This is a genomic window from Streptomyces tendae (assembly GCF_014650435.1).
Lineage (GTDB): Bacteria > Actinomycetota > Actinomycetes > Streptomycetales > Streptomycetaceae > Streptomyces > Streptomyces tendae.
This window is the reverse complement of the sequence record NZ_BMUY01000005.1, coordinates 113363-344048: the sequence shown is the minus strand read 5'-3', so window position 1 is coordinate 344048 and position 230686 is coordinate 113363. Positions and strand designations below refer to the sequence as shown.

The window sequence follows — 230686 nt, the reverse complement described above, 5'->3', positions numbered from 1 at the left end:
CCGGGACAGCCCCACGGCGTTGCGGTGCGGGATCCAGCGCAGCAGCTCGTCGATGGCCCGGGGGCGGATCTCCGGCTCGGAGCGCAGGCGTTCGGCCAGCTCCGGACGGGTCAGCAGCAGGTGGAACATCTGCCCGCTGTTGTTGGTGACCGCCTCGCCGCCGATCTGCAGCAGGACCGCGAGCCCCACCGCCTCCTCCAGCGTGATCTCGTCCCGCCCGACGGCGCCGCCCAGCAGCGAGGTGACGTCCTCGCCGGTGCTGTCCGACCGGAGGCCGATGAGATCCGAGAAGTAGGCGTTCATGTCGTTCTTGGCCCGCTCGCTGACCTCGGCGCCGTGCGAGGAGGACAGGATCAGCTGGGTCCAGGTGTGCATGGTGTGCCGGTCGGTGGCCGGCACACCCATCAGCTCGCAGATCACCGCGATGGGGAACGGGCTCAGCACCGCCTCGGTCAGGTCGGCGGGCGGACCGGCCTTCAGCATGGCGTCGACCAGCTCGTCCAGCATGGCCCTGGACCGCTCGCGCACGCGCTCCACGCCCCGCGCGGTGAAGGCCGCGGCCACCGAGCGGCGCAGCCGGGTGTGGTCCGGCGGGTCCAGGAAGCCGACCGCGCCGCGCGCCGGGATGAAGTGCGGGGCCAGCCGGGTGACCTGCCGGTCCATCACGGCCTCGCGCCCGAACCGCGGGTCGTTGGTGACCAGGCGCACATCGTCGTGACGGGTCACCAGCCAGGCCCAGCCCTCGCCGTTGGGCAGCGAGATCCGGGTGACGGGACCCTCGCGCATCAACTCGGCCAGCACCGGGTCGAAGTCGCTGCCGGGCAGGTCGACGGCCGGCCAGTCCCGAACGGGCGGCGCGGTCTGGGAAATCGTTTCTTCGCTCACGTCTGCCTCACACTCCGCGTCACATCCCGGGACACGTCCCGCGTCATCTCCTGCCGCACGTTGCGCCGCACGTCCGCCGTCTGCCAGCAGCCCAGGGACATCTCCGCGGTGATGCCGGGACCGAACCCGGCCAGCAGCCCGCGGGCCCCCTCCTCGACGCCGCCTTCGTCGAAAAGCCTGCGCAGCGCGTCCAGGACGACGGCGCTGGCGATGTTGCCGTACTCGGTGAGCGTGGCCCGGCTGAAGCGGAACGCGTGCGGGTCGACCTGCAGGAACTTGCTGAGGTCGTCGAGGATCCTGGGGCCGCCCGCGTGCACGATGTAGAAGTCCAGGTCGGCGGCGTCCCAACCGTGCTCGCCCGCCAGGCTCTTGAGCGCCGGCGCGAGCGGCTCCATGGTGGCCGGCACCCGCTTGTCCAGCAGGAAGTGGAAACCGGTCGCCTTCACGTCGTACATGATCCATTCCTCCGTCTTGGGGATCAGGTACGAGCCGTTGCGCTCCAGGCGCACTCCGGTGCCCCCCTGGCCGCGGACCACCGCGGCGGCGATGCCGTCGCCGAAGAGTCCGTTGCAGAGCAGGGAGCCCACGCCGAGGTCGGTGGGCTGGTAGCACAGCGAGCAGAACTCGCAGGCCACGATGAGCGCGTTGGCCTCGGGGTAGGCGGTGCAGAAGTCGTGGGCCCGGTTGATCGCCGCGCCGCCGGCCGCGCAGCCCAGCTGGGCGATGGGTATCTGGCGCGTGGTGCTGTCGAAGCCCATCTCGTTGATCAGCCACGCCGTGAGCGAGGGCATCATGAAGCCCGTGCACGAGACGTAGATGATCACGTCGATGTCCGTGGTGAGCAGCTCGGCGTCGTCCAGGGCCCGCTGGACGACGGCGGGGACGCGGGACTTCGCCTCCCGCTCGTAGACCTTGTTGCGGTCCTCGAAGCCCGGGTGCTTCAGGGTCTCCTCGATGGGCTGCACGATGTGCCGGGTGCGGACCCCGGTGTTCTCTATCAGCCGGAGGGCGAGAGGCAGTTGAGGATGCTCGGTGTGGCGCCTGCGCGCCAGCTCCAGCGTCTCCTCCATCGTGATCACGTGCTCCGGGACGGACACCGAGGGTCTGCACAAAGTCGCCATGAACCGTGCCTGCTTTCGCCTCGCGGAAGGCTTGCGCCCCCCGGCCGGAAAGTGCTGCACCTTCTCAGGGGTGCCCGTCCACGATCACCCACCGGGGCGGTGATCTCTCGCCGGATTACTCCGTCTCGGGGAACGCGTCGGCTCGGGCCAGGGCGTCGGCTCGGGTCAGGGCGTCAGGAGGTGCGGCCGCTGCTGTGGGCGATGCACGCCACGTCGATCCGGTCGGCCAGCTTGGCCAGCTCGATGGTGAGCGCCGCGACGGTGTCCTCGTCCAGGCTCTCCTCGCCGGTCTCCACCAGCCGCAGCCATCGCCCGCCGACCGTGCGCAGCAGCTTGCTCACGTCGGACGCGGCGACCTGGAGCGTGCCGCGGTCGTCGACGATCAGAGGCAGGGTCACTTCGCGGTTCACAAAGGGGATCGTAGTCGCGGAAGGCTCACGCTCCGTGCCATACGGTGGTGATGTTGCAGAACTCGCGGATTCCGTGCCCGGACAGCTCACGCCCGTAGCCCGACCGCTTGACCCCGCCGAACGGGAACGCCGGGTGGGACGCCGTCATCCCGTTGACGTACACGCCGCCCGCCTCCAGGTCCCGGACGAAGCGGTCCACGTCGGCGTCGTCGCGGGTCCACACGTTGGAACTGAGCCCGAAGTCCGTGTCGTTGGCGATCAGGACCGCCTCGTCCAGGTCGGCCGCCCGGTACAGCGTGGCGACCGGGCCGAATGCCTCCTCGCGGTGGATGCGCAGCTCGCGGGTGACGTCCGCCAGGACGGTCGGCGGGTAGTACCAGCCCGGCCCGTCCGGGCGTTCGCCGCCGCACAGTACGCTCGCGCCGCCGCGCACCGCGTCGTCGACCAGTTCCACCAGGTCGTTGAGGCCCTGCTCGCTGGAGAGTGGGCCGACCTCGGTCTCCTCGTCCATCGGGTCGCCGACCTTCAGGGCCCGCATGCCCTCGGTGAAGCGCTCGGCGAAGGCGTCGTACACGTCCGTGTGGACGATGAACCGCTTGGCGGCGATGCACGACTGCCCGGCGTTCTGGGTGCGCGCGGTCACCGCCACCGCGGCGGCCCGCTCGACGTCCGCGGACGGCATGACGACGAACGGGTCGCTGCCGCCCAGCTCGAGGACCGTCTTCTTGATCATCTCCCCGGCGGTGGAGGCCACCGCGCGGCCCGCCGGCTCGCTGCCGGTGAGGGTGGCGGCCCGCACCCGCTCGTCGCGCAGGATGTCGTCGACCTGGGCGGAACCGATGAGGAGCGTCTGGAAGCAGCCCTCGGGGAAGCCCGCCCGGTGGAACAGGTCCTCCAGGTAGAGGGCGGTCTGCGGCACGTTCGAGGCGTGCTTGAGCAGCCCGACGTTGCCCGCCATCAGCGCGGGCGCCGCGAACCGGATCACCTGCCAGAGCGGGAAGTTCCACGGCATCACCGCGAGCACCGGGCCGAGCGGGCGGTAGCGGACCAGGGCCCGGGAGGCGCCGGAGTCCTTCACGTCGGCGTCGTCCGGCTCCTCGTCGGCCAGCAGTTCGGCCGCGTGGTCGGCGTACCAGCGCATCGCCTTGGCGCACTTGGCCGCCTCCGCGCGGGCCTGCTTGACCGGCTTGCCCATCTCCGTGGTGATGACCTTGCCGATCTCCTTCTGGTCGGCCTCCAGGAGGTCGGCGGCCCGGCGCATCAGCCCGGCCCGCTCGTAGAACCCCGTGGTCCGGTAGGTGCGGAAAGTGGCCTCCGCGAGCTCGATCCGGCGCTCGATCTCCTCCTCGCCCATGGCCTCGTACGTCCTGAGCGTCTCGCCGTTCGCCGGGTTCACCGTCGCGATGGGCATGGCCGACCTCCCTGGGTGCATTCGTGCTTCGACCTTGGCGCGCGGCGCGGGGTGCCGCAACGCGGACGGTCGCGTCGTTCCTCGTAGTCGCTCGTGATTCCTCGTGGCGTCTCGTCAGTGCGAGTGCTCAGCCAGCCGGTCGAGAAACGCGGCCTGCGCCTTCACGATCACCTCGCGCGCCCGGTCGAGCCCGAACCACGCCACCCGGTCCAGCTCGGGGAACTCCTCCGTCCGCCCCGACCTCGGGGGCCACTCCATGGTGAAGGTGCCGGGGACGACCGCCGCCGGATCGAGGTCGGCCGCCACGGCCCAGACCGTGACGACCTTTCCGCCCGCCTGCCGCACCTCGCCGAGCGGCACCGCCTCGCCCTCGGGCGGCGGCAGCCCCAGTTCCTCCCGGAACTCGCGCCGGGCCGCCTCCCACGCCGGTTCCGCCGGGTCGTACTCGCCCTTGGGCACGGTCCACGCCCCGGCGTCCCGGCGGGTGTAGAACGGGCCGCCCATGTGGCCGAGGAGTACCTGGACCTCCCCGCCCGGTCCGCGCCGGTGCAGCAGCAGGCCGGCGCTGCGCCTCACGGGGTCACTCCGGGGTGGGCGGCGAGCAGGGTCTCCACGGTGTCGGCGTCCTCGGGGCGCTTGTCCTCGCGGTAGCGGACCACGCGGGCGAAGCGCAGGGTGACGCCGGCCGGGTAGCGCGTGGAGCGCTGGAGGCCGTCGTAGGCGATCTCGACGACGAGTTCGGGCCGCACGGTCACGCCCCAGCCGTGCTCCTCGACGGCCAGCTCCCCGAGGCGTTCGGTCTGCCAGGCCAGCAGGGCGTCGGTCATGCCCTTGAAGGTCTTGCCGAGCATCGCGAAGGAGCCGTCGGCGGTGCGGGCGCCCAGGTGGAGGTTGGAGAGCCTGCCGGTGCGGCGGCCGTGGCCCCATTCGGCGGCCAGTACCACCAGGTCGAGCGTGTGCACCGGCTTGACCTTCAGCCAGGACGCGCCGCGCCGGCCCGCGCTGTACGCGGCGTCCAGTCCCTTGACGACCACGCCCTCGTGTCCGCGCGCCAGCGTCTCGGCGAGGAACTCCTCGGCGGCACCGGTGTCCTCGGGGCCGTGCACCAGCGTGCGCCGCACCCGCAGCGGTTCGGGGACCAGCCGGGCAAGCTCCGCGTGCCGTTCGGTCAGCGGCAGGTCGAGCAGGTCGCGGCCGTCGACGGAGAGCGCGTCGAAGAAGACGGCGGAGACCGGAACCGCCCGCGCCGCCGTGGCCACGTCGGTGCGGGAGCCCACGCGGCCGGCGGTCTCCTGGAAGGAGCGGGGGCGTCCGTCCGCGTCGAGGGAGATCGCCTCGCCGTCCAGGATGAACCGCTCGCCGGGCAGCGCGAGGGCCGCGTCGGTGACCTCCGGGAGCCGGTCGGTGATGTCGTCCAGGGTGCGGGTGTAGACCCGTACGGTGCCGCCGTCCCGGTGCACCTGGACCCGGATGCCGTCCAGCTTCTCCTCCACGGCCGCGGCCCCCAGCTTGCCGACCGCCTCGGCGACCGAGGACGCGCTGTGCGCCAGCATCGGCAGCACGGGCTGTCCGACGGTGAGCCGGAACCGGTCGAGGGCGCCGGGTCCGTCGGCCAGCAGGGCCTCGGCCACCGTCTGGAGCGACCCGGCGAGCATCACCGCCCGCCGTACGTCCGCCGGGGGAGCGTCCGTCGCCGCGGCCAGGCCCTCGACGGCGGCCGCGTCCAGGGCACCCTGGCGGACCTCTCCGGTGAGCAGCCCGATCAGGAAGCGCTGCTCGTCCTCCGTGGCGGCGCCCATCAGCTCGCCGACCAGGCGGGCCCGCTCGGCCTGCGAACCGGGACCGGAGACCGCGCCGAGCCGGGTGAGCCGGGTGTCCACGTCACGCACGGTCAGGGTCGGTCCGTCGGCCGGCGGCACCCGGCGGCTCAGCACCTTCCAGCCGACGCCGATCCGGCCCTGCGGGAGCCGTCCCGCCAGGTACGGGATGACGACCGGCACGTCCGCCGCCTCCGCCTCCCGGAACAGCTCCGCGAGCAGGACGGTCTTCCGGGACCGCGCCGACGTGGCGGCGACCTCCCGGGACACCTGGGCCAACCGGGCAAGCAGCATGCAGTCATGGTGCACCGGAGAAGGCGGGCGCACACCCCGCGGCTGCCGCGGGATTCCGCGGGCGCCGTATACCGGCGTACTCCCCCCGGGCCCGGGGCCGTCCTCACTCGGCGACGGCCGCGTCCAGGTCCGACATGATCAGGTCGCCGACGACCGCCGACGCCGCGCGGTACCCTCCGCTCGCCGCGTGCACGACCTGCTCGGCGAGGCCCATCGCGTTGCCCGCGGTCCACACGCCGGGCACGCTGGTCCGGCCCGTCGGGTCCACCACGGGGTAGGCGCCGAACGGCGTCTCCTGCAGCTGGGCCCCCAGCCGCTCCATCAGGCCGGTCTGCGGGACCGCCTTCGGCGCGACGAACACCACCGTGCGGTCGTGCGCCGTGCCGTCCGCCAGCCGCACCCCGGTGAGCCGGTCGTCCTCGATGCGCAGGGCGGCGACCTCGCCGGGCACCACCTTGACCCCGGCCGCGGCGAGCCGCCGCAGGTCGTCGTCGGACAGCTCCCGCTCGGCGACCGTGTGCAGGAAGAGCGTCACGTCGTCCGACCAGCCGGACACCATCAGGGCCTGGTGCACGCTGAGCGGGCTGGTGGCCAGGACGCCGAAGCGCTCGTCCCGCACCTCCCAGCCGTGGCAGAACGGGCAGTGCAGCACGTCCCGGCCGTACCGCTCGGCGACCCCGGGCACGGTCGGCAGCTCGTCCCTGAGCCCGGTGGTGACGATCAGCCGGCGGGCACGCACGGTCTCCCCGCCGACCAGCCGTACCGCGAAGTCCTCGTCCCGGGACACGTCCACGGCGCGGTCGCGGACCAGCTCCACTCCGTAGCGCGCGATCTCCTGACGGCCCAGCGCCAGGAACTCGGCCGGGGACATGCCGTCCCGGGTCAGGTAGCCCTGCATGTGGGCCGAGGGCGCGTTGCGGGGCTCGCCGGCGTCGACCACCAGGGTGCGCAGCCGTGAGCGGCCCAGTACCAGCGCGGCGGAGAGCCCCGCCGCGCCACCGCCGACGACCACCACGTCGTAGGTGCCGGTCAGGTCCTTGCTCTGCGTGACGTCCTTGTTGCGGGTCATGGTGACCACCTCCACGTAGAAGGTCGCTCGGACACCGCGGGATTGACAAACTAGTTTGCCGGAACTGCAATAAACGCATGACGACCGCAGACGATGTCCTCGCCGGTGTAGGGCCGCGGCTCCGCCAGGTGCGCAAGGAGCGCGAGGTGACACTGGCGGCGCTGTCCGAGTCGACCGGCATCTCGGTGAGCACCCTGTCGCGGCTGGAGTCGGGCCTGCGCAAGCCGAGCCTCGAACTGCTGCTGCCGATCGCCCAGGCCCACCAGGTGCCGCTCGACGAACTGGTCGGTGCCCCGCGGGTCGACGACCCCCGGGTGCGCGCCAAGCCCATCGTGCGGCACGGCCGCACCCACTGGCCGCTCACCCGCCAGGCGGGCGGCCTCCAGGCGTTCAAGGTGCTGGAGCCCCAGCGGAACGAGGAGCCCGACCCGCGCACCCACGAGGGGTACGAGTGGCTCTACGTCCTCTCCGGCCGGCTGCGGCTCGTGCTCGGCGAGCACGACGTGGTGCTGTCGGCGGGGGAGGCGGCCGAGTTCGACACCCGGGTGCCGCACTGGTTCGGGTCGACGGGGGAGGGCCCGGCCGAGTTCCTCAGCCTCTTCGGCCCGCAGGGTGAGCGGATGCACGTACGGGCGCGGCCCGCGCAGGCGTGACGCCTCGCCCTGTTCCCTGATCGGCAAGCGACCGCTTAGTATGCGGAGGACCCGGTCGGACGACGCAGTCGGTGGAGGCCCCGCATGCAGGCATGGCAGGTGCACGAGAACGGCGAGCCGGGCGAGGTGATGCGCCTCGCGGACGTGTCGCCGCCGACGCCGGGCGACGGTCAGGTCCTGCTCAGGGTCCGCGCCGCGAACATCAACTTCCCGGACGCCCTGATGTGCCGGGGCCAGTACCAGGTCCGGCCGCCGCTGCCGTTCACGCCGGGCGTGGAGATCTGCGGCGAGACCGAGGACGGACGCCGCGTCATCGCCAACCCGGCGCTGCCGCACGGCGGCTTCGCCGAGTACGCCCTCGCCGACGCCCGTGCCCTGCTGCCCGCGCCGGACGCCCTCGACGACGCCGAGGCCGCCGCCCTGCACATCGGCTACCAGACCGGCTGGTTCGGCCTGCACCGCCGGGCCCGGCTGCAGTCCGGGGAGACCCTGCTGGTCCACGCCGCCGCGGGCGGCGTCGGAAGCGCCGCCGTGCAGCTCGGCAAGGCGGCGGGTGCCACCGTCGTCGGCGTCGTCGGCGGCCCCGAGAAGGCGGCCGTCGCGCGCGAGCTGGGCTGCGACGTGGTCGTCGACCGGCACGCCGAGGACGTCGTCGCCGCCGTGAAGGAGGCCACCGGCGGCCGCGGCGCCGACGTGATCTACGACCCGGTCGGCGGCGGGGCCTACGCCCAGTCCGCCAAGGTCGTCGCCTTCGAGGGCCGGATCGTCGTCGTCGGCTTCGCGAGCGGCACCATCCCCAGCCCCGCGCTGAACCACGCGCTGGTGAAGAACTACGCGATCCTCGGCCTGCACTGGGGCCTGTACAACACCAAGAACCCGCAGCTGGTCCAGCACTGCCACGAACAGCTCACCGAGCTGGCCGCGCGGGGCGCGATCAAGCCTCTGGTGAGCGAGCGGGTGCCGCTCGCCGCCGCCGCCGACGCCGTACAGCGCGTCGCCGACGGCAGGACCACCGGCCGCCTGGCCGTCGTACCGGAGAACCAGGACAAGGGAGCCGCCGCATGACCGACGCAGCGGAACTGCGCCGCCGTACCCGTGAGTTGCTCGCCGCGCACCCACCGGCCGCCACGGACCGACTGGACTTCCTCCGGGCCCGCTTCGACGCCGGACTGGCCTGGGTGCACTACCCGCAGGGACTCGGCGGACTCGGTGCGACGCGCTCCCTCCAGGCCGTCGTGGACGCCGAGTTGGCAGCCGAGGGCGCCCCCGACAACGACCCCCGGCGGATCGGCATCGGCCTCGGCATGGCCGCCCCGACCATCCTCCAGTACGGCACCGAGGAGCAGCGGCGCCGGCTGCTGCGCCCGCTGTGGACCGGCGAGGAGGTCTGGTGCCAGCTCTTCAGCGAGCCGGGCGCCGGGTCCGACCTGGCGGCCCTCGGCACGCGCGCGGTACGGGACGGTGAGGACTGGGTCGTCAACGGGCAGAAGGTGTGGACCTCCAGCGCGCACCTCGCCCGCTGGGCCATCCTCATCGCCCGCACCGACCCGGACGTGCCCAAGCACCGGGGCATCACCTACTTCGTGTGCGACATGACCGACCCCGGCGTCGAGGTGCGGCCGCTGCGCCAGATCACCGGCGAGGCCGAGTTCAACGAGGTGTTCCTCACCGACGTCCGCATCCCCGACTCCCGCCGCCTCGGCGAGATCGGCGACGGCTGGCGGGTCGCGCAGACCACGCTGAACAACGAACGCGTCGCTATCGGCGGCACGCCGATCCCCCGCGAGGGCGGCATGATCGGCAAGGCCGCCGCGACCTGGCGCGAGCGCCCCGAACTGCGCACCCACGACCTGCACCAGCGGCTGCTCGGCCTGTGGGTCGAGGCCGAGGTCGCCCGTCTCACCGGCGTGCGCCTGCGCCAGCAACTGGCGGCCGGCCAGCCCGGCCCGGAGGGCGCCGGCATGAAGCTGAACTTCGCCCGGCTCAACCAGGAGATCAGCGGACTGGAGGTCGAACTCCTCGGCGAGGAGGGCCTGCTCTACGACGACTGGACCATGCGCCGCCCCGAACTGGTCGACTTCACCGGCCGCGACGCCGGCTACCGCTACCTGCGGTCCAAGGGCAACAGCATCGAGGGCGGGACCAGCGAGGTCCTGCTGAACATCGTCGCCGAGCGCGTCCTCGGCCTGCCCGCCGAGCCGCGCACCGACAAGGACGTCGCATGGAAGGACCTCGCCCGATGAGCGCACAGCCGGAACCCGCCCTGCTCCACTCGGAGGAGGAAGAGGCGCTGCGCGCCGCCGTCCGGGACCTGCTCACCGACCACTGCGACCCGGCGGGTGTCATCACCCGCACCGAGTCGGCCGCCCCGCACGACGCGTCGCTGTGGAAGGCCCTCGCCGACTCGATGGGCCTGGCGGGCCTGCTGATCCCGGAGCACCTGGGCGGCCAGGGCGCCACCCACCGCGAAGCGGGCGTCGTCCTGGAGGAACTGGGCCGGGCGGTCGCACCCGTGCCGTACCTGACGAGCGCCGTCGTCGCCACCGAGGCGCTGCTGGCCTGCGCGGCGGACGACCTGCTGGGCGAGCTGGCGTCCGCCACCACCGTCGCCGTACTGGCCGTCGGGCTGCACGTGGCGCCGGGCGGCGCCGTCCCGCAGGTACGACTCGAAGCGGGCGCGCTGCACGGCGAGTTGACCGGCATCGCCGACGCCTCCTTCGCCGACGTGCTGCTCGTGCCCGCCGACGACGGCGGCCTGTACGCGGTCGGCGCCGCCGACGCGACGGTCACCGGGCAGGTGTCTCTCGACGCCACCCGGCCGGTGGCGCGCGTGACCCTGGACGGCGCCGTGGGGCGCCGGCTCGGCGAGGCGGGGCCCGCCGTGCGCCGGGCGCTGCGCGCCGGTGCCGGGCTGCTCGCCTGCGAACAACTGGGCCTCGCCGACTGGCTGCTGACCGAGACGGTCCGCTACCTCAAGGAACGCAAGCAGTTCAACCGCCAGGTCGGCGGCTTCCAGGCCCTCAAGCACCGGCTCGCCCGGCTGTGGCTGGAGGTGGCGGGCCTGCGCGCCGCCGCCCGCAACGCCGCCGACGCCCTGGCGACCGGCGTGGACACCGACGTGGCGGTGGCCGTGGCCCAGGCGTACGCGGCCCAGGTCGCGGTCCACGCCGCCGAGGAGGCGCTGCAACTGCACGGCGGCATCGGCATGACGTGGGAACACCCGGTCCACCTGTACCTCAAGCGGGCCAAGGCCGACTCGATCGCCTACGGCGCGGCGGGCGCCCACCGCGCGGCGCTGGCCGAACTGGTCGACCTGCGGGCGCCCTGACGTACCTGCCGCGCACGCGAGTGCGTCCGGTGCCGCGCACGCGGGTGCGTCCGGTCCGGGAAGCCGCCGGTGAAGTGAACGACCGGCGGCGGTCCGGCCAACTCCCCGCACGACTCTGCTCCCCGAGGCCGACGGGACCCCATACTCACTGGGGTCCCGTACGGCACTTCCAGGGAGGCAGAGCATGGCCCTCACCACCCGACGCAGAGCCCTCACCACCCTCGGCGCCGCCCTCGCGGGCGCGGTCGCCCTGCCCGCCGGCACCGCGCTGGCGTCCGAAGGCAGGCACGGGCCGCGCCCGTTGTGGCGCGCGCACGCCCACAACGACTACGAGCACCCCCGGCCCCTCCTCGACGCCCTCGACCACCGCTTCGGCAGCGTCGAGGCCGACATCTACCTGGTCGGCGGCCAACTCCTGGTCGCCCACGACCCCGAGGACCTCGACCCGTCCCGCACCCTGGAGTCGCTCTACCTCGACCCGCTCGCCGCCCGCGTCCGCGCGCAGCACGGCCGGGTCTACCGGCGGGACCGCCGCGCCCTGCAACTCCTGATCGACATCAAGACCGAGGGCGAGGCGACGTACCTCGAACTCGACCGCCGACTGCGCCGCTACCACCACCTGTTCACCTCCTACGCCCACGGAGGGGTGTTCCCGGGCGCGGTCACCGCGGTGGTCTCCGGCGACCGCGCCGCTCGCGCGCCCATGGCGGCCCAGCGCACCCGCCGGGCCTTCTACGACGGCCGCCTCACCGACCTCGGCACCGCCGCACCGGCCTCCTTCGTCCCGCTGATCAGCGACAACTGGACGCTCAACTTCACCTGGCAGGGCGTCGGCGCCTTCCCGGCGGCCGAGCGGCGCAAGCTGCGGGACATCGTGGGCGCGGCCCACGCCCGCGGGCAGCGGGTGCGCTTCTGGGCCACGCCCGACGTGGCGGGGCCCGCGCGGGACGCGGTGTGGGCGGAACTGCTGGCCGCCGGGGTCGACCATCTCAACACCGACGACCTCGCGGGCCTCGAGGCGTTCCTCGACGCCCACCGCGGCGCGTAGGGCGGCCCAGGGACACCACTCGTTCGGAGGACAGGTCAGCCGCACGGACGAACCCTCCGCTACGCCACACTTACGGCCGAACGCCGCGAAGTGGACGTGGCGGAGGAGGTTGACGATGGCCGTTTCCATCTCTGTGGTGCTCTTGCTGTCCATCCTTGCGGTGCTCTTCCTGCGCAACGGCGGGCTGAAGGTCTCGCACGCACTGGTGTGCCTGCTGCTCGGCTTCTACCTGGCGAGCACGAGCATCGCCCCGACCATCAACAGCGGACTGACCGCGACGGCGGACATCGTGGGGAGCCTCAGACCGTAGGGCGGCGGGGACCGGCCACCGCGCCGGTCCGTGCCGGCCCGGTGGGGGACGGGGGCCGCGGCCGGCCGGGCAGCAGCAGGCACAGCGGGACGGCGAGTGCGGTGAGGGCCACCGACCACCAGAAGGCCCGGTCGAAGGCGTCGGCCAGGGCGCCCGGACCGTGGGCACCGAGCGAGGCGTGCTGCAGGACGACGGCGAGCACGGCGATCCCCACCGAGCCGCCGATCTGCTGGGCGACGCGGGTGATGACACCGGCGTCGGGGATCTCCCGGTGGCGCAGCCCGACGTAGGCCGCGCCCATCGGCGCGATCATGGCGGCGCCGAGCGCGAGGCCGCGGACGAACAGCGCGGCCATGAGCGGCGTCCCGCCGGTGCCGCCGGTGCCGGCGGTGACGAAGGCGAACGGCACCGTGGCCACGGCGACGAGGGCGAAGGCGGCGACGGCGACCCGGCGGGGGCCGACGCGGTCCATGTACCTGCCCGCCAGGCCGCGTGCGAGCAGCGCCCCGGCACCCTGCGGGACGAGCAGGAGCCCGGCGCCGAGGGCGTCCTCGCCGCGGACCTGCTGGAAGTACAGCGGAAGCAGCGTCATCGGCCCGTACAGCGCGATGCCGCCCAGGAAGAGCAGGGTGGCGGAGGAGGCCACCGCACGGTGGCGCAGCAGCCGCAGATCGACCAGGGAACCGCCGGGGCGGGTCAGGGACCGGACGGTGAAGCCGCCGACGAGGGCGAGTCCGCCGAGCAGCGGCACGAGGACGGTGGCGCCGGTGAGGCCCGCGCTGCCCTCGACCCGGGACAGGCCGTAGACCAGGGCGGTGACGCCCGGGCAGAGCAGGAGCAGGCCGACCACGTCCAGGCGGACGCGGGGGCCGCCGGGCTCCGGCCGGTCGTCGGGGAGGTTCCGCAGGGCCAGCCATCCGCCGACTACGCAGAACGGGATGTTGACGAAGAACATCCAGCGCCAGTCGGCCAGATGCAGGACGAGGCCGCCCAGAACCGGGCCCAGGACCGGGCCGAGCGCGGTGGGTACCGTGGTGATCGCCATGACCTTGCCCGGATGGCGGCCCTTGGCCGCCTGCATGAGCAGGGTGGCCATGAGCGGCATCATGATGCCGCCCGCCAGGCCCTGGACGACACGGAAGACGATCAGACTCGTGGCGTTCCACGCCAGCGCGCTCAGGACCGAGCCGAGCAGGAACCCGCCCAGCGCCCCGATCCACAGCCGCCGGCCGCCGAAGCGCGACTGGGCCCACACGGCGAGCGGGATGGTGACGAACACCGCCAGCAGATAGCCGGTGCTCACCCACTGGACGGTGGCCAGCGGGGCGTCGAACGCCGTCGCCAGGTCGCCCAGCGCGACGCTGACGACGGTGGTGTCGAAGACGACGGCGAGCGCGCCCACGACGAGGGTGGCCCCGATGCGCCACACGGCGGGGTCGACGCGATCGGGACCCGCCGCGGCGGGCGCGGCCCCGAGGGGGGTGCCCATGATCCCCCACCTCCTTAAGATAGGACGCTCTTTCTTACCTTCGCCGGAGCAGAGTAGGGCGATAGAGTAAGAAAGGCAACTCTTTCCAATTCGAGGGGACGAGGAGATGCGGATGGCGCAGCGGCGCCGCGGAGCGGCACTGGAGAAGGCGCTCCTGGACGCGGCCTGGGACGAACTCGCCGAGCGCGGCTACGCCAGGTTCACCATGGATGCCGTCGTCAGGCGCGCGGGCACCAGCCCGCCGGTGCTGTACCGCCGCTGGTCGCACCGCGACGAACTGGCCCGGGCGGCCGTCGCGCACGCCCTGGAGGAGGCGCGCGTCGACACGCCCGACACGGGAAGCCTGCGGGGGGACGTCCTCGCCCTCATGCGGGAGATCGGCTCCGCCAACGCCCGGCTCGTCATCCTCATGTACGCGCACCTGGCCGGCTACTACCAGGAGACCGGCACCAACCCCGGCGACCTGCTCGACGCTGCGCGCGGGAAGTCCGCGGACGCGCTCGCCGACGTCTACGACCGGGCCGTCGCACGCGGCGAGGCCAGAGCGGAACGGCTCACCGGGCGCGTCAGGTCCCTCCCCTTCGACCTGCTGCGCCAGGAGATCCTCGCGACCCTCGCGCCGGTCCCCGACGACGTCGTCGAGGAGATCGTCGACACGATCTTCCTGCCCCTGGTGCGCTGACGGCCGAGGGGGAGGGGGCCGGGCTCAGGCGTCCAGGACGCGGGAGCGGATGAGGAAGCGCACCCCCTCGGGCGCCTCCAGCGAGAAGCCGCTGCCGCGGCCCGGCACGACGTCCACGATCAGCCGGGTGTGCCGCCATGCCTCGTACTGGCTGCGCGACATCCAGAACTCCACCGGTTCCGCCACGCCCTCGACGGCCAGTTCGCCGAGCAGGACGTCGGAGGCTCCGGTGCGGAACTCGCCGGCGGGGTAGCACATGGGGGCGCTGCCGTCGCAGCAGCCGCCCGACTGGTGGAACATCAGCGGGCCGTGCGCCTCGCGGAGCTGCCGCAGCAGCGCGGACGCCTCGGGGGTCAGCTCGACGCGCGGGGTCTCCTCGTATGTGTCGCCCATACCGCGTATGCCAGCACGGGGAACGTTGCGAGTGCGTTGCGCGGTGCCCGTGACGGTCGGCCGCGTCCTGCGCAAGGTACCTCTTTTGACATACCTATCCGACCATATCTATTGTCTCGGGGTGACCGACTCCAGCACCCCTCGCCGGGACATCGACCGCGTGGCCTCCGGGCTCGCGGCGTGCCTTCCCGCGCTGCACCGGGCGCTGGACCGACAGGTCACCGCCCGGTACCCGCACCCCAAGCCCCCCGAGGGGCAGCTCGCCCTGCTGCGGTTCGTCGCGCAGCACGAGGGCGCCACGGTGCGCGAGGCCGCCGAGGCCCTGCTGATGAAGCCGAACAACGTCAGCGCCCTGGTCTCCCAGCTCACCGAGCGGGGCGACCTGGAGCGCCGGCGGGACAGCGACGACAAGCGGATCGCCCACCTCCACCTCACGGCCACGGCCCGTGAACGGGTGTCCGAGGTGCGGGAACTGGAGACCGCGTTCATCCGCCACGCCCTGACCTCCCTCACCGAGGGACAGCAGGGCGCGCTCGGCTCCGCCCTGGACGCCCTCGACGCGTTGACGCGGCACCTGCATCACGGCGTCCGCTGACCCACGCGCACGGCCTCGCGGCGATCGCTGAGCCACGTGCCCGTCCTCACGGCGTGCGCTGAGCAGGCGCCTGCCCTTGCGGCGTCCGCCGAGCCATGTGCCTGCCCTCGCGGCGTGCCGATCCCTTCCCGCACCACTCCGAAATCGGAAGCGAAGCTCCTCCATGCCCTCCACCTCCGTGGACCACTCCGCCATGCCCGCGGCCGAGACCGACACCGCCCCACGGCCGGCCGGCCGACTGCGGTCCAACCCGTGGCTGACCCTCCTCGCCGTCGCGTTCGGCCTCTTCATGGTCCAGCTCGACGGGTCCGTCGTCGCCATCGCCAACCCCGAGATCGGCAGCGACCTGCACGCGTCCACCGCCCAGCTCCAGTGGGTGACCAACGCCTACCTGCTGGCCCTCGCCGCCACCCTCATCCTCGGCGGCAAGCTCGGCGACCGCTTCGGCCGCCGCACCTACTACCTGGTGGGAGTCGCCGGCTTCACCCTCGCCTCCGTCGCCATCGGCCTGTCCGGTTCGATCGAGGGCGTCGTCGCCTTCCGCGCCCTCCAGGGCGCCTTCGGGGGACTGCTGATGCCCAACACCCTCGGACTGCTCCGCTCCGCCTTCCCGCCCAAGAAGTTCGGCATGGCCGTCGGCATCTGGGCCATGGTCTCCGCCGTCGCCACGGCCCTCGGGCCCATCGTCGGCGGCCTCCTGGTGGAGCACGTCGACTGGGAGTCGGTGTTCTACATCAACGCCCCCATCGGTGTCGCCGCCATCGCCTTCGGCGCCCTCGTCCTCCCGGAGAGCCGCAACGCCGCGGGCCGCGAGCGCTTCGACATACCCGGCCTCGTCCTGCTCGCCCTCGGCCTCCTCGCCGTCGTCTTCGGCGTCGTCAAGGGCGAGACCTGGGGGTGGACCTCCGCGGGCACCCTCGGCGCCGTCGCCGCCGGTCTCGTACTCCTGCTGGTGTTCGGCCGCTACGAGACCCGCGTGGAGCACCCGCTGCTGCCCATGCGCCTGTTCCGCAGCCGTGCGCTGACCATCGGCGCGATCGTCACCGCGCTGAACTTCTTCGTCATGCTCGGCGTGATCTTCTTCGTCATGCTCTACCTGCAGAACGTGCGCGGCTTCACGCCGGTCGAGGCGGGCGTGCGGACGCTCCCGCTCAGCCTCGCCTCGCTGGTCGCCTCGCCCCTGGGAGCGGCCCTGACCCAGCGCTTCGGGCCCCGGCTGACCATGCCGCTGGGCATGCTGCTCCAGGCGGCCTCGTGCTTCGGCATGCTCACCTGGCAGACCGACTCCGCCTACGCCACGATGTGGCCGCCCTTCATCGCGCTCGGCCTCGGCGTCGGCATGGTGATGTCCGCCTCCTCCGACGCCATCGTCGGCAACGCCCCCGTCCGGGACGGCGGTGTGGCGGGAGGTCTCCAGGCGACGACCCTGCAGATCGGCGGCGCGCTCGGCACCTCCGTGCTGGTCTCCCTGATCAGCGCCAAGGTCGGCAGCACCCTCACCGGTGAGCTGACCGGCGCGGGCGTGCCCCCGGCCGTGGCCGACGGTCTCCGGGAGGCCGAGGACGCCGTGGCGATGGGCGTGGCACCCGTCTCCGGGGACATGCCGGCCGGGCTGCGGGCCGCCGTGGTGGAGGGCAGCGGGCAGGCGTTCATGAACGGCGTCCACGTGGCCGTCGTCGTCACGGGTGCCCTCTGCGTGCTCGGCGCGGCTCTCGCCGCGGCCGGACTCAGGCCTCCCCGGCCGCGGCGCGCGGAAGCACCGTGACCCGGTGGAAGTTGCACCCCGGGGACGTCGGGAGGCCCACGGGCCCCGCGGCACCGGGGGTGAGGTCGGTCGGGGGCCGGGACTGATGGGCCTTGAGCGCGATGCTCACCAGGCTCAGCAGCAGGTCGACGTCCGCGTCGCAGTCCAGGTGCACGGTCACCCAACGGGAGCCGGGCACCAGACGGATGGCGGTGGAGCCGCCGAGGTCGTACTGGAAGCGCTGGATGGCCCGGTGGGTGAGGTGGAGGTCCACGTCCCGGTCCGAGTGGAAGTGGACGATCTCGTCGCGGACGGAGCACAGTGCCCGTCCGGTTCCGCAACTGGCCGGACCCGCCGAGAGGTCGGGCCAGGCGTGCAGCCGCTCAAAGGCGCGCTGGGCCGGAGTCATGGCCCTATCGTCGCCCGATCACCGCTCCGCAACCAGAGGTTGAGCGATTCGTAACCGGCACGTGAGGTCGGCGGGAGCCCGCGGGGTCCCGCCGACCGTGTCCCGACGTGCGTCAGGGCATGTGTGTCAGGGAGTCACGCAGCCGATCGAGTCGACCGGGAAGTCGTTGCCGGTCGACGTGGCGGTGAAGCCGAAGGTCACGCTCCCGTCCGGTGGTACGACGCGGTTGTGGTCCACGTTCCGGACCGTGACGGTCCCGTCGGAGCCGCTGGACAGCGAGCCGTTCCACACCCCGCCGAGCGTGGTCCCGCCGCCCGGCCGCCACTGCACGGCCCAGCCGTTCAGCGGCTCGGTGCCGTGGTTCATCACCTCGACCGAGCCCTGGAAGCCGCCGCTCCAGGAGTTCTCCACGGAGTACACGGCCATGCAGGAACCGGTGTGCGGCGGGTTGGTCGGGTCCGTCGGGGTCGGCGTCGGATCCGGGTCCGGAGTGCTGCCGGAACCGCGGATGCCGGTGACCTCTCCGTTGCCGCCGTCGAAGACGACGTCCGAGCAGGAGAAGAAGTTCTCCTGGCTGTCCGAACGCACCCACTGCATGAAGATCAGTGCGTTGCCCGAGCGGCCCGAGGGCAGTGCGAGATCCCAGTAGTAGTGGCCCCCGTCGGTGCCCGGCGAGCCCTGCTGGGGCGGATCGGTGACCGTCTGGATAAGCTCCAGGTCGTCCCAGCCCAGCTCGGACGTGGGCGACCAGCCCGGCTTGGTCAGGTACACCCGGAAGTCACCCGGGTGGGCCGCCCAGTTGCTGTACTGCACCGGGATCGTCGCCCCCGACGTCAGATGCGTGCGGGGCCAGTCCGAGCGGGCGGCGTTGTAGGCGGAGAAGTCGTACGGGGAACGGTCGCCGGCGCTGCACAGGGTGCCGTCCGGCACATAACCGGCGCCGCGGCCGCCCGCGTTGGAGTCGAGCACGGCGAACCAGTTGTACAGGGCCGTCGCGCCGCTCTGGTCCAGCGCGGACTGACAGGCCGGGTTCGTCGGGTCGAGGGCGCCGGTGCCGGTCTTGGCGTCCAGCTGGCACAGGTAGGTGCGGGAGCCGGGCATCATCGCCACGCCGTGCGCCTCGGCCCGCCCCTGTCCGAAGAGAAGGGCCACACCGAGCGAGCTCAGCAGGGTGGCCAGTACCGCCGCCAGTGAAAGGAATCTGTTGCGTCGAACCATAGGGGTCTCCCGGTTCCGGTCCGTGGATGAGCAGATGGGATCGATGTGAGCCGTACATGACAAGATCGAAATGGAACCCCCGCCCGTCCGGGGCGGGCGCTTCGACCGGACGGGCGAGGAGCGGGGGGGTGGGGCGGGGCGGGCCGCTACGCCGTGGTGCAGTCGGCGTCGTTGAGGCGGAAGGCGGCCGGCTCGGCGAAGGCTCCGCCGTACGTGCCCTGGAAGCCGAACGACAGGCTGCCGCCGGGGGCGATCCGGGTGTTGTGACTCGCTCCGGTCACCGTGACGGCGCCCGTCGACGGCGCGACGGAGGCGTTCCAGGCGTTGGTGATCCGCTGACCCGAGGGGAGGGTGAAGGCGAGCCGCCAGCCGTCGACGGGAGCCGTACCGGTGTTGGTGACGGTGACGTCAGCGGTGAAACCGTCCTGCCACACGTTCGTGCCGTACGACACCGCGCACGCCGACGTGCCACCCGGGTCGCCGGGGTCCGTGCCGCCCGGGGTGCCGCCGGTCTCGACGGTGGAGGAGAAGGAGTTCACCGCCAGCCCGGCGCCGTTCTGCCAGGGCTCGAAACCCGCCTGAACGCTCGTCAGGTACCAGTCCTCCTCGGCGAGCCCACGTGCGACGGTCGCCCGGACGAAGTCCATGACGTCGAAGCTCCAGCCGGTGATCGCCGACGGTGCCACGAAGGACAGCACGTCGTTGGAGCCGTTGCCGCCGCTCCACACCTCCCAGGTGCGTCCGCCGACCGTGGCCGTGCCCACCGGCGAGCCGATGGGCTGGATCGGGCCCACCCGGTTGAACCAGATCATGATCTCGGTCCGGTTGACCCCGTCGGTCCGGGGAGTCGGGTCCAGCCAAATGTCGTACGAAGCGTTGTAGACGGCGGTGTCGACGAAGCCGTACGAGATGCTTGACGGCGCCCGGGAGACGGTGTCGAGCCGGGCCGGGAGGCTGGTGCCCGGCGAACAGGTCGTGTAGTGACAGCCGTTGAAGACCGACGGGTACGACTTCGGCGCCCCGTTGGTCGGCACCGAACCGTCGGCCTGCGTGACGCGGAAACCGGTGTCGGTGGCGGTGACGCACTGGGTGGCGCTGGAACCCCAGCGGTTGTTCTGGACGACGTAGCGTCCCTGGACCGTCGTCGTGCCGAAGGGCTCGCAGATCGTGGTGTCCGCCTGGGCCGGGGCCGCGGCGGTCACGAGTGACGTGAGGAGGGCGAAGGTCGACAGGGCCGCGCCCAGAGCGCCTAAGAGGCCGCGCCGGGTGCGGTCTTGGGGCCGTGGCGTTCGCATGGGGCCTCTCCGGGAGGGGTGGGGGCGAGGGGGGAAGGGAAGAAGGGTGGGGGTGTAGGGCCGGTGCGGGAGCGCTCCCAACTCCCCACTGATGGGAGCGCTCCCACTTACCGGTTGTTGGGACTGTAGAAGCGGTTCATGTTCCTGACAAGACTGTGCGCGCCAGAGTTGTCGAAAGAATCTCGAAGGCGCAGGTGGGAGCGGCCCGGCCGGGAGCGCTCCCGGCGCTCGGGTCGATCAGGCGGAGTCCCGGAGCACCAGTTCGGTGCGGAGGATGACGTGCCGCCAGGCGACGGCGGGGTCCTCCATCTCCTCCTGGAGCAGCCGCACCATGGTGTGGCCGATCTCCTCCAGCGGCTGCCGGACCGTCGTCAGCGGAGGGTCCGTGGGCCGGGCCGGGTGGAAGTCGTCGAAGCCGATCACGGCCACGTCCTGCGGCACCCGTCGGCCCGCCGCGCGCAGCGCGTTGAGTGCCCCGGCCGCCAGCGTGTCCGAGGCGGCGAAGACCGCGTCGAGGTCCGGGTGCCGGGCGAGCAGCTCCGTCATCGCCCGGCGTCCGCTCTCCTCCGTGAAGTCGTCCCCCTCGACCACCAGCGACGCCCCGGCCGGTACACCCGCGGGTTCCAATGCCTCCCGGTACCCGCGCAGGCGGCACTGCGCGACGTACATGTCGAGCGGCCCGCTGATCGCCCCGATCGTGCTGCGGCCGGTGTCCAGCAGATGCATGACCGCGCCGCGCGCGCCGCCCGTGTTGTCGGCGTCGACATAGGTGACGCTCTCCTCGCCGGAACGCCGCCCCAGCATGACCGTGGGCAGCCCCGCCTTGGCGAGCATGTCCGGCAGCGGATCCTCGGCGTGCACGGACATGAGCAGCACCCCGTCGACCCGGCCGCCGCGCGCGTACTCCACGAAGCGCCGCCGCTCGGTCTCCGTCCGGACCAGGGTGAGCAGCAGCTGCAACGGGGTGTCGGTGAGGGCGTCGCCGACGGCGTGGACGATCTCGGTGAAGAACGGCTCCCCGAACAGCCGCCAGTCCGGCTCCGTCATCACCAGCGCGACGGCGTCCGCCCGGTGGCCCGCCAGGGAACGGGCCGCGAGATTCGGCACGTACCCCAGCTCGGCGATGGCCCGCTGCACGGCGCGGCGCGTCGAGTCCCGCACGCCGGTCGCGTTGTTGATCACCCTTGAGACGGTGCCCCGGCCCACGCCTGCGAGGGCGGCCACCTCCTCCAGCGTCGGCGTACCGGGACGCTGCCTGCCCATGTCGGCCCGCCTTCCCCCACGAGATCATCCGAATACTACGGCGAGCCGCCCGGGCTCGGCGGGGCGATCGCGAGGGTGCGGACGGCGAGGGTGCGGACGGCGAGGGTGCGACCGGCCGAGCCGCCGCCCCTGGTGATCGCCGGGGCGGCGAGGTCACCGAGAGTCGAGCCCGGGGCTGCTCGCGCCCCACGCGGCGGCGCACAGGGCACGGTCGACCTCCTCCGTGTAGACGGCCGCGCCGAGCCATGCCGTGGCGAAGCGCCCGGTGTCGGCCGGGAGCAGGCGGCCGAAGGGGTCGCGCGCCCGCTCCGCCGCCGAGGCGTGCAGCGCGGTGAGCAGCTCGCCGGCGGTGCCGAGACCGTACCGGCGCAGGCGGGCGGCCTCGGACTCCTTGCTTCCGGGGAAGGCGAGCACACGGCGGCCGCCGGATGCGGCCTGGTGGACCCTGCGCCTCAGGAGGTGCACGGGAGCCTCGCCGGGTGCGGTCGCAGGCTGAACGGTGGGCGCGGGCCGGGCGTCGCCCGAGGTGCCCGCCGTCGGTTCCGCGGGCAGGTCCGCGCGGCGGAGCCGGTCGAGACCGAGGTCGACGTGTGTGTCCGGATCGGTGGGGCGGCTCGCCGCCAGCAGTACCGCACGGGGGAGCGGGGCAGGCGTGAGCCGGGCGACCACGCGCAGCCGGGTGCCCGGCCCACGCCCGTGGGCGAGGAGCGCGAGGAGCCGGAGGTTCTCGCGGTCGGGCAACGCGGGGTCGTCGTGCGCGGCGGCGAGCCGGACCGTCAGGCCGTCGCAGTCGGCGAGCAGACACTCGCCCGCCGCCTCGTGGACCGTGCCGATGAGCGTGACGTCGAGGAACAGCAGATCCCGGCCGTCTCGGCCGTCCCGCGCGGTGGGTTGGTTGGTGCCGTCACCGGCCTCACTAGCCGTACCGGCGTCACCGCCCGAGTCGGTGTCCTTCGCCTTCGGCACGTCCAGGTCGCCGGCCAGGGCGCGGGCGATCTGTTCGGCCACCGGCACCGTCCACAGTCGGTCGAGTGGCTCGGCGTGCCAGGAAACGCCGGGCGCGCGCACGGCTCGTACGCCCGCCCCCGCGCCCAGGCGGCCCGTCGGGGAGACCGTCGCCCCGGACACGGCGAGTCCGGCGCGGGAGAGTTCACGATGGGTCAGCGAAGTGTCGCCGATGCGCACGGCACGGTCCGCCGAGCCCGCGGCCCGTTCGGCGCCGCCCGGGGCCACGTCCGGGACCGTGTAGAGCCGCCCCGCGGCATCGGCGGTCCAGGTGACGGTGCCCGCGTAACCGGTCGACGTGAGGACCGGTTCGGCGAAGAGCCCGTACAGGCGCAGTGACCCGTCCGGCGTGTACGGCTGGCGTACCCGGCCGCGCAGCCCGGCCAGTTCCGGACCGGTGGCTTGCGGCAGGCGGTGCGCGAGGAGCAGGACGTCGCGCAGAGCCGTGGTGAGGTCGCCGAGGCGGTGGGCGGGGTCGGCGTCACGGGCCGCGCGCAGCGCCGTGACCGCGGCGACGGCACGGCCGGCCGCGCGCGGGAGGCCGGCGAGTCGTGCGGTGTGCGCCGCCCGCAGCAGCTCCGCCTGAAGCACGGCCCCGGCTCCGTCGGCGCCCGCTTCCAGCACGGCTGCCGCGGCGTCGTGCAGGGCGGCCGCGGCCGTGCGCTGGGCCGGGGTGGCCGATTCGGGAGCGGGGTCGGCGGCGCCTGCGGGGGCGTCGTCGGCAGCGGAAGTGGCGGTCGCAGGGAGAGTCGTGGCCGGGACGGACGTCGGCGGCACCGTCCGCGGTGCTTCCGTGAGCGACGGCTCCCCGGCCACCGGATCCGGGATCTCCGCCACCGGATCCGGCATCTCGGCGACCGGATCCGGCATCTCGGCGACCGGCGCCGCCGATGCCGCGGCGGCCCGGTGCAGGCAGTCGGGGGCGAGCAGGCAGCCGCAGCGGATCGCCTCGGCAGTCGTCACGACCCCGCCGGGAGCGTGCAGTTCGAGGTCGGTGTCGTCGTCGACCGCGAGGCGCACGATGTCGCCGTCCCGGGCGACGGGCCGCCCGGCGAGCTTGGCGACACCCGCGTCCAGCCGCTTGCGCAGCCTGGGTGTGAGTGCCGCGACGAGCTGGGCGGTCACCGAGGGATCGACCGGGGGAAGGAGCGGGCTCATGCGATCTTCTCTCCTACCCAGCGGGCGAGTTCGAGTGGACTGAGCGCGGCGACCGGCATGCCCGCGGCGACGAGCTGACCCGCCACCCCGGTGGAGTAGCGCGGGCGGCCCGCGTCGTCGAGGCTGGCACACCCCAGCACATGACACCCGGCCCCGACCAGGGCGCGGACCTCGGCGAGGAGCCCGCCCAGCGGATAGCCCTCCTCGAAGTCGCTGACGACGACCACGAGCGTGCGGGACGGCACGGTGACGAGCTCCCGGGCGTGCCGCAGCCCCGCGGCGATGTGCGTGCCACCGCCCACGCTGACTTCGAGCAGCAGGGACAGCGGATCGTCGACGTGGTCGGTGAGGTCCATGACCTCCGTGGAGAAGGCCAGGAAGTGCGTGGACAGCGTGGGCACGCCCGCCAGCACCGACGCGGTGAGGGCGGCCCAGACCGTGGACGCCTCCATGGACCCCGACACGTCCGTCACCAGGATCAGCCGCCAGTCGGCGGACCTCCTGGCCCGGGTGCGGAAGACGGGGTGCTCCGGAAGGACCCGGACCGTGCCGTCCGGACCGCGGTGCGCCGAGGCCAGGTTGGCCCGCAGCGTGCGGGGAAGGTCGAGGCCGCCGCCCGGGCGGCGGCTGGGGCGCGGCACGACGGTCCCGTGCAGCGCGGGGCGCAACCGGGTGGCCAACTCCCGGGTCAGCGCCTCGACCAGCCGCCGCACGAGCGGCCGGAGCGCGGCCAGCCGCGCCTCGGGCAGACCTCCCGCATGCCGCAGCACGGTGCGCAGCAGATCGACGGAGGGCCGCACGCTGTCCGGGTCGAGTTCGGCCAGGACGTCCGGCCGGCCCGACGAGGCCGCGGCTGCCAGGACCTCCTCGCGGATGCCCGGCCCGAACAGTGCCGTGAGTTCCTCCGACCACTCCCGGACACTCGGATACGGGGCCTGTCGGCCGCCGCCCGAGCCGCCCCGGCCCGGGCCGGTCAGGTCGCCCCGGCTGCCCTCGCCCCGCCCGCTGCCGTACAGCTCGTCCAACGCGGTGGCCGGCGCGGCCGCCGCCGGAGACAGCCGGTCGGTACGGCGGCCGAGCACCAGCCGCCAACGGTCGGCGGGATCCAGGTGGTGTTCCTCGAAGACGGGGGACGCAGCGGCAGCAGTCGTGGATGTGGAAGTGGCTGTGGCCGTGGCATCACGCGTGTCGGCCCGGTCGGCCTCGTCGCCCTCGCTCGCCTCGCCGGGCTGGCGGGTGTGGGGCTCGCCGGGCTCGGCGGGCTCGTGGGACGTACGGGTGGGATCGGCCGGGGGCAGCAGCCGGAGTCCGCCGAGGGTGGCCCGAGCCATGAGGTCCGCGCGGGTCCACAGGGCGAGCGCGACCGGGTCCACCCCGCCCGTGTCGGCCGTCCGGTCGGTGCCCAGGCGCTCCTCGACGACGGACAGGAGACGGTCGCGCGCGGCCGGGCTGAGTGTGTCGAAGCCGCCGCGCAACGCCGGCAGCCGGTCCAGGAACTCCCGGTCGGCCAGCTCCGACACCCGGTCGAGGAGCGGCTCGAGCGCCGGGGCCGCCGACTCCAGCAGCGGACCCGCGGCCGTCAGCAGCCCCGTGAGCCGGGCGCTGAGCGCGGAGCGGGAAGCGGGGTCGCGGGCGGCGTCCACCCAGGACGCGACGCGTTCGCCGAGTACGCCGGGGTCCTCGTGACCCAGGAGCACCCGGACGGCTCCGGCGGCGCCGCGCATCAGGGGTGAGCCCTCTTGGGCCAGCCGGGCCAGCGCGTCGGTCAGCCGGACGCCGCCGAGCACGTCGGCGCGGTGGGCGAGCTCCAGCAGGGCGTGCGCGTCCGCCGGGTCCTCCGTCCCGCTGAGCCCGTCCACCTGGCGTACCGCCGCCGCGGTGAGGAGCTCGGCCACGGCAGTTGCCCGGACCGCACGCTCCTTGTCGGCGCCCAGCCCCGGGACGTGCCCCGCCCGCAGCCGGTCCAGAAGGCCCAGCCCGGTGAGGAGTTCGGGCAGTGTGGCGGCACCCGGCAGCACGTCGGCGGTCTCCGCGAGCCGTGCGTCCGCGAGGTCCGGCAGGCCGCACTCGGCCGCCTGCCGGAGCCCGTCCAGGGTCTGCGCGGCAGTGGGACCGCCCTCGTCCCGCTCCGTCCGCCACCGCTCGCGCAGCACCCCCTCGGCCGCCTGGGCGGGCGTGACACCGTGAACGCCGACCGCGGACAGCATCGCCTCGGTGGCCGGTGTCCAGCGCACCTCCCACCGTGTCGTCAACGTCTCGGCGCCGCCCGCACCGACGACGCCCCGCGCCTCGGCGTACGGCACGCCGCAGACCGTCAGGCGGCGAAGCAACAGGTCGCGGGCGCGGTCGAGGTCGGACCGCAGCGGGTCCAGACGCAGATCCCGCGAGGTCGCGGTCGCGGCCGACGCGGTGCTGCCCGTTGCGCTGCCCCCACGCGCGCCGCCGCCCTTCCCCGGTGCCGGGGCGCCGACCGGCCGCGGGCCGGGCAGCCCCAGAGCCGCCAGCTCGGCCTCGACCGCCGGAGCGAGTCCGCACCGCGGTGCGCCCGGGGCTGGGCGGCCGCCGCGCGTGCCGACGAGGACCTGTTCCATCGCTCTGGCGACGGCCCGCCCCCTGCCGTACGGCTCACCCTGCGCGAGCACGGTCTGCACCGCCTCGACCAACTCGCCCCGACCTGCCGCCGGCAGCCCGCGCAGCCGTGCCAGGTCCGAGGCCAACCGCACGATCTCGCGCGCGTCGGCGGGCCCCGACGGATGCCCGAGGCCGCGCAACGCCGCACACACCCGTACGGCCGTGTGCGTCAACGCCTCCGCCAGCGCGCCCGGATCACCGGCCGCCCGCACCACCAGGTGCTGCCACTCGGGGTCCCGGATACCCGCCGGGTAGCCGGACCGCTCGTCCAGGAGGGCGTACGTGTACGGGATGAGCGACGTGACCCAGTCGGGCCGGTCGGCAGGCCTGCCGACGGAGGCGCCGGCAGGGCCGTTGACGTCGCCGCAGCCGTCCCGTTCGGTCTCGGCCGTGGTGGCCGGGGAGACCAGTGCCGGAGCGTGGAAGGCGCCCACGACCAGGGCGGCCCGCGCACCGTCCGCGGTGGCGGCGGCCAGCCGGGAGCGCATCCACGCCTCACGTCGCAGGTCCAGGGCGGGCACGCCGCCGGAGGCGATGGCCTCCTCGCGAAGGGCCCAACCGGTGAGGAGCGCGGCGCGGCGCAACGACTCCGGTCCTGATCCCGGTGCCGCGGCCTCGACCAGGCGGTCCCACAGATCCTCGCCGGGACGCCCGGTGAGCCGCGCCCGCAGGGCCGCGCTCAGCCGGGAACGGTCCGGCTCCGGCGCGTCCGGTCCCGTGGGCGCAGTGGGCGCAGTGGGAGTGGCGGGGGTGGTGGGCGTGGCGGGCGCCGTGGGCGCTCCCGGGCGCCTCCCCTCCCGCCACGTCCGGTCGGCCAACGGCAGGTCGCAGGCGAGCACAGGAACGCCCTGCCGGGCGGCCCAGCGCACGGCGGCCAGCTCCGGGGAGAAGTCGGCGAACGGATAGAAGGCCGTCCCCGCCCCCTCCTCCCGACTGGCCGCGGCCAGCGCGACCGGCGCCCGCGTCTCCTCGTGGCCCAGCCAGGGCAGCCATTCCTGCATCTCGGCGGGCAGCTCGACCAACAGGACGTCCGGCGCGGCCCGGTCGAGGAGCAGCGGCACGGCCGCGGCCAGCGAGGGCGCGTGGTGCCGTACGCCGATGAGGAACGGCACCCCGGGACCGGTGAGCGCCGCGACCGCCTGCTCCGCGGACGTGAACGCGGCGGGGGCGGACGAGAGGGAGGGGGAGCCGGGGGAGGACGCGGTGCGGGACACGGCGGTCAGCCCTCCAGGACCGTGCGCAGGTCCCACAGGGTGCGCCAGGTGGCGGAACCCTGCTCGGCGCGCCGCCGGACCGGTCCGTCCCAGTACCCGCGCAGCCGCGCCGCGTCGGCGGGATCGTCCTTGCGGACCACGCCGAGGAGATGCCCCGGCAGCAGGCCCAGCACGTCGCGGTCCCCGGGGAAGTACGCCGCGGCCAGCCCCAGCGCGCCCGCGACCGACACGGCCTCCGCGGTGCTCATGACCGTGGAGGGGCGCTCGACCTCCCAGCCCTCCGCCGACCGGCCCTCGCGCAGGTCGCGGAAGGCGACGACCAGTGCCTCCAGGACCGCCTCGTCCACCTTGAAGGGCGCGCCGGCCCGTTCGACCGAGGCCCGTGCCTGGCTGCGGACCAGGGCCGTCTCGGCGTCGAGGTCCGGGATGGGGCCGACCGTCTCGAAGTTGAAGCGGCGCTTGAGAGCCGCCGACATCTCGGACACGCCCTTGTCCCGCAGGTTGGCGGTGGCGATGAGGTTGAATCCGGGGGCGGCGTGCGCCAGGGCGTCCTCGGAGCCGGAGAGTTCGGGAACGGCGATGCGCCGCTCGGAGAGCAGGGAGACCAGCGCGTCCTGCACCTCCGGCAGACAGCGGGTCACCTCCTCGACGCGGGCGATGCCGCCCCGGGTCATCGCGGTCAGGACCGGGGACGGCACGAGTGCGGTCCGGCTGGGGCCCTGGGCGAGCAGCAGCGCGTAGTTCCAGCCGTACTTGAGCTGGTCCTCGGTGGTGCCCGCCGTGCCCTGCACCACCAGGCCGCTGGTGCCGCACACGGCCGCCGACAGCAGTTCGGACAGCAGGGACTTGGCGGTGCCGGGCTCGCCGACGAGCAGCAGTCCGCGCTCCCCGGCGAGCGTGACGACGCATCGCTCGACCAGCGCCCGGTCGCCCACGAACTTGCCCTCCACCACCAGCCGGCGCGGTACGCCCTCGGGTGCCTCGGCGCCCTCGGGCAGCCGCAGGGCGCGGCCGTCACTGCCCATGACGAAGGTGACCACGGCGCGGGGCGTCAGCCGCCAGGCGGGCGGGCGCGGACCGTCGTCGTAGGCGGCGAGGAAGGACAGTTCGGATGCGTACCGGTCCTCGGGCGGCACGATCTGCCGGGTGTTGTCGGGGGAAAGGGTGGTGGTCATCGACGGATCTTCCGGTCGGGTCGGGCGGCGGGCAATGGGTTGGCGAGCGGGGTCATCGGCGACGCCCCCTGCGCGTGGCGCGGGTGGTGAGTTCCTCGTAGGCGGGCGCGTCCTGGGCGCGGACCCGCTCCCACGCGCGGGTGAACAACTCGGGCACCGGCACCGGCGGAACGGCCCGGGACCCTTCACCGACCGGGTAGAGGCCCTCCTTCCACGTCTCCACCGGCAGGGCGGGCGACTTGAGGTCGCGCCAGCCGCAGGGCAGGAAGAGAGAACGGCCGGCCCGTGGCCGCTTCGCCTCGACGACCAGCTCCGTGGCGGCGAGTTCGGCCCTGGCCTTCTTCAGCCGTGCGGGCCGCCAGCCGGTCCAGCGGGCGCAGTTGCGGTCGGTCGGGTCGGGCAGGGCGAGCAGTTGCAGGTAGAGCGCCGCCGCGTCCTCGCCCAGGCCGTGGGCCGCCGCCACCTCGGCGACGAGCGCCGGAACACTGACCACGGGGTCCTGGGCGTGTCCTGAGGGGGCTTCCGGATCCAGACCGGCGTCGAGGGCCCGCGCGAGGTCGTTCCCCAGGAGGGTGCGCAGCGCGCGCATCCCGCTGCCGCGCCAGGCACCCACCAGCCCTTCGAGCAGCCCGAACACGGCGTCGTCCGGGCCGGTGAGACCGGCCGGTCGTACCAGTACGGTCTCCCGGTCGCCGTGCCAGGGGCGCAGGACGAGGGCCTCACCGATCCGCGTCGAGCCGTCCGCGTCGGCGCCGCCCGCGGCGGGCAGTCCGTACGCCTTGCGCAGTTCGGCGGCGGTGGTGCCGCCCTTCTCCGTCCAGCCCACGTCCAGGTCGAGCAGCAGGCCCGGGTCGGCCAGTCGCCGGCGCAGCGCGGCCAGGCCCTGCGGCAGGGCCGCGCGCAGTGGGTGACCATGGGGAAGGGCGTAGGCGAGCGCGGCGAGCGTGTCGGCGGCACCGCTCAGGGTGTGCCGGTGCGGCACCGCGGCGGGGTCCTCCGCGACCAGCCGGCCGTTCTCGTCCGGTCGTTGGACCGTGGTGCGGCTGAGCCAGGGGGTGCGCGCCGGGTTGAGCACCGCCTCGGCCGAGCCGACCGGCAGGCCGTCGAGCGTGACGGCCAGGTCCTCGGGCAGCCGGACCAGGGCACCCAGGCGCTCGGCCCAGACCCGGCCCGCGGCGCCCGTGTCCGGGCCCGCCGTCCACAGCTCGGCGGGATCGTCGGGCAGCAGGGCGCCGAGGAGCGCCGCCCGGTCCGCGGCGAGGAGCGAGTTCAGCATGCGGTTGCCCGCGTCGAGCTGCCTGGGTTTGCGCCCGGCCGTGGTGAGGGCGTCGGCGTCGAGGCTCTCCGGTTGCCCGGCGAGGAGCACGGTGGCCTGGAGCGGTCCGACGCCTCCCCGAGTGGCCGTGGCGAGCGCGGCGGGCGCATCGGCCTGCCAGGGTGCGGCTCCCTTCTCCCGGACCAGCCGGGCGATCGCGGCGAGTGTGTCCGCCGGGAGCGCCGGTGCGTGCCGGGTCTCCGTCTCCAGCGTGAAGTGGGCGACGGCGCCGAAGACGCCCGCCGGATCGTGGTCGAGGGCGAGCCAGTTGACGCGGTCCCGGGCCATGTCGACGTTCTGGCAGCCGAGGACGACGACGGTGCGGCCGTCCCGGCGCAGTACCTGACCCGCACGCTCCCGCTGCCGGTGCTTGTCGTACGGCTCGCCCAGGACGATCTCACGCACTCCGTCCCCGGGAGCGCCGAGCGGCCCCTCCGTGAGCGCCTCGAACAGCAGGAGCAGCGCCTCCTGTTCGGCCGCCGTCAGTGTCGGCGCGGTGGCCCGGTAGGCCAGCGGCCGCAGCACGCCGAGCAGCCCCGGCCAGATCATGCCGATGCGGGGGACGGTGTACTCGTCGCTGAGCCACCCGTCGCCGAGCGCCGACCGACTGGTGCGGTCGGACAGGCGCGCGCCGTCGGCCGGCTTGCCCGAAAGCACGTGGTTCACGGCACGGATCTGCCGGAGCGCGGTCCACTGGTCCTCGCCGCCCCACGACCCCCACATCCGGGCCAGGCCGTCGGCGGCCGCGCGCAGGGTGCGGTCGTCACCGTGCCGGGGCCGGTAGTCCGCGAACATGCCCTCCGTCCGCTTGCGTTCCGGATTCGGCTGCTCCACGGGCGGCGTGACGAAGCGGGCGACCGCGTCGGCGATCCGGACCGTGCTGCGGACCAGGGCCGCCACACCCACGAGGAGCCGCTTGTCGGTGAGCCCGGGAAGCGCACGGGCCACGGCCCGTCGGACCACCTCCTCGGCGGACGGCACCACGGGCCCGTTCCCGGCGGCGGCCGACCCGTCGGCTGCCGCGGGCTCCGTGTCGCGGACACCGGCCGCTTCGTCCGCGGCGGCCTTGGCCGCGCTCACCTGCGCCTGGCGCTCGGCCAGCGCCTGTCCGGCCTCGCGCAGCAGGTCGGCGGCCGCCTCGTCGGTGAAGGCACGCAGGACCGCCGAGGCACGCTCGTCCCGGGGCCGCAGCGCGTGCCAGCAGGAGACGGGCGGGACGAACGGCGTGCCCGCGGCGAACTCACCGCCCCGCTCGTTCGGCGTCACGCGGCCGAGTACGCCCGCGTCACTGCAGTCGTCCGGCGCGAACAGGGCGATCTGGCGTCGCGTGCGGGCCACGACGGGCGCGGCGCCGCCGGGCAGGCGCAACGCACCGAGCGGGGTGACGCGTTCGCCCCGCCGGGAGGACCGCAGCGTGACGGTCCGGCCGTCGGGCGTGCCGGCCGTGGTCAGTGTCTCTCCCGCCGCCTCCTCGGCGCGCACCCAGCGTCCCAGTACGGCGCCGTCGGTACCGAACGGGCTCTGCTCCAGACCGGGTTGCATCGGCAGGACCTCGCACCGGTCCTGCAGCAGCGTCGCGTCGTCGCCGATGCCGGAACGGAGGAAGGCGGGCAGGGACGCGCGACTGTGCGAGCCCGTCGCGGGGTCGTACTCCAGCCACACGTGCCGCCGCCCCTGCCTGCCCTGCCGCCAGTACGACGTGCCGTCGCCGATGACGGGCCTGCTCGCGGGCAGGACGGTGTCGCCGGCGTGCAAGGTGCGTCCACCGGTGGCCCGGCCGCCGTCGGGCAGCGGGATGGACGGGGCGACGTCGTCGTTGTGCCACCAGTGGGAGGTCTGCTCACCGGTGAGGGTGAGGACCTCGGACGGGCGGCTGGACCAGTAGCCGCGCTGCTTGCCGTCCTGCCACCACACCACGAGCAGTTCCCCGTCCGTGTAGCGGAACTGCGGGCGCTGCCAGCGGTCCAGGTCGGCCGGCAGCCGCAGGTCGTGTTCGAGCAGGATCCGGTCGGGCCCGACGACGACCGCCTTGGGCCCGCGGCTGAGGATCAGGCAGGGCCATGCCTCGTTCACGATCAGAGCGGTGTCGTGGTCCCTGCCCGTCCCGGGCCCGTTGCTCTTGCGGGCCCGGGTCTCGGCGTCGAGCAGCCGCAGGGCTTCGTCGAGGGCGGGCCAGCCCAGTTCGTCGAGGATGCCGGCCCGCAGGGTGCGCCCGAGCAGCGGAGCCGCCGCGTACCCGGCGGCGCGGGCGACGGCCTCGGGATTGACTCGGGGAGCCACCGAGCGGAAGGCGCTCAGCCGGTTCAGGGCCTCGTGGGCTCCGGGCAGACCGACCGCGTCGGCCAGTTCACCGACGGCGCCTTCCAGCCACTCGCGCAGGACCCCGCTGAGGACGGGATGGTCGGCGAGATGGTCCAGTACCGGGCTCGACCGCCGTTCGTTTCCTGCGGCACCGACCGCCCGCAGCAGCAGGGGGCGCAGTCGCGGGTCCGCCGCCACGGCGGCCAGGTCCCGCCGCTCCGGATGGCTGTCGCGCACCCAGCGGTCCAGTCCGAGGTGGACCTCGGCGTCGGGAGCGAGCAGGGCGAGGGGAACGTCCTGCGCCGCGCACAGGTCGAGCAGGGAGATGTCGACGCCCACGTGCCTGCGGCCGGTGAACAGGTCGACGGGCCGTCCGCCGGCGCGCAGCCCGGGAGCCATCCGTGCGACGAGGCCGAGCGTTGCCGGGGAGCTGTCGCACACCGTGGCGCCCCGCTTGCGGTGGGCGGCCCAACGGCTCAGCCAGTCCGCGGCGTCGACACCGGCCGCGGCCTCGGCCGTCGCGTCGCGCCCGGCGGCTGTCGCGTCGTGCCCGACGGCCGTCGCACCGTCCTCGCCGGTCAGCAGCCGGTCGGCTCCGCACTCGGCCAGCAGGTCCAGCCAGAACTCGTCACTCTTGACGCTGTGGTCCAGCCCGGCCGGCATGATCTCCAGCAGCCGCCGCCGAACGGCGGGCCGCCGTTCGGCGAGGACGGCCAGGGTCGCCCGGTAGGCGGTCCAGAAGGAGGCGGGTGCCCGGACGGCGGCGGGCGAGGCGACCAGGTCGGCGACGAGGTCGCACTCGGCCTCCACACGGGGGAGCCCGGCCGCCTTGATCAGCACGCGCGCGTCCTGCGGCAGCGAGGCGTACGGCGGCATGCCGGCCGCACAGCGCTCCACGGCCAGCTGCCGGAACTGGGCCCACGCCTCGGCGGCGTCCAACCGGGCCGCCAGATCCTTCACGTGCTGCTTCAGCGCCTTGACCGTCAGTGCCCCGGCGAACGCGAACTCCAGGAACACGGCACGCTGTCGCTGCTCGTCGACGGCGAGCGCGTGCACCCGCTCGGCCTCCCGGGCCTTGCCGAAGAAGGCGGCGGCGTAGGTGGTGTTGTCGAACTGGAGGAAGATCCGCGCGGCCTGCTCGTAGAAGGTCGGCAAGAAGTGCGGCACGGCCCGGCCGAGCCGGTCACCGAGCTGTTCGAAGCCCTCCTTGGCGGTGCCGGGACGGGACTTGGCCTGGCGCGCGAGCCGTTCCACGTCCTTGACCAGGGCCAGCGCGTGGTGCCCGTTGGCCGGGTCGTTGACCAGGGCCCAGGCAGGGAAACCGAGGGTCTCCCGCCTGACCTGCCCGACCTCGGGGGTCTGCGGGTGCCGCACGAGCCCGAGGAAGTCGAGGGCGAGGTCCTCGGCCTCTCCGAGGGTGCCGGGCACCAGCCGGACGACGCTGCGCTCGCCCAGCGCGGCATGGGTGTAGGTACGGACCGTGAGGATGTCGGCGTCCTCGCGGCCGCTGCTGCCCGGCGGCAGGAGCGCACCGGCTTCGAGCAGGGCGGAGGCGGTGGCGTCGTCGGGGCCGGTGGCCTCGTGAACGCCGGTGGCGCCGTGCGGCGCGGTGCTGGTGTCCATGGCGCTCACGCGGCCCGCTCCTCGTCCTCGATGTCGCGACCGGCGTACAGCGCGGCAGCCATGCGCATGCCTTCCGACCAGGCCACCGGCCCGACCCGGCCCAGCTTCAACACCCTTCCGGCGGCGTCCGTCCACATCAGCGGGCCGGTCTCCGTCTCCTCGTAGCCGTCGTAGTCGCCGACCCAGACCCGGGCCTCCACGGCCCTGCCGTCCTCCCAGGCGGAGCAGACCGCGTATCCGCCCCGCACGCGGTGGCCGAGCTGGGTGACCCGGCCGTGCAGGAAGCGCAGCTCCTTGAAGGCGCCGCCCGCGTACTCCTCGACCGAGGCTGCCTCGGCGTCCAGAGCGGCGGGGCGGTGCCACACCTCGCGGAAGAGCTGCTGGGCCCGCTGCTCGACGCCGAGCTCGACGGCGAACTCCCGCAGCTCCTCCAGGTCTTCGAGGAGCACGGGGTGCGGGAGCCGGACGAGGTCGGGGGTGATGCGCACCGTGTCACCGTCGAGGTCGACGAGGCCGAGGCCGCGCTCGGGGTCGGCGTCCCGCAGGAAGCCCGCGACCTCCCCGTCGGCACCGGTGACCACGAGGTCGCGCAGGGCGGACCGCCAGGCGGGGTCGGGCCACACCCGGGTGAGCACGGCGAGGGGGACGGGCAGCGAACGCACCATCCACCGCTCCACGTCGCTCAGACACTGGCGTTCGTGCCGCTCCAGCCACTCGGCGAGCTGACGCAGTCCGACCACCGCGGGATCGTCCGCGAGTTTGGCCGGCACCGACTTCAGCCGCCGTCCTGTGGCGTTGCGGCACACCACCTTTCCGTCGTCCAGGGCAACCTCGTAGTCCCCGGCCGTCACCCACCCCATGAGTGCCTCCCCGCACCGCAGTGATCAAGTGCTGACGACTGTAGGCGAGCCCACTGACAACGCCGTCGGCGCGGGGAGCAGGGCTGGAAGGGGCCGCTGGGCGGGCGGCCGGGATGCCGTCAGTCGTCCAGGCGGACCGGCATCAGCAGCGAGAACGCCCCTTCGTCGTCCGCCCGGCGGATCGCCAGTGGCGCGGTGGGGGCGGGCCCGAACTCCAGGACGAGCCGGTCCCGGTCCCCCGCGGCGAGCGCCTCCAGCAGGAACCCCCGGTCCACTCCGACGTGGTACCCGAGCCCGCCCGTGCCCGTGCCCCTGTCCTCGTTGCCCGTGCCCGTGCCCGTGTCCTCGTCCAGGGCGCCGTCCCCGCAGACGAGCACCGTTTCGTCGTCCACCGTCGTCAGCACGCTGATGTCACGTGCGGACCGGCCGGGTTCGCGGTCCTCGGCCACGCGGACGGGGCCGTTCTCCAACGCCTCCCGGAGCGCGGGCACCTCCACGACGACCCGCCGTCCGGGCGGCAGCTGGACGAGACGGCGGTAGTCGGGGAAGTCGTGGGCCAGGCGCTGCCCCGACGCCTGGCGCTCACCTGCCTCCAGCGTCACGCGGTCACCCTCGACGGCGAAGCGGGCTGGCTCGTCGCCACTCAGCAGGGCGCGCATCGCGTCGACGAGCGGCGCGGGCACGACGACCTGTTCGCGCGACCCACCGTGTCCGTCGGCATCGGTGCGCGCGACGGCCAGCCGGTACCGGTCGGTGGCCACGACGCGGAGCGCGTCGCCCTCGATGTCGAACAGGACTCCGCCGAGCATCGGCAGCTCGGGGTCCCGGCCGGCGGCGAAGCGGACCGCGTCGAGCGCGGCCGCCAGTGCGGGGGCGGGAAGGCACAGGCGGACGGTGCCGGTAAGCGGTGAGGCGGTCATGGGATTCTCCCGGTGATCGAGCAGCTCTCGGATCGTGGAGAACTCGCTGCGAGCCTCGGCCAGCCCCTGTTCGAGTCGGCGCAGGTGCGCCTGGAGGAGCCCGCGCACCAGGTCCGCGTCCTCGCCGGACCAGCCGGCCAGTACCAAACGGATGTCCGCCAACGGCATGCCGACCCGCCGCAGCCGGGCCAGCAGCCTGGCCTCGTCGAGCTGCTCGGGGGCGTACCAGCGGTAGCCGCTGGCCGGATCGACCCAGGCGGGTCCCAGCACACCGGCACGGTCGTAGAACCGCAGGGCGCTCACGCCCAGTCCGCTGTCGCGGGCCATCTCCCCGATGCTGCGCATCTCGCTCTCCACGTCCCGAACCCTGATCCCTTCACCAGGTCGAGGGTCAACCACGGACCGAGCCCCGCGGCAGGCGGCCAGGCGGCCAGGCGGCCAGTCGGCCGGCCAGTCGGCCGTCCGGCACGGCCCACGCGGTCGGCACGATCCACGCGGTCGGTGCGGCCCACCGGGTCGGCGCGCCCGCCCGTCTGCCATTCTTGCGCCGTGCACAAGCCCAGCGCCGTCACGCCGGACGCCCCGACCCCGATACGGCTGCCGCTGCTCACCCAGGAGTGGCTCGACCTCGCTTTCATTCACTGGGCCGTCGAGCCCGCCGCCGTGGCGGGGCTGATGCCGCGGGGCACCGTCCCCGACACGCACGACGGACTCACGTACGTCGGGCTCGTCGCCTTCCGCATGCACCGGGTCGGATGGTTCCGGCTGCCGGGGATCCCGTACTTCGGCTCGTTCCCGGAGACCAACGTGCGGCTCTACAGCGTGGACGCGCACGGGCGGCGCGGCGTGGTCTTCCGGTCGATGGACGCCTCGCGGCTGGTACCGGTGCTGCTGGGACGGATCGGCTTCCGCCTGCCCTACCTGTGGTCCCGTATGACCGTCCGGTCCGCGGGCGACACCGTGACCTACACCAGCTCACGCCGCTGGCCGGGACCGCGCGGCGCCCACAGCCGCATCACCCTGCGGACCGGCGAACGCATCCACGAGCCCACGCCCCTGGAGCACTTCCTCACCGCCCGCTGGGGCATGCACAACATGTTCTTCGGCGGTGCCGCCTACCTGCCCAACCACCATCCCCGCTGGCCCCTGCACCGCGCCCGGCTCCTCGCCTGCGACGAGGACCTGGTCGCGAGCGCCGGGATACCGGCCCCGACGGCCGCCCCGGTGAGCGTCCTCTACTCACCAGGAGTACCCGTCCGCCTCGGCCGCCCCGCCCGACCGGTCCCGACTGCGGCTCTCGCCCCTTGACGTCAGGCACGGCCGCCCCGGCCCGGTGACGATCCCGCAGGTGAGCGGTCGCCGAACGCCCCCGGCCACAACACCTTGCGACCGACGCGCCTGCACTGCTGCCAACAGTCAGGTTTTTACGAACAGTTGCACTGCATCCGGGTCACTACGATGAACTGATTTCAGCGTACAGTGCGGGAACCAGCATTGCCGCGCCGAAGATCCCTCACGTACCCGACCGGGCTGTCGAGGCGGACGCCCAGCAGCCGTGGTCGCTCCCGGACATCCACAGGAGACCCGTATGCCGCTTCCCCCGCTGACCCGACCCGCCACCGGCCTGCCCACCGGAGAAGCGAGCCGCCAGGCACACCAGCTGATACTCGCCGGACACGGCTCCGACGGTCAGCGCCGGCTCGCCGCCGGGCGGGTCCTGGTCGTCGGCGCCGACGAGATCGGCGGCCCGCTCATCGCTCACCTCGCCGACTCCGGCGTGGGGATGGTCGGTGTCGCCGACGGCTCGCCCATGGACCCGTGGGACCGCTACCTCGGACTGCCGGACGCGGAACCCGTGGACCGGGCCACGGCCTGGGTCCGCGCGCTCGGGCGCTCCCATCCGGCCGTGCGCGCCGTGGCGGAGAGCTGGTTCGAGCTGCCCCGGGCGCGCGGACTGGTCCGCGACTACGACCTCGTGGTCTGCGCGGGGGAGGACCCGGCCCGCTGCCAGCTCGTCGACGACGTCTGCGCCGAGGCGGGCATTCCCTTCGTGTGGGGCTCCATGGGGGCCACCGGAGGGCGCGTCTCGGTCTTCTGGGACCGGCACGGCCCTGGCCTCAGGGATCTGTTCCCGCAGCCCCCCGCCCCCTACTTCCGGGGCGTCTCCGGCGCACTGAAGGTGGTCGGCGCCTGGCTGGGGGTCGCCCTGGCCACCGAGGTGGTCAAGCTGCTCACCGGTCAGGGCGAGCCGCTGGTCGGCCGGGTGATGGAGTACGACGCCATGGCCGGCACCTGCGCGACCGTACCGCTGAGCCCGCGCGAGCGCGCCGCGCGCCCGGCCGAACCCGTCGCCGCCGAGCCCTTCTTCGGACTGCTCTCGCCGGAGGCGACCGAGGCCGCGCGGGAGTCCACCATCTCCGCGGAGCAGCTGAAGGAACTCCTCGACGCGGACGAGCCGGTCAACCTCGTCGACGTCCGCGAGCCGGACGAGTACGCCTTCGCCCACCTGCCGGGCTCGGTGCTCGTCCCGCAGGGTGAGTTCCTGAACGGCGACGCCGCCGCGCGGCTGCCCACGGACCGCAGGACCGTGCTGCTGTGCCGGGCCGGCATCCGCTCCGCGGAGGTCCTCGCGGTGGTCAAGCGCAGTGGTCACCGTGACGCGGTCCACCTGGGTGGGGGCATTCTCTCCTGGGCGGAGCGGATCGACCCGGAGATGCCCACCTACTGAGGCATTCCCCGCAGACGGCTCACAACGGCGCTGCTCCAGTGGGGCGCAACGCCCTGGGACCCGTCGGTTCACCGCGCTCGTGACGCGGTCGTAATCTTGCAATGTTGGGTCAAAATCTTGCGTAGCTCTGTTTCGCGTCCTAATGTGACGCTCCGATCAGGGCAGTGCCCTGGGTGCCACCTCGGAGGAGCCGTAATGAAGCACCGCAACCTCGCGATCTTTCTGATCTCTTCAGGTCTCGTCCTGTCCGCCACGGCTTGCGGTGGCGACTCGGACTCCGGAGCCGACGGGGATGTCACGATCACCGTGGCGTGCCAGCCGGCGAAGACCGCAGCCAAGCAGCGCCAGGCCTGGGACGACGACGTCAAGACCTTCGAGAAGGCGCACCCGGGCGTCAAGGTCAAGAGCACGGACCAGCAGCCGTGCTTCGACCCGAAGACCTTCGCCGCGAAGCTGGCCGGCGGTCAGATGGAGACGGTCTTCATGGCCCCTGTCACCAACTACGCCGATGTCATAGCCAAGGGACAGGCGAAGGACATCACGGCGTCCACGGATCTGGTGAAGAACTTCGGGGACATCCGGCAGGACGTCCGGGACATGCTCACCAAGGACGGCAAGGTCTACGGCGTCCCCAACGTCAGCTACAGCGTCGGGCTGGTCTACAACCGCGAGCTCTTCGAGGAGGCCGGCCTCGACCCCAACTCCCCGCCGCAGACCTGGGACGAGGTCCGGGAGGCGGCCAAGAAGATCGCGGCCCTCGGTGACAACTACGTCGGATACGGCGAGTACGGCGGCGGCAACGTCGGCGGCTGGCACTTCGCGCAGTCCGTCTTCAGCCGCGGCGGCGAGATGGTCGTGGACGGCAAGGCGGCCTTCAACAGCGCCGAGGGCAAGGCCGTTCTGCAGACGCTGCACGACATGCGCTGGGAGGACGACAGCGTCGGCAAGAAGCTGCTGATCGGCTGGGAGGCGCTGATGCAGCAGATGGCGGCCGGCAAGACGGGCATGATGCTCGGCGCCCCGGACGTCGTCACCGACATGGTGCAGAAGTTCCAGGGCGACAAGGCGGACTACGGCATCGCCCCCATCCCCGAGGGCAAGGCGTCGCTCACCGGTGGCGAGGCCTACATGATCAACCCGAAGGCGAGCGCCGCCGAGACCAAGGCGGGGATGGAGTGGATCGACTTCCAGTTCAACACCCCGGGCAAGGGCCGTCACGACTACGCGCGCGGCAAGGCCAACGGTGAGGCCGTGGGCGTTCCGAACAACGACTACATGGGTGACTCGCCGACGGGCAAGAAGCTCGCCGAACTCCGCGAGAAGGACGCCGTCCTGCCGGTCGAGTACTACCAGCCCTACGTCGACGGGTCGAAGAACGTCGAGCTGAAGCTGGAGCCGCCGATGGCGCAGGAACTCTACGCGGTGCTGGACGTGGCCATGTCCGCGGTCCTGACCCGCGAGGACGCCGACATCGACAAGCTGCTCGCCGATGCCGAGGGCAAGGCGAACGCGATCCTGGCGAAGAGCTGACCGTCGCGGACCACGGGTGCCGCATCCGCTTGTGGGGGAGTGCGGCACCCCGACCCGCGGCGCGGAACGGGAGAACACATGGACACATCAACCGTGCCGGCGAAACGGTCCCGGAGGCCGCAGCGCCGGCCACCCGCACGTCCCGCACGTCCCTCAAGTCGTAGAAGGACTCTTCGCACCAACATCACCGCCTACGGATTCCTGTGCGCGGCCCTGTTCTGCTTCGCGCTGTTCGCCTGGTGGCCGATCGTCCGGCAGGTCGTGCTCAGCTTCCAGGAGAACAACCTGGTCGACGAGCCGAAGTGGGTGGGGCTGGACAACTTCCGTACGGTGATCGAGGATCCGGCGTTCGGCCAGGCGTGGAAGAACACCATCACCTTCACCTTCCTCGCCCTGCTGTGCGGTTACGTGATCCCGTTCGCGGTGGCGATCGTGCTCAACGAACTGCGGCACGCACGGGGGTACCTGCGCTTCGTCGTGTACCTGCCGGTGATGCTGCCGCCGATCGTCTCGGTGCTGCTCTTCCGCTGGTTCTACGATCCCGGGCCCGGCCTGTTCAACCAACTGCTCGACTTCGTCGGCCTGCCGGGCCTGTCCTGGCTGGACTCCACGGACACGGCGCTGATCTCCCTGGTGATCGTCTCCACCTGGATGAACATGGGCTCCGGGGTCCTGATCTATCTCGCCGCACTGCAGAACATCCCCGGTGACCTCTACGAAGCGGCCGAACTCGACGGAGCCGGCATCTTCAAGCGGATCTGGAACGTCACCGTCCCGCAGACCCGGCTGATCCTGCTGCTCATGCTGATGCTCCAGATCGTCGCCACCATGCAGGTCTTCATCGAGCCCTACATGCTCACCGGCGGCGGACCGGAGAACGCGACAGTCACCGTCGCCTTCCTGATGTACCAGTACGCCTTCGTCTACGGCGGCAACTACGGCGCCGGCAGCGCGCTCGGAGTGATGCTCATGATCGTTCTCCTTGCGGTCGCCGCAGTCCAGCTCCGGCTGACCCGTGACGAGAAGAGGTAGTCCCGTGGCCAACACAGTCGACATGACCGCCCACCCGGAAACCGCCGCGGACCCCCGCAAGGTGACGCCGCCGTCCGAGAACCGCCGGCGCAAGGGGCGCCGCGGTGCCTGGGCCGACGGCCACTCCCGCACCATCGTCTCGCCCCTGGAGCTCAAGTCCCGCTGGGGGAACCGGATCTACTGGACCGTGCTCACCGCCGTCCTGACCGTGTTCACCCTCGTGTTCGTCTTCCCGCTGTACTGGATGGTCACGGGCGCGATGAAGTCGGGCGAGGAGATCGCCCAGATGCCGCCGACGCTGTGGCCGAAGGACCCGGACTTCTCGGTGTTCGCGGACGCGTGGGAGCTCTTCGACGTCGGGCTCCTCCTGAAGAACACGCTCTTCTACGCGGTCGGCGCCTGGCTGTTCGCCCTCGCGGTGGATGTGACGGCCGCGTACGCGCTGTCCAAGCTGCGGCCGATGTTCGGCAACGTGATCCTCGGGGCGATGCTCGCGACCCTGATGATCCCGCCGATCGTCGTCATGATCCCGGCGTACATCACCGTCGTCGACGTGCCGATCTTCGGGTGGCATCTGCTCAACACGCCCTGGGCGATCTGGTTCCCGGTGGCGGCCAACGGGTTCAACATCTTCCTGCTCAAGCGGTTCTTCGACTCGATTCCCGACGAGATCCTCGAGGCGGCGGAGATCGACGGGGTGCCGCCGTGGCGCGTGCTGGTCTCGATCATCCTGCCGATCTCGCGGCCCATCCTCGGTGTGGTGTCCATCTTCACCATCGTGCTGGTGTTCAAGGACTTCGTCTGGCCGCTGCTCGTGCTGCCGGACAGCGACAAGATGACGATCAGCGTGGGCCTTTCCCAGACCGCGGGACAGGTGACGCAGAACCAGATCATGGCGGGTCTGGTGATGGCGAGCATTCCGATGATCATCGTGTTCTTCTTCTTCCAGCGGAGCATCATGGCGGGCCTCACCGCCGGCAGCCTCAAGGGCTGACCTGAACCCCGGGCCTCTCACCTCCCCTTCGTTCCACCACCCAATAGCGCTCCGCCGTCGGTCGGCACTTCCACGCCCCGTTCCGGCCGTCGGCGGAGTCCCACCTGCCCGAAAGGACCTCCCGTGGCAGCCGTGCACCCCTCCCGCACCCATGAATGGTGGCGTGACGCCGTCATCTACCAGGTCTATCCCCGCAGTTTCGCGGACGGCGACGGGGACGGCACCGGGGACCTCGCGGGTGTCCGCGCGAACCTGCCGTATCTCGCCCAACTGGGCGTGGACGCCGTGTGGTTCACCCCGTGGTACTCCTCACCGCTGGTCGACGGCGGCTACGACGTGGCCGACTACCGCACCATCGACCCGGCCTTCGGCACCCTCGACGACGCCGAGAAGCTGATCTCCGAGGCAGCCGAGCACGGCATCAAGGTCATCGTCGACATCGTGCCCAACCACGTCTCCGACCAGCACGCCTGGTTCCAGGCCGCCCTCGCCGCCGGGCCCGGAAGCCCCGAGCGCAAGCTGTTCCACTTCCGCCCCGGTCGCGGCGAGAACGGCGAACTCCCGCCGAACAACTGGCCCTCGCAGTTCGCCGGCGACACCTGGACCCGGGTGCCCGACGGAGAGTGGTACCTGCACCTGTTCACCCCCGAACAGCCCGACCTCAACTGGAACCACCCCGCCGTCCGCCGCGAACACGAGGACGTGCTGCGCTTCTGGTTCGAGCGCGGCGTCGCCGGCGTCCGGATCGACTCCGCCGCCCTGCTCACCAAACACCCGGACCTGCCCGACTTCACCGAGGGCGTCGACCCGCACCCCTACCTCGACCTGGACGAGATCCACGACATCTACCGCTCCTGGCGCGCCATCGCCGACGAGTACGGCGGCATCTTCGTCGGCGAGGTCTGGCTCCCCGACCCGGAACGCTTCGCCCGCTACCTGCGCCCCGACGAGCTGCACACCGCCTTCAACTTCAACCTCCTGGCGTGCCCCTGGGACCCCGGGCGTCTGCGCCGCACCATCGACGACACCCTCGCCGAGCACGCCCCGGTGAAGGCTCCCGCGACCTGGGTGCTCTGCAACCACGACGTGACACGCACGGTCACGCGTTACGGCCGCGAGGACACCGCCTTCGACTTCGACACGAAGGCATTCGGCACGCCCACCGACCTGGAGCTCGGCACCCGCCGCGCCCGCGCCGCCGCACTGCTCACGCTCGCACTGCCCGGCTCGGTCTACCTCTACCAGGGCGAGGAACTGGGCCTGCCCGAGGCGGACATCCCCCTCGACCGCATCCAGGACCCGATGCACTTCCGCTCCGGCGGCACCGACCCGGGCCGCGACGGCTGCCGCGTGCCGCTGCCGTGGACGGCCGGCGAGCCGCACAGTGGTTTCGGCGGTGCCGCCGAGCCCTGGCTGCCGCAGCCCGCGTACTGGCCGCAGTACGCGGTGGACCGCCAGCTCGAAGACCCTGGCTCGATGCTCTCCCTGTACCGCACGGCACTGAAACTCCGCCGCGAGACCCCCGGGTTCGGTGACGGTCCGATGACCTGGCTCCCCTCCGACAACGGTGTCCTCGCCTTCGCCCGCACCGACGGACTGGTCTGTGTGGTGAACCTTCGCAACCACCCCGTCGAACTGCCTCGCCACACCGAGCTGTTGCTGGCAAGTGCACAGCTCGACGCGGACGGACGGCTGCCGGGGGACACGGCGGTCTGGCTGCGCGGCTGACCCGCGGATCCGAGCCCGGCCCGCCTTCGCTGGACGGAGGCGGGCCGGGCTGCTTCATGAGAAGCGGCAGGCCCGATCACCGACAACCGGTGATCGGGCCTGCCTCATGCGTGGAAGGCGGTTACTCAGCTGCGCAGGGCCCGGTCCAGCCGGCGGAACGCGAGCATGAGGGCGAGGCCGCCCACCGCGAGCAGATAGGCGGCCGGGAGCAGCAGCCCGACGCCGAACTCGCCCAGCGAGGGCTGCCGGATCAGCTCGATGCTCTGGTAGAGCGGCAGGCACTCCACCAGTAGCTGGACCGGACGGGGGTAGACGTCCAGGGGATAGAAGGTGGTGGCGAACAGGAACATCGGCAGCATGGCCAACTGGATGTACTGGAAGTCCTGCCAGTCCCGCAGGTAGGTCACCACGGCCAGGCCCAGCGCCGCGAAGGTGAAGCCGACAAGGAGGGCGCCGGGTATCACCAGCAGCACCAGCGGACTGTGCACCAGGCCGAAGACGGTCACGGCCACGAGGAACCCGACCGTCACCAGAGCACCGCGCAGCAGAGCCCAGCAGACCTCGCCCAGTGCCACGCCGCGCACCGTCATCGGCGTTGTCAGGATCGACTCGTAGGTGTGGTTCGTCTTCAGCTTGTTGAACAGGTTGAACGTCGTCTCGTTCATCGCGCCGTTCATCGCCGTGGTGGCGAGCAGGGCGGGAGCGACGAACTCCGCGTAGCGCACATCGGTGTCGGCGAGCCCCGGTACGTTGCCGACCAGTCCGCCGATGCCGACGCCGAAGGCGAGGAGATAGAGCACCGGCTCGAAGATCTCTGCCACCAGAAGCAGCCAGGTATGCCGGTAGATCATGAGATTTCGCTCGACCATCGCCAGGGCGCCCCCGGAGCGCAGGGCTAGTTCGGGACGAGCGGAGACATGCGGGCCCAGCACGGCCGACATGGGATCCCTGCCTTTCAGGGGTGAGTGCGGGTGGTCAGGTGAGTGCTGTCGGTCAGGAGAGTGCTGCCGGTCAGGAGAGTGCTGTCGGTCAGGAGTGCAGGTGCCGCTGATAGGTGCGCCGCCCGAGCAGCAGACCGACCACGGCCAGCACGGTCAGGTAGCCGACGTGGAGAGCGGTGCCGGCCGCGGTGCCGGTGCCGAGCGCCGCCGTACGGCACAGCTCGACCCCGTGCCACAGCGGCGTCGCCTGCACCACGGGCTGGAGCCAGCCGGGCAGCTGCGTCAGAGGGAAGAAGGTGCCGGAGAACATGAACATCGGCATCACGCCGAACCGGAGTACCGCGAGTACCGTGGGCTGGCGTTTCGCGGTCACCGCCCAGGCGGCGGACGGCGCGGCGAACGCGGCTCCGACCAGCAGTGTCGCGGCCACCACGAGGGGAGCACGCAGCGCGTCGACGGCGCCGAAGGCCGCCGCCACCGCCGTGAACGCCGTTGCGGAGAGCGTCACCTTGAAGACGTTGAACAGCAGGTGACCGTAGTAGATGTCGACGGGAGACATCGGTGTGGCACTCGCCGCCCAGTAGTGCCCTTTGGCCTGCACCGACTGGTGGACGGGGTGGGCCGAGTCGATGTAGGCGGTTTGCATGGCCGAGGCGGCGAGCAGGCCGGGAGTGAGGAAGGCCAGGTACGACAGGCCGCCCAGGGCGGCACTGTTGTTGTGGTTGACAAGACTGCCCAGTCCCGCGCCGATGCCGGTCAGGAACAGCAGCGGGTTGGCCACGTTCAGCACCACGGTCCCGCGCCAGGTGCGGCGGTAGCGATGCAGCCAGTAGGCGAACTCGTGCAGGGCGGGCGGGACCGTGCGGGTGCGGCCGGGCGGGACGAGGGAGCGGGAGGCATGCGTGGTCATCGGTACTCTCCGTGGCGGCGCCTGGATGGTGGGCGGGGACGGCGACGCATCAGTCGACCAGGCTGCGGCCCGTCAGGGTGAGGAAGACGTCCTCCAGGCTCGCCCTGCGGGTCAGGGCGGTCAGCGGGACGACGCCGCGCGCGTGGGCGGCCGCCAGGGTGGCCTCCCCCTCGTCGGTGTAGAGAAGGATGCGGTCGGGCAGTTCCTCGATCCGCTCCACCAGGCCCCGGGCCTTGTCCGTCATGGCCTCGCGCTCGCCCGGGCCGAAGCGCAGTTCGAGCACCTCCCTGGTGCAGTACCGCTCGATCAGTCCGCCGGGTGACCCCTCGGTGACGATCAGACCGCCGTCCATCACCACGAGCCGGTCGCACAACTGCTCGGCCTCGTCCATGTAGTGGGTGGTGAGGATGAGCGTGATGCCGTCGTCCTTGAGCTGGAACAGCCGCTCCCAGAGCAGGTGGCGTGCCTGCGGGTCGAGGCCGGTGGTGGGCTCGTCCAGCAGGACGATCTCGGGCTCGTTGATGAGTGCCCTGGCTATCGTCAGTCGTCGCCGCATGCCGCCGGACAGTGCCTCGACCCGCTCGTCCGCCTTGTCGGTGAGCCGGGCGAAGTCGAGGAGTTCCGTGGCCCGCCTGCGGATCTCGGCCTTCGGGAGCCCGAAGTAGCGCCCGTAGATCAACAGGTTCTCCCTGACCGTCAGTTCGACGTCCACGGTGTCGTCCTGCGGGACCACGCCGATCCGGGCGCGAATCCGGGCGCCCTCGGTCCGTGCGTCGAGCCCGAGCACGTCGAGGCTCCCGCCGGTGGAGGGCGAGGTGCACGCGATCATGCGCATGGTCGAGGACTTCCCGGCGCCGTTGGCGCCCAGGATCCCGAACGCCTCCCCGGGACGGACTTCGAAGTCGATGCCCGCGACCGCGGTGAACCCTTCACCGCGAGCCGCCCCGTAGCGCTTTTGCAGTCCCCGCGCGCGGATCATGGCAGCCTGCTCCGGCACCGTGCCCTGTGGCTGCCTCGTGGTCTCAGTCATGGTGGGCTCCCCGCTGCCGGCGTCGCAACCGGTCGGCCAGTTCACCCACGGGGGTGCCGGGGCTTTGGGCCGCCCGCACCATCAGGCGCTCGAGCTCCTGCAGGAAGTCGCCGGCGGAGGCGGGCAGGAAACGCGGGTCGGTGCACAGGGTGAGCGCGCAGGACTCGCGCAGTCCGTCGAGGAAGAGGAAGAACTTGGCCCCGGACTGCCGGCCCGCATTGTCCAGACGGGTCAGACGGGTACGGGCGAGGGCCTCGTCCAACTGGGTGGACAGCTTCAGAGGGTCGATCTCGGGCGGCGGGGCGTTTCGCTCCTCGGCGCTGAAGCGGATGTCGTTGAAGAAGCAGTAGCCGCCGGGGGTGATACCGCGCCGGCGGGCGATCTCCTCCAGCTGCTCCTCCATCCTCACCGGGCAGGCCTCCGAGTGCCGGTAGGCGTTCAACGCGGTCCGGGCGGCACCGGAGAGGAACTGCTCGGTGGACTCGTCCTTGACGTGCAGGCGGACGATCGCGTTCTGATTGAAGGCCCCGACGAACTCCTCGTCCTCGGGCTTGAAGCGGGTCGACACGATGACCCGCAGCGCGGCTTCGGGTTCACCGAGGTAGGAGGCCAGCAGCAGCGCGGTCGAACCGAGCAGGGCTGTGGCCGTGTTGCAGCGGCTGCGTCCGGCCAGCGCATGGGCGGCCAGTGCCAGGGCGGGCGAGTCGATCTGCGCCCAGTCCCGGTCGAGCTGCTGCGGCGTCGAGGTGGCCGCCAGCATGCTCGCGGGAACGGTGCTCGCCTGGCGCGCCCAGTAGTCCAGCGTGCGCTTCTCGCGCCGGGCGCCGGCTTCGGACGTCTCGAACCCGGCCCGGTCGACGGGTTGTCGCGAACGCTCGCGCAGACCCGCCGGGCCGTCCGGGCCTGCGGCGAGTACGGCACGCAGTTCGTCCATGACGATCTGGAAACTCCAGCCGTCGACCGCCAGGTGGCTCGCGGCGATCGCCACGGCGGCCGGTACGCCCGCGCGCAACCCGATCGCCGCACGCAGCGGCAGTCCGGCGGCGTTGTCGAAGGCACCTGCCCGGATCCGCTCGCCGAGCGGGGCGACGGCCTGCGCCAGGTCACCCGGTTCGAGTTCGCAGAGCAGGAACTCGATCTCGCCCGAGGCCGCGACGTGCTGCACCAGGCCGCCGTCGTGTTCGGTGTAGGTCGTACGCAGGGACTCGTGCCGCTCCACGAGCAGTCGGACCATGTCGCACACCTGGGCCACGGTGGCGGAGCCGACCGGAGCCCAGCCGAGCTGGTTCAGCGAGTCGTCGTCGGGCGGCAGCCAGCGGATCACCTCCCAGATGGCGCGCTGGCCCCAGGTCATCGGCCCGGTACGGGAGTGGCCCTCGTGGAACCGCACGCGGGCGGTCGTTGGGTCTGTCACCTGTCCTCTTCCTCTTCGTCCTGCTCGCCGAGGTGTCCCGCCGTGAGCGGGCTCAAGAATGGCGCGAGGTATGGCAATTTCTCAACAGTTGACGCTGAAGTTTCTAACATGAAGCTGATGAATGTGATGGCTCATGCAGGCAACCCGTCTGCCCCCCGGTTCACTTATGGGGGTTTTGGGTCGAATCACCCCAAAGGTGCGCGCGTCACGGAAGGAGCCTGGGCAGAGAGACCAGCAAAACTGACCTCCTAACCATCCTTATTTTGCTAGCTTCTGTGCATAATTTGCGTCAGTCTCGGTGTGACGCCAGCTTCTGGGTCGGCATCCGGGCCGCCGGGCCGCAGGGCTGCATCCCAAGGAATCGAGGAGCAGATCACGATGGAAGTCCGTGCAATACCGCTCTGGACACGGATGGCGGTCGACTCCGCACAGTCCGGACGGTCGCCCGCTCTCACGCCCGCCGCGGGACTGCGCACCGGCCTGGCGGTACTCGACCTGGGCATGATCGGTACGGACGGCTCGCGCCGGGCGGTGCCCTCGGCCGGCGCCACCTACCCCTACGAGTGCTACATCCTGACCAGGGACGACGCGGGTGCGATCGGCCTCTACCAGACCGATCCGGGGCGACGGCTCTGTCAGTTGCTCAGCCGCGGACCCCAAGTCGACGAGGCGCTCTGCCGAGCAGCGCTCGCCGTCCCCGAGGACGGCGCGGTCATCGTGCTGGCCACCCGGCCTTGGCTGTCCATGCGAAAGTACGGCGACCGGGGCTACCTCTACACCCAGCTGGACACGGCGCACCTGCACCTGAACCTTGTCCTGGCGGCCGACAGCCTCGGCGCGAGTGTCGTGCTGCGCCGGCGCCCGCCGGGTTTCGAGCCCCTGGTCACAGAGTACGGCGAGTGCGCGGAGGTCCACTCCGCGCTGGCCGTCACCGCGGTGCCGGGCGGCAGCGGCCCCGGTGCCGAACCGTCCTGCTGGACAGTGAGCGATGCCCGCGCCACCCGGGAGCCCTCGCTGCGCCGGCAGCCACACTGGCTGGAGCGGCTCTGCTGGGAGTCACTCGTCACCGATTCCGAAGGGGCCGCGGCCGGCCCGCCGGGAGGGGCCGGCTCTCTGCCGTCGGCCGTACGGCGCAGGGGCAGGGCACCTCTCGTGCCGCGGTCGGCGTTCCACAGCCGTCGGTCGGCCACCGGCTTCGCGCCCGGCACCGTCCCGGTGCGAGACATACACGGCACCGTCGACCGGGCGCTGTCCCTCTTCCACGACCTGCTGCCCGGTGAAGGAACCCCGCCCCACGCCACCCTGGTGATACGGCAAGAGCAAGACAGTCAAGGCGAGTTGGCCCGGCCGACCGGCCTCGACATCCGCTGGGTCCCCGCGCTGCCCAACGAATCGGTCACCGAAGCCTTCATGGCTCAGCGTCATCTGGCCGACACGTCGGCAGTACTGCTGCTGCACGCGCCCACCGCCTCGCTCATCGACGGGGCGGGCGGCTCACAGATGTGGACGGTGCTCTACCACGCCGGGGCACTGGCTCAACTGGTCTGCCTGGAAGCGGCCCGGCGCGACCTCGCGGTCACGGGTGTCGGTGGGTTCGACAGTGAGCGATGGCAGCGGCTGGCCGACCTGCCCGCCGATCACGACGTGGTGTACGCGGTCGCCATGGGCTTGGACACACCTGACGCCCCGAAGCTCGACCGCCTCGCGGTCGCCTACGCACAGAATGAGCGCTCATGATCCTCGCCGCCGCGTTCGCCCGGTGCGCCGACCAGTACGCGGACAGCCCGGCGCTGTCCGGCCCCGACTCCTCGGTCGACCACCGCGCCCTGCACCAGCGGAGCCTGCGTGCTGCCGAGTGGCTCAGCGGTACTCGATCCGTGGACGACCGCCCCCGAATCGGCCTGGCCGCCCGCAACAGCACCACGTGGGTGACCGCCTACCTGGGCATCCTGCACGCGGGGGCAGTCCCGTTCCTGGTCGACGCCTCGGCCGGTGACGGCGAACTGGATCGTATCCACGAGGACTGCTCGCTCGACCTGCTCCTCCACGACCGGGACACGGCAGGCGACGCGGTCCCCGCTCTGCCGGGCCTGACCGCCACGCACCGCCGTAGCGCCGAGCGCCGTCACCAGCTGCATCCCGACACCGAGGTCTGCCGCTTCACCTCCGGCACCACGGGCAGGCCCAACTGCCTGGAGTTCTCGGGCCGATCGGTGCGCGCGGCGGCCGAGAACTGGGCGGCGGGAACCGCCATGTCGGCCGACGATCGCATCCTGTGCTGCGCGGGCCTGTCCAACGGGCTGGCCTTCAACACCTCCCTCCTGTCCAGCTTCCTGGTCGGCGCGCAGCTGCACCTGTCGCACGGGCTGCCGACCAGCGGCCGGATCCGTCGGCTCGTCGCCGAAACGCAGGCCACCCGGCTGGTCGCCTTCCCCGCCCTCTACGACTCCTTCGTCCGCACCGGCACCGGCCGCGCGGACTTCGCCTCCGTCCGCGTCGCCATCTCCTCCGGCGCTCCGCTGCGCGCGGACACCAAGAAGCGGTTCACCGAACTGACCGGAGTCCCGATGGGCAACTACTACGGTGTCGCCGAGGCCGGACCGCTGACGTACTCCACCGCCACCTCGGCGCGGAGTCTGGGCCGCCCGCTGCCGGGAGTGGACATCCAGGCCCGGGAAGTCGTCGACCGGGACGGGGCCGTCCACGTGCGCAGTGCCTCGATGGCCACCCGCTACCTCAACGCCCCCGGCCTCCTGGAGAGCCGGATCGACGACGGCGGCCACTACAGCACGGGGGACCGCGGGCATCTGGAGGACGGGGAACTGGTGCTCACCGGCCGCTCCAACCGGATGATCAACGTGGGCGGCCGCAAGGTCGACCCGGCCGAGGTCGGCAACGCCGTCAGTGCCGTACCCGGCGTGGAACAGGCCGTGGTCCTCGAAGTTCCCGACCGGCACGGCGAGCCCGCCGTAGCCGCCGTACTCGTGCTGCGCGAAGGGCTGGACGCCGGCGAGGTACGCCTGCGGATCCGCGACAACCTGGCCGCCCACAAGGTCCCCACACTGATCCGGGTCGTCGACGCCATCCCCACCACGGTGATCGGCAAGCCGGTGCTCCACGAACTGCGGAGCCTCTTCGACACGGGCACCTCCTGAGCCCGCCGAAGCGTCCCGCTCGCTCCACACCACTGTCCCTGGCACCCGCCCGGGCGGTATCCGCGACCGACGGCGAAGCCCATCGGCCCCATTCCGAGGAGTCAGTCATGTCCGCCGGCCCGCAGCAGATACGTGAGGGCGTGATCCGCCTGATCATCTCGTCCCACGAAGGTGACATCAGCGTCTCGGACATCGAGGCGCACGGAGGTGTACTGGAAGCCGTCAACTACACCTCGCTCTCCTACATCCGACTGCTCGACGCCATCGAGAACGAGTTCGGCGCCTACCTGGACGCCGACGAAGGAGCCGAGGCGCTCGGCACGGTGGACGGCATCGTCGCCGCCGTCCTGACCGAGCTCGGCTCCGATGCCGCCTGACGCGGCGGCATCCGCCCCCCTGCACGGCGACCCACCCCTCACGGTGGGCATCGTCGGTGCGGGACGGCTCGGCGGCGCGCTGCTGCGGGCCTGCGCGGACGCGGGCGTCCCGGTGAGCCTGCGGGCACGGGCGAGTACCGGGTGGACGGTCGAATCCGTGCCCGACGTCCTCATCGACGCCGGCGCCCCCGGCGGCTTCCCCGAAGTCGCCGCGTACTGCCTCCAGCGCGGTGTGCCACTGCTCGAGTGCGTCTCCCACCTGCGGGAGCGGCACTCGGCACTGCTCGACGAGGTCGCCGCCGCGGTGCCCGTGCTCGAGGCCGCCAACCTCTCGTTCGGCAGCTACCTGCAGCGCAGGCTGGCCGGCCTGGTTGCCGGCGTCCACCACTTCACGGCCCCCCACGTGGACGTCCTGGACCGGCACCCGGCCCGCAAGGCGGCCCGGGTCAGTGCGACGGCCGAACGACTCGCCACCGCCTGGACGGACGGCGGCGGCCAGCCGGAGGCCGAACTGGGGCTCCGGCGCGGAGGCCCGGAGGTCAGCGAACACTCGATCACCTGGACCTGGGGCGCCGACGAAGCCCTCACCGTGCACCACCAGGTGACCTCGCTGGGCGCCGTGGCCCGCACCGCCCTGGCCCTTGCCCAGCGTCTGCCGCGGCGCCCTCCCGGCCTGATCGCCGTCGACGACTTCTTCCACACCCTCTCGACCACCTCCCTTGACGACCACTTCACGAGAGAGGCCCTCTGATGACACGCCGGCTGGCCACCCAACTCGCCCTGGGCGGGCGGATGCTCTCCCTGGACGGACACGACGACTTCAACCAAGGACAGATATCCGCCAGAACACCCGGCGCGGACACCTTCCTGATCAAGAACGCGCTCTGCGGCTTCGACGAGGTCACACCGGGAGAGACCGTCACCGCGGCGGTGGACCACGCGCGCCCGGCCCCCCGCACGGCGCCACCCGAACTCCCGCTCCACCAGGCGATCTATCGAGCCAGGCCGGACGTCAACGGCATCGTGCACAGCCACGCCCCGTACACCCTGCTGTTCGGTGCCTGCGACCTCGCACTGCGCCCCCTCTCCCACGAGGGGGCCTACTTCGTCGACGCGACCAGCGTCTTCACCACCACCAGCAACACCGTGCTCGACATCGCCACCGGCGACCGGATCGCGAAGGAACTCGGGGACACCGGCCGCGCCGTGTTCCTGCGCAACCACGGTGGGGTGGTCGTCGGCAAGAGCGTGCGCCATGCCGCGATCTTCGCCCAGGTGCTGGAACGCGCCTGTCGCCTCCAGCTCGCCGCGCTCGCCACGGGCACGGAGTTCCACTACTCCAGTGCCGAAGACGTCCGGCTCAAACAGGACTTCATCTACGCCGACCTGTCCGTGCGCTCCTACTGGGACTACGCGGTGCGCCGAGCCGTACGCCGGTGGCCCGAAGCCGAGCAGTGGCTGCCGGCCTGACCCCCGCCGGCCTCGCCCCAACGCCCTTTCGCCAGCGCCGAAGAACCGGTGCGCCATGATCCAGCCGTACGTGAGGACGCCGCCATGCCCACCTCCGCGCCAAGCCGTCACCCCCAACCCACCGGACCCGCCTGGACAGAGGAGGCACTCGACCTGCTGAAACTCGTCCGACAGCTGGTCACCGCCGAACTCGCCCCGCGGGTGGAGCAGTTCGAGTCGGAGGCGACCTTCCCCCGCGAACTGCTGAACACGCTCGGCCGGGCCGGACTGCTCGGGCTGCCCTACCCGCAACAGTACGGCGGAGGAGGCCAGCCCTACGAGGTGTACCTCACCGTCCTGGAGACCCTGGCCCAGCACTGGCTGGGGGTCGCCCAGTCGGTCAACATCCACGTGCTCTCCTGTTACGGCCTGGCCGCCTTCGGTTCCGAAGAGCAGCGGGCCGTCTGGCTCCCGGACATGCTGGGGGGCGAACTGCTCGGCGCGAACTGCATCTCGGAGGCGGAGGCCGGCTCCGACATCTCGGCGCTGCGCACCACCGCCACCTTGCACGAGGACCGCTACGTCGTGAACGGGGTCAAGTCCTGGGTCAGCCACGCGGGCGTCGCCGACTACTACAACGTCTTCTGCCGCACCGGAAGCGACGGCGTGCGCGGCCTGTCCCTGCTGCTGGCGCCCGCGGGCACACCAGGACTCCGCCCGCAGGCCCCTGAGCGCAAGATGGGCGTCCGTTCCTCGCCGACCGCCCAGATCGTTTTCGACGGGGCGGAGATCACCCAGGACCGACGGATCGGCAGGCCCGGCAAGGGGTTCCTGATCGCGACGGGGCTGTTCGACCGAGGGCGCCTCGGCATCGCCGCCTGCGCGGTGGGCCTGGCCCAGGCCGCGCTCGACTACGCCGTCGCCTACGCGAAGACCCGGCAGCAGTTCGGGAAGCCGATCATCTCCTTCCAGGGAATCGGTTTCCTGCTCGCCGACATGGCGACCCAGGTCAGCGCTGCCCGCACGCTGCTGCTCGACGCAGCCCGCCGACTCGATGCCGGGCAGCACTCCTCGGCCGCCGCCGCGAAGGCCAAGCTCTTCGCCACCGATACGGCGATGCGTGTGACCACCGACGCGGTCCAGGTCCTGGGCGGCTACGGATACGTGACCGACCACCCGACGGAACGCTGGATGCGCGAGGCCAAGCTGCTCCAGCTCATCGAGGGCACGAACCAGATCCAGCGCCTGGTGATCTCGTCCTCGCTGTGAGCGCCGCGGACGCCGTCGCGCCCATCGGCCCTTGACCTCAGGCGCGCTTGAGGTACGACAGTGATCCGCATGAACACACAGGACGCGCCCCACGAATCCGGCACCCCGGACCGCAGGGCCATCGAACGCGTCGTGGCCGACGTCGAACGCACCCAGCGGGCCAAGGACGCCGAAGGATTCCTCACCCTCTTCCACCCCGACGCACTCTGGACGACCGCCCACGGCAAGGTGCTTCTGGGCCTCGACGCGATCGCCGAGTTCACCCGCGCGGTGCTGCCCGCCGCCGTCTGGGACGGCGACGTCACCTACGAGGTGGCCCACGTCCAATTCCTGCGCCCCGACGTGGCGGCGGTCAAGGTACGGCAGGTCTACCACTCGGCCGAGGGTGACACGGAAGGCGCTCCGTTGTACGTCATGACCAGGCAGGAGGACGGACGCTGGCTGTTGCACGCCTGCCAGAACACGGAGGTCCGGACCGGGTGAGACACCGGTCCGTCAGCATCACGTCAACATCCTCCGGAGCAGCGTCAGCGTCCCGTCAGTGCACGGCCCGGACCGGGGGACGCCGGGCATAACGTCGGCCGCGTGCCCCGGTCCGCCTCCCCGCGCCCCGGTGACCTGCTCGCCGTACCCGTGGCTGGTGCGTATCAGCTTGCCATGGCCTCCGGCTACAACCTCGTCGGCCGCCTGCCCCTGGCCGCCGTACGCGACGGCCGTGCCCGCCTTCTGGTACGGCGGGAGTCCCTGGAGGACATGCGCCGCCGCGACGTGGGCATCTAGCCGTGGCAGCACGGAGCGCACGGAGCGCATGGAGTGCCTGGTCCGGCGTCCGGCCCGCCGCGGTGGGCCGGACGTCACTCGGGTTCCTCGGGTCCCGCGGAGGGCCCGCTTTCGGCCGGCCCCCCGAAATCCGGGCTGGTGAAATCCGGGCTGGTGAATCCGGGCCGTTGGTAGCCGAGGCTCGGGATGCGGCCGTTCGTCACGGAGGGGGCCGGTTGCTGAGGTTCTGCAGTGCCGCGATCGGCGAGAGCCTCCCGCAAGAACGGCACGATCCCCCGCTCCAGCAGCGCCTCGCGCCAGGCATCCCGGGCCAGGTCCACTTCCCGGCTCGACTCGTCGTGGGGTCCGGTCTCGGGCGAGCGCCCGTCGCGCAGGGAGGTGAGCAGCGGAGCGACGGAGGCGGCCAGGAACGTGGCCGCGGCGGCCGCGCCGGAAACCCACCCAACGGTGAGGAGGGTCTGGGAGAGCACCGACCCGGGAACGAGGATCTTCAGGATGAAGCCCACGAGCAGGGAGAGCACCGCGACGGTGGCCGCGAGCAGGGGAGCGAGCACCGCGACGACGGCTGCGGGACCCGCGCCGGTCCGGCGCACCGGCCCCAGGGCGAGCTTCACCGTGCGGGTGGACTCAGAGTCGGGTCCGTGAAAGGGGGCTGGGACGGGCCGCACCGGGCGGCTCAGTTCGCGGACCTCCACGTAGTGCTGGTACTCGGTCGCCGCAGCCGCTGTGATGAGCGTGGTGGCGTTGAGCGCCATCGTGCGGAGCTGTTCCGAGTTGAGCCGCTGCCCGACAGCGGCAAGCTCCGGGCGCCGCGGGGCCGAGCGCAGCGCCGCGTCAAGAATCCGCTCGTACTCCTGGCGGTCCTCGCTCAGGAGGGGTCGCGTAAGTTTCTCCGTCCGGCGCGAGCCGTACTCCTGACGGTCCGCACTCGGCGTGCGCGGCCGAACGCCGTCGCCCGGCGCCTTCGCCCTCCCGAAGGACTCCTCGCGCGGGGATGCGGACGACACCGGCGAGTGTGCCCGGACACCCAGGACCGACGTCAGCAGCCGGCGCCCGAGGGGAAGCCGGCGCTGGTGCGCGGTGGCGGACAGCCGGTCGCCGGGGCGATTGGCGCCCAGGATCGCCGCGGCGATACGTCGGCTCATGAGGGGCCGCGTCATCCTGTCGTCCCTTCCTCGCCGAGCGCCGGTCCGTGGGGAGGACGCGGAGCACCGTGATCGCTGGTGAAGTCCAGGGCCGAGGAGTCAGGACCGGTGAGGGTGGTCCGGCGGTGTTCGTCGACGCTCCTGGAGGGACCGGGCACCGACGACGACAGCGGCGTCGGGCGCGGGGCCGGGGACGGCTCGGTGACCGGCGGCCGGGATCCGGTTTCGCCCGGCGGCGGCCGCTCCGGGGGTGGCGCGGCTCGCGGAGAGCCTGCGGCGGTCACCTCTTCGGCGGGCGGCCCTTCCTGCGGTGCTGCGCCGCCGACCGCGTCGCCGACCGACTGGACACGGCCGAGCTGGGTCAGGATGACCGGGGCCGAGATGCCGACGACAACGGCCGCGTACGCTCCACTGACCTGTCCGGTGGTACCGAGGAGCACCGCGGCCCCGGCACCCATCGCGCTGTGCACGACGGCTGCGATCGGGTCGGCGACGGGATCGAAGTACTCCTGGAACCTGGGCGCTTCGCTCTCCTGGCCGGTGGGTAACTGCCGGTTGGCGCGACGGTCCGCCTGCCAGTCCAGGAACCGGCTGTAGACGTCGAGGAGCCCGCGCAGCGCACCTCCTGCCGCACCCAGCAGGATCAGCATCGGCACGTCCACGACTTCCCCCGGGTGGTACAGACTGCATGCTGACGACACACGGAACCTTCCGCCTGAGCATAGGGGCCCGTGCGGGCCGGAGGTAGATCGGCCAGTTCGCCTCGGACGTCGCGAACGAGCTGTTCGGTGCGCTCACCGCAGGGACCAACCGACCGCGCGCCCATGGCCGGCACGCAGTTCCAGCCGTTCGGCCGCGAAGCGCGCACGGAAGTCGCGGTCGTGCGAGACCGCGACCACCGCGCCCGGATACGCCGCGAGCGCCGCCTGAAGGTCCTCGACCAGGTCGAGGGCGATGTGGTTGGTCGGCTCGTCGAGGACGAGGAGGTCCGCGGGCCGGGTCACCAGCGTCGCGATCTGCAGCCGCCGCTGCTGCCCCTTGGACAGCGCGGCGACCGGCACCCGCAGGTCCTCCTCGCGGAACAGCCCCAGGGCCAGCAGCTGTTCGACGTATTCGTCCGGCGGGCCGGGCCGCCCAGCGGCGAACGCGGCCAGCAGCGGCAGCCGCGTGGCGCGCCCGGGCAGCTCCTGGGCGAGGTGGCCGATCCGCGCGATGCCGCGCACCGTGCCCGCGTCGGGACGCAGATCGCCTGCGAGGACACGGAGCAGCGTCGTCTTGCCGGCGCCGTTCTCGCCCGTGACCAGGAGACGTGCTCCGGGTTCGATCGTCAGGAGCCCCTCCAGACTCAGCCGTTCTCCGACCCGGATGTTGTCGAGTTCGGCGAGCGTGCCCCCGGACGGGGCGCCGTCGGCCGGCACCAGCGGTGTCGTGAACCGGAGCGGTTCCGGCGGCGCAGCCACCGGGTTGCGCCGCAGTTGCGCGAGGCGCTCCCGCACGGATCGCACCTGCCCGCCGAGCTTCGCCTCGCTGGACCGGCGGTGCTTGCCGAAGCCCTGCCTCGGGTCGCGGCCCGTGGCGGCGAGCCGCCGGCCCGCGGCCTCCAGCAGTTCCTCCGCGCGGTTCACCTCGTCCACCCAGTCCGCGTACCGCTGCTCCGCTCCGCGCCGGGCGGCGGCCTTCGCGGCGCGGTAGCCGGCCCAGCCGTCGCCGTACCGGCGCACGGTGCGCTCGTCCCGGTCGACCTCGACGATCGTGGTGGCCAGGCGCTCCAGGAAGCCGCGGTCGTGGGTGACCGCGACGACGGTGCCGCGGTGTGTGCGCAGGCGCTCCTCCAGCCAGCGCACGGCTGCCCCGTCGAGGTGGTTCGTCGGTTCGTCCAGGAGCAGCAGTTCGGGGGAGGCAGCCAGGACGCAGGCGAGCGCGAGGCGTGACTGCTCGCCGCCGGACAGCGAGCCCAGCAGGCGGTCACGCGTGACCCGGGCGAGCCCGAGTCCGTGCAGGGCGGCGTCCACGCGGGAGTCCGCCTCGTAACCGCCCCGCTCTTGGTACTCCATCAGCAGCGCGCCGTACGCGGCGAGTTCCTCGTCGGATGCGTCGGCGAGGGACTCCTCCGCCGCACGGAGCCCGCGCTCCATGTCGCGCAGCTCGGACAGGGCGAGGTCGACGGCGTCCTGCACGGTGGCGTCCCCATCGAGGTCCAGCGTCTGGGCGAGGTGGCCGGTGCCGCCGGGGAAGTGCACGGTGATCTCCCCGGTGTCCGGTGCCTCGGTCCCGGCCAGCAGCCGGAGCAGGGTGGACTTGCCGGAGCCGTTCTCACCGACGACGGCGACCTTCTCGCCCGGCCGGACGGTGAAGGAGACCTGGTCGAGGACGGTTCGGGTGCCGTACGACTTGGTGACGGACTGCACGGACAGCTGGGCCACGGCAGTGGGGGCGTGGGCGGACACAGTGGTACGGGCGCGGTCGCGCATAGGGCTTTCCCTGGCATGCGAAGGGTCTACGGGCAGCAGAAACGGCGGCAGGGGCCGTGCCCGGACTCAGACGAAGAAAAGGAAAGCCATGCCCGCATCCTAACAAGACGAACCGTCTCGCCTCAACCCCTGTACGGTGTCGCCGCCTCGCGGGCGTGGAGGCTGTTGACGCAACAACAAGCCGCATCACCTGGGAGACGCAGCTCCTGGCCACGCCCGCCGGAGCGAAGCGCTACGAGGCCCGACAGACGTGCGGCCCGAGGGGAGAAGTCCCGGATGCGAAATCCGACCGTGGAGCCCCCTGGGGCCCGGCCCGTCCAGGCGGACAGGCCGGGCCCGAGGCACCCCGACTCGAGCGCTCAGAAGAACCCGAGCTTCTTGGGGCTGTAGGAGCAAAGGATGTTCTTCGTCTGCTGGTAGTGCTCCAGCATCATCTTGTGGTTCTCCCGGCCGATGCCCGACTGCTTGTAGCCGCCGAAGGCGGCATGCGCCGGGTAGGCGTGGTAGCAGTTCGTCCACACGCGTCCCGCCTGGATCGCGCGGCCGGCGCGGTAGGCGGTGTTCATGTCGCGGGTCCACACACCGGCACCGAGACCGTACAGGGTGTCGTTGGCGGTCTTGATCGCGTCGTCGAAGTCGTCGAAGGACGTCACCGACACGACCGGGCCGAAGATCTCCTCCTGGAAGATCCGCATGCGGTTGTGCCCCTCGAAGATCGTCGGCTGGACGTAGTAGCCGCCCTTCAGCTCGCCGTCGTGCTCGATCCGCTCCCCGCCGGTGAGCACCTTGGCGCCCTCCTGGCGGCCTATGTCCAGGTAGGAGAGGATCTTCTCCAACTGGTCGTTGGATGCCTGCGCACCGATCATCGTGTCGGTGTCCAGGGGGTGGCCCGTCTTGATCAACTCGGTACGGGCGACCGCGGCCTCCATGAACTCGGCGTAGCTGCCGCGCTGCACGAGCGCCCGGGAGGGGCAGGTGCAGACCTCGCCCTGGTTGAGCGCGAACATCGTGAAGCCCTCGAGCGCCTTGTCGCGGAAGTCGTCGTCCCGTGCCCAGACGTCGTCGAAGAAGATGTTCGGCGACTTGCCGCCCAGTTCCAGCGTGACCGGTTTGATGTTCTCCGAGGCGTACTGCATGATCAGCCGCCCGGTGGTGGTCTCACCGGTGAACGCCACCTTCGCCACCCGGGGGCTCGACGCCAGCGGTTTGCCCGCCTCCACGCCGAAGCCGTTGACCACGTTCAGGACGCCGGGGGGCAGCAGGTCCGCCACCAGGCTCAGCCAGTAGTGGATCGAGGCCGGGGTCTGCTCCGCGGGCTTCAGGACCACCGCGTTCCCGGCGGCCAGCGCAGGGGCGAGCTTCCAGGTCGCCATCAGGATCGGGAAGTTCCACGGGATGATCTGTGCGACGACTCCCAGGGGCTCGTGGAAGTGGTAGGCCACGGTGTCGTCGTCGATCTCGCCCAGTGAGCCCTCCTGGGCGCGGACCGCGCCCGCGAAGTAGCGGAAGTGGTCGATGGCGAGCGGGATGTCGGCCGCCAGCGTCTCGCGCACCGGCTTGCCGTTCTCCCAGCTCTCGGCGACCGCCAGGCGCTCCAGATTCGCCTCCATGCGGTCGGCGATCTTCAGCAGGATGTCGGAACGCTCGGTCACCGAGGTACGGCCCCACCCCGGAGCGGCCTCGTGCGCGGCGTCCAGCGCCAGCTCCACGTCGTCCGCCGTACCGCGCGCGATCTCGGTGAAGGGCAGGCCGTTCACCGGGGACGGGTTCTCGAAGTACTGCCCGCGCGCCGGCGGCACGTACTCGCCACCGATGAAGTGGTCGTAGCGCGACTGATAGGAGACGATCGCGCCCTCGGTGCCGGGCGCCGCGTAACGGGTCATCCTTCGTGCCTCCCTCATCGAGCGCTGCCCGCCGTTGGACAGCTCTGCGCGCGAGGCTAGGAAGCGGGACGTTGCAGAGACGTTGCGCGCGCCGTGTTCCGGTGGGCGGTCTCCCGCAGGCTGCTCACCGGCGGGCGCTCACCCCGGGTCGGGCGCCGCCAGCTCGGCCTCCAGCGCTCCGAGCCGGGAGCGCGTCGCCGCCGTGGGCCGGACCGCCGCGAGCGCACGCCACACGTCGAGATCGTCCTCCCCCCACGGTGCGTGGCCCCAGTCGGCCAGCAGGTCGGGGTCACCGCAGGTGATCAGCGCCGCCCGCAGGCCGTCGGCGAGCCGGCGCCGGAGCCGGACGACCGCCGGGGCCTGGGAGCCGGGCAGCAGCGGACCCGCGTACACCGTCGCCGCCCCCGTCACCGCACCGGCCCGCAGCCGACGCTCGACGACGGCCGCGTCGCACTCGACGGGCATCGTGAGCCGGTACGGCCGCGAAGCCAGCCGGCCGGGACCCAGGATGCCGCGCAGGCGGGCCAGTTCGGCCCGCAACGTCACCGCCGGCACCGTCTCGTTCTCGTACAGCGCACAGAGCAACTCGTCGCCCGTCAGACCCTCCGGATGGTGGGCCAGCAGCACGACGATCTCGCTGTGCCGCCGGCTCAGCCTGACCCTGCGACCCCCCGCGCTCAGCAGGGCATCGTCACGGCCCAGCGCGGTCAGCTCGGCCGTCTCGGGCCCCGGCAGCTCCGGAGCGAGCAGCGCCAACTGCGACTCGGCGGCACGTGCCACGGCCTGTACGAAACCCAGACTGTGCGGATGCGCCAGACCGTCCCCGCCCGTGATGTCCACGGCGCCGAGCACCCGCCCGGTACGAGGATCGTGCACCGGAGCGGCGGCGCAGGTCCAGGGCTGGACCCGGCGTATGAAGTGCTCGGCCGCGAAGACCTGCACGGGACGGCCGACGGCCACCGCCGTGCCCGGCGCGTTCGTCCCGACCGCCGACTCCGACCAGCGGGCCCCGGGCACGAAGTTCATCCGTCCCGCCCGGCGCCGGGTGGCCGGATGCCCCTCGACCCACAGCAGCCTGCCGTGTGCGTCGCACACCGCGAGCAGATGCTCGCCGTCGGCGGCGAACGTCCCCAGCAGTTCCCGGAACAGCGGCATCACCCGCGACAGCGGGTGCTCAGCCCGGTAGGCGCCGAGGTCGCCGTCCATCAGCTCCACGCTCGCGGTGCCGTCCGGGCCGACGCCCGCCCGGACCGACCGCCGCCACGAATCCGCCACCACGGCGCGCACGGGCCGGGGCACCGTCCCCGCTTCGGTGAAGGTCTCGTGGGCCCGGCGCAGTGTCCGCGCGCGCTCGACGGGGTCTGCTCCCGGTTCCAGAGCCAGCCATGAATCAGTCAACTCGGCCTCCCCGGACGCTGTTGCGGTGTGGGACATCGTGACTCCGCTGGTACGCGCCGACAACCACTTCGACCGGTCGGACACCCGAATGTGGCGTTCCGAGTGGACCGGCGACGAGGCCGGCCCTGGCCGGGCGTGGCCGGGCCAGGCCGACGAGAGGTCAGGCGAAGTTGACCAGTCTGATGTAGCGGGTCCAGTCCCAGAAGGGCCCCGGGTCCGTGTGGTTGCTGCCGGGCACCTCGTGGTGCGCGATGATGTGCGTGCGGTCCTTGGGAATTCCGTAGGCGGTGCAGATCGCCGCGGTGAGCCGGGCCGACTGCTCGTACAGGGCGTTGGTGAAGTACTCGGGCCGGTCCACCCACCCCTCGTGTTCGATTCCGATGCTGCGGGTGTTGTAGTCCCAGTTGCCCGCGTGCCAGGCGATGTCCGCCTCGCGGACGCACTGCGCGACGTGCCCGTCGGAGGACCGGACGACGTAGTGCGCGGACACCTGCCTCTCGGGGTCGCGGAAGATGGACAGGGTGTCGTCGTACGTCTCCTGCGTGACGTGGACGACCACGTAGTCGACGGGGTAGGCCGTGGGGCGGCTCGACCGGCTGTAGTTCGACGTGTTCGCCGGCAGCCACTCCGCGGAGGGGTAGTCGACGGCACGGGCCCGGGCGGCGGCTCGGGTACCGGAGAGCAGGGTGTACGGGACGGTGGCCAACGCGGCGCCCTTCAGGAGTCGCCGCCTGGTCGGAGCGGGTGCTGTCCTCTCCCTTTCCATGGGATTGCCCTTTCGTCGGTGGGGCCCTGGGCCCGGTGGGGGGTGGCTGCTCGGCCGCTCGCCATTGACGGAGCGACATGCCGCAGCGACATGACGGGGCCGGCATGGCGGGCTGCATGCCGTGGCGACATGACGGAGCGACACGAACCGCGAAGCGGGATGCCGACGCGAACGTCCGACCGCCCGGTGGGCGAGGTGCGTCCGCGTGAATCACCGTACGGGGAGCGGGGGTTGCGCAGTAGAGCGCCGCGCCGTTCCGTGGACAGCCACCGCCTTGTGGACACAGTGCTCACTCGATCGAGTGAACGAGAGTGGCGGGCCAGGTAGGCGGCGGACCGTCTGCCGGGTGGTGTCAGGCCTGCCGGGCGAGCGCGCCCGGGTCGTCCAGGACCGCACGCACCACGGAGTGCGCGGCGCCGAGCAACGGTCCCTGCGGGCCCAGCTCCGACACCGCCACCGGGCATGCGGGACCGGCGGTGCGTCGGGCCAGTTCCTCCCGCAGCGACGGCAGCAGCCAAGGCGCGAGACCGGCCAGCGCGCCGCCCAGCACCACACCCTCGGGGTCCAGCAGGTTCACCGCACCGGTCAGGGCGATGCCGAGTGCCGTGCCCGCCTCGCGCAGGGCACGCCGCACGTCCTCGTCGCCCTCCGCGGCACGTCCGGCGAGCAGGCCGACACGGTCTTCCCCGGGCTCCACGCCCGCCGCACGCAGGACCGCCTTCTCACCGGCGTACTGCTCCAGGCACCCGCGGCCGCCGCACGCGCAGTCGGGACCGTCGGGATGGACCGGCACGTGCCCCAGCTCGCCGGCGAATCCGCGGGTACCGCGCAGCAGCCGACCGTCGAACACCACGGCCGCACCGATGCCGATCTCGGCCGAGACGTGCAGGAAGTCCCGGGGAGTACCGTCGCCGAGCCAGAGTTCGGCGAGCGCACCGAAATTGGCCTCGTTGTCCACCGTCGGCGGCAGGTCCGCGGGCAGCAGCGCGCCAAGGTCCGCGTCGTGCCAGTCCAGGTTCGGGGCGCGTACGACGGTCCGGCCGTCCCGGGCCACGAGACCCGGCACGGCCACCGCGATCCCGGCCGGCCACAGCCCCTCGGCCTCCGCCTCCGACACGACCTGCCGCACCAGGCCGGTGAGCTGCGCGAGCACCGGCTCCGGCGAACGGCCTCGATTGCTTCCGTAGCGAACGGCACGCGCGCGTACCCGGCCGCGCAGGTCTACCGCACAGACCGCGAGATGGTCGACGCCGATCTCCGCCCCGATGCCGGCCGGACCCTGCGCGCTGACGGCGAGCGCGGATCCGGGCCGGCCCACGCGGCCGGGGCGCTCGGGACCCAGCTCCTCCAGCAGTCCCGAGCGGACCAGTTCGTCCACGAGGGTCGACACCGCCGCTCGCGTCAGCCCGATCCGTGAGGCGACGGCGGCCCGGGACAGTGGACCCTCGGCGCTGACGGTGTGCATCACCCGCGCGAGATTGCGACGGCGCATTCCCTGCTGGGTGTCCGGCAGCGCGCGCCCGGGACGGGCCGGGTGGGCTTCGTGCGGCGGTGCGGTCATGCCTCCGTCAGTCCTTGGTCTGTCGTCGCTCGGTCCGGCACCGGGCCGTGGGCCCCGCGGCACGGTCGGTCCACGGGCGGGCGGCCCGTCGCCGGGAAACACCGGGAGAGGTGTCCCCTCGCCGCCACGTCCCGGTCCGCCAACGACGTGCCCGCGGCACCCGTCCGCGCACCGGCCGGCGGCGGTCCACCCGTGACGAGCGCGGTCTCAGTGGGAGGTCGCATCCCGTTCCAGCAGCGGTGCCGCGTCGGAGAGTACCCCGGTGATCCTGTCCAGCGTCGCCCGGTCCCGTTCCACGGCGTCGAGGACCGGTCCGGCGGCCGTGTTCCAGCGCCGGGCGACGGCGGCCGCGTCTTCGCCGGTCAGCAGGCCGGCGGCCTGTGCCGCGGCGCCGAGCGCGACCAGTTCCCTGGCCTCCGGGATCTGCACCGGGCGTCCCGACAGCCGCCGTACGGTCTGCTGCCAGGCCGTGCCCCGGGCGCCGCCGCCGATCAGCAGCAGCGGCGCGGACGGGTCCGCGTCGGCGTCGAGTACCAGGTCGAGCGCGGCGAGCAGCGAGTGCACCGCGCCGTCGTAGGCGGCCTGGAGCAGCTGGCCGGCGGTCGTGTCGTGCCGCAGCCCGTACAGGAGACCGGAGGAATGCGGGAGGTTCGGTGTGCGCTCGCCGTCCAGGAAGGGCAGGAGCGTGGCGTCGGTGCCCGGCTCGACGGCTTCCCGGTCCAGACCCAGCAGAGAGGCGACACGGTCGACGGCGAGCGTGCAGTTGAGGGTGCAGGCAAGCGGCAGCCAGTCGCCGCGCGCGTCGGCGAAGCCCGCCACCGTACCGGTCGGGTCGGCGGGCCGGCGCTGCGACACGGCGTACACCGTGCCCGACGTGCCGAGGCTCATCACCGGGACACCGGGGCGCAGCCCGAGGCCCAGCGCGGCGGCCGCGTTGTCGCCGGTGCCGGCCGCGACCAGGGTCCCCTTGGAGAACGGCAGGCCGTGGCCGGTGCGCACGGTGCCGGCCACCTCGCCGGGCCGGACGACCCGGGGCAGCAGCGCCGGATCGAGTCCCACACGCGCGAGGATCCCCTCGTCGTACGCCTCGGTGCCCGACGCCCACCAGCCGGTGCCGGACGCGTCGCCGCGGTCGGTGGTCCCCTCGCCGGTGAGGCGCTCGGTCAGGTAGTCGTGGGGGAGCCGTACGGCCCTCACCGCGCGGACCGCCTCCGGCTCCTGCTCGGCCAGCCAGGCCCACTTGGTGACCGTGAAGGAGGCGCTGGGCACGCTCCCCGTGCGCTCAGCCCATGCCTTGGCCCCGCCCAGCTCGTCGATCAGCCGGCGGGCCTGCGGTGCCGAGCGGACGTCGTTCCACAGCAGGGCGGGGCGCACCGGCTCGCCCTGCGCGTCGAGCGTGACCAGACCGTGCTGCTGCCCGCCGATGGAGACCGCCGCGGCCTCCCGGGCGGCGTCGCCGCACTGACTCAGGGCCTCGCCCAGCGCGTCCCACCACTGACGCGGGTCGCTCTCCCGGCCGGCCCCGGACGACACGGTGTGGGGCGCCTGGCCGCTCGCGACGACCCGGCCGGTGGCCGCGTCGACGACCAGCGCCTTGGTGGACTGGGTGGACGTGTCCACGCCGACGACGAGCGGACCCTCGGCTGCTGACATCGGGCTTCTCCCTCTTCCGCGGGTCCTGGGACCCGGCCTTCACTCCTTCGGGGACACCTTGTCCCTTCCCAGGACCGTGTGTGCATACTAATTTGTAAAGCGCCATGACGAAATAGTCGGCAGCGATTGATCGGCATCGAGTGAGGAGCCGCGGAATGAACTACCAGCCCACTCCCGAGGACAGGTTCACGTTCGGTTTGTGGACGGTCGGCTGGCAGGGCCGTGACCCGTTCGGTGACGCCACCCGGCAGGCCCTGGACCCCGCCGAGTCGGTGCGGCGCCTGTCCGAGCTGGGCGCGTACGGCGTCACGTTCCACGACGACGACCTGATCCCCTTCGGGTCGAGCGACACCGAGCGGGAGTCGCACATCAAGCGGTTCCGGCAGGCGCTGGACGCGACCGGCATGAAGGTGCCGATGGCGACCACGAACCTGTTCACGCACCCGGTGTTCAAGGACGGCGCCTTCACGGCGAACGACCGGGACGTGCGCCGTTACGCGCTGCGCAAGACGATCCGCAACATCGACCTCGCGGTCGAGCTGGGCGCGAGCGTCTACGTGGCCTGGGGCGGCCGGGAGGGCGCGGAGTCCGGCGCGGCCAAGGACGTGCGGGACGCCCTGGACCGGATGAAGGAGGCATTCGACCTGCTGGGCGAGTACGTCACCGAGCAGGGCTACGACCTGAAGTTCGCGATCGAGCCGAAGCCGAACGAGCCGCGTGGTGACATCCTGCTCCCGACGGTGGGTCACGCCCTGGCCTTCATCGAGCGCCTCGAACGGCCGGAGCTGTACGGGGTGAACCCGGAGGTCGGCCACGAGCAGATGGCCGGTCTGAACTTCCCGCACGGCATCGCCCAGGCGCTGTGGGCGGGCAAGCTCTTCCACATCGACCTCAACGGCCAGTCGGGCATCAAGTACGACCAGGACCTGCGGTTCGGCGCGGGTGACCTGCGGGCCGCGTTCTGGCTCGTCGACCTGCTGGAAAGGGCCGGGTACGCGGGCCCGCGGCACTTCGACTTCAAGCCGCCGCGGACCGAGGACTTCGACGGCGTGTGGGCGTCGGCGGCCGGCTGCATGCGCAACTACCTGATCCTCAAGGACCGGGCCGCGGCCTTCCGCGCCGACCCGCAGGTGCAGGAGGCACTGGCCGCGGCGCGGCTGGACGAGCTGGCCCGCCCGACCGCCGAGGACGGTCTGGCGTCCCTGCTGGCCGACCGGAGCGCCTACGACACCTTCGACGTGGACGCCGCCGCCGCACGCGGCATGGCCTTCGAGCACCTCGACCAGCTCGCCATGGACCACCTCCTCGGCGCCCGCTGATCCGTCCTCGCCCCTGTGCACACGGGCTCCGGCCCCCTCCCGCGGGAGGGGGCCGGAGCCCGTGCGGCTCGGTCGACGGCCCCGGATCCGTGCGCGCCGGACGGGGCGGGGGAGAGCCGAGGAGCCAGAACAGCGCAGGTCAGGTCTGGTGAGGGCAGTGCCGGCCGGGCTCGGTCGGGCCGGGCGTCAGGTCTCGTCCCCCGTTGCGAGGGCCGCGGCGGCGAGGGCCGTCGCCGGGTCCTGGTCGGCGCCGCCCACCGGGACCCAACGGCCGTGCTCCCTGCGGTACGGCCACCAGCGTCCCTCGCGGTCCAGGCGGAGCTGGTGCGGTGCGCCGACGACGGTCCACCGGTTGGCGCGCGCCCGCAACGACGGCCGCTCGTCCTCCTCCCAGGCCGATTCCAGTGCCGCACGCGCGCGTGCGGCAGCGTCGCCCTCCACCGCCCACTCCTCCTCGAGCACGGACAGGGCGGCCCCACCGCCGAGCCGCCACGCGCGTACGGCCGCGGCCAGGGCCTCCCGCGTGCGCCCGGAACCATCACTGAGGCGGTCCAGCACATCGGGACCGGGATCCCCCGCGGCCAGACGCACCGCATCCTGTGCCACGGTCGGCTCCGGGCCCACGGCCCGCCCGTCGTGCCCGGCGCGCAGGGCCTCGGCGAGCAGGCGGTGCGCCTCCGCAGCCGTCCGGGAGGCCAGGAACGACAGGCAGGACGGCTCGACGCCGGGCGGGGCGGCCGCCTCCGTGTCCAGGGACGGCGGTACACCCGGACCGTCCCCGAGGCCGGGCGGTGCGGGCAGCGGCGGCAGTACCTGTCCCGCCGCGTACGCCTCGGCGGCGTCCACCCCCTCCGGTCGGGGAGCGACCGCTTCCGCGGGCGCGGAACCCTGAGTCTGGAGGGCCTCGAGTACGGCGCCCTCCGCGCGGCCCCGCATCAGCAGCAGGACGAAGGGATCCTGGTCCAGCAGCCTGGCCACCTGGTAGCAGAGCGCCGCGGTGTGCCCGCAGTGGTCCCAGGCGCCGCAGTCGCACTCGGGTTCCAAGTCGCCCATGCCCGGCAGCAGGTCGATGCCGGCGGCCGCGGCGTCCTCGACCAGGTGCGGCGGCATGTCACGGTCCAGCAGCGCCGCGACATGCCCGGAGCGCTCGATCGCCATGTCGACAAAGCGGTCCCACTGCGCGTCGGAGAGCCGCTCCAGCAGTACGTCGGCCCGATGCGCCGTACGGTCCCTGTCGTGGACGACCGCGGTGATGCGTCCCGGCCGCACCGACACCGCGCCGACCGCTCCCGCGCGCGCGAGCCTGCGTCCCGTCTTCACCTGCGCCGCGTCCATCGCCGCGTCCTCCAGCGCCTTCAGCCAGGCGCGACCCCACCAGGTCTGCGCGAAGCCCCGTCCCTGTGCGGGCGGCAGCGCGACGAACGTCCGTTCCGCCTCGTTGTCGTACCGAGTCATCGCGTACCCCCTCGCAGTTCGACCAGGTCGGCCAGTTCCGCGTCCGTCAGTTCCGTGAGCGCCGCGTCGCCCGAGCCCAGCACGGCGTCGGCGAGTTCCCTCTTGCGGTTCAGCAGGGCGGCGATGCGGTCCTCGATGGTCCCCTCCGCGATCAGCCGGTGCACCTGCACGGGGCGGGTCTGGCCGATCCGGTAGGCACGGTCGGTGGCCTGTGCCTCGACGGCCGGATTCCACCAGCGGTCGTAGTGCACGACGTGCTCCGCGCGCGTGAGGTTCAGTCCGGTACCTGCCGCCTTCAGCGACAGCAGGAAGACCGGAACCTCGCCTTCCTGGAACCGCCGCACCATCGACTCCCGTGTGGGGACGGAGGTGCCGCCGTGCAGGAACATCGACGACACTCCGCGCACCGCCAGGTGCTGCTCCAGAAGCCGTGCCATCTGCACGTACTGCGTGAAGACCAGCACGCTCGCCTCCTCGGCGAGGATCGTGTCGAGCAACTCGTCCAGCAGTTCCAGCTTCCCGGAGCGGCCGGTGATCTTCGGCCGGTCCTCCTTGAGGAACTGCGCCGGGTGGTTGCAGATCTGCTTGAGGCCCGTCAGCAGCTTCACGATCAGGCCGCGCCGCGCCATGTGGTCGGCTCCGGCGATCTCCGCGAGCGCCTCGCGCACCACCGCCTCGTACAGCGCCGTCTGTTCCGTCGTCAGCGACACGGGGCGGTCCGTCTCGGTCTTCGGCGGCAGCTCCGGTGCGATTCCGGGGTCCGACTTGCGGCGTCGCAGCAGGAAGGGCCCTACGAGCCGGGCCAGTCGCTCCACCGCCGCCGGGTCCTGTCCGCCCTCGACGGCCTGGGCGTAGTGCCGGCGGAAGCTGCCGAGCCGGCCCAGCAGCCCGGGTGTGGCCCAGTCGAGGACGGCCCACAGCTCCGAGAGGTTGTTCTCCACCGGGGTTCCGGTCAGGGCCACGCGCGCGCGGGCGCTGATGGAACGCAGTTGCCGCGCGGTCTCGGAGTACGGGTTCTTCACGTGCTGCGCCTCGTCCGCCACGACCATGCCCCACGAGACCGCGGAGAGCCGGTCGGTGTCCAGACGCATGGTGCCGTAGGTGGTCAGCACGAACTCGCCGTCCGCGAGGTCGTCGAGGTCGCGGCGGGTGCCGTGGAAGCGGCGTACGGGCGTGCCGGGTGCGAACCGCTCGATCTCCCGCTGCCAGTTGCCCATCAGGGAGGTCGGGCAGACCACCAGGGTGGGACCGGCAGCCTCCGCGTCCGTCTGCCGGTGCAGGTGCAGGGCGATCAGGGTGACGGTCTTCCCGAGCCCCATGTCGTCGGCGAGACAGCAGCCGAGGCCCAACGACGTCATGCGCACCAGCCAGTTGAGGCCTCGCCGCTGATAGTCGCGCAACGTGGCCCGGAGGGCGGTCGGCTGTGCCACGGCCTCCTGCGCCTCGGGGTCGGCGAGGCGTTCCCGCACCGTCGCCAGCCATCCCGTGGGCCGCACCTCCACACGGCGTCCGTCGACCTCCGTGGAGCCCGTCAGAGCGGCGGCGAGCGCGTCGACCGGCGTGACCTTGTGGTCCTGCCGGGCGCGGGCGCGGTGGGCCTCCTCCGGGTCGACGAGCACCCACTGGTCGCGCAGGCGCACGACGGGGCGGTTCGCCTCGGCCAGCAGGTCCAGCTCCTCGCGCGTAAGGCCCTTGCCGCCCAGGGCGAACGTCCAGTTGAAGGCGAGCAGTGCGTCGGCGGACAGGAACGACGCGCCGGTCTCGGACCCGGTGGTGCGCGAGCCCGGATCACCGTCCGGGGGCCCCACCTCGGCGTGCTCGGTCAGGTCGCGGGCCAGCTCCCTCGGCCAGTGCACGTCGACTCCGGCGTCGGCGAGCGCCAGGGACGCGGAGCCGAGCAGCTCGGCGATCTCTGCGTCGGTGAGCGCGACCGCGTCGGGAACGGCCGCCGACAGCAGGGGGGTGAGCGAGGGCCAGGCCCGTGCCGCCCGGCGCAGGGCGAGCAGGGCGTCCATTCGCGCGCGCGTGCCGAACGCGGCGCCGACGGTGCCGGCCCACACCTCGGCGGTGTCCGCGACCAGCGCGGGATCACTGACGCTGTGCACCTGGGGCACCACCCGGAACGTCGGCCGGGCGTCCTGGGGAGCCGCGGCCGACAGTCCCCGCACCTCGACACGGAGCGACAGCCGTACGCCCGTGTCGTGCCCCGCGGCGACGTCCAGGGCCCATTCGCGCAGTTCGGGGGAGAGCCGCGGCTCCCGCGAGGCGTAGGCGGGCCCGGCCGTCACCAGTGCGGCGGCGGGGGAGCGGGGCAGTGTGTCCGCGACGGCGTCCAGGAAGGAGCGCACCAGGTCCTCCGGGTCGGGCAGACGCGGGGGGCCGGTGTCGTCGACCGGGACCGCGTGCGCCTCGGGCGGCATGGCGGCGGCGAGATGACGGACCCGCTCGGTCTCCTGTGCGCCCAGCGGACCCGCGCGCCAGGCGTCGTGTTCGGCCGCGGACAGGCCGGGCAGCAACAGTCCGCGTGCCACCAGGTGCAGGGCCTCGACGGCGACCGCTCCCCAGAACACCGACGCCCGATGCCCTTCCTCGTGGGCACGCGCGCGCGTGAGTACCGGCAGGGCGGCCCGTACCGGGAGCAGCAGCGCGGGCACGCTCACCGCTTCGACGCCGTCGTCTTCGGGCAGTACGACCGTCAGGCTCCCCGGGGTACCCGACGGGATGGTGCCGGGTGCTTCGCCGTCGGGCCGCCAGAAGGCGACCGTGCCGGTGCGGGCCGGATCGCCGGGCAGGAAGACGGCGCAGCAGTCGGCCAGTGCGGAGATCTCGGAGGGGGTCGGAAGAGCGTTCTGCGCAGCGATGACTTATTCCTCAAATTTGACTAGCCGGGATGCGGCGGCCGAGTATATGCGACTGCTGACTCCCTGGGCTGCGATTTGTTTGTGGCATGGCTCACTATTCAAAGGGGGAGGTGTCTCCCGACGCCCCCTCCGGACTCGGTCGCCGACGAACTCTCAGGGGCGAGTAGGGGTCGGTCCTCAGGGAGTTCTCAGGGTCGTGCTGCGGAACCGCCGGGAGCGCGGGCCCGTTTTCAGGACAGAGAGCGGCAGTGGCCGCGAAGGAGGCGACATCATGTCGAAGAACGCCAAGGTCGCAGCGGGGGGTGTGGCGGCCGGACTCATCCTGCTGATCTGGCTGCCCTGGTGGGCCGCCCTGCTGATAGTTCTGGGAGTCCCGGCCGCCGCTTACCTCACGCTCGATCCCGCGCAGCGGCGCAGGCTGCGCCGTGTCTCACGCAGGGAGATAGGCCGTTGAGGCGCTGATCCGCACCGGGGCGTCGCGCCGCCGGTCGTGCGGGGAAGCGCAGGCCGGGAGCCTGCGCTTCCCCACACCGAGCGGTGGGACGTCTTCCGTGTCCCCGGTCAGCTCGGCCGTACGGCCATCTTGTCGAGGGCCTCCAGGAGCCCGGGCAGCGACGGTCCCCGGCCCACCGGCAGGACCTCACCGGGCTCCTCGTCGAGCAGGACGAACGCGATGTCGTCGGTCCTGGCGACGAGCGACCAGCCGGGGCCGTCGGCACGCAGCGTCCGCGCGTCGCCCGGCGCGAACGACGACCTGACCCGGCCGAGGGGCGGCGGTGTGTCGATGTAGGCGCGTGCCTCGGCGAGGACTCGTCGGACGCCACCGTGCCCGAAGGTCCCGGCGCCGGTCCGGTCGTCCGTTGCAACGACGTCGTCCGTGGCAACGGCCTCGTCCATGGCAACGACCTGGCCCGCGGCCGCGGCCGACGTGCCCTCGCCGGTGCTCGCCCCGGCGTCCGCACCGGCTTTCGTGCCGTCACCGGGGGCACCGGCCTGCGAACCGGCCTCGCCGCCCGGCATCGGGAACTCCGCGTCGTCGATCTGCTCCCGCCACTGCGCCCACTGAAGGGCGATCTCGTCGGCTCCCAGACGGCGCTGCGCCGGCCCCCAGACGCTGGTGTCCGGCGGGCACAGCGCGGGCTGGTCGGTGGACTCGGGCCCGGGGTCGTGCGGCACGGGTACACCGGGTGCCGCCACGGCGACCGCGAGGGGCCAGCCGGGCAGCGCGGTGACGACCGTCCGCTCGTCCGGCGACAGGTCGTACTCCATGCCGCAGTCCCAGGACGCCACGGCGACCGCGACCAGCGAGACGTCGTCGATGACAACGGTCCACCGGGCGCCGTCGCCGTCCTGGCCGAGCACCAGGCCGTAGCCGTCCGCCAGCGGTGGGAGACCGAGCGCGGCGCACGCCTCCGGGTAGTCGTCGCCCAGCACACTCGGAAACTTCGCCGGCGTCAGCAGCACCGCCGTGAGCACATAGAGCGCATCGTCCGCGGCGGCGACGGCGTCCTCGTCCGTCCCGGCCATCCCAGCCTCCCCATCGGTTCGTCCAATGGCGGGCACCCTAGTGCGCCCGGGAAGCCCTTGTCACGACTCCCAGACGCACTCGAGCTGCAGCTTTCCGGTTGGACGGGGGCGAATCGACCACCTGGCGGACGAGGCGCGACACTCAGGTCGCGGGCAGCCCGAGGAGGGCGCGGGCCACGTCCCGCGGTGGTTCCCGGCGCTCCCGGGCGAGCGCGATCACGGCCCGGCACGCCAGTTCGTTGACCCCGAACGACAGGGCCTCCGGCGACACGCGGCCCGCCGCCTCGTCGATCCGGTCCTGATCGTCCTCCACGCACGCCGAGACGTAAGCGGCGGCGGCCTCGAACAGGTTGTGCGAGCGGGACCCGCCCCCCGCGGTCCCCTCCTTGCTCCCCTCCGTGCGCCGAGCGGTGCGGGATCTGTCCCAAGCCTCGCGGATCCTGCCGAACAAGTGGACCACCCTCCCCATGCCGTCACCCTGGCCGACCGTGCATCTCCTGCTACTCAACGTAGAGTTGAAGGCCCATCGACAGAAGGGGGCGGTCACGTGGCGCGGCGGTTCGAACTACTGGCACGGATCCGGCGGATGGATCCCTACGCGGACGCCTCGGAGATCTATCGGCTCTCCTCGGCCTACGAGTTCCCCTGGGACTTCGCCCGTGCTCTGGAGTTGGCGCTCTACCGCACCTACGCCGTGCCGAGCATCGGCCGGCTGCTCGCCGAGACGGCGGAGTTCACCGACCGGCCCCAGAAGCGGTACGACGACACGGCTCTGCTGCTCGACGCCGTGGTCGAGCACGGATTCGACAGCGAGCAGGGCCGCACGGCCATCCGGCGCATCAACCGGATGCACCGCAGCTACGACATCACCAACGACGACATGCGGTACGTCCTGTGCACGTTCGTCGTGATCCCCGCACGCTGGATCGACACCTACGGGTGGCGCAGGATGTCGCGCCACGAGAGAGTCGCCTCCGCCGTTCACTACCGCACGCTGGGACGGCACATGGGCATCAAGGACATCCCGGGCTCCTACGAGGAGTTCGAAGCCTGTCTCGACGCCTACGAGGAGGCCCACTTCGCCCGGGACGAGGGCGGCCGCCGCGTCTCCGACGCCACGCTCGACCTCATGGCCTCCTGGTATCCGCGCCCGCTCGCCCCGCTCCTGCGGGCCGGGACCCTCGCCCTGCTCGACGAACCCCTTCTGCGGGCCTTCGGTTACGCTCCGCCGGGCTCCGCCACCCGCGCGGCCGTGCGCCGGGCCGTCAGGCTGCGCGGACGCGTGGTCCGCCTGCTGCCGCCGAGGCGTGCCCCGCACCACGCCCGTCAGAACCGGGAGATCAAGGGCTACCCGAACGGCTACCGGCTGGCCGACCTGGGCACCCGTCCGGTCCCCGGCGTCCGGGGCTGTCCGGTCCGCCACATCGGCTCGTCGGCCGCCGAGTGAGGTGAGCGTCTCCCGATGCGAGTCCGGCCCGGGAGAAGAGCTCCCGATCTCAGCCCGCGCGGGTCGCCAGGGCCAGGAACCGGTCGTCCTCGTCGACATACGCCGTCATGGCCCATCCGGAACCGCTCAGCAGCGGCCGGAGGTTGTGCTCCGCGCGCAGGTCGTCCGGTGTGAGCTGCCGTTTCTGCCGGGCCGCGAGGGCCGCCCGGCCGATCGGGTGGAACAGCGCGAGCACACCGCCCGGACGTACGACGCGCGCCAACTCCCGCAGGTTCCCCGCGGGATCGGGCAGGTGCGCGACGAGACCCGCCGCGAAGACCGCGTCCATTGCCCGGGAACGCAGGGGTAGCGCGGAGACGTCGGTGAGCAGCAGCTGCCCGTCACGGTCGCGGCCGGCCCGTACGGCGGCCTGCAGCATGGCAGGCGTGAGATCGGCGCCGACGACCAGCCCCGTCGGCCCCACCGCCGTACGCAGCGGGGGCAGGGCCCGACCGGTGCCGCACCCCGCGTCCAGTACGCGATCGCCTTCGCGCAGCCCCAGCTCGGCGACCGCGGCCGCGTAGGCCGGGCCGTCGTCGGGGAACCGGCGATCCCAGTCGGCGGCCCGGGAACCGAAGAACTCCTGCACGCGCGTGTGGTCGTCGCTCATGCCTCGCATGATCCCCCAAGAGCACGGAAGATGCCGCAGCGCACATGTTCGAGCGTGACGCGATCGTTCCAGCGCCTCTCTGGGTCAGATAGCAACACCTTTCGAAATGCGCCCCCGTTGTGCGCCCCGATCGGGACTAGCGTCCCGGGGCCATGGGACACCTGGACCACGCCGCCCTGGGTTGGCTGACCCCCGCGCTGTCGTACGCGATGGCCTGTACCGGGGCCGCCCTCGGACTGCGCTGCACCGTGCGCGCCCTGGCCGCCACCGGGCGCACGCGCCGCAACTGGCTTCTGACCGCGGCCTCGGCCATCGGCACGGGCATCTGGACGATGCACTTCGTCGCCATGCTCGGCTTCCGGGTCAGCGGCACCGACATCCGGTACGACGTACCGCTCACCCTCGTGAGCCTGCTCGTCGCCGTACTCGTCGTCTGCGCCGGCGTCTTCGCCGTCGGCTACGGCCGCAACCGGGTGCGAGCCCTTCTTCTCGGCGGACTCACCACGGGGTTGGGCGTAGCGAGCATGCACTACCTCGGCATGGCGGCCATGCGCCTGCACGGCGAGGTGAGCTACGACCCGGTACGCGTAGGGCTCTCCGTGCTCATAGCCGTGGCAGCCGCCACCGCGGCCCTGTGGGCGGCGCTCAACACCGAGTCGGCCCTCGCGGTCACCCTCGCCTCGCTGATCATGGGGGCGGCCGTGAGCAGCATGCACTACACCGGCATGTTCGCGGTGAGCGTGCGCGTCACGCCCTCCGGCGAGGCGCTGCCCGGGGCCACGGCGATGCAGTTCATCTTCCCCCTCGCCGTCGGCCTCGGGTCCTACCTCTTCCTGACGTCGGCCTTCGTCGCGCTGTCGCCGACGGCCGGGGAGCGCGAAGCGCCCGCCTCCGCCCCGCAGCAACCCGCTGGGAGCACCGCCCCGTAACGGCGGATCCGGGCCGCAGGGTCCGCGACAACGCACCGACCCCGTCCCGAGCGAGGAGGCCATGCGCCCACCCCGTACCACCCCGGCACGTCCCACGTCCGAAACAGGCGCCGACGCGCCGTCCGACACGCCGTCCCGGCCGTCCGTACGCGGCCGCCGCGCGCACGCCGGACCACCCGCCGACGAAGGCCCGACGGAGCCTGCCGACGAGGCACCGGCCCCGTCCGCCACGCGCGCGTGGCCGACGCGCATACAGCCCCGCACCGTGCGCGCCAGGATCGTCTGCCTCCTGATGGTGCCCGTCGTCTCCCTCCTGGCCCTGTGGGCGTACGCCACCGTCACCACCGCCCAGGACATCTCCCGGCTGCGGCAGGTCCAGCGCGTGGACGCCCGTGTCCGGGTCCCCGTGAACGCCGCCGTCGCCGCCCTGCAGGCCGAGCGGCTCGCCGCCGTCCGGCATGCCACCGAACCGTCGTCGGTGCCCGGTGCGGACTTCCGGGAACTGACCGCGCGCACCGACCGCGCGGTGGGAAAGCTGCGGCTCGGTGACCACCACACCGTGGCCGACAGCGAGGAACTGCCCGCCGGAGTGGCCCGGCGACTCCAGGCGTTCGTCAGCGGCGCCGAACGACTGGGGCCGCTGCGCACCGCCGTCCTCGACCACCGCGCGGACTGGGAAGACACCTACCGCCGTTACACGGCGGCCATCTCGACGGCCTTCCACGTGGGCGGCGCGCTGAGCGGTGTCCAGGACGCCGATCCGGGATCCGACGCGCGCGTACTGGTCGAATTCGCCCGCGCGGGCGAGGCACTGGCCCAGGAGGACGCGCTGCTGGCCGGCGCCCGCCTGGCCGACGGGCTCGCCGGTGCGCGACTGCGCCTGTTCACCGGCGCCGTCGACACACGCCGGACGCTGACCGGGGCCGCCGTCGCAGATCTGGGCGGCGACGAAGGCGCTGCCTGGCGGAACCTGGCCGACAGCGATGCCTACCTGGCCGTGGGCGCCACGGAGGACCGGCTGCTCGGCAGTGGCGCGCGCGGAAAACCGCTCGAGGCGACAGCTCCCCGGTCCGCCTGGGACGAGGCACACGCGCGCGTACGGGACGGCATGCGGGCGATCGAGCGGGACGCCGGACGCTCGGTCGCCGACCGGACGGACCCGTTCACCCAGGGTGTGCTCACGCCGGCCGGGGCCGCCGTCCTGTTCGGTCTCCTCGCCGTCGCCGCGTCGCTCGTCATCTCCGTCCGCATCGGCCGCGGCCTGGTGGTCGAACTGGTGAGCCTGCGCAACAGCGCCCTGGAGATCGCCCGGCACAAACTCCCCGAGGCGATGCGCAGACTGCGCGCGGGGGAGGAGATGGACATCCGGTCCGAGGCACCGCCCCGGCCTCCTGCCGAGGACGAGGCCGGACAGGTCGCCGAGGCCCTGGCCAGCGTGCACCGCGCCGCCCTGCGCGCCGCGGTGGAGCGCGCCGAACTCGCCGGCGGCATCGCGGGGGTCTTCGTCAACCTCGCCCGGCGCAGTCAGATCCTGGTCCACCGTCAACTGAGCCTCCTGGACAGCATGGAACGGCGTTCCGACGACCCGAACGAACTCAGCGACCTCTTCCGGCTCGACCACCTGACCACCCGTATGCGCCGCCACGCCGAGAGCCTGATCATCCTCTCCGGAGCCGCGCCCGGCCGCGCCTGGCGGATGCCCGTCCCCCTGACCGACGTGGTGCGTGCCGCCGTCTCCGAAGTCGAGGACTACGCGCGCGTGGAGGTACGGCAGCTGCCCGAGGCGTCCGTCAGGGGCGCTGCCGTAGCCGACGTCACCCACCTCCTGGCGGAGATCATCGAGAACGCCGCGCAGTTCTCACCGCCCCACACGCGCGTGCGGGTCACCGGTGAACCCGTCGGCAACGGCTATGCGATCGAGGTCGAGGACCGCGGCCTCGGCATGGGCAAGGACGCCCTCGCCGACGCCAATCACCGCATCACGCGTTCCGGGACACTCGACCTGTTCGACAGCGACCGGCTCGGCCTGTTCGTCGTCAGCCGACTCGCCGCCCGGCAGGACATCAAGGTGCACCTCGGGACCTCTCCCTACGGCGGCACCACCGCAGTCGTCCTCCTGCCCACCGCACTCCTGCACAGCGAAACCGCGGCGGTCCCTGCCGGGGAGGCACACCAGACGGCCGGGGACGAGGAGAACCTGTACGCACGCGTGCCCGGACCAGCCGGGCAGCAGGACCCCGTTCCCGCACCGGTCGACCGGCCGGCGCTGACATCCGCAGTACCGGCGGCAACGCGCACCACCACTGCGGGCCGGCCTCCGGGAGCGCCCGCCCTGCGACTGCACCGTTCCTCCGACGCACCCGATGCCTCCGAAGCCGCCGCGAGGAGCGACGACTCTCCCGAGTCGCAGCCGACGGGGGAGTCCGACGGCCTTCCCCGCCGGGTACGGCAGGCCAGTCTCGCCCCCCAGCTGCGCGACGGAAGCTCCGTGGGCCCGGCGCGGCCCGGCCCGCCGCGCGGCGACGAGGAGCGCACCCCCGAGGCCGTGCGGGACCGGATGACCGCATACCGCGACGGCTGGTCGCGCGGCGGTGGCCGTCGCCCCGGCCGCCCGGCACCGCCGGAGCCACCGCCCGGCGACAGCACCGAAGGAGACCCCGCATGATCCAGAACTCCGGCACGGGAGCCGCCCGGCGGACCCGCGAACTCGACTGGCTCCTGGACGACCTGGTCGGACGCGTGCACGAGGTGCGACACGCCGTCGTGTTGTCGAACGACGGACTCGCCGTGGGCGCGTCGAACGATCTGGGTCGCGAGGACGCCGAGCACCTCGCTGCCGTCGCCTCCGGCTTCCACAGCCTGGCCAAGGGGGCGGGCCGGCACTTCGGCGCCGGGGGCGTGCGCCAGACCATGGTCGAAATGGACGACGGATTCCTGTTCGTGGCCGCGGCCGGAGACGGCTCCTGCCTCGCCGTCCTCACCGCCGTGAGCGCGGACATCGGTCTCGTGGCCTACGAGATGGCACGGCTGGTGAGACGTGTCGGCGAGCACCTGCACACCGCGCCGCGTGCCGCCGTACGGCCCTCCTTCGGCGCATGACCCGGAAGGGCCTCAGGGATGACCGACGACATCATGGGCGCCGGCCGGGAAGGACCGGGCAGCCAGTGGTACGACAACGAGGCCGGACCACTCGTCCGCCCCTACGCGATGACCGGCGGCCGCACCCGGCCGGGGCCCACGGGAGTGCGGTTCGACCTGATCGCCCTCGTCACGCGCGAGGTCGGCGCACCGGACGTCGACGACGCCGTGCTCGGACCGGAACACCGCACGCTGATCGACCTGTGCCGCACGGAAACCCAGTCGGTCGCCGAACTCGCCGCCGACGCGGATCTTCCCGTGGGTGTCGTCAGGGTGCTCCTCGGCGACCTGGTGGAACTGGGGTGTGTGACCGTCAGCCGCCCCGTGCCGCCGGCGCAGTTGCCCGACGAACGGATTCTGCGCGAAGTCATCGACGGACTGCGCGCCCTGTAGAGAAGGCCGAAAGCCCATGACAGGCACGAACACGACCGGCACGACCGTGCCCGGCACGACCGTGCCCGGTGTGACCAAGACCGGCACCCACATGCACGACCACCCGCACCGAGAGAAGTGATCGATGGTCTCCGAACGCTCCGACGCCACGGACGGCGACACGACCGCGCTGGCGTTGAAGATCCTGGTCGCCGGAGGGTTCGGCGTGGGCAAGACCACCCTGGTGGGCGCAGTCAGCGAGATCAGGCCGCTGCGCACGGAGGAACTGCTCAGCGAGGCCGGGCAACTCGTGGACGACACCGACGGCATCGACCGGAAGGTCACCACGACCGTTGCCATGGACTTCGGCCGCATCACCATCCGTTCCGGTCTCTCCCTCTACCTCTTCGGCACGCCGGGGCAGGACCGGTTCTGGTTTCTCTGGGACGAACTGGCGCAGGGCGCGCTCGGCGCCGTCGTCCTCGCCGACACCCGGCGCCTCGCGGACTGCTTCCCCGCGGTGGACTACTTCGAACACCGGCACATCCCGTTCGTGGTGGCCGTGAACTGTTTCACGGGAGCGCGCCGCCACGACGAGCACAGCGTCCTCAGCGCTCTCGACCTCGACCCGGGAACGCCCGTGGTGCTGTGTGACGCCCGGGACCGCGACTCGGGGAAGGAAGTGCTGATCCGGCTCGTCGAGTACGCCGGGCGGATGCACACCGCCCGGCTCCTCGACTCCGTCCGCTGACCGGGCCTGCGCCGACGACAGGGTCGCTCAGTACTCGTCCTCGGTTCCTGCTCTCACGCCGCGACCGACTTCTGGGCAAGGACCTTGTCCACGGTGACACGCACGAGGAGTTCGCCCGGGACGCCGTTGCGCGCCCCGAACTCCTCGGCGCGTTCCTCACCCATGTAACGGGCGCCGATGCGGGCGGCCCAGTGCCGCAGTTCGCCGAGATCCTCCGAGATCCGCGCACGCCCCTGCAGTACGACGAAGTCGAAGGGCGGCCTGTCGTCGTCCACACACAGCGCGATGCGGCCGTCACGGACCAGATTGCGCCCCTTCACGGTGTCCTTGCCGGTGTTGAACACCAGGTCGTCCCCGTCCAGCAGGAACCAGATGGGCGCCACATGCGGGCTGCCGTCGGCCCGAACGGTCGAGAGCTTTCCGGTGCGGGTGCCGTCCGAGACGAACGCCCGCCATTCCTCATCGGTCATCTTCTGTGCCATGCCCCCATCCTCCTTGCCCGGAGCACGGGCGTGGTGAAGGCTGGCGGACGGATCCCCCGGCCAGGGGGAGGCAACGCGTACGGGGAGACAGGGAGACACGGGGAGATCGGATCATGGTGCAGAACCAGGGACTCGGCTGGTTGCTCGACGACCTGACCGCGCGCGTCGAACACGTACGGCACGCGTTGGTCCTGTCCAACGACGGACTGGTGACCGGGGCGAGTACGGGCCTGCGACGCGAGGACGCCGAGCACCTAGCCGCCGTCTCGTCCGGACTGCACAGCCTGGCGAAGGGCTCGGGTCGCCACTTCGGCGCCGGTCAGGTACGGCAGACGATGGTCGAGTTCGACGACGCGGTGCTGTTCGTCACCGCTGCGGGGTCGGGCAGTTGCCTGTGCGTGCTCAGCGGGGCGGAGGCCGACATCGGGCAGATCGCGTACGAGATGACACTGCTCGTGAACCGGGTGGGCGAGCACCTCGACGTCGATGCGCGGCAACCGGGACGGATATCACCCACGGAGCCCTGACCTGTGCTTTCGATGTCTCCAGTGGTCGGCCGCAGAGTTATCCACAGGCTCGTCACGGATCTCGCGACTGCGGCTACGGTTTTTGTGTCAGCGGGCGCGAACGGCGCCGGCCACACACTCCACGGGGGACGACCATGTCCGGCAACACCATCACGCACAACGTCGCCGAAGCCGGCGAGCGGACCGGCGCAACCCGCAGTGCCTCGGTCACCCGTCATCGAGCGGCGCGCGAACTGGGCCTCAGGCGCGGTGACCTCGACCTCGCGGTTCAGCTCGGCCGAGTCCGCACGGTACCCGACGACGGGGGAGGCGGGCGGCGCGTCCCCCGCGACGAGATCGACCGCATCCGGGCGGCGGACGGTTTCCCGGACGTGCTTCGGGCCGCTGTCCGGGCTGTCGGGACCACGGAGGGCGCGGCCCTCATGGACGTGACCACGGCCCGGTTCACCCGTCTCGCACGGCTGGGGCTGCTGGTGCCCGTGAAGTTCTACCTCAACAGGTACCGCGCCGTGGTCTGGCTGTATCTGGCGGAGGAGCTGCGCCGGTTCGGGGCCGACGAGCGCAGCACCGCACTGCTGAAGGGGCGCACGCCCGAAGGACTGCGGGACCAGCTGGGAGACGGTCTTGACCTGCGTCCTCGCAACTGGCGGGGAAGGCACCTGGGATTCCTGCTCCGGCAGGCGGACGACCCCTGGGCCCGGGCCGCGGCGGTGGCGTCGCTGCTCGACGCCGCCGAGATCTCGGACGTCGTCACGGATCCCTATGAGCGCTCCTACCTGCGCCGGTTCCGTCCCGCACTCGCCACGCACGGCGCGCCGGGCTCCCCGGCCGCGCAGCTCGCCGAGGAGATCGCCACGGCTGCCGACCCGGACGAGGTCGACTGGCTGCGCTCGGATCTGGCGGCCGCGGTGGACACGGCCCGCCGACATCGTCCGGCGCCCCGCCCGGCCACGCACGTCGTGCCGCACCCGCCCGGTCCGCAACCCCTGGCGCGCGGGACGGCGGAACCGGTGCCGCGCGAGGCGGAGGACGCCGTGCCGCCCGAGGCGGAGCAACCCGGACGGCTGAGCAGCCTGCTCGGCAGGCTGTGGCGCAGGGACTCCTGACCTACAGGGCCCGGAAAAGCCCTTCCTGGACCACGGACACCAGCATGCGTCCCTCCCTGTCGTAGATCCGCCCACGGGCCAGCCCACGCCCGCCGGTCGCGATCGGCGACTCCTGGTCGTACAGGAACCACTCGTCGGCCCGGAACGGCCGGTGGAACCACATGGCGTGGTCCAGCGAGGCCATGTCGAACCCCCGGGGGCCCCACAACGGCTCCACAGGGATGCGCACGGCGTCCAGGAGCGTCATGTCGCTGGCGTAGGTCAGCGCGCAGGTGTGCACGAGCGGGTCGTCGCCGAGCGGCCCGACCGCGCGCATCCACACGGCGCTGCGGGGCTCGGCGCCCTTGACGTCCTCGGCGCTCCAGCGCAGCCGGTCGACGTAGCGGATGTCGAAGGGCTGGCGACGGGCCATGCGCTCCAACTGCTCCGGCAGCGCACCCAGGTGCTCCCGCACCTCGTCGGCGACCGTCGGCAGGGACTCCGGATCGGGGACCTTGCGGGCCGGCGGCAGCTGGTGCTCGAAACTCCCCTGCTCAGGCTTGTGAAAGGAGGCGGTGAGCGTGAAGATCGTGCGGCCCTGCTGCACTGCCGTGACCCGGCGGGTGGTGAACGACCGTCCGTCCCGGTCCCGTTCGACCTGGTACACGATCGGCACGCCGGGGCGTCCGGGACGCAGGAAGTACGCGTGCAGCGAGTGCACCGGGCGGTCGCCGTCGGTGGTGCGGCCCGCGGCGACCAGCGCCTGGCCGGCCACCTGGCCGCCGAAGACCCGCTGCAGCGACTCCTCGGGGCTGCGGCCACGGAAGATGTTGACCTCGATCTGCTCCAGGTCGAGCAGTGCGACGAGGCTCTCGGCCGGATTCGTCATGGGTGGGGTTCTCCTGTGCTCACAGCTGGCCGACATCGGTGACGCGGACGACCGCTCGGCCCTCCGCGTCGGAGGCGGTGAGATCGACCTCCGCACTGATGCCCCAGTCGTGGTCGTCGTTCGGGTCGTCGAAGATCTGCCGCACCCGCCACAGCCCGTCCTGCGGTTCTTCCTCGATGATGAGCAGCTTCGGACCGCGGGCGTCCGGGCCGGTGCCGAGGTCGTCGTACTCGTCCCAGTACTTGTCCATGGCCTCGCCCCACGCGTCGGCGTCCCAGCCTGCGTCGGCGTCCATCTCGCCCAGCTCACCGACCTGGTCCAGGGCGGCGAGCTCGACCCGGCGGAACATGGCGTTGCGGACCAGCACACGGAAGGCGCGCGCGTTGGCGGTGACCGGCCGTACCTGATCGGCCTTCTCCTGAGCCTCCTCCGCCGTCATCTCCTCCGGATTGGCGAGCTGCTCCCACTCGTCGAGGAGACTGGAGTCGACCTGGCGCACCATCTCGCCCAGCCACTCGATCAGGTCCTGGAGGTCCTCGGACTTCAGATCGTCCGGCACGGTGTGGTCGAGGGCCTTGTAGGCGCTGGCCAGGTAGCGCAGCACGATGCCCTCGGTGCGGGCCAGTTCGTAGTGGGAGACCAGCTCCGTGAAGGTCAGCGCCCGTTCGTACATGTCACGGATGACCGACTTCGGGGACAGCGGGTGGTCACCGACCCAGGGGTGGCTCCTGCGGTACGTGTCGTAGGCGTGGAAGAGCAGTTCCTCCAGGGGCTTCGGGTACGTGATGTCCTGGAGGCGCTCCATGCGCTCCTCGTACTCGACGCCGTCCGCCTTCATCGCGGCCACGGCCTCACCGCGCGCCTTGTTCTGCTGGGCGGCGAGAATCTGCCGGGGGTCGTCCAGCGTGGACTCCACCACGGAGACCATGTCCAGCGCGTACGACGGCGACTCCGGGTCCAGCAGTTCGAAGGCGGCCAGGGCGAACGTGGACAGCGGCTGGTTCAGCGCGAAGTCCTGCTGCAGGTCCACCGTGAGACGCACGATGCGCCCCTCCGCGTCCGGCTGGTCGAGCTTCTCCACGATGCCCCCGTCCAGCAGCGAACGGTAGATGGCGATCGCCCGCCGGATGTGCCTGAGCTGCTGCCTGCGCGGCTCGTGATTGTCCTCCAGCAAATGCCGCATCGCGGAGAAGGCGTCGCCGGGGCGGGCGATCACCGACAGCAGCATGGTGTGGGTGACCCGGAAGCGGGACGTCAACGGCTCCGGCTCCGAGCCGATCAGCTTGTCGAACGTGCTCTCCGACCAGGCGACGAACCCCTCGGGAGCCTTCTTCCGGACGACCTTGCGCCGCTTCTTCGGGTCGTCACCGGCCTTGGCCAGTGCCTTCTCGTTCTCGACGACGTGCTCGGGCGCCTGCGCGACCACGAACCCCTCCGTGTCGAACCCGGCGCGCCCCGCCCGCCCGGCGATCTGGTGGAACTCCCGGGCCCTCAGCGTGCGGACCCGGGTGCCGTCGTACTTGGTCAGCGCCGTGAACAGCACGGTCCGGATCGGGACGTTGACGCCCACCCCGAGCGTGTCCGTGCCGCAGATCACCTTCAGCAGGCCGGCCTGCGCGAGCTTCTCCACCAGCCGCCGGTACTTGGGCAGCATGCCGGCGTGGTGGACCCCGATGCCGTGCCGCACGTAGCGGGAGAGATTGCGGCCGAACTTGGTGGTGAAGCGGAAGTTGCCGATGAGGTCGGCGATCCGCTCCTTCTCCTCGCGCGTGCACATGTTGATGCTCATCAGCGCCTGCGCCCGCTCCACGGCCTGCGCCTGGGTGAAGTGCACGATGTACACGGGCGCCTGCCGGGCCGCCAGCAGATCGGTGAGGGTCTCGGTGAGCGGGGTGTAGCGGAACTCGTAGGACAGCGGCACCGGACGGGTGGCCGAGCGGACCACCGCGGTGGGACGGCCGGTGCGGCGCGCGAGGTCCTTCTCGAAGAAGGAGACGTCGCCGAGCGTGGCCGACATGAGGACGAACTGGGCCTGCGGCAGTTCCAGCAGCGGAATCTGCCAGGCCCACCCGCGGTCCGGTTCCGCGTAGAAGTGGAACTCGTCCATGACGACCTGGCCGATGTCCGCGTGCTTGCCGTCACGCAGCGCGATCGACGCCAGGACCTCGGCGGTGCAGCAGATGACGGGGGCGTCGGAGTTCACGGAGGCGTCGCCGGTCAGCATGCCCACGTTCTCGGTGCCGAAGATCTTGCACAACTCGAAGAACTTCTCCGACACCAGCGCCTTGATCGGGGCCGTGTAGAAGGTGACCTCGTCCCGGGCCAGGGCGGCGAAGTGCGCGCCCGCCGCGATCATGCTCTTGCCGGAGCCGGTGGGCGTCGACACGATCACGTTCGCGCCGGAGACCACCTCGATCAGCGCCTCCTCCTGATGGGGGTAGAGCGTGAGACCGCGCTCCTGCGCCCACGCCTCGAAGGCTTCGTACAGGGCATCGGGGTCGGCGGTCCGCGGCAGCTGATCGATGAGGGTCACGCTCCCATCTTGCCTGCCCCGGACCACGATGGGGGAATCGGCTGTCCGCGTGAAGATCACGAACGCTACGCTGGGTCGCCGACGCGGCAACAGCGGACCCGGACAACTGCACAGCGGCACACGAGGAATGGGGCGGGCAACGGCGATGATGGGACCAGCACACTCACTGTCGGGCGCCGCGGCGTGGCTCGGCGTCGGAGCGGCGACCGCAGCCGCGGGACACCCGATGCCCTGGCCCGTGCTGCTCGCCGGAGCCCTGATCTGTGCCGGAGCGGCGCTCGCCCCGGACCTCGACCACAAGGCCGCCACGATCTCCCGGGCCTTCGGACCGGTCTCACGGGGGCTGTGCGAGATCGTCGACAAGCTGTCCTACGCCGTCTACAAGGCCACGAAGAAGCGCGGCGACCCGCGTCGCTCCGGTGGGCACCGCACCCTGACGCACACCTGGCTGTGGGCGGTCCTGATCGGCGGGGGCACCTCGGTCCTGGCCATCACGGGGGGCCGGTGGGCGGTCCTGGCGATCCTCTTCGTGCACATGGTGCTGGCCATCGAGGGCCTGCTCTGGCGGGCCACCCGCGGCTCCAGCAGCGACGTGCTGGTCTGGCTGCTGGCGGGGACCAGCGCGTGGATCCTCGCCGGCATCCTGGACAAGCCGGACGGCGGTGCGGACTGGCTGTTCACCGCGCCGGGCCAGGAGTACCTGTGGCTGGGGCTGCCGATCGTGCTAGGCGCGCTGGTGCACGACATCGGGGACGCGCTGACCGTTTCGGGCTGCCCGATACTCTGGCCGATACCGGTGGGCCGCAAGCGGTGGTATCCCATCGGCCCGCCGAAGGCCATGCGGTTCCGAGCGGGCAGCTGGGTGGAGCTGAAGGTGCTGATGCCGGTGTTCATGCTGCTCGGCGGTGTGGGCGGCGCGGCGGCACTCAACTTCATCTGAGCGACGCGCACCCGGCCGGCTCAGCCGGCTTCCCCGGTGCCCTGCTGCTCCTCACCCGCACCGTACCGCCGCTCGAACCGGGCGACGCGCCCCTCCGAGTCCACCGTGCGCGCCTTGCCCGTGTAGAAGGGGTGGCTCTCCGAGGAGATCTCCACGTCCACCACCGGGTAGGTCTCACCGTCGTCCCACGCGATGGTCTGGTCGCTGGTCGCGGTGGACCGGGTCAGGAAGGCGTACCCGGCACTGCGGTCACGGAAGACGACGGGCCGGTAGTCGGGGTGCTTGTCCTGCTGCATGGCTGCTCCTCGTGGCGCACGGTTCTTCGGGGCGACGGCACGAGGCTGCCGTCGCCGGTGGTGTCAGCCGGGCAGGGAGTCCTCGTCGACCACGTGCATCGCCGCCTCCTCGGCGGAGGCGGCCGCACCGTCGATGCCCACGTCCATGGCGACCAGCGCCGGCTCCTCGTCCTCGTGCGCCCCTTCGTCGGGGGCCACGAGCCGGCCGGAGCGGTCCGCGCCGACCTCGTTGTCCAGCAGTTCCCCGTCGGTGCCGTCGGAGTCGCCCAGGCCGTCGCCGTCGGGCGCGAGCTCGTCCGGACGCTCCTCGGCGAGCCGCTGGTCCAGCGTTTCGCCGCGGCGGCGTTCGGCGGCCGTCACGCCGGTGTGCTCCACCGCCCAGGGGCGCTCGGGCGGGGACCAGCCCCGGTCGAGGGGATCGTCGACACCGTCCTCCTCGAGGGTGTCCTCCCCGTCGAGCAGGCCGGTGTCCTCCCGCTGGTCGGACCCGTCGGGCTGGTAGACGTCATCTCCCCATCCGTCGACGCTGTTCACGGATACCTCCAGGGGGTGGGGACCGGCCCCTTCTCACCGTGCACCGCGGCGGGCCGCCGCTGCACGGGGCACAGGCCTCACCCGTCGCGGAACCGCGCGGTTCCCGGGCCTACCTCGAGCCGGTGCCTTCTCCCAGCCTTCCACTCACGTTCGGGACCGCGCAACGGCACGGACCCCGGCGGGGTACGCGCCAGTCCCGCCCCTCCGGCTCCACCGGCCCGGCCGACCCACGCCGACCGCCCCGGCACCGCAGGGGCGTCCGCCCCCGGCCCGCCACCCGGCCGCCCATCGGGGCGCCGCCCGACTCGGTCGGCTCGTCCGGCGGCACCGTCCCCCGCTCGCCCCGGCCCGTGCGGGGCGGCTCCGGACACGGCCGCACCCGGTCGGCCGGGCCCGCGTCGGTCACGTCGACCACGCCCGCCCCGGCCGGCCATCCGCTCCGGAACCGTCCCGCCCTCGCAGGGCACGGCGTGGCTAGCCGTGCCAGGACCGCCACAGTGCCGCGTAGGCGCCGTCCGCCGCGACGAGTTCGTCGTGGCTGCCCAGCTCACTGATCCGGCCGTTCTCGACCACGGCGATGACGTCGGCGTCGTGGGCGGTGTGCAGACGATGGGCGATCGCGATCACCGTGCGCCCGTCCAGGACACGGGCCAGGGACCGCTCGAGATGGCGTGCGGCCCGGGGATCGAGCAGGGACGTCGCCTCGTCCAGCACCAGGGTGTGCGGGTCGGCCAGTACCAGGCGGGCCAGTGCGATCTGCTGGGCCTGCGCCGGGGTGAGCGCGAAGCCGCCCGAGCCGACCTCGGTGTCCAGGCCCTCGTCGAGCCCGCGGGACCAGTCGTCCGCGTCAACCGCCCCCAGCGCCGCCCACAGCTCGGCATCGGTGGCGCCGGTCCTGGCCAGCCGGAGGTTGTCGCGCAGGGAGCCGACGAAGACGTGGTGCTCCTGGTTGACGAGGGCGACGTGCGAGCGGACCCGTTCCGCGGACATCCGGGACAGTTCCGCGCCGCCCAGGGTGACCCGGCCCTCGCGGGGACCGTAGATGCCCGCGAGCAGCCGGCCCAGGGTGGACTTGCCGGCACCCGAGGGGCCGACCAGGGCGAGCCGGGTGCCGGGGGCCACCTCCAGCGACACCTTGCGCAGCACGTCCACGCCCTCGAGATAGCCGAAGTGCACGCGGTCGGCGTGCACGTGCCGTCCCTCGGGTGCCAGCGTGCCGTCACCGGCGTCCGGCTCGATGTCCCGCACCCCCACCAGTCGGGCCAGCGACACCTGGGCCACCTGCAGCTCGTCGTACCAGCGCAGGATGATGCCGACCGGGTCGACGAGCATCTGCGCGATCAGGGCGGCGGTGGTCAGCTGGCCGACCCCGATCCAGCCCTGGAGGACGAAGACACCACCGATGAGCAGGACGGAGGCGAGTACGGTCACATGGGTGACGTTGATGACGGGGAAGAGTACCGACCGCAGCCAGAGCGTGTAGCGCTCCCAGGCCGTCCACTCCCTGATCCGCCGCTCCGACAGCTCGATGCGACGGGCGTCGAGGCGGTGGGACTCGACGGTGCGCCCGGCGTCCACCGTCTCGGCGAGCGCGGCGGCCACCGCGGCGTACCCGGCGGCCTCCGAGCGGTAGGCGGCGGGCGCCCGGCGGAAGTACCAGCGGCAGCCGATCACCAGCAGCGGCACCGCGATCAGCACCGCCGGCGCCAGGGGCGGCGCCGTGACCACCAGGCCACCGAGCAGCAGCACCACCCACACGGCGCCGATCGCGAGCTGGGGCACGGCCTCGCGCATGGCGTTGGCGAGCCGGTCGATGTCCGTGGTGATCCGGGAGAGGAGGTCGCCCGTGCCGGCCCGTTCCAGCACCCCGGGCGGCAGCCCGACCGAACGCACGAGGAAGTCCTCGCGCAGATCGGCCAGCATGCGCTCGCCGAGCACGGCCCCCCGCAGCCGCACCTCGCGCACGAACACGGCCTGCACGACGAGGGCCAGCACGAAGAGCGTGGCCGTGAGGCCCAGATGCAGTTCGCGCGCGTCGTCCGAGACCCGTTCCACGAGCCCGCCCAGCAGGTAGGGGCCCGCCATCGAGGCGATCACGGCAACGGTGTTGACGGTGACGAGGAAGAGGAACGCCCGACGGTGCCGGCGCAGCAGTTCTCCCACGTACGCGCGCACGGTCGGGCGGGCGCCGACGGGCAGGGTGTTCGCGGTCGTGGGGGCCGCCGGGTCGTAGGACGGTGGCGCGACGCCGATCATGCCGTCTCCTCGATCTCTTCCAGTCGGTGCAGTACGTCGTCGTCGCTCAGAGCGTCGTCACGACCGTCCGAGGGGCCGTCGCCGCGGTCGTCGGGCAGGGGCTTCGCGGGCCTGCTCCCGGCCGGTGTGTCGTCGCGGTGCGCCGCGGTCTCCTCGTCGGTCTCGCGCGTCACCACCGCCCGGTACCGCGGTTCGGTCCGCAGCAGTTCCCGGTGGACGCCGACCGCCGCGACCTCGTCGTCGTGCAGGAAAACGATCCGGTCCGCGCGGTCCAGCAGCAGCGGCGACGAGGTGAACACCACCGTGGTGCGCCCCGCGCGCAGTGCCCGCACGCCCTCCGCGATCCGCGCCTCGGTGTGCGAGTCCACGGCCGAGGTCGGTTCGTCCAGGACCAGCGCCTCCGGGTCCGTGATCAGGGACCGGGCCAGTGCCAGCCGCTGGCGCTGGCCGCCCGACAGCGACCGGCCCCGCTCGGTGATGCGGGCGTCCATCGGGTCGTCGGCGCCGAGCGAGCCCTGCGCGAGTGCCGTCAGGACGTCACCGCACTGGGCGGCGGCCAGCGCGTCCTCGGCGGCGACGGCACCGGACGCGGGCACGTCCAGCAGCTCGCGAAGCGTTCCGGACAGCAGTACCGGGTCCTTGTCCTGCACCAGGACCGCGGTGCGCGCGGACTTCAGGGGCAGCTCGTCCAGCGGCACCCCGCCCAGCAGGGCCGACGCGCCCTGTTCCGAGGGGTGCCCGCCGAGCCGTTCCGCCAGCCGTCCGGCCGCGTCGGGGTCCCCGCACACCACGGCGGTGAGCCGGCCCGCCGGAGCCAGGAGACCGGTGGCCGGGTCGTACAGGTCCCCGGTGGGGATCTCGGCGGCGCGCGAACCCCCGCTGTCCGTGGCGCGTTCCAGGGACAGCACCCGTGCGGCCCGCTTGGCCGAGGGCCGGGAGAAGGAGTACGCCATGGCGATCTCCTCGAAGTGCCGCAGCGGGTAGGTGAGGATCATGACGGAGCTGTAGACGGTGACGAGTTCGCCGACGCCGATGCGGCCCTGGCGGGCCAGGTGGACGCCGTGCCAGACCACCGCGATCAGCAGCAGGCCCGGCAGCAGCACCTGGATCGCGGAGATCAGGGACCACATCCGGGCGCTGCGCACGGCCGCGTGGCGCACCTCCTGGGAGGCGCCGCGGTAGCGGTCGAGGAAGAGCTCCTCGCCGCCGATGCCGCGCAACACACGCAGTCCGGCGACGGTGTCCGAGGCGAGCTCGGTGGCGCGGCCGGCCTTGTCGCGCTGGACGTCGGCCCGCCGGGTGGCGCGGGGCAGCAGGGGCAGCACCGCGAGGGCCAGCACCGGCAGGCCCACGACCACGACGACGCCGAGGGCCGGCTGGTAGACGACCAGCGCCACGCAGACCAGCACGATGGTGACCGCGGCCGCGGTGAAGCGGGAGACGGCCTCCACGAACCAGCCGATCTTCTCGACGTCGCCGGTGGACACGGCCACGACCTCACCGGCCGCCACGCGCCGGGTCAGCGCCGAGCCCAGCAGGGCTGTCCTGCGAGCCAGGAGCTGCTGGACGCGGGCCGCGGCGGTGATCCAGTTGGTGACGGCTGCGCGGTGCAGGAAGGTGTCGCCGAGCGCGTTGCCGGCGCAGCACAGGACCATGATGCCGCCCGCGAGGGCGAGCCGGGTGCCGGAGCGGTCGACGACCGCCTGGATGGCGAGACCGACGCAGAAGGGCAGGGCGGAGACGGAGGCGAAGTGCAGCAGGCCCCAGGCCAGTGACTTGAGTTGGCCACCGAGCTGGTTGCGGAACAGCCACCACAGGAATCTGGGGCCCGAGCGTGCGTCCGGCACACCCGGGTCGGGATACGGAAGGTCTTGGATCTGCATGACGTCCCAGTGGCTCGTGTCAGGGGGTGCCGTCGCTATGCGGCATCGAGAGGCTGCAAACCGTGAAAGGTTCGCGTCGCCACGTGCCCAAAATCAAGCGGTTTTCCGTGATGGCGTGCGAATCCGGCTGCGGTTCCGCACGCACCGCACGTCCGCGTCTCCGTCCCCGATCACCTCCCCGGCCGCGTTCACGTCCGGGGCCATCCATCCGCCCCCCAGCGCCCCGGTGGTGACGGCATGTCCGCAGCGGGTGCGACGATGGACGGATGGCACGTGGTGGTGGACGGCGTACGGCGGTCGCGACGGCGGCCCTTGGATCCCTGCTCGCGGTGACGGCGCTGTCCGCCTGCGGCGGCTCGTCGGGCGGCGGGGCGGACTCCCGGGCGAGCGATCCGCCGGGCGGGGCCGGGCGGAGCAGTGCGGCGGCGGACCCGACGAGGATCCCCGACGTCGGCGCCCGGCTTCAGAAGCGCATCCCCGGCGACTCGCGCCAGGTCGTCGCGGTGTACGGAGACGGCAGGGATTCCGCCGACTCCACGGTCGTGCTCTACACGAAGCAGGGCTCCGTCTGGCACCGCGCGCGGAGTTGGGCGGCGCACAACGGCACGAAGGGGTGGACGACCGACCACCACGAGAACGACAAGCGCAGCCCCGTCGGCGTGTTCACGCTCAGCGATGCGGGCGGAGTGCTCCCGGACCCGGATCCCGCCTCCGGCGCGGGACTGCCGTACACCAGGTCGGCGAGCTTCGCGGCACCGCGCTGGTGGGCGAAATCGTACTGGCACGACTTCGACTACGTCATCGCCATCGACTACAACCGCGTCAAGGGCACCCCGCCGAACGATCCGACCCGCCCCGAGGGCACCTCGAAGGGCGGCTCGATCTGGCTGCACATGGATCACGGCAGCGGTACGTCGGCATGCGTCAGCCTGCCCAAGCCCGCGATGGAGTACCTGCTGCGCACCCTGGACCCGGACCGGCACCCCGTGGTGGTGATGGGGGACAGGGCCCACCTGAAGTCCTGAGCGCGGGCCCTTCGGCACGCCGGGCGGTTACCGGTCCACCGCGACCGTCCGGGTCACGCCGTCCGGCGGCCCTCGCCCGTGTCGGCCCCGGGCCCGTCGATCAGGGTGTCCAGCAGCCCGCCCAGCACCGCGCGCTGCTCGTCCGTGAGCGGGGCCAGAATCTCCTCGGCGGCGGACCGGCGCGCACCGCGCAGCTCCCTGAGGGCCGCTCGCCCGTCGTCGGTGAGCTCGATCCTGATGACCCGGCGGTTGGCGGGATCCGGGACGCGGCGCACCTTCCCGGCCGCCTCCAGCCCGTCGACCAGGGTGGTCACCGCCCGGGGCACGACCTCCAGACGCTCGGCGAGGTCGGCCATGCGCGGGGGCGAGCCGTAGTGCGCCAGCGTGCGCAGCAGCCGGGACTGGGCCGGGGTGATGCCGAGGTCGCGGTGCTCGAGATGGCGCTTCTGGATGCGGTGCACCCGGCGGGTGAGCCGCAGCAGCTGCTCGGCGAGCAGGCCGTCGGGATCGGGGGCGGTCATGGGGGAACAATATCAGGATGAAGTTCATTGTGAGTATAGGTAACAATGACCTATGATCCGTAAGGTCCGCGAACCCCTGCGGCAGGCCGTGCAGGTCTGCGCTCCGAAGGCTTCGCAGGCCACCCCTCGCCGCCTCCGAAGGAGCCCATGCACCCCGATCGCGCATCCGCCTGGACCGCACCCGCCGACGCCAAGGAACAGCCCCGGCAGGTGCGGCGCATCCTCAAGCTGTTCCGTCCCTACCGCGGCCGGCTCGCAATCGTCGGCCTGCTGGTCGGCGCCGCGTCCCTGGTGTCGGTCGCCACACCCTTCCTGCTCAGGGAGATCCTCGACGTCGCCATCCCCGAGGGGCGCACGGGCCTGCTGAGCCTGCTGGCCCTCGGCATGATCTTCGGCGCCGTCCTCACCAGTGTCTTCGGCGTGCTGCAGACCCTGATCTCCACGACCGTCGGCCAGCGCGTCATGCACGACCTGCGCACCGCCGTCTACGGGCGTCTCCAGCAGATGTCCCTCGCCTTCTTCACCCGCACCCGCACCGGCGAGGTCCAGTCCCGCATCGCCAACGACATCGGCGGCATGCAGGCCACCGTCACCTCCACGGCGACCTCGCTGGTCTCCAACCTCACCAGTGTGGTCGCCACGATCGTCGCCATGGTCGTCCTCGACTGGCGCCTCACCGTCGTCTCGCTGCTCCTGCTCCCGGTCTTCGTGTGGATCAGCCGCCGCGTCGGCAGGGAACGCAGGAAGATCACCACTCGGCGCCAGAAGCAGATGGCCGCGATGGCCGCCACGGTCACCGAGTCGCTCTCCGTCAGCGGCATCCTGCTCGGCCGCACCATGGGCCGGTCCGACTCGCTCACCCGCGCCTTCGCCGACGAGTCCGAGAGCCTGGTCGACCTGGAAGTGCGGTCGAACATGGCGGGCCGCTGGCGGATGGCCGTCATCACGATCGTCATGGCCGCCATGCCGGCCGTCATCTACTGGACCGCGGGCATCGCCCTGCAACTCGGCGGCCCCGACGTCTCCCTCGGCACGATCGTCGCCTTCGTCTCGCTCCAGCAGGGGCTGTTCCGCCCGACCGTGAGCCTGCTGTCGACCGGTGTGCAGATCCAGACCTCGCTCGCGCTGTTCCAGCGCATCTTCGAGTACCTCGACCTGCCGATCGACATCACCGAGCGGGAGGATCCCGTCCACCTGGACCACGTCAAGGGCGAGGTCCGCTTCGAGAACGTCGAGTTCGGCTACGACGGCAAGGGCGGCCCGGTGCTCGACGGCATCGACGTCACCGTCCCGGCCGGCAGCAGTCTCGCCGTCGTCGGTCCCACCGGCGCCGGCAAGTCCACGCTCGGCCACCTGGTGCCGCGGCTGTACGACGTGACGGGCGGCCGGGTCACCCTCGACGGGGTCGACGTGCGCGACCTCGACTTCGACACCCTCGCCCGCGCGGTCGGCGTCGTCTCGCAGGAGACGTACCTCTTCCACGCCTCCGTCGCCGAGAACCTGCGCTTCGCCAAGCCGGACGCCACGGACGCGGAGCTGGAGGCGGCGGCGAGGGCGGCGCAGATCCACGACCACATCGCCGCACTGCCCGAGGGCTACGACACCGTGGTCGGCGAGCGCGGCCACCGCTTCTCCGGTGGTGAGAAGCAGCGCTTGGCCATCGCCCGCACCATCCTGCGCGACCCGCCCGTCCTCGTCCTGGACGAGGCGACCAGCGCCCTGGACACCCGCACCGAGGCCGCTGTGCAGGGCGCCATCGACGCCCTGTCCGCCAACCGCACCACGATCACCATCGCGCACCGCCTCTCCACCGTCCGGGGTGCCGACCGGATCGTGGTCCTGGACTCCGGACGCCTGGCCGAACAGGGCACGCACGAGGCGCTGCTGGCGCAGGACGGGAGGTACGCCGCGTTGGTCCGCCGGGACGCCCGACTGGAACCGACAAGATGAAGATATGCCGGGTTTGTGGCTCTATGGGGGTTACCGTGCCCGCATGCAGATGAACACTCCGCCACGGAGCGCGAGAAGTGTGAGGAGCGCGAGGAGCGCCAGAGGTCCCCGTGGGAGCCTCAGGGGCACCACAGGCCTCAGAGGTCCCCAGAGCCCCAAGAGCCCGCGGAGCCCCAGGAGGGCGATCCGGCTGACGCGCCGGGGCCGTGTCGCCCTGATCGCGGTCGGCGCCGTCGTCGCCGGTACCGCCGTGGCGGTGCCGTTGCTGACGACGGACGACGAGGGCACGTCCCGCCCGACCTCCCTGGTGATCCCGGAGGGCCGGCGCGCGACCCAGGTCTACGCGGCCGTCGACAAGGCCCTCGCCCTGCCCGCGGGCACCACCAAGAAGTCCCTGGCCAAGGCCGACCTCAAGCTGCCGAACGACGCCGAGGGCAACCCCGAGGGCTATCTCTTCCCCGCGACCTATCCGCTGGGCGAGAACCCGACCCCGGAGAAGCTGCTGACGGCCATGGTCGACACGGCGAACAAGAGGTTCACCGGCGCACCCGTCGCCGCGGGCGCCCAGCGCAACGCGCTCAACGTCTACCAGGCGGTCACCATCGCCAGCATCGTGCAGGCGGAGGCCGCCGCCAAGGAGGACATGGGCAAGGTGGCCCGGGTGATCTTCAACCGGCTGGAGCGCGGCATGCCGCTGCAGATGGACTCCACCATCAACTACGCCCTGGGCCGTTCCACCCTGAAGACCACCGACAAGGACACGAAGATCGACAGTCCTTACAACTCGTACCAGCGCATGGGGCTGCCGCCCACCCCCATCGCCAACCCGGGCGACGCGGCGATGAGTGCCGCGATCAACCCGACTCCCGGTGACTGGCTCTACTTCGTCACGGTCAAGCCGGGCGACACGCGCTTCACCGCCGACTACGCCGAACACCAGCGCAACGTCGACGAGTTCAACCGCCTCCAGCAGAGCGCCTCGAAGAAGGCCGGTGCCGAGGCCGCCACGTGACCGGCCGGGGCGTCACGCGGCGACCGGCTCCCCTTCCGCCAGCAGCCGCCTGATGTCCCGCACGGCCGCGCGGCCCGCCCGGTTGGCGCCGATGGTGCTGGCGGAGGGACCGTAGCCGACGAGATGGACCCTCGGGTCGGCGACCGATCGGGTCCCCTCGACACGGACACCGCCCCCCGCCTCCCGCAGCCGCAGCGGCCTCAGATGGTCGATGGCGGCCCGGAACCCGGTCGCCCACAGGATGACGTCCGCGGTCACCCGCCGCCCGTCGTTCCACTCCACCCCCTCGGGCGTGATCCGGTCGAACACGGTCTGCCGGTCCAGCACACCCGACTCCAGCCCGGCACGGACCGCGTCGTTCAGCGGCAGCCCGGTCACCGACACGACACTCTTCGGCGGCAGCCCCTGTCGCACCCGTTCCTCCACGAGTGCCACCGCCGCCCGGCCCGCGTCCTCGTCGAAGGGCCCCTCGCGGAAGACGGGGGGCCGCCTGGTCACCCACGTGGTGGCCGCCGCGTACGGGGCGATCTCCAGCAGGTGCTGCGTGGCCGAGGCACCGCCGCCGACCACGACCACGCGCAGACCGGCGAACTCCTGCGGCCCTGCGTACTGCGCGGTGTGCAGCTGACGCCCCCGGAAGGTCTCCTGCCCCGGATAGCGCGGCCAGAAGGGCCGGTCCCAGGTGCCGGTCGCGTTGATCAGCGCACGCGTCGACCAGGACCCGGCCGACGTCTCGACGAACAGCCGCCCGTCCGTCCCCTCGCGCACGGCACGCACGTCGACCGGCCGCAGCACCCGCAGGTCGAAAGTCCGCTCGTAGTCGGCGAAGTACCCGCTCACCACCTCGGCGGACGGCCGCGAAGGATCCGCGCCCGTCAACTCCATCCCGGGCAGGGCGTGCATGCCGTGCACCTTGCCGTACGTCAGGGACGGCCAGCGGAACTGCCAGGCGCCGCCGGGCCCGGGGGAGTGGTCGAGCACCACGAAGTCGCGTTCCGGCTCGAACCCCGTGCGCCGCAGGTGATAGGCGGCGGCGAGCCCGGCCTGACCGGCACCGATGACGACGACCTCGACCTTGCGTGTGTTGTTCACGCTTCTACCAACGGCATGGCAGGCCCCGATCTTCCCCGGTGTCAGGACGGGAGCAGGCTCCCCCGGGTGTCACGATGGGGTCATGCCAGATGCCTTCACCACCCGAGTCCTCAACCTCGCCACCGGCTCGGCGGAGCGGGTCGCCGACATCACCGGCGAGTGCCAGTCCTTCCTGCGCGAGGCGGCGTCCGGCCGCGACGGCCTCCTCAACGTCTTCGTCCCGCACGCCACCGCCGGGATCGCGATCATCGAGACCGGCGCCGGCAGCGACGACGACCTGCTGTCCGCCCTGCACACCCTGCTCCCCGCCGACGACCGCTGGCAGCACCGCCACGGCAGCCCCGGGCACGGCCGCGACCACGTCCTGCCCGCCTTCGTGCCCCCGCACGCGACGCTGCCGGTGATCGGCGGCCGCCTGGAACTCGGAACCTGGCAGTCGGTGTGCCTGGTCGACACCAACAGGGACAATCCCGACCGCCAGGTGCGGTTGTCGTTCCTCGGCTAGGGCCGCGTCAGCCGTCACCGCAGGGGGCGGACTCCGGCCGGTGGCGCGCGCTCAGTCGACGAGGGCGAGGTACACGGGGGAGCCGAGGAGCACCGGTTGGCCGTCCACCGTTCCGTGCAGGAGGCGCTTGGCGACGAATTCGACGTTCTGGGCCGGTCCGGTGAGCCTGTCGACCGCCCGGCGCACCGTGGCCAGCGCGGCCGCGTCCCCGCGGTCGAGGCGGTCGCCGGGCTGTTCGGCGGCCTCCACGAGCATCTCGTCCTCGACGTCGGAGGCCAGTCCGTCGAGCAGCGGAGGCAGGTGCGACCACGCGGGGTCGGCCTGGTCGATGTTGGGTACGGCGCCGAGCAGGTGCCGCCCGGACCCGCCGAGCGCGAGCACCGTCCGCTCCGTACGGCCCCCGGCGAACACCATCGAGGCGGCTCCCGGAAAGCGGCCCCACTGCACCGGGAGCAGCCCGCCGAAGAACTGCCCCGGCTGGTCGACGGAACCGATGTCGCCGTGGTCCTGCAGATACCGCAGGACGCGCTCCAGCCGGGCGGTGCGGTCGTGAGGGGGCTGCTCGGCGGTCTTCTTGAAGGACAGCACCGACAGACTCAGCCCGACCTCGGATCCGCGTTTGGTGGCGTGGGCCGGGTCGATCTGCGGCAGCAGCATGTCGACCTTGCTGTCGCTGATGTACAGGTAGTAGTGGAACGACACCCCGTGATGCTAATAAAGATTTCGTGGTGACGGGGGCGAGTTGGCGGGTCGGTGACGAGATCGAGGGCCTGTACCGGGTGACGCGTGTGCACCTGCACGGGGGAATGGGCCTGGTCTACCGGGTGCGGCACCTGGGCTGGGACGTCGACCTGGCCGTCAAGAGCCCGCGGCCGGCCCTGTTCCGGCACCCGGTCGGCCGGGAGGGTTTCCTGGCCGAGGCCAGGACGTGGATCTCCCTGGGTCTCCACCCCCACCTGTGCAGTTGCTTCTACGTGCGCGCGGTCGACGGCATCCCGCGGATCTTCGCCGAGTACGCCGCCGGCGGCAGCCTGCGTGACCTGCTCGACCAGGGCCGGCTGCGCGGCATGGAGCCGGAGCGGGCGCTGGGCTTCCGGCTGGACCTGGCGATCCAGGTGGCGTGGGGGCTGGAACACGCGCACCGGCGCGGCGTCGTCCACCAGGACGTCAAACCGGCCAACATTCTGCTCGACGAGGACGGCACGGCGAAGGTGACCGACTTCGGCCTGTCGAGGTCCCGGGCGATCCTGGCGGTCGAGGAGGGCGCCGCCGAAGGCCGCGGAGGCGTCAGCGTCGCGGTCACCGCAGGGGGTTACACGCCCGCGTACGCGTCGCCGGAGCAGGTGGCGGGCCGGCCGCTGGGCCGTCGCACCGACGTGTGGAGCTACGCGGTGACTGTCCTGGAGATGTTCGTCGGAGCGGCCACCTGGGGCGAGGGACCGAACGCGCCGACGACGCTGGCCGACCGAGGCACCGCTGCCGCCATGCCGGACCGCCTCGCCCGGCTGCTGGGGCGCTGCCTGCGCCACGAGCCGTCGCAGCGCCCCGGCACCATGGCCGAGATCGCCGAGGAGTTGATCGACCTCCACGAACACGCGGTCGGTCCGTACCCGAGGACAGCCCCCGCCGAGGCCGCCCTGCGCGCCGACGAGCTGAACAACCACGCGCTGTCCCGGCTCGACCTCGGGGAGGACACGCATGCCGAGCAGACCCTGCGGGAGGCACTGCGGATCGACCCCACCCACCTGGAAGCCACGTTCAACTCGCTCACCCTGCGCTGGCGCCGCGGCGAGATCAGCGACGAGACGGCGGTGGCGACCATGTCCGTCGCCCGCACCGCGGCCCCCGGCCGGTGGGAGGGCGCCTACCTGCTGGGCCAACTCCACCTGGAGCGGGGCGACCTCGACGCCGCGCTCCCCCTGCTGCGGGAGGCGGCTGCCGCCGACGACGGCGAACCCGAGGTGGGCGCGGTCCTCCGGCAGGCCGAGGCAGGGACCCTCGGGGACGGGCTGGAGGAGCACGTTCTGACCCGCAGGGGCGCGCGGACGCGGGAGGAGCGCGGCACGGAGTGGATGACGGCCGCCTCCCTCAGCACCGACGGCCGGGTCGCCATGACGGCCCGGGTGATCCGGGACCCGGTACCGCGCAACGTCCGGACCTACCTGTTCGGCTACCGCCGGCAGCCCGACCGGTACCCGCTGCACCTCTTCTCCCTGTCGCCCCCGGACCTCCGGGTCGTGGAGAGCGATGAGGCCGTGACGGCCCTGGACCTCGGCGACGACGGGCGACTCGCTGCCTGGGGGACGGGCACCGCCGTGCGGGTGTGGGAAGCCGGGACCGACCGCCACGCACGCGTGATGACGGGGAGCCGGGGACAGGTCAGCGCCCTCCGCCTCGGACCGGGCTGCGCACTGCTCGCCGGCGCGGTCGTCGCCCCGATGGGCGAGCCGAACCCGGTCCTGGTGTGGGACGTCGCCTCCGGTCGGACCGTGCTCCAACTGACGGGGCCCTCCGACCGGATCCGCTCACTCGCGTTCTCCGCCGACGGATCGCTGCTGGCCTCCGGCGCGGACGACGGCACCGTCCAGGTGTGGGACCTGCGCAGCGGACGGTACGTACGCGGCCTCACCAGTCCCGACCGGCTGAACGCGGTCGCGATCGGCAACGGCGCCCGCACCGCCGTCACCGGCGGGCACGAAGCCCTGCGCGTGTGGGACCTGGACACCGGGGAGTGCCGGCACGTGCTGGGCGAAGCGGTCGAGGAGCTCTGGCTGCACGACGCACTGGTACTGACCGCCACCCGGGGCGGTGACATGCGCCTGTGGGACACCGCCGACGGCCGCTGCCTGCGCACCTTCGAAGGACACCGTGACGAACGGGCCCGGCTGCTGTTCGCCAACGAGTCCCTGCACATGCCCGTCCGGATCGACCGGGAGGGGCGACGGGCCCACTCGGTCAGCAACAACGACACCGTCAGGTCCTGGGGACTGCCCAGGGGCCACCGGGCGCCGCTGCGCGTCTGCCGCCCCCGCCCGCACGCCCGCGTGCGGCAGCTCGACGACCGGCTGCGGACCCTCCTCGCGGCGAGTGAGTCCGCAGCCGCCCAAGGGGACATGTCCCGGGCCCTGAGCAGCCTCTCCGAAGCACGTACGCTTCCGGGCTACGAACGGGACGCGTCCGTGGTCGTCGCCTGGCGCCGGCTCCTCACCGGCGCCGAACGCGTCGGCCTGAGGGCCGTCTGGCAGGCGAGAAGCATCACCCTCCCCGGAGAGGCCACGTTCTGGTACCAGGACGTCGCGGTGAGCGGGGACGGGCGACACGCCTTGTCCACCACGCGCGGACACACGATGGTCCTGTGGGACCTCGACACCGGCCGGGCCGCCCGCACCTTCGCTCTCGCCGAGCACGGCGGAGACGACGTCAGCGTCCTCGCCATGACGGTCGACGCCTCCCACGCGGTCGTGGGCCACGCCTCGCGCGACGTCCGGCTGTGGGACCTGCGGACCGGCACCCCCGTGCGGGACCTGGGCGAACCGAACTCCAGCTGGATGTCGGTCGCCGTGGACCGGGCAGGCCGCACCGCTCTGGTGCAGAACGGAGACGGGGTGCTGCGGCTGTGGGATCTCGCCGAGGGCAGCCGGCTGCGCGCGTTCCGCGGGCCGAGCCGCACCGCGCACTACACCGAGGGCCCCTCCCGACGCGAGCTGGAACAGGTCAACGCGGTCAGTGTGAGCGCGGACGGCCGCGTCGTCATGGCCGCCCTGCAGTACTCGGGCGTCGTCTACTGGGCGGGCGACCGCAGGCGCCGGCGCGCTCTCGAGGGCTACGCCGACCGTGTCGACGCCGTGCAGGTGAGCGCGGACGGCCGCTTCGCCGTGACCGGGGGCTGGGACGCCACGGTGCGGTACTGGGACCTGGCCACGGGACGGTGCCTGCGGCTCATGGCCGGCCACACCCATCCCGTGCTCGGTGTCGACCTCACCGCCGACGGCCGGTTCGCCTTCTCGGCGGGCATGGACGAGGCGGTACGCATCTGGGACGTCACCACCGGCCACTGCGTCCACGTCCTGGAAGGGCACACCGTACTGAAGCGGGTGCGCGTCAGCGAGGACGGCACCCGCGCGGTCTCCCTCGGCGGGGACGGAACACTCCGCGTCTGGGAGATCGACTGGGACGTGGCCGTGCCCGAACCGGTCGACTGGGACGAACGGGCGCAGCCCTACCTCGACCAGCACCACGACAGCGAGAGCTTCGAGGAACTGCTCACCCGTCTCCGGCGGGCCGGCCTGGGCGGGCTCCGTCCGGAGGGAGTCCGCCAGAGGCTGCTCCGGCACCGTGCCCGCCGCCGGCGGTGACCGCGGCGGGCCCCGGCGTCCTACTCCACCGCCATCTCGCCCAGCTCCGACCAGCCCTCCTGGTCGACCGTCGTGTTCACGATGCGCGGTGTGCGGGCCAGGTGGCGGGGCAGCTTCTGCTGCGCGGCGCGGAAGTGCGCGGACTGGACGTGGGCGGCGCCCGCCTCGTCGTCGCGGAACGCCTCGACCAGCACGTACTCCGTGGGGTCGTCGACGCTGCGCGACCAGTCGAACCAGAGGCAGCCGGGTTCCGCCCGGGTGGCCCGGGTGAAGTCGCCGGCGATCTCCGGCCATTGGTCCGCGTGTTCGGGGAGCACCTGGAACTTCGCCGTGATGAAGATCATGGGTTCGCTTTCTGTGATTGCGGGACCGAGTGGACTTCCCCGGTCACGGTACGAGGACGGCGCGGCCGCGCACCCGGCCCGCGTCCAGGTCGGCCAGCGCGTCCCGGAAGCGGTCGAGCGGGTACGTCGCCGTGTGCAGCCGTACCCGGCCCTCGGCCGCGAGCACCATCAGCTCGCACAGGTCGAGGTAGCTGCCGACGAGGTTACCGATGAAGTTGATCTCCGACGAGATGACGTCGATCGTCGGGACGTCGATGTTCTCGCCGTAACCGACCACGTGGTAGTCGCCGGCCCGCCGCAGCATGCGGACGCCGTCGCGGGTGGCGCCGCCCTCGCCGACGAAGTCCACGACGACCTCGGCACCGTGGCCGCCGGTCAGCTCCAGGACCTGCTCGACGTGATCGCCGTCGCCCACGATGCCGTGGTCGGCGCCGAGGGACCGGGCGAGCTCCACGGCCTGCGGGTTGCGATCGACGACGACGATCTCGGCGGCGGTGAGCGCGTTGAGCACCTGGATGCCGATGTGCCCGAGACCACCCGCCCCGACGACCACGCACCGGTCGCCGGGGCGCAGCCGCCGGGCCGCCTTGGCCGCCGCGTGGTAGGCGGTCAGGCCCGCGTCGGCGAGCGCGGCCACGTCGGCCGGTTCGAGGGAGTCGTCGAGTCGCACCACGCTGCGGGCGGACGTCCTCAGGTACTCGGCGTAGCCGCCCGCGGTGTCGATGCCGGGGAACTGCGACTGCTCGCAGTGGACGTCGTCACCGGCCCGGCAGGCCCGGCACAGACCGCAGGTCATCAGCGGGTGGACGATGACCTTGTCGCCCTCGGCGACATGGGTGACGGCGCTGCCGACGGCGTGCACCCAGCCCGCGTTCTCGTGCCCGATGGTGTACGGCAGGGTGACGCCGGACTTCTCGGCCCACTGTCCTTCCAGGACGTGCAGGTCGGTGCGGCAGACCCCGGCGCCGCCGATCCGCACGACCACGTCGTGCGGCCCGCGGACCTCGGGTACCGGCACCTCGGTCATACGGACGTTGTCGAGCGGCCGGCCGCCGTAGCCGACGACTTGGACCGCCCTCATGCGCTCTGTCTTCATACGATCTGCCCTGCGTTCCGGGTTCGTGTGGTCTTCTCCTCGCTCGCCGGGCCGTCCTCGGCGGCGGCCACCGGGTTCTGGCCGTCGCAGGAGCGAGGCGCCTGGTCGGCGGCGGAGTCGGGGTAGCGGGTGCGCAGCAGCCCGCGGCAGAAGTGCGCGTTGCCGTCGACGGAGATGCGTACGGAGCGCGCGAACCGCAGGCGCAGCGGGATCTCGCCGGGCGGGACGGGCCGGCCCTCGTCGTCCACGAGGGCCGGATCGGTGGGTGCGGTGCCGAGCCCGAGCGCGGCGCGGCGGCGCAGCAGGGCGCGGGTGGCCGCCGTGTTCGGCAGGTCGCCGAGCACCACGTCGCCGAGCCGCTCCTCGGCCAGGCCGGGCCGGGCGCGCAGCAGCGCGGTGAGCGCCCTCTCCATCGCGGCCGTGTGCGCCTTGCGCCGGAAGACGTCCCGCAGCTCCTCCAGGTCCCGCTCCGCCTCGTGGCCGAAGGTGCCGCGGTAGCCGGCGTCGGCCGCCAGACCCCGGTTGATCAGGTCGGAGTCGTGGTGGTCGTCGAGCAGGACGGTGACCTCACGGGCGCCGGGCAGCGCGCTGAGCGCGTCCTTGGCGTCGGACGCCATGAGGTAGGCGAAGTTGGGGGAGCAGAACGACGTCGGCAGCCTCAGGTGCACGGTGATCCGGCCGTCGTCGGCGGTCAGGGAGCGGACGAAGCCGAGGTCGGTGATCGGTTCGTCCAGCTCGGGGTCGTAGACGGTGTCGAGTGCGGCGCGCGCCGCCGCCCCGAGCTGCGCGGCCCACATGTCAGGCCACCGCCGATTCGGACAGCCGGCCCTCGGTGGGCACCTCGATGCCGTACATGGCGGCCGCGTTCAGACCGAGGATCTTCTTCTTCTGCGCGACGGTGAGCTGCGGGTACTCGTCCGTCATGTCTTCCGGGATCCGGAAGTCGACGAATCGCTCCACCAGCCACTTCGGCGTCCACAGCGCGTAGTCGCTGGAGAACTGGATGCGGTCCTCGCCGAGCCAGTACAGCAACTCGCCGATGATCTGCGCGAAGTAGCGGGGCCGGGTGTGTATGAACGGGATCGCGACCGCGAGCCCCGCGTGCACGTTGGGTTCCTGGGTGGCGATCCAGCAGAAGTCCTCCAGCCGGGGCAGACCGCAGTGCTCCACCACGAAGTTCAGGTCGGTGAAGTCGGTGGCCGCCTTGTCGACGTCGGCCACGTCGAAGGCGTCCCGGTCCAGGGGCCGGATCGTGGGCCCCTTGTGGATGTGGATGTTCCGGATGCCCAGCTCCCGGCAGGCCTCCAGGTAGCGGTAGGTCCAGGGGTCGTCCAGCTGGTAGCCGCGCGAGTCGCCCTTCCACTCGGCCGTGTAGAGCTTGACGCCCTTCAGGCCGAAGCGGGCCGCGTCCTCACGCAGCTGCCTCAGTCCCGCCTCCTCGAAGCGCGGGTCGAAGCAGTGGTTGTAGGTGAGCTTGCCGGGATGCTCGCGGGTGAGCGCGAAGGCCTCCTCGGTCTGCCCGAAGCCGGTCCGGTAGAACGCGCCCAGCCGGGCCGGCTGGAAGATCGCGTGGTCGACGTGGCCGTCGACGAACAGGTCCTTCATCAGCCGCTCGCCGCCGTAGTACAGGTAGTCCTCGTACGGCCACAGCTCCGACTCCGGGCTGAGGTTGCGGTGGTAGTCGTAGAAGCAGTCGATGAACTGCTTCCCGTGGATGTTGCGCTGGTTCTCGGGCCGTGCGTCCCAGAGAGCGACGTGTGCGTCCACGATGAAGTAGTTCTCGCCGTCCTTGCGGTACATGGCGTCCCTTCCGTCTCGCCGGCAGCTTGTGGAGCACCGTAGGAAGGGGCGCGGGGGCGGCGGCAGCCGTCGGGTGTCTCACTTTGAGACACCGGGACCGGCGAGATCCGGACCGGCGCCCAGTAGCGTGGGCTCGGTCGGCGCAACGACGCGTCCCGCGGAGGTCGAAGTGGACAACGCGCACCCGGACGTCACCCTCGGACAAGGCGGCGCGGCCGTCGGACTGCCCACCCGCCTGCGGGCGTCGTGGCGGCGCAGCGAGACGTACGGGCTGACGCCGGAGGAGATGCGGCCGGTCTTCACCGGCTCGGTGGACACCGGGTCCCTGCTGTACGAATGCGGTCACGAGGTGCTGCGCGGACTGCGCCGCACCCTGGCGAACGAGCCGGTGAGCCTGATGATCACCGACCACGAGGGCCTGGTGCTGTGCCGGCTCAGCGACGACGCCTCCATCGACCGCTCCCTGGACCGGGTGCACCTCGCTCCCGGCTTCTACTTCGCCGAGTCCAACGCGGGCACCAACGGACTCGGGCTCGCCCTCGCCGACCGTGCCCCGTCGCTCGTACGGGCCGAGGAGCACTTCTGCGCCGGCCTGCGCGGCTACACCTGCGCCGCGGCCCCGGTCCTCGACCCGGTCAGCGGCGGCGTCGCGGGTACCGTCAACCTCACCACCTGGTCGGACTCCTCCTCGCAGCTCCTGCTCGCCCTGGCGCAGGCCACCGCCGGGAGCACCACGGCCCTGATGCTGGCACGCGGCTCCGGCCGCCGCGTCCGCCCCCTCCCGCGCGGCGAGGTGTTCCGCGTGTACGCCGACGGCGCAGACCAGGACGACGACACCGAGCGCCCGCTGTCCGCGGCGTGGACACAGCGCGTGGCGACGGCCCGCACGGCACTCGCCGAGGGACGGGTGCTCGCCGTCGTCGGGGAACCCGGCGCGGGCCGGACGGCGCTGATCTCGGCGGCGCGCAGACTCACCGCCCCACGCGAGCGGGTGCTCGTGGCGCGTCCGCCGGCGCCCGAGGACATGCGGACGTGGCTGACGCTGTGGACCCCGGAACTGGCCAAGGACGACACCTGTGTCATCGTCTCCCGCGTGGACGCCCTGCCCGGGTGGGCCGCCGCCGAGCTGGCCGCGCTGTTCGCCCGGGTCCGCCGTACGGGCGACGGCACGGGCCCCCGCCTGCAGCCGTTCGCGCTGACCGCCTCCGACTGGTCCGCGATCCCGCCCGAACTGGCCCCGCTCGTCGACACCGTGGTCGAGGTGCCGCCGCTGCGGGTCCGCCCGGACGACGTGATGCCGCTCGCCCACCGCTTCGCGCACCGGCACCGGGGCCACGGGGTGACGTTCACACCGGGTGCCGTACGGGCCCTGACCGCGTACGAATGGCCGGAGAACGTACGTCAGCTCAGGAGGGTGGTGCGGGCCGCGGCGTCCCGGGCGGACGTGGTCGACGCGCGGCACCTGCCGGCGGAGGTGTTCACCGGCGCCCGGTACCGGCTGAGCCGCCTCCAGGAACTGGAGCGCGACGAGATCGTGCGCTGTCTCATGGAGCCCGGCACGACGATGGGGCAGGCGGCGCGGCGGCTCGGCATGAGCCGCGCCACCCTGTACCGCAAGACGGCCCGGTACGGAATCGACGTACCGGGCCGCACACACCGGTCCTGAGCACGCGCACGTGCCGCCGGACCGGGCCGGGGATCAGGCGTCCGCCCGCGTCCGCCCCCGGACCACCAGCCGCTTCACCAGCGGCCAGGCCAGCAGCAGCACGATCACCGCGTACACCGTCACCGAGAACGGCGTGTTGACCAGGCCCGTCACGCTGCCGTCGCTGATCTGCAGGGCGCGGCGCAGCTGCTGCTCGGCGTTCGGGCCGAGGATGACACCGATCACGGCGGGCAGGATGGGCAGCCCGTAGCGCCGCATACCGAACCCGATCAGGCCGATGACCAGCAGGATCACCAGGTCGACCACCTCGCCGCCGACCGCGTAGGCGCCGACCGCCGCGAAGAACATGATCCCCGCGTAGAGGTACGGCCGCGGGATCCGCAGCAGCTTGGCCCAGACCGGCGCCAGCGGCAGGTTCAGGGCGAGCAGCAGCACCATGCCGACGAAGAGCGAGGCGATCAGGCCCCACACCAGCTCGGGTTCGCGTTCGAAGAGCAGCGGCCCGGGCTGGATGCCGTACTGCTGGAAGGCGGCCAGCATGACCGCGGCGACCGCCGTGGTCGGCAGACCCAGCGTCAGCATGGAAACCAGCGTGCCGGCGGCCGAGGCCGACGCCGCCGACTCCGGACCGGCCACGCCCTCGATGGCACCCTTGCCCCACTCGTCCTTGTGCTTGGACAGCCGCTTCTCCGTCACGTACGACAGGAAGGTGGGGATCTCGGCGCCGCCCGCCGGGATCGCGCCGAACGGGAAGCCGATGAACGGGCCGCGCAGCCACGACTTCCAGGTGCGCCTCACGTCACCGCGGCCGAGCCAGGGACGGCCCACCGGGATCGGTTCGGCCGCCCCGCGCCGCAGATGGGCCGCCACCCACAGCGCCTCGCCGATCGCGAACAGACCGACCGCCACGATCACCACGTCCACGCCGTCGGCGAGCTGCAGCGAACCGAAGGTCAGCCGCTGCTGACCCGTCATCTGGTCCAGGCCCACCAGGCCGATCGTCAGACCGATCAGCAGCGAGGCCAGACCCCTGATCCGCGACGACCCCAGCACCGACGTGACGGCGATGAACGCCAGCACCATGATGGCGAAGTAGTCCGGCGCACCGATGTCCACCGCCAGGTCGGCGACCGTCGGTGCCAGCGCCACCAGCAGGATCGTGCCGATCATGCCGCCCGCGAAGTGGCCGATGGCGGCGGCGGCCAGTGCCTGCGCGCCGCGCCCCGCCTTGGCCATGGGGTTGCCCTCCATGGCCGCCACCACGGCGGCGCTCTCGCCGGGGGTGTTGAGCAGGATGGAGGTGGTCGAACCGCCGAACATCGCGCCGTAGTAGATGCCCGCGAACATGATGAACGCCGCGACCGGATCCAGCCCGTACGTCACCGGCAGCAGCAGTGCCACCGCCATCGCGGGGCCGATGCCGGGCAGGACGCCGATGGCCGTGCCGAGCAGCACACCGAGGGCGGCCCACAGCAGGTTGAGCGGGGTCAGGGCCGTGCCGAACCCGTCCATGAGGGAGTTGAGGGCGTTCATGTCAGAGCACTCCCATCAGCGGACCGCCGGGCAGCGGCACACCGAGCAGCTTGTCGAAGACGACGTAGGTGATCAGGGACAGCACCGCGGCGATCAGCGGATCGCGGTCCACGCGGCGGCTGCCGAGCGCGAAGGCGGCGCCCCAGAAGAGCAGCGCCCCGGCGACGGGGAAGCCGGCCGGCTCGATCAGGGCGGCGGCGCCGAGGAAGATCCCGGACAGCAGCAGCACCGTGCGCCAGTCGGCAGGCTCGGACAGGTCGATGTCCTCGCCGCCCTCGGCCTCGCCCCGGCCGCCGCGCAGCACGTCGACGGCGAGCAGCGCGGCTATCACCAGCAGGCCGATGCCGACCACGACCGGCACGGTCTTGGGTCCGACCGGGCCGCGCTGGGTGATGTCGACGTCCATGGTGAGCGCGTCCGTCAGGACGATCACGCCGAGCGCCAGCAGCAGGGCGCACACGCCCAGTTCGGAGTGGTCGCGCAGCCACGAGCGCCGGCCGGTGGCCGCTTCCTCGCGGTGCTCGGGGAGTTCGGTCGGCGTCGTCACAGTCCCAGCTCCTTCAGCACCGACACCACGCGCTTGTCCTGCGCGTCCAGGAAGTCGCCGAACTCGTCGCCGGTCAGGAACGCGTCGTCCCAGCCGTTCTGGTCCATGGACTTCTTCCACTCGGGCGAGTCGTGCAGTTCCTCGAACAGGCGGATCAGCTTGTTGCGCTGCGCCTCGGACAGTCCCGGCGGGGCGACGATGCCGCGCCAGTTGGTGAAGTCCACGTCGTAGCCGGACTCCTTGAGGGTGGGCGCGTCCTCGAGGTCGTCCACCCGCTCGGGACCGGTCACCGCGAGCACCCGCAGCTCGCCCGCCTTGATCTGGTCCAGGTACTCGCCGACGCCGGAGACCCCGAAGCCGACCTTGTTGCCGAGGATGGAGGCGAGCAGTTCGCCGCCGCCGTCGAAGGGGATGTAGTTGACCGACTTCGGCTGGATCCCGGCGGCCTGCGCCATCAGCATCGGTGCGAGGTGGTCGGGCCCGCCCGGCGACGAACCACCGCCCACCGGGATCTTCCCGGGGTCCTCCTTCCAGGCGTCGATCAGCTCGTCGATCGTCTTGTAGGGCGAATCTTTGGCGACCACGACGACGTCCTGCTCCTCGGTGAGCCGCGCGATCGGCGTGGCGTCGGCGAGGGTCTTGGGCGCGTGGTTGGAGCGGGCGGCGCCCACGACACCGAGGCCCATGGACATGGCGAGCTTGCCGTTGCCGTGCTCGCTCACCAGCCGGCTCAGGCCCACGGTGCCGCCGGCGCCCGGCAGGTTGAACACCTCGATGTTGTGCGTGAGCCCGGCGTCCTCGGCGTTCTTCGCGGCCGTGCGGGCGGTGATGTCGTAGCCGCCGCCGGGCGTGTTGGGAACCATGAAGCGCAGGCCCGGGATCTGGGTGCCGGAGTCCGAGTCGTCGCCCGAGGAGAGCAACGGCGGTCCGGCCAGCACGAGCACGGCGGCCCCGAGCAGGGCAAGGGGGGTGCGCAGGCGCACGTATGACACCACCTGTCGGTTGGGTAGAGCGGGTACGTGGGTACAGGGGCCCTGTGGGGGAGGGTGACGTGGGCCACATGGTGCCCGCGCGCCTGTCCCGTGTCTTCCTTGCGGAACCAAGGGAGGTTGTGTTCATTGCGGTCGCCGAAACCGCGCGACCGGTCCCAGTCGCCGAAAACCGCGTGACCGATTCAGGGCGTCACATCGCTGTCGGATCGCCGGTTCATTGCGAAGCAGGCACATCGAAGGCACGGCCCTTTCCTTCGCCGCAGGTGGGCGCCATGATGGCGACCCGGCACACCCACCGGTCCCCCCGCCGGTCACCGCATCCCCGTCCCCGCCCCAGCCCCCTCCGTGAGCCGAGAACGAGTCCGCCGTGGCCCCCACCTTCCGCCGTCAGACCCTCGCGGGCGAGATGCTGGTCCTCCAGCTCGCCATCGTGGTGGTCGTCCTGCTCGCGGTGGCCGCCGTCTCGCTCGCCCAGTCCAAGGCCACCTTCAACCGCGTCGAGGGCCGCCGGGTCACCGCCCTGGCCGAGCAACTGGCCGCCACGCCGCTGGTGCGCAGCCAGTTGCTGCGCCCGGTGCCGCAGGAGGCCCTCGCCCCGCTGGTCAACTCCACCCAGACCCAGTCCGGGGTCACCTCCGTCACGGTGGCCGACGCCGACGGCCGCGTCGTCAGCTCCACCGACCCCACGCTGATCGGCGCCCGGCTGCCGCGCGGTGAGGGCGCCGGTGTCACGAGCGGCTGGTCGGGGCCGCTGACCGTGCAGGGCAGCCGGGAGCTGGTCGCGCAGGTTCCGGTGCTCGGTGCCACCCGGCAGACGCTCGGCCGCCACCTCGGCACGGTGATGGTCGGCGAGGCCGACCCGACGGTGTGGCAGCGCCTCGGCGGAGCCTCCTCCTACCTTCTCGCCTACCTCGGCATCGCCAGCGGCCTCGGCGTGGCCGGCTCCTGGCTGCTGGCCCGGCGCGTCAAGCGGCAGACCCTCGGTCTGGAGCCGCGCGAGATCGCCGGCCTCGCCGAGCACCGCGAGGCCATGCTGTACGGCATCGCCGAGGGTGTCGTCGCCCTGGATCCGCAGCACCGGCTCACCCTGGTCAACGAGATGGGCCGGCGCCTGCTCGACCTGCCCGCCGACTGCGTGGGCCAGAGCCTGGACGGGCTCGGCATCGACGGACGGCTGCGCGACGTCCTCGCCGGCGTGACCTCGCAAACGGCCGGTCCGCGCGACGAGGTCGTCGTGCGCCACGGCCGGGTCCTGGTCATGAACCGCATGACCGTCGCCAAGGACGGCCGCCCGCTCGGCTCGGTCACCACGCTGCGCGACCGCACGGAACTGGCCCGCCTGGAGCGGGAGATCGGCTCCTTCCGCTCCACCTCCGAGCTGCTGCGCGCCCAGGCGCACGAGTTCGCCAACCAGCTCCACACCATCTCCGGGCTCATCCAGATCGGCGAGCAGGACGAGGTGGTGCGCTACATCCGCGGGCTCAACCAGCGCCGCCAGTCCCTGGACGTCACCCTCAGCCGGCGGGTCCGGGACACCGCCGTGGCCGCGCTGATCACCGCGAAGACCTCCCTCGCGGCCGAGCGCCGGGTCGCCCTGCGCGTCTCGGACCGTACGGCCCTGGACCGGCTGGAGCCGGCGGACGCCGCCGACGTGGCGACCGTGGTCGGCAACCTCGTCGACAACGCCGTGGACGCCGCCGCCACCCTGGACGACGCCCACGAGGCGTGGGTCGAGGTCGAGCTGCGGCAGGACGCCGCCAGCGTCGAGATCGTGGTCCGCGACTCCGGGCCCGGCGTGGCACCCGAACTGGCCCGGGAGGTCTTCTCCCACGGCTTCACCACCAAGGCCGCCCGGCAGGGCGAGCGGGGCATCGGCCTGGCGCTGACCCGGCTGGTCTGCGAACGTCACGGCGGTGAGATCTCGGTGACCAACACCCCCGAGGGGGCCATGTTCACCGCACGCATGACCGTCAGCCACCTCACCGACGCGGTGGCGGAAGGAGCAGCACCATGACGGCTACGAGCGGCACGTCCGACGCGACCGCGACCGCCGCGCCGCGCGAGACACCCCGCGAGACGCCCCGCACCGCCGCCCCGATCGGCGTGCTCGTGGTCGACGACGACTTCATGGTGGCCCGCGTCCACCGCGCGTTCGTCGAACGGGTCGAGCCCTTCCGGGTCGTCGGGGTCGCCGGCACCGGGGAGCAGGCGCTGGCCGCCGTCGAGGAGCTGCGTCCCGACCTGGTCCTGCTCGACCTGTACCTGCCGGACGTCTTCGGCCTCGACGTCATCCCACGGCTGCGCGGCGCGGGCCACGACTGCGACGTCATGGTCATCAGCGCGGCCCGGGAGGCGGACGCGGTCCGCGGTGCGGTGCGGCACGGCGTGGTCGACTACCTCCTCAAACCCTTCGAGTTCGAGGACCTGCGGGTGCGGCTCGAGCGCTACGCCGTCCAGCGGGGCCGGCTGCTCGGCACGGTGGTGCGCAGCCAGGCCGACGTCGACCGCGTACTGGCCGGGGCCGCGGCACCGGCCGGGCCGGCCCCCGGGCTGCCCAAGGGCATGAGTGTGGAGACCGCCGAACTCGTCGAGCGCGCCCTCCGCGGGGCCGACGGCACCCTGTCCGCCAGCGAGTGCGCGGCGCGGACCGGCATCTCCCGGGTCAGCGCGCGCCGCTACCTGGAGTACTTCCACACCGTGGGCAGCGCGGAAGTCTCCCTGCGCTACGGGGTGGCGGGACGCCCCGAGCGCCGCTACCGCTTCCGGGGTGCGGTCACCGGCCCGGCGCTCCGGCCCGCAGGCCGTCCATGACGAGGTCCAGGAACCGGGTGACCCGCGGCTGCCAGTTCTCGCCGGGGTCGATCAGCCACAGCCCGCCGAGGACGAGGAAGAAGTCGTCCCCGGTCACTCCGGGCCGGATCGTGCCGGCCTCGTGGTTGGCACGGAGCAGGAGTTCGGCCGCGTCCTCCAGCGGGGTGGGGCGCGGCTTCTCCGGAGCCCCGGGTGCGCTGGTGACCAGCCGGATCGCGTCCGCCAGACCCGCCTTGGTCATCGCGAACTCGGCGAGGCGGTCCATCCACTGGCGCAGGGCCAGGTCGGGTTCCCCGGCGGCCAGCATCTCGGGCGCCGCCTCGGCCACCTGCTGCATCCCGTAGCGGTAGATCTCCAGGACGAGCGCCTCGCGGTTCGGGAAGTTGCGGTAGAAGGTGCCCTGCCCGACCCCCGCCTTCTTGGCGATGGCGCTCAGCGGGGCGTTCGCGCAGTGCGTCAGCTCCTCCGTGGCCACTGCCAGGATGCGCTCGCGGTTGCGCTGGGCGTCCGAGCGCAGGGGAGTGTCCGGCTTGTCCTTCTTCGGCTGCGGCACTCGTCATCCTTTCGGGTTCGTGGCCGAATCCCGACCTTGCTAAGCGGACAGCTGTCCGTTACGTTTCCAGTGAATGGACAGTTGTCCGGTTGTCCGCCCACTCTACCGGCGGACAGCACCCCCCACCCCCATGCCCCCACTGCCTACAGCCAGTTTTCCCGGTATCCAGACACCAAAGAAGGCTGATCATGGCCCCAGCACCCTCGTCGACGTCCAGCGCCGTCACCCTGAACATCAACGGCGAGAAGCACCAGCTGACCGTCGACCACCGCACCACCCTGCTCGACGCCCTGCGCGAGCGCCTCGACCTGACCGGTACCAAGAAGGGCTGCGACCAGGGGCAGTGCGGCGCCTGTACCGTCCTGGTCGACGGACGCCGCTCCGTCTCCTGTCTGAACCTCGCCGTCGCCGCCGAGGGGCGCGAGATCACCACCATCGAGGGAATGGCCGAGGGCGACCGGCTGCACCCGGTCCAGCAGGCATTCCTCGACCTCGACGGCTACCAGTGCGGCTACTGCACCCCCGGCCAGATCTGCTCGGCGATCGCGGTCATCGAGGAGCACGCGGCCGGCTGGCCGAGCGCCGCCACCGAGGACGTCCGTCCCGAGGCCGGACCACCGCCCCTGACGCCCGACGAGATCCGCGAGCGGATGAGCGGCAACCTGTGCCGCTGCGGCGCCTACGTCTCCATCGTGCAGGCCGTCACCCGCGCCGCCGAGGCCCACCAGGCCGCGGCCCGGGACGACGACCGTGCCGACCAGGACGAGACCACCGAGGAGACGGCCGCATGAGGGAGTTCGGATACCAGCGCGCCGACGACGTCTCCGGCGCCGTGGCCCTGCTCGCCGCCGACCCGGACGCCCGCTTCCTCGGCGGCGGCACCAACCTCGTGGACCTGATGAAGACCGGCGTCGAGCGTCCCGCCCGGCTCGTCGACGTCCGCGAACTCCCCCTGGACGCCATCGAGGAGACCGCGGACGGCGGCCTGCGCATCGGCGCCACCGTCACCAACAGCGACCTCGCCGCCCACCCCGAAGTACGCCGCCGCTACCCGGCACTGACCCAGGCGGTCCTGGCCGGTGCCTCCGGCCAGCTGCGCAACATGGCCACGGTCGGCGGCAACCTCCTCCAGCGCACCCGCTGCGGCTACTTCACCGACCTGAGCAAGCCCTGCAACAAGCGGGCCCCCGGCAGCGGTTGCTCCGCGGTCACCGGCGAGCACCACAACCACGCCGTTCTGGGCGCCTCCGACCACTGCGTCGCCGTGCACCCCTCCGACATGGGTGTGGCCCTCGCCGCCTTCGACGCCGTCGTCGGCTACGAAACCCTCGACGGACCGGGAGAGTTGCCGCTGGCCGACTTCTACCTCCCCGTCGGGGACACCCCGCACCGGGAGACCGCCCTGCCGCCCGGGGCGCTGATCACCGGCGTCACCCTGCCGCCCGCCCCGGTCGCCGCGCGCTCCCGCTACCGCAAGGTGCGCGAGCGTGCCTCGTACGCCTTCGCGATCGGCTCGGTCGCCGCCGCGCTCGACGTGGAGGCCGGTGTCGTCCGCGAGGCCCGGCTGGCCTTCGGCGCGGTCGCCTCGCGGCCCTGGCGGGCCCGCGCGGCCGAGGCCGTGCTGACCGGCGCACCGGCCGACGGCGAGACCTTCGCCGCCGCCGCGGACGCCGAACTGGCGGCCGCCAGGCCGCTGCCCGACAACGGATACAAGGTGACCCTCATGCGCAACCTGGTGGTGGCCGTCCTGACCGAACTCGCCGAGGAGACCGCCCGATGACCACCGCCACGACCGGTCGTACGGCGCTCAGGGGCGTCGTCGGCACCTCCCACACCCGCGTCGAGGGCCGCGACAAGGTGACCGGGGCAGCCCGCTATGCCGGTGAGATCCCCTTCGCCGACCTCGCCCACGGCTGGCTGGTGCTGTCCACCGTCACCCGCGGACGCGTCCGCTCCCTCGACACCGAGGCCGTCCTCGCCCTGCCCGGCGTACTGGCCGTCCTGCACCACGGCAACGCCCCGCGCGTGGACACCGACTACATCGGCCTGCTGGGCATCCCGCCGGACCCGACCGCCGCCGTCTTCCAGCACGACTGGGTGCCGCACGCGGGCTGGCCGGTCGCCCTCGTCGTCGCCGAGACGTCCGAGCAGGCCCGGGAGGCCGCCGAGGCCCTCGTCGTCACCTACGACGAGGAACCGCACCGCACGGTGCTCACCACCGGCCACCCGGACGCCCACCCGGCCGGCGGGGTCATGCCCGGCGAGACCGCCAAGGGCGACCTCGCGGCCGGCCTCGCCGCGTCCGCCGTCGTGGTCGACGAGGAGTACACCACCCCCGAAGAGCACCACAGCATGATGGAGCCGCACGCCGCCACCGCCATGTGGGACGGCGGCCGGCTGGAGGTCGTCGACTCCAACCAGGGCACCACCTGGATCCAGAGCGAACTGGCGCAGATGTTCTCCCTCGACGCCTCCGCGGTGCGGGTGCGCTCCGAGCACATCGGCGGCGGCTTCGGCAGCAAGGGACTGCGCGCCCACCAGGTCGCGGCGGTGATGGCCGCGACCGAGTTGCAGCGTCCGGTGCGCGTGGTCATGACGCGGCGGCAGATGTTCACGCTGGCCGGCTACCGCAGCCCCACCCTCCAGCGCGTACGGCTCGGCGCCGACGCCGACGGCCGGCTGCGCGCCCTGGAGCACCGCTCGCTGAACCAGACGTCCACCGTCTACGAGTTCGTCGAACCCAGCGCGGGCGTGGCCCGGGTGATGTACGACGCCGACGCCCACCACACGGCCAACGAGGTCGTACCGCTCGACGTGCCGTCGCCGACCTTCATGCGCGCGCCGGGCGAGGCGCCGGGGTCCTTCGCCGTCGAGTCGGCCCTCGACGAACTCGCCGAGCGCTGCGGCGTCGACCCCGTCGAGCTGCGCCTGCGCAACGAACCCGAGGTCGGCCCGGTCTCCGGCCTGCCCTTCAGCAGCCGCAACCTGGACGCCTGCTTCCGCGAGGGTGCCCGGCGGTTCGGCTGGGCCGAGCGCGACCCGCGCCCCGGGCGACGCCGGGAGGGGCGCTGGCTCCTCGGCACGGGCACGGCCGCCGCCTCCTTCCACGCGGGCGCCGGTCCCTCCACGGCCGGCGTGACCGCGCAGGCCGACGGCGGTTTCACCGTGCGGATCGCCGCCGCCGACATCGGCACCGGCGCCCGCACGGCGCTCACCCTGGTCGCCGCCGACGCCCTGGAGGTCGCACCCGACCGGGTCCGGGTCCGGATCGGGGACAGCGACTTCGGCCCCGCGATGATCGCGGGCGGTTCGATGGGCACGCGTTCCTGGGCCTGGGCGATCAGGGAGGCGGCCCGCGAACTGCGGGAGCGGCTGGCCCTCGGCACGCCGATTCCGCCGGAGGGCATCACGGTGCGGTCCGACACCACCGAGGCCCTCGGCGCGCTGGCCCAGAAGGAACGGCACTCCTTCGGCGCGCAGTTCGCCGAGGTCGCCGTGGACCCCGCCACCGGCGAGGTACGCGTGCGCCGCATGCTCGGCATCTTCGCGGCCGGCCGGATCGTCAACCCGCTCACCGCCCGCAACCAGCTCGTCGGCGGCATGGTCTGGGGCATCTCCATGGCCCTGCACGAGGAGGCCGTCCGCGACCGGACGAGCGGCGCCCTCTACGCCCCCGACCTCGCCGGTTACCACGTGGCCACCAACGCCGACGTGGGCGACATCCAGGCCGACTGGGTGGACGACCCCGACCCGGACGACCCGGTGGGTATCAAGGGCGTCGGCGAGATCGGCATCGTGGGCGCCGCCGCGGCCGTCGCCAACGCCGTCTGGCACGCGACCGGCGTACGCCACCGCAGCCTGCCGATCCGGCCCGACCGGATCCTGTCGGCGGGGGTGCCCGCGTCCGGGGGCGGCCCTCATGCTTGACATCGCCGACGAGCTGAACGGCTGGCTCGCGGAAGGGCGGGAGTTCGCCGTCGCCAGTGTCGTCTCCGTAGGCGGCAGCGCACCGCGCGGGCCCGGTGCGGCCCTCGCCGTCGACCGCGACGGCACGGTGATCGGCTCGGTCTCCGGCGGCTGCGTGGAGGGCGCGGTGTACGAGCTGTGCGCCGAGGCCCTGGACAGCGGCGAGAGCGTGCGCAGACGGTTCGGCTACAGCGACGACGACGCCTTCGCGGTCGGTCTGACCTGCGGTGGGGTCATCGACGTCCTGGTGACGCCGGTCGGCGCGGACGCGCCGTCGCGCGAGGTGTTCCGGGCGGCGCTCTCGACCGCCGCCCGGAGCGGGACGGTGGCTCTCGCCCGGGTCGTCCGGGGCCCGTCCGAACTCCTGGGCCGGGCGCTGCTGGTCCGTCCCGACGGATCGTACGAGGGCGGCCTCGGCGGACACCCCGAGCTGGACCGCACCGCGGCCGCCGAGGCGGCTGCCCTGCTGGACGCCGGACGCACCGCCACGGTCGGACTCTCGGAGGACGGGTCGCACTGCCCCGGCGGGCTCACCCTGCTCGTCGAGTCCAGCGTGCCGCCGCCCCGCATGATCGTGTTCGGTGCGGTCGACTTCGCCGCGGCGCTGGTGCGGGCCGGGAAGTTCCTCGGGCATCACGTCACGGTGTGCGATGCCCGGCCCGTCTTCGCCACCCGGGCCCGCTTCCCGGAGGCCGACGAGGTCGTCGTCGACTGGCCGCACCGCTACCTGCGACAGACCCGGACCGACGGACGCACGGTGCTGTGCGTGCTCACCCACGACGCCAAGTTCGACGTGCCGCTGCTGACGGAGGCGCTGCGCAGGCCGGTCGCGTTCGTCGGTGCCATGGGCTCGCGCCGCACCCACGAGGACCGCCACCGCCGGCTGCGGGAGGCGGGACTGACCGAGGACGAGCTGTCCGGGCTCCGCTCACCGATCGGCCTCGACCTCGGCGCCCGCACCCCGGAGGAGACGGCCCTGTCCATCGCGGCGGAGATCGTCGCGGCCCGCCGCGGCGGAACGGGCGTCCCCCTGACGGGCGGAGCCGAACCGATCCACCGGGACCCGGCCCACCGGACCGCGGCGGAACGGGAGGTGACGGAGACGGGGGCGGCCGCCTGAGGAGGAAAGATCAGGGCAGGGCCGACTCGCCGGCCAGGCGGACCGCGCACTCCAGCATCATGGCGTGCACGAACGCCTGCGGGAGGTTGCCACGGAGCTGGCGCTGGCGCACGTCGTATTCCTCGGCGAACAGCCCGGGCGGTCCGCAGGCCGCCCGGGTGCGCTCGAACCAGCGGAACGCGCCGACCCGGTCGCCGACCCGGTGCGTGGCGAGCGCCATCGTGAAGCCGCAGAGCAGGAAGGCGCCCTCGGCCTCGCCGAGCGGCACCCCGGGGTGTTCGAAGCGGTACAGGTACCCGTCCTCGGTCAGACGGGACTCGACGTACGCGCGGGTGGCGTCGTCGTCGCCCCCGAACGCGCAGCCGCGGGCCATCGGCACCAGCAGCGCGGCCTCCGGCCCGTCGTCGTCCTCGGCCCGCCGCCAGCGGCCGTCGGCGCGCAGGCAGCGGCGCCGGGTCTCCCGCAGCACCGTGTCGGCGAGATCGGCGCACCGGCGTCCCGCGGCCCCGGGCAGCACCTCGGCCATGCGCCGCAGACCGCACACCACGCTCAGCCGGGAGTGGGTCCACCACCGGTTCTCCAGCTCCCACAGACCGGCCTCCGGCTTCAGCCACTGCCGTTCGACGACGTCCACGGCAACCCCGGCGGCCCGTTCCGCCTCGTCGGTCAGCCGGTCGTGCGCGGCGGCCGCGGCGAACAACTGCAGCGCCTCGCCGAAGGTGTCCAGCTGGAACTGGGCGCCCGCGTCGTTGCCCACGTGGTCGTTGCCACCGGGGTAGCCGGGCAGCCGCAGGGAACGTTCCTCCCCGACCGGCCGCCCGTCGACCGTGTAGGCGGGGCGCACCCCGTCGCCGTCCGCGAGAATGCGCTCGGCGACGAAGCGCACGGCGTCGTCGACCAAGGGGTGCGGCCCGTGCGCGGCGACCGCGAGACCGGCGTAGCACTGGTCGCGCAGCCATGCGTAGCGGTAGTCGTAGTTGCGCCCGCTGTTGGCCCGTTCCGGCAGCGACGTGGTGGCGGCGGCGACCATTCCGCCGGAGGCACTGGTCAGCCCGTGCAGTACGGCGTAGGCGTGCCGGGCGTCGCGGGGCGCGACCAGCCGCGAGCAGTCCGGTACGGCCTGTTCCCACTCCCGCTCCGTGGCCCGCCACAGCGCCCCGGCATCGAGCGGTTCGGTCTCCCGCCCCGCGGAAAGCTCCAGCACGAGGTCGTGCGTCTCGCCCTCGCGCAGCCGGAACTCGCCACACAGCCCGGACCCGTCCCGCCACACCGCGTCCGGCGCCCCGGCCAGCCGCATCCGCAGGCCCTCCGACCCCGCTGTCCACACCCCGCGGTCCAGCCGGGGCTCGCGCATCCGTGCCGCCCCGAAGCCGGGCCGCGGGTCCAGATCCAGGCGCAGCCTTGCCTCGCCCCGTTCCACGCGCATGCGGCGCAGCAGTACGAGCCGGTCCGTGCGAGCGGGCAGGGCCAGGGCCTCCCGGCACTCGATCACGCAGTCGGCGGTCACCCACCGGCTGATCCGGATCAGCGTGCCCTCCTCGTAGGAGCCGCCCCAGACGTGCCAGGGGTCCGTCGGCTCCACGGTGAAATGCCCGGCTCCGCCGATCAGGGCCGAGAACACCGCGTCGTCGTGCCACCGCGGGGCGCACAGCCACACGATCCGACCCCGGGGGTCCAGGACCGCTCCCCGCTCGCCGTCGGCGAGGACGGCGTACTCGCGCAGTGCCCAGGGCGGGCACGACGTGTCCGGTGCAGCCGCGCGCCGCTCGTCGCTGTCCTTCATGACGCTACGGCTATCCCGGCGCCGGTGACCGAAACGGAGCTCTCCCTGCCGCCCCGGCCGACCCCTCGGTCACAGCCGACCCCGCGGTCCCGGACGTCGCCGTGGCCCCACCCGTCCCGTGCTCGCCCAGGGGGCCCACCGCCAGCCCCGCCTCGCGGCAGTCGCGCACGATGTCCGGCAGCGCGCCGAGCGTGGCCCGCCAGCTGCCCGGGGCGGAGGCGTGGTCGGTGTCGTGGAGGAGGACGGTGCCACCTCCGCGCAGGTCCGCCGCCACGGTCGCGCGTACCGAGGCGGGCGTGGCGTCGTGCCGCCAGTCCTTGGCCCACGCGGTCCACAGCACGGGCCGCAGCCCGGCCCCGCGGGCGGCCGCCCAGCGACCGGAGGTGAGGATGCCGTAGGGCGGCCGGTACCAGTGCGGGACGGTTCCGGTCACCTCGCCCACCACCCGGACGGCGCGCAGCAACTCCCGCGCGTCCCGGACCGGCGACGGCCACCAGGGGCGGTCGTGCGACCAGCCGTGGACGGCGATCTCGTGTCCGCGCCGGACCAGCTCACGGGCGAGCACGGGGTGGCGTGCCGCGTTCTCGCCCAGGACGAAGAACGTGGCCCGCACACCGAGCCGGTCCAGTACGTCGAGGAACTGCGGCGTGGACGCCGGATCGGGACCGTCGTCGAAGGTGAGCGCCACGTGGTTGGGGCTGCCGAGGCCGGCCAGCGCCGGGAACCGGCGGCGGCGCAGTTCCGGCAGCCAGGTCGCGGCCGGACCGATGTGGGCCAGCGCGACGCCTAGGACCGGAGCGACGGCGTACGCCGCCCGCCCGGCCCGAGAACCTTGGCGCATCCGTGCTACCTCCGGTCTCTTCACTTCCTACCGTCCCCGTCGTCCGGACTTTCTGGTCGTGCAGTCGTCCAGTCGTCCAGTCGTCCGATCGGACCGCCCGTCCGGTCGTCCGGACGGGTTCCCGACCGAGTCGTTCGTTCCGGTTCGCTGCTTCACCGCTTCACCGCTTCACCGCTTCACCGCTTCACCGCCCGCCCGGGGCCGTCCCGTGCCGCCGGGGCGGTGTCCCAGGCGCCGTGCACCGACGGCGCCCGGGCCAGCCCGACGCTGCCGAGGCCGATCAGCGCCACGCCGATCAGCTCGGGCAGCACCCGCACTCCGAGCAGGATCTCCTCGCCGAACAGGGCCCAGCCCAGGGCGACGCTGGTCAGTGCGTCGCCGAGGGTCAGGGCCGGCTGCGAGGCGGCCAGGGTTCCCGCTCGCAAGGCGCTCTGCAGCAGCAGAAAGCTGGCCACGCCCACCACCGCCGTGGCGTACGGCGGCCACTGGGTCAGCACCTCGCCCACCCCCTGGGGGAGCCGCCCGGTCAGTTCCTTGAGCAGCGCCGCCGTACCGCCGAACCCCACCGCGGAGGCCGAACCGAAGAGCGCGGCGCGGGGCGCGCCGTGCACCAGGCTGCCGACCGAGGCGAGGACCGTCATCAGGACGAACAGCGCCAGCCCCGCCCAGATCCACCGGCCCCCCGTGGCGGTGTCCTGACCGGCCGACGGGGAGGCGGAGCCCAGGAACAGCGCGAGCCCCACGGCCAGCGCGACGAAGGCCAGCCACGTCCGCGAGTCCGGACGCCGGTGGAAGACCGCACTGCCGACCACCAGCGTGAACAGCAGTTCGGTGGCCATCAGGGGCTGGACCACGGCCAGGCTGCCCACCGCCAGCGCGGCCGCCTGCAGCACCGTCGTCAGCGCGAGCAGCGCCGCACCACCGACCCAGTACCGGTCCCGGACCAGCCGCATCAGTGAGCGCAGCACCGTGTGCCTGGCCCCCGCCCGGTCCTCGTCCTGCGCCGCGGCCCGGCGCTGCAGTACCGACGCCGCAGCGTTGGACAGCGCCGCGAACAGGGCGAGGACGACGGTGAGGACACTCACCGCGGCGGGCTCCCGGTCATCCGAACCGTGCGGCCAGCCGTCGGTACAGTCCCGGAGCCGCGCCCCGCACCCGGCACGGCAGACGCAGCCACGAGGGCACGTACACCTCGTCCCGGCCCCGGACCACCGCGGTCCGCACCGCGTCGGCCACGCGCTCGGGAGGCACCGGGCGCGGCCTGGACCGCCGGTAGGGAGCGCCCCGGCGCTCGAAGAACGGAGTGTCGACGACGCCCGGCACCACATGGGTGACCCCCACGCCCGTGCCCCGCAACTCGTAGCGCAACGAGTCCGCGAAGGCGCCGATCGCGGCCTTGGCGGCGGAGTACACGGCCTCGTCGCGCACCGCGACACTGCCGGCCAGCGATCCGATGAGCACCACCCGGCCCGAGCCCGCCGCCACCATCCCCGGCAGCAGCAGCCGCACCAGCCGCAGCGTGGCCAGCACGTTGATGTCGAGCACCTCGTCGATGGTGTGCGGGGGCATGTCCAGGAACTCCCCGGCCCAGCCCACCCCGGCTCCGGCCACCAGCAGATCCACCGGGCCCGCCGTGGCCAGCGTGAAGTCGGTGAGCTGCCGGTCGGCGCCGGGGAGGGTGAGATCCGCGGCGAACGCGGTGGCCGACGTGTCGTCGGCGACCTGGCGCAGCCGCACCGGATCACGTCCGGTGAGCACCAGTCTCCAGCCGTCCTCGTCGCCCAGCCGGCGGGCCACGGCCGCGCCGATGCCGGAGGAGGCCCCCGTCACGAGCGCCGTGCGGGTCCGCGGATCCCGGGCCCCGAGGGGGCGCCGCCCGGGCCTCGCGTGGTCCGCGCCGGGTGCGACGACCTGCGGTCCGGGGACGGACCGGGGACGGGAGAACGCATGGACCATGGGGACCACCTTGGCTCGGGGCGGGCACCGGGAAGCGACCGACCGGGCGGTCGGGCTCCGGCGTCCGGCCGGACGGGCGGTCACGGAGTATCCCCCAGGGGCCGCCCGAAACGCCCGCTTGCGTGGTGGTTTGGAAGTCGCCGGACCGGCAACTTGGTCCGCCGTGCATCCTCGCAGCTCATCAGTGCCCCGCCGCCCCGGCGCCCCGCACGGTCCGCGGGGCGGCAGACGCCTGCTGGTGCTCAGCGCGAGCATGGGCGCCGGTCACGACACGGTCGCCGCCGAACTGGTCCGGCGCGCACGGGAGCGCGGCGACGCCGCCGAGGTCGTCGACGTCCTCGCCCTCCTGCCGTACGGCCTGGGCACCGTCCTCAGGGGCTTCTACCGCGGGTCCGTACGGCACTTCCCGTGGGCGTACGCCGCCCTCTACCGCCTCTTCCTGAGGCCCGGCGAGGGCCGCCGGCCGAGCGGGACGCCGCTGGCCCGGCTGGCCGGGAGCAGGCTGCGCGAGCTGGCGGAGCGTACGGGAGCGGACGTGGTCGTGCCCGTCTTCCACCTGGGCGCCCAGCTGACCGGCCACCTGCGCGAACGCGGACTGCTGACCGTGCCCGGCGTGGTCCTCGTGATCGACTTCGAGCTCCACCGGCAGTGGCTGCATCCCGGCAACGACCACTGCCTGTGTCTCACCGAGGAGGCGGCGCGCGAGGTGCGGGGGAGTACCGGCACCCCCGCGTCGACGTGCGGTCCCGTCGTGGCCCCGGAGTTCTCGGCCGACGACATTCCGGGCGCGGCGGGGTGGCGGGAGACGTTCGGCCGGCTCGGCCCGGGACGGCCCGCCGTGGTGCTGTCCGCCGGGGCCTGGGGCGTCGGCTCGCACCTGGACACCACCGTCCGGCTCCTGGCGGACCACGGCTACCTGCCGGTGGTGCTCTGCGGCGACAACCGGCGGCTGCGCCGCACGCTGTCCGGCACACCGGGTGTCCTGGCCCTGGGCTGGGTGACGGACATGCCGGGCCTGCTGCACGCCGCCCGTGCCCTGATCGACAACGCGGCCGGTCAGACCGCCGTACAGGCGCTCGCGGCCGGGCTGCCGGTCGTCGGCCACCGCCCCATACCCGGCCACGGTGCGGACGGCGTACGGCGCATGGCCGCGCTCGGTGTCTCCGAGGTCGCCGAGGACGCGGAAGCGCTGCTGGAGGCGTTGCGGCGGCTCACCGCACCGGGCCCGGAGCGGCGGTTGCGGATCGCCGCCGGACACGCGCTGTTCACCGGGAACACGGACGCCCTGACTCTGGTGACCGAGGTCGCCGACCTCGCGCGTGCGGGCGTACGACGGTGAGGGAGCGGCGCGTGAGGGCGCGGATGGGGTGGCAGCGCGCTGAGGGCGCACGGCCTGTTCGCAGGGCCGTTTTCCCGGTCGGGCACAGGGCACCCGCCCCGCAGCGCCAACGGCACAAGGAGGCGACGCCGTGCGGCTCGAAGAATTCCTCACCCGGGTCCGCGACCGAGGTGAGTTCCACGGCGACGACGAGGCCGAGCAGGTCGCCACGGCCGTCCTGTGGGTGATCGCGTCCCGCATCCCCCCGCAGGAGGCCGCCGGACTGGCCCGCGAACTGCCCGCACCGCTGGACGACGCGCTGCGCATGGAGCGCGGGCGCCCCGAGACCTTCGGCCGTGCCGAGTTCCTCCGGCGGGTGGCCCAGCAGACCGGCGCCCGGCCGCGCACCGCCGAATGGGACGCGGGCGCCGTGCTCTCCACCCTCGCCGAGGCGGTGCCCCGCGAACACGTCGACCGGCTGCTGGCCCGCCTGCCCGCCGACTGCGCCGACCTCTTCGGCGGCCCCGCACCCACCGGAGAACGCACCGAGAGACGCCCCGAGAAGGGCCACCGAGACCGAGGAGACACCCATGACGGACCTTGAGCAGCGCTATGCCGACGGGGAGGAGACTCAGACGCCTCTCGGCGGATACGCGGCGCTCGCCACGACCTTCGCGGCCACCGCGGGCGCGTTCGCGGTGACGGCGTGGCGACGCGGCGTCCGGCTCCCCGACACCGTCCCCGCCTGGGACGTGGCCCTGCTGGGCACGGCGACGTTCAAGGCATCCCGGTTGCTGACCAAGGACAAGGTCACCAGCTTCCTGCGGGCCCCGTTCACCCGCCGCGAGCGAGAGGGCAACGCCAACGAGGTGATGGACGCCGGGCGCGGCACCGGTCTGCGCCGTGCCGTCGGTGACCTCATCTCCTGCCCGTTCTGCACCTCGGCGTGGGTGGCCGGGGGACTTGTGGGCACCTACGCCGTCGCGCCCCGGGCGGGGCGGCTGGTGTGCGCGGGCCTGAGCGCGGTCGTGGTGTCGGACTGGCTGCAGTACGCGTGGAGTCTGACCGCGCAGAAGGCCGAGGAATGACCGGATGGCCGCCGGGCCGGGCGGCCGGTCAGTCGCGCTCGGCGCGCTCCGCCCGCTCGGCGTGCAGCTTCTTCACACGGGCCGCTTCCTTGCGTACGTCGGCCTGGACCGCCTGCTCCCGCTCCAGCCACTCGGGACGCTCCTGCTTCAGCGCGTCGATCTGCTCCGTGGTGAGCGGCTCGGCGACACCGCCCCGGTGCAGGCCCGCGATGGAGACGCCCAGCTTCGCCGCCACCACCGGCCGCGGGTGCGGACCGTCGCGACGCAGCTCGCGCAGCCACGCGGGCGGGTCGGTCTGGAGCGCGTTCAACTCGGCACGCGTGACGACGCCCTCCCGGAACTCGGCGGGTGTGGCTTCGAGGTACACACCCAGCTTCTTCGCCGCGGTCGCGGGCTTCATGGTCTGGGTGTTCTGGTGCGACGTCATGCGGTCAAGGGTATCGATCGTGTGAGTGGCTCCCGACCACGCCCGGTAACCTGGCCGGGTGACAGGCTCGGAAGCTCCCCCCTCGTTCCGGCTCGCGTACGTCCCGGGGGTGACGCCCGACAAATGGGTGCGCATCTGGAACGAGCGGCTGCCGGACGTCCCCCTCGCCCTGACCCAGGTTCCCGCCGCCGGGGCGCCCGGTGTGCTGCTGGACGGCGGCGCCGACGCCGGACTGGTGCGGCTGCCCGTCGACCGGACGCTGCTCAGCGCCATCCCGCTCTACACCGAGACCACGGTCGTGCTGATCCCCAGGGACCATCTCGTCACCGCGGCCGACGAGGTGACCGTCGCGGACCTCGCCGACGAGATCGTGCTGCACCCCCTGGACGACGTCCTCGGCTGGGAACGGCTGCCGGGCAGGCCGGCCCTCGAGCGCCCGGCCACCACGGCGGACGCCGTCGAACTGGTGGCGGCCGGGATCGGCGTGCTGCTCGTGCCCCTGTCGCTGGCTCGGCTGCACCACCGCAAGGACCTCACGTACCGCACGGTCACGGACGCCCCCGCCTCGGGCGTGGCCCTGTCGTGGCCCGAGGACGCGCACACCGACCTCGTCGAGGACTTCATCGGCATCGTCCGGGGCCGGACCGTCAACAGCACCCGGGGCCGACAGCCCGAACCGGCCCGGTCCAAGGGCGGTAAGCAGACCTCCGGGAAGCAGACCGCCGGGAAGCAGACCTCCGGCAAGCAGGCCGCCGGGAAGCAGACGGGGGGCGCCCGGCGCGGCACCGGGGGCAGCCACCGGGGTGCGACCGGCGGCAACGGCAAGGGCAGGAGCGGCGGCCGCGGCGGCAAACCGCGCCGGCCCTGAACCAGCACCGGACGCCGGCTCCCCGCGCCCCTGACGCGTCAGCGGACCGTCGGACTCGGTGTCGGCGCGGAGGTGTTCACCTCGAGGCCGGGCGGCGAGGTGAGCGAGAGCACCGGCTCGCCGGGCTGCGGGGCCGGCGGAGTGAGCTGCACCTTCGGAAGGTTCGGTGGTGCGGTCTGCTGGAAGTTGACCTGGTCGAAGTTGACCAGCCCGGTCTTCTCCAGCACGGTGATGTGGTCGAGGACGGTGTCGTTGGCCTGGTCGGCGAGCTGCCGGACCAGCGAGTTCTTGGTGTTGGCGCGGATGTTGGCGATGGCCGGGAAGATCTGGCCGTGGGTGATCCGCATGATGTTGACCGCGGTGGTGTCGAACTGCTTGCCCGTGGTCCCGTCCACCGTCGACACGAACTGCTGCTGCTGCGGTGAGGCCAGATTGGGCAGGGTGATGCCCAGTTCCGGCGCGATCCTGCGGCAGGTGGCGTCCAGCCGGGAGTGGCCCACGACCAGGTGCTCACCGGCCTCCCTCATCTCCGGCGTCGTCCCCCGCTCCATGGCCATCAGCCCCAGCGGATGCTCCCACAGCCCCGCGGCACGCACCTTCACCACGAAGTCCCGGTCCTGCTCGGTGAGCGGCCCGTACCGCGTGTTGGTGACGACCCGGGCCTGGTCACTGCCCGCGTTCTGCACCCCGAGCATGGTCGGGTAGGCGAGTGCGGTGAGGGTGAGGACCAGGGCACCGGCCACGAAGGCGGTCCCTGCCGTGGTGCGCGTGATGCGCATCGTGCCTCCTGGGGCGAAGACAGGCTCGGACACCAGGAGGTACGGATACGGAACGCGATCTGATCACCACTTCGGGCAAAACCTGCGACGAGAGACGTGCGTCGTCCCACCCGGGAGGCGCGAGCCTCAGGCAGCGCGCGCCGTCCGCACGAGACCTCAGGACGTGCGCGCCGTCCGCACGAGCCAGTCGTGCGCCGCCCGCGCCGTGAACTCCTCCTGGCCGCCGCGCACCAGCAGCCCCGCGGTGGCGAACTCCGGGGCGTCGGCCTGTGCCGCGACGTACGGGACGGCGATGCAGCGCATCCCGGCGGCGTACGCGGCGGCGGCCCCTGGAGCGGCGTCCTCCAGGACCACGCAGCGGGCCGGTTCCGCGCCCAGCCGGCGGGCCGCCTCCAGGAAGACGTCGGGGGCGGGCTTGCCCCGCTCCACCTCGTCGGCCGAGACGACGGTGCGCAGCTGGGCGTTGAGCCCGGTGCGGGCGAGGATCGTTCCGATGGCCTCGAGCGACGAACCCGAGGCCACCGCCATCGGTACGCCCTCGCCGGCCAGCAGCTCGACGAACTTCCGCATCTCGGGGTACGCGCGGACCGAGTCGCGGGCGAGCCCCAGATAGTGGCGGTTCTTGACCGCGAGCAGCTCCTCGACGGAGGCTCGCAGTCCGTACCGGCGCTGCCAGTCGGCGACCGTCTCCTGGGTGCTGATGCCCACGTACGCCTCGTGGTCGGCCCAGGTGAAGTCCGGGACACCGTACTCGGCGAGGGTGCGCCGGCCCGCTTCGTAGTAGTTCGGCTCGCTGTCCACGAGCGTTCCGTCGAGATCGAAGATGACCGAGATGCCGCCAAGCGTGCTCAGGGTGCTCATGGGGTCCAGGATGCCAAGGGTCATCTGCGGGCCGAGCGCCCGATCGACTCCACGAGCGGCAGCAGCCGGTGCGGCACGCGCTCGCGCAACGCCACCTCGCTGCGGGTGCGGACGACGCCGGGCAGACTGATCAGCTTCTGCACCACGTCCTCCAGGTGCGCGTTGTCGCGGGCCACGACGCGGGTCAGCAGGTCCCCGCCCCCCGTGATGGAGAAGGCCTCGACGATCTCCGGCACCGCTGCCAGCGCCTCGCCAACCTCGTCCAGATGCCCCTGGGTGACCTCGATGTGCACGAACGCGAGCACCGGGTGGCCCAGTGCGGCGGGGGAGAGGGACGGGGCGGTGCCGGTGATCACGCCGTCGCGCTCCAGGCGGTCCAGCCGGGCCTGGAGGGTGCCTCGGGCGATCCCGAGGAGGCGGGCGTACTCCCGCACGCTGGTGCGCGGCTGCTCCAGCAGCAGCCGCAGGATGCGGGTGTCGAGCTCGTCGACGGCCATCGCGGGCCCGGTCCCTCTCGTCGGCCATTGGCCCTCCGGTGGCCGCAGGCATGTCCTGATCACTGTACCAATGGCACACCTCAGCGGCAGCCTGTTGAGCCAGTGGAGGCAGAGATGCTCCTATAGGGGAGTCGATGGCGCTGCGGATCCCGCGGCGCCTTTTGCATGCGGTGACTTCCGGGCCAGTGGGCGTGAGCGAGCGAGGGGGCGGTAATCAGTGCTGAAGAAGGTGTTCGTGAGCCCGGACCCGGGACGGTCCAGGCTGCGGTTCGCCGCCCGGGCCGTCCTCGGCATCGGGCTGGCCGTCGTGGTGTGCGGGCTGGCCGGCACCTCCCTGGTCGGCGCGATCATCGGCGGCCTCGCCGCCCTGCTCGCGCTCTTCACCGTCACCGACGCCACCGTGCGCGGCCAGGCCGTCACCACCGCGCTGCTGCCGGTCGTCGGGCTGCCCGTGCTCACCGCCGCCGCCGCGCTGCACGACCTGCCCGTCGCCCGGGACCTCACCTTCCTCGCCGTCGTCGGCGCGGGCGTGTACGCCCGCCGCTGGGGCCCGCGCGGGCACAGCCTCGGCGTCTTCGCCTTCATGACCTTCTTCATCGCCCAGTTCCTGCACGCGACCACGGACCGGCTGCCCGAGATGTTCGCCGCCGTCCTGCTGTCCGTGGCCACCGCCGCGGCGGTGCGCTTCGGCCTGTGGTGCTACGAGCGCCGCCGGCCCGCGCCCGCCCTCCCCGCGCCGCCCGCCGGCACCGGGCTGGCCCGCATCACCACCCGGCAGGCGGTACAGGCCACCGCGGGCGCCGGCTTCGCCCTCGTCGTGGGCCAGCTGGTGTCCGACGACCGCTGGTACTGGGCCGTCGGCGCGACCTGGTGGGTGTTCGTCAACACGACCTCGCGCGGCGAGACGCTGGTGCGCGGCTTCCGCCGGGTCCTCGGCACGGTCGTCGGCATCGGCCTGGGCTTCCTGATCGCCGTGCCGGTGGCCGGGTCCCCGGTGCCCACCGCCGTGCTGGCCGCCGCCTGTGTCTTCGGCATCTTCTACACCGCCGCGGTCTCCTACACCTGGATGATGCTCTGCGTGACGCTGCTCGCCGAGCTGCTCTACGGCCTCCTGGGCGTCCTCAGCCCCGGTCTGCTCGCCCTGCGGATCGCCGAGACCGGCGTGGGCGCGCTCGGCGCCGCGCTCGCCGTGCTCTTCGTCCTGCCCGTCACCACGCACGCCGTCACCGACGTCTGGATCCAGCGCGCGCTGCGCTGCGTGCACGCGTGCACCGCGGAGGCCGCCGCCCGCCTCGCCGGAACCGAGGGAGCCGACCCGGCGCCGCGCGTGGCCGAACTGGAGCAGTTGCTGGGCCGGGTACGGATGTCGGTCGCCCCGCTCGTGCACCCGCTGAGCCCGATGCACGGCCGCAGGCGGCGGGCCCGCCGGGTCCTGGACCTGCTCGACGACTGCGCCCGGGAGATCCGCGGCCTGGTCGCCGTCGCCGCCGACCCCGAAGCCTCGCACGACGCCCGGCTGGCCGCGGCCTGCTGGCGGGTCGAGGCCGCGGTGGAAGCCCTCACCGGCAAAGGGGCCTCCGCCACCGCCGGCCTCGTCCGCGCGGGAGGCACGTCCGACGCCCGTGCGGGCGGGCCGCGCGCCGCGGAACCCGCACTGGCCCACCTCCACGACCTGGAACAGGCCCTCGCCGAACTCGCCGCGCCCCTGCGCAGCCCCTCCGGTTCACGCCTGGCCGGCGCCTGACGCGCCTCGTCGGCGCCCGTGACACCCGTTTGGTCTAGACCGCAAGTGATCGACTGCTACCGTCACTCCGGGGCAGACGATCAGGGCAGCTGATCAGGGCCGACGGAGCGGGACGAGAGGGGCAGCAGCGGTGACGGACGGCGGCAGGCGGCAGCGGCGGGCGTACATCGGGTCGTTCACGGCGGCCGGAGGCCCGGGGATCCTGACGGCCATCGTCGCCCCCGACAGCGGCGCCCTCACCGTCGTGAGCGGCACGGACGGCCTGGCCGACCCCTCCTACCTGGCCCTGGCACCCGACGGCAACACGCTCTACGCCGTCAGCGAGACGGCCGAGGGCGCGGTGGCCGCCTACCGGGTGAGCGGGGACAGGCCCGAGCCCACCGGGCGGCCGGTGCCCGTCGACGGCGACGGCCCGACCCACCTCAGCCTGTACGCCGGGCACGTGCTGACCGCCAACTACGGCTCCGGCACCGTCACCGCCGTACCGGTCCGTCCCGACGGCACCCTCGCCCGCTCGGCGTCCGGCGTCCTGCGGCACACCGGCTCGGGGCCGCACGCCCAGCGACAGCAGGGGCCGCACGCCCACCAGGTGCGGCCCGACCTCAGCGGGCGGTGGGCCGTCAGCGTGGACCTCGGCACCGACTCGGTGCGGGTCTGCACCCTCGCCGACGGCGCCCCCGCCGTGCACCGGGAGGTCGCGCTGCGGCCGGGGTCGGGGCCCCGGCATCTGGCCTTCCACCCGGACGGCTCTCGTGCCTACGTCCTCAACGAACTGGCGCCCACCGTCACCGTCTGCCACTGGGAGGCCGCCGACGGCGCGCTCAAGCCCCTCACCGAGGTACCGGTGCTGCCGGGGGCCCCGGCGGGCGACGCCTACCCCTCCGGCATCGCCGTCTCGCCCGACGGCCGCTTCGTGTGGACCGCGACCCGCGGCGAGGACGTCCTGTCGGTGTTCGTCGTGGAGCCGGACGGACTGCGGCTGTCCGCCACCGTGCCCTGCGGCGGCCACTGGCCCCGCGACATCGCCGTGTCGGACGGCTTCCTGTACGCCGCCAACGAGCGCTCCGGAGACGTGACCTGGTTCGCCCTGGACCCGGCCACCGGCATCCCCCGCCGCACCGGCACCCTCGCGGTCCCAGCAGCCTCCTGCGTAATCCTCGCCCCCGCATAACACCAGCCTGCGGGCAGTCGTGCCGCTGGGGCGGCACGGGTGGGCACAGGCGGCACCCCGCAAGCGCCGGGCAGCGCGACCCACTCCCGCCCCGCTGGGACGCAGGGCACGATCTTGACAGGCGCAGGGGAACCCAGGCCACACGGAAGGGGCCCGCTCCTCACCAGGAGCGGGCCCCTTCACACACGCCTGAAAACGCAAGCGCACGCGCCCTTCACCGAACCGGCGTCCCCTGCGCCTGCTGCGGCGAGATCCCGAGCGCCGTCGTGTACTTGGCCAGCGCCAGCTTGCCGATCGCCGGGTACGGGCCGAGCGGCTCGGCGGTGGAGCAGCCCGCCTCCTTGGCCGCCTCCTCCAGCACCGACGCCTCGATCTCCGGGCCGATCAGATACGGCGCGAGCGCCAACTGCTGGGAGCCCGAGGAACGCAGTTGCTCGGCCACGGACGCGATCGAGCCCTCTTCGTCCAGCGCCGCCGCGATCACCGGCACGGCCAGGCGCGCGGCGAGCAGCATGCCGGTGATCCCGGCCGCCTGGACGGCCTCGTCACCGCCCACGGAGGCCAGGATGATGCCGTCCGCGGCGGTCGCCACGGTGAACAGACGGGCGCGGTCGGCACGGGCGAGACCGGCCTCGGAGAGCCGCACGTGCAGGGCCTCGGCCAGCAGCGGGTGCGGCCCGAGCACATCGGTCAGCTCGGCCGCGATCTTGCTGTCCATCACGGCCTGCCGGATCCGGCGCAGCAGCGCGTTGTCCGGACCGGCGAGCAGCGGCACGACGACCGCGACGGGCCCCTCGGGCTCCTTCACGTCCAGGCCGGCGGCGCGCGCCTGCTCGAAGCGGGCGGCGCGCTCCTCGGCGGCCTGGACGAGCACGGCGGTCAGCGACGGGAACTCGGCGTCGTCGTCCCCGTCGAGGTGGCCGATTCGGGCGTCGAGCCCGGGCAGCTCGGAACGGGCGATGCTGATGACCTCGTCGGCGAGGCTTCGGGTGGCGCTACTGGGCGTCCCCGGCACCGCGAGGACGAGCGCCGGCGCGCCCTCGGGAGCCACCAGTGGTTCGGGACGGCGGTGCCGTCCGGGCTGGCGGGGGCGCGGCATTCGTACTGGCAGGCCGGACGCGGGCCCAGTGGGGGAGCTCATGGCGCCGCATGTTACTGGTTTCCGGGGTTTCCCTGTTCGGGGAGGGTGCAGGTGAGCGGTATCCGTCCGGTTTTGTCTGATGAGTGATGTACGGATCGGCCGACATCGGCATGATTCACCTCGCCGGAGGACCAATTCTCAGCCGTCCGGCACGGTCGTCACCCAGAGCATCCTGTCGTCACTCGGAAGCGTGAGTGAACCGGTCGCCAGGTCGGTCGCGACCCGGACCGAGCCGTCCAGCGGATCACCCTCGGCGGCCGTCCACCGCGCCTGCGGCAGCCGCTGCGCCAGCTCGTCCCCCAGCGGTACGAGGAGCGGATCGCCCAGTCGCGTCAGCCCACCGGTGACCGCGACAAGGGGCTCACCGTCGGCCGGACAGACCGAGGCGGCCGAGTCGGCCAGGTGCCGGGCGGCGGTCCGCAGGATCTCCGCCGCGACGGGGTCGGCGGCCGCACACGCCGCCACCTCGGGTGCGAAGGAGGCCAGGACGGCCGGACGGTCGGACCGCGGATACACCTGCCCGGGCAGTCCCGCCGCCGGGCCGAAACGCTCCTCGGCGCGGGCCAGCAGCGGTGCGGAGCCGCCCTCCCGCCCGTCATGTGCACGCAGCGCCGCCTCGAGGCCCGCCCGCCCGATCCAGGCGCCGCTGCCGCAGTCGCCCAGCAGATGTCCCCAGCCGTCCGCCCGGCGCCAGCGGGACAGGTCGGTGCCGACGGCGATCAGCCCGGTACCGGCGGCCACCACCGCCCCGGCCCGTGGACCCAGCGCGCCCACGTACGCGGTCACGGCGTCGGCGACCAGGGCGACCGTCCGAACGCCCAGCTCCCGGGCCAGCGCGCCCGGCAGTTCGGCGCGCAGCGCGTCGCCCAGCGTGGCCATCCCGGCGGCCCCGACGACGACGGTGCCGAGCCCGGTGACGCCGGTTTCGGCGCACAACGCCCTGGCCATGGGTAGCAGTTGCCCCATGAAATGCCCGGGGTCGATCCCGCGCGCACCGGTGCGGACGGGCTCCCGCGAATCACGCCGACCGAGCGGGCCGTGTCCATCGTCGCCGGGTCCGCCGCCGGGGCCGACGGCACCGACGGCGACACGCAGCCCCGAGCCGCCGGAGTCCACGGCCAGGTAACCGGTGCTCACGGCAGGCGCCAGTCGACCGGCTGACCTCCCAGGCGCATCAGCAGGTCGTTGGCCCGGCTGAACGGACGGGAACCGAAGAAGCCCCGGTCGGCCGACATCGGGGACGGGTGCGCCGACTCCACGGCCGGCAGGTCGCCGAGCAGCGGCCGCAGATTGCGGGCGTCGCGGCCCCAGAGGATGGACACCATCGGCTTGCCCCGCGCCGCCAGCGCGCGTATCGCCTGCTCGGTGACCTCCTCCCAGCCCTTGCCGCGGTGGGCCGCGGGCTTGCGCGGGGCGGTGGTGAGCGCCCTGTTGAGCAGGAGCACACCCTGCTGCGTCCAGGGCGTGAGATCGCCGTTGGAGGGCTGTGGCAGGTTCAGGTCGGTGTTCAGCTCCCGGAAGATGTTGACGAGGCTGCCGGGCAACGGGCGAACCTCGGGCGCGACGGAGAACGACAGTCCGACGGCGTGCCCCGGAGTGGGGTAGGGGTCCTGTCCGACGATCAGGACCCGTACGTCGTCGAAGGGTTGTTGGAAGGCCCGCAGGACGTTCGCCCCCGCCGGGAGGTAGGTGCGTCCGGCGGCGATCTCCGCGCGCAGGAACTCACCCATCGAGGTGATCCGTCCGGCGACGGGCTCCAGGGCCTTCGCCCAGCCCGCTTCGACGATTTCATTCAAGGGTCGTGGTGCCACGGGCGTCACCCTACTGCCGTACGGGTGACGCCGATCAACCGGTGGCCAAGGCCCGTCCCCCCGGTCCGGTTCACCCGACGACCGCTGCCCGCACGCACAGCACGTCCGGCAGGTGCGAGGCCAACTGCCGCCAGCTGTCGCCGTCGTCGGCCGACGCGAACACCTCGCCGTTGCGGTTGCCGAAGTACACGCCCGCCTGCTCCGCGTCGTCCGTGGACAGCGCGTCGCGCAGCACCGTGCCGTAGTGGTCCTCCTGGGGCAGGCCCTCCGAGAGGGGCTCCCAGCTCTTGCCCGCGTCCGCGGTGCGGAAGACCCGGCACCGGTGGTCGGCGGGCACCCGGTCGGCGTCCGCGTTGATCGGGAAGACGTACGCCGTGTCGCCGCGGTGCGGGTGGGCGGCCACCGCGAAGCCGAACGTGGAGGGCAGGCCCTCGCCGATGTCCGTCCAGTGCGCTCCGGCGTCGTCGCTGCGGTACACCCCCCAGTGGTTCTGCAGGTACAGGCGGTCCGGGTTGGCCGCGTCCCGCGCGACCTTGTGGACGCACTGGCCGAACTCCGGGTCGGGGTCCGGCAGGAAGACGGCGGAGACACCGGAGTTCGACGGCGCCCAGCTCGCGCCGCCGTCGGCGGTGCGGAACACGCCCGCCGTCGAGACGGCGACCGTCACCGACCTGGGGTCACGGGCGTCGGTGAGGACGGTGTGCAGCCCCTCGCCGCCACCGCCCGGCACCCACTTCGACCGGGTGGGGTGCTCCCACAGCGGGCGGACCAACTCGAAGCTCTCACCGCGGTCCTCCGAGCGGTACAGCGCCGCCGGTTCCGTACCCGCGTACACCACGTCCGGCTCGGCGGCCGCCGGGTGCAGCTGCCACACCCGCTCCAGGGAGGCGCCGGTGTCCTTGGGGAACTTCACGGCGGGTGCGGCCGGTTCGGTCCAGGTCCGGCCCAGGTCGTCGGAGTGGAACACCGACGGCCCCCAGTGCGCGCTGTCGCCGCCGGCCAGCAGCCGCGGGGTGTCGCCGCGGGTGTCCAGGGCGACCGAGTAGACCGCCTGTGCGTTGAAGTAGGGACTCTCGTCGAACTCCCAGGTGCCACCCCGCCGGCGCCCGATGAACAGGCCCTTGCGGGTGCCCACGGCGAGCAGTACCTCGGTCATGCCGATCACCTCCGCGGCGTCCTCGTCGACGCCTTCGTCTCGGACACGGGCCAGTCTGCACCCAGCCACTGACAGTCACCCCTGGAAAGGGTGTCGCCCCAGGTCAGGACGGTGATGTCGGTTCCGCGGAGGTGTCTTTCGCGCCGCCTCGCTCAGCCCTCGCCCGGCAGTGCCCGCGCCAGGATCCCGCCGAGGTCGGCCGTGTCCGGCAGCGTGCCGAAGGCGTGCCCCCAGTCGCCGCCGAGCCTGCTCGCGCAGAAGGCGTCGGCGACGGCCGGCGGGGCGTGCCGGACCAGGAGGGATGCCTGGAGGGTGAGGGCCATCAGCTCCACGAGGCGGCGGGCACCGGTCTCGGACGCCTCGCCGAGCCCCGCCCGGAGCCGGGTCACCGCCGCGTCCAGCCGGGCGTCCGCCCCGCGGGCCAGGGCCAGTTCCTCGAAGAGGGCGTGTGCGGAGGCGGGGGAGCGGCCGAGGGCCCGCAGTACGTCGAGGGCGTTGACGTTCCCCGAGCCCTCCCAGATCGACAGCAGCGGCGCCTCGCGGTAGTGGCGCGGCATGCCCGACTCCTCGACGTAGCCGTTGCCGCCCAGGCACTCCAGGGCCTCCGCGGTGAACGCCGGCCCCCGCTTGGTCACCCAGTACTTGCCGACGGCGGTGGCGATCCGCCGGAACGCCGCCTCCCCCTCGTCCCCGCGTACGGCACGGTCGGCCGCGCCGGCCAGCCGCAGGGTGAGCGTCGTCGCGGCCTCGGACTCCAGCGCGAGGTCCGCCAGGACGTTGCGCATCAGCGGCTGGTCGACCAGCCGGGCGCCGAAGGCGCTGCGGTGCAGTGCGTGGTGGCCGGCCTCGACGAGGGTCTTGCGCATCAGCGTCGCCGAGGCCATCACGCAGTCCAGCCGGGTGCAGTTGACCATCTCGATGATCGTCTTGACCCCCTGCCCCTCGGGCCCGACCAGCCAGGCCACCGTCCCGTCGAACTCGGGCTCCGAGGAGGCGTTGGACCGGTTGCCGAGCTTGTCCTTGAGGCGCTGGATGCGGAAGGTGTTGCGGGTGCCGTCGGGCAGCACACGGGGCACCAGGAAGCAGGACAGGCCCCCGGCCGCCTGGGCCAGGACCAGGAACACGTCGCACATCGGCGCCGACGTGAACCACTTGTGCCCGCGCAGCGTGTAGACGCCGGGCTCGGCCGTCGCCGTGGCCGTCGTGGTGTTGGTCCGGACGTCCGAGCCGCCCTGCTTCTCGGTCATCCCCATGCCGGCCAGCAGGCCGCGCTTGTCCGTGAGCGTCCGCAGCCCCGGTTCGTACTCCCGGGAGGTCAGCAGCGGTTCGTAGACCTTCGCCAGCTCGGGCTGGGCGCGCAGGGCCGGGACGGCCGCGTACGTCATGGAGGTCGGGCACCCGTGACCCGCCTCCGTGTGGCCCCAGACCAGTCCGCCGGCGGTCCGCGCCACGTGGGCGCCGTGCCGGTCGTCGGCCCACGGCGCGCCGGCCAGGCCCTCGCCGACCGCGACCCGCATCAGGTGGTGCCAGCTCGGGTGGTACTCGACCTCGTCGACCCGGTTGCCGTACCGGTCGTGGGTGCGCAGCACGGGATCGTGCCGGTTCGCGAGGTCGCCCCACTCCTGCGCCTCGGCACTGCCCGCCCGCCGGCCCAGCCGTCGCAGACCGTCCTCGGCCCACCCGGCGCCCTCCCGCCGCACGCCCTCCAGCAGGGCGGTGTCGTCGGACGCGTCGTAGGGGGCCAGGGGAGGGGGCTGGTTGGTGACGTCGTGCGTCGCGTACCCCTCGGGGCCGCCCCAGGGCTCGTCGGACGGCTCGTGGGACTCGTACGGCGGCTCCTGCGCGAGTGTTGTCATGACCCGAGTGTTGCACTATCTCTGCGACCGCAGCAATAGTGCAACACTGTGGGCGCACGTACAGTACGTGCTCATGTGGACGAACGACACGTGCCCGCGCGGATGAACGATTCCGGGGCCCCCGACGGGCTCACCCTGCGTCCGCTGTCCGCGCGGTCGGTCGTCCTGAGCCTGCTGCTCGGCACCCACCCGCCGGAGCTGTCGGCGCGGGACCTGGTGCGGCTCGTGGAGGGGTTCGACGTCGGCGCCTCCACCGTGCGCGCGGCGCTCAGCCGGATGGCAGCAGCCGGGGACCTCCGGCGCACGGACACCGGATACCGGCTCAGCGAGCGACTGCTGGAGCGTCAGCGGCGCCAGGACGAGGCCCTGCGCCCGCACACGCGCGCGTGGGACGGCGCCTGGGAGACGCTCGTGATCACGGCGACGGGGCGCGGTCCCGCCGCCCGTGCCGAACTGCGGACCCAGCTCACCGCCCTGCGTCTGGCCGAACTCCGCGAGGGTGTCTGGCTGCGCCCCGCCAACCTCGACCGCCCGCTGCCCGCGGGGCTCGACGGGGTGGCCGAGCGGCTCGTCTCACGCCCCGAGGCCCCGGCCCGCGAACTGGCCGCGCGCCTGTGGCCGCTGGGCGAGTGGGTGGACACGGCGCGGGCGCTGCTCGCCCATGTCCACCGGGCCCGGCGTCCGGCGGACCGCCTCACCGCCTTCGCGGCCGTCGTGCGGCACCTGCTCGCCGACCCGGTGCTGCCCGCGGAGCTGCTCCCCGCCGACTGGCCGGGGACGGCCCTGCGGGACGCCTACGCGCGCTACCAGCGGGAGCAGTCCGGACAGGTCCGGGCGCACGGCACCCGGACCTGACGCGTCACTTGTAGGCGATGTCGGACGCGGAGTACTTGCAGTACGTGCCGTCGGCGCCCGAGCCGTTGGAGTCCGGCTCGTCGCCGTCGTCGTTGCCGATGTACTTCTGGCACGGGACGATCTTCTTGTTGCTGTCCCCGACGATCGTGATGCCGCGCAGGGTCGCGCTGTCGCCGTAGTTGGTGTTGATCCCGGCGATCCGGCCGCCCTTCCAGCTCACCTCGATGTTGCTGAGGTTGATGGTCCGCTTGTACTGCGTCGAGCAGTTGCCGCAGGACCGCACGAAGGTGCCGAAGTTCTTGACGGCGAAGCCGGAGACGTTCAGGGTGCCGGCGCCGTTGAACTGGAACACCTTGTCGCTGGCCTCCTTGGCGCCGCCGCCCGAGACCGTGTAGACGTTCGACGACGAGGAGCCCCGGAAGGTCGCCGCGTCCTCGCCGACGTCCTCCCACCAGACGTTCTGGAGCGTGCAACTGCCCTTGCAGTGGACGCCGTCCGCGGCCGGGGCGCCGATGATCACGTTCTTGAGGACGGCGCCGGGCGCCAGTTCCAGGATGGGGCCCTGGTCCTCGTCCTGGCCGTCTGAGCCGAGGTCGCCGGTGCCGTACAGGCGCTTCATCCCGTAGTCCTTGGTGCCGGACACCGCGATGGTGGAGGAGACGCCCTCGCTGCCGTTGGGGGTCGGCCAGGTGGCGGCCTGCGCGGAAGCTCCCGAGGTCATGAGCATGCCAACCGAGAGTCCGAGGGCGGCCAGTGCGCCGGTCGCCGCGCGCCGGGCGGGCGGTCGTGTCGCAACGGTCATGTTCTGATCCCTTCCATAGGGAGTGGGGGTGGAACGGAACATGTACGTGAACGATGTACTTCAACGTGACCAAGAATGCGAACGTGCGGCCCCACTTGTGGGGAAGAGTGGAGCCGCGGCATTCGCGTCGGTCATGCTGATGAACGGACCGTAGAGGGTAAGCGCTTTCTAGTCAACGCCTCGCGCGGAATCCCGCGTCACATGCCCCAGCCGTACTGGTCCGGCATCCGGGCGTCCACGCCCAGCTCCCGTGCCGCGTGCTGGGCCCAGGACGGGTTGCGCAGCAGTTCGCGGCCCAGCAGCACCGCGTCGGCCTCGCCGTTGGCCAGGATCTTCTCGGCCTGCTCGACCTCGGTGATCAGCCCGACGGCGGCGACCGGCAGCGCGGAGCCGGCCTTCACGCGCGCGGCGAACGGGACCTGGTAGCCGGGCCCGGTCGGGATGCGGACGCGCGGGACGTTGCCGCCGGTGGACACGTCGAGCAGGTCGATGCCGTGCGCCCGGAGGTCGCCGGCGAAGCGGACGGTGTCGTCCGGCGTCCAGCCGCCCTCCTCCAGCCAGTCGGTCGCCGAGACGCGGAAGAACAGGGGCTTGTCGTCGGGCCAGACCTCCCGTACCGCGTCGACGACCTCCAGGGCGAACCGGGTGCGGTTCTCGTACGAGCCGCCGTAGGCGTCGGTGCGGTGGTTGGAGTGCGGCGACAGGAACTCGTGGATCAGGTAGCCGTGGGCGCCGTGGATCTCGGCGATCTCGAAACCGGCGGCCAGCGCCCGGCGGGCGGCGTCGGCGAACCGACCGACCACTTCCTGGATCTGCGCGGCCGTCAGCTCGGTCGGAACCGGGTGTCGCTCGTCGAACGCGAGCGCGCTCGGAGCCAGCGGCTGCCACCCGTGGGCGTTCGTTCCCACCGGCCCACCGCCCTTCCAGGGCTGCGCGGTGGACGCCTTGCGGCCGGCGTGAGCCAACTGGACCGCGGGAACCGTCCCCTGGGCGCGCACGAAGTCCGTGATCCGGCGGAACGCCTCGACCTGCGTGTCGTTCCACAGCCCGAGGTCCTGCGGGGAGATGCGCCCCTCGGGCGACACGCCGGTGGCCTCCACGACGATCAGGCCGGTGCCGCCCACCGCGCGGGCGCCGTAGTGGGCGAAGTGCCAGTCGCCGGGCACGCCCGCCGCCGGGCCTGCCGGAGCGGCGGAGTACTGGCACATCGGCGGCATCCAGACCCGGTTCGGGATCGTGGTGTCACGCAGTCGGAGGGGCTCGAAGAGGGCGCTCATGGCGGGCTGCTCCAGGGTCGCGGCGGGGTGGGGCAGCTCGTACGGTAACTCTCGTAGTACGGCGAGTGTCAAACTACGGCGCCCCTCGTACAATGAGGGACCCCCTCCTGACCGGTGGGGCCCTGGACGAACTGGAGCCGCCGTGACCCCCGCCGCCACCGCCGCCGGCCCGCGCGAGTTGCCGCACCCCACGCGGGAGGAGATCCGGCTGGAGGGGGTGCTGCACGCGCTCTCCGACCCGGTGCGGCTGCGGATCGTGCGGGACCTCGCCGCCGACAGCGGCGCACTCTTCTCCTGCTCCCACTTCGACCTGCCGGTCACCAAGTCCACCACCACGCATCACTTCCGGGTGCTGCGCGAGAGCGGGGTGGTCCGGCAGACGTACCGGGGCACGGCCAAGATGAACGGGTTGCGCAGGGACGACCTGGACGCCCTCTTCCCCGGGCTGCTCGACGCCCTGCTGGCCGCGGCCGCCCGCCAGGCCGCCGGGGCCCGGCACGGCCCGCTGCGCTGACAGGGTGCCGCCCTCGGTGAACGAAGCGTGTTCTGTTCGTATTGAATGTGATCATTCGGTTACGTTGCGTATGTGCTCGAAGCATCCTTCGTTGATCGTTCTCTTCAGCTTTCCGACCGCTGTCCGGACGACGGTGAGATGTCCGTGCGGCACGCCTGGGCGGTGAGCGAGGGCTCCACCACGACCTCGTGGTTCGACGTCCGGCTGGCCTTCCCCGACGGCGCCCGGGTGGACGCGCTCGCCGTGCTGTCCGGCGCCGACGTGCGGGTCGAGGACGTGCGGGCCCAGCCGCCGCTGTCCCTCGACGACCTGGCCGTGCTCGCCGAGTGGCTGGAGCACCCCCTCTTCGAGGCGTGCGTCCCGGCCCCGGGCGCGCCGACCGCGTCACGGCGGGCCCGGCCCGCGTGGCCGCGCGGACGGGAGGGGCGCAGGCTCGCCGCCCAGGAATACCGCACGGCCCGCGACGAGGGTGGCGACCCGGTCCTCGCGGTGATGCGCGCGACCGGGCACAGCAGGCGCAGATCGCTCAGGCTGATCGGCCAGGCCCGCGACGAGGGCTTCCTGGCGCCGCGTCGCGCGCGCCGCTGAGACGCCCCCGAGGGCCCGTCCCGCCGCCGGACCGCAGCGTCGTCACAGCATCGCGCGCATCCGGGAGATCTCGCTCGTCTGCTGGGCGACCACGTCGTCGGCCATCTCCTCGATCAGCACGTTGTTGCCCTCGGACTTCACGTCCGTGGCCATGCTGATCGCGCCCTCGTGGTGAGTGATCATCAGGGTGAGGAAGAGCTGGTCGAAAGCCTTGCCCTCGGCCGCGCGCAGCTTCTTCAGCTGAGCCTCGGTCGCCATGCCCGGCATCGCGGCGTGATCGTGCCCGCCGCCCGCCACCTTCTCGCCGTGGGTCTCGAGCCAGCCCTCCATCGCCTTGATCTCCGGCCCCTGCGCGGCCGAGATCCGTTCTGCCAGCTTCTTGACCTGGCCTGACTCGGCCTGTTGCGGCGCCAGTTCGGTCATCTTCAGCGCCTGGGCGTGGTGCTGGATCATCATCCGGGCGTAGGAGACGTCCGCCGAGTTGGGGGAGTCGTCGTCCGCGCGCTGCTTGTCGGCGTCCTCGGCGGACAGGGTCCGGTTGCCCTCGCCCGGCTTGCCCGGCGCGATCACCGAGGGGCCGGCGGCGGCCGCCGAACCGGTGTCCGGTCCCGAGTCGCAGGCTCCCAGCCCGAGCACGGCCAGTGCGGTCAGTGAGGCCGTGACGAGTGACGCGCTGGACATCGCGGGGCGAAAGGACACAACGACCTCCTGTGGCTGCGGTTGCCCCTCTGGGTGGAGGGACGCGGAGCACCTTGTGGGTGCGGTGACCGTCCTAGCACGCTTCCGCGCGTCACTGATCAAAAAACTTCATTGCGAGTTTGTTGCCCCCTGTTGAGATGTGCATGGCGAAGACGATACTGCGGGATGCGTGAACCGTTCCGACGGGAACGGACGTTGGGAGGAAACAGTGACCCTGTTGAGCGACCCGCGAACGCGGCGCAGACGCCTGGGAGTCGCGGCTGCCGCCGCCGGACTCCTGTCCGCGCTGCTCACCGCCGGCCCTGCCGTGGCCACCCCCGACCCCGGGGATGCTCCGGCCACGTCGAAGGAGGTGTCCAAGAGCGCGCGCGCCGAGGTGCGCGACGCGATCGAGAGCGGCGAGATACCCGGCCAGGACGAGATCGTCCACTCGGACAACATCGAGCACCTCACCAACATCCCCAAGGACGCACTGCCCGGCACCAACTCGGACCTGGCCTTCCAGGGCCGGTACGCCTTCGCCGGGAACTACGACGGCTTCCGCATCTTCGACATCAAGAACCCGAAGAAGCCGAAGACCGTCGCCCAGGTGCTGTGTCCGGGCTCCCAGAACGACATCTCCGTCTCCGGGGACCTGCTGTTCCTGTCGACCGACTCCTCGCGCAGCGACAGCAGTTGCAACAGCACCACGCAGCCCGCGACCGAGAAGTCCTCCTGGGAGGGCATGAAGGTCTTCGACATCAGCGACAAGCGGAACCCGAAGTACGTCGCCGCCGTCGAGACCGCCTGCGGCTCCCACACCCACACGCTGGTGCCCGAGCGCAAGAACGTCTACATCTACGTCTCCTCGTACTCGCCGAACGCCGCGTACCCGGACTGCCAGCCGCCGCACGACGGGATCTCCGTGATCAAGGTGCCGCGCAAGGCACCCGAGCGGGCGGCCCTCGTGGGCTTCCCGGTGCTGTTCCCCGGTGAGGGCCCCGACGGCGGCGGCAACCCGGGCGGACCCACCAACCCGGGCGTCTCCAAGACCACCGGCTGCCACGACATCACCGTCCTGCCCTCCGAGGACCTCGCGGCGGGCGCCTGCATGGGCGACGGCATCCTGTTCTCCATCAAGGACCCCGAGCGGCCGAAGGTCATCGACCGCGTCCAGGACAACGTGAACTTCGCGTTCTGGCACTCGGCGACCTTCAACCAGAAGGCGAACAAGGTCGTGTTCACCGACGAGCTGGGCGGCGGCGGCGCCGCCACCTGCAACGCCGAGATCGGCCCGAACCGCGGCGCCGACGGCATCTACGACATCGTCGGCCGGGGCGACCACCGCAAGCTGGTCTTCCGCAGCTACTTCAAGATCCCGCGCCACCAGGCGGACACCGAGAACTGCGTCGCCCACAACGGCTCGCTGATCCCGGTCAAGGGCAAGGACATCATGGTCCAGGCCTGGTACCAGGGCGGCATCTCCGTCTGGGAGTTCACCGACTCCTCGCGGCCCAAGGAGATCGCCTACTTCGAGCGGGGCCCGCTGACCACCGACACGATGACCACCGGCGGTTCGTGGTCGGCGTACTACTACAACGGCTACATCTACTCGAACGACATCGCGAAGGGCTTCGACGTCCTCAAGCTCAGCGACCGGCGCACCGACCCGGCCGAGCGGGTCCACCTGCGGGAGCTCAACACGCAGACGCAGCCGGACTACTTCGACTGAGCGGTCGGGTCCGTCCGGTCCCGCCGCTCCGTCCCTTCCGGCCGATCGAGTACACCGGTCGCGAAGAACCGCGACAGGTCGGGGTCGCACATCGTCCCGCCGGGCGCTTCGGCGTCCGGCGGGACACCCAGCTTCCAGTCCAGCCGGTAGCGCTCGAACAGCTCGGCGCGCAACTCCGGCACCGGCATCGGCACCCCCGGCACGAGAGCGGCGAAGACGGCGCCCATCAGCTGCGCGCGCAGCATCGGGTAGTCGCGGTCGACGTCCCGCGAGCCGTGCCGGGCCACCGTGTCCCTCAGCAGCTCCGCCAGCCGCCGCTGCTCCGGGCACGGCACGAAGCCCACCTCCGCCTGGAGCAGCCCCGCCATGTGCTGGCGCATGAGCACCGGCCGGTCCCGGGCGAGCCCCAGGATCGCGTCGATGGCCCGCGCCAGCCGCTCGCGCCCCTCACCGGTGCGCGGCTCGCGCTCCAGGACCTCCTCCAGGGTGCGGTGCATCAACCGGTGCACGGCGGACTGCACCAGCTGGCGCTTGCCGGGGAAGTAGTACGAGACCAGCCCCCGGGCCGAGCCCGCGCGGTCCGCGATGTCGCCCAGCGTGGTCGCCTCGTACCCGCGCTCGCCCACCAGCTCCACGGCGGCCTGCAGAAGACGCTCCTTCGAGCGCCGCCGCAATTCTTCATTGACCGAGGCGCTGCGCGGGGACATGCTGTACTCCTGCGTTGACTGGTTGCCAGCCAACTATACTCGGCGCAGGCGGACGGTCCTCCGGGACCGTTCCGGCCATCGTCTGCCTCGGGCGACACGGGGGATCGTCCGAGGCGGACGCGGTCACCCGGTAGTTGCCTCGGGCTACGTGACCAGGTCCAGCACCGGCCGCAGCCCGGCCGGGCGCTCGGCCACCGGCAGGTGGTCGACGAAGTGCACCCCGCACCCGAGCGCCGCCGCGCCGCCGTCCGCCCGCCGGTCGTCGCCGACCATCAGCGTCCGCTCCGGCGCCACCCCCAGCGCCGCGCAGGCGACGCGGAACAGCCGGGGATCGGGCTTGCGGATCCCGTGCTCGTACGACAGGACGTACGTGTCCACGTACCGGTCGAGGCCGTGCGCGCGGAACACCGGACGCAGGTCCCAGCCGATGTTGCTGACCACCCCGACGGCGATTCCGCGCCCGCGCAACGTGTCCAGCACCTCGGCGGCGTCGGCGTAGGCACTCCACGCGTCCGGCGCCATGTGCCGCTCGTACAGCGCGTCGTGCAGGTCCGGGCGGGGCAGCGGCACCTGCCGGGAGAGCCCGGTGTAGGCGGCCCGGTGCAGCGCGGAGCTGTCGTCGCGGACCTCCCACACCTCGGCGAGTTCATCCGGCACCCGCAGCGGCGGTGCGCCGCCGGGCAGCGCCCCCGCCCGCTGGAGCGCCTCGGCCGTCCGGGCCAACTCCGGTGCGGCAAGCTCCACTCCGGCGCCGTCGAGCGCCGCGCGCAGCCAGGCTTCGGTGGATTCGATACGGAACAGGGTTCCCGAGAAGTCGAACAGAACGGCGGTCATGGCCCGGATCCTAGGCGGCGACGACGACAGCGACAGCGGCGGCCGCATCGGCGACCACCGGGCCGGCGCGGTGTGCGTGGTGATCCGCCCGGCGGAACACCGCGCCGCTCACGGATGCCGACGCCGGTGCACCAGCACCGCGAGGGCCACGACCAGGGCGCCCAGGAGCCAGCCGCCGAGGACGTCCGTGGCCCAGTGGACGCCGAGCCACACCCGGGTCACGCCGACCCCCGCCACGGAGACCACGGCGACGGCCAGACCGGTACGGCGCAGGTCGCGCCCGGCGCCGTAGTGGTGGAGCAGCCACACCAGCAGGCCGCACACGAACGTCGCGGTCATCGCGTGCCCCGAGGGGAAGGCCGCGTAGTGCGCGGAGTCCACCGGATCGGGCCAGACCGGGCGGGGACGGTCCACCGCCGCCTTGAGGGCCTGTTGCAGGAGACTGCCCAGCAGACAGGTCGTCCCCAGCCAGACGGCCGTCCACCGGTCCGCGCGGCGCCACCACAGCCACAGCACCACCACCGCGCACAGCAGGCGCATCGTCCAGGTGTCCCACACCCAGTCGGTGAGGATCCGCATGGCCCGGGTGATGCCGCCCTGTTCGACGGCCCAGCGGTGGGTCGTGTCGGCGATGCCCTCGTCGAACCGCACCAACGGGCGCCATTCGACGGCCACCAGGGTGAGCAGGAGTACGGAGCACACGGTCAGTACCCAGGTGACGCGGAGGGCGGTGCGTGGCTGCGGCGGGGCGGGCGGGGAGTCGACCGGCGGCGTCTGCATGCTGCGATCCTCGCCGAACCGGTGCCTCCGGGGCCACTGCCCTGGTGGGAAGGCCGCCCTAGCCCAACGCCCGCAGCCCCGGCGCGAACGCCAGCAGGACCGGGACGACCGGCACCAGCGCGGCCGCGGCCGTCAGCCGCAGCCTCCGGGCCGCCGTGAGGCGGTTCGGCGGGGTGAGCAGCCGGTGGACCCGCTGCGGGACGTCGGCACGCGCGGTCGGGCACGGGCCGAAGACCCCGCGGTCCTCGTTGAGTTCGACCAGGGCCAGGGCGGTCGTCAGCCGGCCGAAGCGGCGGGAGGCCACGTCGTCGGCGGCGAGTTCGACCAGGCGGTGCATCTCGTCGCGGAACGCGGCGAACACCGGTACCTGCGGAAAACCGTCCGCCAGCGCCGCGGAGCAGTGCAGCAGCCAGTCGTGCCGCGCCTGCGCGTGCCCCTTCTCGTGCGCGAGCACCGCGTCCAGCTGCCGTCCCTTGAGACGGCGCAGCGCAGCGGTGGTGACCACCAGCTGAGGGGGAGCGCCGGGCAGCCACCAGGCGTCCGGCCGCTCGCCCTCCAGGACGACGAGCGGCCCCGGGCCGGGCTCCTCGCCGGGCAGCAGCGGAGCGCGGTGCCGCAGCTCCGCCCGGCGCAGCCGGCGCCGGGAGCGGGCCCGTACGACCTCCCGGGCGAGCATCACGGCGCTCCACAGCCCGCCGCAGGCCAGCGTGACGGCGGTCGTGTCCGCCCAGAGGCCGGAGGTGCCCAGGGCGTAGGCCTCGACCACCGGGCCGGGAGCGGTCGCGAAGACGGGCCCGCCCACCGCGTGCCAGGCCGCCGCCGCGCTCAACGTCATCGACAGCGCGCAGCACACGATCACCGCCGCCACCGCGCACTGCCAGACCCACAGGGCGACCACCGGTTCGCGATCCGGCCAGTCGGCCCGGGCGAGCAGCCTGGGGGCGAGCACGGCGGTCAGCGCGCCGAGCAGCAGCAGTGCCGCGGGGAGAATCATGGGGGCAGCCTATGAGCGCCGCGCCGTCGGCAGTACGGCCCGAGACGCAAAGTGACGCAGGCAACGATTGCGCACGGCATGCCCTGGGCACGGCGGACCCCGGGCCCGGCGAGTCCGGGCGTGACGGCCCCGGCCGCTGGTGTCACAGCGGCAGCAGCATGGCCAGCATCCCGATCGCCATGGAGAGCCGGCAGGCCCGCGCCAGCTCCGGCCGGTCGCCCCACCCGGCCCCCGCACGGACGCCGGCCCCCGCGCCGCCGCCCGGTGCGGGCAGGGACGGCGCCCCCGGGCCGCCACCGGCCACCGTCACGACGGGTATCAGACGTACGCCGGTCAGCAGCACGTATCCCGCGAAGTAGAGCAGCAGCACCCCGGTCAACAGCGGTGTGCCGGACGCGCCGTGCCCGTGCGCGTGGGCGGGGGAGCCGGCCATCACCACCGCCATGTAGACCATCGCCGCGGCTCCCACGAGGTGGTGCAGGTGGTGGCGCCCGGACCGGGCCGCCCACAACGCCCGCAGCCCCGCGGCCCCGAACACCACCGCGTACGCGGGCCAGACCCAGGCCGGCGGGGTGAACACCGCGGCGGGCACGGCCATGGCGGCCATGCCGAACCCCATGAGGGCCTCGCCGCCCGCGGCTCTGCGCTGCTCCTCGACGCTGCTGCGCATCCGCAGCAGGCAGTAGGCGCCGGTCGCCGCGCACAGCGCGACCAGCAGCCATCCGGGTGACGCCGATCCGTGCACACGCACCTCCCCGTTCGGCGGTCCACGGTCTGTCAAGGACTGCCCGGGCCATGCGGCGCGCACGCGAGCGCAAGGGTGTACGCGGGGGCATCCCGGGGGAGCGCACGCCCCCTCGCCGCCGAGGACCGTCGCCGCCGGCCGGTGACGGGGACGGGAGTGCACCGGCATTTGGTTTACAGGTAAAACACTTGTTAAGGTAAATTCCATGAGCAGTGCGACCCCCACCTCCGGCACCTCACCGGTCCGCCGGCTTTCCCTGACAGGCGTGCTGCGCCTGCGACGACCCTCCGAGATCTGGTTCAAGCCCGCCCTCAGTTCGGTCGCCGCCGTCGCCCCTCCCAACCTGCTCCTGCTGGCGCTCGGCCGGCTCGACCTGGCGATGTACACGATGGCCGGGTCCCTGTGCGCGCTCTACGCCCACAACCGCCCCTACGCCGCCCGCGCCCGCACCCTGGCGTGGGTGGTGCTCGGCATGATCGGCGGCCTCGCCGTCGCCCTGGTCACCGCCTCGCTCACCCGCGACGCCGTCGTCCTCGTCACCGTCGGCGCGCTGCTGGCCGCCGTGCAGAAGGCCCTGTGCGACGCCACCCGGGTCGGCCCGCCGGGCAACGTGGTCCTGACCTTCATCAGCTCCGCCGCCCTCTTCGTCCCGCAGAGCCTCGGCCAGATCCCCGGGCACCTGGCGCTGGCCGCAGCCGCGGGTGTCTGGGCCTGGCTCGTCGGCATGGCGCCCGCCCCGGTCCGCCCGCACGGCCCGGAGCGCCGGGCCACCGCCCAGGCCCTGAACGCCGCCGCCGCGTACGCCGCCGCCCACGGCACCGGCGCGGACGAGGACCACGCCCCCGCGCGCGCCGCGGGATACGCCGCCGTACAGGCCGCCTGGCAGACACTGCTCGCCCTGCCGACCACGGGCGCCCGCGCCGCCACCCGGCACGCCCTGGAACGCCTCGTCGTCCGTGCCGAGGTCGCGCTCGCCGCCCCCGCCGACACCGACCCGGAGCGGCTGCGCACCTGGGCCCGCGCCCTGCGCGGCGCCGGCCGGATCCCCCGCACCGGCGACGCCCCGGCGGACACCGACGAACTCCTCGGCGTGGACGCCGAACTCGCCGCCCGCCCCGCGCCCCTGTGGCGGCGGCTCGGCCCCCTGGCCCCGATCGCCGCCCGCACCGCCCTCGGCTGCGCGCTGGCCGGGTACGCCTCCCTGGCCCTCGGCATCGGCCGGCCCTACTGGGCGCTGGTCACCGCCGCCGCGCTCTACCAGGCCAACCTGACCCTGACCTGGAGCCGGGCCGTGCAGCGAGTGGTCGGCAACCTCGCGGGAGTGCTGCTCTTCGCCGCCATAGCCCCGCTCGCGCACCTCGGGCAGGCGCTGCTCGTCCTGTGCTGCCTCGCCCTCAACTTCGGCGCCGAGGCCCTCATCACCCGCAACTACTGGCTCGGCAGCGTCTGCGTCACCCCGATGGCCCTGCTGGTCACCGAGTTCGCCGGCTACCAGGCCACCGGCGACCTGATGACCGAGCGGGCCGTGGACACCGTCGTCGGCGCCCTGGTCGGCTTCCTCGCCGCCGTCGTCGTCACCAACCGGCGCGCCGGGAACCGCGTCGAACAGGCGGTGACCGCGGCCGACCGCGCCCGGGAGCGCGCCGCGCGCCTCCTCGCCGAGCCCGCCCCCGCTCCCGGTGCGCTGGAGTCCGCCCGCCGGGGTCTGGCCGTCGCGCTGACGGACCTGCGGGCCACCGCCGACGGGGCGGCGGGTGAATGGTGGGGGCGCGCACTGCCCCAGGAGAGGGTCGTGCTCGCCGAGCGGTCCGGACACCGTACGCTCGCCGAGGCGGTGCGACGCCAGGCAGTGCGTCCGGACCGGGGCGCGGGCACGAGAACGGAGGACGTACGGCCATGACCGCAACCGACGGGGGAGCGAGCGACGGGGGAGCCGGTGCCGGGTCCGGAGACGGCAGTACGGGGCCGGGCGACGGCAGTACGGGGCCGGGCGGCGACACCGTGGCGGCGGTCGTACGGCAGTGGCGCGCCGTCCGTCCGGACCTCGACACCGGGCCGATGGAGATCATCGGCCGCATCAACCGCTGTGCCGCCCTCCTCCAGCAGGCCGAGGACGCCCCGCTGCGCCGGGCGGGTCTCAGTCGGGCCGAGTTCGACCTGCTCGGCGCGCTGCGCCGCACCGGGCACGAGCTGACCCCCGGTGACCTGGCCCGGGAGACCTTCTCCTCCGGCGCCGCCGTGACCAAGCGCCTCAAGCAGCTCACCGAGCGCGGCCTGGTCGAGCGGCGCGGCGACACCCGCGACCGCCGGGTCGCCCACGTCCGCCTGACGGACGCCGGACGCGACCTCGTCGACGGCATCCTGCCCGAACAGCTCGCCTACGAATCGGCCGTCCTGTCCGGCGTGGACGCGCCCCGGCAGGGCGAGCTGGCGGCGCTGCTCGGCGGCCTGCTGGGCCAGCTGGAGGGCCGCCTGGACGCGCTGCGGGCCTGAGGCGCCCCGTGGGGCGGCGTGCCGCGCGCGGGGCGAGTCGGCGGCGCTGCTCGGCGGCTTGCCGGGACAACGGGGGGCGGCCCTGCCGCACGCAGGGCGCGTCAGCGTTCGTCGCCGGCCCGGTACACGCCGAACATCGCGCCCTGCGGGTCCCGCAGCACCGCGATGCGCGGCCCGTCGGGCACGGAGGTCGGTTCCATGAGCACGGTGCCGCCGCCGTCGGTCGTGTCGACCGCGACGGTGTTCACGTCCGCCACCGCGAAGTACGGCAGCCAGTGCGCCGGCACCTCGTGCGGGAACTTCTCGTCCATCGTCACCATGCCGCCGAAGTCCGCCCCGTCGATCCCCCACTGGGGATAGCGGTCCGAGGCGCCGACGCTCCAGCCGAACACCGTCGTGTAGAAGTCGGCGGCCCGGTCGGGCTCCCGGGTCAGCAGCTCCACCCAGCCCAGCGAGCCGGGCGCGTTGAACAACCCGGCACCGGTGAACGAGTTCCCCTGCCACAACTGGAACACCGCCCCGGTCGGATCTGAGGCAACCGCGAACCGGCCCGCGTCGAAGACGTCGGTGGGCCCCTGGAGGGCCACTCCGCCGGCCGCGGTCACCTGCCGTACGGCCGCGTCGGCGTCGCGCACGGCGAACGACACGTTCCAGGCGACCGGCTGCCCCTGCTGGTACAGCGGCGTCAGGGCCGCGACCGCCGCGCCGTCGATCCTGGCGATCGTGTAGCCGCCCGCCTGCTGCCGCGGGTCCGTCTCGGGATACCAGCCGAACAGCTTGGTGTAGAACCGCTTGGCCGTTTCGAGGTCGGTGGTCCCCAGCTCCGCCCAGCAGGGCCCGCCGGTCACCGGTTCGTGGAGCTTCATCGTGGTGGCGTCCTTCCGCCGGGGCCGTGGGCCGTCCGCCCCCCTCCGTCCCTCTTCAGCACGCTAAGGCCCGGCCGGGGCCGCGGCCATCCGGCACGTACGCCCCCGGTCGCGGTACCGACCCCGAGGCTCAGATCCCGGGCCGGTAGCGCAGCGGATGCTCCGCGGGCACCTCCACCAGCACGATCCGAGTGCCGTCCGGATCCGTGATCCACATCTCGACCAGCCCCCACGGCTCCTCGACCGGCGGCCGCACGATCTCGACGCCCTTGGCGCGCAGTTCCTCGTGGGCGGCCGCCGCGTTCTCGACCTGGATCCACAGGGCCAGCCCGGGGGTGAGGGGAGCCTCGGAGCGGCCGGAGACCTCCAGGAAGCCGTTGCCGAGGAAGTAGACGGTGCCCCGCTCGGGACCCGTGCCGAACTCCCGGTGGACGGCGAGACCGAGCTGCTCTCCGTAGAACGCGCGGGAGCGGTCGGGGTCGGTGGGGCGGAGCAGGGTCCGGCTGCTGAGTACGTGCACCATGCGTCCCGACCCTAATGGCGGCCTGCAACGGCGTTACGCTCATCGGTGCCCGCGCCGCGCCCAGAACGAACCGGAGACGCCCCATGGACACCGCCGACAGCCCGCTGACCTACCGCGACGCCACCGACGCCGACGTGGACGCGCTCGTGGCGCTCATAGAGTCCGCGTACCGGGGCGACGCGAGCCGGGCCGGGTGGACCACCGAGGCGGACATCCTCGAGGGGCAGCGCACCGACCCGCAGGGCGTGCTGGAGGTCGTCAAGGCGCCGGACAGCCGGCTGCTGACGGTGGAGCGGGACGGCCGGATCGTGGCCTGCTGCCAGCTGGAGCACCGCGAGGCCCACGCCTACTTCGGAATGTTCGCCGTCAGCCCGGCGCTCCAGGGCGCGGGACTCGGCAAGGCGATCATCGCGGAGGCGGAGCGGCAGGCCCGCGCGACGTGGGGCGTCACGGAGATGCACATGACCGTGATCTCCGTGCGCGAGGACCTCATCGCCTGGTACGAGCGCCGCGGCTACCGCCGTACGGGAAAGACGACCCCCTTCCCGTACGGCGACGAGCGCTTCGGCATCCCGCAGCGCGACGACCTCCGGTTCGAGCTGCTGGTCAAGCCGCTGGTGTGACGCGCCGCGGTGGTCACTGACGCCGCTCAGGCCGTGAAGCGCCCGGTGCGCTTGATCTCCGGGTAGTCGGTCGTCGCGCCGTCCAGGCCGAGGGCGCGCACCAGCCGCAGGTGGTCCTGGGTGTTCACGGTCCAGCAGAAGACCCGCAGACCCGCCTTGCGGGCCTTCTGCACGATCTCCAGCGTGACCCTGTTGATGTCCAGACACAGGGTCCGGGCGCCCGCCGCCACCGCGCGGTCCACGACCTCGGGGCCGTAGTACTGCGCCACCAGCGCGGTCCGCACCCCCGGCACGAGCCGGGCGATCTCGACGATGGCCTCGTCGTGGAAGGAGATCACCTCCACCCGGTCCACCAGGTCCCGGCGGAGCATCACCTCGGCCAGGACCCGTGCGGCCGCCGCGTCCTTGATCTCGGCCTGCAACGGCACCGAGACGGCGTCCAGCGCCTCCTCGAAGACCGGGACCCGCTCCCCGCGCCCGGCGTCCAGCGCCCGCAGCTCCTCGAGGGTCTTGTCGGCGATCGCACCGGTGCCGTCGGTGGTGCGGTCCACGTCCGCGTCGTGCATGACCACGAGCGCGCCGTCCTTGCTCAGGTGCAGGTCCAGTTCGACGACGTCGAGGCCGGCCTGCTCGGCGGCGACGAAGGAACGCAGGGTGTTCTCGGGTTCGACACCCATCGCTCCGCGGTGACCGATGGTGAGGAAGTTCAAGGCTCGACTCGCTTCCGTCGACGTCGGCGTGGGCAGGGCGGCAGCCTAACGGCCCTGCCGGACCGTTTCCCCCCTGCCGCGCCGGGTATACGAATCCGGCGCTCGACAGGAAAAAATGCGGCTGAGCCCGGGGTGAGGCAGGATAATTTACGGAGCCTCCCCTTGATAGGAGAAACGTCCTATGGCTACGGTGTCCTGACGCAAGCTTCTCCCGTGGAGGATGGGACATGACGGAAATTCTTGTGCAGGTGGGTGCGGAGGAGAACGTTCCTCCGGCGAGCAGGGTGGTGGAGCACCCGGCGTGGCCCGTGCTCAAGGATGCCGTGGAGCGGATCCGGCCATGGCAGTCCAAGGACGGGTCGATCGACTTCGACGCCGAGGGCGCCCCCGAGCGGGCCGCCGCCGAGGACGCCGTACGCAGCGTCACCGAGGCCGTGCGCGAGCTCTCCCCGCTGCTGCCGCACGACCGCGCCTACCACGAGGCCCTGGTGACCGACCTCGCCCGCTGGGCCGACGGCGGCTTCGGGGTGCCCGACTTCCTCGACTCCCTGCTGGCCTTCCAGCCCGCCGCGAACCGCGCGGACGGCCTCCAGCACCTGGTCGTCTTCCCGATGTACACGCAGAACGGCAACCCGGACCGCAACCTCGAAGCGGTCGTGCTGCGCATGGTCTGGCCCGACTGGCTGGCCGAACTGGAGCGCACCCGCTACGACAACCCGCTGTTCTGCGGCATCACCTTCGAGGACTTCACGGCCGGCTACGACACCAACTCGGCCGTCCTCTTCCCGGAGACCATCGCCGTGCGCGAGGCCCCCGAGCGCTTCTCCTGGGGCGGCATCTTCTGCGACCGCGAGGCCGCCCGCTTCCGCCGCGTCACCGACGCCGCCGTGGACCTGCTGGGTCTGGAGCTGCCCGAGGACGTCGCCGCCATGGTCGACGACCAGAAGCGCTGCGAAGAGGCGTTCGTGCTGTGGGACATGGTCCACGACCGCACCCACAGCCACGGCGACCTGCCCTTCGACCCGTTCATGATCAAGCAGCGCCAGCCGTTCTGGATGTACGGCCTGGAGGAGCTGCGCTGCGACCTCACCGCCTTCAAGGAGGCGGTGAAGCTGGCGGACGACGGTGTCCCGCAGGCCCGCGACGTGCAGTACGCGGTGCTCTTCGACCGCATGTTCCGCTTCCCGGTGACCGGCGAGCGGGTGCGCAACTACGACGGCCTCGGCGGCCAGCTCCTCTTCGCCTACCTGCACAAGCACGACGTCGTCCGCTGGACCGACAACAAGCTCTCCATCGACTGGCAGCGCGCCCCGCAGGTCACCAACCAGCTGTGCGCCGAGATCGAGAAGCTCTACCGCGACGGCATCGACCGCCCGAAGATCGTCCACTGGTTCGCCGGCTACGAGCTGGTCTCCACCTACCTGTCCCCGCACCCGGGCTCGAAGTGGGCCAAGGGCCCCGACGCCCTGGACCTGACCCTCCCGCCGCGCAAACTCGTCGACGACGTGCTTCCGGACGAGTTTCCGCTGAGCATGTTCTACGAGGCCCTGTCCAAGAAGCTCAAGAAGGTGATCGCCTCGACCCGGGGTATCACCGCGGCGGCGGACGGCGCCGAGCGAGCCGCCGCGTGAGCGACGGCGGCAACGGGCAGGAACACGCACGGCAGGCACAGGCTCAGCAGGCTCGGGAGGCGAGGACCATGGGGAACGGGGCGCTCGACGGCGCGGTGATCGCGGTGGCCGGTGCGGGCGGACCCGCCGGACGGGCCGCGCTGCTGCGGCTCGCCGAGGCGGGTGCGACCGTCGTCGGTGCGGACAACGACCCGGAGCGGCTCGCGGAGGCGGTGGACGCGGCGCGCTACGCGCACGGCGGCGCCACCGTCACCGGCGAGACGGTCGACCTGCTCGACCTGGACTCCACCCGGGCCTGGGCCGACCGCACCGAGCAGGAGTTCGGCCACGTCGACGGCATGGTCCACCTCGTGGGCGGCTGGCGCGGCAGCAAGAGCTTCACCAAGACCGAACTCGGCGACTGGGACCTCCTGGAGAAGCTGCTCATCCGCACCGTGCAGCACACCTCCCTCGCCTTCCACGAGGCGCTCCAGCGCAGCGACCGCGGCCGCTACGTCCTGATCAGCGCCGCGGGAGCCTCCAGCCCCACCGCGGGCAACGCCGCCTACTCGGCCGCCAAGGCCGCCGCCGAGGCGTGGACCCTGGCCATGGCGGACTACTTCCGCAAGGCGGGGGGCGAACAGGGGCCGACGTCGGCGGCTGCGATCCTGGTGGTCAAGGCGTTGGTGCACGACGCGATGCGCGCCGAGCGCCCCAACGCGAAGTTCGCGGGCTTCACGGACGTGCGTGACCTCGCCGAGGCCGTCGCCGGTGTCTGGGACAAGCCCGCCGCGGAAGTGAACGGAAACCGTCTGTGGCTGACCGAGAAGCCGTGAACCCCCCGAAGACCGACGCGCGTCGCCATCACGACCCCGAGGTCCGCGGTTTCGCCAGTGACAACTACGCCGGGGCCCACCCGGAGGTGCTCGCCGCCCTGGCGCTGGCCAACGGCGGACACCAGGTCGCGTACGGCGAGGACGACTACACCGAGAACCTGCAGCGGGTGATCCGCAGCCACTTCGGTTCCACCGCCGAGGCGTTCCCGGTCTTCAACGGCACCGGCGCCAACGTCGTCGCGCTCCAGGCGGTCACCGACCGCTGGGGCGCGGTCATCTGCGCCGAGAGCGCACACATCAACGTCGACGAGGGCGGTGCCCCCGAGCGCATGGGCGGCCTCAAGCTGCTCACCGTCCCCACCCCCGACGGCAAGCTCACGCCCGAGCTGATCGACCGCCAGGCGTACGGCTGGGACGACGAGCACCGGGCGATGCCGCAGGTCGTCTCGATCACCCAGAGCACCGAGCTGGGCACCCTCTACACGCCCGACGAGATCCGCGCCGTCTGCGAGCACGCCCACGCGCACGGCATGAAGGTGCACCTGGACGGCTCCCGGATAGCCAACGCCGCCGCCTCGCTGGACGTGCCCATGCGCACGTTCACCAACGCGGTCGGCGTCGACCTGCTCTCCCTCGGCGGCACCAAGAACGGCGCGCTGTTCGGCGAGGCGGTCGTGGTCCTGAACCAGGACGCCGTGCGCCACATGAAGCATCTGCGCAAGCTGTCCATGCAGCTGGCCTCCAAGATGCGCTTCGTGTCCGTGCAGCTGGAGGCGCTGCTGGCCAAGGACCTGTGGCTGCGCAACGCCCGGCACTCCAACGAGATGGCCCAGCGCCTGGCCGAGGGCGTGCGCGCCGTGCACGGCGTGGAGATCCTCTATCCGGTGCAGGCCAACGCCGTCTTCGCCCGGCTGCCGCACGACGTGAGCGAGCGCCTGCAGAAGCGGTTCCGCTTCTACTTCTGGGACGAGGCCGCCGGCGACGTGCGCTGGATGTGCGCCTTCGACACCACCGAGGACGACGTCGACGCGTTCGTGGCCGCCCTCAAGGAGGAGACGGCGCGCTGACGAGCCCTCACACGACTATGCATAGGTATGCGGTCACCTGAAAAGTCATTGACTGGCGGGTGATCGCTTTCCTATGCTCTGCGGGCATGGAGCTGATCCAGAAAACCCCTGACCTGTCCGCCTATCTGGCTGCCGACGACGCCATCGACCACGATCATCCGCAGGTGCGGGAGGTGGCGGGCCGGTTGGCGAAGGAGGCAGAGGACTCGTATGCCTATGCGCGACTGGCCTTCGAGTTCGTGCGCGACACCATCCCGCACTCACAGGACTCGGGGGACCCGCGCGTCACCTGGCGTGCCTCCGACGTCCTGGCGCGGCGCACCGGCATCTGCTACGCCAAGGCCCATGCGCTGGCCGCGCTGCTGCGGGCCGAGGACATTCCCACCGCGCTCTGCTACCAGCGGCTGGACGTGGTGCACGGCCTGGTCGCCGTACGGCTCGACGGCGCCTGGCACCGGCAGGATCCGCGCGGGAACAAGCCCGGCGTGAACGCGCAGTTCTCCCTGGGCGGGGAGCGACTGGCCTTCACGCCGGACCACGCCGCGGGCGAGGCGGACTACCCGGAGCTGTACGCGGCGCCGCACCCGGTGGTGCTGGACGTCCTCAAGGCGGCCACGGACCGCCCGCACCTGTGGCAGACTCTTCCGGCCGCGCTCTGAGGCGCCCGGCTCAGTGCGCCTGGGCGGTGCGCAGCTGCTCGGGCGTCGGTGCCGTGCCGCCGAGGTGGGCCGGCATCCACCAGGTGTCGTCGGCGCCCTTGGGGCGTACCGGGTAGGCGCGCTGTGCGGCCTCCAGCAGCTCCTGCACCCGCTCGCGCAGCCGCCGGGTGATGGCACCCGCGTACTGCTCCCGCGAGGCTTCCATGGCCTCGCCCACCCGGATGGTGATCGGAGTGTGGCTTCGCTTGAAGTTGCGCGGGTGGCCCTTGGTCCACAGGCGCTGGGTGCCCCACAGGGCCATGGGGACCAGCGGGACGCCGGCCTCCTGCGCGAGCCGGGCGGCGCCCGACTTGAAGCTCTTGAGGGTGAAGGACTCGGAGATCGTCGCCTCGGGGAAGACCCCGACGATCTCGCCCGACTTCAGCGAGTCCAGGGCGTGCGCGTAGGCCGCCTCGCCCTGCTTGCGGTCGACCGGGATGTGCTTCATCCCGCGCATCAGCGGACCGGAGATCCGGTGCCGGAAGACGGACTCCTTCGCCATGAAGCGCACCAGCCGCTTCTGCGGCAGCGCGGCCAGGCCGTCGAAGATGAAGTCCAGATAGCTGATGTGGTTGCTCACCAGGACGGCGCCGCCCGTGCGCGGGATGTTTTCCGACCCACGGCAGTCGATCTTGAGGTCCCACACCTTGAACATGGTGCGGGCGAGACCGATGACCGGACGGTAGACGATTTCTGCCATGGGCGGGTCGGACCCTTCCTTGTCAGCCTGGGAAGGGGAACTCCCAGTCGAAAGTTACGCAGCCGTAGGTTTGCGGCTTGTCGCAGATCGTGCCCCAAGAACGGCCGGTGTACCAGCCTTGGTGCCCGTGTGCGGCGAGATCCTCATCACTTGCCCGGTCCGAGTGTGGCCGAAATGCGGCGGCGGGCGGGAATCTCCGACGCTGTGCGAGTGCTGCACCTTCGGAGGACCGGACCGGTGGCGCGCGGGGCACGCGCGCCCGAGAGTGCCGCGGTGGCGGCGGAAGGGGGCGCGCCGGTGCGCGGCCAGGACGACGACAGGCGGGCGGCGGCCCCCGCCCCACGGCTCGACGCGGCCGACCTCGGTGCGGAACTCGGCGCCCGCGCCACGCTCGTACAGTTCTCCAGCGCCTTCTGCGCGCCCTGCCGGGCCACCCGGCGGGTACTGGGCGAGGTGGCGGACCTGGTTCCCGGCGTCGCCCACGTCGAGATCGACGCCGAGGGCCATCTGCAACTCGTCCGCGCCCTCGACGTCCTCAGGACCCCCACCGTGCTGGTGCTGGACGCCGACGGCCGTGTCGTGCGGCGTGCCGTCGGGCAGCCGCGCAAGTCGGACGTGATCGCCGCGCTGGGTGAGGCGGTGTGACAAGCGCCACGCCAGTGCTGAGGTCTTCTCCACAGCCGCCGCATCCCGGGACGTAATTGACTGTGTGTGCCACCCGTCGTCAGCCTGCCCCCATGCCCCGGTCGCCGTTCCCGGGATCGAGGCGCAACGCAGAAGGACCACCCCGTATGACGGTCACACCCGACCGCACCGCACCGCTGCCCGCCGCCGACGATCTGCTGCGGTCCGTCTTCCGGCGGCACGCGGCGGGTGTCGCCGTGATCACCGCGCGGGGGCGGCGCGGACCGGTCGGTTTCACAGCCACGTCCCTCACCTCCGTCTCCGCCCGCCCGCCGCTGCTCTCCTTCGGTATCGGCACCGGCTCCTCCAGCTGGCCGGCGGTGTCCGAGGCGGAGCACGTCGGCGTCCATGTGCTCGGCGAGCACCAGGAGGAGCTGGCGGCCACCTTCGCCCGCAGCGGCGCCGACCGCTTCGCGGCACCCACCGTGTGGCGGGAGGGGCCCGAGGGTGTGCCCGTGCTGGACGGCGTGCTCGCCTGGCTCGTGTGCCGCGTGGTCGGCCGGGTGCCCGCCGGGGACCACCGGATCGTGCTGGCCGAGGTACTCCTCGGCGACCCCGCGGGAACCGGCGCGCCGCTCCTGTACCACCAGGGGCGTTACCGGGGTCTGCGCGACTGACCGGTCGGCGGGACACCTTCTGCGCAGGCGTCGAGTTCCGGTTACGCTGCGTTGCGAAGGTCACAGTTCAAAGCGCTTGCTTAGCGGGCAGGAACTGGGTGTACTGACGAGTAATATTCCGGGCGGAGCGCAGGTCGCCCCGACCGGGATCGGCCGCTTGGGGCGCCTATGCTGCCTGCAAGAGGCAGCACTGGAAATGTCGACGCAGTAGGAGAGCCGGCGTGAGCTTGAGGATCGTTGTCACTGTGAAGTACGTGCCCGACGCCACTGGCGACCGGCACTTCGCCGATGACCTGACCGTCGACCGGGACGACGTGGACGGTCTGCTCTCCGAGCTGGACGAGTACGCGGTCGAGCAGGCGCTGCAGATCTCCGAGAACTCCGACGACGACGTCGAGGTCACCGTCCTGACCGTGGGCCCCGAGGACGCCAAGGACGCCCTGCGCAAGGCGCTGTCCATGGGCGCGGACAAGGCGATCCACGTCGAGGACGACGACCTGCACGGCACCGACGCCATCGGCACCTCCCTGGTCCTGGCCAAGGCCGTCGAGAAGGCCGGGTACGACCTGGTCGTCTCCGGCATGGCCTCCACCGACGGCACCATGGGCGTCGTCCCGGCGCTGCTCGCGGAGCGCCTGGGCGTGCCGCAGGTGACGCTGCTGTCCGAGGTCTCGGTCGAGGACGGCGTCGTGAAGGGCCGCCGTGACGGCGACTCGGCCACGGAGCAGCTGGAGGCATCGCTGCCGGCGGTCGTGTCGGTCACCGACCAGTCGGGCGAGGCGCGTTACCCCTCCTTCAAGGGCATCATGGCGGCCAAGAAGAAGCCGGTGGAGTCCTGGGACCTCTCCGACCTCGACATCGACGAGGACGAGGTCGGCCTGGAGAACGCCTACACGGTCGTGGAGTCGGCCGCCGAGCGTCCGGCGCGCACCGCGGGCACGATCGTCAAGGACGAGGGCGAGGGCGGCAAGCAGCTCGCCGAGTTCCTCGCGGGTCAGAAGTTCATCTGAGCCCCGCCGCCCCTACCGCCCCTCATCTTTCGCAAGCAGGAGAGAAGAAGTCCCATGGCTGAAGTTCTCGTCTACGTCGATCACGTGGACGGTGCCGTCCGCAAGCCGACCCTGGAGCTGCTGACCCTGGCCCGCCGCGTCGGCGAGCCCGTCGCCGTCGCGCTGGGCAACGGTGCCGGTGACACCGCCGCCGCACTCGCCGAGCACGGCGCCGTGAAGGTCCTGACCCACGAGGCCGCCGAGTACGGCGACTACCTGGTCGTGCCGAAGGTCGACGCCCTCCAGGCCGCCGTCGCCGCCGTGTCCCCGGCCGCCGTGCTGGTCCCGTCCTCCGCCGAGGGCAAGGAGATCGCCGCCCGCCTGGCGCTGCGTCTCGGATCGGGCATCATCACCGACGCCGTCGACCTGGAGGCCGGCGACGAGGGCCCGGTGGCCACCCAGTCGGTGTTCGCCGCCGCCTTCACCACCAAGTCCCGCGTCTCCAAGGGCACCCCGGTCATCACGGTCAAGCCGAACTCGGCCGCCGTCGAGGCCGCCCCGGCCGCCGGCGCCGTCGAGGCCCTGTCGGTCACCTTCTCCGCCGCCGCCACCGGCACCAAGGTCACCTCGCGCACGCCGCGCGAGTCGACCGGCCGCCCGGAGCTGACCGAGGCCGCGATCGTCGTCTCCGGCGGCCGCGGCGTCAACGGCGCGGAGAACTTCGCGATCATCGAGGCGCTCGCCGACTCGCTCGGTGCGGCTGTCGGTGCCTCGCGCGCCGCGGTGGACGCGGGCTGGTACCCGCACACCAACCAGGTCGGCCAGACCGGCAAGTCCGTCTCGCCGCAGCTGTACATCGCCTCCGGCATCTCGGGCGCGATCCAGCACCGCGCGGGCATGCAGACCTCGAAGACGATCGTGGCGATCAACAAGGACGCCGAGGCCCCGATCTTCGAGCTGGTCGACTACGGCGTGGTCGGCGACCTCTTCGACGTCGTCCCGCAGCTCACCGAGGAAGTCAAGACCCGCAAGGGCTGAACCTCCTCGCCGCACCGCACACCGAGGCCCCCGGTGACGTCCACGGACGTCGCGGGGGCCTCGGCGTGCGCGCAGGATGGTGTTGACCGGCGAAGACTCGCCAGATAACTTCACTCTACGGATAACTGATTCCGGTCAGCGGAAAAATGAACATCAGGAGGGTGTCGAATGGGTCAGCAGGAGAAGGTGGCAACGAGCCTCGCGGGCGCCGTCGGCGAGGAGATCAGTGCCTCCCTCGCACCGGTCGACGCGGAGCTGGAGCGCCGCTACCCCGGAGACCCGGGCACCCGCCAGCCCGTCCACACCGTCTACGTCCCCGGTGACGTCTTCGCCGCCGACACGATCCGCTCCTGGGGCGACAAGGCCCTCGCCGCGCTCGACGAACACGCCCCGGACGCCGCCTCCTTCGCCGCCGTCCTCGGTCTCGCCGACGACCTCGCCGAGCCCGTGTACACCCGCGTACGCGCCAAACTGGAGCGCGAGCCGATCGAAGACCTGCGCGTCGACTTCGAGGACGGCTACGGCAACCGTACGGACGCCGAGGAGGACGAGGCCGCCGCCCGCGCCGCCCGCCTGGTCGCCGAGGCGTACGAGCAGGGCACCGCCGCCCCGTACATGGGCATCCGCATGAAGTGCATGGAGGCACCGGTGCGCGCCCGGGGCATCCGCACCCTCGACGTCTTCCTCAGCGGACTGATGGAGGCCGGCGGGCTGCCCGACGGGCTGGTCCTCACCCTGCCCAAGGTGACCTACCCCGAGCAGGTCACCGCCATGGTGCGGCTCCTGGAGGCCTTCGAGAAGGCGCGCGGCCTCACGCCCGGCCGGATCGGCTTCGAGATCCAGATCGAGACCAGCCAGTCCATCCTCGCCGCCGACGGCACCGCCACCGTCGCCCGCATGATCCAGGCCGCCGAGGGCCGCGCCACCGGCCTGCACTACGGCACCTTCGACTACAGCGCCTGCCTCGGCGTCTCCGCCGCCCACCAGGCCAGCGACCACCCGGCCGCCGACCACGCCAAGGCGGTCATGCAGGTCGCCGCCGCCGGCACCGGCGTACGGGTCTCGGACGGCTCGACCAACGTCCTGCCGGTCGGCCCCACCGCGCAGGTCCACGACGCCTGGCGGCTGCACTACGGCCTCACCCGCCGTGCGCTGGCCCGCGCCTACTACCAGGGCTGGGACATGCACCCCGGCCACATCCCGACCCGGTACGCGGCCGTCTTCGCCTTCTACCGCGAGGGCTTCGAGCAGGCCGCCGCCCGCCTCGCCCGCTACGCCAACCGCACCGGCGGCGACGTCATGGACGAACCCGCCACCGCCAAGGCCCTCAGCGGCTATCTGCTGCGCGGCCTGGACTGCGGCGCCCTCGACATCGGCGAGGTCGCCCGGCTGACCGGCCTCACCCGAGCCGACCTGGAGGGCTTCTCCGGCCCGCGGCGCGGCGACCTCACGGCATCGGCGCAGTAGGGTCCGCCGACGGCGTCCGGCCCCCGGCGAAGGGATCCTCCGGCCCGGAGCCCACGTACCGCTCCAGGCCGGACGCCGTCACCCGCTCCTCCTCGGCGAACAGCCGCGTCCCCCGGTCGCACAGCCGCCGGTCGGCCCGCGCCCTGGCGCAGAACTCCTCGGGCGTCGCCCCGAACAGCTCCCGCAGCGCAGCAGACCCGTGCAGCAACTCGGTGATCAGGGGCCGCTGCGCCCCCGGATGCCGCCGCGGCGCACCGGTGCCGTCGTGCAGCACGCCGTGGCGGTTGACGTACGCGTACGCGCCGCGCAGCACCGAGCCGTCGCCCGGCTCGACGCGGACGTCGGGCGCGGGCAGCCAGACGCGGTCGAAGTTGCCGCCCGCCATCGGCACGCCCTCGCTCGCGTCGATCACCGCGAGCTGCTCGGCGTCGAGCCACAGCACGAACAGCTCCCGTACGGTGCCGGGGGCGCCCACCGGCGAGGCGGACACGTAGCCCATGCGGCTCACGTGCGCGGAGACGCCGATGTCCAGTCCCGTGACCCGCGACCTGACCATCGGGATCGGCGAGTCGATGCCGAACTCGGCCATCTTGTGCCGCAGCTGACCGGGGCTCGCGTTGGAGCCGATCGCCAGCACCGGGACCCGGCCGTCCTCCTCGTCGTACACCGGCCGGTCCAGCGGCAGCAGCCGGTCCCCGTCCAGCAGCCCGGACTCCCGGGGCCACGCGCCCGGGTACAGCAACGGCTCCTCGCGCGGCACCCCGGCCAGCCCGAGCGCCCGCAGCGTCCGGTCCTCGCCGGGAGGTTTCGACACGGCGTGATGCTCCTCGTGGCTGTGGCTGTGGCTGTGGCTGTGGCTGTGGTGTGGCTGTGCGGTCAGTCCGACGGCGGCAGTTCGCCCGAGCCCCGGGTGACCAGCCTGGTCGGCAGTTCGATGCGGTCGGGAGCGAGCAGAGTGCCGTCCAACTGCCTGAAGAGCCGCTCGGCGGCGGTGCGGCCGAGGGCGGCCGCGTCCTGCGCGACCACGGTGACGCCCGGCCGGAGCAGGTCGGCCAGCTCGATGTCGTCGAAACCGACCAGGGCGACGCCACGGGTGTGCTCGGCCAGGACCCGGATCACGGTGACCGTCACCCGGTTGTTGCCGGTGAAGATCGCGGTGACCGGCTGCGGGTCGGCGAGCATCTCCTCGGCCGCCCGGCGCACCCGCACGGGATCGGTGACGCCCAGGGACATCCAGGAGTCCTCGACCGGTATGCCCGCGTCCTCCATCGCCGCCCGGTAGCCGCGCAACCGCTCGGCGGCGGTGTGGATGCGGGGCATGTCACCGATGAAGCCGATCCTGCGGTGCCCGTGCGCGATCAGGTGGGCCACCCCGTCGCGAGCACCGCCGAAGTTGTCGGAGACCACCACGTCCGCGTCGATCTGCCCCGCCGGACGGTCCACGAACACCGTGGCGACGCCCGCCTTCAGCTCGGGCTCCAGGTACCGGTGGTCGTCCCCGGCGGGGATCACGACGAGACCGTCCACGCGCCGTGCGCACAGTGCGAGGACCAGCTCCTGCTCGCGGTCCGGGTCCTCCGCGCTCGACCCGTTGATCAGCAGGGCGCCGTGCGCGCGGGCCACCTCCTCCACCGCGCGGCTGAGCGGCCCGTAGAACGGGTCGGCGAGGTCCTCCAGGACCAGGCCGATGCTCGCGGTGCGGCCCTTGCGCAGCACCCGCGCGCTGTCGTTGCGGCGGAAGCCCAGCGCGTCGATGGCCTCCTGGACGCGGCGCTCGGTCTCGGGAGTGACGCCGGGCTCTCCGTTGACCACCCGGGAGACGGTCTTGAGGCCGACCCCGGCCCGGGCGGCGACGTCCTTCATGGTCGGGCGATTGCCGTAACGGTTCCCGGGGAGGCGGTTTGCGCGGCGGGTCGTGTCGGGCACGATGCGGTGTCCTGTCCTGTCGTCCACGGGATTGCGTCGGCTCCTGCTGTCCGGGGGGATGTGTCGGTGATGGGCTTGTATGAGGATGTGGCGTCGAGCATAGAGCCTGGACAACGTTGTCAGATGCGGGAGACACTGTCCATCGCACTCTCCGGTCCTCGTCCCCCTCACGGGACCGGTCGCTGCGCGCTCGTGTTGTACGGCTTTTTCGCTTTCGGTCCGACGGGGAGATCCGACTCTGATGCACACCGACCTCGTGGCAGCGCTGGACATCGGCGGCACCAAGATCGCCGGCGCACTGGTGGACGGCCACGGCCGCATCCAGGCGCGCGCACAGCGTGCGACACCCGCCCGGGAGGACGGTGACACCGTGATGGGAGCCGTCGAGGCCGTCCTCGCGGAACTGACCGCTTCGCCGCTGTGGGGGCGGGCCACGGCGGTCGGAATCGGCAGCGCGGGCCCCGTGGACGCGTCGGCCGGCACGGTCAGCCCGGTGAACGTGCCCGGGTGGCGCGACTACCCGCTGGTCCGACGGGTCCGGGACGCCGTCGGCGCGCTGCCCGTGGAGCTGATCGGGGACGGGGTGGCCATCACGGCCGCCGAACACTGGCAGGGCGCCGCGCGTGGCCACGACAACGCGCTGTGCATGGTGGTCTCGACCGGCGTCGGCGGCGGTCTGGTGCTGGGCGGTCGGCTGCACCCCGGACCGACCGGCAATTCCGGCCACATCGGCCACATCAGCGTCGACCTGGACGGCGACCCCTGCCCGTGCGGCGCGCGCGGCTGCGTGGAGCGCATAGCGAGCGGTCCGAACATCGCCCGGCGCGCCCTCGACGCCGGCTGGCGGCCCGGCCCGGACGGCGACACCTCCGCCGCCGCGGTCGCCGCCGCCGCTCGCTCCGGCGACCCCGTCGCCGTCGCCTCCTTCGAACGGGCCGCCCAGGCGCTGGCCGCCGGTATCGCCGCCACCGCGACCCTCGTCGAGATCGACATCGCCGTGGTCGGCGGGGGAGTGGCCAAGGCGGGGGAGATCCTCTTCGCCCCCCTGCGCAAGGCCCTCACCGACTACGCGACGCTGTCCTTCGTCCAGCGCCTCGCGGTCGTGCCCGCCCAGATGGGCACGGACGCCGGGCTGGTCGGCGCGGCCGCGGCGGCGCTCTCGCGGACGGCCTCGGTGACCGCCGCGCACGTCTGAGCCCTGGGCAGCCGGTACGAAACGGTGGCTTCGGACGCTGTCGGTACGACTCGGTGTCCTCGGAGACTGCCGGTGCGAAGCGGTGTCCTCGGACACTGCCGGTACGAATCGGTGTCCCCGAAGGCTTCCCCGGTCGAGCCCGTGACCTCCCGCGCGGCGGCGTAGTTGAACGGGGCATGAAGAAGCGCAGCATGCTCGCCCTCGCATCCCTCGCCACCGGCTTCGTCGTCGCGGCTGTCACCCCGTCCCACGCCGCGCCGAGCGACCTCCCGCTCGGTATCGGGGTGGACGACACCGTCAGCACCCTGCAGGACACCGTCGCCACCGAGAGCCTGAGCCTCGACGACGACGCCCTGGGACAGCTGGGCTGACGCCCTCCGGCCGGGCCGACGCGCCCGGTGCGGACCACGTGGCGCCGACGCCCCCTAGGGGGCATCGGCGCCACTGTCATATGCCCTTTCTCCCCGCCTCCACGGGGCTGGGTTTCCGTGGCAGGGTGAAGCGGGCAAGCCACAGGGGGCCAACAGAAGAGGGGGACCTGTGACCGTCGTCTGGATCAACGGCGCGTTCGGTGCGGGGAAGACCACCACCGCACGGGAACTGATCGAACTGATCCCGAACAGCACGCTCTTCGACCCCGAGGTCATCGGCGGGGCGCTCGCGCACCTGCTGCCGCCCAAACGCCTGGCCGAGGTGGGCGACTTCCAGGACCTGCCGATCTGGCGCCGGCTGGTGATCGACACGGCGGCCGCGCTGCTCGCCGAGCTCGGCGGGACGCTCGTGGTCCCGATGACCCTGCTGCGCCAGGAGTACCGGGACGAGATCTTCGGCGGTCTCGCCGCCCGCCGGATCGAGGTCCGGCACGTCCTGCTGGCCCCGGCCGAAACGATCCTGCGGGAGCGAATAGCGAGCCGCGAGACACCGGACGACCTGCCGGACGGCGAGATGCGGGTACGGCAGTGGTCCTACGACCACATCGAGCCCTACCGCGCCGCCCTCGCCTCCTGGCTCACCGCCGACGCCCACCCCGTCGACACCGGCGCCCTCACCCCTTACGAAGCGGCCGTCCGGGTCGCCGAGGCCGTCGGCACGGGCGCCGTGCCTGCCTGCGAGATCGTGCAGACTCCGGAGCCCACCGGCGAGACCGTCGCCGCCGGCGTCCTGCTCTTCGACGAGCGGGACCGGGTCCTGCTCGTCGACCCCACCTATAAACCCGGCTGGGAGTTCCCCGGCGGCGTGGTCGAACCCGGCGAGGCACCGGCCCGCGCCGGCATGCGCGAGGTCACCGAGGAGACCGGGCTCAGCCTCGACGACGTACCGGCCCTGCTGGTCGTCGACTGGGAACCGCCGGCGCCCCCCGCCCACGGCGGTCTGCGGCTGCTCTTCGACGGCGGCCGGCTCGACACCGCGGCCGCCGACCGGGTGCTGCTGCCCGGATCCGAGCTGCGCGACTGGCGCTTCGCCACCGAGGACGAGGCCGCCGACCTACTGCCCCCGGTCCGCTACGAGCGGCTGCGCTGGGCGCTGCGGGCCCGGGAACGCGGCGCCGCGCACTATTTGGAGGCGGGCACACCGGTCGGCTGAGGCGGGGCCCCACCGGGTGGCGAGGCCCTGTGCCGGCAGAACGCGGGACGGGAGCGGACTCAGCTCGCCGCGTAGTTGCGCAGGAAGTGCGCCTCCGCCACCGACAGCCGCTCCAGCTCCTCGGGGGACACGCTCTCGTTCACGGCGTGGATCTGCGCCTCCGGCTCGCTCAGGCCGATCAGCAGGATCTCCGCCTCCGGGTAGAGGGAGGCCAGGGTGTTGCACAGCGGGATGGAGCCGCCCTGACCGGCGTACTGCATCTCCTCACCCGGGTACGCCACCGCCATCGCGTCCGCCATGGCCTGGTACGCCGGGCTCGTGGTGTCGGCGCGGAACGCCTGGCCCTGGCCGATCTGCTCGACGGCGACCCGCGCGCCCCACGGCGTACGCGTCTCCAGGTGGGCCCGGAGCAGCTTGGTGGCCTCGGCCGCGTCCACGCCCGGCGGCACCCTGAGGCTCACCAGCGCCCGCGCGCCCGCCTGCACCGACGGGGTGGCGCCGACGACCGGCGGGCAGTCGATGCCGAGCACCGTGACGGCCGGCCGCGCCCAGATCCGGTCGGCGACGGAACCGGAGCCGATCAGCTCCACGCCGTCCAGCACCCGCGCGTCCCGGCGGAACTGCTCCTCGTCGTAGGCCAGCCCCTCCCAGGCGCTGTCCGCCGCCAGACCGTCGACCGTCGTCGAGCCGTCCTCCGCGCGCAGCGAGTCCAGTACGCGGATCAGGGCGGCCAGCGCGTCGGGCGCCGCACCGCCGAACTGGCCGGAGTGCAGGTTGCCTTCGAGCGTGTCGACCTTCACGCGCAGCAGCGTCATGCCGCGCAGCGTGGAGGTGACCGTCGGCAGGCCGACCCGGAAGTTGCCCGCGTCGCCGATGACGATGGTGTCCGCGGCCAGCAGCTCGGGGTGTGCCTCGGCGTACCGCTCAAGGCCGCCCGTGCCCTGCTCCTCGGAACCCTCGGCGATGACCTTGACGTGCACCGGCACGCCGCCGTTCGCCTTCAGCGCGCGCAGCGCGAGCAGGTGCATCAGCACGCCGCCCTTGCAGTCCGCGGCGCCGCGCCCGTACCAGCGGCCGTCGCGCTCGGTCAGCTCGAACGGCGGAGTGGCCCAGCCCGCCTCGTCCAGCGGCGGCTGCACGTCGTAGTGGGCGTAGAGCAGCACCGTCTTCGCGCCCTCGGGCCCCGGCAGGTACCCGTACACCGACTGCGTGCCGTCCGGCGTGTCCAGCAGGGCCACGTCCTGGAAGCCCTCGGTGCGCAGGGCCGCCGCTATCCAGTTGGCGGCACCCTCGCTCTCAGTGCGCGGGAACTGGTCGAAGTCGGCCACCGACTTGAAGGCCACCAGCGCGGCCAGTTCCTCCTTCGCGCGGGGCATCAGCGAAGCGACGGTCTCGGCGACCGGATTCGACGACATGGGCACGCTCCTTGTGGGTGCGACGTTGTACCAAGGAGTACTTGGAATGACGGGCCGATCCTCCCACAGTGGCCTGCGGCGATGCCCGCCGTAGGATGCGGGGGTCAGGTGCGGCATGCGGTTTGATCGGAGCAGTAGACCATCGTGAGCAGCGAGAACTCTTCGGCGGACGACGCGCGTCAGGTCTGGGACGTGGTCGTGGTGGGCGCGGGACCGGCGGGGGCCTCGGCCGCCTACGCGGCGGCGGTCGCGGGGCGGCGCGTCCTGTTGCTGGAGAAGGCCGACCTGCCCCGCTACAAAACGTGCGGCGGCGGCATCATCGGCCCCTCGCGCGACACCCTCCCGCCCGGCTTCGAGCTGCCCTTCCAGGACCGTGTGCACGCGGTGACCTTCTCGAACAACGGGCGCTTCACCCGGACCCGGCGCTCCCGGCAGATGCTGTTCGGGCTGATCAACCGGCCCGAGTTCGACCTGCAGCTCGTCGAGCACGCCCAGAAGGCGGGCGCCGAGCTGCGCACCGGGGCGACCGTGACCCGGGTGGAGCAGCACGGCTCGGCGGTGCCGGACCGGCGCACGGTCGCCGTCGTCCTCCAGGGCGGCGAGACGGTGCTGGCCCGGGCCGTGGTCGGCGCGGACGGCAGCGCCAGCCGGATAGGCGCGCACGTCGGGGTGAAGCTCGACCAGGTCGACCTCGGCCTGGAGGCGGAGATCCCGGTGCCCGAGACGGTCGCCGAGGACTGGAAGGGCCGGGTGCTCATCGACTGGGGCCCGATCCCCGGCAGTTACGGCTGGGTCTTCCCCAAGGGCGACACACTCACGGTCGGGGTGATCTCGGCACGGGGCGAGGGCGCGGCGACCAAGCGGTACCTGGAGGACTTCGTCGCCCGGCTCGGGCTGGCCGGATTCGAACCCAGCATCTCCTCCGGCCACCTGACGCGCTGCCGCGCCGACGACTCGCCGCTCTCGCGCGGCCGGGTCCTGGTCTGCGGGGACGCGGCCGGGCTCCTGGAGCCGTGGACCCGCGAGGGCATCTCCTTCGCACTGCGCTCGGGGCGGCTCGCCGGGGAGTGGGCGGTGCGCATCTCCGAGGCCCACGACGCGGTGGACGCGCGCAAGCAGGCCCTGAACTACGCGTTCGCGATCAAGGCCGGCCTGGGCGTGGAGATGAGCGTCGGCAAGCGGATGCTGACGGTCTTCGAGCGCCGGCCGGGCCTCTTCCACGCGGCCCTGACCGGCTTCCGCCCGGCGTGGAAGGCGTTCAAGGACATCACGCAGGGCTCGACCTCGCTGGGCGAGCTGGTCCGCAGCCATCCGCTGGCCCAGCGGGCGCTGGGGGCGATGGACCGGCGACCCGCGCCGTCCGCGCAGTCCGAGCCGCCCGCGGGGGAGGAGACCGGCGTCTGACGCCGGTGTCCGGACAGTTCAACCGGGTCGTCGAGGACCGGGAGACGTTCTTCCACCATGCGCCCGACCGGCTCGCCCACTCGGTCGCCCCGGTGTTCCCCTGACGTCCGGTGGCGGGTGCGCGGTCGTGCGCGGGCGTACTTCGCCGGGAGTACGTGTGATCACCACGCGCGGGTGACGCCGTCCGCGGGGCCCGGCGTCTAGCGTGGCGGACATGGACGGACAGCGCGAGCGCGCGGGCCGGGCGCCGCAGTGGTGGCGGCACGGGCCCCCGTGGTGGAACCGGCGGGGCGACGAGGAGCAGCGCCCTCGGTGGCCCTGGCTTTCCACCGTGCTCATCACGGCGTTCGTGACGTTCGGCTCGAACTTCGCCGCCCACGCCCAGGAGGCGGAGCGGGCCGCTCTGGACCCCTTCGCCCGCACGCTGCTGTTCGTGACGGGGGCCGCCCTGCTGTGGCGGCAGCGGTATCCGGTGCCTGTCGTGTTCGGCACGGCGGTCACCACCCTGGTCTACCTGGGCGCCGGATACCCGTACGGCCCGGTGTTCGTCGCCGTCGCCGTGGCCTGCTTCAGCGCCGTCGTCGCCGGGCACCGCAAGGCGGCCTGGGCGGCGATGGGGGCGCTGTGGGCCGGGCACGCCCTGGTGGCGCACTGGCTCTACCGGTGGCTGCCGCCGTCCGGCGACTCGGCCGCGTCCTGGGGGCAGGAACTCGTGATCGCCACCTGGGTCGTGGCCATCGCGGCCCTCTCCGAGCTGGCCAGGGCCCGCCGCGAGCAGTGGGCGCGGGAGCGGGCCGAGCGGGCCCAGGCGGCGCGGCGGCGCGCGGACGAGGAGCGGCTGCGGATCGCCCGCGAGCTGCACGACGTACTCGCCCACAGCATCTCCGTCATCAACGTGCAGGCCGGCGTGGGACTGGCCCTCCTGGACACCGACCCGGAACAGGCCCGCACCGCCCTCAGCACCATCAAGGACCAGAGCAAGGAGGCGCTCGGCGAGGTGCGGCAGGTACTCGACACCCTGCGCACCCCGGGGGACGCGCCGCGCGCCCCGGCCCCCGGCCTCGACCGGCTCCCCGAACTGGTCGAGCAGGCGGCGAGCGCGGGTCTCACCGTCGAGGTGGAGGGGAAGCCGCCGCGGCTGTCGCCCGGCACCGACCTGGCCGCGTTCCGCATCGTGCAGGAGGCGCTCACCAACGTCGTACGGCACTCCGGTTCCCGGCACGCGCGTGTCCGACTCGACCGGGACGGGGGCACGCTGCTCCTGCGCGTCGACGACGACGGCCCCGCGACGGGCGCCGAGGCGGGCGGCAGCGGCAACGGGCTGGCCGGGATGCGGGAGCGCGCGGCGGCACTGGGTGGCACCATCGAGGCGGGCCCGCGTCCGGACGGCGGCTTCCGGGTGCTGGCGGCTCTGCCGATCGACGTGAAGAAGGCGGCCACGTGACACGTACGGCACAGTCGAAGGAGGACGACCGGTGATCCGCGTACTGCTCGCCGACGACCAGTCACTGGTCCGGGCCGGATTCCGCGCGCTGCTGGACGCGCAGTCGGACATCGAGGTGGTCGCCGAGGCCGCCGACGGCGAGGAGGCGGTGCGCTCGATCCGCGAACTGCGCCCCGACGTCGTCCTCATGGACATCCGCATGCCCCTGCTCGACGGCCTCGCCGCCACCCGCCGGATCACCGGCGACCCGGGGCTGCCCGACGTGAAGGTGGTCATGCTCACCACCTTCGAACTCGACGAGTACGTCTTCGAGGCGATCCGTTCCGGGGCGTCCGGCTTCCTGGTCAAGGACACCGAACCGGCGGAACTGCTGCGTGCCGTGCGGGCGGTGGTGGACGGTGACGCGCTGCTGTCGCCGGGGGTGACGCGCCGTTTGATCGCCGAGTTCGCGGCGCGTTCCAAGGAGCCCGCCGCGGCCGGCGAGATGGCCCGGCTGACCGAGCGGGAGCGCGAGGTGATGGCCCTGGTCGGCATCGGACTGTCCAACGAGGAGATCGCCCGCCGGCTGGTCGTCAGCCCGCTGACCGCCAAGACCCACGTCAGCCGCACCATGGTGAAGCTGGGCGCCCGCGACCGCGCCCAACTGGTCGTCCTCGCCTACGAGTCGGGTCTGGTGCGGCCGGGCTGGCTCGGCTGACGCCGCCGCCGGCTCACCTCCAGGTGACGCCCGACCGCTCGCGCCACAACGCGGCGAGCGAACCGTCGCCGGTCACCTCCGGGAACGGCCGGCGGTTCCACAGCGCCGGGTAGAGGAGCGCGGCGGGTCCGGACAGCTCGCAGTCGGCGTCCCCGATGTCCTCCCGTACGGTCACCGGCGGCCGCGCGGACAGCCGTACGGTCCAGACGGCGTCCGGCGCGTCCGTCACCCGCACCCGCAGTGTGCGGGGCTCCTCGGTGCGCACGGCGCTCTTCTCGCGGGCGTGGAAGGCGCACAGCAGCTCGTCGACGCCGTCCACCGCGAAGTCCGCGCCGACACCGGTGGGTTCAACGCCGCGCGCCGACTCGGCGTCGATCCGGTGCACGGTCGTCTCGTGCGCCTGGCGCCGGGCCCAGAAGGCCAGCGGTGACGGGGCGAGCAGGAAGTGCCGGCACCGCACGTCCGGTGCGGCGCCCGCGAGCGTCTCGACGAGCCGCCCGTGGCCCTCCCGGAACCAGGCCAGCAGCGGGGCGCCGTCGAGGTCGGTCAGGCCGGCGGCGGGCCGCGGACCGGTGAGCCCCTCGGCGACGAACATCGTCGCCCAGCGGTGCACCGTTCCCGTGTGCCGCAGCAGGTCCCGCACCCGCCAACCGGGGCAGGTCGGCACCTCGGCGCCGCTGCCCGCCGCCTCGGCGGCCGCGGCCGGCAACGCACCTTCACGGTCCAGGATCTCGGCGTACGCGGCGGTCTTCACGGCAGAGAGTCCGCCGCACGGAGCGGACTCGACGGCAGGCCCCACCGGCACCTTCCCGACGGGGTGGCGCCGTGCGGCTCAGCTTCCCGACGGGCTTGCGCCGTGCGGCTCAGCCGGGAACCGCCGCGCGTCGCGTCGCGATGGCGACCAGCACCGCCACCGCCGCGAGCACGGCCACACTGGTGAGGGCGGCGGGCAGGGACAGCCAGTCGGCCATGAAACCGATCGCGGGCGGGCCGAGCAGCATGCCGCCGTAGCCCAGGGTGGACGCGGTCGCGACACCGCTCGGGCCGCCGAGCGCGCCGGCCCGCTCGATCGCGACCGGGAAGATGTTGGCGAGCCCCAGACCGGTGATCGCGAAGCCGAACAGCGCCACCCACACGGAGGGCGCGAGCGATCCGAGCAGCATGCCGGCCACCGCGGTGGTGCCGCCCGCCACCACCGTGGCCGTCCGGCCCAGCCGTTCCAGCAGCGTCGTCCCGGTCAGCCGGCCGACGGTCATGGCCAGGGCGAAGCACGAGTAGCCCGCCGCCGCCAGGCCCGGGGAGGCGTCGAGGTCCTGCTCCAGGTGCAGGGCGCCCCAGTCGGCCATCGCGCCCTCGCCGTACGCCGTGCACAGGGCGATCAGGCCGAAGGTGACGACGAGGCGACGGGTACGGCGGTCCCGGTGGTGCGGGGCGCCGTCCTGCGCGGGTGCGCGCTCCGGCGGTGCGGCGGGCTCGCAGCGCAGCAGGGCACGGCCCGCGAACAGGGTGACCAGCAGTCCGGTCATGGTGAGGGCGAGCAGGTGCCGCGTCGGCGACAGCGATCCGGCGACCAGCCCGCCGAGCCCGGCGCCGACCATGCCGCCGAGGCTGAACGCCGCGTGGAAACTGGGCATGATCGGGCGCCCGAGTACGGCCACCAGGTCGACGGCGGCGCTGTTGAAGGCGACGTTGATCCCGCCGTACGCGCTGCCGAAGACCAGCAGGACGGCGCCGAGGGCGAGTGCGGAGTGGGTGAGCGGGGGCAGGGCGATGCTGAGGCAGAGCAGGACCGCGCAGGCGACGGTGACGGGGTGGCTGCCGTAGCGGCGGACGAGTCGTCCGGTGAGGGTCATGGTGACGACGGCACCCGCCGAGACGCCGAGCAGGGCGAGTCCCAGGGCGCTGGCGGAGGCGCCGGTCTGCTCCTTGATGGCGGGGATCCGGACCACCCAGCCGGCGAAGACGAAGCCGTCGAGGGCGAAGAAGGCGGTCAGGGCGATTCGGAGACGGGTGAGGTCGTCGCGGGTGCCCGGCACGGCGTTGTGCGATCGGGCTTTGTTTATTTGCGGCACAAAGTCAGGCTAGGTGCGGGACCGGGGGCGCGGCAAGGGTGGCCGGGGCTGGGGAGGGGGCTGGCGCGCGGAGGTTTGCGCGTCGTCAGTCGACCGGTGCCCCCGTCGTGCTCTGCCGCACCAGCAGCCGGTGCGGCGCCTTGGCCTCCGTCGGTGCGGGCGCCGAGCCGTCGATCACGCCGAGCAGGGTGCTGACCGCCGTGCGCGCGATCGCGGCCTTGTCCGGGGCGACGGTGGTGAGCGACGGCGAGCTGTACCGGCCCTCCTGGATGCCGTCGACCCCGACGACGGCGATGTCGTCGGGCACCCGTACACCGGCCCGCGCCAGGGTGTGCATGGCGCCGATGGCCAGCAGGTCGTTGTAGCAGAAGACCGCGTCGGGCGGCTCGGGCAGGGCGAGCAGCCGCTCCATCGCCTCGGCGCCGAGGTGGCGGTGGAAACGCGGGGTGGGGACGATCAGCTGCTCGTCGACGGTGAGTCCGGCCCGCTCCAGCGCCTGGCGGTAGCCCGTCGTACGCAACTGCGCGGTCTCGCCGGTGCTGTAGGGCTGGTCGCCGATGGCGGCGATGCGCCGACGGCCGAGCCCGAGCAGATGCTCCGTCGCGTCCCGGGCCGCGGCGACGTTGTCGATCGCCACGTGGTGGAAACTGCCGTTGAAGATGTGCTCGCCGAGCAGTACGACGGGCACCCGGTTGGTGCGGCGGCGCAGTTCGTCCGCCGAGATGGACAGCGGGCTCAGCAGCAGGCCGTCGAACATCGTGGCGCGCGACTCGCGGCCCAGCAGCTCCCGCTCGCGCTCGCCGTCGCCGTCGGTCTGGTCGAGCATGACCACGTACCCGTGGGTGCGGGCCGCGGTGATCACCTCGCGGGCCAGCTCGGCGAAGTAGGGCACGTCCAGCTCGGGGACGACCAGGGCGATCATGCCGCTGCGGCCCCGGCGGAGGTTGCGGGCCACCAGGTTGGGCCGGTAGTCGAGTTCGTCGAGCGCGGCCTGGACCCGTACCCGCAACTCGTCGGAGACGGGCACCGACCCGTTGACCACGTTGGACACGGTGCGGATCGAGACTCCGGCACGTCGGGCGACGTCGCGGAGCGTGGAGCCGGCCATCCAGTTCCCCCTCACGGCCCCCGCGGGGCCTCGGTCGGCAGCATCTCGTGTTCGCGCCGGTGTGGACCAGCGCCGATGCAGGTTGATGTTACTCAGCTATTGCATCGTTGCAAAAGGCGACGCATCATCTCTGCATCGTTGCAAAGCGTGGGCGGCGGCCGGGGCCTCGTGCCTGCCGCCGCGCCGCCGACGACGCCTGCGCGCGTCCACGTCCACCCCTGCTCAGCCACTCCGTCTCGCGCACCCAGCCCGCATTCCCGACCGAGGAGCCGTGCTCATGTCCAGATCATTCGTCCCGCGGCGCAGCGTTCTGCGCGGCGCGCTCGGCGCCGGCGCGCTCGCCGCGGCCGCCGGTCCCCTCGCGGCGTGCGCCCCCGGTTCCTCCGGGTCCGAGCCGCGCAAGCTCACCGGGACGCCCAGCGCGTCGGCCAAGGGCGAGATCACCATCTGGAACCGCTCCGGCGACCTGTTCAAGGTCTTCGACGCGGCGATCGACGCCTTCCGCAAGGCATACCCGGACGTCAAGGTCAACCACCAGGCCGTCGACATCGACGCCAAGCTCGCCAACACCCTGATCAGCGGCACCGACCTGCCCGACGGCAGCTTCTGGGACGATGCCAAGATCGGCGGCCAGGTGGAGCACCTGTACGACCTGACGGACCTGATAGCGCCCTACCGCGACAAGACCTCGGCGTACAAGCTCTCGGTCAACACCGTCGGCGGCCGGATCTACGGCGTGCCCTGGGACCTCGACCCCGGACTGCTCTGGTACCGCGAGGACCTGCTGGAGGACGCCGGTGTCGACCCGGCCGGGCTGAAGACCTACGACGACCTGCTGGCGGCGGCCCGCTCGCTGCGGGAGAAGAACCCCAAGGCCCGCCCCCTGCACATGGAGAAGGACCCCTTCCTCGGCCAGCTCTGGCTGGAGATGCTCGCGGGCCAGCAGGGCACCAGCCTCGCCGACGCCGACGGGCAGGTGCGGCTGGACTCCAAGGAGTACCGCAACATCCTCAACTGGGTCCGGGACGCCGTCGACGACGACCTGGTCACCCACACCGAATACCTCAAGCAGGCCGACCTCGCCGCCCTGGAGAACGGTCAGCAGGCCCTGGTCCCCTGGGCGGTGTGGTGGTCCTTCGCCCCCCAGCAGCTGCTGAAGAAGGGTAAGGGCAAGTGGCGGGCCGCACCCCTGCCGGCCTGGACCCCGGGCGGCGCGCGCAGCGGCGCCATGGGCGGCAGCAGCTTCATCATCCCGGCGAAGGCGAAGAACCCCGAACTCGCCTGGCTGCTTTACGAGTTCCTGTGCTTCAAGGAGCCCGGCTACAGCGCGGTGTACGGGCCGAGCGAGGTCTACCCGGGCGGTCTGACCACCTCCGTGCCGAGCTACGGCCCCGCCCGCCGCCCCGACAAGCCGCTGTTCGAACCGGTGGCCGCTCTCGGCGGACAGGACCTGTGGAAGGTCGCTGTGGACGCCGCCGACACCATCCCGTCCGCCGCGCCGATCCCCGCCTGGTGGGCCAAGTCCGTCGACTACCTCGGCAACAACCTCCAGCGGCTCATCGAGGGGAAGATGGCCCCCGACGACGTCATCGACGACTCCACCAAGAAGATCCAGCGCAACCTGGTGGACCGCGCATGACCTCCGGCACCCTCACCCCGCCGCGCAAGGAACGGGCGGCGCCCGACGCGCCGCGCCCCACCCGCTCCCGCCGCAAGCCCTTCCTCGCGCCCTACCTCTTCGTCGCGCCGTTCTACATCGTCTTCGCGGCCTTCGGCCTCTACCCCCTCGTCTTCGCACTCCAGTTGAGCTTCACCGACTGGAAGGGCGCGGGCCGGGCGAACTTCATCGGCCTGGAGAACTACACCTACCTGCTCACCAGCGAGGAGTTCTGGTCCTCGCTGGGCAACAGCGCGGTGATGTGGCTGCTGATCGTGCCCCTCCAGATCGTCGGGGGCCTGGCCGCCGCGGTGCTGCTGGCCAACGCGCGGCTGCGGCTGCGCGGCATGTTCCGGGTCGCCTTCATCGCGCCGTTCGTCACCCCGCTGGTGGCGATGGCCCAGGTGTGGATCGTCGCCTTCGACACGGACTACGGGCTGGTCAACCACCTGTTCAACCTGGTCGGTCTGCCGGACATCGACTGGCTCCAGTCGACCGTCTGGGCCAAACCGACGCTCGCGCTGCTGTTCCTGTGGAAGACCACCGGGTTCGCGATCATCATCCTGCTCGCCGGACTCCAGGCCGTACCCGGCGACGTGTACGAGGCCGCCGACCTCGACGGTGCCTCCCGCAAGCGGCAGTTCTGGTCGCTGACCCTTCCACTGGTCCGGCGCAGCATCGCCTTCCTCGTCGTGGTGCAGACCCTCGCGGTGTTCCAGATGTTCGCCGAACCGTTCGTGGTCACCCAGGGCGGCCCGTACGGCTCGACCACCACCGGCGGGCTGTACCTCTACAACCACATCCTGGCGTCCGACCTCGGGACCGGCGCCGCGAACTCCTTCCTGCTGGTGCTGCTGGTGTTCGCCCTGTCCCTGCTGTCCGTGCGCCTGCTCCGCTCCCGAGACGAGTGACCATGACCAGCCTCATGACCAGCCGGACCAAGAAGCCGGGCAGGAGCCTGTCCCAGCCCCGGCCGGGGCCGCTCCAGTACCTGGTGCTGGGCCTCCTCGCCCTCGTGTTCGTCTATCCCATCTGGTGGGCCGTCAGCTCCTCGCTGAAGCCGCCGACCGACATCGTCCGCGACCCGCTGTCCTTCTCGCTCGGCTCCGCCACGCTCGACAACTACCGGGCCATGTTCGACGACGTGCCCATCGGCACCGGCTTCGTCAACACCGTGCTCGTCGTGGCCGTCAAGGGTGCGATGACCATGTTCTTCTGCCCGCTGGCCGGCTACGCCTTCGCCAAGTACCGCTTCCCCGGCAAGAACCTGCTCTTCGGCGTGCTGATGCTCACGCTGATGCTGCCGACCCTCGTGCTGGTCATCCCCCTGCTCCTTGAGATGAGCCAACTGGGCTGGGTCAACACGTACCAGGCGCTGATCCTGCCCGGCAGCATCGACGCCTTCAGCATCTTCTGGATGCGGCAGACCATCGCGGCCGTGCCCGACGAACTCCTCGACGCCGGACGCGTGGACGGGGCGAGCGAGTTCGGGATCTTCGCCCGGATCGTGGTGCCGGTCATCCGGCCGGGCATCGCCGCGCTCGGCGTCCTGACCGCCATGAACATCTACAACGACTTCGTCTGGCCGGTCGTCGCCGTCAACGACGAGAGCCACCAGACGCTCCAGGTCGTGCTCTCCACCCTCGCGCAGAACGTCACCGGCAACCGCGTCGGCGCCGACTTCGCGACCGTCTGGGGCGAACTGCTCGCCGCCGGGAGCATCGCGATGCTGCCCGTGCTGGCTCTGTTCGTCCTGCTGCAACGCCACTTCATCAACGGGATCCTCGCGGGCAGCGTCAAGGGCTGAGCTTCCCCCGGTACCGACCGCCCCCGTACACCGCCGACTCTCCCGCAGCCGCACCGAATCGGAGCACTCACGTCCATGACCACCCCCCGTCCCGAATACCCCCGGCCCCACTTCGACCGGTCCCACTCCTGGCTCACCCTCAACGGCGCCTGGGACTTCCGGGCCGACCCCGCCGAGCGGTACTCCGCCGACGCGCCCGACGGCTACGACCGAGCGATCACCGTGCCCTTCGCCTGGGAGACACCCGCCTCCGGGATAGCCGAGCACTGGCTGCAGACCGCCTGGTACCGGCGGACGTTCACCGTGCCGGCCGACTGGGCCGGACAGCGCGTCGTCCTGCACTTCGGTGCCGTGCACCACGCCGCCACGGTCTGGGTGGACGGCACCGAGGTCGCCCACCACGAGGGCGGCTACACCCCCTTCGCCGCCGACGTCACCGACGCCCTCGGCGACGGCGGCGACCACCTGCTGACGGTCCGGGTCCACGCCCCCGCCGACAAGCGGGACATCGCCCACGGCAAGCAGCGCAGCATGCCCCGCGACGACTACGACGGCGTCTGCTTCACCCCGTCCTCCGGCATCTGGCAGAGCGTCTGGCTGGAGGCCCGCCCCGCCACCCATCTCGCCGCACTCCGGCTGCGCCCGAACGACGACCTGACCGGCATCACCGTCGAAGCCGTCGTGCACGGTCCCGCGGCGGACCGCGCCGAACTGCGGCTGCGCGTACGCGACGAGGACACGGCCGTCACGGCGACCGTGGACCCCGATGGACGGCTCGCTGCCGAACTTCCGCTCTCCGCGCCCAGGTTGTGGACGCCGGAGGACCCGCACCTCTACCACGTCGACGCCGAACTGACCTCCGCCGACGGCACCGACCGGGTCGCCGCGTACACCGGACTGCGCACCATCACCGTCGACGGCGAGTCCCTGTACCTCAACGGGCGGCGGCTGTTCGTACGCGGCGTGCTCGACCAGGGCTACTGGCCCGAAACCGGCATCACCGCCCCCGACGACACCGCCCTGCGCCGCGACCTCGAACTCGCGGCCGAGGCCGGCTACAACCTCGTCCGCAAGCACCTCAAGCTGGAGGATCCCCGCTTCACCCACCACGCCGACACCCTCGGCATGCTCCTGTGGGCCGAGCCCGCCTCGCCCGGCCGTTTCTCGCCCGCCTCCACCGCCGCCTTCGCCGAGCAGATCGAGCCGATGGTCGAACGCGACGGCAACAGCCCCGCCATCGTCATCTGGGGCCTGTACAACGAGGAATGGGGCCTGGACTGGGACATCCCCGGCGACCTGGCCAAGCAGCGCGCCACCGCCGACGCCTACGACCGCCTCAAGGCCCTCGACGCCACCCGCCCGGTCGTCGACAACTCCGGCTGGACCCACGTCAGGACCGATCTGCTGGACTGGCACTACTACGACGAGAGCGCCGCCTCCTGGGCCACCACCGTCGCCGACCTGCTCTCCGGCGAACGCGACGACTTCCCCGTCAAGCTCGGCCCCGACTTCGTCGTCCACAAGAAGCTCGCCGTCCCCGGCCAGCCGCTGCGCGGCCTGCCCAACCTCAACAGCGAGTACGGCGGCGGCTTCACCGGCCTGGACCGCGCCTGGCACCTGCGCTGGCAGACCCAGGAGCTGCGCCGCCACGACCGGCTCGCCGGGTACGTGTACACGGAGCTGTACGACATCGAGCACGAGAGCGCCGGGCTGCTGGACTTCGGGCGCGGCACGAAGGACCTCGCGGGCGTCGACCCGGCCCACGCCAACGCGCCGACCACCCTCGTCCTGGACGTCACGCCGGTGGCACCCGGCCGCGACCTGCTCACCTCCGACCGCGACGTCACGGTCGACGTCCACGTCTCCCACCACGGGGCCGACCCGGTCGCGGGCACCCTGCACACCACCTGGACCCCGGTGTACGCCAGGACGCCCGACGCGCCCGGCGACGCCGTCCCCGGCTGCCGCGCGGAGGCCAAGCCGTACGTCCTCGGCGCCGCCGTCACCGTGCCCGCCACGCTGCCCGACGGCTGGGTCAGTGGCCGGCTGCACCTGGCGCTCGTCGTGGACGGCACCGTGGCCGCGCGGACGGCGCTGGACGTGGACACGCGGACCGACCCGTACATCGGCGACGACCCGCAGGCCCGCCCCACCGCCTGACCCACTACGACGATCCGACCTCCCGCGATCCACCCCACCGATCCCGCACCACCCGACATCCCCACCACCAAGGAGTCGATCCGTGCGCAACCCGTCACTCACCCTCAGACGATCACCCGCCCTGCTCGGTGTCCTGGCCCTCCTCACGGCCCTGCTGTCCCTGTGGTCGCAGCCCGCGTCGGCCACGCCCGCCGGACAGGTCCTGGCGTCGCCCGACCTCGCGGCCCATCCGCAGGGCGACGACAGCTATCCGCGCGCCGTCCGCCTCGACCACGACGGTTCGGCCGGGCAGACCATGCTGGCCACCTACGCCCGGCGTGAACAGGGCGCCACCAACACGCTGCCCGTCCACCGCAGCACCGACGGCGGCCGCACCTGGAGCGCCGCGCCGATCTCCACCATCACCTCGCACACCCCGGGCTGGGACATCGAGGCACCCGTCCTCTACGAGGTGCCGCGCACCGCGAACGGCCTGAACCAGGGCGACCTCCTCGCCGCCGGCACCGCCTGGCAGGCCGGTGACTACACCACCCAGCGCGTCGAGGTGTTCAAGAGCACCGACCACGGCCAGAGCTGGCAGTACCTCTCCGACTGCACCCGCACCAGCGGCCTGCCCGACACCATCGGGCACGGCATCTGGGAACCCTGGTTCCTGCTGGCTCCCGACAACACGCTGGCCTGCTTCATCTCCGACGAGCGGCCCGCGGGCAGCCCCACCAACAACCAGGTCATCGGCCACTACACCTCCACCGACGGCGGCCGCACCTGGAGCGGGACACTCACCCAGGACGTCGCCTTCCCCGCCGACAACCTCGCCCGCCCGGGCATGTCGATCGTCGTCCCGCTGCCCGACGGGCGGTTCATGATGGCCTACGAGATGTGCCGGGACGCCACCGACGCCGACCACGCCTGCGAGGTGTACACCAAGACCAGCCCCGACGGCCTGAACTGGGCGCCCGCCGACAACCCGGGCACCCTGGTGCGCACCGCCGACGGCAGGGAACTGCTGCACACCCCCTACCTCGCCTGGGTACCGGGTGGCGGCCCCGACGGCACGCTGCTGATGTCCGGCCAGCGCGTGGTGAGCGGACCCACCGGGAACAAGACCGTGCTGTCGGAGTCCGGCTCCGTGGTCTTCGCCAACACCCACCTCGGCGCGGGGGAGTGGACGGAGATCGAGGCCCCGGTCCTGACCGACCCCACCGGCGGCTACAACCCCGGTGAGCCCTCCTGCCCCGGCTACAGCTCACCGATCGTGCCGCGCGCCGACGGCACCTCCTTCCTCTACCTGACCGCCACCTGGCTCGGCACCGGCAACCAGTGCCAGGTCCGCTTCGGCACCGGCGGCCTCGGCGGACCGGTCGGCCAGGTCACCACGCCGTGGGTCGCGGGCAAGTGCCTGGACGTCGACACCAACACCAGCGGAAACGGCCACGCCGCCCAGCTGTGGGACTGCAGCACCGCCACCGGACAGCGCTGGTCCGTGGCCCCCGACGGCACGGTGCGCGCGTTCGGCAAGTGCCTGGACATCGACGGCAACGGCACGGCCAACTTCACCAAGGTCCAGGTGTGGGACTGCGCCCCGGGCGTCGGCGGCCAGCAGTGGCGCCACCGGGCCGACGGTTCGCTGTTCAACCCGCAGTCCGGCCGCTGCCTGGACATCCCGTCCGGCGGCACCGCCAACGGCACCAAGCTGCAGATCTACGACTGCAACGGCCTCGGCACCCAGAAGTGGAACCTGCCGGCCTAGCCGCCGGAGCACCCGGGGCCCCGCGCCCCGGGTGTCGCATACGCTCGACAGCACCATGATGAACAACCTCACCCCCCTGGCACCGAAGGCAGACAAGGCCACGGTCAGACGGCACAACCTCAGCCTGGTCCTGAGGGCCGTGCACGACGCGGGGGAGGCGACCAGGGCCGGTGTCGCCACGCACGTCGGACTGACGCGCGCGGCGGTGTCGTCCCTGGTCGAGCAGTTGCTGGAGTACGGCGTCCTCTCCGAATGGGGCAAGACCAGCAGCGGCCAGGCGGGCCGGCCCGGCACCGTCCTGAAGGTGTCCCGCTCGGGCCCGGCGGGACTCGGCGTCGAGATCAACATCGACTACATCGCGGTGTGCGTCGTCGACCTCGCCGGCACCGACCGGGTGCGGCTCGTGGAGCACGTCGACAACCGCGGGGTCCAGCCCTCGGAGGTCCTGGCGCGCGCGGCCCGGCTGGCGGCGCGCGCCATCGGCTCGGCAGCCGAGCAGGACCTCGTACCGGCCGGCGTCCATGTCGCGCTGCCCGGCCTGGTGACCGGCGGCACCGTGCGCCAGGCACCCAACCTGGGCTGGCAGCGGGTCGCCGTCGAGGGACTGTTCGCCCAGGCGCTCCTCGCCCTGCGCCCGGCCCACCGGCCGCTGCCGGTCAGCTCCGACAACGAGGCCAACGCCGCCGCCCTCGCCGAGCTGTGGTTCGGCGCGGGCACCGAGGGCGTACGCAGCTTCCTCTACCTGACCGGTGAGATCGGCATCGGCGGCGCCCTGGTGCTGGGCGGCGGGCTGCTGCGCGGCGCGCACGGCTTCGCCGGGGAGATCGGGCACATGGTCGTCGACCCCGACGGCCCGCGGTGCCGGTGCGGCGCCCACGGCTGCCTGGAGCAGTACGCCGGACAGGCTGCGCTGCTCACCGCGGCCGGCATCGACGCGGACGCGGGTGTGCGGGGCGTCGCCGAACTCGAACGCCGGGCCCGGCAGCGCGATCCGTCCGCGTTGTCCGCGATCGAACGGGCCGGTCGGCAACTGGGCGTGGTGCTCTCGGGCGCGGTGAACCTCTTCGACCCGGAGGCGGTGATGCTCGGCGGCGTCTACCGCGAGCTGATGGACTGGCTCGCCCCGACCGTCGATCGCGAACTGGCCCGGCGCGTGGTCTCCGGGTTGTGGAGCGAGGACGGCAAACGGCTGCGGGCCGCGTCCTCGCTCGGCGACGCGGCCCGGGGCGCGGCCGGCGTGATCGTCCGCGAGGTGCTGGCCGACCCGGCGGCGTACGCGGAACGGGACGCGGGCTGACACGGAGGGCGGCCGCCCGGCAGCCCTCCGCGCCCGGCCTGCCTCAGCCGCGGTTGGCGGCGATCATCTCCCGGTACCAGCGGTAGCTGTCCTTCGGCGTGCGCCGCTGCGTGTCGTAGTCGACCCGCACGATGCCGAAGCGCTTGTCGTAGCCGTACGCCCACTCGAAGTTGTCCAGCAGGGACCACACGTAGTACCCGCGTACGTCCACGCCCGCGTCGATCGCCGCCCGCAGCGCGGTGAGGTGGTCGCGCAGGTAGTCGACCCGGTCGGTGTCGTGGACCGTGCCGTCGGCGGCGGCCGAGTCGTCCTCCGCCGAGCCGTTCTCGGTGATGTGGACCGGCGGGAGCGCGTCGCCGTACTGCTGCTTCAGGGCGACGAGCAGGTCGGTGAAGCTGTCCGGCACGACCGGCCAGTTCATCGCCGTGTGCCGCACTCCGGGGTGCCGTACCTCCTCGTACCGGTTGTCCGTGGCCACGCGGCGGGCCGGGTCGCTCTCGCGGTGGGGGGCGTCGGCGACCACGATCGGCCGGTAGTAGTTGACGCCGAGGAAGTCCAGGGGCTGGGAGATCAGCTCCAGGTCGCCGTCCCGCCGGAAGTCCGCGCCGGTGATCAGCTCGCCCCAGGTCTCCTCCTCGGTGGCCGGGTAGCGGCCCGCGAGGATCGGCTCGGTCCACACCAGGTTGTGCTGGGTGTCCGCGCGGACCACCGCCGCCAGGTCGGCCGGGGAGTCGGTGGCGGGCAGGTTGCGGTCCAGGTTGAGCGTGATGCCGACCTCGCGCACCCCGGCCGCCCGCAGCGCCTTCACCGCCAGCCCGTGGCCGACCAGCAGGTGGTGGGCGGCGGCCAGCGCGCCCCGGCCCTCCTTGGCGCCGGGCGCGTGCCGGCCGATGGAGTAGCCGAGGAAGGAGCTGCACCACGGCTCGTTGAGGGTGATCCAGCGGGGCACCCGGTCGCCCAGGTGCTCCGCGACCACCGCCGTGTACTCGGCGAACCGCTCCGCCGTCTCCCGCACCCGCCAGCCGCCCCGGTCCTCCAGGGCCTGCGGCAGGTCCCAGTGGTAGAGGGTGGCGGCCGGTTCGATGCCCGCCGCGAGCAGTTCGTCCACCAGGCGGGAGTAGAAGTCGAGCCCCTTGGGGTTCACCGCGCCCGAGCCGTCCGGCACGATGCGCGGCCAGGCGATCGAGAAGCGGTAGGAGTCCACGCCGAGGTCGCGCAGCAGGGCGACGTCCTCGGGGTAGCGGTGGTAGTGGTCGCAGGCCACGTCACCGGTGTCGCCGTTCACCACCAGGCCGGGGGTGTGGCTGTAGGTGTCCCAGATCGACGGACCGCGGCCGTCCTCGGTCGCCGCGCCCTCGATCTGGTACGAGGCGGTCGCGGCGCCGAAGACGAAGCCGGGCGGGAAACCGGGGTACTCACTCATGCTGTGCTGCTCATCTCCGTGCTTGCGGGGCGTGCGGGTTCAGGGGCGAGCGGGGTTCACTTGACGGAACCGCCGGTGATCCCGGCGGCGATGTACTTCTGGGCGAGGACGAGGAGGATCGCCGCGGGCACCGCGGACAGCACCGACGCGGCCATCACCGAGCCCCAGTCGCCCACGTGCGCGCCGATGTACTGGTAGATGCCCAGGGTGATGGGCTTGACGTCGTCGGTCGTGTTCAGGGTGAGCGCGAACATGAAGTCGCTCCACGAGAACAGGAACGCGAACAGCCCCGACGTGATCAGCGAGTTGCGGCTCATCGGCAGCACCACCCGTACGAAGGTGCGGACCGGACCGGCGCCGTCGATCTGCGCCGCCTCGATCACCTCGCCCGGGATCGACACCATGAAGGAGCGCATCAGCACGATGGAGAACGGGATGCCCAGGGAGGCGTCGGCCAGCATCAGGCCGAAGTAGGAGTTGACCAGGCCCAGGTCGACGTAGGAGTTGTAGAGCGCGTTGGCGATGACGATGCCCGGCACCATCTGGGTGATCAGCGTGCCGAACACGATGGTGCGCGAGCCGCGCAGCCCGAACCGCGCGAGACCGTACGCGGCCGGTGCCGAGATCGCCAGGCAGATGGCGACCGCGCCGAGCGAGACCGCCAGCGACGTCAGCAGGTGCCCGCCCTGGTCGCTGATCGCCTTGGAGAAGCCGGAGAAGTCCAGGCTGCCCGGCGCCGGGTCGACCTGGAGCAGCCCCGAGTCGGGCTGGAGCGCGGTGTTGAGCATCCAGTACAGCGGGAACAGCATCACGCACAGGATGAGTACGCCGGCGACGGTGGAGCCCCAGCGGCGCCGGGAGGCGGTGGGCGTGTGGGAGGCCATGGACGTCACTTCCCCTCGGTGCGGTTGGCCCGCAGGTAGAACACCGCGAACACGGCGGAGATCAGGATGAGTACGTTGCCGACGACGGCGCCCGCGCCGAAGTCCAGCTGGACGAACGAGTTCTGGTAGGTCAGGGTGCCGAGCGTCTGGGTGGCGTCGGCCGGGCCGCCGTCGGTCAGGGCGAGGATCAGGTCGAGGATCTTCACCGTCGACATAAAGCCCAGCACGAGGACGACCGTGACGACGGGCTTGAGCATCGGCAGGGTCACCGAGCGGAAGGTCCGCCAGGCCGAGGCGCCGTCCAGGGCGGCCGCCTCGTGCAGTTCCTTCGGGATCTCCTGGAGACCGCCGTACAGGATGACCATGTTGAACGGGATGCCGATCCAGATGTTGACCAGGATGACCGAGAGCAGGGCCATCTCCGGGCTGGTCAGCCAGGGCGTGTGCCCGCCGATCCCGAGCGTGTCCAGGAACGAGTTGAGCACACCCGTGTCCTGGTCGAGGATGCGGCGCCAGACGATGCCGGACACCACCATGGGCACCAGCCAGGGCAGCAGGATCAGCGAGCGCAGCACCCCGTTGAGCGGGAAGCGGCGGCTGAAGAACACCGCGAGCGCCAGGCCGATGCAGAACTGGCCGAGCAGGGAGCCCGCCGTGAAGACGAGCGTGTGCCACAGCGCCTTGCCGAACAGGGCGTCCTGGAACACGTTGGACCAGTTGTCGGCACCGTTGAAGGGCGACTCACCGGTGAAGAAGGTCTTCGGCGTGTAGTCCTGGAAGCTCATCACGACGTTGCGCACGAGCGGGTAGCCGAAGAACAGCAGCATGAAGACGACGGCGGGGGCGACGAACCCCCACTGGGCGAGCCTGCGGCGGCGCGCGATCCGGCCGGGGTCCGGCGCGGCGGGCGACGTGGACGCCTTCGCGGGCGCCTGCGCGCCGACGGAAGACGTGGACGTGGGCATGGGCGTGGTCATGGGGTCGTACCTCAGTTCCCGCTCGTGGCCCGCTGCTGGGCGCGCTTCAGGGCGGTCTCGCTGGACTGGCCGGTCAGGGCCGACTGGAAGGCGCTCTGCAGTGCGAGCGACACGCTCGACCAGCCGGCGCCGAGCTTCGCCGTCCGGGACCGGGCGACGGCCACCTGGTCGGCGAGGGAGTCCAGCTCGGGCACCTTCTCGCGCCAGACGGCGGCGGCCTTGGCGTTGGCCGGGACCATCCAGCTGTTGAGCGCGTAGGTCAGCTGCTCCTTCTCGCTCGCCAGACACGCGACGATCTTCCCGGCCGTCTTCTCGCGGGCCTCGTCACCGGTGTTGGGCACGGTGAGCACGGCACCGCCGAGCGGGCCGACCGAGTCGTCCCCGGCCTCGGGCACCGGGATCGGCGCGATGCCCCAGTGCAGCGACTTGTCGCTGTTGAGGGTCTCCACCTGCCACGGGCCGTTGATCATCATCGCCGCGTTCCCGGCCATGAACTGGTCGTTGACGTCCGCCTGCGTCCAGTTGACCGTCGACTTCGACAGCGAACGGTCCTTCAGCAGGCCCTTCCAGTAGTCCAGGGCCTCGACCACCTTCGGGCCGTCCAGGTCGGTCTCCTCGCCGCCGTTGGACCACATGAACGGCGTGAACTGGAAGACGCCGTCCTCCGCGCCGCCCGCGCTGAGCGCGAGGCCGTACCGCTTGCCCTGGGTGAGCTTCTTCGCCGTCGCCCGCAGTTCGGCCCAGGTGGTGGGCACCTCGACGCCCGCCTTGTCGAGGACGTCCTTGTTGTAGAAGAGGGCGAGGGTGTTCACGGAGCGGGCCGCGCCGTAGTACGTGCCCTTGTACGAGCCGAAGTCCACGATCCCGTCGGGGATGTCGTCGGTGCTCAGCCCGAGGGTCCTGAGGTCGACCAGTCCGCCCGCGTCGGCGAAGGTCGGCATCTCGGACGCGTCGAACTGCACGATGTCGGGCAGCGACTTGGACGAGGCCATGCGCAGCGCCTTCGTCATCACCTGCGCCGCCGGGACGCTCTGCTGCTCGATGGTGACGCCCAGCTCCTTGCCGCAGCGGGCCATCGCCTCCGCGTCCCAGCGGTGGTACGACTCGTCGGTCGAGGAGTTCATCACGGTGTACGTGTCGGCGTCGCGCTGCTGTCCGCAGCCGGCCAGTGCCGCGCCGGCGACCAGCACGGACACCGCCGTGAACGGGGCGACGACTCGGCGTGAGCGTCCTCGCCCGCGGCGCGTGGCAGCCGGGGGGTGTGCTGTCAAGGCGAGCGAGGTGAAGCGCTTCGACATGGTGCGGCCCTTGCTGTCGTACCGTCCGGCTTCCTCGCCGGACTGTTTTGTTTGATGTGATGACTAATACGTCACCAACCCGCTTCCGCGCTAGAGGAAAGTGGCCCCGCTCTCTCCGCTTCGCGGGGTGAGGAGACCGTTCTCTTGCGTCATAGTGCCAGTTCAGCGCGGTGGAGGCGGTGCGAACACCTCGGCACGGGGATTTGTTTTGTGTACGATCAAAACGCTGTGAGACGGCCCCCGTGCTCCCACCCGACAGCTCCCGCCCCACCCAAGGAAGATCATGAAGTTCACCGATGGCTTCTGGCTCATCCGCGAGGGCGTGCATCTCTCGTACGCCACCGAGGTACGTGATGTACGCCCCCAATCGAAGCGCTTCACCGCCCATGCCGCCGTGAAGAAGGTGACGCGGAGGGGGGACACGCTCAACGCGCCGCTCCTCACGGTCGAGTGCTTCTCTCCCGCCGAGGGCGTCATCGGCGTCCGCGTCACCCACCACGCAGGCAAGCGCCGGCCGGGCCCCGACTTCGCCCTCACCGAGGCGGAGGACGGCGCCGGCGAGGTGCGCCAGGAGGGCACCGTCACCGAGCTGACCAGCGGCCCGCTCACCCTCCGCCTGGACCGCGAGGGCCCCTTCGGCCTCACCTTCCAAGACGCGGAAGGGCGCGAGCTGACCCGGGCCAACGCCAAGGGCACCGCCTTCGCCACCACCGGCGACGGTGCCCACCACATGCTGAGCCGTCTCGCCCTCGGCGTCGGCGAGCAGGTCTACGGCCTCGGCGAGCGCTTCACCCCGTTCGTCAAGAACGGCCAGGTCGTCGACATGTGGCAGGCCGACGGCGGCACCAGCAGCGAGCAGGCCTACAAGAACGTCCCGTTCTACCTCTCCTCGCGCGGCTACGGCGTCTTCGTCAACCACCCCGGCGCGGTCTCCTTCGAGGTCGGCTCCGAGTCCGTCGGCCAGGTGCAGTTCAGCGTCGAGGACCAGACGCTGGAGTACTACGTCGTCGCCGGGCCCACCCCCAAGGACGTCCTCACCCGCTACACCGCCCTCACCGGCCGCCCCGCCCTGCCGCCGGCCTGGTCCTTCGGCCTGTGGCTCACCACCTCCTTCACCACCTCCTACGACGAGCAGACGGTGACCTCGTTCGTGGACGGCATGGCCGAGCGCGGCATCCCGCTCTCCGTCTTCCACTTCGACTGCTTCTGGATGCGCGAGTACCAGTGGTGCGACTTCGAATGGGACCCGGACGTCTTCCCGGACCCGGACGGCATGCTCGCCCGGCTCAAGGCCAAGGGGCTGAAGGTCAGCGCCTGGATCAACCCCTACATCGCCCAGAAGTCCCCGCTCTTCGACGAGGCCGCCGCCCTCGGACACCTGGTGCGCAGGCCGGACGGCGACATCTGGCAGTGGGACCTGTGGCAGGCAGGCATGGGCCTGGTCGACTTCACCAGCCCCGCCGCCCGCGACTGGTACGCCGGCAAGCTCAAGCCGCTGCTCGACCAGGGCGTGGACTGCTTCAAGACCGACTTCGGCGAGCGCATCCCCACCGACGTGGTGTGGCACGACGGCTCCGACCCGGAGCGCATGCACAACTACTACACGCACCTGTTCAACCGCACCGTCTTCGAACTCCTCGAGAAGGAGCGCGGCCAGGGCGAGGCCGTCCTCTTCGCCCGCTCGGCGACCGCGGGCGGCCAGCAGTACCCCGTCCACTGGGGCGGCGACTGCTGGTCGTCCTTCGAGGCGATGGCCGAGTCACTGCGGGGCGGCCTGTCCCTGTCGCTGAGCGGCTTCGGCTTCTGGAGCCACGACATCGGCGGCTTCGAGGGCACGCCCGACCCGGCGGTCTTCAAGCGCTGGCTCGCCTTCGGCCTGCTCTCCTCGCACAGCCGGCTGCACGGCTCCTCGTCGTACCGGGTGCCGTGGGAGTTCGGCGAGGAGGCCGTCGACGTCGCCCGCAGCTTCACCCTCCTCAAGCACCGCCTGATGCCCTACCTGTACGGCGTCGCCGCCGAGGCCCACCGCACCGGCGTGCCCATGATGCGGCCGATGGTCCTGGAGTACCCGCACGACCCGGCGTGCCGTCCGCTGGACCGCCAGTACATGCTCGGCTCCGACGTCCTGGTCGCCCCGGTCTTCACCGAGGACGGCGAGGTCGAGGTCTACCTCCCCGAGGGCATCTGGACCCACCTGCTGACCGGCGAGCGCGTCACCGGCCCGGCCTGGCGCACCGAACGGCACGGCTACGACAGCCTGCCGCTGTACGTCCGCGAGGGCGCCGTCCTGCCGCTGGGCTCCGACGATCAGCGTCCCGACGGCGACTGGCTGGACGCCCCGACCCTGCTGGTCCACCCGTCCGCCGCCGCCGACTACACGGCCGAGGTCACCGTGCCCGACCTGCTGGGCACACCGGCCGCCACCTTCCGCGTGCGGCGCGACGGGGACGCCCTGCGGGTCACGGCGAGCGGCACCGACCGCTCCTTCACCGTCCGGGTCGCGGGCGGCGCGAGCGCGGAGGGCACCGGAGAGGTGACCGTGCCGCTGACCTGACCCCGGCGAGCGGGTGGACCACACGGCGAAGCGGCACGCGGGGGCGCGTACCGCTTCGCCGTGTGGGGCATTCTGCGGGGGTACGGGGCGCGGGGCGCGGGGGCGCCGGGGTGTGCCTCAGCGCTCCAGGGCGCCGAGCGCCGTCAGCAGCCGGTCCACGTCCTCCACGCTGGTGTACGGCGCGAGGCCCACGCGTACGCCGCCCTCGTCGCCGAGGCCCAGCCGGCGCGCCGCCTCCACGGCGTAGAAGGACCCCGCAGGCGCGTCGACCGCACGCTCGGCGAGCTGCCGGTAGACGTCGGCCGGGCGCAGGCCCGTCACGGTGAACAGCAGCGTCGGGGTGCGCCGTGCGGCCCGCGAGTACACGGTGATCCCGTCGAGCTCCGCGAGTCCTCGTTCGAGCCGCTCGCGCAGCGCGTCCTCGTGCGCCTCCAGTGCCGCGAACGAGGCGACCAGCCGGTCCCGGCGGGAGCCCCCGGCCTCGGGGTCGAGCCCCGCCAGGAAGTCCACCGCCGCGCTCGCCCCGGCCAGCAACTCGTAGGGCAGGGTGCCCAGTTCGAAACGCTCGGGCACGGTGTCGGCGGACGGCAGCAGCTTGTCCGGGCGCAGCGACTCCAGCAGCTCGGCCCGGCCGGTCAGCACGCCCAGGTGCGGGCCGAGGAACTTGTACGGCGAGCACACCAGTGTGTCCGCGCCCGTCGCCGCCAGGTCCACCACGGCGTGCGAGGCGTAGTGCACCGCGTCGACGTGGAAGTGCGCGCCGTTCGCGTGGACGAGGGAGGCCAGCGCCGGCAGGTCCGGCATGGTCCCGATCAGGTTCGACGCGGCGGTGACCGCTACCAGCCTGGTGCGCGGACCCAGCACCGCGGCGAGGTGCTCGGGGCGCAGCTCGCCGGTGGCCGGGTCGAAGTCCGCCCACCGCACGTCTGCCCCGGCCGCCTCGGCCGCCTGCACCCAGGGCCGGATGTTCGAGTCGTGGTCGAGCCGGGTGACCACCACCTCGTCGCCCGGCCCCCAGCCCTTGGCCAGGGTCCGCGACAGGTCGTAGGCGAGCTGGGTGGCGCTGCGCCCGAAGACGACCGTCCCCGGCGTGGTCCCGAGGAGGTCGGCGAGCGCGGACCGCGCCTCGTCGACGATCCGGTCCGCGTTGCGCTCGCCCTCGGTGTTGCGCCCCCGGTTGGCGAGCGGTGCGGTAAGCGCCGCCGCAATGGCGTCGATCACCGGCTGCGGCGTCTGCGTACCGCCCGGCGCGTCGAACCGCGCGGTACCGGACTTCAGGGCGGGCACGTGCGCGCGGATCGCGGCGACGTCGAGGGCCATGGGGCAACTCCAGGGTCGTGGGGCCAGGCGGGCGGGGGGATGGTCGTCAGGCGATGCGGTCCTTCGGCCGGGGCGGCAGGTAGGTGGCACGGCTGGGCCGCACCCCGAGCCGCACCTGCGACTCCAGCCACATGATCGCAGCCCCCGTGGGGTCGACGACAGGGACGAACGGGCCCTCGGCGGCCAGGCGCTCCTGGAGGGCCGCGGCGACGCCCAGCATCCCGGTGCAGCCCAGCACGATCACGTCCGCCTCCCGCGCCGCCACCGCGGCCCGGGCCTGCTCGGTCAGCGCGTCGATCAGCCGGTCGCCGGCGTCCAGGTCGAGGACGGGGATGTCGACGACCCGGATCGGTCCGACCCGCTGCGTCAGCGCGTAGCGCCGGACCAGGCCGTGCAGCATCCCCAGCACGTTCGGCAGCACGGTGATCACTCCCGTGCGCTCGCCGAGCGCGAGGGCGGTGAGCACGGCGGGCTCGAAGCCACCGACCACCGGGATGTCCACGATCTCCCGGGCCGCCTGCACGCCGGGGTCGCCGAAGCAGCTGACGAACACCGCGTCGGCGCCGTCCGCGGCGGCTTCACCCACCGCGTCGAGGATGCCGGGGCCGGCGAGGGCCTCGTCGTACTCGGACTCGATGGAGGCGGTGCCCCGCGCGATGCGGCGGACCTCGACCTCCGTGCCGGGCGACACCCAGGCGCCCACCTCGCGGCGGACCTCCTCGGTGAGCGCGTCGGTGATGACGGGGAGCACGACCGTGAGCTTCACAGCACCTCCAGGGTGTGGGCGGGACGGTCGGCCCACCCTGTGCGGGCCCGCCGAGGGGCACAAGGTGCGAGGCGCACAGCCGGGCGGCCACGACCGTGCCGACCGCACCGCCGACACGCCCGCCCCGGTCCGTGGCCGCCGCCCGACTGTGCGGGGTGCCCTGCCGATGCCGCGAACCGGTGCCTGATGCACGGTGACCGCTCGGGGGCGGCGGCCTAGTCTCGGCGCACCGCATCCGGCGCCCCCGCCCCTCTGGAGTCCCCATGGCGTCCTCTTCAGGACACGACGACCACGCGCTGGCCCGCGTGCCGCAGACGGCCCGGTTCCACTGGTTCTCGGTGGCGACCCAGCGCTTCGGCCAGCTCTCCACCCTGGCCAGCTTCCTCATCGGCGCGACCCTCGGCTTCGGCATGACCTTCTGGAACGCCGTGCTCGCCATCACCCTCGGCGCGGTGATCCTCGAGGTCATGACGGTCTTCACCGGCATCGCCGGCCAGCGCGAGGGGCTCTCCACCTCGCTCCTGGCCCGCTGGACCGGGTTCGGCGCGGCCGGCGCCTCCCTCATCGGACTCGCCATCGGCATCAGCGCCGTCGGCTGGTTCGGCATCCAGAACGCGGTCTCCGCGGACGGCCTGGTGGACCTCGTCGGCGTCCTGCCCTCCTGGGGCTGGGCCCTGGTGGTGGGACTGCTCATCACCGCGATCGTGGTCCGCGGCGTCGGCTCCATGGCATGGGCCGCCTACGTCACCGTCCCCGCCTTCCTGCTGATGGCGGGCTGGTCCATCACCGTCGAACTGTCCCGGCACGACCTGGGCGCGCTGACCTCCGCCCAGCCCGCGGGACCCTCACTGTCCCTGCTCCAGGGCACCACCATCGTCGCGGGCGGCTTCATCGTCGGCGCGGTCATCACCCCCGACATGAGCCGCTTCAACCGCAGCGGCAAGGACGTCGTCAAGCAGACGGTCGTCGGCATCACGGTCGGCGAGTACGTCATCGGCCTGATCGGCGTGCTCCTCGCACTCGCCCTGCGCACCAACGACGTCATCGCCATCGTCACCTCCACCTCCGGCTTCCTCGGCACACTGATCATCGTGGCCGCCACCATCAAGGTGAACGACTGGAACCTGTACGCCGCCTCCCTCGGCGTCGTCACCTTCGTTGACCAGGCATTCGGCCGCCGCCTCCACCGGGGCGCCGTCACCGTCGGCGTCGGGGTGCTCGGCTCCGTGCTGGGGGCGGCCGGGGTCCTCGACAACTTCACCGACTTCCTCGACCTGCTGGGCGTCCTCTTCCCGCCGATCGCCGGGATCATGGTCGCCGAGTACTTCGTCGCCCGCACCTGGCGCTCCGGCCTGGACGAGACCCGCGACAGCGGCGAACTCCCCGCCACCTCACCCATGTGGGTGCCCGCCGGACTGATCACCTGGGCCGTCGCGGCCGTCGTGGGGAAGTACGTCGACTGGGGCCTGCCGTCGATCAACTCCATCGCCGTCGCCTTCGTGCTCTACCTCGCCGCGGCCCGCCTCGGTCTGGTCCGCGGGGTGGGCACCGCACCGACCCGCCGCGCCGTCCCTGAGACGGCGACCGGCACCCCCGGCGTCCCCGCCGCCTGACCGCGCACGCCACCGGCGTACGCGGCCACCGAAAGAGAAAGGCAGGACAACCCACATGCTCCGACTGGGCATCGACGTGGGCGGCACCAACACCGACGCCGTCCTCATCGACGGCGACCGGGTGCTGGGCGCCGTGAAGGCGTCCACCACGGCCGACGTCACCGGCGGCATCGTCACCGCCCTCGGCGACCTCCGGCAGGCCACCGGCTTCGACCCGGCCGCCGTCCAGGCGGTGATGATCGGCACCACACACTTCATCAACGCGCTGGTGGAGGGCGAACGCCTGGCGCAGACCGCGGCCATCCGGTTCGGGCTGCCCGCCACCCGCGCCCTGCCCCCGCTGGTCGACTGGCCCGACCGCCTGGTCACCGCGATCGGCGGCCACAGCCATCTGTGCCACGGCGGCCACGAGTACGACGGCAGCCCCATCGCGGACTTCGACGAGGCCGAGTTCCGCGCGGTCCTGGACCGCGCGGTGGCCGCCGGCGCCACCTCCTTCGCGCTGTCCTCCGTCTTCTCCCCGGTCAACGCCGAGTTCGAGACCCGCGCCGCCGAGATCATCGCCGAGCAACTGCCCGGCGCCCCGGTGAGCCTCTCCCACGAGATCGGCCGCATGGGCCTGCTCGGCCGGGAGAACGCCACCGTCGTCAACGCCGCCCTGCGCGGCCTCGCCGACCAGGTCGCCACCGGACTGCTCCGCACGGTCGCCGAGGCGGGCATCAACGCGCCGGTCTTCCTCAGCCAGAACGACGGCACCCTGATGGACGTCGACTACGCCCGCCGCTACCCGGTGGCGACCTTCGCGTCGGGACCGACCAACTCCATGCGCGGCGCCGCGTTCCTGTCCCGGCTGCCGTCCTGCGCCGTCGTCGACATCGGCGGCACCACCAGCGATGTCGGCATCCTCCAACAGGGCTTCCCGCGCGAGGCGTCCACGGACGTCAACGTGGCCGGCGTGCAGACCAACTTCCGCATGCCCGACGTGCTCTCGATCGGCATCGGCGGCGGCAGCCACGTCCTGCACCAGGCGTCCGGCACCGCCGTCGGCCCCGCCAGCGTCGGCTACCGGCTCGCCCAGGAAGCCCTCGTCTTCGGCGGCACCCGCCTCACCGCCACCGACGTCGCGGTGGCCGGCGGGCGCGCCGAGGTGGGGGACGCCTCGCTCGTCGCCCACCTCGACAAGAGCGTGGTGGACGCAGCCCTGCGCGTCGTCGACGACCGGCTCGCCGAGGTCGTCGACCGGATGCGGGCCTCCGCCGAACCGGTGCCCGTCGTCGCCGTCGGCGGCGGCAGCATCCTGGTGCCCGAGGACCTCGCGGGCGCGTCCCGCGTGGTGCGCCCCGACCACTTCGCCGTGGCCAACGCCATCGGCGCGGCGATCGCCCAGGTCGGCGGCGAGGTCGACCGGGTCTACTCGGTCGTACCGCAGCAGCGCGACACCGTGCTCGACGAGGCCCGTCAGGAAGCCGTCGACCGGGCGGTGGCCGCCGGAGCCCGGCCGGGCTCCGTCGAGATCGTCGACATCGAGGAAGTACCGCTGGCCTACCTGCCGGGCAACGCCACCCGGATCCGGGTCAAGGCCGTCGGAGAGCTGAGCCTGGGAGGCCCCCGTGCGTGAGATCACCGCCGACCACCTGCCCGACCTCGCCCGCGGGGCCGCCGTGCTCGGTACCGGGGGAGGCGGCGACCCGTTCGTCGGCCGCCTCCTCGCCGAGCAGGCGCTGAAGCGGAACGGTCCCGTCACCCTCCTCGACCTCGACGAGATCGACGACGGGGCGTTCATCGTGCCGACCGCCTTCATGGGGGCGCCCACGGTGATGCTGGAGAAGCTCCCCTCGGGCGACGAGATCATCGGCGCCATGCGGGCCCTGGAAGAACTCCTCGGCCGCAAGGCCACCCACACCGTCTCCATCGAGGCGGGCGGCCTGAACTCCATGTCGCCGTTCGTCGCCGCCGCGGAGGCGGGCGTCCCGCTGATCGACGCCGACGGCATGGGCCGCGCCTTTCCCGAACTGCAGATGCTGCTGCCCACCCTGGGCGGTGTGCAGGCATCCCCGATGGCCCTCGCCGACGAGCGCGGCAACTCCGTCACCCTGCGCACCGACGGCAACGCCTGGGCGGAACGCCTCGCCCGCGCCGCCACCGTCGAGATGGGCTGCAGCGCGGCGGTGAGCCTCTACGCCCTCACCGGCCGCCAGGCCAAGGACCATCTGGTGCCCGGCACCCTGACCCTGTGCGAGCGGGTCGGCCGGGCCATCCGCGAGGCCCGTGAGGGCCACGAGGACCCCGTGGCCGCGGCGGCGGGTGTCCTCGGCGGCCGGACGGTCTTCACTGGGAAGATCGGGGACGTGCAGCGCACCACGACGGGTGGCTTCGCCCGCGGCACGGCCCGGCTCACCGGCCTCGACGCCGACACCGGGTCCGCGCTGGAGCTGTCCTTCCAGAACGAGAACCTGGTCGCCACCCGCGACGGCGAGGTCGTGGTCAGCGTCCCCGACCTGATCTGCGTCCTCGACACCGACTCGGGCGAACCGGTCACCACCGAGACGCTCCGCTACGGCCTGCGGGTCAGCGTCCTCGGTGTGCCCTGCGACCCGCGCTGGCGCACCCCCGAGGGGCTCGACCTGGCCGGGCCCGGATACTTCGGCTACGCGCACGAGTACGTCCCGTTCCCCGGCGCCGAAGTGTGATGATCGAAGGGTGACCCGCACGTCCGCCGAGGCCCCCTCGCCCGTGTCTCCCGCGCCGCTGACCGCCGCGCGGGTGCCGGCCCTGGCCGCAGGTGCGACGCTGCTCGGCTCCGGCGGCGGGGGAGAGGTGGCCACCGGCGCGCTGCTGCTGAGCCGCGAGCTGGCCGGGGCACCGGTGCCGCTGCTTCCCGCGGCGGCGCTGGTGCCGGACACCCTGGTGGTGCACGCCGGGCTCGTCGGCGCCCCCGACGTACTGGCCGAACGGCTCGCCGACCCCGACGACTTCGCCGACGCCGTACGCACCGCCGCCGAGGTGGTGGGCGGGTCGGCGGGTGCGGTCGGGGTCATCGAGATCGGCGGCCTCAACGCCGTCGTCGCCGCGGTCGCCGCCGCCCGGCTCGGCCTGCCGCTCGTCGACGGCGACCTCATGGGGCGGGCCTTCCCCCGCATCGACCAGACCGTCGCCGCCGTGGCCGGGGTGGACCCGGCGCCGCTCGTCCTGGTCGGCCCCGGCGGGAACACCGTCGTCGTCCGGGAGTGCTCACGCCGTCTGGCCGAACGGCTGCTGCGCGCCAACGTCCTCGCCCTCGGCGGGGCCGCCGCCCTCGCCGTTCACCCCCTGCCCGCCGCCCGGCTCGCGGCGATCGGGGTGCGCGGCTCCGTCTCCGCCTGCCTGGGACTCGGCGACCGGCTCCTCACCGCGCGGGACGCGGGCGGCACGCCCGAGGGCCTGGCCGACGCCGTCGGCGCCGAGCTGCTCGCGGCCGGCCGCGTCGAGGAGATCGTCCCCCGCCAGGACCTGACCCCCGGCTGGGCGACCCTCACCGACGGACGCACCGGAGCCGTGGTCCGGGTGGACCTCCTGGACGAGTACCTGGCCGTCACGGTCGACGGCGTCACCAGGGCCGCCGCCCCGCAGATCATCGCCGCCGTCGATCCCAGCGGCCGCCGCCCCCTGCGCGCCGACCAGCTCCGCACCGGCGGCCACCTGATCCTGCTCCGTCTCCCGCCCCTGCACACCTGGCCCTCCGACGCGGCACCCTTGGTCGGCCCCCTCGCCTTCGGCCTCGACCTGCCCCCGCCCACCGGCCCGGCGTCGTGCTCCGGCTCGGCACTGCCCACCGGCCCGGCGTCGTGCTCCGGCTCGGCACTGCCCACAGGCCCGGCGTCGTGCTCCGGTGTCTCCTCACGCCGGACTCCGTCGTGACCGCCGCCGACCGGTCGCGGCCCGTCGGCCGCTTGGTCCTTCTGCGCCGCCCGTCCCTGCCCGCGTGGGGTTCCGGGGCCGGGTGCTCGGCCGGTCCGTTCGCCGTCGGGTCGGCGGGGCCGGCAGCGCCCACCGGTGCGGTGCCGTGGTGCGGTTTCTCCCCGCCCGGGGGGCCGTCGTGACCGCCGTTCCGAGTGTTGCCGACCTACTGGCCGATCCCCTGCTCGGGGGCGCCCGCACGCTGGCCGGGCACGCCGGGCTGGGGCGGCCCGTGCGGGACGTCACCGCCTACCGCGGCGTACTCGACCCGGTCGACGGCCACCTGGTGCTCTGCGCGGCGGAGGACGCCACGCCCGCCTACCGGCTCGACGCCCTCGTCCGCCGGGCCCAGGAGGCCGGCGCCGCGGCGCTCTGCGTCACCGCCGACGGCACGGCCAGGCCGCCGCTGTCCGCCGTACGACTGGCCGACCGGCTGCGGATCCCCGTGCTGTGGGCCGCCACGGACGCCCCGTTCCAGCTCGCCCTCGATCTCACCCTGCGGGTCCGCGCCCCCGAGGTGACGCGGGCCCGCACCGTCGAGAACCTGCTCCGCCGGCTCGCCACCCGCACGGAGGGGCCGGAGCTGATCGCCGTGGCCCGTGGCGTGCTCGCCGCCGACGTCAGCCTCGTCACCCCCGACGGCGGAGCCATCGTCGGCGACCCGGTGGTGCCGGACGCCCTGCGCCCGCAGCTCGCCGTGCCCCAGCGCACCCCCGGCCTGCTGGCCCACCCCGTGCACGCCGTCCCGTTCGCCGGGCACCTGCCGGGCGGTACCGCGCCGGTCACCGCGTGGCTGGTGTGGCCCTTCGAACGGACGGACGAGGACCGCGCCGACACCGTCGCGCTGGGCCTCGCCCTGCTCGAACCCTTCGTCCGGTCCTGGCTCGCCGGAGCGCGCACCCGGGCCGACCACGACAGCGCCGTCCGCCGCCGCCTGCTGGCGGAGGTCGTCACCGGCCGGGGCACCGTCAGCCGGGAGGTCGTCGAGCAGGCGGTCGCCCTGGGCTGGCGGCTGGAGGACTGGCACGTGGGTCTGGCCGTGCACGCCGAGGAACCGCCCGCTGCCGGCCAATCGGGCACCGTCCCCGAACCGGTGGTCGCAGCCCTGGCCCGGCACGGCGTCACCGCCCAGGCGGTGGCGGAGGGCGACGGCGACTGGGCCCTGTGGTGCAGCAGCGGCCCGCGGCCCGCCGACGACGAACCCCGGCTGCTGCTGCGCCGGGTACGCCGGGCGCTCGCTGAACTTCCCGCCGACTGGCGGCTGGCGGCCGGCATCGGCAGGCCCCGTCAGGGCCCCGGCGGTCTGGCCGACACCCTGACCGAGGCCCGCAACGCCGCGCGGCTCGCGGCGGCCAGGGACGTCCGGCCGTCGGTCGAACACACCGACGAACTCGGCGTGGGCAGACTGCTGGCCGCCTGGCAGCAGTCGGACATCACGCGTGCCTTCGCCGAGACCGCGCTCGCCCCGCTGCGCGACCCGGAGCACGCCCACCTGCTGACCACGTTGCGGGTCTTCCTGGAGCACGGCGGCTCCTCCGCCGCCACCGCCCGCGCCCTCGGCCTGCACCGCAACACCGTCGCCGCCCGGCTGCGTCAGGTCCGCGAACGGCTCGGCGTGCCTCTGGACGACCCCAGCAACCGGCTGGCCCTCCAGATGGCCTGCCGTGCCCTGACCACCCCCTGACCCGACCCCGCCCGAGCGAGCACCGGCGAACCGTCAGGACCCGGCGGCCTCCGGCTCGGGCTCCGGCGGTTCCTTCTCCCGTCCACCGGGATGCCGGTGCCGCCACACCCAGAAGACCGTGCAGGACAGCAGCGCCCACCCGCCCAGCACCAGGAACGGGAACGCGTGCTGGTGGCCCTGGAAGTACACCGCGGTGTGCTGGGCGTTGACCGAGGCCCCGGGCGGCAGCCACCGGCCGATCACCCCCAGCGGCGACGGCAGCAGCGGCCAGGACACCGCGCCGCCCGAGGACGGATTGCCGATGATCACCATGAGGCCCCAGGTCGGCAGCATCGCCCAACGGCCGAACATGGTGTTGAACATGGTGAAGACCATGCCGGACACGAACATGGTGAGCGCCAGGATCAGCCACGACTCGGCGAACGGCAGGTTCACCGCGCCCAGCAGCCAGTCCACCGTGGCGGCGATGACGAAGCCGCCGAGCAGCGCGTAGGCCGCGGTGAACAGGATGCGCTCCAAGGGGGTGAGCGCCCGCGCGTGCACGCTCAGCTGGATCGCCCCGACGAAGCCGATGATCACGGCGGCCAGGGAGATGTAGAAGATCGCCAGCCCGCGCGGGTCCCCCTCCTGAAGAGGGTTGACGTCCCGGACGGTCACATGGACGCCGAGCTTCTTCCCGACGGCCGGTGACGTCTGCGCGAGCAACTCGGCGACCGACGCGCCGGAGGCGCCGGACACGTCGAGGGCGGCGTTCCGCCCGTCGTCGCGCAGTTCGAAGACCGCGAAGACCTCCTGCTGCTCGATCGCCTCGCGGGCCGCGGCGCGGGTCTCGTAGGGATGCACCCGCACCGAGGTGTCCAGCGCCTTCTCCAAGCCGTACAGGAAGGCCCGGCCGCCCGCCTTCTCGTAGGCGCCGACCACGGCCGTGGGGATCAGGCGCGGCGTCGGGTTCGCCATCGAGTAGGTGTACGAGCCCGCGAAGAGTCCCGCCGCGGCCGCGAGGATCAGCACCAGTACGGTGGCCGGCCAGAACGGAGACTGCCGGAACGCGTGCCACCGTCCGTGCGCCGGAGGGCCGCCGTCGGTGTCCTCGCCGGTGTGCGCCATGTCCGACGGGGTCAGGCGTGGACCAGCGGCGTGTCCACGAGGTGTTCCGCCACGAACCACGCCTGCAGTTCGTTGGTGCGCACGACCTCGGAGACCAGCAGGTCGTTGGTGCCGTCGTCCCCGTACTCCTGGGTGCGGGCCGCAGCGTCGTGGCACTCCGTCAGGATCAGCTCGTGCGCCTCCAGCAGCCGCGAGAGCATCGACGGCACCTCCTCCACCCCGTCCGGCGGGCGCGGCACGGTGGTGATCTCCGCGACGTGCCGGGGGTCTCCGACCGCGACGCCGCCGAGCGTCTGGACGCGTTCGGCGATGGTGTCGATCAGCTCCAGCTGTTCACCCGCGTGCTTGTCCAGCAGCAGGTGCAGTTGGTAGAACGTCGCCCCGCGCATCAGCCAGTGGTACTTCTTGTACAGATCGTGCAGGATCCGGGTGTCCGCCAGGACCTTGTTGAGCCGCTGGCAGGAGTAGAGGCGGGTCTCCATGCTCAGCGCCACGGGGAACTGCTTGACGGTGCCGAACTCCTGGATGGTTCGGCCTGTCTGGTGCAGCCAGGGCTGGCTGCCGTCCGACCGGTGCTCCGCGGGCGACGAGGGCTTCGGCTTCGGGGAACTCACGCCTGGACTCCTTCCGGAGAGAACTGAAGGGTGGGCCGCCGCGATACCGCCGGCCCCGGTCCCCCCGCGACAGTCGACCAGCCGTGGGCCCGGCCCGCAAACGGTGGGGGTTGTCCGGGCCATCGCTGCCCGGTTAGGGTCGACTCAGTTCTGAAAGCGCTTTCTATCACTTCTATCGCTTCTATCGCTTCGTGTTCATCACCGTCCAGCGGCGGACGCGTGCGACCGCGCCGCCGTCCGAGGAGGACCGCATGGCTCCACGTCCCGTCCGCCGCCGGGTCGCCGTGGTCGGTACCGGTGCCATCGTCACCGGCAGCCACCTGTCCGCCCTCGCCGCGCACGCCGACCGCGTCGAACTGGTCGCCGCCGTCGACGTGGACCCGGCGCGGCTCGACGCCTTCCGCGCGCAGGCGCCCGGCGGCGTCGCCGGGTACGCGTCGACGGGCGCCATGCTGGACGCCGTACGCCCCGACCTGGTCCTGGTCGGCACACCGCCGTCGCTGCACCGGGAGCAGACGGTGGCCGCGCTGAAGGCCGGTGCCTGGGTGCTGTGCGAGAAGCCGCTGTGCCTCTCCCTCGCCGAGTACGACGACATCGCGGCGGCCGAGGAGGCGTCCGGGGCGTACGCGTCCGTGATCTTTCAGCACCGGTACGGCTCCGGTGCCGCGCACGCCCGCGCACTGATCGCCGGCGGCGACCTGGGCGCCCCGCTGGTCGCGCACTGCCAGACGACCTGGCACCGCGACGCCGCCTACTACGCGGTGCCCTGGCGCGGACGCTGGACAACCGAGGGCGGCGGCCCGACCGTGGGCCACGGCATCCACCAGTACGACCTGCTGCTCCATCTGCTCGGCCCCTGGGCGGAGATACGGGCCATGGCCTCGCGCCTGGTGCACGACACCGAGAGCGAGGACGTCTCGACCGCCCTGGTGCGCTTCGAGAACGGTGCCCTCGCCACCGTCGTCAACAGCGTGCTCTCCCCGGACGAGATGAGCCGGATACGCGTGGACTGCGTCGACGCGACCGTCGAGTTGACGCACCTCTACGGGCATCGCAACGACGACTGGACCTACACCCCGGCCCGGCACGTCAGCCCCGAACGTGCCGCCGCCTGGGGTGCTCCGGACGCCGACGTGCCCAGCTCCCACACGGCGCAGCTCGGCGCGGTACTGGATGCCTGGGACGCCGGGGCCCGCCCGCCCGGGAGCGGTCCGGAGGCCCGCGCCACGCTGGAGTTCGCCGCTGCCCTGTACAAGGCGGCGTTCACCGGACGGCCGGTGCGCGCGGGCGAGATCACCCCCGGTGACCCCTTCCACTCCTCGATGCACGGCGACCACCCCGACTGGGCCCCCCGGGGGCGTGCGTAAGGCCCCAAAGCCGAGATGTTCACAGCGAGTTGGGCCCCCATAGGTGTGAACGGGTGGTGGAAATGCGCATCATCTTGACATGAACCTGCGACCCAGGGGTGGGTCGCATCCTCATGGAGGTGTGGGAATGCACCGCAGACTCGCCACCGGACTCACCGCCGCTGCCCTGGCCGTGACCACCGTCGTCGCCACCGCGGCGGCCGCCGACGCCGCCCCCGCCGACAAGGCACAGGTCCTCGCGAGCTGGACGCAGACCAGCGCGTCCAGCTACAACGCCTGGACCGCCGCGCGGGCGAACAAGTCCGCCTGGTCCGCCTACGGTTTCGACTGGACCACCGACTACTGCTCCTCCTCGCCGGACAACCCGTTCGGTTTCCCGTTCAGCACCTCCTGCGCACGGCACGACTTCGGCTACCGCAACTACAAGGACGCGGGCACCTTCAGCGCCAACAAGTCCCGTCTCGACAGCGCCTTCTACGAGGACCTCAAGCGGGTCTGCGCCGGTTACGGCGGCGCCACCGAGACCGCCTGCAACAGCACCGCCTGGACGTACTACCAGGCCGTGAAGGTGTTCGGCTGACGAACCCGGGCAGGCGCCGCCGCCAGCGCGGCCGCCGCACTGGCGATGCCCAGGACGGCGCCCGCGGCGACGTCTCCGGGATAGTGCACGCCGGTGTGGACCCGGGAGTAGCCGACGGCGCCCGCCAGCGCGCCGAGCGGCACGGCCGCCTCGGGCAGGACGACGCCGACGGCCGTGGCGAACGCGACCGCCGCGGCCGTGTGCCCCGACGGGAAGGACGCCGACGCGGGCATGGGCACATGGCGGTCCACCGTCACCCGCGCGGCCTCCCGGTCCGGTCGCGCCCGGTGCACCAGACGCTTGCCCAGCAGGTTCGCCGAGGCCGACGCGACGGCGACCGCGCCCACGCCGACCAGGGCCGCGTGCCGCGCCCGCGCACCGCCCAGGGCGAGCGCGGCGGCGATCCCGAGCGAGACCTTCGAATGGTCCGCCGCATGGGACAGGCGCCGCAGCGCGCGGTCGAGCGCGGGCGTGGACGTGCCGGCCACGGCCGCGTACAACGCCCCGTCCACGGCCCGCAGATCCCGGAGCACGGCCTCGAGGGCCCTCTTCGGCGCGGACCCCGGACCGGCGGGCGGCGGCCCGAGCGGGCCACGGGTGCCGCCGTCGGCATGGGTCGGTTCGGTCATGGGCTCCTGCTCCGCGGGAGAGGGGACCCGCACCATCCTGGTCGTCCGCGGCCCCGGCGGCGCGCGGGCGGGGTCCGTCCGGGGGGCGCCGAGGAGCGGGGTGGTCCGTCCCGGTGGAGTCGCCGAGGAGTGGGGTCCGTCCGGGGGACGTTGCCGAGGGCGCTGGGTCCGTCCGGGGCTGTTGCCAAGGGGCGGGGTCCGTCCTGGTGGAGTCGCCGCGGAGCGGGGTGGTCCGTCCCGGGGGCCGAGGGAGCGGGAGCGGTCCAGGGGGCGTCGCCGAGGAGCGGGACCCGTCGGCGGCGTCGCCAAGGAGCGGACCCGTCCGGCGGGTGTGGCCCGGACCGGACGGGGCCACGCGCCGGTGGGCCGTCGGCCGCCCCTCGCGGAGTCGGCCGGCGGCCCGGGTGGCGAGGCGGTGGGTCAGTCCGCGGCCTTGAAGCCCCGCAGTCGCAGACTGTTGCCGACGACGAAGACGGAGGAGAAGGCCATGGCGGCTCCGGCGATCATCGGGTTGAGGAGTCCGGCCGCGGCGAGCGGCAGGGCGGCGACGTTGTAGGCGAAGGCCCAGAACAGGTTGGACTTGATGGTGCCGAGCGTCCTGCGGGCCAGCCGGATGGCGTCGGCCGCGGCGCGCAGGTCCCCGCGGACGAGGGTGAGGTCGCCCGCCTCGATGGCGGCGTCGGTACCGGTGCCCATGGCGAGTCCCAGGTCGGCCTGGGCGAGCGCGGCGGCGTCGTTGACCCCGTCGCCGACCATCGCCACCGAACGCCCCTCGCCCTGCAGGCGCTTGACGACGGCGACCTTGTCCTCGGGCATGACCTCGGCGACGACGTGCTCGGCGTCGATGCCGACCTCGCGGGCGACGGAGGCGGCCACCGCCTCGTTGTCCCCGGTCAGCAGCACCGGAGTCAGGCCCAGGGCGCGCATCCGGGTGATCGCCTCGGCGCTGGTGTCCTTGACCGCGTCGGCGACCTCCAGGACCGCCCGGGCCTCGCCGTCCCAGGCCACGGCGATCGCGGTGCGGCCGTCCCGCTCCGCCTCGGTCTTGGTCCGGGCCAGACCGGCGGGCAGTTCCATGGCCCACTCGGCGAGCAGCTGCTCGCGGCCCACCAGGACCGCGTGGCCCTCGACGACGCCCTGGACGCCGAGCCCCGGCACGTTGGCGAAGTCCTCGGGGGCGGGCAGGGTGCCGACCCGTTCGGTGGCGCCGGCGGCCACCGCCCGGGCGATCGGGTGCTCCGAGGCGTGCTCCAACGCCCCGGCCAGCCGCAGTACTTCGGCCTCCTCGGTGCCTTCCGCGGTGTGCACGGCGAGCAGGGTCATGCGGCCGGTGGTGACGGTTCCGGTCTTGTCCAGGACGATGGTGTCGACCTTGCGGGTGGACTCCAGGACCTCGGGGCCCTTGATGAGGATGCCGAGCTGGGCGCCGCGCCCGGTGCCGACCATCAGCGCGGTGGGGGTGGCCAGCCCCAGCGCGCAGGGGCAGGCGATGATCAGGACGGCGACGGCGGCGGTGAACGCGGCGGTCAGCCCGGAGCCGTTGCCGATCCAGAAGCCGAGGGTGGCCAGCGCGAGGGCGATCACGACGGGGACGAAGACGCCGGAGATGCGGTCGGCGAGCCGCTGGGCGGCCGCCTTGCCGTTCTGCGCGTCCTCCACCAGCTTCGCCATCCGCGCCAGTTGGGTGTCCGCGCCGACCCGCGTCGCCTCGACCAGCAGCCGGCCGCCCGCGTTCACGGTCGCTCCGGTGACCCCGTCGCCCACGCCGACCTCGACCGGCACGGACTCGCCGGTGAGCATCGACGCGTCGACGGCCGACGTGCCCTCGACGACCGTGCCGTCGGTGGCGATCTTCTCACCGGGGCGGACCAGGAAGCGGTCCCCGGCCTTCAGGTCCCCGACCGGGATCTGCTCCTCACGGCCCTCCCTGACCACGGTGACGTCCTTGGCGCCCAGTTCCAGCAGGGCCTTCAGCGCGGCACCGGCCTTGCGCTTGGAGCGGGCCTCGAAGTAGCGCCCGGCGAGGATGAAGGCGGTCACCCCGGCCGCGGCCTCCAGGTAGATGTTCCCGGAGCCGTCGCCGCGGGAGATGGTCAGCTCGAAGGGGTGGGTCATGCCGGGGGTGCCCGCGGTGCCGAGGAACAGGGCCCACAGCGACCACAGGAAGGCCGCCGACGTGCCGACCGAGATCAGGGTGTCCATGGTGGCCGCGCCGTGCCGGGCGTTGGTGAACGCGGCCCTGTGGAAGGGCCAGGCCGCGTACGTCACCACGGGCGCCGCCAGGGTCAGCGACAGCCACTGCCAGTACTCGAACTGCAGCGCCGGCACCATCGCCATCGCGATGACCGGGACCGCCAGCACCACGGCCGTCACCAGCCGCTGCCTCAGCGGTCGCAGCGCGTCGGCGGGCTCGGCGCCCTCCGCGCCGCTCACGGGCTCGGTTCGGACCGACTCCGGTTCGTGGGCCGTGTACCCGGTGGCCTCGACCGTGGCGATCAGCTCCGGGACGGAGACGTCACCGGCATAGCTGACCTTCGCCTTCTCCGTCGCGTAGTTGACGGTGGCGGTGACCCCCTCCATCCGGTTGAGCTTCTTCTCGATCCGGGCGGCGCACGAGGCACAGGTCATGCCGCCGATGGCGAGTTCAACCTCGGCCGGTGCGCTGGTCGTACTGGTGGTCATGGCTGCTCCTGATGCGGGGTCGTCGGCCGGGACCCGGCGTCGCGGGTCCCGGCGGTGCGGCGGGGGAGTGCGGGCCGGTCAGGCGCGGCCGGTCAGCTCGTAGCCGGCCTCGTCGACCACCGCGGCGATCGCGGTGTCGTCCGGCTCGGCGGCGGTGACCGTGACCCGGCCGGTGTCCAGCTCGACGTCGACACCGGTCACACCGTCCAGCTCACCGATCACCCGGGTGAGCGTCGCGCTGCAGTGACCGCAGCTCATGCCGGACACGGCGTAGGTGGTGGTGACGGGGGAGGCGGCGGGAGTGGTGACGTTCGAGGGCATGACGTTCCTCCGGAGATCGTGGAGCCGATACGGGGCGGGGGTATCCGTCCCCGGCGGTTCCATGTATACCCCTGGGGGGTACTGAAAGCAAGTGTCTCCATTGCTTGACTGGGTACCCCCTAGGGGTATGGTGAAGTGCATGGAGAGGTCTTCGCGAGACCCGGAGACCCGCAAAGCGAGGAGACGACCGCCATGCACACCGGACTGAGGATCACCGCCTTCGCGGCCGCCCTGGCCGCGACCTTCGGCACCGCCTACGGCGTCGGCGCGGGTGTGGACCCGATCGTCGCGGACAGCGCATCCGCGCCCCACGAGGAGCACGGCGAACGGGACGACCCGGGCGGCCCGGACGAGCCGTCGTCGCGGCCGGAAGGGGGCGACGGCCACGGGGCGCACGAGAGTGCCCCGGCCGGCGGCCTGCAGGTCTCCGAGGGCGGCTACACCCTCGACCTCGCCACCCCGCGCGTCACCGCCGGTCAGCGCACCGAACTGCGCTTCACGGTCCGGGACGCGAGCGGCGACGCCGTGACCGCGTACCGGCGCGAGCACGAGAAGGAACTCCACCTCGTCCTGGCCTCACGCGACCTGGTCACCTACCGCCACCTGCACCCCACCCGTGCCGCCGACGGCACCTGGAGCACCCCCGTCGACCTGCCCGCGGCGGGCGGCTACCGGGTCTTCGCCGACTTCACCCCGGCCGGCGAGGACACCGAGAACCTCACCCTCGGCGCCGACCTGGCCGCCTCGGGCCGGTACGAGCCCGCACGGCTCCCGGTTCCCAGCGGCACCGCCCGGGCCGACGGCTATGAGGTGGAACTCGACGGTTCCCTGCGCCCCGGCAAGGCGAGCGAGCTGAAGCTGAAGGTGTCCCGCGACGGCGAACCCGTGGGCGACCTCCAGCCCTACCTCGGCGCCTACGGCCACCTGGTCGCCCTGCGCGCCGGCGACCTCGCCTACCTCCACGTCCACCCGAACGGCGAACCCGGCGACGGCACCACCGAGCCCGGCCCGGAGATCTCCTTCACGGCCACCGCGCCCAGTGACGGCACCTACCGCCTCTACCTGGACTTCCGGCACCGGGGCGAGGTCCACACCGCGGCGTTCACCGTGCGCGCCGGATCGACGCCGGGCACGACGGAATCCGCGCCGGCCGCCACGCCGGAGCACACCGACGGCCACGGGCACTGACCGGCACCACCGCCGGGGCCGGTGCCCGCTGCGGAGGACCCTCAGGCTGTGACGACCCGGACCCCCGCCTCCTCGAACCCGCGCACCAGCTCCGGGTCGGCCGCGCCGTCCGTCACCAGCGTGTCCACCGACCCGGTCGCGCAGATCCGGGCGAAGGCCCGCCGGCCCAGCTTGCTGGAGTCGGCGGCCACGACCACCCGCTCGGCACGCTCGCACAGCAGCCGGTTGATCGCGGCCTCCGCCTCGTCGTGGGCCGCGGCGCCGTGCCCGACGTCGAAGGCGACGACGCCCAGGACCGCCACGTCGAGGGTGACCTGGCCCAGCACCCCGTCAGCGAGCGGCCCGATCAGCTCGTACGACTGCGCCCGGGCCACACCGCCGGTCACCACGATCTTGAACTGCGGCCGAACGGCCAGCTCGTTGGCGATGTTGAGCGCGTTGGTGACCACCGTCAACGCGGGGGTGCCGGAGGCAAGGTCGGCGCGCACGGCCAGGGCGCGCGCCACTTCGGTGGTCGTCGTGCCCCCGGTCAGCCCCACCGCCTCGCCCGGCGCCACCAGGGCGGCGACCGCCTGCGCCACGCGCTGCTTCTCCGAGGCCCTGCGGGCGGTCTTGTAGCGCAGCGGCAGCTCGTAGGACACCCCGTGGACGACCGCGCCACCGCGCGTGCGCACCAGCATCTGCTGCTCGGCGAGCCGGTCGAAGTCGCGGCGGATCGTCGCGGCCGAGACCTCCAGCTCGGTCGCCGCCTCCTCGACGTCCAGCCGGCCGCGCTCGACGAGCAGCTCCAGCAGCGCCTTCCAGCGGGCGTCGCGCGACATCCGCGCCTCCGTTCCTCGACCTCGCCGACCCTAGCGCACCGCCCTCTTCCGCAGATTGCTTGATAGTGCTCGAAAGATCGCTATACCTTGCAGGAACAATCAGTCCGGGTCCGGGGAGTGTGCGGCATGACGTATGTCGAGGACGAGCTCAACAGCCAGCCCGCGTGCTGGACGCGCGCCGCGGCCGAGGCGACGCGCCACACGGCAGTGCTGCCGGCGGCGGGGGAGCGGGTGGCGATCGTCGGCTGCGGCACCTCGTACTTCATGGCGCAGTCGGCGGCGGCGCTGCGCGAGGACGCGGGCCTCGGCGAGACGGACGCCTTCGCCGCCTCCGAGTTCCCGCCGGGACGGACGTACGACCGGGTCGTGGCCCTCACCCGTTCCGGCACCACCACCGAAGTGCTGACGCTGCTCACGCAGTTGAAGGGGCGTACCCGCACGGTGGCGCTCACCGCCGACCCGGGGACCCCGGTCATGACCGCCGCCGACGACGTGGTCGTCCTCGACTTCGCCGACGAACGGTCCGTCGTCCAGACCCGGTTCGCGACCACCGCGCTCACCCTGCTCCGCGCCCACCTCGGCCTGCACACCGAGGCCGTCGTCGCCGACGCCCGCGCCGCGCTCGCCGGCGAGCTGCCCGAAGGGCTCGTCGAACGCACCCAGTTCACCTTCCTCGGCCGCGGCTGGACCGTCGGACTGGCCAACGAGGCCGGCCTCAAGATGCGCGAGGCGTCCCTGTCCTGGACGGAGGCGTACCCGGCGATGGAGTACCGGCACGGCCCCGTCAGCATCAGCACCGCGGGCACGGCGACCTGGATGTTCGGCGAGGCGCCCGAGGGCCTGGCGGACCAGGTGCGCGACACCGGCGCGCTGTGGGTGCCCGGCGGGCTGGACCCGCTCGCCGAACTGGTGCGCGCCCAGCGGCTCGCCGTCGCCGTCGCCTCCATCCGCGGCCTCGACCCGGACCGCCCGCGCCACCTGACCCGCTCGGTCGTCCTCGCCCCCTGACGCCCGCTCGGACGCAGGGTCCCCCTCCTCCGGCTACTCCTTGACCGCCCTCAGGACCACGAACTTCCGGTCGCCCGCCACCAGCTCGCTGTTGCCGAACAGGCGCCGCAGCTTGACGTGGTAGCCCAGGTGCCGGTTACCGACCACCCACAGTTCGCCGCCGGGGCGCAGCACCCGCCGCGCCCCGGTGAACATCCGCCACGCCGTGGCGTCGGTCGTCGCCTGGTGGGAGTGGAACGGCGGATTGTTCAGCACCAGGTCGGCACTGCCGTCCGGCACCCCGGCCAGTCCGTCGCCGACCCGGAACTCCGCCCGGCCCGCGACCTCGTTCGCCCGGTACGTGGCCTCGGCCGAGGCCACCGCCTGGAACGACTCGTCGGTGAACAGGACCTCGGTGTCCGGATCGGCCAGCGCCACCGCCGTACCGACCACACCGTTGCCGCAGCCCAGGTCCACCACCCGGCGGAAGCCCCCGGGCTCCGGCAGGTGCCGGAGGAAGAAGCGGGTGCCGATGTCGAGCCGGTCGGCGCAGAAGACCCCGGCGTGGTTGACGACGGGCCGGCCGGAGAGGAGCGGTCCGACGTCGTCGGGGAGCCGGTAGCCGAGCGGCCAGGGGTTGGCGGGCGGCTTCAGCGCGGGGTCGGGTTCGGCGAAGATCAGCCGGGCCTTCTTCACGGCAAGTGAGGTCCGGGTCGGCCCGACGATCCGCTCGAACAGCCGGAGGGTCGAGGTGTGGATCTCCTTCACCATCCCGGTGCCGACCACGACCGTGCCCTCGTGCAGCGCGGGCGCCAGCCGCAGCAGCTGGTCCTCCAGCAGCGCCAGGCTCTTCGGCACCCGCACCAGCAGCACGTCGACGCGGTCCGGCGGCGGATCCTGCGTGGTGAGCAGGCGCACCGAACCCGGCTCGACGCCGCCGCGCTCCAGATTGGCGCGCGTCGCCTCCCGGGCCAGGTGGGAGTCGGTGATCTGCACCGGCCGGTGCGCCGCCAGCGCCGTCACCAGCGCTCCCCAGCGGTCGCCGACGACCACGACCGTGCCGTCCAGCGGCACCTCCCGCTCCGCGAGGTGCCCCAGCAGGTACTCGTCGGACGCGTCCCAGGCGCGGAGCCGGTCGCGCGGGTCCTCGGGGTAGCGGGACAGCACGTGGGTGCCCCAGGGCGTCGTCATACGGTCGTCGCGGTCGCTGCGGTGCTCCGTGCTGCGGTGCTCCGTGCTGCGACGGTTCGTACTGCGGTCGTGCGTGCTGCCGTCGTTCATCGTGTGCCCAGGCTAGCCGAGCCGCAGCTCAGCGCCGGTCGCGGCCGGGAGGCGGGGCGCGGAGGCAGGATGGGGACATGGACGCCGAGCTGTTCCCCAGGACCCGCGCCGAGACCGCGCCCGGCGCCGTCCACGTGCCGGACTGGCTGACCCCGGGACGGCAGCGCGAGCTGCTGGAGGCATGCCGCGAGTGGGCCCGCCCACCGGCCGGACTCCGCACGGTGCGCACCCCCGGCGGCGGCACCGTGACCGCCCGGCAGGTCTGCCTCGGCCGCCACTGGTACCCGTACGGCTACGCCCCCAGCGCCGTCGACGGCGACGGAGCCCCGGTCAAGCCCTTCCCGGACTGGCTCGACGACCTCGCCCGCCGCGCGGTGACCGACGCGCTGGGCGCCGAAGCGGTGGCAGGGGAGCCGTACGACATCGCGTTGGTCAACTTCTACGACGCCGACGCCCGCATGGGCATGCACCGAGACGCGGACGAGCGCTCCGGGGCCCCCGTGGTCTCCCTGAGCCTCGGCGACACCTGCGTCTTCCGCTTCGGCAACCCCGAGACCCGCACCCGTCCCTACACCGACACCGAGCTGCGCAGCGGCGACCTGTTCGTCTTCGGCGGCCCTTCCCGGCTCGCGTACCACGGGGTGCCGAGGGTGCACCCGGGCACCGCGCCGCCCGAGTTGGGACTCGCCGGGCGGCTGAACATCACGCTCCGGGGCAGCGGCCTCTAGGCACGCCGCCCGGACGGATCATGGGAGACTCCCCCTCATGAGCGGCAAGGCGGACCCCCGGGCGGCGGGGGAAGGGACCACCTCGAGGACGCGGTTGGACCGGGGGCGCGGTGCGCTCGGGCCCGCGTTGGAGCTCGTGCACACCGGACGCGCCCCCACCAGGGCCGTCCTCACCGCGGAACTGGGCGTGACCCGGGCCACGGCCGGGGCGGTCGCCGCCGAGCTGGAGGCGCTCGGCCTGATCCGGGTGGACGCCAGGCCCGGCGCGGCGGCCGGTTCCCAGGGCCGCCCCTCGCACCGCCTCTCGGTCGCCGAGGACGGACCCGTCGTCCTGGCCGCCCAGATCCACGCCGACGGATTCCGTGCCGCCCTGGTCGGTCTCGGCGGCCGGATCGTCGCCACCGCGCCCGGCTGCGAGGTCGTCGACGCGGACCCCGCGAAGGTGCTGGGCTCGGTCGTCGAGGCGGGCGCGGAACTCCTGCGGGAGACCGGGCGGCGCTGCGTCGGCGCCGGACTCGCCGTGCCGTCGGCCGTCGCGGAACCGGAGGGCCTGGCACTGAACCCGCTGCACCTGGCCTGGCCGGCCGGCGCGCCCGTTCGGGAGATCTTCGCGCGGCAGGTGCGCGCCGCGGGAATCGAGGGCCCCGCCTTCACCGGCAACGACGTCAACCTCGCCGCCCTCGCGGAGCACCGCCACGGTGCCGGACGCGGCGCCCGCGACCTGCTCTGCGTGGCCACCGGCCACCGCGGTGTCGGCGGCGCGCTGGTCCTCGACGGCCGGCTGCACACCGGCAGTTCGGGCCTCGCGCTGGAGGTCGGCCACCTCGCCGTCAACCCCGAGGGGCGCCCCTGCCACTGCGGCAGCCGTGGCTGCCTGGACGTGGAGACCGACCCGCTGGCCTTCCTCACGGCGGCCGGCCGCACGCCGGGACCCGAGGTGTCCCTGCTCCAGCAGTCCTACGACCTGATCCGCGAGCACTACGCCGACCCGGACGTCCGCGCCGCCACCGAGACGCTCATCGACCGCCTGGGGCTGGGCCTCGCGGGTCTGGTGAACATCCTCAACCCGGACCGCATCATCCTCGGCGGACTCCACCGCGCGCTTCTCGACGCCGACCCCGAGCGGCTGCGCGCGGTCGTCGCCGGGCGCAGCCTGTGGGGCCAGAGCGGCGGGGTGCCCATCCTGCCCTGCGGCCTCGACCACAACAGCCTGGTGGGCGCGGCCGAGTTGGCCTGGCAGCCGGTCCTGGACGACCCGTTGGGCGTGCCGGCGTAGGCGGTCGAGGGCGGCCGCCCCTCAGGGCGCGGGCCGGTCGCCGCCTCAGGGTGCGGGCCGGTCGCCGCCGCTCGGCGCGTTACTGAGGTCGACGACGCAGAAGACGTTGTCGTCCGGGTCGGCCAGCACGACGAAGTCCGGTTCGGGCGGGTACAGGTCCCAGTCGACGGTCCGCGCACCGAGGCCGATCAGCCGCCGCACCTCCGCCCGCTGCTCCTCGGCCGAGTCCGTGTACAGGTCGAGGTGGAGCCGGGGCCGGGGCTCGGGCGGCGAGTCGCTGCGCATCAGACCGAGGGCGTGCCCGGACCCGTCGGCGTACTCGAGCGTGCGCCAGGTCTCGCTGCTCCACTCCTCCACGGCCACCAGGGGCAGCGCCGCCGTCCAGAACGCCACCGCGCGGGGGATGTCCGTGACACCGATGACGGGGATTCCGAGTCTCAGCATGATCCCGACCCTACGTACTGCGCGAGGCCGTCGCCCAGCGACCAGTCCGCGGAAGAGTTCTCGGTCAGGGTGACGAAGACGTTGCGGGGCTCCGTCCCCGCGTACTCCTCGGCGAGCTGCGCGATCCGGCGGTACAGCGCCTCCTTCCGCCCGGTCGCCCGCCCCGCCCGCAGCGTGATCGCCACGAACACGATGCCGGCGTCCCGGCGCACACCGAGGTAGTCGTCGTGGCGCAGGGTGCCGCGGGCGGCGTCGTGGGCGGTCAGGACCTGGAAGCGGTCGTCGGACGGAATGCCGAGCGTCTCGACCAGGGCGTCGTGGACGGCCCGCCCGAGCGCGTCGAGGCGGTCGTCGTCGGTGTCGCCGCCGTGGGCGTCGATGCGGACGAAGGGCATGAGGGAGCTCCTGTCGGACGGGCCCGGAACGGGCCGCGGAACGGGTCGTCAGCGCCAGTCGACGGCGAACGCCCGGGCCGGGTTCTCGGTGAGGACGCGCCGCACCAGCTCCTCGCCCACGGCGAGCGCCAGCCGGGGAGCCACGCGGCGCAGCAGGTAGGGCATCCCCGGGCCGCCGTCGACCGACCGGGCGGAGGCCGTTGTCGTGTCGCCGCCGAGCAGCAGCCGGTCGCCGAACCCCGCCTCGGCCAGGTCCCGCACAGCCTCCGGCATCCGCCAGTCGGTGGCGTGGTTCCCCCGCGACGGCCCGTCGAAGGCCAGCCAGCACCCCGACCCGGCGGCCTGCCGGTGCGTCACGGGGTCCGGGGAACGGTTGAGATGGCCGAGGATCACCCGGTGCGACGGCACGGCCAACTCGCCGCACAGCAGCTCCAGTACGTCCAGCGCGCCGGTGCCCAGCTCCAGATGCACGGCGATCGGCGCCCCCGTCGCGTGGTGCGCCTCGGCCGCCGCCGTCATCGTCCACCGCGCGTGCGCGTCGAGCGCGTGGAAGCCGCCCGCCACCTTGATCAGCCCCGCGCGGACGCCCGACGTCCCGATGCCCCGGGTCAGTTCGGCGACGAAGACCTCGGCCGCCCGGCCCCGCAGCGCGGCGAGCGTGCCCTCGTCGTAGTGGACGTCCTGGTGCAGTCCCGTGGCGGCCACCACGTGGACGCCGGTGTCCCGGGACAGGGCGGGCAGATCGGCGGCCCGTCGGCCCAGCCCGTACGGCGTCCACTGCACCACCGCGCCGCCGCCCCGCTCCCGGAACGCTGCCAGCTCCGCCCGCGCCGCCGACGCGTCGCGCAGTTCCTCGCCGGGCTGCCGGGGACTGGCGAAGAACAGGTGGTCGTGGGCGTCGCACACCCCCAACTCCCCGCCCGGCACGTCCCCCAGGACGGTGCGGACGGCGCTCACCACTGCCGTCCCCCGGGCAGCAGGCCCCGTCCGGGCGCGGACAGGTGCAGCACCTGGAAGACCTCGCCCTCCAGCCCGTCCGGCGCGTCACCCGCGTGCAGCGAGAAGTGCACCAGCTCCCAGCGCCGGGTGTCCACGACCGCCGCCGCGAGCAGCGCCCCGTCCCCGGCAGCCAGGTGCCCGGTCTCCCGTACGGCGTCGGCCGCCGCCTCCGACAACGGCACCTCCTCCGGCACCCGCTGCCGCCGCAGGACCGCCACCCGCGCGGGGGAGCCGACGGCGCCGCCCTCCTCGTACGCCAGGCCCGTCCACTGCCGGACCGCGGGCCGGCCGAAGTCGTCGGTGGGCCGCTGGAAGGCGCCGCCCCACAGGAAGGAGTTCATGCCCTCCACGGTGTGCCACAGGTAGAACGGCGCGTACTGGTTGACGGGTGAGCCGTCCTTCTCGCGCTCGCGGATCAGATACGCCTTGAGTCCGAGTCCGGGCCAGTCGTCCAGCAGGTGCCCGGTGCGGGCCACACGTTCCCTGATGACCTCCATCGGGTAGTCGGCGGGCAGGGTGAAGGCGTACTGCATGGCATGCACGGGTCGTGGCTCCTCCGGTCTTCTCGGGTGGGTGCGAACCCCGCTACCTGGCACGGGACTTCGGCTGGGCGAGCAGCGAGAGCAGTCCCCGGACGCCCGCGTCGAAGGCGGCGGGCGAGCCGGACGCGCGGGCCAGCACATAGCCGCCCTGGACGGTCGCGACGACCGCCGCCGCGATCTCCTCGCCGTCCAGCGAGGAAGCGAACTCGCCCTGCTCCCGGCCCTCCTCCACCAACTGGGCGATCTGCTCGCGCAGCCAGTCGAGGGTCTCGTCCACCGGGGCGCGCAGCGCGTCGTCGGCGATCACGTCCGGGTCCATCGTCAGACGCCCGACCGGGCAGCCCCGCAGCACGTCGCGCTCGCGCCGCAGATACGCCTCGATGCGCTCGTACGGCGTCCCCGGACCGGCCAGCACGGCCCCCGCGGCGGCCCGCATCTCCTGCGCGGTGCGCCGGATCGCGGCGAGCGCGAGGTCGGGCTTGCCCTTGAAGTGGTGGTACATGCTGCCCTGCCCCGCCTGCGCCCGCTCGAGGATGGCCTTGGGGCTGGTGCCCACGTACCCGCGCTCCCACAACAGCTCGCGGGTGGACTCGATCAGTCGTTCCGGGGTGCTCATGCATCCACTGTACATACTAGTAGTTACAGAAGTCGAGCGACCGAAGCGGAGCAGGGGGAGCAGCCCGGGGCCGCCGCAGTACTCCCGTCGTCGTACGCCCACTGCCGCTGGCCGTACGACGACCGGGACCCCCTCCCGGAGCGAGGCTCGGAAGCGACACAAGGGACATCGCGACCGAGGAGTTGGACGACATGGAGACCCTGGCACAGTTCGGCGACGGCGGGCCCGGCCCGTGGATCCTGCTCTTCCCGGTGATCTGGGCGCTGGTCATCGGCGGCGGCATCACCCTGCTGCGCCGCACGGTGTGGCGCGGCCGCCGCGGACCCGGACGGCCGACGACCGTCGCGGACAACTCGCCCATCACCGTGCTCGGCCACCGCTTCGCCTCCGGCGAGATCGACGAGGACGAGTACTGGCGCCGGCTGTCCGTGCTGGACGAGCAGTTCGGCCGGACGGGCAAGGGCGGTGCGGCATGACCACGACGACCGTCACCCGGGCCGCCGCCCGGGTCGTGGACGCCGTGAAGGTGTACGGCGGTGGCGACACCGCCGTACGCGCCCTCGACGGCGTGAGCGTCGACTTCCCGGCCGGCCGCTTCACCGCCATCATGGGGCCCTCCGGCTCCGGCAAGTCCACCCTGATGCACTGCGCCGCCGGACTCGACACGCTCACCTCGGGCACCGCCCGCATCGGCGACACCGACCTGAGCACCCTCGACGACCGCCGGCTCACCCTGCTGCGCCGCGACCGCGTCGGCTTCGTCTTCCAGGCATTCAACCTGGTGCCGACGCTGACCGTCGCCGAGAACATCACCCTCCCCCTCGACCTGGCCGGACGCCGGGGCGACACCGAGTGGGTCGACGCGCTGATCGACGTGGTGGGACTGCGTGACCGTCTCCACCACCGGCCCGCCGAACTCTCCGGCGGCCAGCAGCAGCGGGTCGCCGTCGCCCGCGCCTTCGCCGGGCAGCCGGACGTGGTCTTCACCGACGAGCCCACCGGCAACCTCGACTCCCGCTCCGGCGGCGAGGTGCTCGGCCTCCTCGGCCGCACCGTCCGGCAGACCGGCCGCACGGTCGTCATGGTCACCCACGACCCCGTCGCCGCCGCCCACGCGGACGAGGTCGTCTTCCTCGCCGACGGACGCCTCGTCGACCGCATGGACGCGCCGACCGCCGACAAGGTCCTGGACCGGATGAAAGCCTTCGAGGTGCCCTCATGAACGCCTCCGTCCGCCTGAGCGCCTCCTCGCTCAGGGCTCACAAGCGCCGCTTCGCCGGGACGTTCCTCGCCGTGGTCCTCGGCGTCGCCTTCCTGACCGGCACCCTGGTCATGGGCGACACGCTCCGCGCCGGCTTCGACACCATGTTCGGCAACGCCGCCGGCGGTACCGACGCCGTGGTGCGCAGCGCCGACGCCATCACCACACCGGGCGAGAGCCAGGGCGTACGGCAGCCGGTCGGCACCGACCTGGTGCGGACGATCGAGCGGGTGCCCGGCGTCGCGGCCGCCGCCCCCAGCATCCAGGGCGCGGGTCAACTCGTCGGCGCGAACGGCGACCCGATCGGCGGCCAGGGACCCCCCACCCTGGCCGGCAACTGGATCACCGACCCGGAGCTGAACCCGTACCGCCTCGCCGAGGGCCGCGCCCCGCAGCAGTCCGGCGAGGTCGTCGTCAACCGCGGCGCCGCCGAGAAGGGCGGCCTGGCGATCGGCGACACCACCACCCTGCGCACACCCGACCCCGTCGAGGTCACCGTGGTCGGCCTCGCCACCTTCGGGGGTGAGGACGGCATGGCCCAGGTGACCTTCACCGGCATGACCCGGGCCGACGCCGAGAAGTACCTCACCGCACGGCCGGGCGAGGCGGCGAGCATCCAGGTGCGGGCCGGACCGGGCGTCGGCCAGCGGGAACTCGTCGACCGGCTGGTCCCCGTACTGCCCGAGGGCGTCGAGGCCATCACCGGCCAGGAGTCGGCCGCGGAGAACACCGACATGATCTCCAGTCAGTTCCTGAGCCTGTTCACGACCTTCCTGCTCGTCTTCTCCGGCATCGCCCTGCTGGTCGCGACCTTCTCGATCCACAACACCTTCGCCATCGTGGTCGCCCAGCGCACCCGCGAGAACGCCCTGCTGCGCGCGCTCGGCGCCTCCCGCCGCCAGGTCACCGCCGCCACCCTCGTCGAGGCGGCCGTCGTGGCCGTGACCGCGTCCGCCGCCGGGCTCGCGGGCGGCATCGGCATCGCGGCCGGACTCCAGGCACTGTTCCCGGCGATCGGCTTCCCGTTCCCCGAGGGCGCCCTGGTGATCAGCGCGCTGTCGCTGCTGCTCCCGCTCGCCGTGGGCGTCGTGGTCTGCCTCGGCTCTGCCCTGCTGCCCGCCGCCCGCGCGGGCCGCACCGCGCCGCTGGCCGCGCTGCGCGAGACGGCCGTCGACACCTCAGGCGCCTCCCGCGCACGGGCGGTGACCGGCACGGGGATGCTCGTGCTCGCCCTCGCGGTGACGCTCGTCGGGGTCCTGCTCTCCCCGTCGGTGTGGCTGGCCGGAGCGGGCGCGGTGCTGGCCCTGGCCTCCTTCGTCGTACTCGGCCCGGTCGCCTCCGCCACCGCCGTACGCGTCCTCGGGGCCCCGCTGGACCGGCTCCGCGGAGTCACCGGCGTCCTCGCCCGGCGCAACGCCCTGCGCAGCCCCAAGCGCACGGCGGCCACCGCCGGGGCGCTGATGATAGGCGTGGCGGTCGTGTCGCTGTTCACGGTCTTCGGCGCCTCGCTCAAGGCGACCATGGACCAGACCGTCTCCCGGTCCTTCGCGGGCGACGTCGCCGTCAGCGCGCCGTCCTTCGGCGCGGGCGGCAGCGGCCTCAGCCCGCGGCTGGCCGGAGCAGTGCAGGAACTGCCCGAGGTGGACACCGCCGTCGGACTCGGCCGGGGAGTGGCGGAAGTGGACGGCGAGGGACGTGCGTTGACCGTCACCGACCCGGTCGCCCTGAGCCGCACCTTCGACCTGGGCACCGTCCACGGCTCACTGGACCACCTCGGCACCGACGGCATCGCGGTCACCGGGAGCGAGGCGGAGAAGCGGGGGCTGACCACCGGCGACACCACGCGCCTCACCTTCACCGACGGCCGCAGCGGGACCTTCACCGTCCGCGCGGTCTACGGGCAGTCCGAACTCGCCGGCGACTACGTCATCACCCGAGCCGCCTGGGCTCCGCACCGCACCCAGGACTCCGACACCCTGGTCGCCGTCGCCTTCAAGGACGGCGTCGACACTGACGCGGGCAGGGCGGCGGTGGAGAAGGTCGCCGACCGGTACGGCAACCCCGAGGTGCAGACCCGCGACGAGTACGCGCAGTCCTCCGCGGGCGGCATCGACATGATGCTCACCCTCGTCTACGCGCTGCTCGCCCTCGCGGTGCTCATCGCGCTGCTCGGCATCGCCAACACCCTCACCCTGGCCGTCCACGAGCGCACCCGCGAACTCGGCCTGCTGCGGGCCGTGGGGCAGACCCGGGCCCAGTTGCGGGCCATGGTCCGCTGGGAGTCCGTCCTGGTCGCCGCCTTCGGCACGGTCGGCGGGCTCGGTCTCGGTGCCTTCCTCGGCTGGGTCCTGGTGGCGGCCTCCGACGGCGCCTCGGACAGCGCCTTCGCCTTCGCCGTGCCGCCCGTGCAGCTCGCGGTGGTGGCCCTGGTCGGTCTCGCGGCCGGCGCCCTGGCGGGCCTGCGCCCGGCCCGACGCGCGTCTCGCCTGGACGTACTGCGCGCCGTGGCCACGGAGTAGCCCGCGGCGGTCCGGGTGCTCCCCGACCGGTGCACCCGTCCGTCGGCGCACGACGGGCGGGCGCACCGGCCGCCGGCCGTCCGTACCCGCGCGGGAGCGCCGACGCGACGGAGGGCGTCCGGACCGCAGCGGGAGGCGGGCGCCACCGATCGCCGGTCGCGGGGGATCGCCGCTGAGGCGCCGGTGCGCGTCGTTCCCGCAGCGCGTGCGCGTGGACCGGATGACTCGCCGCCGGGCGGTCGCCGCGCTCCCGGTACGTCGGCGAGCCCGCCGCCGGGCCGCTCGGTCGGCCTCGTGGTGCCCCCGCGCCGACCGGAAGCCCCCGGCCGGCGCCGGGTGGCGCCGCGCACCCCTTCGGGCCTCCGAACCCCCGTCACATCCCCGACGGACCAAGGCGGTTGCCGGCCCCGAGGCGCGCACCCGCGTTCCGGATGTCGGCCGGACCCGTGCCGCACGGCCCGCGGCAGCGGACGGTCACCGCCCGGTCAGCCGACAACGGCCGACCGGGCGGGAGCGGGTTGGGGGCTGCCGAGGTCGACCGCGCGCTCCACCTCGGCGAACGCGGCGGCCGGCACCTCCTCGACCAGACGGCGCGGCGGGCGCGTCGCCACCGGCGGCGCGGTGACCGGCGCGGCGGTGACGGCCGTCGGCAGCGTGAACCAGACGACCTTGCCCGACGCGCCGTCCGGCCGGGCGCCCCAGCTCTCGCTCATCGCGGCCACCATGGCGAGACCGCGCCCGCACGTCGCGAGAGGCTCGGCGTCGTCCACGACGGGCAGTCGCGGATCGTGGTCGCGCACCGAGACCGTGAGCCGGTCCAGGAGCAGCTCTATCTCCACGGTGCACGTCTTGTCGGGCCGCGCATGGAGGTGGACATTGGTCAACAACTCCGTCACGCCGAGCACCGCCCGGTCGATCAGGAGATCCATATGCCAGTAGCGCAATTGCGCAGATACGATTCTGCGGACCTGGCCGATCCGCGACGGCAGGGCTTGGAGCTCCACCGTGCAGTGTCTGCTTGGGTGAGTGATCACGGCTGCGACTCCCCGACATAGAGGTCCGGAAGAACACGGAGTTCGGATCCAGCGAGGCGCACCTGGCGCACGCCGCCCGCTGTCATGGCCGGCGGGCTGGTTCGCAGCGTTATCGCCGGTAAACCCAGAGTGACGTGAGACCAGCGTGACGCAAGGGGTGAGGCACCGCAACTTACGGACATCTCTCAGGCGCGGCGTCCGGCCGCCCGACGCACCGCCTCGATGAAGCGGCGGGCCGCGGGCGGTCCCGGTTCCCCGGGGGCCGGGTCGCGCTCGCCGAGGGTCAGCAGGTAGCGCTTGCCGTCGAGATCGGCCAGCGCCCGGTCCTGCGGTCCGAACCACGGACGGGAGGCGCGCACCGCCTGCACCGGTGCGCTGTCTATCTCGCTTCCGTAGCTGGTCAGCAGCTCCACCCGGCCACCGCGGATCCGGACCGTCCCGGCCCGGGTGAGTGAACGCAGCCGCTTGCCGATCCGCACCCCCGTGGCCCTGAACTCCGGCTCCGCCATGGCCGTCGCCCCCTCGTGCGCGTCGGTTCCCGCCGCTGGCAGTCTGCCCGCACCGAGCCCCGAGCACCAGTACGCGCCGGTCCTTTCCGGAGGTGACCGGAGCACAAGCGCGAATGCGCCCCCCACCGCGCGCCCCGCCGGGTCCGCCCCGTCCCCCAGGGGTGCCTTTGGGGCGCTCAAAGGTGTGTTTATGCAGGTGAGAAGCGTGTGGAAGGTGTTTATGATCCTGGTGTCGGCCGCGCTGTCCGCCGTCGGCGCGCAGCGTAAGGAGCCCCCGAAGTGAGCACTGACCGGCAGACCGGCACCGGCGCCACCCTCGACGTCGACCACAGCGACGCCGCCTACCGCGCCTGGCTGAAGGAGGCCGTCCGCAAGGTCCAGGCCGACGCCAACCGCTCGGCCGACACCCACCTTCTCCTGTTCCCGCTCCCGGAGCACTGGGGCATCGACCTGTACCTGAAGGACGAGTCGACCCACCCGACGGGCAGTCTCAAACACCGCCTCGCCCGCTCCCTGTTCCTCTACGGCCTGTGCAACGGCTGGATCCGGCCGGACCGCCCGGTGATCGAGGCGTCCAGCGGCTCGACGGCCGTCTCCGAGGCGTACTTCGCGAAGCTGATCGGCGTGCCCTTCATCGCCGTCATGCCCCGCACGACGAGCACCGAGAAGATCCGCCTGATCGAGTTCCACGGCGGACGGTGCCACTTCGTGGACGACTCCCGGCGGATGTACGAGGAGTCGGCCCGCCTCGCGGCGGAGACCGGCGGCCACTACATGGACCAGTTCACCTACGCCGAACGCGCCACCGACTGGCGCGGCAACAACAACATCGCCGAGTCGATCTTCCGCCAGCTGCGGCTGGAACGGTACCCCGAGCCGTCGTGGATCGTCGCCACGGCCGGCACCGGCGGCACCTCGGCGACCCTCGCCCGCTACGTCCACTACATGCAGTACGACACCCGCGTCTGCGTCGCCGACCCGGACAACTCCTGCTTCTTCGAGGGCTGGACCACCGGCGACCCCGACGTGGCCTGCGACCGGGGCTCCCGGATCGAGGGCATCGGCCGGCCCCGGATGGAACCGAGCTTCGTACCCGGCGCGATCGACCGCATGATGAAGGTGCCGGACGCGGCGAGCGTCGCGGCCGTACGGTCCCTGGAGCGGGCCATCGGCCGCAGGGCGGGCGGCTCCACGGGCACCGGCCTGTGGAGCGCGTTGAAGATCGTCGCCGAGATGGTGGCCGCGGGGGAGCGGGGCAGCGTCGTGACGCTGCTGTGCGACCCCGGGGACCGGTACCTCGACAAGTACTACTCGGACGCCTGGCTCGACGAACAGGGCCTCGACATCGAGCCGTACACGGCGGCGATCGAGTCCCTGCTGCGCACGGGCACCTGGCCCGACTGACGACCGGCGCGCGGGCTACGGCCGCCGCAGCCGCCGGTCCAGCGACGTGACCGCGCCCCGAAAGGCCCGCCCCAGCCCCGGACGCGCCCGGTCGAGCACGAAGCGGAACGGCGCCGTACCGTCCGCCGCGAACGTCCAGCGCACCCGGGTGCCGGTACCGGCCGGCGTCAGCCGCCACTCCTCGAGCATGGCCCGGGCCCCCGGCGCGTTGGTGACGTCGACGCGGTAGGCGTACACCTCGGGCCGCTCGGCCGCCAGCACCGTCTCCACGAAACGCGTGCCGCCCCTGAGCCGGATCTCCCGCCCCGCGCCGTCACCGATGGGCCGGGCGAACGTCACCGCCGAGAACCACGCGGTCCAGCCGGGCACGTCCTCGGCCAGGGCGCGGAAGACGGCGTCCGGAGCGGCGGAGATCTCCCGCGCGAAGACCAGGCGTACCGGCGCCGTCTCGACGAAGCCGAGTCCCACCGGACGCAGACGGCGAGCCATGGACACAACCCCCTTGTGCGCAACCGCGCGTGGCGGACGATCGATCGGGTGGCGCCACGATAGACCCGGGCGCGCCGGGTGTCAGCGGGGCGGGCGCCGTACGGGACCGGTCCGGCGCCCCGCGCGGGAGGGAGGCCCCGGGCGCGCCGGCGGCGTCAGTCCGCCGCGGGCTCCGGCTCGCCCGCCACGACCAGCCCCAGGTGCTCGGCCACCTCGGCGCGAGCCTGTGCGGCGAGGCCGGAGTCGGTCACGAGCGTGTCCACCTGCTCCAGCGCGGCGAACGAACTCAGGCCCACGACACCCCACTTGGTGTGGTCCGCGACCACCACGACACGCCGCGCCGACTGCACGAGACGCCGGTTCGTCTCGGCCTCGGCGAGGTTCGGCGTGGACAGACCGGCCTCGGCCGATATCCCGTGCACACCCAGGAACAGCACGTCGAAGTGGAGCGTCGCGATCGCCTGGTCGGCGACCGGACCCACCAGCGAGTCGGAGGGCGTGCGCACCCCACCGGTGAGCACCACCGTCGCGCCGCCCTGCCGAGCCCCCGAGGTGCGCTGCGCCACGTGGAACACGTCGGCCACCCGCACCGAGTTGGTGACCACCGTCAGGTCCGGCACGTCCACCAGCCGGTGCGCCAGCGCGTACGTGGTCGTACCGCCGGACAGGGCGATCGCGGCGCCCGGCGCGACCAGCTCCGCCGCGGCCCGCGCGATGTCCTCCTTGGCGGTCGGCTCCAGACCCGACTTGGCCTCGAACCCCGGTTCGTGGGTGCTCGCCTCCGCCACCGGGACCGCACCGCCGTGCACCTTCTCCAGCACACCCTGCCGGGACAGCGCGTCGAGGTCGCGGCGGACCGTCATGTCCGACACGCCGAGCTTGCGGGTCAGCTCGTTGACCCGGACACCGCCCCTGCGGCGCACCTCGTCGAGGATCAGGGCGCGCCGTTGCTCCGCGAGGAGGTTCGGATTCTCACTCACGTACGCTTCGGTCCTTTCGCCGCAACACCGTCCGACACGCCGACGCACCCGCTCCGATGAGGACTTCTCCTCGCACCCGTGCGCGGACGTCCATCCTCGCACGCCCCGCCGCGGCCCGCGCCACCGCCCGCCCGCCGTCACCGGTCACGCGGATCGGGGAGATTCCGTGCCGAGGGGTGCAGGACGTCGCCGGACGGGAGATCCTTGTGCCCGCACGGACTGAGCCGACGGCGCGTCACGGGGGAGTGCGGACAGTGGAAGAGGCGCAGGAACCAGCCGGGACGGGCGGGACCGACGCGAGAAGCGGCACCGCCCTGGAACTCCTGGTACACGGAGTGGGCGGTACGACACCCGCCGAGATGCTGGACGACCCGCGGACCGTGCGGGTCACCGGCGACCACGTCGCGGCCGTCTTCCGGCGCACCGAGGACGCCGACGCCGAGTCCCGGCCCGAGGACTACCGGGGCCGGCCGGTGCCCGAGGCGTACGTCTGGTGCAACCTCACCTCCGGCAACGGCACCCGCGCCCTGTGGCTGCTGCTCCTGCCCTTCATGGTGGTCAACATCGCCCACTGGATGCGGCCCGCCGCCCACGGCCGGATCCGCACGGTCCGCCTCTACGGGCTGCTGCTGCGGCTCGTGGGCCTCACCCTGACGGTGCTCCTGGTCGCCGCCGCCTGCGAGGTCGCCCTCGACCTCGTGGCCTGGCAGTGCGCGGGCACGCGCGCGTGCGCCGAGCGGCACTCGTGGCTGGGTTTCCTGTCGCCGGTGGTGTCGGACGGCGGCTGGTGGAGCACGCCCGGCCGCAGGCTCGCCCTCGCGGCCGCGGTCCCCGCCGCACTCACCGGGCTGCTGTGGTACCTGTCGCTGCGCACCTGGCGGGCGTACGAGTCCCGGCAGCCGATGGACCGCGAGGGCGACGCCGAGGAGGACCCCCGTGCCGCGCTGGGCCGCCCCGGGTTCTGGTACGGGCGCCGCCTGGTGGCCAGGCTGCGTGCCGCGCACACCGCCGCGGGCCTGCTGACGGTCGCCGTGGCGGTCGGTGTCCCGGCGGCCCGCTTCGACCGCCGACCGGGCGGACCGGCGTTCCTCGACACGCTGGGCTGGGCCCTGCTCGGGGCGCTGGCCGTGGCGTCGGTCGCCGTGGTCGCCGTGGTCTGCCGCCGGGGCCGCAGCGAGAGGCGCCTCGACCGGACACTCGACGAGCACCTCGTCCGCCGCCTGCCGCTCGCCGCCCTGCTGCTGTTCGTCCTCGCCCTGCTGTACGGCGGCTGGGCCCGTCCCACCTGGACGTCGCAGGGCCGGCTGGCCGGTGACACGGCCTTCGGCGGCATCGCCCTGGTACAGGGGCTGCTGGTCATCGCCCTGGCCGCGGTCGCCCACCGGCTCCACCGCGGCCGCCCCGACGCCCGCGCCGCGATCCGGGGCCTGGGCGGTCCCGCCGTCGCCATGCTGGCCTGCGCGCTGGGCGGCGTGATGTCCGGCGGCGTCTCCCAGCGCGTCTCCGACTGGATGGACGGCACCGGCACCTTCCTCGACGGCCCACCCGTCCTGCTGACCTGGCAGGCGTCCGTCATCCCGCCACTGCTCGTCGTCGTCCTGCTGATGTGCGCCGTGCTCGCCCGGCACACCCTGCGCCTGGCCCGGGCGGAACGGGACGCCGTGGAGGGCGACCACCCGGGGGAGGCCGGAGACCCCGCGCGCACCCGGCGCATCGCGCTCAGCCGCGCCATGGCCGGCCTCACCGACCGGGCGCCCGTCCTCGTCGCCATCACCTCCACGGCCACCCTGCTCCTCGGCGCCGGAGCCCTGGTGGGCGCCCTGACGACCGACCAGGTGCCGGGCGAGGCCGCACGCGGGACGTACGCCGTCGTCCAGGGCGCCGCGCAGACCGCACAGGAACTGGGCTCCTGGCTGATCGGCCTCGGCTTCATACTCTTCGTCACCTGGGGCAGGCGCGCCTACAAGGACGCCTCCGCGCGGCGCACCATCGGCATTCTGTGGGACGTCGGCACCTTCTGGCCGCGCGCCGCCCACCCCTTCGCACCGCCCTGCTACGCCGAGCGCGCGGTGCCCGACCTGACCTGGCGGATGGCGACCTGGACCCGCGCCACCGGTGGGCGACTGGTCATCTCCGGGCACTCGCAGGGCAGCGTCCTCGCCGCCGCCGCGTCCTGGCAGCTGGAGCCGTCCGCCCGCAGGCGCGTCGCCCTGCTCACCTACGGATCCCCGCTGGAACGGCTGTACGGCCGCTGGTTCCCGGCCCACTTCGGCCCCGACGCGCTCGCCTCGCTGCACGAGGAGGTCGACTGCTGGCGCAACCTCCACCGGCGCACCGACCCCATCGGCGGCCCGATGCGGCTGCCCGGCGACGCGGGTCCCGCGGTGGACCGCGCGCCCCTCAAGGACCCGCTGACGTACGGCCGTACCGAACTCCACCCACTGCCGGCGCCGATCCTCGGCCACTCCGACTACCAGGCGGACCCCGCCTTCGCCGAGGAACGCAAACGGCTGCTGGCCCGGCTGCGCCCGGAGGTGCCGGCGCCGCGCCACACGGGCGGTGCGGCGGAGTCCGTCCCGGCGGCGGACGACGCGACCGGAAACTGCTGAGGCGAGGCGTCGCCGGCCCGGGCTCCGCTACGGCAGTTCGGGCAGGTCCTCCGGGTACAGCAGGGTCAGGTCGTCCGTGCTGGGGTCGGGCAGCTGGGCGACCCGGCTCGCGTGCCGCTCCACCATCGCCTCGAAGGTCTGGCGGGCGGTGCGCCCGTTGCCGAAGGCCGGGCCCTTGGGGATCTCCGTGAAGTACTTCGTCAGCGCCTCCGACGTGCCCGGCGCCAGCCGGTACTCGTGCTCGTCGGCCTGCTGCTCCACGATCCGCAGCAGCTCCCCCGGGCCGTAGTCGCCGAAGGTGATGGTGCGTGAGAAGCGGGACGCCACACCGGGGTTGACCGACAGGAAGCGCTCCATCTCCGCCGTGTACCCGGCGACGATCACGACGACGGCCTCCCGCTGGTCCTCCATCAGCTTGACCAGCGTGTCGATGGCCTCCTTGCCGAAGTCACGGCCCGCGTCCTCGGGGGACAGCGCGTACGCCTCGTCGATGAACAGCACACCGCCGTGCGCCCGCTGGAACGCCTCCTGGGTCCGGATCGCCGTGGAGCCGATGTGCTCGCCCACCAGGTCCACCCGGGACACCTCGACCAGGTGACCCTTGTCCAGCACCCCGAGCGAGGCGAGGATCTCGCCGTACAGCCGGGCGACCGTCGTCTTGCCGGTGCCGGGGGAGCCGGTGAAGACCAGGTGCCGCTTGACCGAAGCGGCCTTCAGGCCCGCCCGCTGCCGGCGCCGGCCCACCTCGATCATGTCGGTCAGCGCCCGCACCTCGCGCTTCACACTGTCCAGGCCCACCAGGGCGTCCAGTTCGCCCAGGACGGCCTTCGAGGTCCGGGCAGGCTCCGCCGGGGCGGTGCCCGCGATCAGCGGCTCCTGCTCCGTGGTGCGCTGCCCGGGGATCGACCCCAGCAGACCCGGGGGCTGGGCCGCCGTCTGCACCACCGGTTCGGGCGCCGCGGCGGGCGCCGTCAGACCGGTGCTCTCGTCGCTGGTGCAGTCCTCGACCAGCGGCCCGGAGTCGTACGCCGAGTCGGGGCCGCCGTCCGCGAACTCGTACCCGCCGCGCGCGCACCGCTCCGTGCGGCACTTCTTCAGCGTCGTACGACAGCCGTCGATCACGTGGAAGCCGTAGCCGGCGCTGCCGGTGACCCGGCAGTTCAGGAAGCTGCCGCGGCCGCCGGCCGACACGTAGACGCCCGCCTCGGAGGGAGAGTCGACGGTGCAGCGCTCGATGGTGGGGTCGGCGCCCTTGGTGACGATCACACCGGTGCGGTTGCCGTCCAGGGTGCAGTTGTTCAAAGTGCCGCCGCTGCCGTGGTCGCGGAACCAGGCGCCGGTGGCGGCATCCCGGATGCGGCAGTCGTCGAGCTGCGCGGTGGCGCCGTCGCTCACCGATACGGCGGTGTTGCGCACCTGCGAGAGGTCGCTGTCGACGACGTCGGCGCGCGAGCCGCGGTCCAGGACGAACAGCGCGTCCGGCACGTCGTGCACCCGGCAGGAGTCGAGCACCGCGGTGGCACCGTCGCTGACCCAGACCGCCGGGTAGTCGCCGGTGCTGTCGAAGATCTCGCACTGGTTGGCGTCCACCCGGGTGCCCGGGTCCCACACCGACAGGCCGTTGCGCCCGAACTGCCGCACGCTGGTGCGGGTCAGGGTGAGCACCGAGCGGGATCTGAGGTCGACCGCGTTCTCCGGGATGTCGTGGATACGGCAGTCGGCCAGGGTGAGCACCGCGTCCGTGTCCAGGGTGACGCCGTCGCCGGTGGTGCGGTGCACGTCGCAGTCGGTCAGGTGGGCCGTGGCCCGGCCGGTCACCTGGACGCCGCTGCCCCGCACCTCGTAGACCTCGCAGCCCACGGCCTCGAGGGCCGAGCCCTCGCCCGTCGCCGTCAGTCCGGAACCCGCGGCGTGGTGCACCCGGCAGCGCTCGAGGCGCGGGTGGGCGCCGGAGCGCACCGCGACGCCCGCCTGGCCCGCCGCGACGACCTCGCACTC

General features: G+C 72.9%; 204 protein-coding genes and 1 pseudogene (2 of these 205 cut by a window edge). 97 read left to right on the top strand and 108 right to left on the bottom strand.

What is annotated here, in order from left to right; all coding sequences use genetic code 11:
• From IE258_RS16340 to IE258_RS16310, 7 genes are all read right to left on the bottom strand, one after another.
• Positions 1-885, bottom strand: partial view of a cytochrome P450 gene (locus IE258_RS16340; RefSeq protein ID WP_189744113.1) — the 5' portion only. Its footprint begins 330 nt before the window's first position; the window shows 885 of its 1215 coding nt (coding positions 1-885); the start codon lies at positions 883-885; the stop codon falls past the left edge of the window.
• Entirely contained in the window at positions 882-2006 is a 1125-nt protein-coding gene (locus tag IE258_RS16335) for a 1,3,6,8-tetrahydroxynaphthalene synthase (RefSeq protein ID WP_189744111.1), read from the bottom strand. Before IE258_RS16335 ends, IE258_RS16340 begins: the two co-directional genes overlap by 4 nt.
• Positions 2007-2179: 173 nt before the next feature.
• A complete protein-coding gene (locus tag IE258_RS16330; RefSeq protein ID WP_161376315.1) occupies positions 2180-2416 on the bottom strand; it encodes a DUF6213 family protein in 237 nt (78 codons plus the stop codon).
• A gap of 25 nt (positions 2417-2441) precedes the next feature.
• Entirely contained in the window at positions 2442-3827 is a 1386-nt protein-coding gene (locus IE258_RS16325; RefSeq protein WP_189744109.1) for an NADP-dependent succinic semialdehyde dehydrogenase, read from the bottom strand.
• A 114-nt stretch (positions 3828-3941) separates the two neighbouring features.
• Positions 3942-4403 carry an NUDIX hydrolase gene (locus IE258_RS16320; RefSeq protein WP_159324682.1) on the bottom strand — a complete coding sequence of 154 codons (462 nt, stop codon included), beginning with the start codon at positions 4401-4403 and terminating at the stop codon, positions 3942-3944.
• On the bottom strand, positions 4400-5938 hold the full coding sequence (locus IE258_RS16315; RefSeq protein ID WP_189744107.1) for an ATP-dependent DNA ligase: 1539 nt from the start codon (positions 5936-5938) through the stop codon (positions 4400-4402). The genes IE258_RS16320 and IE258_RS16315 overlap by 4 nt, the downstream gene beginning before the upstream one ends.
• A 103-nt stretch (positions 5939-6041) precedes the next feature.
• Positions 6042-7007: an NAD(P)/FAD-dependent oxidoreductase gene (locus IE258_RS16310; protein ID WP_189744105.1), complete on the bottom strand. Its 966-nt coding sequence runs from the start codon at positions 7005-7007 to the stop codon at positions 6042-6044.
• A 77-nt stretch (positions 7008-7084) separates the two neighbouring features.
• Between IE258_RS16310 and IE258_RS16305 the strand changes: the two genes are divergently transcribed.
• The 6 genes from IE258_RS16305 (at position 7085) to IE258_RS16280 (ending at position 12346) form a co-directional block, all read left to right on the top strand.
• Positions 7085-7660: a helix-turn-helix domain-containing protein gene (locus IE258_RS16305; RefSeq protein WP_189744103.1), complete on the top strand. Its 576-nt coding sequence runs from the start codon at positions 7085-7087 to the stop codon at positions 7658-7660.
• 84 nt (positions 7661-7744) lie between these two features.
• The gene (locus IE258_RS16300) at positions 7745-8725 is read left to right on the top strand and encodes an NADPH:quinone oxidoreductase family protein (RefSeq protein ID WP_189744102.1); all 981 of its coding nucleotides are present in this window, start codon (positions 7745-7747) and stop codon (positions 8723-8725) included.
• Positions 8722-9903, top strand: coding sequence for an acyl-CoA dehydrogenase (locus IE258_RS16295; RefSeq protein ID WP_189744099.1), 1182 nt, complete (start codon positions 8722-8724; stop codon positions 9901-9903). Before IE258_RS16300 ends, IE258_RS16295 begins: the two co-directional genes overlap by 4 nt.
• Positions 9900-10988 (top strand): acyl-CoA dehydrogenase family protein, encoded by a 1089-nt coding sequence (locus IE258_RS16290; protein WP_189744097.1) that lies wholly within the window; start codon positions 9900-9902, stop codon positions 10986-10988. The genes IE258_RS16295 and IE258_RS16290 overlap by 4 nt, the downstream gene beginning before the upstream one ends.
• 184 nt (positions 10989-11172) lie before the next feature.
• Complete coding sequence (locus IE258_RS16285) at positions 11173-12036, top strand: phosphatidylinositol-specific phospholipase C/glycerophosphodiester phosphodiesterase family protein (RefSeq protein ID WP_189744095.1); 864 nt, start codon at positions 11173-11175, stop codon at positions 12034-12036.
• A gap of 115 nt (positions 12037-12151) precedes the next feature.
• The gene (locus tag IE258_RS16280; protein ID WP_003977636.1) at positions 12152-12346 is read left to right on the top strand and encodes a hypothetical protein; all 195 of its coding nucleotides are present in this window, start codon (positions 12152-12154) and stop codon (positions 12344-12346) included.
• Here the strand turns inward: IE258_RS16280 and IE258_RS16275 are convergent.
• A complete protein-coding gene (locus tag IE258_RS16275) occupies positions 12336-13835 on the bottom strand; it encodes an MDR family MFS transporter (RefSeq protein WP_189744093.1) in 1500 nt (499 codons plus the stop codon). The two genes, IE258_RS16280 and IE258_RS16275, sit on opposite strands and share 11 nt — an antisense overlap.
• 112 nt (positions 13836-13947) lie before the next feature.
• Between IE258_RS16275 and IE258_RS16270 the strand changes: the two genes are divergently transcribed.
• The gene (locus tag IE258_RS16270) at positions 13948-14517 is read left to right on the top strand and encodes a TetR/AcrR family transcriptional regulator (RefSeq protein ID WP_189744091.1); all 570 of its coding nucleotides are present in this window, start codon (positions 13948-13950) and stop codon (positions 14515-14517) included.
• A 24-nt stretch (positions 14518-14541) separates the two neighbouring features.
• Here the strand turns inward: IE258_RS16270 and IE258_RS16265 are convergent, their stop codons facing one another.
• Positions 14542-14910 (bottom strand): DUF779 domain-containing protein, encoded by a 369-nt coding sequence (locus IE258_RS16265; protein WP_189744089.1) that lies wholly within the window; start codon positions 14908-14910, stop codon positions 14542-14544.
• A 121-nt stretch (positions 14911-15031) separates the two neighbouring features.
• Here IE258_RS16265 and IE258_RS16260 point away from each other — a divergent pair, with 121 nt between their 5' ends.
• Both IE258_RS16260 and IE258_RS16255 read left to right on the top strand, forming a co-directional pair.
• The gene (locus IE258_RS16260) at positions 15032-15505 is read left to right on the top strand and encodes a MarR family winged helix-turn-helix transcriptional regulator (RefSeq protein WP_189744087.1); all 474 of its coding nucleotides are present in this window, start codon (positions 15032-15034) and stop codon (positions 15503-15505) included.
• Between the two features lie 163 nt (positions 15506-15668).
• The gene (locus tag IE258_RS16255) at positions 15669-17270 is read left to right on the top strand and encodes an MFS transporter (protein ID WP_189744084.1); all 1602 of its coding nucleotides are present in this window, start codon (positions 15669-15671) and stop codon (positions 17268-17270) included.
• Here the strand turns inward: IE258_RS16255 and IE258_RS16250 are convergent.
• The 10 genes from IE258_RS16250 to IE258_RS16205 all read right to left on the bottom strand — a co-directional run bounded on the left by IE258_RS16250 (position 17233) and on the right by IE258_RS16205 (position 35981).
• Positions 17233-17658, bottom strand: a complete 426-nt coding sequence (locus IE258_RS16250; protein ID WP_189744081.1) for a luciferase domain-containing protein — start codon at positions 17656-17658, stop codon at positions 17233-17235. The genes IE258_RS16255 and IE258_RS16250 overlap by 38 nt on opposite strands.
• Before the next feature lie 126 nt (positions 17659-17784).
• Positions 17785-18876, bottom strand: a complete 1092-nt coding sequence (locus IE258_RS16245) for a lytic polysaccharide monooxygenase (RefSeq protein ID WP_189744079.1) — start codon at positions 18874-18876, stop codon at positions 17785-17787.
• A gap of 146 nt (positions 18877-19022) precedes the next feature.
• Positions 19023-20171, bottom strand: a complete 1149-nt coding sequence (locus tag IE258_RS16240; RefSeq protein WP_189744077.1) for a glycoside hydrolase family 12 protein — start codon at positions 20169-20171, stop codon at positions 19023-19025.
• 237 nt (positions 20172-20408) lie between these two features.
• Positions 20409-21434 (bottom strand): LacI family DNA-binding transcriptional regulator, encoded by a 1026-nt coding sequence (locus tag IE258_RS16235; RefSeq protein WP_159324666.1) that lies wholly within the window; start codon positions 21432-21434, stop codon positions 20409-20411.
• 153 nt (positions 21435-21587) lie between these two features.
• On the bottom strand, positions 21588-23597 hold the full coding sequence (locus IE258_RS16230; RefSeq protein ID WP_189744075.1) for a hypothetical protein: 2010 nt from the start codon (positions 23595-23597) through the stop codon (positions 21588-21590).
• Positions 23594-27478, bottom strand: a complete 3885-nt coding sequence (locus tag IE258_RS16225; protein ID WP_506417434.1) for a vWA domain-containing protein — start codon at positions 27476-27478, stop codon at positions 23594-23596. Before IE258_RS16225 ends, IE258_RS16230 begins: the two co-directional genes overlap by 4 nt.
• Positions 27448-28617: an ATP-binding protein gene (locus tag IE258_RS16220; protein ID WP_189744070.1), complete on the bottom strand. Its 1170-nt coding sequence runs from the start codon at positions 28615-28617 to the stop codon at positions 27448-27450. The genes IE258_RS16225 and IE258_RS16220 overlap by 31 nt, the downstream gene beginning before the upstream one ends.
• A gap of 52 nt (positions 28618-28669) precedes the next feature.
• Positions 28670-33856, bottom strand: coding sequence for a hypothetical protein (locus IE258_RS16215; protein ID WP_229892156.1), 5187 nt, complete (start codon positions 33854-33856; stop codon positions 28670-28672).
• A 5-nt stretch (positions 33857-33861) separates the two neighbouring features.
• Positions 33862-34716, bottom strand: a complete 855-nt coding sequence (locus IE258_RS16210) for a DUF4132 domain-containing protein (RefSeq protein WP_189744066.1) — start codon at positions 34714-34716, stop codon at positions 33862-33864.
• Between the two features lie 119 nt (positions 34717-34835).
• A complete protein-coding gene (locus IE258_RS16205; RefSeq protein ID WP_189744064.1) occupies positions 34836-35981 on the bottom strand; it encodes a DNA polymerase III subunit beta family protein in 1146 nt (381 codons plus the stop codon).
• Between the two features lie 204 nt (positions 35982-36185).
• Between IE258_RS16205 and IE258_RS16200 the strand changes: the two genes are divergently transcribed.
• The 6 genes from IE258_RS16200 (at position 36186) to IE258_RS16175 (ending at position 43648) form a co-directional block, all read left to right on the top strand.
• Positions 36186-36944, top strand: a complete 759-nt coding sequence (locus IE258_RS16200) for a YqjF family protein (protein ID WP_189744062.1) — start codon at positions 36186-36188, stop codon at positions 36942-36944.
• 280 nt (positions 36945-37224) lie between these two features.
• Positions 37225-38364 (top strand): ThiF family adenylyltransferase, encoded by a 1140-nt coding sequence (locus IE258_RS16195; RefSeq protein ID WP_189744060.1) that lies wholly within the window; start codon positions 37225-37227, stop codon positions 38362-38364.
• A 195-nt stretch (positions 38365-38559) separates the two neighbouring features.
• Positions 38560-39894 (top strand): ABC transporter substrate-binding protein, encoded by a 1335-nt coding sequence (locus IE258_RS16190; RefSeq protein ID WP_189744058.1) that lies wholly within the window; start codon positions 38560-38562, stop codon positions 39892-39894.
• 78 nt (positions 39895-39972) lie between these two features.
• Positions 39973-40926 (top strand): carbohydrate ABC transporter permease, encoded by a 954-nt coding sequence (locus IE258_RS16185; protein WP_189744057.1) that lies wholly within the window; start codon positions 39973-39975, stop codon positions 40924-40926.
• 22 nt (positions 40927-40948) lie between these two features.
• On the top strand, positions 40949-41920 hold the full coding sequence (locus IE258_RS16180; protein WP_373309762.1) for a carbohydrate ABC transporter permease: 972 nt from the start codon (positions 40949-40951) through the stop codon (positions 41918-41920).
• A 123-nt stretch (positions 41921-42043) separates the two neighbouring features.
• Positions 42044-43648, top strand: coding sequence for a glycoside hydrolase family 13 protein (locus tag IE258_RS16175; protein WP_189744055.1), 1605 nt, complete (start codon positions 42044-42046; stop codon positions 43646-43648).
• 125 nt (positions 43649-43773) lie between these two features.
• Here IE258_RS16175 and IE258_RS16170 read toward each other — a convergent pair whose 3' ends face one another.
• From IE258_RS16170 to IE258_RS16155, 4 genes are all read right to left on the bottom strand, one after another.
• Positions 43774-44517, bottom strand: coding sequence for an ABC transporter permease (locus IE258_RS16170; RefSeq protein ID WP_268256326.1), 744 nt, complete (start codon positions 44515-44517; stop codon positions 43774-43776).
• Between the two features lie 160 nt (positions 44518-44677).
• Positions 44678-45499 (bottom strand): ABC transporter permease, encoded by an 822-nt coding sequence (locus tag IE258_RS16165; RefSeq protein WP_189744051.1) that lies wholly within the window; start codon positions 45497-45499, stop codon positions 44678-44680.
• Positions 45500-45548: 49 nt separating this feature from the next.
• Positions 45549-46529: an ABC transporter ATP-binding protein gene (locus IE258_RS16160; RefSeq protein WP_229892133.1), complete on the bottom strand. Its 981-nt coding sequence runs from the start codon at positions 46527-46529 to the stop codon at positions 45549-45551.
• Positions 46522-47943, bottom strand: coding sequence for a condensation domain-containing protein (locus IE258_RS16155; protein ID WP_189744049.1), 1422 nt, complete (start codon positions 47941-47943; stop codon positions 46522-46524). Before IE258_RS16155 ends, IE258_RS16160 begins: the two co-directional genes overlap by 8 nt.
• Before the next feature lie 378 nt (positions 47944-48321).
• Here IE258_RS16155 and IE258_RS16150 point away from each other — a divergent pair, with 378 nt between their 5' ends.
• From IE258_RS16150 to IE258_RS16115, 8 genes and pseudogenes are all read left to right on the top strand, one after another.
• Positions 48322-49680, top strand: coding sequence for a nitroreductase family protein (locus tag IE258_RS16150; protein WP_189744047.1), 1359 nt, complete (start codon positions 48322-48324; stop codon positions 49678-49680).
• Positions 49677-51098, top strand: a complete 1422-nt coding sequence (locus tag IE258_RS16145; RefSeq protein ID WP_189744044.1) for a class I adenylate-forming enzyme family protein — start codon at positions 49677-49679, stop codon at positions 51096-51098. The genes IE258_RS16150 and IE258_RS16145 overlap by 4 nt, the downstream gene beginning before the upstream one ends.
• Before the next feature lie 107 nt (positions 51099-51205).
• Positions 51206-51475, top strand: coding sequence for a hypothetical protein (locus IE258_RS16140; RefSeq protein ID WP_159324648.1), 270 nt, complete (start codon positions 51206-51208; stop codon positions 51473-51475).
• A complete protein-coding gene (locus IE258_RS41210; protein WP_229892132.1) occupies positions 51465-52226 on the top strand; it encodes a dihydrodipicolinate reductase C-terminal domain-containing protein in 762 nt (253 codons plus the stop codon). Before IE258_RS16140 ends, IE258_RS41210 begins: the two co-directional genes overlap by 11 nt.
• Positions 52226-52945, top strand: a complete 720-nt coding sequence (locus IE258_RS16130) for a class II aldolase/adducin family protein (RefSeq protein ID WP_229892131.1) — start codon at positions 52226-52228, stop codon at positions 52943-52945. Before IE258_RS41210 ends, IE258_RS16130 begins: the two co-directional genes overlap by 1 nt.
• 84 nt (positions 52946-53029) lie before the next feature.
• Positions 53030-54193, top strand: coding sequence for an acyl-CoA dehydrogenase family protein (locus tag IE258_RS16125; protein WP_189744042.1), 1164 nt, complete (start codon positions 53030-53032; stop codon positions 54191-54193).
• Between the two features lie 69 nt (positions 54194-54262).
• Positions 54263-54676 (top strand): SgcJ/EcaC family oxidoreductase, encoded by a 414-nt coding sequence (locus IE258_RS16120; protein WP_189744039.1) that lies wholly within the window; start codon positions 54263-54265, stop codon positions 54674-54676.
• A 120-nt stretch (positions 54677-54796) separates the two neighbouring features.
• A pseudogene (locus IE258_RS16115) lies at positions 54797-54973 on the top strand (diaminopimelate decarboxylase); the annotation flags it as partial.
• A gap of 74 nt (positions 54974-55047) precedes the next feature.
• Here the strand turns inward: IE258_RS16115 and IE258_RS16110 are convergent.
• The 8 genes from IE258_RS16110 to xylB all read right to left on the bottom strand — a co-directional run bounded on the left by IE258_RS16110 (position 55048) and on the right by xylB (position 65850).
• On the bottom strand, positions 55048-56118 hold the full coding sequence (locus IE258_RS16110; protein WP_308434181.1) for a hypothetical protein: 1071 nt from the start codon (positions 56116-56118) through the stop codon (positions 55048-55050).
• Positions 56119-56129: 11 nt separating this feature from the next.
• The gene (locus IE258_RS16105; RefSeq protein ID WP_189744037.1) at positions 56130-56774 is read right to left on the bottom strand and encodes a hypothetical protein; all 645 of its coding nucleotides are present in this window, start codon (positions 56772-56774) and stop codon (positions 56130-56132) included.
• Positions 56775-56912: 138 nt separating this feature from the next.
• Positions 56913-58589: a ribosomal protection-like ABC-F family protein gene (abc-f, locus tag IE258_RS16100; RefSeq protein ID WP_189744035.1), complete on the bottom strand. Its 1677-nt coding sequence runs from the start codon at positions 58587-58589 to the stop codon at positions 56913-56915.
• 359 nt (positions 58590-58948) lie between these two features.
• A complete protein-coding gene (adh, locus tag IE258_RS16095) occupies positions 58949-60472 on the bottom strand; it encodes an aldehyde dehydrogenase (RefSeq protein ID WP_159324641.1) in 1524 nt (507 codons plus the stop codon).
• Between the two features lie 138 nt (positions 60473-60610).
• Entirely contained in the window at positions 60611-61906 is a 1296-nt protein-coding gene (locus IE258_RS16090; protein ID WP_229892130.1) for a GAF domain-containing protein, read from the bottom strand.
• Positions 61907-62030: 124 nt separating this feature from the next.
• Entirely contained in the window at positions 62031-62636 is a 606-nt protein-coding gene (locus IE258_RS16085; protein ID WP_189744033.1) for an N-acetylmuramoyl-L-alanine amidase, read from the bottom strand.
• Positions 62637-62988: 352 nt separating this feature from the next.
• Positions 62989-64197 carry an ROK family transcriptional regulator gene (locus tag IE258_RS16080; RefSeq protein WP_189744031.1) on the bottom strand — a complete coding sequence of 403 codons (1209 nt, stop codon included), beginning with the start codon at positions 64195-64197 and terminating at the stop codon, positions 62989-62991.
• A 207-nt stretch (positions 64198-64404) separates the two neighbouring features.
• Positions 64405-65850, bottom strand: a complete 1446-nt coding sequence (gene xylB, locus IE258_RS16075; RefSeq protein ID WP_189744029.1) for a xylulokinase — start codon at positions 65848-65850, stop codon at positions 64405-64407.
• Between the two features lie 155 nt (positions 65851-66005).
• Between xylB and xylA the strand changes: the two genes are divergently transcribed.
• Positions 66006-67169, top strand: coding sequence for a xylose isomerase (gene xylA / locus IE258_RS16070; protein ID WP_189744027.1), 1164 nt, complete (start codon positions 66006-66008; stop codon positions 67167-67169).
• Between the two features lie 186 nt (positions 67170-67355).
• On the opposite strand, the gene IE258_RS16065 is transcribed toward xylA, so the two are convergent.
• Together IE258_RS16065 and IE258_RS16060 are read right to left on the bottom strand one after the other, a co-directional pair.
• Entirely contained in the window at positions 67356-68624 is a 1269-nt protein-coding gene (locus tag IE258_RS16065) for an SWF or SNF family helicase (RefSeq protein ID WP_189744025.1), read from the bottom strand.
• The gene (locus IE258_RS16060; protein WP_189744417.1) at positions 68621-71485 is read right to left on the bottom strand and encodes an SCO1167/SCO6262 family helicase; all 2865 of its coding nucleotides are present in this window, start codon (positions 71483-71485) and stop codon (positions 68621-68623) included. The genes IE258_RS16065 and IE258_RS16060 overlap by 4 nt, the downstream gene beginning before the upstream one ends.
• Before the next feature lie 271 nt (positions 71486-71756).
• On the opposite strand from IE258_RS16060, the gene IE258_RS16055 reads away from it, so the two are divergent.
• The gene (locus IE258_RS16055; RefSeq protein ID WP_159324636.1) at positions 71757-71939 is read left to right on the top strand and encodes a tail-anchor membrane protein; all 183 of its coding nucleotides are present in this window, start codon (positions 71757-71759) and stop codon (positions 71937-71939) included.
• Positions 71940-72046: 107 nt separating this feature from the next.
• Here the strand turns inward: IE258_RS16055 and IE258_RS16050 are convergent, their stop codons facing one another.
• The gene (locus IE258_RS16050; RefSeq protein ID WP_189744023.1) at positions 72047-73012 is read right to left on the bottom strand and encodes a hypothetical protein; all 966 of its coding nucleotides are present in this window, start codon (positions 73010-73012) and stop codon (positions 72047-72049) included.
• Between the two features lie 142 nt (positions 73013-73154).
• Positions 73155-73481: a hypothetical protein gene (locus tag IE258_RS16045; protein ID WP_189744021.1), complete on the bottom strand. Its 327-nt coding sequence runs from the start codon at positions 73479-73481 to the stop codon at positions 73155-73157.
• Between the two features lie 117 nt (positions 73482-73598).
• Between IE258_RS16045 and IE258_RS16040 the strand changes: the two genes are divergently transcribed.
• The gene (locus IE258_RS16040) at positions 73599-74459 is read left to right on the top strand and encodes an oxygenase MpaB family protein (protein WP_189744019.1); all 861 of its coding nucleotides are present in this window, start codon (positions 73599-73601) and stop codon (positions 74457-74459) included.
• A gap of 49 nt (positions 74460-74508) precedes the next feature.
• Here the strand turns inward: IE258_RS16040 and IE258_RS16035 are convergent, their stop codons facing one another.
• Positions 74509-75108, bottom strand: a complete 600-nt coding sequence (locus IE258_RS16035) for a class I SAM-dependent methyltransferase (protein ID WP_189744017.1) — start codon at positions 75106-75108, stop codon at positions 74509-74511.
• A 152-nt stretch (positions 75109-75260) separates the two neighbouring features.
• On the opposite strand from IE258_RS16035, the gene IE258_RS16030 reads away from it, so the two are divergent.
• From IE258_RS16030 to IE258_RS16010, 5 genes are all read left to right on the top strand, one after another.
• Positions 75261-76037: an MHYT domain-containing protein gene (locus tag IE258_RS16030; RefSeq protein ID WP_189744015.1), complete on the top strand. Its 777-nt coding sequence runs from the start codon at positions 75261-75263 to the stop codon at positions 76035-76037.
• A 61-nt stretch (positions 76038-76098) separates the two neighbouring features.
• A complete protein-coding gene (locus IE258_RS16025) occupies positions 76099-78702 on the top strand; it encodes a sensor histidine kinase (protein ID WP_189744013.1) in 2604 nt (867 codons plus the stop codon).
• Positions 78699-79136 (top strand): roadblock/LC7 domain-containing protein, encoded by a 438-nt coding sequence (locus IE258_RS16020; RefSeq protein ID WP_189744012.1) that lies wholly within the window; start codon positions 78699-78701, stop codon positions 79134-79136. The genes IE258_RS16025 and IE258_RS16020 overlap by 4 nt, the downstream gene beginning before the upstream one ends.
• 18 nt (positions 79137-79154) lie before the next feature.
• Positions 79155-79568, top strand: coding sequence for a DUF742 domain-containing protein (locus IE258_RS16015; protein WP_189744010.1), 414 nt, complete (start codon positions 79155-79157; stop codon positions 79566-79568).
• 124 nt (positions 79569-79692) lie between these two features.
• Positions 79693-80298: a GTP-binding protein gene (locus tag IE258_RS16010; RefSeq protein ID WP_189744007.1), complete on the top strand. Its 606-nt coding sequence runs from the start codon at positions 79693-79695 to the stop codon at positions 80296-80298.
• Between the two features lie 53 nt (positions 80299-80351).
• On the opposite strand, the gene IE258_RS16005 is transcribed toward IE258_RS16010, so the two are convergent.
• The gene (locus IE258_RS16005) at positions 80352-80780 is read right to left on the bottom strand and encodes a PPOX class F420-dependent oxidoreductase (protein WP_159324626.1); all 429 of its coding nucleotides are present in this window, start codon (positions 80778-80780) and stop codon (positions 80352-80354) included.
• 113 nt (positions 80781-80893) lie between these two features.
• Here IE258_RS16005 and IE258_RS16000 point away from each other — a divergent pair, with 113 nt between their 5' ends.
• Positions 80894-81307, top strand: coding sequence for a roadblock/LC7 domain-containing protein (locus tag IE258_RS16000; protein ID WP_087810698.1), 414 nt, complete (start codon positions 80894-80896; stop codon positions 81305-81307).
• Positions 81308-81441: 134 nt separating this feature from the next.
• Complete coding sequence (locus IE258_RS15995) at positions 81442-82413, top strand: DUF6397 family protein (RefSeq protein ID WP_189744005.1); 972 nt, start codon at positions 81442-81444, stop codon at positions 82411-82413.
• A 1-nt stretch (position 82414) separates the two neighbouring features.
• On the opposite strand, the gene IE258_RS15990 is transcribed toward IE258_RS15995, so the two are convergent.
• Positions 82415-83281 (bottom strand): acyl-CoA thioesterase, encoded by an 867-nt coding sequence (locus IE258_RS15990; protein WP_189744003.1) that lies wholly within the window; start codon positions 83279-83281, stop codon positions 82415-82417.
• Between the two features lie 19 nt (positions 83282-83300).
• The gene (locus IE258_RS15985; RefSeq protein WP_189744001.1) at positions 83301-85814 is read right to left on the bottom strand and encodes a DEAD/DEAH box helicase; all 2514 of its coding nucleotides are present in this window, start codon (positions 85812-85814) and stop codon (positions 83301-83303) included.
• Positions 85815-85959: 145 nt separating this feature from the next.
• Here IE258_RS15985 and IE258_RS15980 point away from each other — a divergent pair, with 145 nt between their 5' ends.
• A complete protein-coding gene (locus tag IE258_RS15980; protein ID WP_159324623.1) occupies positions 85960-86754 on the top strand; it encodes a metal-dependent hydrolase in 795 nt (264 codons plus the stop codon).
• A gap of 20 nt (positions 86755-86774) precedes the next feature.
• Here IE258_RS15980 and IE258_RS15975 read toward each other — a convergent pair whose 3' ends face one another.
• The 4 genes from IE258_RS15975 to IE258_RS15960 form a co-directional block, all read right to left on the bottom strand.
• Entirely contained in the window at positions 86775-87050 is a 276-nt protein-coding gene (locus tag IE258_RS15975) for a type B 50S ribosomal protein L31 (protein WP_189743999.1), read from the bottom strand.
• A gap of 63 nt (positions 87051-87113) precedes the next feature.
• A complete protein-coding gene (locus IE258_RS15970; RefSeq protein WP_061446063.1) occupies positions 87114-87584 on the bottom strand; it encodes a DUF5709 domain-containing protein in 471 nt (156 codons plus the stop codon).
• Between the two features lie 474 nt (positions 87585-88058).
• Positions 88059-89840 (bottom strand): ABC transporter ATP-binding protein, encoded by a 1782-nt coding sequence (locus tag IE258_RS15965; RefSeq protein ID WP_189743997.1) that lies wholly within the window; start codon positions 89838-89840, stop codon positions 88059-88061.
• Positions 89837-91723, bottom strand: a complete 1887-nt coding sequence (locus tag IE258_RS15960) for an ABC transporter transmembrane domain-containing protein (RefSeq protein WP_189743995.1) — start codon at positions 91721-91723, stop codon at positions 89837-89839. Before IE258_RS15960 ends, IE258_RS15965 begins: the two co-directional genes overlap by 4 nt.
• A gap of 266 nt (positions 91724-91989) precedes the next feature.
• Here IE258_RS15960 and IE258_RS15955 point away from each other — a divergent pair, with 266 nt between their 5' ends.
• The gene (locus IE258_RS15955) at positions 91990-92748 is read left to right on the top strand and encodes a L,D-transpeptidase family protein (RefSeq protein WP_189743993.1); all 759 of its coding nucleotides are present in this window, start codon (positions 91990-91992) and stop codon (positions 92746-92748) included.
• A gap of 53 nt (positions 92749-92801) precedes the next feature.
• Here the strand turns inward: IE258_RS15955 and IE258_RS15950 are convergent, their stop codons facing one another.
• The gene (locus IE258_RS15950) at positions 92802-93269 is read right to left on the bottom strand and encodes a MarR family winged helix-turn-helix transcriptional regulator (RefSeq protein ID WP_142198301.1); all 468 of its coding nucleotides are present in this window, start codon (positions 93267-93269) and stop codon (positions 92802-92804) included.
• A 147-nt stretch (positions 93270-93416) separates the two neighbouring features.
• Between IE258_RS15950 and IE258_RS15945 the strand changes: the two genes are divergently transcribed.
• Both IE258_RS15945 and mltG read left to right on the top strand, forming a co-directional pair.
• Positions 93417-95219, top strand: a complete 1803-nt coding sequence (locus IE258_RS15945; protein WP_189743991.1) for an ABC transporter ATP-binding protein — start codon at positions 93417-93419, stop codon at positions 95217-95219.
• A gap of 250 nt (positions 95220-95469) precedes the next feature.
• Positions 95470-96231: an endolytic transglycosylase MltG gene (gene mltG / locus IE258_RS15940; protein ID WP_373309758.1), complete on the top strand. Its 762-nt coding sequence runs from the start codon at positions 95470-95472 to the stop codon at positions 96229-96231.
• Positions 96232-96243: 12 nt separating this feature from the next.
• Here mltG and IE258_RS15935 read toward each other — a convergent pair whose 3' ends face one another.
• Entirely contained in the window at positions 96244-97323 is a 1080-nt protein-coding gene (locus IE258_RS15935; RefSeq protein WP_189743989.1) for an NAD(P)-binding domain-containing protein, read from the bottom strand.
• 82 nt (positions 97324-97405) lie between these two features.
• Here IE258_RS15935 and IE258_RS15930 point away from each other — a divergent pair, with 82 nt between their 5' ends.
• A complete protein-coding gene (locus IE258_RS15930) occupies positions 97406-97828 on the top strand; it encodes a secondary thiamine-phosphate synthase enzyme YjbQ (RefSeq protein ID WP_087810710.1) in 423 nt (140 codons plus the stop codon).
• 51 nt (positions 97829-97879) lie between these two features.
• Here IE258_RS15930 and IE258_RS15925 read toward each other — a convergent pair whose 3' ends face one another.
• Positions 97880-98530, bottom strand: a complete 651-nt coding sequence (locus IE258_RS15925; protein ID WP_189743987.1) for a DUF7019 family protein — start codon at positions 98528-98530, stop codon at positions 97880-97882.
• Between the two features lie 26 nt (positions 98531-98556).
• Between IE258_RS15925 and IE258_RS15920 the strand changes: the two genes are divergently transcribed.
• A complete protein-coding gene (locus IE258_RS15920) occupies positions 98557-102183 on the top strand; it encodes a protein kinase domain-containing protein (RefSeq protein ID WP_189743985.1) in 3627 nt (1208 codons plus the stop codon).
• 20 nt (positions 102184-102203) lie between these two features.
• Here IE258_RS15920 and IE258_RS15915 read toward each other — a convergent pair whose 3' ends face one another.
• The 4 genes from IE258_RS15915 to IE258_RS15900 are packed head-to-tail and all read right to left on the bottom strand — an operon-like array spanning position 102204 to position 105423.
• Positions 102204-102527 (bottom strand): putative quinol monooxygenase, encoded by a 324-nt coding sequence (locus IE258_RS15915; RefSeq protein ID WP_159324609.1) that lies wholly within the window; start codon positions 102525-102527, stop codon positions 102204-102206.
• A 43-nt stretch (positions 102528-102570) separates the two neighbouring features.
• The gene (locus IE258_RS15910) at positions 102571-103608 is read right to left on the bottom strand and encodes an NAD(P)-dependent alcohol dehydrogenase (protein ID WP_189743983.1); all 1038 of its coding nucleotides are present in this window, start codon (positions 103606-103608) and stop codon (positions 102571-102573) included.
• An 11-nt stretch (positions 103609-103619) separates the two neighbouring features.
• Positions 103620-104420, bottom strand: coding sequence for an iron-sulfur cluster assembly protein (locus IE258_RS15905; RefSeq protein ID WP_229892129.1), 801 nt, complete (start codon positions 104418-104420; stop codon positions 103620-103622).
• Between the two features lies 1 nt (position 104421).
• On the bottom strand, positions 104422-105423 hold the full coding sequence (locus IE258_RS15900) for an amidohydrolase family protein (RefSeq protein WP_189743981.1): 1002 nt from the start codon (positions 105421-105423) through the stop codon (positions 104422-104424).
• A gap of 169 nt (positions 105424-105592) precedes the next feature.
• Here IE258_RS15900 and IE258_RS15895 point away from each other — a divergent pair, with 169 nt between their 5' ends.
• Complete coding sequence (locus tag IE258_RS15895; RefSeq protein ID WP_189743979.1) at positions 105593-107089, top strand: AAA-type ATPase lid domain-containing protein; 1497 nt, start codon at positions 105593-105595, stop codon at positions 107087-107089.
• 33 nt (positions 107090-107122) lie between these two features.
• Here IE258_RS15895 and IE258_RS15890 read toward each other — a convergent pair whose 3' ends face one another.
• From IE258_RS15890 to IE258_RS15880, 3 genes are read right to left on the bottom strand one after another with little or no spacing between them, the layout of a single operon-like run.
• Positions 107123-108622: a tripartite tricarboxylate transporter permease gene (locus IE258_RS15890; RefSeq protein WP_127894503.1), complete on the bottom strand. Its 1500-nt coding sequence runs from the start codon at positions 108620-108622 to the stop codon at positions 107123-107125.
• A 1-nt stretch (position 108623) separates the two neighbouring features.
• Positions 108624-109169 carry a tripartite tricarboxylate transporter TctB family protein gene (locus tag IE258_RS15885; RefSeq protein ID WP_189743976.1) on the bottom strand — a complete coding sequence of 182 codons (546 nt, stop codon included), beginning with the start codon at positions 109167-109169 and terminating at the stop codon, positions 108624-108626.
• Entirely contained in the window at positions 109166-110152 is a 987-nt protein-coding gene (locus tag IE258_RS15880) for a Bug family tripartite tricarboxylate transporter substrate binding protein (protein ID WP_189743974.1), read from the bottom strand. Before IE258_RS15880 ends, IE258_RS15885 begins: the two co-directional genes overlap by 4 nt.
• A 376-nt stretch (positions 110153-110528) precedes the next feature.
• Here IE258_RS15880 and IE258_RS15875 point away from each other — a divergent pair, with 376 nt between their 5' ends.
• Together IE258_RS15875 and IE258_RS15870 are read left to right on the top strand one after the other, a co-directional pair.
• Positions 110529-112175, top strand: coding sequence for a sensor histidine kinase (locus IE258_RS15875; RefSeq protein ID WP_189743972.1), 1647 nt, complete (start codon positions 110529-110531; stop codon positions 112173-112175).
• Entirely contained in the window at positions 112172-112972 is an 801-nt protein-coding gene (locus IE258_RS15870) for a response regulator (protein WP_189743970.1), read from the top strand. The genes IE258_RS15875 and IE258_RS15870 overlap by 4 nt, the downstream gene beginning before the upstream one ends.
• Here IE258_RS15870 and xdhR read toward each other — a convergent pair.
• Entirely contained in the window at positions 112935-113525 is a 591-nt protein-coding gene (gene xdhR / locus IE258_RS15865; RefSeq protein ID WP_109030363.1) for a purine salvage operon transcriptional regulator XdhR, read from the bottom strand. The genes IE258_RS15870 and xdhR overlap by 38 nt on opposite strands.
• Positions 113526-113713: 188 nt before the next feature.
• On the opposite strand from xdhR, the gene IE258_RS15860 reads away from it, so the two are divergent.
• From IE258_RS15860 to IE258_RS15845, 4 genes are read left to right on the top strand one after another with little or no spacing between them, the layout of a single operon-like run.
• Positions 113714-114316: a 2Fe-2S iron-sulfur cluster-binding protein gene (locus IE258_RS15860; RefSeq protein ID WP_189743968.1), complete on the top strand. Its 603-nt coding sequence runs from the start codon at positions 113714-113716 to the stop codon at positions 114314-114316.
• Positions 114313-115305, top strand: coding sequence for an FAD binding domain-containing protein (locus IE258_RS15855; RefSeq protein ID WP_189743966.1), 993 nt, complete (start codon positions 114313-114315; stop codon positions 115303-115305). Before IE258_RS15860 ends, IE258_RS15855 begins: the two co-directional genes overlap by 4 nt.
• Entirely contained in the window at positions 115302-117452 is a 2151-nt protein-coding gene (locus IE258_RS15850; RefSeq protein ID WP_189743965.1) for a xanthine dehydrogenase family protein molybdopterin-binding subunit, read from the top strand. The genes IE258_RS15855 and IE258_RS15850 overlap by 4 nt, the downstream gene beginning before the upstream one ends.
• Positions 117445-118611 carry an XdhC family protein gene (locus IE258_RS15845; RefSeq protein ID WP_189743963.1) on the top strand — a complete coding sequence of 389 codons (1167 nt, stop codon included), beginning with the start codon at positions 117445-117447 and terminating at the stop codon, positions 118609-118611. Before IE258_RS15850 ends, IE258_RS15845 begins: the two co-directional genes overlap by 8 nt.
• A 10-nt stretch (positions 118612-118621) precedes the next feature.
• Here IE258_RS15845 and IE258_RS15840 read toward each other — a convergent pair whose 3' ends face one another.
• The 4 genes from IE258_RS15840 to IE258_RS15825 form a co-directional block, all read right to left on the bottom strand.
• Positions 118622-120394: a glycoside hydrolase family 15 protein gene (locus IE258_RS15840; RefSeq protein ID WP_189743960.1), complete on the bottom strand. Its 1773-nt coding sequence runs from the start codon at positions 120392-120394 to the stop codon at positions 118622-118624.
• A 10-nt stretch (positions 120395-120404) separates the two neighbouring features.
• Positions 120405-121235, bottom strand: coding sequence for a polysaccharide deacetylase family protein (locus IE258_RS15835; protein WP_189743958.1), 831 nt, complete (start codon positions 121233-121235; stop codon positions 120405-120407).
• 176 nt (positions 121236-121411) lie between these two features.
• Positions 121412-122320, bottom strand: coding sequence for a DMT family transporter (locus IE258_RS15830; RefSeq protein ID WP_164460233.1), 909 nt, complete (start codon positions 122318-122320; stop codon positions 121412-121414).
• A gap of 16 nt (positions 122321-122336) precedes the next feature.
• Positions 122337-123191 carry an SDR family NAD(P)-dependent oxidoreductase gene (locus IE258_RS15825; RefSeq protein ID WP_189743955.1) on the bottom strand — a complete coding sequence of 285 codons (855 nt, stop codon included), beginning with the start codon at positions 123189-123191 and terminating at the stop codon, positions 122337-122339.
• 184 nt (positions 123192-123375) lie between these two features.
• Between IE258_RS15825 and IE258_RS15820 the strand changes: the two genes are divergently transcribed.
• The 3 genes from IE258_RS15820 to IE258_RS15810 all read left to right on the top strand — a co-directional run bounded on the left by IE258_RS15820 (position 123376) and on the right by IE258_RS15810 (position 125597).
• Complete coding sequence (locus tag IE258_RS15820; RefSeq protein WP_444545800.1) at positions 123376-124530, top strand: MGDG synthase family glycosyltransferase; 1155 nt, start codon at positions 123376-123378, stop codon at positions 124528-124530.
• 130 nt (positions 124531-124660) lie between these two features.
• Entirely contained in the window at positions 124661-125113 is a 453-nt protein-coding gene (locus IE258_RS15815; RefSeq protein ID WP_229892126.1) for a DUF2267 domain-containing protein, read from the top strand.
• Positions 125100-125597, top strand: a complete 498-nt coding sequence (locus tag IE258_RS15810) for a DUF1360 domain-containing protein (RefSeq protein ID WP_189743953.1) — start codon at positions 125100-125102, stop codon at positions 125595-125597. The genes IE258_RS15815 and IE258_RS15810 overlap by 14 nt, the downstream gene beginning before the upstream one ends.
• 28 nt (positions 125598-125625) lie before the next feature.
• On the opposite strand, the gene IE258_RS15805 is transcribed toward IE258_RS15810, so the two are convergent.
• Positions 125626-126024, bottom strand: a complete 399-nt coding sequence (locus IE258_RS15805; RefSeq protein ID WP_087810730.1) for a DUF5997 family protein — start codon at positions 126022-126024, stop codon at positions 125626-125628.
• 58 nt (positions 126025-126082) lie between these two features.
• Between IE258_RS15805 and IE258_RS15800 the strand changes: the two genes are divergently transcribed.
• Complete coding sequence (locus IE258_RS15800; RefSeq protein WP_189743951.1) at positions 126083-126892, top strand: LysR family substrate-binding domain-containing protein; 810 nt, start codon at positions 126083-126085, stop codon at positions 126890-126892.
• Positions 126893-126930: 38 nt separating this feature from the next.
• On the opposite strand, the gene IE258_RS15795 is transcribed toward IE258_RS15800, so the two are convergent.
• From IE258_RS15795 to IE258_RS15785, 3 genes are all read right to left on the bottom strand, one after another.
• Complete coding sequence (locus IE258_RS15795; protein WP_087810732.1) at positions 126931-127671, bottom strand: DUF4142 domain-containing protein; 741 nt, start codon at positions 127669-127671, stop codon at positions 126931-126933.
• A gap of 156 nt (positions 127672-127827) precedes the next feature.
• The gene (locus IE258_RS15790; protein WP_189744411.1) at positions 127828-128523 is read right to left on the bottom strand and encodes an HAD family hydrolase; all 696 of its coding nucleotides are present in this window, start codon (positions 128521-128523) and stop codon (positions 127828-127830) included.
• 29 nt (positions 128524-128552) lie between these two features.
• Complete coding sequence (locus tag IE258_RS15785; RefSeq protein WP_003977712.1) at positions 128553-129029, bottom strand: Lrp/AsnC family transcriptional regulator; 477 nt, start codon at positions 129027-129029, stop codon at positions 128553-128555.
• Positions 129030-129246: 217 nt separating this feature from the next.
• On the opposite strand from IE258_RS15785, the gene IE258_RS15780 reads away from it, so the two are divergent.
• Both IE258_RS15780 and IE258_RS15775 read left to right on the top strand, forming a co-directional pair.
• Entirely contained in the window at positions 129247-130773 is a 1527-nt protein-coding gene (locus IE258_RS15780; RefSeq protein ID WP_189743949.1) for an FUSC family protein, read from the top strand.
• A gap of 130 nt (positions 130774-130903) precedes the next feature.
• Positions 130904-131944: a lactonase family protein gene (locus IE258_RS15775; protein WP_189743947.1), complete on the top strand. Its 1041-nt coding sequence runs from the start codon at positions 130904-130906 to the stop codon at positions 131942-131944.
• Positions 131945-132158: 214 nt separating this feature from the next.
• Here the strand turns inward: IE258_RS15775 and IE258_RS15770 are convergent, their stop codons facing one another.
• From IE258_RS15770 to IE258_RS15750, 5 genes are all read right to left on the bottom strand, one after another.
• Entirely contained in the window at positions 132159-133085 is a 927-nt protein-coding gene (locus tag IE258_RS15770) for a sirohydrochlorin chelatase (RefSeq protein WP_189743945.1), read from the bottom strand.
• Between the two features lie 138 nt (positions 133086-133223).
• A complete protein-coding gene (locus IE258_RS15765; protein WP_189743943.1) occupies positions 133224-134222 on the bottom strand; it encodes an N-acetylglucosamine kinase in 999 nt (332 codons plus the stop codon).
• Positions 134219-134896, bottom strand: a complete 678-nt coding sequence (locus IE258_RS15760) for a uracil-DNA glycosylase (RefSeq protein ID WP_123621931.1) — start codon at positions 134894-134896, stop codon at positions 134219-134221. Before IE258_RS15760 ends, IE258_RS15765 begins: the two co-directional genes overlap by 4 nt.
• A 70-nt stretch (positions 134897-134966) precedes the next feature.
• Complete coding sequence (locus IE258_RS15755) at positions 134967-136121, bottom strand: WD40/YVTN/BNR-like repeat-containing protein (RefSeq protein ID WP_189743941.1); 1155 nt, start codon at positions 136119-136121, stop codon at positions 134967-134969.
• An 83-nt stretch (positions 136122-136204) separates the two neighbouring features.
• Entirely contained in the window at positions 136205-137908 is a 1704-nt protein-coding gene (locus IE258_RS15750; RefSeq protein WP_189743938.1) for a DNA alkylation response protein, read from the bottom strand.
• Positions 137909-138010: 102 nt separating this feature from the next.
• On the opposite strand from IE258_RS15750, the gene IE258_RS15745 reads away from it, so the two are divergent.
• Entirely contained in the window at positions 138011-138763 is a 753-nt protein-coding gene (locus IE258_RS15745; protein WP_189744409.1) for a PaaX family transcriptional regulator C-terminal domain-containing protein, read from the top strand.
• A 4-nt stretch (positions 138764-138767) separates the two neighbouring features.
• On the opposite strand, the gene IE258_RS15740 is transcribed toward IE258_RS15745, so the two are convergent.
• Both IE258_RS15740 and IE258_RS15735 read right to left on the bottom strand, forming a co-directional pair.
• A complete protein-coding gene (locus IE258_RS15740) occupies positions 138768-139565 on the bottom strand; it encodes a pectate lyase (RefSeq protein ID WP_189743936.1) in 798 nt (265 codons plus the stop codon).
• Between the two features lie 197 nt (positions 139566-139762).
• A complete protein-coding gene (locus IE258_RS15735) occupies positions 139763-140842 on the bottom strand; it encodes an NADH:flavin oxidoreductase/NADH oxidase (protein WP_189743934.1) in 1080 nt (359 codons plus the stop codon).
• 142 nt (positions 140843-140984) lie between these two features.
• Between IE258_RS15735 and IE258_RS15730 the strand changes: the two genes are divergently transcribed.
• Both IE258_RS15730 and IE258_RS15725 read left to right on the top strand, forming a co-directional pair.
• On the top strand, positions 140985-141356 hold the full coding sequence (locus IE258_RS15730) for an ArsR/SmtB family transcription factor (protein WP_189743932.1): 372 nt from the start codon (positions 140985-140987) through the stop codon (positions 141354-141356).
• Between the two features lie 138 nt (positions 141357-141494).
• The gene (locus tag IE258_RS15725; protein ID WP_189743930.1) at positions 141495-141944 is read left to right on the top strand and encodes a DUF6214 family protein; all 450 of its coding nucleotides are present in this window, start codon (positions 141495-141497) and stop codon (positions 141942-141944) included.
• A 42-nt stretch (positions 141945-141986) separates the two neighbouring features.
• Here the strand turns inward: IE258_RS15725 and IE258_RS15720 are convergent, their stop codons facing one another.
• Positions 141987-142643, bottom strand: a complete 657-nt coding sequence (locus IE258_RS15720; protein WP_189743928.1) for a DUF305 domain-containing protein — start codon at positions 142641-142643, stop codon at positions 141987-141989.
• 208 nt (positions 142644-142851) lie between these two features.
• On the opposite strand from IE258_RS15720, the gene IE258_RS15715 reads away from it, so the two are divergent.
• The gene (locus tag IE258_RS15715) at positions 142852-144354 is read left to right on the top strand and encodes an LVIVD repeat-containing protein (RefSeq protein ID WP_189743926.1); all 1503 of its coding nucleotides are present in this window, start codon (positions 142852-142854) and stop codon (positions 144352-144354) included.
• Here IE258_RS15715 and IE258_RS15710 read toward each other — a convergent pair.
• The 5 genes from IE258_RS15710 to IE258_RS15690 form a co-directional block, all read right to left on the bottom strand.
• Positions 144342-145061, bottom strand: a complete 720-nt coding sequence (locus IE258_RS15710; protein WP_189743924.1) for a TetR/AcrR family transcriptional regulator — start codon at positions 145059-145061, stop codon at positions 144342-144344. The genes IE258_RS15715 and IE258_RS15710 overlap by 13 nt on opposite strands.
• Before the next feature lie 144 nt (positions 145062-145205).
• Positions 145206-145895, bottom strand: a complete 690-nt coding sequence (locus IE258_RS15705) for an HAD family hydrolase (RefSeq protein ID WP_189743922.1) — start codon at positions 145893-145895, stop codon at positions 145206-145208.
• Positions 145896-146003: 108 nt separating this feature from the next.
• Entirely contained in the window at positions 146004-146675 is a 672-nt protein-coding gene (locus tag IE258_RS15700; protein WP_189743919.1) for a phosphatase PAP2 family protein, read from the bottom strand.
• Between the two features lie 58 nt (positions 146676-146733).
• Positions 146734-147669, bottom strand: a complete 936-nt coding sequence (locus tag IE258_RS15695; protein WP_164460216.1) for a M56 family metallopeptidase — start codon at positions 147667-147669, stop codon at positions 146734-146736.
• Between the two features lie 142 nt (positions 147670-147811).
• Positions 147812-148414, bottom strand: a complete 603-nt coding sequence (locus IE258_RS15690; protein ID WP_189743917.1) for a DUF5134 domain-containing protein — start codon at positions 148412-148414, stop codon at positions 147812-147814.
• 205 nt (positions 148415-148619) lie between these two features.
• Between IE258_RS15690 and IE258_RS15685 the strand changes: the two genes are divergently transcribed.
• Together IE258_RS15685 and IE258_RS15680 are read left to right on the top strand one after the other, a co-directional pair.
• Positions 148620-150314, top strand: a complete 1695-nt coding sequence (locus IE258_RS15685; protein WP_189743914.1) for an FUSC family protein — start codon at positions 148620-148622, stop codon at positions 150312-150314.
• The gene (locus tag IE258_RS15680; protein ID WP_189743912.1) at positions 150311-150907 is read left to right on the top strand and encodes a MarR family winged helix-turn-helix transcriptional regulator; all 597 of its coding nucleotides are present in this window, start codon (positions 150311-150313) and stop codon (positions 150905-150907) included. Before IE258_RS15685 ends, IE258_RS15680 begins: the two co-directional genes overlap by 4 nt.
• Before the next feature lie 101 nt (positions 150908-151008).
• Here IE258_RS15680 and IE258_RS15675 read toward each other — a convergent pair whose 3' ends face one another.
• Positions 151009-151773, bottom strand: coding sequence for a VOC family protein (locus IE258_RS15675; RefSeq protein WP_189743910.1), 765 nt, complete (start codon positions 151771-151773; stop codon positions 151009-151011).
• A gap of 130 nt (positions 151774-151903) precedes the next feature.
• Positions 151904-152296 carry a VOC family protein gene (locus tag IE258_RS15670; protein ID WP_189743908.1) on the bottom strand — a complete coding sequence of 131 codons (393 nt, stop codon included), beginning with the start codon at positions 152294-152296 and terminating at the stop codon, positions 151904-151906.
• Between the two features lie 83 nt (positions 152297-152379).
• On the opposite strand from IE258_RS15670, the gene IE258_RS15665 reads away from it, so the two are divergent.
• The gene (locus tag IE258_RS15665; protein WP_159324565.1) at positions 152380-152919 is read left to right on the top strand and encodes a GNAT family N-acetyltransferase; all 540 of its coding nucleotides are present in this window, start codon (positions 152380-152382) and stop codon (positions 152917-152919) included.
• Between the two features lie 26 nt (positions 152920-152945).
• Here the strand turns inward: IE258_RS15665 and IE258_RS15660 are convergent, their stop codons facing one another.
• Positions 152946-153629, bottom strand: a complete 684-nt coding sequence (locus IE258_RS15660; RefSeq protein WP_159324564.1) for a glycerophosphodiester phosphodiesterase — start codon at positions 153627-153629, stop codon at positions 152946-152948.
• 227 nt (positions 153630-153856) lie between these two features.
• On the opposite strand from IE258_RS15660, the gene IE258_RS15655 reads away from it, so the two are divergent.
• The 4 genes from IE258_RS15655 to IE258_RS15640 all read left to right on the top strand — a co-directional run bounded on the left by IE258_RS15655 (position 153857) and on the right by IE258_RS15640 (position 157801).
• On the top strand, positions 153857-155260 hold the full coding sequence (locus tag IE258_RS15655) for a DUF6421 family protein (RefSeq protein ID WP_189743906.1): 1404 nt from the start codon (positions 153857-153859) through the stop codon (positions 155258-155260).
• A 68-nt stretch (positions 155261-155328) separates the two neighbouring features.
• A complete protein-coding gene (locus IE258_RS15650; RefSeq protein ID WP_189743904.1) occupies positions 155329-156075 on the top strand; it encodes an SDR family NAD(P)-dependent oxidoreductase in 747 nt (248 codons plus the stop codon).
• Positions 156072-157142: a threonine aldolase family protein gene (locus IE258_RS15645; RefSeq protein ID WP_189743901.1), complete on the top strand. Its 1071-nt coding sequence runs from the start codon at positions 156072-156074 to the stop codon at positions 157140-157142. Before IE258_RS15650 ends, IE258_RS15645 begins: the two co-directional genes overlap by 4 nt.
• A gap of 86 nt (positions 157143-157228) precedes the next feature.
• Entirely contained in the window at positions 157229-157801 is a 573-nt protein-coding gene (locus tag IE258_RS15640; protein ID WP_189743899.1) for a transglutaminase domain-containing protein, read from the top strand.
• Positions 157802-157811: 10 nt separating this feature from the next.
• Here the strand turns inward: IE258_RS15640 and IE258_RS15635 are convergent, their stop codons facing one another.
• Entirely contained in the window at positions 157812-158540 is a 729-nt protein-coding gene (locus IE258_RS15635; protein ID WP_189743897.1) for a lysophospholipid acyltransferase family protein, read from the bottom strand.
• 273 nt (positions 158541-158813) lie between these two features.
• Here IE258_RS15635 and IE258_RS15630 point away from each other — a divergent pair, with 273 nt between their 5' ends.
• The 5 genes from IE258_RS15630 to IE258_RS15610 all read left to right on the top strand — a co-directional run bounded on the left by IE258_RS15630 (position 158814) and on the right by IE258_RS15610 (position 163335).
• Positions 158814-159185, top strand: coding sequence for a TlpA family protein disulfide reductase (locus IE258_RS15630; protein WP_373309757.1), 372 nt, complete (start codon positions 158814-158816; stop codon positions 159183-159185).
• Between the two features lie 146 nt (positions 159186-159331).
• Positions 159332-159841 carry a flavin reductase family protein gene (locus IE258_RS15625; protein WP_189743895.1) on the top strand — a complete coding sequence of 170 codons (510 nt, stop codon included), beginning with the start codon at positions 159332-159334 and terminating at the stop codon, positions 159839-159841.
• Positions 159842-160062: 221 nt separating this feature from the next.
• Positions 160063-160851, top strand: coding sequence for an electron transfer flavoprotein subunit beta/FixA family protein (locus IE258_RS15620; protein ID WP_189743893.1), 789 nt, complete (start codon positions 160063-160065; stop codon positions 160849-160851).
• A gap of 54 nt (positions 160852-160905) precedes the next feature.
• Entirely contained in the window at positions 160906-161868 is a 963-nt protein-coding gene (locus IE258_RS15615) for an electron transfer flavoprotein subunit alpha/FixB family protein (protein ID WP_189743891.1), read from the top strand.
• A gap of 168 nt (positions 161869-162036) precedes the next feature.
• Positions 162037-163335: a DUF6986 family protein gene (locus IE258_RS15610; RefSeq protein ID WP_189743889.1), complete on the top strand. Its 1299-nt coding sequence runs from the start codon at positions 162037-162039 to the stop codon at positions 163333-163335.
• Here IE258_RS15610 and IE258_RS15605 read toward each other — a convergent pair.
• Together IE258_RS15605 and IE258_RS15600 are read right to left on the bottom strand one after the other, a co-directional pair.
• Positions 163316-164149, bottom strand: a complete 834-nt coding sequence (locus IE258_RS15605; RefSeq protein WP_189743887.1) for a hypothetical protein — start codon at positions 164147-164149, stop codon at positions 163316-163318. The two genes, IE258_RS15610 and IE258_RS15605, sit on opposite strands and share 20 nt — an antisense overlap.
• Positions 164150-164211: 62 nt before the next feature.
• Complete coding sequence (locus tag IE258_RS15600) at positions 164212-165288, bottom strand: LacI family DNA-binding transcriptional regulator (RefSeq protein ID WP_189743884.1); 1077 nt, start codon at positions 165286-165288, stop codon at positions 164212-164214.
• Positions 165289-165502: 214 nt separating this feature from the next.
• Between IE258_RS15600 and IE258_RS15595 the strand changes: the two genes are divergently transcribed.
• The 3 genes from IE258_RS15595 to IE258_RS15585 all read left to right on the top strand — a co-directional run bounded on the left by IE258_RS15595 (position 165503) and on the right by IE258_RS15585 (position 168040).
• Positions 165503-166456 (top strand): ROK family protein, encoded by a 954-nt coding sequence (locus tag IE258_RS15595; protein WP_189743882.1) that lies wholly within the window; start codon positions 165503-165505, stop codon positions 166454-166456.
• Positions 166457-166632: 176 nt separating this feature from the next.
• A complete protein-coding gene (locus tag IE258_RS15590) occupies positions 166633-166827 on the top strand; it encodes a hypothetical protein (RefSeq protein WP_189743880.1) in 195 nt (64 codons plus the stop codon).
• A 169-nt stretch (positions 166828-166996) separates the two neighbouring features.
• Positions 166997-168040 carry an NUDIX hydrolase gene (locus IE258_RS15585; RefSeq protein WP_189743878.1) on the top strand — a complete coding sequence of 348 codons (1044 nt, stop codon included), beginning with the start codon at positions 166997-166999 and terminating at the stop codon, positions 168038-168040.
• Between the two features lie 59 nt (positions 168041-168099).
• On the opposite strand, the gene IE258_RS15580 is transcribed toward IE258_RS15585, so the two are convergent.
• Positions 168100-169455 (bottom strand): dipeptidase, encoded by a 1356-nt coding sequence (locus tag IE258_RS15580; protein ID WP_189743876.1) that lies wholly within the window; start codon positions 169453-169455, stop codon positions 168100-168102.
• 144 nt (positions 169456-169599) lie between these two features.
• Here IE258_RS15580 and IE258_RS15575 point away from each other — a divergent pair, with 144 nt between their 5' ends.
• From IE258_RS15575 to IE258_RS15565, 3 genes are all read left to right on the top strand, one after another.
• Positions 169600-170859 carry a geranylgeranyl reductase family protein gene (locus IE258_RS15575; RefSeq protein ID WP_189743874.1) on the top strand — a complete coding sequence of 420 codons (1260 nt, stop codon included), beginning with the start codon at positions 169600-169602 and terminating at the stop codon, positions 170857-170859.
• A gap of 214 nt (positions 170860-171073) precedes the next feature.
• Positions 171074-172303 carry a sensor histidine kinase gene (locus IE258_RS15570; RefSeq protein ID WP_189743873.1) on the top strand — a complete coding sequence of 410 codons (1230 nt, stop codon included), beginning with the start codon at positions 171074-171076 and terminating at the stop codon, positions 172301-172303.
• A 31-nt stretch (positions 172304-172334) separates the two neighbouring features.
• Entirely contained in the window at positions 172335-173000 is a 666-nt protein-coding gene (locus tag IE258_RS15565; protein ID WP_127892258.1) for a response regulator transcription factor, read from the top strand.
• Positions 173001-173013: 13 nt separating this feature from the next.
• On the opposite strand, the gene IE258_RS15560 is transcribed toward IE258_RS15565, so the two are convergent.
• From IE258_RS15560 to IE258_RS15550, 3 genes are all read right to left on the bottom strand, one after another.
• A complete protein-coding gene (locus tag IE258_RS15560; protein WP_189743871.1) occupies positions 173014-173754 on the bottom strand; it encodes a maleylpyruvate isomerase family mycothiol-dependent enzyme in 741 nt (246 codons plus the stop codon).
• 109 nt (positions 173755-173863) lie between these two features.
• Positions 173864-175036, bottom strand: coding sequence for an MFS transporter (locus IE258_RS15555; protein WP_189744404.1), 1173 nt, complete (start codon positions 175034-175036; stop codon positions 173864-173866).
• Positions 175037-175157: 121 nt separating this feature from the next.
• Positions 175158-176180: a LacI family DNA-binding transcriptional regulator gene (locus IE258_RS15550; RefSeq protein WP_161381493.1), complete on the bottom strand. Its 1023-nt coding sequence runs from the start codon at positions 176178-176180 to the stop codon at positions 175158-175160.
• Positions 176181-176457: 277 nt separating this feature from the next.
• Here IE258_RS15550 and IE258_RS15545 point away from each other — a divergent pair, with 277 nt between their 5' ends.
• The 6 genes from IE258_RS15545 (at position 176458) to IE258_RS15520 (ending at position 184851) form a co-directional block, all read left to right on the top strand.
• Positions 176458-177819 (top strand): ABC transporter substrate-binding protein, encoded by a 1362-nt coding sequence (locus tag IE258_RS15545; protein ID WP_189743869.1) that lies wholly within the window; start codon positions 176458-176460, stop codon positions 177817-177819.
• Positions 177816-178748: a carbohydrate ABC transporter permease gene (locus tag IE258_RS15540; protein WP_189743867.1), complete on the top strand. Its 933-nt coding sequence runs from the start codon at positions 177816-177818 to the stop codon at positions 178746-178748. Before IE258_RS15545 ends, IE258_RS15540 begins: the two co-directional genes overlap by 4 nt.
• Before the next feature lie 2 nt (positions 178749-178750).
• A complete protein-coding gene (locus tag IE258_RS15535) occupies positions 178751-179644 on the top strand; it encodes a carbohydrate ABC transporter permease (RefSeq protein ID WP_159324542.1) in 894 nt (297 codons plus the stop codon).
• A 75-nt stretch (positions 179645-179719) separates the two neighbouring features.
• The gene (locus IE258_RS15530) at positions 179720-181804 is read left to right on the top strand and encodes a glycoside hydrolase family 2 protein (protein ID WP_189743865.1); all 2085 of its coding nucleotides are present in this window, start codon (positions 179720-179722) and stop codon (positions 181802-181804) included.
• Positions 181805-181886: 82 nt separating this feature from the next.
• The gene (locus IE258_RS15525; protein ID WP_189743863.1) at positions 181887-183554 is read left to right on the top strand and encodes a sialidase family protein; all 1668 of its coding nucleotides are present in this window, start codon (positions 181887-181889) and stop codon (positions 183552-183554) included.
• Positions 183555-183609: 55 nt separating this feature from the next.
• Complete coding sequence (locus tag IE258_RS15520) at positions 183610-184851, top strand: ROK family protein (RefSeq protein WP_189743861.1); 1242 nt, start codon at positions 183610-183612, stop codon at positions 184849-184851.
• Between the two features lie 43 nt (positions 184852-184894).
• Here IE258_RS15520 and IE258_RS15515 read toward each other — a convergent pair whose 3' ends face one another.
• The 4 genes from IE258_RS15515 to IE258_RS15500 are packed head-to-tail and all read right to left on the bottom strand — an operon-like array spanning position 184895 to position 189433.
• Complete coding sequence (locus IE258_RS15515; RefSeq protein ID WP_189743858.1) at positions 184895-186274, bottom strand: GH1 family beta-glucosidase; 1380 nt, start codon at positions 186272-186274, stop codon at positions 184895-184897.
• A gap of 56 nt (positions 186275-186330) precedes the next feature.
• Positions 186331-187158, bottom strand: coding sequence for a carbohydrate ABC transporter permease (locus IE258_RS15510; protein ID WP_189743856.1), 828 nt, complete (start codon positions 187156-187158; stop codon positions 186331-186333).
• 5 nt (positions 187159-187163) lie between these two features.
• Entirely contained in the window at positions 187164-188135 is a 972-nt protein-coding gene (locus IE258_RS15505) for a carbohydrate ABC transporter permease (RefSeq protein ID WP_189743854.1), read from the bottom strand.
• An 11-nt stretch (positions 188136-188146) separates the two neighbouring features.
• On the bottom strand, positions 188147-189433 hold the full coding sequence (locus tag IE258_RS15500) for an ABC transporter substrate-binding protein (RefSeq protein ID WP_229892124.1): 1287 nt from the start codon (positions 189431-189433) through the stop codon (positions 188147-188149).
• Positions 189434-189716: 283 nt separating this feature from the next.
• Here IE258_RS15500 and yicI point away from each other — a divergent pair, with 283 nt between their 5' ends.
• Positions 189717-191987, top strand: a complete 2271-nt coding sequence (gene yicI, locus IE258_RS15495; protein ID WP_189743852.1) for an alpha-xylosidase — start codon at positions 189717-189719, stop codon at positions 191985-191987.
• A 117-nt stretch (positions 191988-192104) separates the two neighbouring features.
• On the opposite strand, the gene IE258_RS15490 is transcribed toward yicI, so the two are convergent.
• Positions 192105-193307, bottom strand: coding sequence for a cysteine desulfurase-like protein (locus IE258_RS15490; RefSeq protein WP_189743850.1), 1203 nt, complete (start codon positions 193305-193307; stop codon positions 192105-192107).
• Between the two features lie 46 nt (positions 193308-193353).
• Positions 193354-194073 (bottom strand): aspartate/glutamate racemase family protein, encoded by a 720-nt coding sequence (locus IE258_RS15485; protein WP_189743848.1) that lies wholly within the window; start codon positions 194071-194073, stop codon positions 193354-193356.
• A gap of 263 nt (positions 194074-194336) precedes the next feature.
• Here IE258_RS15485 and IE258_RS15480 point away from each other — a divergent pair, with 263 nt between their 5' ends.
• The 5 genes from IE258_RS15480 to IE258_RS15460 all read left to right on the top strand — a co-directional run bounded on the left by IE258_RS15480 (position 194337) and on the right by IE258_RS15460 (position 201306).
• The gene (locus IE258_RS15480) at positions 194337-195686 is read left to right on the top strand and encodes a purine-cytosine permease family protein (protein WP_189743846.1); all 1350 of its coding nucleotides are present in this window, start codon (positions 194337-194339) and stop codon (positions 195684-195686) included.
• Positions 195687-195741: 55 nt separating this feature from the next.
• Positions 195742-197304: a hydantoinase/oxoprolinase N-terminal domain-containing protein gene (locus tag IE258_RS15475; protein WP_189743844.1), complete on the top strand. Its 1563-nt coding sequence runs from the start codon at positions 195742-195744 to the stop codon at positions 197302-197304.
• Entirely contained in the window at positions 197297-198376 is a 1080-nt protein-coding gene (locus tag IE258_RS15470) for an S-methyl thiohydantoin desulfurase family protein (protein WP_189743842.1), read from the top strand. Before IE258_RS15475 ends, IE258_RS15470 begins: the two co-directional genes overlap by 8 nt.
• 10 nt (positions 198377-198386) lie before the next feature.
• Positions 198387-199583 (top strand): S-methyl thiohydantoin desulfurase family protein, encoded by a 1197-nt coding sequence (locus tag IE258_RS15465; RefSeq protein ID WP_189743840.1) that lies wholly within the window; start codon positions 198387-198389, stop codon positions 199581-199583.
• Between the two features lie 178 nt (positions 199584-199761).
• Entirely contained in the window at positions 199762-201306 is a 1545-nt protein-coding gene (locus IE258_RS15460) for a helix-turn-helix domain-containing protein (RefSeq protein WP_189743838.1), read from the top strand.
• 33 nt (positions 201307-201339) lie between these two features.
• Here IE258_RS15460 and IE258_RS15455 read toward each other — a convergent pair whose 3' ends face one another.
• Positions 201340-202413 carry an ABC-2 transporter permease gene (locus IE258_RS15455; RefSeq protein WP_189743836.1) on the bottom strand — a complete coding sequence of 358 codons (1074 nt, stop codon included), beginning with the start codon at positions 202411-202413 and terminating at the stop codon, positions 201340-201342.
• Positions 202414-202424: 11 nt separating this feature from the next.
• Positions 202425-203027: a Dps family protein gene (locus IE258_RS15450; protein WP_189743834.1), complete on the bottom strand. Its 603-nt coding sequence runs from the start codon at positions 203025-203027 to the stop codon at positions 202425-202427.
• 251 nt (positions 203028-203278) lie between these two features.
• On the opposite strand from IE258_RS15450, the gene IE258_RS15445 reads away from it, so the two are divergent.
• Together IE258_RS15445 and IE258_RS15440 are read left to right on the top strand one after the other, a co-directional pair.
• Positions 203279-204394: a Gfo/Idh/MocA family protein gene (locus IE258_RS15445; RefSeq protein ID WP_189743832.1), complete on the top strand. Its 1116-nt coding sequence runs from the start codon at positions 203279-203281 to the stop codon at positions 204392-204394.
• A gap of 127 nt (positions 204395-204521) precedes the next feature.
• Complete coding sequence (locus tag IE258_RS15440) at positions 204522-204974, top strand: phospholipase (RefSeq protein ID WP_189743830.1); 453 nt, start codon at positions 204522-204524, stop codon at positions 204972-204974.
• Here IE258_RS15440 and IE258_RS15435 read toward each other — a convergent pair.
• From IE258_RS15435 to IE258_RS15425, 3 genes are all read right to left on the bottom strand, one after another.
• A complete protein-coding gene (locus tag IE258_RS15435; RefSeq protein WP_189743828.1) occupies positions 204947-205603 on the bottom strand; it encodes a phosphatase PAP2 family protein in 657 nt (218 codons plus the stop codon). The genes IE258_RS15440 and IE258_RS15435 overlap by 28 nt on opposite strands.
• 420 nt (positions 205604-206023) lie before the next feature.
• A complete protein-coding gene (locus IE258_RS15430; protein WP_189743825.1) occupies positions 206024-208285 on the bottom strand; it encodes a heavy metal translocating P-type ATPase in 2262 nt (753 codons plus the stop codon).
• 78 nt (positions 208286-208363) lie between these two features.
• Positions 208364-208606 carry a heavy-metal-associated domain-containing protein gene (locus IE258_RS15425; protein WP_189743823.1) on the bottom strand — a complete coding sequence of 81 codons (243 nt, stop codon included), beginning with the start codon at positions 208604-208606 and terminating at the stop codon, positions 208364-208366.
• A 192-nt stretch (positions 208607-208798) separates the two neighbouring features.
• On the opposite strand from IE258_RS15425, the gene IE258_RS15420 reads away from it, so the two are divergent.
• On the top strand, positions 208799-209794 hold the full coding sequence (locus tag IE258_RS15420) for a DUF8832 domain-containing protein (protein ID WP_189743821.1): 996 nt from the start codon (positions 208799-208801) through the stop codon (positions 209792-209794).
• A 41-nt stretch (positions 209795-209835) separates the two neighbouring features.
• On the opposite strand, the gene IE258_RS15415 is transcribed toward IE258_RS15420, so the two are convergent.
• Positions 209836-210615: a DeoR/GlpR family DNA-binding transcription regulator gene (locus tag IE258_RS15415; protein WP_189743819.1), complete on the bottom strand. Its 780-nt coding sequence runs from the start codon at positions 210613-210615 to the stop codon at positions 209836-209838.
• A gap of 126 nt (positions 210616-210741) precedes the next feature.
• Between IE258_RS15415 and IE258_RS15410 the strand changes: the two genes are divergently transcribed.
• Positions 210742-211623, top strand: a complete 882-nt coding sequence (locus IE258_RS15410) for an SIS domain-containing protein (RefSeq protein ID WP_189743817.1) — start codon at positions 210742-210744, stop codon at positions 211621-211623.
• 33 nt (positions 211624-211656) lie between these two features.
• On the opposite strand, the gene IE258_RS15405 is transcribed toward IE258_RS15410, so the two are convergent.
• On the bottom strand, positions 211657-212793 hold the full coding sequence (locus IE258_RS15405) for a methyltransferase (protein ID WP_189744400.1): 1137 nt from the start codon (positions 212791-212793) through the stop codon (positions 211657-211659).
• A 167-nt stretch (positions 212794-212960) separates the two neighbouring features.
• Between IE258_RS15405 and IE258_RS15400 the strand changes: the two genes are divergently transcribed.
• Positions 212961-213611 carry an alpha-ketoglutarate-dependent dioxygenase AlkB family protein gene (locus IE258_RS15400; RefSeq protein WP_189743815.1) on the top strand — a complete coding sequence of 217 codons (651 nt, stop codon included), beginning with the start codon at positions 212961-212963 and terminating at the stop codon, positions 213609-213611.
• A 37-nt stretch (positions 213612-213648) separates the two neighbouring features.
• Positions 213649-214887 (top strand): ROK family protein, encoded by a 1239-nt coding sequence (locus IE258_RS15395; RefSeq protein ID WP_161379108.1) that lies wholly within the window; start codon positions 213649-213651, stop codon positions 214885-214887.
• 45 nt (positions 214888-214932) lie between these two features.
• Here IE258_RS15395 and IE258_RS15390 read toward each other — a convergent pair whose 3' ends face one another.
• Genes IE258_RS15390 through IE258_RS15370 form a run of 5 tightly spaced genes read right to left on the bottom strand, consistent with a single transcriptional unit; the run spans position 214933 to position 217883 of the window.
• On the bottom strand, positions 214933-215331 hold the full coding sequence (locus tag IE258_RS15390; protein WP_189743813.1) for a VOC family protein: 399 nt from the start codon (positions 215329-215331) through the stop codon (positions 214933-214935).
• On the bottom strand, positions 215325-215726 hold the full coding sequence (locus tag IE258_RS15385) for a tautomerase family protein (RefSeq protein ID WP_189743811.1): 402 nt from the start codon (positions 215724-215726) through the stop codon (positions 215325-215327). Before IE258_RS15385 ends, IE258_RS15390 begins: the two co-directional genes overlap by 7 nt.
• 48 nt (positions 215727-215774) lie before the next feature.
• On the bottom strand, positions 215775-216683 hold the full coding sequence (locus IE258_RS15380; RefSeq protein WP_189743809.1) for a phosphotriesterase family protein: 909 nt from the start codon (positions 216681-216683) through the stop codon (positions 215775-215777).
• Positions 216680-217267, bottom strand: a complete 588-nt coding sequence (locus IE258_RS15375; protein WP_189743807.1) for a DUF4865 family protein — start codon at positions 217265-217267, stop codon at positions 216680-216682. Before IE258_RS15375 ends, IE258_RS15380 begins: the two co-directional genes overlap by 4 nt.
• A 43-nt stretch (positions 217268-217310) precedes the next feature.
• Positions 217311-217883, bottom strand: a complete 573-nt coding sequence (locus IE258_RS15370) for a TetR/AcrR family transcriptional regulator (protein WP_229892122.1) — start codon at positions 217881-217883, stop codon at positions 217311-217313.
• Between the two features lie 191 nt (positions 217884-218074).
• On the opposite strand from IE258_RS15370, the gene IE258_RS15365 reads away from it, so the two are divergent.
• From IE258_RS15365 to IE258_RS15355, 3 genes are read left to right on the top strand one after another with little or no spacing between them, the layout of a single operon-like run.
• The gene (locus IE258_RS15365) at positions 218075-218359 is read left to right on the top strand and encodes an SHOCT domain-containing protein (RefSeq protein ID WP_087810810.1); all 285 of its coding nucleotides are present in this window, start codon (positions 218075-218077) and stop codon (positions 218357-218359) included.
• A complete protein-coding gene (locus tag IE258_RS15360) occupies positions 218356-219105 on the top strand; it encodes an ABC transporter ATP-binding protein (RefSeq protein ID WP_189743803.1) in 750 nt (249 codons plus the stop codon). Before IE258_RS15365 ends, IE258_RS15360 begins: the two co-directional genes overlap by 4 nt.
• A complete protein-coding gene (locus tag IE258_RS15355; RefSeq protein WP_189743801.1) occupies positions 219102-221663 on the top strand; it encodes an ABC transporter permease in 2562 nt (853 codons plus the stop codon). Before IE258_RS15360 ends, IE258_RS15355 begins: the two co-directional genes overlap by 4 nt.
• Before the next feature lie 485 nt (positions 221664-222148).
• Here the strand turns inward: IE258_RS15355 and IE258_RS15350 are convergent, their stop codons facing one another.
• Both IE258_RS15350 and IE258_RS15345 read right to left on the bottom strand, forming a co-directional pair.
• Positions 222149-222697, bottom strand: a complete 549-nt coding sequence (locus tag IE258_RS15350; RefSeq protein WP_189743799.1) for an ATP-binding protein — start codon at positions 222695-222697, stop codon at positions 222149-222151.
• A 185-nt stretch (positions 222698-222882) separates the two neighbouring features.
• Positions 222883-223206, bottom strand: coding sequence for a hypothetical protein (locus tag IE258_RS15345; RefSeq protein ID WP_159324510.1), 324 nt, complete (start codon positions 223204-223206; stop codon positions 222883-222885).
• A gap of 279 nt (positions 223207-223485) precedes the next feature.
• Here IE258_RS15345 and cds1 point away from each other — a divergent pair, with 279 nt between their 5' ends.
• Positions 223486-224610, top strand: a complete 1125-nt coding sequence (cds1, locus tag IE258_RS15340; protein ID WP_189743797.1) for an L-cysteine desulfhydrase Cds1 — start codon at positions 223486-223488, stop codon at positions 224608-224610.
• Positions 224611-224625: 15 nt separating this feature from the next.
• Here the strand turns inward: cds1 and IE258_RS15335 are convergent, their stop codons facing one another.
• The gene (locus IE258_RS15335) at positions 224626-225099 is read right to left on the bottom strand and encodes an SRPBCC family protein (protein WP_189743795.1); all 474 of its coding nucleotides are present in this window, start codon (positions 225097-225099) and stop codon (positions 224626-224628) included.
• 155 nt (positions 225100-225254) lie between these two features.
• Entirely contained in the window at positions 225255-226079 is an 825-nt protein-coding gene (locus IE258_RS15330) for a DeoR/GlpR family DNA-binding transcription regulator (protein ID WP_127896943.1), read from the bottom strand.
• 254 nt (positions 226080-226333) lie between these two features.
• Between IE258_RS15330 and IE258_RS15325 the strand changes: the two genes are divergently transcribed.
• Entirely contained in the window at positions 226334-228688 is a 2355-nt protein-coding gene (locus IE258_RS15325; protein WP_189743793.1) for a hypothetical protein, read from the top strand.
• 27 nt (positions 228689-228715) lie between these two features.
• On the opposite strand, the gene IE258_RS15320 is transcribed toward IE258_RS15325, so the two are convergent.
• On the bottom strand, positions 228716-230686 hold the 3' portion of the coding sequence (locus IE258_RS15320) for a right-handed parallel beta-helix repeat-containing protein (RefSeq protein ID WP_189743791.1). 471 nt of this gene lie beyond the right edge of the window; only the last 1971 of its 2442 coding nucleotides appear in the window; the start codon falls outside the window, past its right edge; the stop codon is at positions 228716-228718.

Bases quoted from the DNA above. Each gene is read 5' to 3' on its own strand.
- xylB (WP_189744029.1), bottom strand. From the start codon at position 65,850: ATGTCAGCAGCCGAGGGTCCGCTCGTCGTCGGCGTGGACACGTCCACC.
- IE258_RS16130 (WP_229892131.1), top strand. From the start codon at position 52,226: ATGACACGCCGGCTGGCCACCCAACTCGCCCTGGGCGGGCGGATGCTC.
- IE258_RS15735 (WP_189743934.1), bottom strand. From the start codon at position 140,842: ATGAGCGCCCTCTTCGAGCCCCTCCGACTGCGTGACACCACGATCCCG.
- IE258_RS16015 (WP_189744010.1), top strand. From the start codon at position 79,155: ATGACCGACGACATCATGGGCGCCGGCCGGGAAGGACCGGGCAGCCAG.
- IE258_RS15625 (WP_189743895.1), top strand. From the start codon at position 159,332: ATGACGGTCACACCCGACCGCACCGCACCGCTGCCCGCCGCCGACGAT.
- IE258_RS15490 (WP_189743850.1), bottom strand. From the start codon at position 193,307: ATGGCCCTCGACGTCGCCGCGATCCGCGCGCACGTGCCCGCCCTGAAG.
- IE258_RS15855 (WP_189743966.1), top strand. From the start codon at position 114,313: ATGAGGGAGTTCGGATACCAGCGCGCCGACGACGTCTCCGGCGCCGTG.
- IE258_RS15550 (WP_161381493.1), bottom strand. From the start codon at position 176,180: ATGGCCGGCTCCACGCTCCGCGACGTCGCCCGACGTGCCGGAGTCTCG.
- IE258_RS16055 (WP_159324636.1), top strand. From the start codon at position 71,757: ATGTCGAAGAACGCCAAGGTCGCAGCGGGGGGTGTGGCGGCCGGACTC.
- IE258_RS15900 (WP_189743981.1), bottom strand. From the start codon at position 105,423: ATGTACCGCAAGGACGGCGAGAACTACTTCATCGTGGACGCACACGTC.
- IE258_RS16230 (WP_189744075.1), bottom strand. From the start codon at position 23,597: ATGAGCCCGCTCCTTCCCCCGGTCGATCCCTCGGTGACCGCCCAGCTC.
- IE258_RS15665 (WP_159324565.1), top strand. From the start codon at position 152,380: ATGGACACCGCCGACAGCCCGCTGACCTACCGCGACGCCACCGACGCC.
- IE258_RS16210 (WP_189744066.1), bottom strand. From the start codon at position 34,716: ATGGGGTGGGTGACGGCCGGGGACTACGAGGTTGCCCTGGACGACGGA.
- IE258_RS15705 (WP_189743922.1), bottom strand. From the start codon at position 145,895: ATGACCGCCGTTCTGTTCGACTTCTCGGGAACCCTGTTCCGTATCGAA.
- IE258_RS16270 (WP_189744091.1), top strand. From the start codon at position 13,948: ATGGCGCAGCGGCGCCGCGGAGCGGCACTGGAGAAGGCGCTCCTGGAC.
- IE258_RS15825 (WP_189743955.1), bottom strand. From the start codon at position 123,191: ATGGTCCATGCGTTCTCCCGTCCCCGGTCCGTCCCCGGACCGCAGGTC.
- IE258_RS15980 (WP_159324623.1), top strand. From the start codon at position 85,960: ATGATGGGACCAGCACACTCACTGTCGGGCGCCGCGGCGTGGCTCGGC.
- IE258_RS41210 (WP_229892132.1), top strand. From the start codon at position 51,465: ATGCCGCCTGACGCGGCGGCATCCGCCCCCCTGCACGGCGACCCACCC.
- IE258_RS16190 (WP_189744058.1), top strand. From the start codon at position 38,560: ATGAAGCACCGCAACCTCGCGATCTTTCTGATCTCTTCAGGTCTCGTC.
- IE258_RS15960 (WP_189743995.1), bottom strand. From the start codon at position 91,723: ATGCAGATCCAAGACCTTCCGTATCCCGACCCGGGTGTGCCGGACGCA.
- IE258_RS15370 (WP_229892122.1), bottom strand. From the start codon at position 217,883: ATGAGCACCCCGGAACGACTGATCGAGTCCACCCGCGAGCTGTTGTGG.
- IE258_RS15480 (WP_189743846.1), top strand. From the start codon at position 194,337: ATGGCGTCCTCTTCAGGACACGACGACCACGCGCTGGCCCGCGTGCCG.
- IE258_RS15965 (WP_189743997.1), bottom strand. From the start codon at position 89,840: ATGATCGGCGTCGCGCCACCGTCCTACGACCCGGCGGCCCCCACGACC.
- IE258_RS15740 (WP_189743936.1), bottom strand. From the start codon at position 139,565: ATGACCGTTGCGACACGACCGCCCGCCCGGCGCGCGGCGACCGGCGCA.
- IE258_RS15535 (WP_159324542.1), top strand. From the start codon at position 178,751: ATGACCAGCCTCATGACCAGCCGGACCAAGAAGCCGGGCAGGAGCCTG.
- IE258_RS15610 (WP_189743889.1), top strand. From the start codon at position 162,037: ATGGGTCAGCAGGAGAAGGTGGCAACGAGCCTCGCGGGCGCCGTCGGC.
- IE258_RS15995 (WP_189744005.1), top strand. From the start codon at position 81,442: ATGTCCGGCAACACCATCACGCACAACGTCGCCGAAGCCGGCGAGCGG.
- IE258_RS15670 (WP_189743908.1), bottom strand. From the start codon at position 152,296: ATGGTGCACGTACTCAGCAGCCGGACCCTGCTCCGCCCCACCGACCCC.
- IE258_RS15930 (WP_087810710.1), top strand. From the start codon at position 97,406: ATGCCAGATGCCTTCACCACCCGAGTCCTCAACCTCGCCACCGGCTCG.
- IE258_RS15695 (WP_164460216.1), bottom strand. From the start codon at position 147,669: ATGATTCTCCCCGCGGCACTGCTGCTGCTCGGCGCGCTGACCGCCGTG.
- IE258_RS15390 (WP_189743813.1), bottom strand. From the start codon at position 215,331: ATGCTGAGACTCGGAATCCCCGTCATCGGTGTCACGGACATCCCCCGC.
- IE258_RS16020 (WP_189744012.1), top strand. From the start codon at position 78,699: ATGATCCAGAACTCCGGCACGGGAGCCGCCCGGCGGACCCGCGAACTC.
- yicI (WP_189743852.1), top strand. From the start codon at position 189,717: ATGAAGTTCACCGATGGCTTCTGGCTCATCCGCGAGGGCGTGCATCTC.
- IE258_RS15915 (WP_159324609.1), bottom strand. From the start codon at position 102,527: ATGATCTTCATCACGGCGAAGTTCCAGGTGCTCCCCGAACACGCGGAC.
- IE258_RS15845 (WP_189743963.1), top strand. From the start codon at position 117,445: ATGCTTGACATCGCCGACGAGCTGAACGGCTGGCTCGCGGAAGGGCGG.
- IE258_RS16080 (WP_189744031.1), bottom strand. From the start codon at position 64,197: ATGACCGCACCGCCGCACGAAGCCCACCCGGCCCGTCCCGGGCGCGCG.
- IE258_RS15840 (WP_189743960.1), bottom strand. From the start codon at position 120,394: ATGAAGGACAGCGACGAGCGGCGCGCGGCTGCACCGGACACGTCGTGC.
- IE258_RS16275 (WP_189744093.1), bottom strand. From the start codon at position 13,835: ATGGGCACCCCCCTCGGGGCCGCGCCCGCCGCGGCGGGTCCCGATCGC.
- IE258_RS15655 (WP_189743906.1), top strand. From the start codon at position 153,857: ATGACGGAAATTCTTGTGCAGGTGGGTGCGGAGGAGAACGTTCCTCCG.
- IE258_RS15955 (WP_189743993.1), top strand. From the start codon at position 91,990: ATGGCACGTGGTGGTGGACGGCGTACGGCGGTCGCGACGGCGGCCCTT.
- IE258_RS15615 (WP_189743891.1), top strand. From the start codon at position 160,906: ATGGCTGAAGTTCTCGTCTACGTCGATCACGTGGACGGTGCCGTCCGC.
- IE258_RS16240 (WP_189744077.1), bottom strand. From the start codon at position 20,171: ATGCGAACGCCACGGCCCCAAGACCGCACCCGGCGCGGCCTCTTAGGC.
- IE258_RS16145 (WP_189744044.1), top strand. From the start codon at position 49,677: ATGATCCTCGCCGCCGCGTTCGCCCGGTGCGCCGACCAGTACGCGGAC.
- IE258_RS16045 (WP_189744021.1), bottom strand. From the start codon at position 73,481: ATGGGGAGGGTGGTCCACTTGTTCGGCAGGATCCGCGAGGCTTGGGAC.
- IE258_RS15810 (WP_189743953.1), top strand. From the start codon at position 125,100: ATGACGGACCTTGAGCAGCGCTATGCCGACGGGGAGGAGACTCAGACG.
- IE258_RS16125 (WP_189744042.1), top strand. From the start codon at position 53,030: ATGCCCACCTCCGCGCCAAGCCGTCACCCCCAACCCACCGGACCCGCC.
- IE258_RS15400 (WP_189743815.1), top strand. From the start codon at position 212,961: ATGGACGCCGAGCTGTTCCCCAGGACCCGCGCCGAGACCGCGCCCGGC.
- IE258_RS16150 (WP_189744047.1), top strand. From the start codon at position 48,322: ATGGAAGTCCGTGCAATACCGCTCTGGACACGGATGGCGGTCGACTCC.
- IE258_RS16280 (WP_003977636.1), top strand. From the start codon at position 12,152: ATGGCCGTTTCCATCTCTGTGGTGCTCTTGCTGTCCATCCTTGCGGTG.
- IE258_RS16035 (WP_189744017.1), bottom strand. From the start codon at position 75,108: ATGAGCGACGACCACACGCGCGTGCAGGAGTTCTTCGGTTCCCGGGCC.
- IE258_RS15345 (WP_159324510.1), bottom strand. From the start codon at position 223,206: ATGGCGGAGCCGGAGTTCAGGGCCACGGGGGTGCGGATCGGCAAGCGG.
- IE258_RS15635 (WP_189743897.1), bottom strand. From the start codon at position 158,540: ATGGCAGAAATCGTCTACCGTCCGGTCATCGGTCTCGCCCGCACCATG.
- IE258_RS16160 (WP_229892133.1), bottom strand. From the start codon at position 46,529: ATGACTGAGACCACGAGGCAGCCACAGGGCACGGTGCCGGAGCAGGCT.
- IE258_RS16305 (WP_189744103.1), top strand. From the start codon at position 7,085: ATGACGACCGCAGACGATGTCCTCGCCGGTGTAGGGCCGCGGCTCCGC.
- IE258_RS15750 (WP_189743938.1), bottom strand. From the start codon at position 137,908: ATGACAACACTCGCGCAGGAGCCGCCGTACGAGTCCCACGAGCCGTCC.
- IE258_RS16215 (WP_229892156.1), bottom strand. From the start codon at position 33,856: ATGGACACCAGCACCGCGCCGCACGGCGCCACCGGCGTTCACGAGGCC.
- IE258_RS16090 (WP_229892130.1), bottom strand. From the start codon at position 61,906: ATGTCCCACACCGCAACAGCGTCCGGGGAGGCCGAGTTGACTGATTCA.
- IE258_RS15890 (WP_127894503.1), bottom strand. From the start codon at position 108,622: ATGAACGCCCTCAACTCCCTCATGGACGGGTTCGGCACGGCCCTGACC.
- IE258_RS15805 (WP_087810730.1), bottom strand. From the start codon at position 126,024: ATGACGTCGCACCAGAACACCCAGACCATGAAGCCCGCGACCGCGGCG.
- IE258_RS16295 (WP_189744099.1), top strand. From the start codon at position 8,722: ATGACCGACGCAGCGGAACTGCGCCGCCGTACCCGTGAGTTGCTCGCC.
- abc-f (WP_189744035.1), bottom strand. From the start codon at position 58,589: ATGCGCGACCGCGCCCGTACCACTGTGTCCGCCCACGCCCCCACTGCC.
- IE258_RS16195 (WP_189744060.1), top strand. From the start codon at position 37,225: ATGCCGCTTCCCCCGCTGACCCGACCCGCCACCGGCCTGCCCACCGGA.
- IE258_RS15420 (WP_189743821.1), top strand. From the start codon at position 208,799: ATGCACACCGGACTGAGGATCACCGCCTTCGCGGCCGCCCTGGCCGCG.
- IE258_RS15580 (WP_189743876.1), bottom strand. From the start codon at position 169,455: ATGTCGTCGAATCCGGTCGCCGAGACCGTCGCTTCGCTGATGCCCCGC.
- IE258_RS15770 (WP_189743945.1), bottom strand. From the start codon at position 133,085: ATGAGCTCCCCCACTGGGCCCGCGTCCGGCCTGCCAGTACGAATGCCG.
- IE258_RS15545 (WP_189743869.1), top strand. From the start codon at position 176,458: ATGTCCAGATCATTCGTCCCGCGGCGCAGCGTTCTGCGCGGCGCGCTC.
- IE258_RS15365 (WP_087810810.1), top strand. From the start codon at position 218,075: ATGGAGACCCTGGCACAGTTCGGCGACGGCGGGCCCGGCCCGTGGATC.
- IE258_RS15685 (WP_189743914.1), top strand. From the start codon at position 148,620: ATGAGCAGTGCGACCCCCACCTCCGGCACCTCACCGGTCCGCCGGCTT.
- IE258_RS16005 (WP_159324626.1), bottom strand. From the start codon at position 80,780: ATGGCACAGAAGATGACCGATGAGGAATGGCGGGCGTTCGTCTCGGAC.
- IE258_RS16220 (WP_189744070.1), bottom strand. From the start codon at position 28,617: ATGACCACCACCCTTTCCCCCGACAACACCCGGCAGATCGTGCCGCCC.
- IE258_RS15530 (WP_189743865.1), top strand. From the start codon at position 179,720: ATGACCACCCCCCGTCCCGAATACCCCCGGCCCCACTTCGACCGGTCC.
- IE258_RS15405 (WP_189744400.1), bottom strand. From the start codon at position 212,793: ATGACGACGCCCTGGGGCACCCACGTGCTGTCCCGCTACCCCGAGGAC.
- IE258_RS15785 (WP_003977712.1), bottom strand. From the start codon at position 129,029: ATGGCCGTCGACGAGCTCGACACCCGCATCCTGCGGCTGCTGCTGGAG.
- IE258_RS15385 (WP_189743811.1), bottom strand. From the start codon at position 215,726: ATGCCCTTCGTCCGCATCGACGCCCACGGCGGCGACACCGACGACGAC.
- adh (WP_159324641.1), bottom strand. From the start codon at position 60,472: ATGACCCGTTACGCGGCGCCCGGCACCGAGGGCGCGATCGTCTCCTAT.
- IE258_RS15410 (WP_189743817.1), top strand. From the start codon at position 210,742: ATGACGTATGTCGAGGACGAGCTCAACAGCCAGCCCGCGTGCTGGACG.
- IE258_RS15425 (WP_189743823.1), bottom strand. From the start codon at position 208,606: ATGCCCTCGAACGTCACCACTCCCGCCGCCTCCCCCGTCACCACCACC.
- IE258_RS16030 (WP_189744015.1), top strand. From the start codon at position 75,261: ATGGGACACCTGGACCACGCCGCCCTGGGTTGGCTGACCCCCGCGCTG.
- IE258_RS15725 (WP_189743930.1), top strand. From the start codon at position 141,495: ATGTCCGTGCGGCACGCCTGGGCGGTGAGCGAGGGCTCCACCACGACC.
- IE258_RS16120 (WP_189744039.1), top strand. From the start codon at position 54,263: ATGAACACACAGGACGCGCCCCACGAATCCGGCACCCCGGACCGCAGG.
- IE258_RS15515 (WP_189743858.1), bottom strand. From the start codon at position 186,274: ATGAGTGAGTACCCCGGTTTCCCGCCCGGCTTCGTCTTCGGCGCCGCG.
- IE258_RS16165 (WP_189744051.1), bottom strand. From the start codon at position 45,499: ATGACCACGCATGCCTCCCGCTCCCTCGTCCCGCCCGGCCGCACCCGC.
- IE258_RS15945 (WP_189743991.1), top strand. From the start codon at position 93,417: ATGCACCCCGATCGCGCATCCGCCTGGACCGCACCCGCCGACGCCAAG.
- IE258_RS15650 (WP_189743904.1), top strand. From the start codon at position 155,329: ATGGGGAACGGGGCGCTCGACGGCGCGGTGATCGCGGTGGCCGGTGCG.
- IE258_RS15435 (WP_189743828.1), bottom strand. From the start codon at position 205,603: ATGACCGAACCGACCCATGCCGACGGCGGCACCCGTGGCCCGCTCGGG.
- IE258_RS16010 (WP_189744007.1), top strand. From the start codon at position 79,693: ATGGTCTCCGAACGCTCCGACGCCACGGACGGCGACACGACCGCGCTG.
- IE258_RS16250 (WP_189744081.1), bottom strand. From the start codon at position 17,658: ATGACTCCGGCCCAGCGCGCCTTTGAGCGGCTGCACGCCTGGCCCGAC.
- IE258_RS15835 (WP_189743958.1), bottom strand. From the start codon at position 121,235: ATGCGCCAAGGTTCTCGGGCCGGGCGGGCGGCGTACGCCGTCGCTCCG.
- IE258_RS16265 (WP_189744089.1), bottom strand. From the start codon at position 14,910: ATGGGCGACACATACGAGGAGACCCCGCGCGTCGAGCTGACCCCCGAG.
- IE258_RS16040 (WP_189744019.1), top strand. From the start codon at position 73,599: ATGGATCCCTACGCGGACGCCTCGGAGATCTATCGGCTCTCCTCGGCC.
- IE258_RS15455 (WP_189743836.1), bottom strand. From the start codon at position 202,413: ATGGCGCACACCGGCGAGGACACCGACGGCGGCCCTCCGGCGCACGGA.
- IE258_RS15870 (WP_189743970.1), top strand. From the start codon at position 112,172: ATGACGGCTACGAGCGGCACGTCCGACGCGACCGCGACCGCCGCGCCG.
- IE258_RS15975 (WP_189743999.1), bottom strand. From the start codon at position 87,050: ATGCAGCAGGACAAGCACCCCGACTACCGGCCCGTCGTCTTCCGTGAC.
- IE258_RS15700 (WP_189743919.1), bottom strand. From the start codon at position 146,675: ATGCAGACGCCGCCGGTCGACTCCCCGCCCGCCCCGCCGCAGCCACGC.
- IE258_RS16065 (WP_189744025.1), bottom strand. From the start codon at position 68,624: ATGACTCGGTACGACAACGAGGCGGAACGGACGTTCGTCGCGCTGCCG.
- IE258_RS15570 (WP_189743873.1), top strand. From the start codon at position 171,074: ATGGACGGACAGCGCGAGCGCGCGGGCCGGGCGCCGCAGTGGTGGCGG.
- IE258_RS15745 (WP_189744409.1), top strand. From the start codon at position 138,011: ATGAACGATTCCGGGGCCCCCGACGGGCTCACCCTGCGTCCGCTGTCC.
- IE258_RS15905 (WP_229892129.1), bottom strand. From the start codon at position 104,420: ATGTGGGCCGCGCAGCTCGGGGCGGCGGCGCGCGCCGCACTCGACACC.
- IE258_RS15795 (WP_087810732.1), bottom strand. From the start codon at position 127,671: ATGCGCATCACGCGCACCACGGCAGGGACCGCCTTCGTGGCCGGTGCC.
- IE258_RS16185 (WP_189744057.1), top strand. From the start codon at position 39,973: ATGGACACATCAACCGTGCCGGCGAAACGGTCCCGGAGGCCGCAGCGC.
- IE258_RS15675 (WP_189743910.1), bottom strand. From the start codon at position 151,773: ATGAAGCTCCACGAACCGGTGACCGGCGGGCCCTGCTGGGCGGAGCTG.
- IE258_RS15680 (WP_189743912.1), top strand. From the start codon at position 150,311: ATGACCGCAACCGACGGGGGAGCGAGCGACGGGGGAGCCGGTGCCGGG.
- IE258_RS16000 (WP_087810698.1), top strand. From the start codon at position 80,894: ATGGTGCAGAACCAGGGACTCGGCTGGTTGCTCGACGACCTGACCGCG.
- IE258_RS16140 (WP_159324648.1), top strand. From the start codon at position 51,206: ATGTCCGCCGGCCCGCAGCAGATACGTGAGGGCGTGATCCGCCTGATC.
- IE258_RS16315 (WP_189744107.1), bottom strand. From the start codon at position 5,938: ATGCTGCTTGCCCGGTTGGCCCAGGTGTCCCGGGAGGTCGCCGCCACG.
- IE258_RS15500 (WP_229892124.1), bottom strand. From the start codon at position 189,433: ATGTCGAAGCGCTTCACCTCGCTCGCCTTGACAGCACACCCCCCGGCT.
- IE258_RS15850 (WP_189743965.1), top strand. From the start codon at position 115,302: ATGACCACCGCCACGACCGGTCGTACGGCGCTCAGGGGCGTCGTCGGC.
- IE258_RS16110 (WP_308434181.1), bottom strand. From the start codon at position 56,118: ATGAGCCGACGTATCGCCGCGGCGATCCTGGGCGCCAATCGCCCCGGC.
- IE258_RS15595 (WP_189743882.1), top strand. From the start codon at position 165,503: ATGCACACCGACCTCGTGGCAGCGCTGGACATCGGCGGCACCAAGATC.
- IE258_RS15335 (WP_189743795.1), bottom strand. From the start codon at position 225,099: ATGGCTCGCCGTCTGCGTCCGGTGGGACTCGGCTTCGTCGAGACGGCG.
- IE258_RS16170 (WP_268256326.1), bottom strand. From the start codon at position 44,517: ATGGTCGAGCGAAATCTCATGATCTACCGGCATACCTGGCTGCTTCTG.
- IE258_RS15505 (WP_189743854.1), bottom strand. From the start codon at position 188,135: ATGACCACGCCCATGCCCACGTCCACGTCTTCCGTCGGCGCGCAGGCG.
- IE258_RS15360 (WP_189743803.1), top strand. From the start codon at position 218,356: ATGACCACGACGACCGTCACCCGGGCCGCCGCCCGGGTCGTGGACGCC.
- IE258_RS15910 (WP_189743983.1), bottom strand. From the start codon at position 103,608: ATGAGGGCGGTCCAAGTCGTCGGCTACGGCGGCCGGCCGCTCGACAAC.
- IE258_RS16235 (WP_159324666.1), bottom strand. From the start codon at position 21,434: ATGGGCAGGCAGCGTCCCGGTACGCCGACGCTGGAGGAGGTGGCCGCC.
- IE258_RS15475 (WP_189743844.1), top strand. From the start codon at position 195,742: ATGCTCCGACTGGGCATCGACGTGGGCGGCACCAACACCGACGCCGTC.
- IE258_RS15510 (WP_189743856.1), bottom strand. From the start codon at position 187,158: ATGGCCTCCCACACGCCCACCGCCTCCCGGCGCCGCTGGGGCTCCACC.
- IE258_RS16325 (WP_189744109.1), bottom strand. From the start codon at position 3,827: ATGCCCATCGCGACGGTGAACCCGGCGAACGGCGAGACGCTCAGGACG.
- IE258_RS15520 (WP_189743861.1), top strand. From the start codon at position 183,610: ATGATGAACAACCTCACCCCCCTGGCACCGAAGGCAGACAAGGCCACG.
- IE258_RS15440 (WP_189743830.1), top strand. From the start codon at position 204,522: ATGCACCGCAGACTCGCCACCGGACTCACCGCCGCTGCCCTGGCCGTG.
- IE258_RS15445 (WP_189743832.1), top strand. From the start codon at position 203,279: ATGGCTCCACGTCCCGTCCGCCGCCGGGTCGCCGTGGTCGGTACCGGT.
- IE258_RS16285 (WP_189744095.1), top strand. From the start codon at position 11,173: ATGGCCCTCACCACCCGACGCAGAGCCCTCACCACCCTCGGCGCCGCC.
- IE258_RS16300 (WP_189744102.1), top strand. From the start codon at position 7,745: ATGCAGGCATGGCAGGTGCACGAGAACGGCGAGCCGGGCGAGGTGATG.
- IE258_RS15950 (WP_142198301.1), bottom strand. From the start codon at position 93,269: ATGACCGCCCCCGATCCCGACGGCCTGCTCGCCGAGCAGCTGCTGCGG.
- IE258_RS15860 (WP_189743968.1), top strand. From the start codon at position 113,714: ATGGCCCCAGCACCCTCGTCGACGTCCAGCGCCGTCACCCTGAACATC.
- xylA (WP_189744027.1), top strand. From the start codon at position 66,006: ATGAACTACCAGCCCACTCCCGAGGACAGGTTCACGTTCGGTTTGTGG.
- IE258_RS15355 (WP_189743801.1), top strand. From the start codon at position 219,102: ATGAACGCCTCCGTCCGCCTGAGCGCCTCCTCGCTCAGGGCTCACAAG.
- IE258_RS16245 (WP_189744079.1), bottom strand. From the start codon at position 18,876: ATGGTTCGACGCAACAGATTCCTTTCACTGGCGGCGGTACTGGCCACC.
- IE258_RS15395 (WP_161379108.1), top strand. From the start codon at position 213,649: ATGAGCGGCAAGGCGGACCCCCGGGCGGCGGGGGAAGGGACCACCTCG.
- IE258_RS15590 (WP_189743880.1), top strand. From the start codon at position 166,633: ATGAAGAAGCGCAGCATGCTCGCCCTCGCATCCCTCGCCACCGGCTTC.
- IE258_RS16085 (WP_189744033.1), bottom strand. From the start codon at position 62,636: ATGGAAAGGGAGAGGACAGCACCCGCTCCGACCAGGCGGCGACTCCTG.
- IE258_RS16335 (WP_189744111.1), bottom strand. From the start codon at position 2,006: ATGGCGACTTTGTGCAGACCCTCGGTGTCCGTCCCGGAGCACGTGATC.
- IE258_RS15540 (WP_189743867.1), top strand. From the start codon at position 177,816: ATGACCTCCGGCACCCTCACCCCGCCGCGCAAGGAACGGGCGGCGCCC.
- IE258_RS16310 (WP_189744105.1), bottom strand. From the start codon at position 7,007: ATGACCCGCAACAAGGACGTCACGCAGAGCAAGGACCTGACCGGCACC.
- IE258_RS16050 (WP_189744023.1), bottom strand. From the start codon at position 73,012: ATGGCCGGGACGGACGAGGACGCCGTCGCCGCCGCGGACGATGCGCTC.
- IE258_RS15430 (WP_189743825.1), bottom strand. From the start codon at position 208,285: ATGACCACCAGTACGACCAGCGCACCGGCCGAGGTTGAACTCGCCATC.
- IE258_RS16255 (WP_189744084.1), top strand. From the start codon at position 15,669: ATGCCCTCCACCTCCGTGGACCACTCCGCCATGCCCGCGGCCGAGACC.
- IE258_RS15640 (WP_189743899.1), top strand. From the start codon at position 157,229: ATGGAGCTGATCCAGAAAACCCCTGACCTGTCCGCCTATCTGGCTGCC.
- IE258_RS16290 (WP_189744097.1), top strand. From the start codon at position 9,900: ATGAGCGCACAGCCGGAACCCGCCCTGCTCCACTCGGAGGAGGAAGAG.
- IE258_RS16180 (WP_373309762.1), top strand. From the start codon at position 40,949: ATGACCGCCCACCCGGAAACCGCCGCGGACCCCCGCAAGGTGACGCCG.
- IE258_RS15710 (WP_189743924.1), bottom strand. From the start codon at position 145,061: ATGTCCCCGCGCAGCGCCTCGGTCAATGAAGAATTGCGGCGGCGCTCG.
- IE258_RS15990 (WP_189744003.1), bottom strand. From the start codon at position 83,281: ATGACGAATCCGGCCGAGAGCCTCGTCGCACTGCTCGACCTGGAGCAG.
- IE258_RS16025 (WP_189744013.1), top strand. From the start codon at position 76,099: ATGCGCCCACCCCGTACCACCCCGGCACGTCCCACGTCCGAAACAGGC.
- IE258_RS16205 (WP_189744064.1), bottom strand. From the start codon at position 35,981: ATGCGCAGCATCGGGGAGATGGCCCGCGACAGCGGACTGGGCGTGAGC.
- IE258_RS15415 (WP_189743819.1), bottom strand. From the start codon at position 210,615: ATGTCGCGCGACGCCCGCTGGAAGGCGCTGCTGGAGCTGCTCGTCGAG.